This window comes from Pseudomonas sp. RA_105y_Pfl2_P56 (assembly GCF_963970845.1).
GTDB lineage: Bacteria > Pseudomonadota > Gammaproteobacteria > Pseudomonadales > Pseudomonadaceae > Aquipseudomonas > Aquipseudomonas baetica_A.
Window position 1 is genome coordinate 1 of record NZ_CAXAPL010000006.1, and the last position, 185,506, is coordinate 185,506.

157 protein-coding genes and 2 pseudogenes are annotated in these 185,506 nt (G+C 58.6%); 94 read left to right on the forward strand and 65 right to left on the reverse strand.

Annotated elements, in window-relative coordinates; translation table 11 throughout:
* Positions 1 to 362 precede the first annotated feature (362 nt).
* Genes gyrB through dnaA form a run of 4 tightly spaced genes read right to left on the reverse strand, consistent with a single transcriptional unit; the run spans position 363 to position 6,570 of the window.
* On the reverse strand, positions 363 to 2,780 hold the full coding sequence (gene gyrB, locus AACY11_RS06030; protein ID WP_339465113.1) for a DNA topoisomerase (ATP-hydrolyzing) subunit B: 2,418 nt from the start codon (positions 2,778 to 2,780) through the stop codon (positions 363 to 365).
* Between the two features lie 5 nt (positions 2,781 to 2,785).
* Positions 2,786 to 3,889, reverse strand: a complete 1,104-nt coding sequence (gene recF, locus AACY11_RS06035) for a DNA replication/repair protein RecF (protein ID WP_053125303.1) — start codon at positions 3,887 to 3,889, stop codon at positions 2,786 to 2,788.
* Between the two features lie 14 nt (positions 3,890 to 3,903).
* Complete coding sequence (gene dnaN, locus AACY11_RS06040) at positions 3,904 to 5,007, reverse strand: DNA polymerase III subunit beta (protein WP_221733252.1); 1,104 nt, start codon at positions 5,005 to 5,007, stop codon at positions 3,904 to 3,906.
* Positions 5,008 to 5,046: 39 nt separating this feature from the next.
* Positions 5,047 to 6,570, reverse strand: a complete 1,524-nt coding sequence (gene dnaA, locus AACY11_RS06045; RefSeq protein ID WP_339431425.1) for a chromosomal replication initiator protein DnaA — start codon at positions 6,568 to 6,570, stop codon at positions 5,047 to 5,049.
* 565 nt (positions 6,571 to 7,135) lie between these two features.
* Between dnaA and rpmH the strand changes: the two genes are divergently transcribed.
* From rpmH to AACY11_RS06165, 24 genes are all read left to right on the forward strand, one after another.
* On the forward strand, positions 7,136 to 7,270 hold the full coding sequence (rpmH, locus tag AACY11_RS06050) for a 50S ribosomal protein L34 (protein ID WP_003213577.1): 135 nt from the start codon (positions 7,136 to 7,138) through the stop codon (positions 7,268 to 7,270).
* Between the two features lie 16 nt (positions 7,271 to 7,286).
* Complete coding sequence (gene rnpA / locus AACY11_RS06055) at positions 7,287 to 7,688, forward strand: ribonuclease P protein component (RefSeq protein WP_339431538.1); 402 nt, start codon at positions 7,287 to 7,289, stop codon at positions 7,686 to 7,688.
* The gene (gene yidD, locus AACY11_RS06060) at positions 7,681 to 7,926 is read left to right on the forward strand and encodes a membrane protein insertion efficiency factor YidD (protein ID WP_010465488.1); all 246 of its coding nucleotides are present in this window, start codon (positions 7,681 to 7,683) and stop codon (positions 7,924 to 7,926) included. The genes rnpA and yidD overlap by 8 nt, the downstream gene beginning before the upstream one ends.
* Positions 7,927 to 7,928: 2 nt before the next feature.
* Positions 7,929 to 9,611, forward strand: coding sequence for a membrane protein insertase YidC (yidC, locus tag AACY11_RS06065; protein ID WP_339431426.1), 1,683 nt, complete (start codon positions 7,929 to 7,931; stop codon positions 9,609 to 9,611).
* 81 nt (positions 9,612 to 9,692) lie between these two features.
* Complete coding sequence (mnmE, locus tag AACY11_RS06070; RefSeq protein WP_339431427.1) at positions 9,693 to 11,063, forward strand: tRNA uridine-5-carboxymethylaminomethyl(34) synthesis GTPase MnmE; 1,371 nt, start codon at positions 9,693 to 9,695, stop codon at positions 11,061 to 11,063.
* A gap of 553 nt (positions 11,064 to 11,616) precedes the next feature.
* A complete protein-coding gene (gene mnmG, locus AACY11_RS06075) occupies positions 11,617 to 13,515 on the forward strand; it encodes a tRNA uridine-5-carboxymethylaminomethyl(34) synthesis enzyme MnmG (RefSeq protein ID WP_339431428.1) in 1,899 nt (632 codons plus the stop codon).
* Positions 13,512 to 14,156: a 16S rRNA (guanine(527)-N(7))-methyltransferase RsmG gene (gene rsmG, locus AACY11_RS06080; protein WP_339431429.1), complete on the forward strand. Its 645-nt coding sequence runs from the start codon at positions 13,512 to 13,514 to the stop codon at positions 14,154 to 14,156. The genes mnmG and rsmG overlap by 4 nt, the downstream gene beginning before the upstream one ends.
* An 18-nt stretch (positions 14,157 to 14,174) precedes the next feature.
* Positions 14,175 to 14,972, forward strand: a complete 798-nt coding sequence (locus AACY11_RS06085) for a ParA family protein (protein WP_221733258.1) — start codon at positions 14,175 to 14,177, stop codon at positions 14,970 to 14,972.
* 9 nt (positions 14,973 to 14,981) lie between these two features.
* Entirely contained in the window at positions 14,982 to 15,854 is an 873-nt protein-coding gene (locus AACY11_RS06090) for a ParB/RepB/Spo0J family partition protein (RefSeq protein ID WP_221733259.1), read from the forward strand.
* Between the two features lie 148 nt (positions 15,855 to 16,002).
* Complete coding sequence (locus AACY11_RS06095) at positions 16,003 to 16,410, forward strand: F0F1 ATP synthase subunit I (RefSeq protein WP_339431431.1); 408 nt, start codon at positions 16,003 to 16,005, stop codon at positions 16,408 to 16,410.
* A 16-nt stretch (positions 16,411 to 16,426) separates the two neighbouring features.
* A complete protein-coding gene (gene atpB / locus AACY11_RS06100) occupies positions 16,427 to 17,296 on the forward strand; it encodes a F0F1 ATP synthase subunit A (RefSeq protein ID WP_339431432.1) in 870 nt (289 codons plus the stop codon).
* A gap of 133 nt (positions 17,297 to 17,429) precedes the next feature.
* Positions 17,430 to 17,687 (forward strand): F0F1 ATP synthase subunit C, encoded by a 258-nt coding sequence (gene atpE / locus AACY11_RS06105; RefSeq protein WP_003097235.1) that lies wholly within the window; start codon positions 17,430 to 17,432, stop codon positions 17,685 to 17,687.
* Between the two features lie 59 nt (positions 17,688 to 17,746).
* A complete protein-coding gene (locus AACY11_RS06110) occupies positions 17,747 to 18,217 on the forward strand; it encodes a F0F1 ATP synthase subunit B (protein ID WP_221733261.1) in 471 nt (156 codons plus the stop codon).
* A gap of 12 nt (positions 18,218 to 18,229) precedes the next feature.
* Positions 18,230 to 18,766, forward strand: coding sequence for a F0F1 ATP synthase subunit delta (locus AACY11_RS06115; protein WP_007911956.1), 537 nt, complete (start codon positions 18,230 to 18,232; stop codon positions 18,764 to 18,766).
* Positions 18,767 to 18,787: 21 nt separating this feature from the next.
* The gene (atpA, locus tag AACY11_RS06120) at positions 18,788 to 20,332 is read left to right on the forward strand and encodes a F0F1 ATP synthase subunit alpha (RefSeq protein WP_016984064.1); all 1,545 of its coding nucleotides are present in this window, start codon (positions 18,788 to 18,790) and stop codon (positions 20,330 to 20,332) included.
* 50 nt (positions 20,333 to 20,382) lie between these two features.
* Positions 20,383 to 21,243 (forward strand): F0F1 ATP synthase subunit gamma, encoded by an 861-nt coding sequence (gene atpG / locus AACY11_RS06125; protein WP_007911960.1) that lies wholly within the window; start codon positions 20,383 to 20,385, stop codon positions 21,241 to 21,243.
* A gap of 27 nt (positions 21,244 to 21,270) precedes the next feature.
* Positions 21,271 to 22,650, forward strand: coding sequence for a F0F1 ATP synthase subunit beta (atpD, locus tag AACY11_RS06130; RefSeq protein WP_339431433.1), 1,380 nt, complete (start codon positions 21,271 to 21,273; stop codon positions 22,648 to 22,650).
* Positions 22,651 to 22,695: 45 nt separating this feature from the next.
* Positions 22,696 to 23,121 carry a F0F1 ATP synthase subunit epsilon gene (locus tag AACY11_RS06135; RefSeq protein WP_339431434.1) on the forward strand — a complete coding sequence of 142 codons (426 nt, stop codon included), beginning with the start codon at positions 22,696 to 22,698 and terminating at the stop codon, positions 23,119 to 23,121.
* Between the two features lie 117 nt (positions 23,122 to 23,238).
* Complete coding sequence (gene glmU, locus AACY11_RS06140) at positions 23,239 to 24,606, forward strand: bifunctional UDP-N-acetylglucosamine diphosphorylase/glucosamine-1-phosphate N-acetyltransferase GlmU (protein ID WP_339494118.1); 1,368 nt, start codon at positions 23,239 to 23,241, stop codon at positions 24,604 to 24,606.
* 214 nt (positions 24,607 to 24,820) lie between these two features.
* A complete protein-coding gene (locus tag AACY11_RS06145) occupies positions 24,821 to 25,597 on the forward strand; it encodes a DeoR/GlpR family DNA-binding transcription regulator (RefSeq protein ID WP_339431436.1) in 777 nt (258 codons plus the stop codon).
* Positions 25,598 to 25,599: 2 nt separating this feature from the next.
* Positions 25,600 to 27,432, forward strand: coding sequence for a glutamine--fructose-6-phosphate transaminase (isomerizing) (gene glmS / locus AACY11_RS06150; protein ID WP_339494119.1), 1,833 nt, complete (start codon positions 25,600 to 25,602; stop codon positions 27,430 to 27,432).
* Positions 27,433 to 27,507: 75 nt separating this feature from the next.
* Positions 27,508 to 28,434 carry a LysR family transcriptional regulator gene (locus AACY11_RS06155; protein ID WP_339494121.1) on the forward strand — a complete coding sequence of 309 codons (927 nt, stop codon included), beginning with the start codon at positions 27,508 to 27,510 and terminating at the stop codon, positions 28,432 to 28,434.
* Positions 28,435 to 28,538: 104 nt separating this feature from the next.
* Positions 28,539 to 29,165 (forward strand): glutathione S-transferase family protein, encoded by a 627-nt coding sequence (locus AACY11_RS06160; protein ID WP_339494122.1) that lies wholly within the window; start codon positions 28,539 to 28,541, stop codon positions 29,163 to 29,165.
* 45 nt (positions 29,166 to 29,210) lie between these two features.
* Positions 29,211 to 31,241, forward strand: coding sequence for a pyridoxamine 5'-phosphate oxidase family protein (locus tag AACY11_RS06165; RefSeq protein ID WP_339431440.1), 2,031 nt, complete (start codon positions 29,211 to 29,213; stop codon positions 31,239 to 31,241).
* Positions 31,242 to 31,287: 46 nt separating this feature from the next.
* Here the strand turns inward: AACY11_RS06165 and AACY11_RS06170 are convergent, their stop codons facing one another.
* The 8 genes from AACY11_RS06170 to AACY11_RS06205 are packed head-to-tail and all read right to left on the reverse strand — an operon-like array spanning position 31,288 to position 40,276.
* The gene (locus AACY11_RS06170) at positions 31,288 to 32,418 is read right to left on the reverse strand and encodes a glycosyltransferase family 4 protein (RefSeq protein WP_339494123.1); all 1,131 of its coding nucleotides are present in this window, start codon (positions 32,416 to 32,418) and stop codon (positions 31,288 to 31,290) included.
* On the reverse strand, positions 32,419 to 33,549 hold the full coding sequence (locus AACY11_RS06175; protein ID WP_339465121.1) for a glycosyltransferase family 4 protein: 1,131 nt from the start codon (positions 33,547 to 33,549) through the stop codon (positions 32,419 to 32,421).
* A complete protein-coding gene (locus tag AACY11_RS06180) occupies positions 33,533 to 34,900 on the reverse strand; it encodes a glycosyltransferase family 4 protein (RefSeq protein ID WP_339494125.1) in 1,368 nt (455 codons plus the stop codon). Before AACY11_RS06180 ends, AACY11_RS06175 begins: the two co-directional genes overlap by 17 nt.
* Entirely contained in the window at positions 34,897 to 36,150 is a 1,254-nt protein-coding gene (locus AACY11_RS06185; RefSeq protein WP_339431444.1) for an ABC transporter ATP-binding protein, read from the reverse strand. The genes AACY11_RS06180 and AACY11_RS06185 overlap by 4 nt, the downstream gene beginning before the upstream one ends.
* The gene (locus AACY11_RS06190) at positions 36,150 to 36,947 is read right to left on the reverse strand and encodes an ABC transporter permease (RefSeq protein WP_339494127.1); all 798 of its coding nucleotides are present in this window, start codon (positions 36,945 to 36,947) and stop codon (positions 36,150 to 36,152) included. The genes AACY11_RS06185 and AACY11_RS06190 overlap by 1 nt, the downstream gene beginning before the upstream one ends.
* Positions 36,948 to 38,390 (reverse strand): mannose-1-phosphate guanylyltransferase/mannose-6-phosphate isomerase, encoded by a 1,443-nt coding sequence (locus AACY11_RS06195; RefSeq protein WP_339494129.1) that lies wholly within the window; start codon positions 38,388 to 38,390, stop codon positions 36,948 to 36,950.
* Between the two features lie 3 nt (positions 38,391 to 38,393).
* On the reverse strand, positions 38,394 to 39,365 hold the full coding sequence (gene gmd / locus AACY11_RS06200) for a GDP-mannose 4,6-dehydratase (RefSeq protein WP_339431447.1): 972 nt from the start codon (positions 39,363 to 39,365) through the stop codon (positions 38,394 to 38,396).
* The gene (locus AACY11_RS06205; protein WP_339494130.1) at positions 39,362 to 40,276 is read right to left on the reverse strand and encodes a GDP-mannose 4,6-dehydratase; all 915 of its coding nucleotides are present in this window, start codon (positions 40,274 to 40,276) and stop codon (positions 39,362 to 39,364) included. The genes gmd and AACY11_RS06205 overlap by 4 nt, the downstream gene beginning before the upstream one ends.
* 426 nt (positions 40,277 to 40,702) lie before the next feature.
* On the opposite strand from AACY11_RS06205, the gene AACY11_RS06210 reads away from it, so the two are divergent.
* The 6 genes from AACY11_RS06210 (at position 40,703) to AACY11_RS06235 (ending at position 48,895) form a co-directional block, all read left to right on the forward strand.
* Positions 40,703 to 42,268, forward strand: coding sequence for a glycosyltransferase (locus AACY11_RS06210; RefSeq protein ID WP_339494131.1), 1,566 nt, complete (start codon positions 40,703 to 40,705; stop codon positions 42,266 to 42,268).
* Positions 42,262 to 43,563, forward strand: a complete 1,302-nt coding sequence (locus tag AACY11_RS06215) for a glycosyltransferase (protein ID WP_339494132.1) — start codon at positions 42,262 to 42,264, stop codon at positions 43,561 to 43,563. Before AACY11_RS06210 ends, AACY11_RS06215 begins: the two co-directional genes overlap by 7 nt.
* A complete protein-coding gene (locus AACY11_RS06220; RefSeq protein ID WP_339494134.1) occupies positions 43,560 to 44,714 on the forward strand; it encodes an acyltransferase family protein in 1,155 nt (384 codons plus the stop codon). The genes AACY11_RS06215 and AACY11_RS06220 overlap by 4 nt, the downstream gene beginning before the upstream one ends.
* The gene (locus AACY11_RS06225; protein WP_339494135.1) at positions 44,708 to 45,523 is read left to right on the forward strand and encodes a class I SAM-dependent methyltransferase; all 816 of its coding nucleotides are present in this window, start codon (positions 44,708 to 44,710) and stop codon (positions 45,521 to 45,523) included. The genes AACY11_RS06220 and AACY11_RS06225 overlap by 7 nt, the downstream gene beginning before the upstream one ends.
* 62 nt (positions 45,524 to 45,585) lie before the next feature.
* Positions 45,586 to 46,770, forward strand: coding sequence for a DUF3142 domain-containing protein (locus AACY11_RS06230; protein WP_339494137.1), 1,185 nt, complete (start codon positions 45,586 to 45,588; stop codon positions 46,768 to 46,770).
* A complete protein-coding gene (locus AACY11_RS06235) occupies positions 46,757 to 48,895 on the forward strand; it encodes a hypothetical protein (protein WP_339494139.1) in 2,139 nt (712 codons plus the stop codon). The genes AACY11_RS06230 and AACY11_RS06235 overlap by 14 nt, the downstream gene beginning before the upstream one ends.
* Here the strand turns inward: AACY11_RS06235 and AACY11_RS06240 are convergent.
* A complete protein-coding gene (locus AACY11_RS06240) occupies positions 48,892 to 49,521 on the reverse strand; it encodes a LysE family translocator (RefSeq protein ID WP_339494140.1) in 630 nt (209 codons plus the stop codon). The genes AACY11_RS06235 and AACY11_RS06240 overlap by 4 nt on opposite strands.
* A 144-nt stretch (positions 49,522 to 49,665) precedes the next feature.
* On the opposite strand from AACY11_RS06240, the gene AACY11_RS06245 reads away from it, so the two are divergent.
* Complete coding sequence (locus AACY11_RS06245) at positions 49,666 to 50,139, forward strand: Lrp/AsnC family transcriptional regulator (protein ID WP_221731842.1); 474 nt, start codon at positions 49,666 to 49,668, stop codon at positions 50,137 to 50,139.
* Between the two features lie 162 nt (positions 50,140 to 50,301).
* On the opposite strand, the gene lpdA is transcribed toward AACY11_RS06245, so the two are convergent.
* The gene (gene lpdA / locus AACY11_RS06250; protein ID WP_339494141.1) at positions 50,302 to 51,702 is read right to left on the reverse strand and encodes a dihydrolipoyl dehydrogenase; all 1,401 of its coding nucleotides are present in this window, start codon (positions 51,700 to 51,702) and stop codon (positions 50,302 to 50,304) included.
* 211 nt (positions 51,703 to 51,913) lie between these two features.
* Between lpdA and hflK (AACY11_RS06255) the strand changes: the two genes are divergently transcribed.
* From hflK (AACY11_RS06255) to cfaB, 8 genes are all read left to right on the forward strand, one after another.
* The gene (hflK, locus tag AACY11_RS06255) at positions 51,914 to 53,875 is read left to right on the forward strand and encodes a protease modulator HflK (RefSeq protein WP_339494142.1); all 1,962 of its coding nucleotides are present in this window, start codon (positions 51,914 to 51,916) and stop codon (positions 53,873 to 53,875) included.
* Complete coding sequence (gene hflC, locus AACY11_RS06260) at positions 53,872 to 54,912, forward strand: protease modulator HflC (protein ID WP_339465138.1); 1,041 nt, start codon at positions 53,872 to 53,874, stop codon at positions 54,910 to 54,912. The genes hflK (AACY11_RS06255) and hflC overlap by 4 nt, the downstream gene beginning before the upstream one ends.
* A complete protein-coding gene (hflK, locus tag AACY11_RS06265) occupies positions 54,909 to 55,970 on the forward strand; it encodes a protease modulator HflK (protein WP_339465139.1) in 1,062 nt (353 codons plus the stop codon). Before hflC ends, hflK (AACY11_RS06265) begins: the two co-directional genes overlap by 4 nt.
* Positions 55,967 to 57,874, forward strand: a complete 1,908-nt coding sequence (locus AACY11_RS06270; RefSeq protein ID WP_339494143.1) for a heavy metal translocating P-type ATPase — start codon at positions 55,967 to 55,969, stop codon at positions 57,872 to 57,874. The genes hflK (AACY11_RS06265) and AACY11_RS06270 overlap by 4 nt, the downstream gene beginning before the upstream one ends.
* Positions 57,875 to 57,983: 109 nt before the next feature.
* A complete protein-coding gene (bufA2, locus tag AACY11_RS06275) occupies positions 57,984 to 58,235 on the forward strand; it encodes a BufA2 family periplasmic bufferin-type metallophore (RefSeq protein WP_339431461.1) in 252 nt (83 codons plus the stop codon).
* Between the two features lie 65 nt (positions 58,236 to 58,300).
* A complete protein-coding gene (gene bufB, locus AACY11_RS06280; RefSeq protein WP_339431462.1) occupies positions 58,301 to 59,146 on the forward strand; it encodes an MNIO family bufferin maturase in 846 nt (281 codons plus the stop codon).
* Positions 59,137 to 59,925 (forward strand): DNA-binding domain-containing protein, encoded by a 789-nt coding sequence (locus tag AACY11_RS06285; RefSeq protein WP_339494144.1) that lies wholly within the window; start codon positions 59,137 to 59,139, stop codon positions 59,923 to 59,925. The genes bufB and AACY11_RS06285 overlap by 10 nt, the downstream gene beginning before the upstream one ends.
* 84 nt (positions 59,926 to 60,009) lie before the next feature.
* Positions 60,010 to 61,197 carry a C17 cyclopropane fatty acid synthase CfaB gene (cfaB, locus tag AACY11_RS06290; RefSeq protein ID WP_339431464.1) on the forward strand — a complete coding sequence of 396 codons (1,188 nt, stop codon included), beginning with the start codon at positions 60,010 to 60,012 and terminating at the stop codon, positions 61,195 to 61,197.
* A 35-nt stretch (positions 61,198 to 61,232) separates the two neighbouring features.
* On the opposite strand, the gene cls is transcribed toward cfaB, so the two are convergent.
* A complete protein-coding gene (cls, locus tag AACY11_RS06295) occupies positions 61,233 to 62,672 on the reverse strand; it encodes a cardiolipin synthase (protein WP_339431465.1) in 1,440 nt (479 codons plus the stop codon).
* A 131-nt stretch (positions 62,673 to 62,803) separates the two neighbouring features.
* Here cls and AACY11_RS06300 point away from each other — a divergent pair, with 131 nt between their 5' ends.
* Positions 62,804 to 63,322 (forward strand): DUF3617 domain-containing protein, encoded by a 519-nt coding sequence (locus AACY11_RS06300; protein ID WP_339431466.1) that lies wholly within the window; start codon positions 62,804 to 62,806, stop codon positions 63,320 to 63,322.
* Between the two features lie 99 nt (positions 63,323 to 63,421).
* Here AACY11_RS06300 and AACY11_RS06305 read toward each other — a convergent pair whose 3' ends face one another.
* The 5 genes from AACY11_RS06305 to folE2 are packed head-to-tail and all read right to left on the reverse strand — an operon-like array spanning position 63,422 to position 67,293.
* Positions 63,422 to 63,982, reverse strand: a complete 561-nt coding sequence (locus AACY11_RS06305) for a gamma carbonic anhydrase family protein (RefSeq protein ID WP_339431467.1) — start codon at positions 63,980 to 63,982, stop codon at positions 63,422 to 63,424.
* Positions 63,979 to 64,854 carry a metal ABC transporter substrate-binding protein gene (locus AACY11_RS06310; RefSeq protein WP_339431468.1) on the reverse strand — a complete coding sequence of 292 codons (876 nt, stop codon included), beginning with the start codon at positions 64,852 to 64,854 and terminating at the stop codon, positions 63,979 to 63,981. Before AACY11_RS06310 ends, AACY11_RS06305 begins: the two co-directional genes overlap by 4 nt.
* A gap of 11 nt (positions 64,855 to 64,865) precedes the next feature.
* Positions 64,866 to 65,732: a metal ABC transporter permease gene (locus tag AACY11_RS06315; protein ID WP_339431469.1), complete on the reverse strand. Its 867-nt coding sequence runs from the start codon at positions 65,730 to 65,732 to the stop codon at positions 64,866 to 64,868.
* Positions 65,732 to 66,400 carry a metal ABC transporter ATP-binding protein gene (locus tag AACY11_RS06320; RefSeq protein ID WP_339494145.1) on the reverse strand — a complete coding sequence of 223 codons (669 nt, stop codon included), beginning with the start codon at positions 66,398 to 66,400 and terminating at the stop codon, positions 65,732 to 65,734. The genes AACY11_RS06315 and AACY11_RS06320 overlap by 1 nt, the downstream gene beginning before the upstream one ends.
* Positions 66,397 to 67,293 (reverse strand): GTP cyclohydrolase FolE2, encoded by an 897-nt coding sequence (gene folE2 / locus AACY11_RS06325; protein ID WP_339494146.1) that lies wholly within the window; start codon positions 67,291 to 67,293, stop codon positions 66,397 to 66,399. Before folE2 ends, AACY11_RS06320 begins: the two co-directional genes overlap by 4 nt.
* A gap of 84 nt (positions 67,294 to 67,377) precedes the next feature.
* Here folE2 and AACY11_RS06330 point away from each other — a divergent pair, with 84 nt between their 5' ends.
* Entirely contained in the window at positions 67,378 to 68,580 is a 1,203-nt protein-coding gene (locus AACY11_RS06330) for an N-acetylmuramoyl-L-alanine amidase (protein ID WP_339494147.1), read from the forward strand.
* On the opposite strand, the gene AACY11_RS06335 is transcribed toward AACY11_RS06330, so the two are convergent.
* Positions 68,577 to 68,954 (reverse strand): glutamine synthetase, encoded by a 378-nt coding sequence (locus AACY11_RS06335; protein ID WP_339431473.1) that lies wholly within the window; start codon positions 68,952 to 68,954, stop codon positions 68,577 to 68,579. The genes AACY11_RS06330 and AACY11_RS06335 overlap by 4 nt on opposite strands.
* A gap of 223 nt (positions 68,955 to 69,177) precedes the next feature.
* On the opposite strand from AACY11_RS06335, the gene zigA reads away from it, so the two are divergent.
* Together zigA and AACY11_RS06345 are read left to right on the forward strand one after the other, a co-directional pair.
* Complete coding sequence (zigA, locus tag AACY11_RS06340; RefSeq protein WP_339431474.1) at positions 69,178 to 70,383, forward strand: zinc metallochaperone GTPase ZigA; 1,206 nt, start codon at positions 69,178 to 69,180, stop codon at positions 70,381 to 70,383.
* The gene (locus AACY11_RS06345) at positions 70,383 to 71,033 is read left to right on the forward strand and encodes a DUF1826 domain-containing protein (protein ID WP_339494149.1); all 651 of its coding nucleotides are present in this window, start codon (positions 70,383 to 70,385) and stop codon (positions 71,031 to 71,033) included. Before zigA ends, AACY11_RS06345 begins: the two co-directional genes overlap by 1 nt.
* 4 nt (positions 71,034 to 71,037) lie before the next feature.
* On the opposite strand, the gene AACY11_RS06350 is transcribed toward AACY11_RS06345, so the two are convergent.
* Entirely contained in the window at positions 71,038 to 71,394 is a 357-nt protein-coding gene (locus tag AACY11_RS06350; protein ID WP_339494150.1) for an NADH:ubiquinone oxidoreductase, read from the reverse strand.
* 28 nt (positions 71,395 to 71,422) lie between these two features.
* Here AACY11_RS06350 and AACY11_RS06355 point away from each other — a divergent pair, with 28 nt between their 5' ends.
* On the forward strand, positions 71,423 to 72,394 hold the full coding sequence (locus tag AACY11_RS06355) for a CobW family GTP-binding protein (RefSeq protein WP_339494151.1): 972 nt from the start codon (positions 71,423 to 71,425) through the stop codon (positions 72,392 to 72,394).
* Position 72,395: 1 nt separating this feature from the next.
* On the opposite strand, the gene AACY11_RS06360 is transcribed toward AACY11_RS06355, so the two are convergent.
* On the reverse strand, positions 72,396 to 72,809 hold the full coding sequence (locus tag AACY11_RS06360; protein WP_339431478.1) for a DUF3301 domain-containing protein: 414 nt from the start codon (positions 72,807 to 72,809) through the stop codon (positions 72,396 to 72,398).
* A 117-nt stretch (positions 72,810 to 72,926) separates the two neighbouring features.
* Here AACY11_RS06360 and pdxY point away from each other — a divergent pair, with 117 nt between their 5' ends.
* The gene (gene pdxY / locus AACY11_RS06365; RefSeq protein WP_339494153.1) at positions 72,927 to 73,799 is read left to right on the forward strand and encodes a pyridoxal kinase PdxY; all 873 of its coding nucleotides are present in this window, start codon (positions 72,927 to 72,929) and stop codon (positions 73,797 to 73,799) included.
* Positions 73,800 to 73,934: 135 nt separating this feature from the next.
* On the opposite strand, the gene AACY11_RS06370 is transcribed toward pdxY, so the two are convergent.
* On the reverse strand, positions 73,935 to 74,417 hold the full coding sequence (locus AACY11_RS06370) for an acyl-CoA thioesterase (protein ID WP_007989648.1): 483 nt from the start codon (positions 74,415 to 74,417) through the stop codon (positions 73,935 to 73,937).
* Positions 74,418 to 74,697: 280 nt separating this feature from the next.
* Here AACY11_RS06370 and AACY11_RS06375 point away from each other — a divergent pair, with 280 nt between their 5' ends.
* A complete protein-coding gene (locus AACY11_RS06375; protein ID WP_339431480.1) occupies positions 74,698 to 76,461 on the forward strand; it encodes a cation:proton antiporter in 1,764 nt (587 codons plus the stop codon).
* Positions 76,462 to 76,482: 21 nt separating this feature from the next.
* On the opposite strand, the gene AACY11_RS06380 is transcribed toward AACY11_RS06375, so the two are convergent.
* The 4 genes from AACY11_RS06380 to uvrD form a co-directional block, all read right to left on the reverse strand.
* The gene (locus tag AACY11_RS06380; protein WP_339431481.1) at positions 76,483 to 76,890 is read right to left on the reverse strand and encodes an SMI1/KNR4 family protein; all 408 of its coding nucleotides are present in this window, start codon (positions 76,888 to 76,890) and stop codon (positions 76,483 to 76,485) included.
* Positions 76,891 to 77,028: 138 nt separating this feature from the next.
* Entirely contained in the window at positions 77,029 to 77,895 is an 867-nt protein-coding gene (locus AACY11_RS06385; protein ID WP_339431482.1) for a Tim44 domain-containing protein, read from the reverse strand.
* 176 nt (positions 77,896 to 78,071) lie between these two features.
* Positions 78,072 to 78,512 (reverse strand): EamA family transporter, encoded by a 441-nt coding sequence (locus AACY11_RS06390; protein WP_339465150.1) that lies wholly within the window; start codon positions 78,510 to 78,512, stop codon positions 78,072 to 78,074.
* Between the two features lie 135 nt (positions 78,513 to 78,647).
* Positions 78,648 to 80,831 (reverse strand): DNA helicase II, encoded by a 2,184-nt coding sequence (gene uvrD / locus AACY11_RS06395; RefSeq protein ID WP_339431484.1) that lies wholly within the window; start codon positions 80,829 to 80,831, stop codon positions 78,648 to 78,650.
* 257 nt (positions 80,832 to 81,088) lie between these two features.
* On the opposite strand from uvrD, the gene AACY11_RS06400 reads away from it, so the two are divergent.
* Positions 81,089 to 83,959: a putative bifunctional diguanylate cyclase/phosphodiesterase gene (locus AACY11_RS06400; RefSeq protein WP_339494154.1), complete on the forward strand. Its 2,871-nt coding sequence runs from the start codon at positions 81,089 to 81,091 to the stop codon at positions 83,957 to 83,959.
* 46 nt (positions 83,960 to 84,005) lie between these two features.
* On the opposite strand, the gene AACY11_RS06405 is transcribed toward AACY11_RS06400, so the two are convergent.
* From AACY11_RS06405 to AACY11_RS06420, 4 genes are read right to left on the reverse strand one after another with little or no spacing between them, the layout of a single operon-like run.
* On the reverse strand, positions 84,006 to 84,542 hold the full coding sequence (locus AACY11_RS06405) for a hypothetical protein (protein ID WP_339494155.1): 537 nt from the start codon (positions 84,540 to 84,542) through the stop codon (positions 84,006 to 84,008).
* Positions 84,526 to 87,213, reverse strand: a complete 2,688-nt coding sequence (locus AACY11_RS06410; protein ID WP_339494157.1) for an RHS repeat-associated core domain-containing protein — start codon at positions 87,211 to 87,213, stop codon at positions 84,526 to 84,528. The genes AACY11_RS06405 and AACY11_RS06410 overlap by 17 nt, the downstream gene beginning before the upstream one ends.
* 17 nt (positions 87,214 to 87,230) lie before the next feature.
* The gene (locus AACY11_RS06415) at positions 87,231 to 87,809 is read right to left on the reverse strand and encodes an RHS repeat protein (RefSeq protein ID WP_339494159.1); all 579 of its coding nucleotides are present in this window, start codon (positions 87,807 to 87,809) and stop codon (positions 87,231 to 87,233) included.
* A 39-nt stretch (positions 87,810 to 87,848) separates the two neighbouring features.
* Positions 87,849 to 88,715, reverse strand: coding sequence for a DUF6531 domain-containing protein (locus AACY11_RS06420; protein ID WP_339494161.1), 867 nt, complete (start codon positions 88,713 to 88,715; stop codon positions 87,849 to 87,851).
* 328 nt (positions 88,716 to 89,043) lie between these two features.
* Here AACY11_RS06420 and hexR point away from each other — a divergent pair, with 328 nt between their 5' ends.
* Both hexR and AACY11_RS06430 read left to right on the forward strand, forming a co-directional pair.
* Positions 89,044 to 89,910 (forward strand): transcriptional regulator HexR, encoded by an 867-nt coding sequence (gene hexR, locus AACY11_RS06425; RefSeq protein ID WP_007962240.1) that lies wholly within the window; start codon positions 89,044 to 89,046, stop codon positions 89,908 to 89,910.
* 205 nt (positions 89,911 to 90,115) lie between these two features.
* Complete coding sequence (locus AACY11_RS06430) at positions 90,116 to 90,328, forward strand: PA3496 family putative envelope integrity protein (RefSeq protein WP_339465153.1); 213 nt, start codon at positions 90,116 to 90,118, stop codon at positions 90,326 to 90,328.
* Here AACY11_RS06430 and AACY11_RS06435 read toward each other — a convergent pair.
* Complete coding sequence (locus AACY11_RS06435; RefSeq protein ID WP_339465154.1) at positions 90,270 to 91,232, reverse strand: LysR family transcriptional regulator; 963 nt, start codon at positions 91,230 to 91,232, stop codon at positions 90,270 to 90,272. The two genes, AACY11_RS06430 and AACY11_RS06435, sit on opposite strands and share 59 nt — an antisense overlap.
* Before the next feature lie 190 nt (positions 91,233 to 91,422).
* Here AACY11_RS06435 and AACY11_RS06440 point away from each other — a divergent pair, with 190 nt between their 5' ends.
* Both AACY11_RS06440 and oadA read left to right on the forward strand, forming a co-directional pair.
* Positions 91,423 to 92,838 carry an acetyl-CoA carboxylase biotin carboxylase subunit gene (locus AACY11_RS06440; protein WP_339431487.1) on the forward strand — a complete coding sequence of 472 codons (1,416 nt, stop codon included), beginning with the start codon at positions 91,423 to 91,425 and terminating at the stop codon, positions 92,836 to 92,838.
* 11 nt (positions 92,839 to 92,849) lie between these two features.
* The gene (oadA, locus tag AACY11_RS06445; RefSeq protein ID WP_339431488.1) at positions 92,850 to 94,658 is read left to right on the forward strand and encodes a sodium-extruding oxaloacetate decarboxylase subunit alpha; all 1,809 of its coding nucleotides are present in this window, start codon (positions 92,850 to 92,852) and stop codon (positions 94,656 to 94,658) included.
* Between the two features lie 195 nt (positions 94,659 to 94,853).
* Here the strand turns inward: oadA and AACY11_RS06450 are convergent, their stop codons facing one another.
* From AACY11_RS06450 to AACY11_RS06465, 4 genes are all read right to left on the reverse strand, one after another.
* Entirely contained in the window at positions 94,854 to 97,058 is a 2,205-nt protein-coding gene (locus AACY11_RS06450; protein ID WP_339494162.1) for an autotransporter outer membrane beta-barrel domain-containing protein, read from the reverse strand.
* 199 nt (positions 97,059 to 97,257) lie between these two features.
* Positions 97,258 to 100,215, reverse strand: coding sequence for an autotransporter outer membrane beta-barrel domain-containing protein (locus tag AACY11_RS06455; protein WP_339494164.1), 2,958 nt, complete (start codon positions 100,213 to 100,215; stop codon positions 97,258 to 97,260).
* Between the two features lie 85 nt (positions 100,216 to 100,300).
* Positions 100,301 to 101,137 carry an amino acid ABC transporter permease gene (locus tag AACY11_RS06460; RefSeq protein ID WP_339431491.1) on the reverse strand — a complete coding sequence of 279 codons (837 nt, stop codon included), beginning with the start codon at positions 101,135 to 101,137 and terminating at the stop codon, positions 100,301 to 100,303.
* Positions 101,134 to 101,955, reverse strand: a complete 822-nt coding sequence (locus tag AACY11_RS06465) for an ABC transporter substrate-binding protein (RefSeq protein WP_339431492.1) — start codon at positions 101,953 to 101,955, stop codon at positions 101,134 to 101,136. Before AACY11_RS06465 ends, AACY11_RS06460 begins: the two co-directional genes overlap by 4 nt.
* 113 nt (positions 101,956 to 102,068) lie before the next feature.
* Here AACY11_RS06465 and AACY11_RS06470 point away from each other — a divergent pair, with 113 nt between their 5' ends.
* Positions 102,069 to 102,968 carry a homocysteine S-methyltransferase family protein gene (locus AACY11_RS06470; RefSeq protein WP_339494165.1) on the forward strand — a complete coding sequence of 300 codons (900 nt, stop codon included), beginning with the start codon at positions 102,069 to 102,071 and terminating at the stop codon, positions 102,966 to 102,968.
* Between the two features lie 186 nt (positions 102,969 to 103,154).
* Here the strand turns inward: AACY11_RS06470 and AACY11_RS06475 are convergent, their stop codons facing one another.
* From AACY11_RS06475 to AACY11_RS06510, 8 genes are all read right to left on the reverse strand, one after another.
* Positions 103,155 to 104,111 (reverse strand): hypothetical protein, encoded by a 957-nt coding sequence (locus AACY11_RS06475; RefSeq protein WP_339494167.1) that lies wholly within the window; start codon positions 104,109 to 104,111, stop codon positions 103,155 to 103,157.
* 101 nt (positions 104,112 to 104,212) lie between these two features.
* Entirely contained in the window at positions 104,213 to 106,396 is a 2,184-nt protein-coding gene (locus AACY11_RS06480) for a lipase family protein (RefSeq protein ID WP_339494169.1), read from the reverse strand.
* A gap of 12 nt (positions 106,397 to 106,408) precedes the next feature.
* Entirely contained in the window at positions 106,409 to 107,191 is a 783-nt protein-coding gene (locus tag AACY11_RS06485; protein WP_339494171.1) for a hypothetical protein, read from the reverse strand.
* A gap of 12 nt (positions 107,192 to 107,203) precedes the next feature.
* Complete coding sequence (locus AACY11_RS06490; RefSeq protein WP_339494173.1) at positions 107,204 to 107,986, reverse strand: hypothetical protein; 783 nt, start codon at positions 107,984 to 107,986, stop codon at positions 107,204 to 107,206.
* Between the two features lie 12 nt (positions 107,987 to 107,998).
* A complete protein-coding gene (locus AACY11_RS06495; protein WP_339465162.1) occupies positions 107,999 to 108,781 on the reverse strand; it encodes a hypothetical protein in 783 nt (260 codons plus the stop codon).
* A 12-nt stretch (positions 108,782 to 108,793) separates the two neighbouring features.
* Positions 108,794 to 109,573 carry a hypothetical protein gene (locus AACY11_RS06500; RefSeq protein ID WP_339494174.1) on the reverse strand — a complete coding sequence of 260 codons (780 nt, stop codon included), beginning with the start codon at positions 109,571 to 109,573 and terminating at the stop codon, positions 108,794 to 108,796.
* Positions 109,570 to 110,424: a DUF4123 domain-containing protein gene (locus AACY11_RS06505; RefSeq protein ID WP_339431498.1), complete on the reverse strand. Its 855-nt coding sequence runs from the start codon at positions 110,422 to 110,424 to the stop codon at positions 109,570 to 109,572. The genes AACY11_RS06500 and AACY11_RS06505 overlap by 4 nt, the downstream gene beginning before the upstream one ends.
* Positions 110,421 to 112,496 carry a type VI secretion system Vgr family protein gene (locus AACY11_RS06510; protein WP_339494176.1) on the reverse strand — a complete coding sequence of 692 codons (2,076 nt, stop codon included), beginning with the start codon at positions 112,494 to 112,496 and terminating at the stop codon, positions 110,421 to 110,423. The genes AACY11_RS06505 and AACY11_RS06510 overlap by 4 nt, the downstream gene beginning before the upstream one ends.
* Positions 112,497 to 113,094: 598 nt before the next feature.
* On the opposite strand from AACY11_RS06510, the gene AACY11_RS06515 reads away from it, so the two are divergent.
* A complete protein-coding gene (locus AACY11_RS06515) occupies positions 113,095 to 113,460 on the forward strand; it encodes a DUF6124 family protein (RefSeq protein ID WP_339465167.1) in 366 nt (121 codons plus the stop codon).
* 254 nt (positions 113,461 to 113,714) lie between these two features.
* Here the strand turns inward: AACY11_RS06515 and AACY11_RS06520 are convergent, their stop codons facing one another.
* From AACY11_RS06520 to AACY11_RS06530, 3 genes are read right to left on the reverse strand one after another with little or no spacing between them, the layout of a single operon-like run.
* Positions 113,715 to 114,386 (reverse strand): GNAT family N-acetyltransferase, encoded by a 672-nt coding sequence (locus AACY11_RS06520; protein ID WP_339431501.1) that lies wholly within the window; start codon positions 114,384 to 114,386, stop codon positions 113,715 to 113,717.
* Positions 114,387 to 114,398: 12 nt separating this feature from the next.
* Positions 114,399 to 114,845, reverse strand: a complete 447-nt coding sequence (locus AACY11_RS06525) for a GNAT family N-acetyltransferase (protein WP_339431502.1) — start codon at positions 114,843 to 114,845, stop codon at positions 114,399 to 114,401.
* Positions 114,846 to 114,855: 10 nt separating this feature from the next.
* Positions 114,856 to 115,479, reverse strand: coding sequence for an FMN-binding negative transcriptional regulator (locus AACY11_RS06530; RefSeq protein WP_339431503.1), 624 nt, complete (start codon positions 115,477 to 115,479; stop codon positions 114,856 to 114,858).
* A 92-nt stretch (positions 115,480 to 115,571) separates the two neighbouring features.
* On the opposite strand from AACY11_RS06530, the gene pdxR reads away from it, so the two are divergent.
* Positions 115,572 to 117,125, forward strand: coding sequence for a MocR-like pyridoxine biosynthesis transcription factor PdxR (pdxR, locus tag AACY11_RS06535; protein WP_339431504.1), 1,554 nt, complete (start codon positions 115,572 to 115,574; stop codon positions 117,123 to 117,125).
* Here the strand turns inward: pdxR and AACY11_RS06540 are convergent.
* The 6 genes from AACY11_RS06540 to aspA all read right to left on the reverse strand — a co-directional run bounded on the left by AACY11_RS06540 (position 117,082) and on the right by aspA (position 128,877).
* Positions 117,082 to 121,668: a dermonecrotic toxin domain-containing protein gene (locus AACY11_RS06540; RefSeq protein ID WP_339494178.1), complete on the reverse strand. Its 4,587-nt coding sequence runs from the start codon at positions 121,666 to 121,668 to the stop codon at positions 117,082 to 117,084. The genes pdxR and AACY11_RS06540 overlap by 44 nt on opposite strands.
* Positions 121,669 to 121,823: 155 nt before the next feature.
* Positions 121,824 to 122,849, reverse strand: a complete 1,026-nt coding sequence (locus AACY11_RS06545) for a histone deacetylase family protein (protein WP_339494180.1) — start codon at positions 122,847 to 122,849, stop codon at positions 121,824 to 121,826.
* A 328-nt stretch (positions 122,850 to 123,177) separates the two neighbouring features.
* Complete coding sequence (locus AACY11_RS06550) at positions 123,178 to 124,173, reverse strand: AraC family transcriptional regulator (RefSeq protein ID WP_339431507.1); 996 nt, start codon at positions 124,171 to 124,173, stop codon at positions 123,178 to 123,180.
* A gap of 122 nt (positions 124,174 to 124,295) precedes the next feature.
* Entirely contained in the window at positions 124,296 to 125,300 is a 1,005-nt protein-coding gene (locus AACY11_RS06555) for an asparaginase (RefSeq protein ID WP_339465171.1), read from the reverse strand.
* A 169-nt stretch (positions 125,301 to 125,469) separates the two neighbouring features.
* On the reverse strand, positions 125,470 to 126,921 hold the full coding sequence (locus AACY11_RS06560; RefSeq protein WP_339431509.1) for an alanine/glycine:cation symporter family protein: 1,452 nt from the start codon (positions 126,919 to 126,921) through the stop codon (positions 125,470 to 125,472).
* 531 nt (positions 126,922 to 127,452) lie between these two features.
* Positions 127,453 to 128,877 carry an aspartate ammonia-lyase gene (aspA, locus tag AACY11_RS06565; protein ID WP_221731897.1) on the reverse strand — a complete coding sequence of 475 codons (1,425 nt, stop codon included), beginning with the start codon at positions 128,875 to 128,877 and terminating at the stop codon, positions 127,453 to 127,455.
* 180 nt (positions 128,878 to 129,057) lie between these two features.
* On the opposite strand from aspA, the gene AACY11_RS06570 reads away from it, so the two are divergent.
* The 5 genes from AACY11_RS06570 to AACY11_RS06590 all read left to right on the forward strand — a co-directional run bounded on the left by AACY11_RS06570 (position 129,058) and on the right by AACY11_RS06590 (position 132,777).
* The gene (locus AACY11_RS06570) at positions 129,058 to 129,966 is read left to right on the forward strand and encodes a LysR substrate-binding domain-containing protein (RefSeq protein WP_339494182.1); all 909 of its coding nucleotides are present in this window, start codon (positions 129,058 to 129,060) and stop codon (positions 129,964 to 129,966) included.
* Between the two features lie 248 nt (positions 129,967 to 130,214).
* The gene (gene purE, locus AACY11_RS06575; protein WP_007920220.1) at positions 130,215 to 130,706 is read left to right on the forward strand and encodes a 5-(carboxyamino)imidazole ribonucleotide mutase; all 492 of its coding nucleotides are present in this window, start codon (positions 130,215 to 130,217) and stop codon (positions 130,704 to 130,706) included.
* A gap of 10 nt (positions 130,707 to 130,716) precedes the next feature.
* A complete protein-coding gene (locus AACY11_RS06580) occupies positions 130,717 to 131,799 on the forward strand; it encodes a 5-(carboxyamino)imidazole ribonucleotide synthase (protein WP_221731899.1) in 1,083 nt (360 codons plus the stop codon).
* 109 nt (positions 131,800 to 131,908) lie between these two features.
* Entirely contained in the window at positions 131,909 to 132,154 is a 246-nt protein-coding gene (locus AACY11_RS06585) for a GlsB/YeaQ/YmgE family stress response membrane protein (RefSeq protein WP_217829170.1), read from the forward strand.
* Positions 132,155 to 132,240: 86 nt separating this feature from the next.
* Positions 132,241 to 132,777 carry a DUF3299 domain-containing protein gene (locus tag AACY11_RS06590; RefSeq protein WP_221731900.1) on the forward strand — a complete coding sequence of 179 codons (537 nt, stop codon included), beginning with the start codon at positions 132,241 to 132,243 and terminating at the stop codon, positions 132,775 to 132,777.
* Positions 132,778 to 132,888: 111 nt separating this feature from the next.
* Here AACY11_RS06590 and AACY11_RS06595 read toward each other — a convergent pair whose 3' ends face one another.
* Both AACY11_RS06595 and AACY11_RS06600 read right to left on the reverse strand, forming a co-directional pair.
* Positions 132,889 to 133,788 carry a D-hexose-6-phosphate mutarotase gene (locus AACY11_RS06595; protein WP_339431510.1) on the reverse strand — a complete coding sequence of 300 codons (900 nt, stop codon included), beginning with the start codon at positions 133,786 to 133,788 and terminating at the stop codon, positions 132,889 to 132,891.
* A 57-nt stretch (positions 133,789 to 133,845) separates the two neighbouring features.
* Positions 133,846 to 134,250: an acyl-CoA thioesterase gene (locus tag AACY11_RS06600; protein ID WP_003229628.1), complete on the reverse strand. Its 405-nt coding sequence runs from the start codon at positions 134,248 to 134,250 to the stop codon at positions 133,846 to 133,848.
* Between the two features lie 378 nt (positions 134,251 to 134,628).
* Here AACY11_RS06600 and AACY11_RS06605 point away from each other — a divergent pair, with 378 nt between their 5' ends.
* The 8 genes from AACY11_RS06605 to AACY11_RS06640 all read left to right on the forward strand — a co-directional run bounded on the left by AACY11_RS06605 (position 134,629) and on the right by AACY11_RS06640 (position 145,421).
* Complete coding sequence (locus tag AACY11_RS06605) at positions 134,629 to 135,927, forward strand: MFS transporter (RefSeq protein WP_339431511.1); 1,299 nt, start codon at positions 134,629 to 134,631, stop codon at positions 135,925 to 135,927.
* Positions 135,928 to 136,167: 240 nt separating this feature from the next.
* Positions 136,168 to 137,169 (forward strand): phosphate ABC transporter substrate-binding protein PstS, encoded by a 1,002-nt coding sequence (locus AACY11_RS06610; protein WP_221731903.1) that lies wholly within the window; start codon positions 136,168 to 136,170, stop codon positions 137,167 to 137,169.
* Between the two features lie 174 nt (positions 137,170 to 137,343).
* On the forward strand, positions 137,344 to 139,629 hold the full coding sequence (locus AACY11_RS06615; RefSeq protein WP_339465172.1) for an ABC transporter permease subunit: 2,286 nt from the start codon (positions 137,344 to 137,346) through the stop codon (positions 139,627 to 139,629).
* Positions 139,630 to 139,645: 16 nt separating this feature from the next.
* Positions 139,646 to 141,316 carry a phosphate ABC transporter permease PstA gene (pstA, locus tag AACY11_RS06620; protein WP_339431512.1) on the forward strand — a complete coding sequence of 557 codons (1,671 nt, stop codon included), beginning with the start codon at positions 139,646 to 139,648 and terminating at the stop codon, positions 141,314 to 141,316.
* A 161-nt stretch (positions 141,317 to 141,477) separates the two neighbouring features.
* On the forward strand, positions 141,478 to 142,311 hold the full coding sequence (gene pstB / locus AACY11_RS06625) for a phosphate ABC transporter ATP-binding protein PstB (protein ID WP_221731906.1): 834 nt from the start codon (positions 141,478 to 141,480) through the stop codon (positions 142,309 to 142,311).
* Between the two features lie 127 nt (positions 142,312 to 142,438).
* Positions 142,439 to 143,200 (forward strand): phosphate signaling complex protein PhoU, encoded by a 762-nt coding sequence (gene phoU, locus AACY11_RS06630; protein ID WP_221731907.1) that lies wholly within the window; start codon positions 142,439 to 142,441, stop codon positions 143,198 to 143,200.
* A 164-nt stretch (positions 143,201 to 143,364) separates the two neighbouring features.
* On the forward strand, positions 143,365 to 144,321 hold the full coding sequence (locus tag AACY11_RS06635) for a response regulator (protein WP_339494183.1): 957 nt from the start codon (positions 143,365 to 143,367) through the stop codon (positions 144,319 to 144,321).
* 203 nt (positions 144,322 to 144,524) lie between these two features.
* Positions 144,525 to 145,421 carry a M23 family metallopeptidase gene (locus AACY11_RS06640; RefSeq protein ID WP_339431514.1) on the forward strand — a complete coding sequence of 299 codons (897 nt, stop codon included), beginning with the start codon at positions 144,525 to 144,527 and terminating at the stop codon, positions 145,419 to 145,421.
* Between the two features lie 36 nt (positions 145,422 to 145,457).
* On the opposite strand, the gene AACY11_RS06645 is transcribed toward AACY11_RS06640, so the two are convergent.
* The 3 genes from AACY11_RS06645 to phoB form a co-directional block, all read right to left on the reverse strand.
* Positions 145,458 to 146,798, reverse strand: coding sequence for a hemolysin family protein (locus AACY11_RS06645; protein WP_339431515.1), 1,341 nt, complete (start codon positions 146,796 to 146,798; stop codon positions 145,458 to 145,460).
* 111 nt (positions 146,799 to 146,909) lie between these two features.
* Positions 146,910 to 148,196 (reverse strand): phosphate regulon sensor histidine kinase PhoR, encoded by a 1,287-nt coding sequence (gene phoR / locus AACY11_RS06650; RefSeq protein ID WP_260455826.1) that lies wholly within the window; start codon positions 148,194 to 148,196, stop codon positions 146,910 to 146,912.
* Between the two features lie 74 nt (positions 148,197 to 148,270).
* The gene (gene phoB, locus AACY11_RS06655; protein WP_007896474.1) at positions 148,271 to 148,960 is read right to left on the reverse strand and encodes a phosphate regulon transcriptional regulator PhoB; all 690 of its coding nucleotides are present in this window, start codon (positions 148,958 to 148,960) and stop codon (positions 148,271 to 148,273) included.
* 151 nt (positions 148,961 to 149,111) lie between these two features.
* Here phoB and AACY11_RS06660 point away from each other — a divergent pair, with 151 nt between their 5' ends.
* On the forward strand, positions 149,112 to 149,498 hold the full coding sequence (locus tag AACY11_RS06660) for a COG4315 family predicted lipoprotein (protein ID WP_339431516.1): 387 nt from the start codon (positions 149,112 to 149,114) through the stop codon (positions 149,496 to 149,498).
* Between the two features lie 49 nt (positions 149,499 to 149,547).
* Here AACY11_RS06660 and ubiA read toward each other — a convergent pair whose 3' ends face one another.
* Complete coding sequence (ubiA, locus tag AACY11_RS06665) at positions 149,548 to 150,438, reverse strand: 4-hydroxybenzoate octaprenyltransferase (RefSeq protein WP_339431517.1); 891 nt, start codon at positions 150,436 to 150,438, stop codon at positions 149,548 to 149,550.
* A complete protein-coding gene (locus tag AACY11_RS06670; protein WP_339431518.1) occupies positions 150,438 to 150,998 on the reverse strand; it encodes a chorismate--pyruvate lyase family protein in 561 nt (186 codons plus the stop codon). Before AACY11_RS06670 ends, ubiA begins: the two co-directional genes overlap by 1 nt.
* A 201-nt stretch (positions 150,999 to 151,199) precedes the next feature.
* Between AACY11_RS06670 and AACY11_RS06675 the strand changes: the two genes are divergently transcribed.
* The 3 genes from AACY11_RS06675 (at position 151,200) to AACY11_RS06685 (ending at position 153,002) form a co-directional block, all read left to right on the forward strand.
* On the forward strand, positions 151,200 to 151,367 hold the full coding sequence (locus tag AACY11_RS06675; protein ID WP_339431519.1) for a rubredoxin: 168 nt from the start codon (positions 151,200 to 151,202) through the stop codon (positions 151,365 to 151,367).
* A gap of 21 nt (positions 151,368 to 151,388) precedes the next feature.
* Complete coding sequence (locus AACY11_RS06680; protein WP_339494185.1) at positions 151,389 to 152,537, forward strand: NAD(P)/FAD-dependent oxidoreductase; 1,149 nt, start codon at positions 151,389 to 151,391, stop codon at positions 152,535 to 152,537.
* Positions 152,538 to 152,726: 189 nt separating this feature from the next.
* On the forward strand, positions 152,727 to 153,002 hold the full coding sequence (locus AACY11_RS06685) for an HU family DNA-binding protein (RefSeq protein WP_003213368.1): 276 nt from the start codon (positions 152,727 to 152,729) through the stop codon (positions 153,000 to 153,002).
* Positions 153,003 to 153,096: 94 nt separating this feature from the next.
* On the opposite strand, the gene AACY11_RS06690 is transcribed toward AACY11_RS06685, so the two are convergent.
* The 3 genes and pseudogenes from AACY11_RS06690 to tssI form a co-directional block, all read right to left on the reverse strand.
* A complete protein-coding gene (locus AACY11_RS06690) occupies positions 153,097 to 154,176 on the reverse strand; it encodes a hypothetical protein (protein WP_339494186.1) in 1,080 nt (359 codons plus the stop codon).
* Positions 154,177 to 154,189: 13 nt separating this feature from the next.
* A pseudogene (locus AACY11_RS06695) lies at positions 154,190 to 154,555 on the reverse strand (DUF2931 family protein); the annotation flags it as partial.
* Positions 154,546 to 155,304, reverse strand: a pseudogene (tssI, locus tag AACY11_RS06700) (type VI secretion system tip protein TssI/VgrG); the annotation flags it as partial. The pseudogenes tssI and AACY11_RS06695, both read right to left, overlap by 10 nt.
* Positions 155,305 to 156,017: 713 nt before the next feature.
* Here tssI and tssA point away from each other — a divergent pair.
* From tssA to AACY11_RS06815, 23 genes are all read left to right on the forward strand, one after another.
* Positions 156,018 to 157,580, forward strand: a complete 1,563-nt coding sequence (tssA, locus tag AACY11_RS06705; RefSeq protein ID WP_339431522.1) for a type VI secretion system protein TssA — start codon at positions 156,018 to 156,020, stop codon at positions 157,578 to 157,580.
* 32 nt (positions 157,581 to 157,612) lie between these two features.
* Positions 157,613 to 158,116 carry a type VI secretion system contractile sheath small subunit gene (tssB, locus tag AACY11_RS06710; protein ID WP_003229587.1) on the forward strand — a complete coding sequence of 168 codons (504 nt, stop codon included), beginning with the start codon at positions 157,613 to 157,615 and terminating at the stop codon, positions 158,114 to 158,116.
* Positions 158,117 to 158,141: 25 nt separating this feature from the next.
* Positions 158,142 to 159,617: a type VI secretion system contractile sheath large subunit gene (gene tssC / locus AACY11_RS06715; protein ID WP_025112673.1), complete on the forward strand. Its 1,476-nt coding sequence runs from the start codon at positions 158,142 to 158,144 to the stop codon at positions 159,615 to 159,617.
* Positions 159,618 to 159,626: 9 nt separating this feature from the next.
* Positions 159,627 to 160,034: a type VI secretion system baseplate subunit TssE gene (gene tssE / locus AACY11_RS06720; protein ID WP_339431523.1), complete on the forward strand. Its 408-nt coding sequence runs from the start codon at positions 159,627 to 159,629 to the stop codon at positions 160,032 to 160,034.
* Between the two features lie 11 nt (positions 160,035 to 160,045).
* A complete protein-coding gene (locus AACY11_RS06725) occupies positions 160,046 to 160,552 on the forward strand; it encodes a PAAR domain-containing protein (RefSeq protein WP_095137725.1) in 507 nt (168 codons plus the stop codon).
* Positions 160,553 to 160,556: 4 nt separating this feature from the next.
* On the forward strand, positions 160,557 to 161,408 hold the full coding sequence (locus AACY11_RS06730) for a hypothetical protein (RefSeq protein ID WP_339465176.1): 852 nt from the start codon (positions 160,557 to 160,559) through the stop codon (positions 161,406 to 161,408).
* Positions 161,405 to 161,782, forward strand: coding sequence for a hypothetical protein (locus AACY11_RS06735; protein ID WP_336347657.1), 378 nt, complete (start codon positions 161,405 to 161,407; stop codon positions 161,780 to 161,782). The genes AACY11_RS06730 and AACY11_RS06735 overlap by 4 nt, the downstream gene beginning before the upstream one ends.
* A 100-nt stretch (positions 161,783 to 161,882) precedes the next feature.
* Positions 161,883 to 162,260 carry a hypothetical protein gene (locus AACY11_RS06740; protein ID WP_336347569.1) on the forward strand — a complete coding sequence of 126 codons (378 nt, stop codon included), beginning with the start codon at positions 161,883 to 161,885 and terminating at the stop codon, positions 162,258 to 162,260.
* A gap of 144 nt (positions 162,261 to 162,404) precedes the next feature.
* Complete coding sequence (gene tssF / locus AACY11_RS06745; RefSeq protein WP_339494187.1) at positions 162,405 to 164,192, forward strand: type VI secretion system baseplate subunit TssF; 1,788 nt, start codon at positions 162,405 to 162,407, stop codon at positions 164,190 to 164,192.
* The gene (gene tssG / locus AACY11_RS06750; protein ID WP_221734226.1) at positions 164,156 to 165,163 is read left to right on the forward strand and encodes a type VI secretion system baseplate subunit TssG; all 1,008 of its coding nucleotides are present in this window, start codon (positions 164,156 to 164,158) and stop codon (positions 165,161 to 165,163) included. The genes tssF and tssG overlap by 37 nt, the downstream gene beginning before the upstream one ends.
* A gap of 11 nt (positions 165,164 to 165,174) precedes the next feature.
* Positions 165,175 to 167,832: a type VI secretion system ATPase TssH gene (gene tssH / locus AACY11_RS06755; protein WP_339431526.1), complete on the forward strand. Its 2,658-nt coding sequence runs from the start codon at positions 165,175 to 165,177 to the stop codon at positions 167,830 to 167,832.
* A 10-nt stretch (positions 167,833 to 167,842) separates the two neighbouring features.
* Complete coding sequence (locus tag AACY11_RS06760) at positions 167,843 to 169,363, forward strand: sigma-54 interaction domain-containing protein (protein WP_339431527.1); 1,521 nt, start codon at positions 167,843 to 167,845, stop codon at positions 169,361 to 169,363.
* A 93-nt stretch (positions 169,364 to 169,456) separates the two neighbouring features.
* Positions 169,457 to 169,597, forward strand: coding sequence for a hypothetical protein (locus tag AACY11_RS06765; RefSeq protein ID WP_003229566.1), 141 nt, complete (start codon positions 169,457 to 169,459; stop codon positions 169,595 to 169,597).
* A gap of 18 nt (positions 169,598 to 169,615) precedes the next feature.
* Positions 169,616 to 170,812, forward strand: a complete 1,197-nt coding sequence (tagH, locus tag AACY11_RS06770; protein WP_221734223.1) for a type VI secretion system-associated FHA domain protein TagH — start codon at positions 169,616 to 169,618, stop codon at positions 170,810 to 170,812.
* A gap of 5 nt (positions 170,813 to 170,817) precedes the next feature.
* Positions 170,818 to 171,318 (forward strand): type VI secretion system lipoprotein TssJ, encoded by a 501-nt coding sequence (tssJ, locus tag AACY11_RS06775; RefSeq protein WP_221734222.1) that lies wholly within the window; start codon positions 170,818 to 170,820, stop codon positions 171,316 to 171,318.
* Between the two features lie 2 nt (positions 171,319 to 171,320).
* A complete protein-coding gene (gene tssK, locus AACY11_RS06780) occupies positions 171,321 to 172,652 on the forward strand; it encodes a type VI secretion system baseplate subunit TssK (RefSeq protein WP_339494188.1) in 1,332 nt (443 codons plus the stop codon).
* Between the two features lie 5 nt (positions 172,653 to 172,657).
* Positions 172,658 to 173,533: a type IVB secretion system protein IcmH/DotU gene (icmH, locus tag AACY11_RS06785; protein WP_221734220.1), complete on the forward strand. Its 876-nt coding sequence runs from the start codon at positions 172,658 to 172,660 to the stop codon at positions 173,531 to 173,533.
* A gap of 13 nt (positions 173,534 to 173,546) precedes the next feature.
* Positions 173,547 to 177,086 (forward strand): type VI secretion system membrane subunit TssM, encoded by a 3,540-nt coding sequence (gene tssM / locus AACY11_RS06790; protein ID WP_339494189.1) that lies wholly within the window; start codon positions 173,547 to 173,549, stop codon positions 177,084 to 177,086.
* Positions 177,086 to 177,814, forward strand: coding sequence for a PP2C family protein-serine/threonine phosphatase (locus tag AACY11_RS06795; protein WP_221734218.1), 729 nt, complete (start codon positions 177,086 to 177,088; stop codon positions 177,812 to 177,814). Before tssM ends, AACY11_RS06795 begins: the two co-directional genes overlap by 1 nt.
* Positions 177,811 to 178,812 (forward strand): serine/threonine-protein kinase, encoded by a 1,002-nt coding sequence (locus AACY11_RS06800; RefSeq protein ID WP_221734217.1) that lies wholly within the window; start codon positions 177,811 to 177,813, stop codon positions 178,810 to 178,812. The genes AACY11_RS06795 and AACY11_RS06800 overlap by 4 nt, the downstream gene beginning before the upstream one ends.
* A 28-nt stretch (positions 178,813 to 178,840) precedes the next feature.
* Entirely contained in the window at positions 178,841 to 180,895 is a 2,055-nt protein-coding gene (locus tag AACY11_RS06805; protein WP_339494194.1) for a type VI secretion system Vgr family protein, read from the forward strand.
* A gap of 51 nt (positions 180,896 to 180,946) precedes the next feature.
* Positions 180,947 to 183,667: a glycoside hydrolase family 19 protein gene (locus AACY11_RS06810; RefSeq protein WP_339494195.1), complete on the forward strand. Its 2,721-nt coding sequence runs from the start codon at positions 180,947 to 180,949 to the stop codon at positions 183,665 to 183,667.
* On the forward strand, positions 183,667 to 184,554 hold the full coding sequence (locus AACY11_RS06815) for a hypothetical protein (protein WP_339494197.1): 888 nt from the start codon (positions 183,667 to 183,669) through the stop codon (positions 184,552 to 184,554). Before AACY11_RS06810 ends, AACY11_RS06815 begins: the two co-directional genes overlap by 1 nt.
* 459 nt (positions 184,555 to 185,013) lie before the next feature.
* On the opposite strand, the gene AACY11_RS06820 is transcribed toward AACY11_RS06815, so the two are convergent.
* Positions 185,014 to 185,506, reverse strand: a 493-nt coding sequence (locus tag AACY11_RS06820; protein ID WP_339494198.1) for an IS66 family transposase, incomplete at its 5' end; no start/stop codon positions are given.

Genomic DNA, 185,506 nt, shown 5'->3' on the forward strand with positions numbered 1-185,506 from the left:
GGCTCAGCAATCGTTGGTTACATCTTTGATTTCTCGCGGAGTAACTTGTGATGCTGATAATCTTGTTGACTATCAGTCTGACTCCACAAGCACCCACACGAATTGCTTGATTCAGTTGTTAAAGAGCAGTTGGTTAAGATCCTTCGTCTCAACCGAGGCGCGCATTCTACAGCAGCCTCATTTGCTGTCAAGTGATTATTTTCAGAAGCTTTCGAAGAATTCTTCAACAACTTCAACCACTTGCGCCTTCGATCTCTCGTTAGCGGGAGGCGAATTCTACAGCGTTACACGCTGCTGTCAACACCTCTTTTTCTCCGCTTTCGACCGAGAAGATCGACCCGTTAAAAGCGCCAAACACGAAATCAAAAGTCCAGGTTCGAAACCGCCAAAGCATTACTCTCGATGAAGTCACGGCGAGGTTCGACCGCATCACCCATCAGGGTGTTGAAGATCTGGTCTGCGCCAATGGCGTCTTCGATGGTAACTTTGAGCATGCGACGCACGCTTGGGTCCATGGTGGTTTCCCACAGCTGATCCGGGTTCATTTCGCCCAAACCTTTGTATCGCTGAATGGTGTGGCGCTTGGTGCTTTCAGCCATCAGCCAGTCCAAAGCTTCCTTGAACTCGGTAACCGCTTTCTTGCGCTCGCCACGCTGGATATAAGCGCCTTCGTCGAGCAGAGTGCTGAGCTGAGCGCCGAGGGTGACGACGGTTTTGTAGTCATTGCTGCCGAAGAAATCGCGGTTGAATGTGACGTAGTTCGACAGGCCGTGGGAAATCAGTTCGACTTCTGGCAGCCAAACGCCGCGTTCACGATCTTCACGCAGGCTGGCCTTGTAGACCAGGCCGGACTTCTCATTGGTGCGCAGGCGGACTTCGTACTGGGCCAGCCACTCTTGCATCGCGGCGTGGTCGCCGAGCGTTTCCAGGCTCACGGCCGGCAGGTAGATGAAGTGCTCGGTCAGTTCCTGTGGGTACAGGCGCGACAGACGCTTGAGGGTCTTCATTACCATGCGGAAGTCATTGACCAGACGCTCCAGCGCTCCGCCAGAAATGCCCGGGGCATCTTCGTTCAGGTGCAGGCTCGCGTCTTCCAGGGCCGACTGCGTCATGTACTCTTCCATGGCGTCGTCGTCTTTGATGTATTGCTCTTGCTTACCCTTCTTGACTTTGTACAGCGGCGGTTGGGCGATGTAGATATAGCCGCGTTCAATCAGTTCTGGCAACTGACGGAAGAAGAAGGTCAGCAGCAGGGTACGAATGTGTGAACCGTCGACGTCAGCATCGGTCATGATGATGATGTTGTGATAGCGCAACTTGTCGATGTTGTACTCTTCGCGACCAATACCGCAGCCCAGCGCGGTGATTAAGGTGCCCACTTCCTGGGAAGAGATCATCTTGTCGAAACGTGCTTTCTCGACGTTGAGGATCTTGCCCTTCAACGGCAGGATGGCTTGAGTCTTGCGGTTACGTCCCTGCTTGGCAGAGCCGCCCGCAGAGTCACCTTCCACAAGGTACAGTTCGGACAGCGCCGGGTCTTTTTCCTGGCAGTCCGCGAGTTTGCCTGGCAAACCGGCGATGTCCAGCGCGCCTTTGCGGCGGGTCATCTCACGGGCCTTGCGCGCGGCTTCACGAGCACGGGCGGCGTCGATCATCTTGCCGACGACAAGCTTGGCTTCGTTCGGGTTTTCTAGCAGGAAGTCGGAGAAGTACTTGCCCATTTCCTGTTCGACCGCGGTCTTCACTTCCGAAGAAACCAGCTTGTCTTTGGTCTGGGAGCTGAACTTGGGATCCGGCACCTTCACCGAGATGATCGCGGTCAGGCCTTCACGGGCATCGTCACCGGTGGTGGCGACTTTGTGCTTCTTCGCCAGGCCTTCCTGCTCGATGTAGTTGTTCAGGTTACGCGTCAGTGCGGAACGGAAACCCACCAGGTGAGTACCACCGTCGCGTTGCGGAATGTTGTTTGTGAAGCACAACAGGTTCTCGTTGAAGCTGTCGTTCCACTGCAGGGCGATTTCCACGCCAATGCCGTCTTCACGCTGAATGTTGAAGTGGAACACCTGGTTGACCGCAGTCTTGTTGGTGTTCAGGTATTCAACGAACGCACGCAGTCCGCCTTCGTACTTGAACAGTTCTTCCTTGCCGCTGCGCTCGTCCTTGAGGACGATGCCGACACCGGAGTTGAGGAAAGACAGTTCGCGAATCCGCTTGGCCAGGATGTCCCAGCTGAAGTGAATGTTTTTGAAGGTTTCACTGGAAGCCTTGAAGTGGATCTGGGTGCCGGTGGTCTCGCTGTCGCCTACGATGGCCATCGGTGCCTGAGGTACGCCGTGGACGTAGGTCTGTTCCCAGATCTTGCCGCTGCGACGCACAGTCAGCACCAGCTCCTCGGACAGCGCGTTCACTACCGAAACACCTACACCGTGCAGACCGCCGGATACTTTGTAGGAGTTGTCGTCGAACTTACCGCCAGCATGGAGGACGGTCATGATGACCTCTGCGGCGGAAACGCCCTCCTCTTTGTGCACGTCGACCGGGATGCCACGACCGTTATCTTTAACGGTGATGGACTCATCCGGGTGGATGATGATGCTGATGTCATCGCAGTGGCCGGCGAGGGCTTCGTCGATCGAGTTGTCGACCACTTCGAACACCATATGGTGCAGACCGCTACCATCGTCGGTGTCACCAATGTACATACCGGGACGTTTGCGTACGGCATCCAGGCCTTTCAGCACTTTAATGCTCGTTGAGTCGTACGTATTTTCTTCGCTCAATGCCTTCACTCCCGATGGTCGTGGGTCTGGGTGATACGGCCCTGTTCCACGTGGAACAGGGCGACTGGCGTTTCCGTCTGCCAGCCTTCCCTCAATAATTCATGATCTACACAGGTGATAAAAACCTGGCAGCGTAAGTCTTCCAGCAAACGGCACAACGCGCGACGGTGGTTCTCGTCCAATTCGGACGGCAAGTCATCCACCAGATAAATACATTGGCCGCGGCGGGCCTGGCTAACCAAGTGCCCCTGGGCAATCCGCAATGCACAGACCACCAACTTCTGCTGACCCCGGGACAAAATGTCCGCGGCGTTGTGTGCGCCCAATCTAAGACGCAAATCAGCCCGTTGTGGTCCAGCCTGGGTATGACCCATTTGCTGATCCCGTTGCAGGGATCCGGCAAGTACGGCACTCAGCTCCCGGTCTTTGTCCCAGCCTCGGTAATAGCTGAGCGTCAAACCCTCGAGTTCAACCAGTTCACTCAAGGTTTGTTCAAAGACTGGTTTCAAGGCTTTGATGTAAGCGCGGCGGTATTCATCTATTTCAGCGCTGGCCTGGCACAGCTCCCTGTCCCAAACCGCTTGCGAAACGGCGTCAAGTGTACCATGCCGCAGCCAAGAGTTTCTCTGGCGCAGGGCCTTCTGCAAGCGCTGCCAGGTGGCCATGAAGCGCGGCTCGACGTGGAACACGCCCCAATCGAGAAACTGCCGGCGAATCTTGGGCGCGCCTTCGAGCAGGCGAAAGCTGTCCGGGTTAATCAACTGGAGCGGCAGTATTTCTGCAAGTTGCGCGGCACTACGGGCGTTCTGGCCGTCGATGCGGATCTGAAACTCGCCCTGACGGTCGCGGGATATCCCCAGAGCACTGTGCCCACCTTCGGCCAGTTCCACCTGACCGAACACGGTGCAAGCGAGTTGTTCGTACTGGATGACCGGCAGCAGCCTCGTGCTACGAAACGAACGGGCAAGCCCCAGCAGATGAATGGCTTCCAGAACACTGGTTTTGCCGCTGCCGTTGGCGCCGTAAAGGATATTGATGCGGGGGGACGGGGAGAAGGTCACCGGGTGTAGATTGCGCACCGCGGTGACCGAAACACGACTTAAGGACATCCAGAGTCAGCTGATTACAGGCGCATCGGCATGACAACGTAAGCCGAATCGTCGTTGTCAGACTCTTGCACCAGCGCACTGCTGTTGGAGTCGGACAGGATCAGACGAACCTGCTCGGTAGTCATTACGCCCAACACGTCGAGCAGATAGCTCACGTTGAAGCCAATTTCCAGGGAGCCGCCGTTGTACTCAACGCCCACTTCTTCTTCCGCTTCTTCCTGCTCCGGGTTGTTGGCCTGGATCTTCAACTGACCACTGGCCAGTTGCAGACGGATACCACGGTACTTCTCGTTGGACAGAATCGCAGTACGGCTGAACGCTTCACGCAGCGCCTGACGATCGCCCAACACTAGCTTGTCGCCGCCCTTGGGCAGAACACGCTCGTAGTCCGGGAACTTACCGTCGACCAGTTTCGAGGTGAAGGTGAATTCACCGGTAGTGGCTCTGATGTGGTGCTGACCAAGAACGATGCTGACGTTGCCGTCCGGCTCGGTGAGCAGACGCGCCAGTTCGAGAATACCTTTGCGCGGCACGATCACCTGGTGGCGATCCGGCTGACCGATATCGGCCTGCATCGAGCACATTGCCAGACGGTGACCGTCGGTAGCCACCGCGCGGATCACGCCGGCCGAGACTTCAAGCAACATACCGTTGAGGTAGTAGCGTACATCCTGCTGGGCCATGGCGAAGCTGGTGCGTTCGATCAGACGACGCAGTTTGCTTTGCTCAAGGCTGCAGGTCAGCGAACCCGGCCCCTCTTCAACCGTCGGGAAATCGTTGGCTGGCAGGGTCGACAGGGTGAAGCGGCTGCGACCGGCCTTCACCACCAGCTTCTGCTCGTCGAGCTTGATGTCGATCAACGCGTCGTTAGGCAGGCTTTTGCAAATGTCCATCAGCTTGCGCGCAGGCACGGTGATGGAGCCTGTCTCGGCCGGTTCTTCAAGTTGCACGCGACCAACCAGCTCGACCTCCAGATCGGTACCGGTCAGCGACAGTTGCTGGCCTTCGACAACCAGCAGCACGTTGGAGAGTACCGGCAAGGTCTGTCGGCGCTCGACGACGCCTGCGACCAGTTGCAGGGGTTTCAACAGGGCTTCGCGTTGAATGGTGAAATGCATGGTCTAGTCCCTTGCCTTAATAAGCTGCGCTGGTGTTCATCAAGTGGTCAGTGTACGCAGCAGGTTCTTGTAGTCCTCGCGGATGTCCGCGTCGGATTCCTTAAGTTCGTTGATCTTGCGGCAGGCGTGCAAAACTGTCGTGTGGTCGCGACCGCCAAACACATCGCCGATTTCCGGCAAGCTGTGGTTGGTCAGTTCCTTGGACAATGCCATGGCCACCTGACGCGGACGAGCCACCGAGCGCGAACGGCGCTTGGACAGCAGGTCGGAGATCTTGATCTTGTAGTATTCGGCGACAGTGCGCTGAATGTTATCCACAGAGACCAGTTTGTCCTGCAACGCCAACAGGTCTTTCAGGGATTCGCGAATCAGCTCGATGGTGATGTCGCGGCCCATGAAGTGCGAGTGGGCGATTACGCGTTTCAGCGCACCTTCCAGCTCGCGGACGTTGGAGCGAATTCGCTGGGCGATGAAGAACGCTGCGTCGTGAGGCAACTCGACTTTGGCCTGGTCGGCCTTTTTCATCAAGATCGCTACACGGGTTTCCAGTTCCGGCGGCTCGACGGCAACCGTCAGCCCCCACCCGAATCGGGATTTGAGGCGTTCTTCAAGGCCTTCGATTTCTTTCGGGTAGCGGTCACTGGTGAGAATGACCTGTTGGCCACCTTCAAGCAGGGCGTTGAAAGTGTGGAAAAACTCTTCCTGCGAGCGCTCTTTGCGGGCGAAAAACTGAATATCGTCGATCAGCAAAGCGTCCACCGAACGGTAGAAACGCTTGAATTCGTTGATCGCGTTCAGTTGCAGTGCCTTGACCATGTCGGCCACGAAACGCTCTGAATGCAGGTACACGACCTTGGCATTCGGATTCTTCTTTAATAGATGGTTACCCACCGCGTGCATCAAGTGGGTTTTACCCAGACCCACTCCACCATAAAGGAACAGCGGGTTGTAGCCATGCTTGGGGTTGTCTGCCACTTGCCAGGCTGCCGCTCGGGCGAGTTGGTTGGACTTGCCTTCGACGAAGTTCTCGAAGGTGAACGTGCGGTTCAGATAACTGGTGTGCTTGAGCGCACCCTCGACCTGCACGGTGCGCTGTTCGGCGCGAACCGGGGCTTGCTGCGACGCGGCACCGGCCATCGGATCGAAGCTGTCGCGGGACGGCTCTTCACTGACTTCGGCGGTTTTCTGCGTAGAACGCTTGGCCGCCGCTGGCGTCGGGGCGGGCGCTGGCGTGCTGGCAGGCGCGGCATTTGCCTGGGCCTGGGAAGCTTGCGCGGCGGCCAACGGAGCATTGGGTGCTGCACGAGGTGCCGAACTGCGTTTGCTGCCTATTAATAAGGACAACGCTGGCGCCATGCCGTTGCCGTGCTCATCGAGCAGTTCAAGGACGCGCCCCAGGTACTTTTCGTTGACCCAGTCCAGGACAAAACGGTTCGGTGCGTAAACGCGCAACTCGTCGCCTTCGGCTTCGACCTGTAGTGGACGGATCCAGGTGTTGAATTGTTGGGCCGGCAGCTCCTCGCGCAAAAGCTCCACGCACTGCTGCCAAAGTTCCACTGACACGGATATCCCCTAAGTTGAAAGCCGGTGAGGCAAAAACAAGCGGCCATTGTAGCGGCGAGCCGTTTACTTATCCACATGCAGGTTGCCCGGTGAACATGATTTATCAATGCGTTAACTGGAAAAAAGGCGACCAACGGTGTGTGAATAAGCTCTGTGGATAACCGCCTCTAAGGTCACTGGACAAGTGGGGGTTGAACTCGGTGGATAACCAGGCTGTGGATAACTACCCATTCCACACACAGCTTATCCGACAGCGCAACACAGGCTGAACACCGTTTTCCACTGTAGTTGTCATTGGCTGTACACGAAGCAAAACAAGGGCTGAAAGCAGTTATCCACAGTCAGGGCCGGGTCTAGCTTTTATAAGCTTTACAGAAAAGCTTTAAATAATTCCCTTCTTTATTTTTATGTATGGCGAACAGGGTGTCGGCCAAAGACGCCTCGTGATCTATTTATAAGGAAACGTTGGTTGGAAATTGACCTGAAGGCTTGCTTTCTCTAGAATCCCCGGTCTCTTAAAACGGGGGCCATTCCGGCCCGTTGTGGACGAACCAGGTAACACGACATGAAACGTACTTTCCAACCAAGCACTATCAAACGCGCTCGTACCCACGGTTTCCGTGCTCGCATGGCTACCAAAAACGGTCGTGCCGTCCTGTCGCGTCGTCGCGCCAAAGGTCGTGCGCGTCTGGCAGTTTGATAATCCGGCACTGGAGGTGAGTCAGGACTTCAGTCGGGAAAAGCGTCTGCTTACCGCCCGGCATTTCAAGGCAGTCTTTGACTCCCCTACCGGCAAGGTTCCGGGGAAAAATCTCCTGCTCCTTGCACGCAACAACGATCTTGATCACCCCCGTCTAGGGCTGGTTATCGGGAAAAAGAGCGTAAAGCTCTCCGTTGAGCGCAATCGCCTCAAACGTTTGATGCGCGAATCGTTCCGTCTTCACCAGGATTCACTGGTTGGTTGGGATATCGTTATCGTCGCGCGCAAAGGTTTAGGTGATGTAGAAAACCCCGAATTGATTCAGCATTTCGGCAAACTCTGGAAGCGTTTGGCACGTAACAAGCCAGTTCCAGCAGTCAAAACCGAAACTGTAGGGGTAGACAGTTCAGATGCGTAAACTGGCCCTCGTTCCGATCCAGTTTTATCGCTATGCCATTAGTCCTCTGATGGCCAGTCACTGTCGCTTCTACCCCAGTTGTTCCTGCTACGCGTATGAAGCCATTGAAAATCATGGCCTTCTGCGCGGTGGCTGGCTGACCTTTCGTCGTTTAGGTCGCTGTCATCCGTGGAATCCCGGTGGTTATGACCCGGTTCCACCTATCCCTACCTCCCGTTCTTCTTCGATGGCCGAGTAATCATGGATATCAAACGCACGATCCTGATCGTCGCCCTGGCAATCGTGGCCTACGTTATGGTTCTTAAATGGAACCAGGACTATGGCCAAGCTGCCCTGCCGACTCAGAATGTTGCTTCCAGTACGACTACATCCGGTTTGCCGGACACCGCCACTGGCAATAATGCTGAAGCCAGTGACGATATTCCGCGTGCCGCAAGCGATACCAGCGCACCTGCCGAAACACCGGTAGCCGCCAGCAAGGATCTGATCCAGATCAAAACCGACGTGCTCGATCTTGCGATCGATCCACAAGGTGGTGACGTTGCTCAACTGACCTTGCCTCTGTATCCACGTCGTCAGGATCGTCCGGACGTTCCTTTCCAGCTGTTCGATAACGGCGGCGAGCGTGTTTATCTGGCGCAAAGCGGTCTGATCGGCACCAACGGTCCGGACGCCAATCCGGCAGGTCGCCCGGTCTACTCCTCGGAGAAGAAGACTTATCAACTGGCTGACGGTCAGGACCAACTGGTCGTAGACCTGAAGTTCAGCAAGGACGGCGTCAATTACATCAAGCGTTTCACCTTGAAACGTGGCCTGTATGACGTAGCCGTTTCCTACATTGTGGATAACCAGAGCGCTCAGCCCTGGAACGGCGCGATGTTCGCCCAGTTGAAGCGCGATAACAGCGCCGATCCTTCGTCCACTACTGCCACCGGTACCGCGACTTACCTGGGCGCCGCCCTGTGGACAAGTTCGGAGCCGTACAAGAAAGTGTCCATGAAGGACATGGACAAGGGCCAACTCAAAGAAACTGTCACCGGTGGTTGGGTAGCCTGGCTGCAACACTACTTCGTGACTGCATGGATTCCGGCCAAGGGCGAAAACAACATCGTCCAGACCCGTAAAGACAGCAAAGGCAACTACATCATCGGTTACACCGGTCCTACACTGACCGCTGCCCCGGGTGCCAAAGTTGAAACCAGTGCTGTTCTGTACGCAGGTCCGAAAAGCCAGGCAGTGCTTAAACAGTTGTCCCCAGGCCTGGAACTGACCGTCGACTATGGCATCCTCTGGTTCATTGCCCAGCCAATCTTCTGGCTGCTGCAACATATCCACGCGATTGTGGGTAACTGGGGCTGGTCGATCATCTTCCTGACCATGCTGATCAAAGGGCTTTTCTTCCCTCTGTCGGCTGCCAGCTACAAATCGATGGCGCGCATGCGTGCCGTTGCGCCGAAACTGGCTGCACTGAAAGAACAACATGGCGATGACCGGCAGAAAATGTCGCAAGCCATGATGGAGCTGTACAAGAAAGAGAAGATCAATCCACTGGGCGGCTGCTTGCCGATCCTTGTGCAGATGCCGGTTTTCCTTTCGCTGTACTGGGTTCTGCTGGAAAGCGTGGAAATGCGCCAAGCGCCATTCATGCTGTGGATCACTGACCTGTCGATCAAGGATCCGTTTTTCATTCTGCCGATCATCATGGGTGCAACCATGTTCATCCAGCAGCAGTTGAACCCGACTCCTCCGGATCCGATGCAGGCGAAGGTCATGAAAATGATGCCAATCATCTTCACCTTCTTCTTCCTGTGGTTCCCGGCTGGTCTGGTGCTGTACTGGGTTGTGAACAACTGCCTGTCGATTACCCAGCAGTGGTACATCACGCGTAAGATCGAAGCGGCGACGAAAAAAGCCGAGGCGTAACTTGCTCTGTGGATAACACCACTCAAAACGCCCCCTAGTGGGGCGTTTTGCTATCTGTCACTTTTGTCTGGATTCCGGTTTATGAGCACACCTCGTGAAACCATTGCAGCCGTTGCCACCGCTCAAGGTCGTGGCGGTGTGGGCATCGTCCGTATTTCCGGGCCGTTGGCCAGTGTTGCAGCCAAAGCCATCAGCGGCCGAGAACTGAAACCGCGTTACGCCCATTACGGACCGTTTTACAGCGACGATCAGCAGGTGTTGGACGAAGGCCTGGCGTTGTACTTCCCTGGGCCTAACTCGTTCACCGGTGAAGACGTACTGGAATTGCAGGGCCATGGCGGCCCGATCGTACTCGATATGCTGCTCAAACGATGTCTCGAACTGGGTTGCCGTTTGGCTCGCCCGGGGGAATTCAGTGAGCGAGCGTTCCTCAATGACAAACTCGACCTGGCCCAGGCCGAGGCCATCGCGGACCTGATCGAAGCCAGTTCTGCACAGGCAGCGCGTAACGCGCTGCGTTCCTTGCAGGGTGCGTTTTCCCAACGTGTGCATAACCTCACCGAACAGTTGATCGGTCTACGCATCTACGTCGAAGCTGCCATCGACTTCCCGGAAGAAGAAATCGACTTCCTCGCCGATGGCCATGTGCTGAGCATGCTCGACAAGGTGCGTGACGAATTATCCACAGTGCTGCGCGAAGCCGGCCAGGGTGCCTTGCTGCGTGACGGCATGACGGTGGTGATCGCTGGACGGCCGAATGCCGGCAAGTCGAGCCTGCTGAATGCATTGGCCGGGCGCGAAGCCGCGATCGTGACCGAGATTGCCGGTACCACCCGAGACATCTTGCGCGAACACATCCACATCGATGGCATGCCGCTGCACGTTGTGGATACCGCCGGTCTGCGTGATACCGACGACCAGGTGGAGAAAATCGGAGTCGAGCGCGCTTTGAAAGCTATTGGTGAAGCCGATCGTGTGCTGCTGGTAGTCGATGCGACAGCTCCAGAAGCGCTGGATCCATTCGCCTTGTGGCCCGAATTCCTCGAAATCCGTCCCGATCCCGCCAAAGTTACCCTGATCCGTAACAAGGCAGACCTGACCGGTGAAGCGATTGTTCTGGAAGTCAGCGATGACGGCCATGTGACTATCAGCCTGAGCGCCAAATCGGCGGGCGAAGGCCTGGAATTGCTGCGCGAACATCTCAAGGCCTGCATGGGTTACGAACAAACCTCGGAAAGCAGTTTCAGTGCCCGCCGGCGACACCTGGAAGCGTTACGCCATGCCAGTGCGGCCCTTGAACACGGTCGTGCGCAATTAACCTTGGCTGGCGCTGGCGAGCTGTTGGCTGAAGATTTACGTCAGGCCCAGCACTCGCTGGGTGAAATCACTGGAGCATTCAGCTCCGATGATCTGCTCGGACGGATATTTTCCAGCTTCTGCATCGGAAAATAGTCCTCCTGCTGTTCACAGACAGGCCCAATCGCGGCCTGTCTGACTCCCTCTTTTTATAAATCCTTCCTTGAGTGCCGGGCAGATGTGTTCTTCCTGAGCGGACTCCCTGTACCCGACTCGCACTCATTCAACAGATTTCTGTGGATTAAGCCCTGTGAATAACTGCCTCTGAGGTCAGTTGATAACAGGGCCAAAAAACTGGATATAACCCACCCTGTGGATAACAACCCCTTTCATCCACAGGCTTACACCGGTTATCCAAGGACCTCATTGGTACATGGGCACAGGGTTTTGAATCTCTGTACACATTGAATATAAAGGGCTGTAGAGATTTATCCACAGAAAGGCGGGTCAGTAAGAATAAACATAAAAACAAAGGTTTTATAAATTTCTTTCTTTTTTATTCTTTTAACCTCGAGTTCTCCACAGCTGGTTAAATTTTGTGCAAAGGGTTCTTTAGGAAGGGCGAAGTCCCTATACTTGCCGACCAGGTCCAAAAACCTGATCTCAAATTTTTCCTGAATGACCTACTTAAGCAGGCACGAGGTGCGTGGTGGATTTCCCTTCCCGTTTTGAAGTGATCGTCATCGGCGGCGGTCATGCCGGTACCGAGGCAGCACTGGCCTCAGCACGTATGGGGGCAAAAACCCTGTTGCTGACGCATAACGTGGAAACCCTCGGCGCCATGAGTTGCAACCCGGCTATCGGTGGCATTGGCAAAAGCCATCTGGTCAAGGAAATCGACGCCCTCGGCGGTGCGATGGCCATGGCTACCGATAAAGGCGGCATCCAGTTTCGCGTTTTGAACAGCCGTAAAGGCCCGGCCGTACGTGCAACCCGTGCACAAGCGGACCGCATTCTTTACAAAGCCGCTGTCCGCGAAATTCTGGAAAACCAGCCGAACCTGTGGATATTTCAACAGGCTGCCGACGACCTGATCGTTGAGCAGGAACAAGTGCGCGGTGTTGTTACGCAAATGGGTCTGCGTTTCTTCGCAGACTCCGTGGTGTTGACCACCGGAACATTCCTCGGCGGACTTATCCACATCGGTTTGCAGAATTTTTCCGGCGGCCGTGCCGGTGATCCACCGTCCATCGCGCTGGCTCACCGTCTGCGTGAACTGCCACTGCGTGTCGGTCGTTTGAAAACCGGTACGCCACCGCGTATCGACGGCAAGTCTGTGGATTTCTCGGTGATGACCGAGCAGCCAGGGGATACGCCGATCCCTGTGATGTCGTTCATGGGCAACAAAGAACAGCATCCACGCCAAGTGAGCTGCTGGATTACTCACACTAACGCCCGCACCCACGAAATCATTGCCGCGAACCTCGACCGTTCGCCGATGTATTCCGCTGCCGGTGAAATCGAAGGCATCGGCCCGCGTTATTGCCCGTCGATCGAAGACAAGATCCACCGCTTTGCCGACAAGGAAAGCCATCAGGTGTTTATCGAACCGGAAGGTTTGACCACCCATGAACTGTATCCGAACGGGATATCCACAAGCTTGCCGTTCGACGTGCAATTGCAGATCGTGCAATCGATCCGCGGCATGGAAAACGCGCACATCGTGCGTCCGGGTTATGCGATCGAGTACGACTACTTCGACCCGCGGGATCTGAAGTACAGCCTGGAAACCAAAGTCATCGGCGGTCTGTTCTTCGCCGGGCAAATCAACGGCACGACCGGTTACGAAGAAGCCGGTGCGCAAGGTTTGCTTGCCGGTGCCAACGCCGCTTTGCGTGCCAAAGGCAAAGAACCCTGGTGCCCGCGCCGTGATGAAGCGTACATCGGCGTGTTGGTCGACGACCTGATCACCCTCGGCACACAAGAGCCGTACCGCATGTTCACTTCCCGGGCCGAGTACCGCCTGATCCTGCGCGAGGACAATGCCGACCTGCGTCTGACCGAAAAAGGTCGCGAGCTGGGTCTGGTCGATGACGCGCGTTGGGCGGCCTTCTGCAAGAAACGCGAAAGCATCGAACTCGAAGAGCAGCGCCTGAAAAGCACCTGGGTTCGCCCGGGTACACCGCAAGGCGATGCGATTGCGGAAAAATTCGGCACACCGCTGACCCACGAATACAACTTGCTCAACCTCTTGAGTCGTCCGGAAATCGACTACGCTGGTCTGGTCGAAGTGACCGGCAACGGTGCCGAAGACCCCCAGGTTGCCGAACAGGTTGAAATCAAGACCAAATACGCCGGTTACATCGATCGTCAACAGGACGAAATCGCCCGTCTGCGCGCCAGTGAAGACACGAAGCTGCCTGTGGATATCGATTACACCAACATTTCCGGTCTCTCCAAGGAGATCCAGAGCAAGCTCGGCGCGACTCGTCCAGAGACGCTTGGGCAGGCTTCACGTATCCCTGGCGTGACCCCGGCAGCGATTTCGCTGTTGATGATTCATTTGAAAAAACGCGGCGCGGGCCGTCAGTTGGAGCAAAGCGCTTGAGTTCTAAGGTCACTTCGCAACACGCTGAAGAGTTATCCACAGGAGCCCGCGAGCTCGGTGTCAATCTCAGTGAAACCCAGCATGAATTGCTGCTGGGTTATCTGGCCCTGTTGATCAAGTGGAACCAGGCCTACAACCTCACGGCTGTTCGCGATCCTGACGAAATGGTTTCTCGCCACCTGCTCGATAGTCTGAGTGTGATGTCGTTCATCGAAAACGGCCGCTGGCTCGATGTTGGCAGTGGTGGCGGCATGCCGGGCATCCCGTTGGCGATCCTGTATCCAGACTCGCAAGTGACCTGTCTGGACAGCAACGGCAAGAAAACCCGCTTCCTGACCCAGGTCAAACTCGAATTGAAACTGGATAACCTCCAAGTTATCCACAGTCGCGTCGAAGCTCTGCAGCCAGCACAACCCTTCAACGGGATTATTTCCCGGGCGTTCAGCAGCATGGAGAACTTCACCAACTGGACTCGCCATCTGGGCGACGCGGATACACGCTGGCTGGCAATGAAGGGCGTTCATCCGGCCGATGAGCTGGTAGCATTGCCGGCAGACTTCAAACTCGATAGCGAACACGCCTTGGCCGTACCCGGTTGCCAAGGCCAACGCCATCTGCTGATACTGCGCCGCACGGCATGATTGGGAACACAAGCAAGAATGGCTAAGGTATTCGCGATAGCGAACCAGAAGGGTGGTGTGGGCAAGACCACCACCTGCATCAACCTCGCAGCATCCCTGGTCGCAACCAAGCGCCGGGTGCTGTTGATCGATCTCGATCCACAGGGCAACGCCACCATGGGTAGCGGTGTGGATAAACATGGCCTGGAAAACTCGGTCTATGACCTGCTGATCGGCGAATGCGATCTGACTCAGGCCATGCACTACTCCGAGCATGGCGGTTATCAACTGCTGCCGGCCAACCGCGACCTGACCGCGGCTGAAGTGGTTCTGCTGGAAATGCAGATGAAGGAAAGCCGCCTGCGCAGCGCGCTGGCGCCGATCCGTGAAAACTACGATTACATTCTGATCGACTGCCCGCCGTCCCTGTCGATGCTCACACTGAACGCATTGGTGGCTGCTGATGGCGTGATTATCCCCATGCAGTGCGAGTACTTTGCGCTGGAAGGTTTGAGCGACCTTGTGGATAACATCAAGCGCATCGCTGAACTGCTCAATCCCAACCTGAAAGTCGAAGGCCTGCTGCGGACCATGTACGACCCGCGCCTGAGCCTGATGAACGACGTTTCGGCGCAGCTCAAAGAGCACTTCGGCGATCAACTCTACGACACGGTGATCCCGCGTAACATTCGTCTGGCTGAAGCGCCAAGTTACGGCATGCCGGCGCTGGCCTACGACAAGCAATCGCGCGGCGCATTGGCTTATCTGGCATTGGCGGGCGAAATGGTTCGCCGTCAGCGCAAAAATTCACGTATCGCCGCTGCTCAGGCAACTTAAGGAATCCCCATGGCCGTCAAGAAACGAGGTCTCGGACGTGGACTGGATGCACTGCTGAGTGGTCCGACTGTCGGTGCGCTGGAAGAACAAGCGGCGCAAGCGGATACCCGTGAACTGCAGCACCTGCCACTGGACCTGCTGCAGCGTGGCAAGTATCAGCCACGCCGGGATATGGACCCGCAGGCGCTCGAAGAGTTGGCACAGTCGATCAAGGCACAGGGCGTGATGCAGCCGATCGTGGTTCGTCCGATTGGTGGCGGCCGCTTTGAAATCATCGCCGGTGAACGCCGCTGGCGCGCCAGTCAGCAGGCCGGGCAGGAAACCATCCCGGCGATGGTTCGCGACGTTCCGGATGAAACCGCGATCGCCATAGCGCTGATCGAGAACATTCAGCGTGAAGATCTCAATCCGATCGAGGAAGCGGTCGCGTTGCAACGGTTGCAGCAGGAATTCCAGCTGACTCAGCAGCAAGTCGCCGAGGCTGTGGGTAAGTCTCGCGTCACTGTGGCTAACCTGTTGCGACTTATTGCACTGCCGGAAGTCATCAAGACCATGTTGTCCCACGGTGACCTGGAAATGGGTCATGCCCGTGCTTTGCTCGGTCTGCCGGACAATCAGCAGGTGGAGGGGGCGCGACATGTTGTCGCACGCGGCCTCACCGTGCGCCAAACCGAGGCGCTGGTTCGCCAATGGTTGAGTGGTAAACCGGAGCCTGTGGAAGCCAGCAAACCCGACCCGGATATCGCCCGCCTCGAACAGCGTCTGGCCGAGCGCCTAGGCTCTGCGGTGCAGATTCGCCACGGCAAGAAGGGGAAAGGGCAGTTGGTGATTGGTTACAACTCCCTCGATGAGCTTCAAGGTGTGCTCGCACACATCCGCTGAAACATTTCCTCATGTAGCGAGCAGTCGGAAATCACTACCTGACAGTTGAATAGGGGCAGAACCGCCCCTATACTCTGCGCGCATTTTGTCGGCACAAATTATGCCAAGTTATTGAATTTCGGCAGCCGACCATTGGAGAGCAATCGTGATGGAAACCCGCAAGCCAAACCGCCTGCCGTTCCATCGCCTGGCGGTTTTTCCGGTGTTGATGGCTCAATTTGTCATTTTGCTCGTTGGCGCTTTGGCGCTCTGGCAATGGCACGGAGTCGTTGCCGGATACTCGGGACTTTGCGGAGGCCTGATAGCCTTGCTGCCCAATGTTTATTTCGCTCACAAGGCATTTCGGTTTTCCGGCGCCCGAGCAGCCCAGTCCATCGTCCGGTCTTTTTATGCCGGCGAGGCAGGCAAACTTATTTTGACGGCAGTGCTCTTTGCACTGGTGTTTGCAGGTGTGAAGCCACTGGCGCCGGTAGCAGTATTCGGCGTGTTCGTGCTGACTCAGTCGGTCAGCTGGTTCGCTCCCCTGCTGATGAGAACAAGACTTTCGAGACCTTAGGGCGTTTGAGGCAACCATGGCAGAGACAACCGCTTCGGGCTATATCCAGCACCACTTGCAGAACCTGACCTTCGGTCAGCTACCCAACGGCGGCTGGGGCTTTGCTCACACCGCAGCAGAAGCCAAAGAAATGGGCTTTTGGGCTTTCCACGTCGATACCCTCGGCTGGTCGGTCGCGCTGGGTCTGATCTTCGTTCTTCTTTTCCGCATGGCGGCAAAGAAGGCGACTTCGGGTCAGCCAGGTGCTTTGCAGAACTTCGTTGAAGTATTGGTCGAATTCGTCGATGGCAGCGTGAAAGACAGCTTCCATGGCCGTAGCCCGGTGATTGCACCGCTGGCACTGACCATCTTCGTCTGGGTGTTCCTGATGAACGCCGTCGACCTGGTACCGGTCGACTGGATTCCTCAGTTGGCCATCCTGATCACCGGCGACCACCACATCCCGTTCCGTGCCGTGTCGACGACCGACCCGAACGCGACGCTGGGCATGGCGTTCTCGGTGTTCGCACTGATCATTTTCTACAGCATCAAGATCAAGGGCTTCGGCGGCTTCATCGGCGAACTCACCTTGCACCCGTTCGGTAGCAAGAACATCTTCGTTCAGGCGCTGCTGATTCCGGTGAACTTCCTGCTGGAGTTCGTGACCCTTATCGCCAAACCGATCTCTCTGGCTCTGCGTCTGTTCGGCAACATGTATGCCGGTGAGCTGGTGTTCATTCTGATCGCTGTGATGTTCGGCAGCGGCCTGCTCTGGCTGAGCGGCCTGGGCGTTGTTCTGCAGTGGGCGTGGGCGGTGTTCCACATCCTGATCATCACCCTGCAGGCGTTCATCTTCATGATGCTGACCATCGTCTACCTGTCGATGGCGCACGAAGAAAACCATTAAGGCCAGTCTCGACTAGTCTGATGTCCTTCCCGGTAATACGGGAAGGGGCTCTTCACAGGGCACCTGAAACGATTTGTTTTACCGCTTTAATCTAAAAAACCTAAACCATACGACGTAAAAGTCGGGAGGAAAGATGGAAACTGTAGTTGGTCTAACCGCTATCGCTGTTGCACTGTTGATCGGCCTGGGCGCACTGGGTACCGCAATTGGTTTCGGCCTGCTGGGCGGCAAGTTCCTGGAAGGCGCAGCGCGTCAGCCAGAAATGGTTCCAATGCTGCAAGTTAAAATGTTCATCGTTGCCGGTCTGCTCGACGCCGTAACCATGATCGGTGTTGGTATCGCTCTGTTCTTCACCTTTGCGAACCCGTTCGTTGGTCAGATCGCTGGCTAATTACCCGGATTCTTCCGAGTAATTTGATGTGATGGACAACGTAACTGCGAGGTGTTGGCGTGAACATTAATGCGACCCTGATTGGCCAGTCCGTTGCGTTCCTGATTTTTGTACTGTTCTGCATGAAGTTTGTATGGCCTCCGGTCATTACGGCACTGCACGAACGTCAAAAGAAGATCGCTGATGGCCTGGACGCTGCCAGCCGAGCAGCTCGCGACCTGGAGTTGGCCCAAGAAAAAGCGGGTCAGCAACTGCGCGAAGCGAAAGCTCAGGCAGCTGAAATCATCGAGCAAGCCAAGAAACGCGGTAACCAGATTGTCGAAGAGGCCGTTGAAAAGGCCCGTGTCGACGCTGACCGTGTGAAGGTTCAGGCTCAAGCCGAGATCGAACAGGAACTGAACAGTGTCAAAGACAAACTGCGCGCCCAAGTGGGCATGCTGGCTGTCGGCGGCGCCGAGAAGATCCTGGGTGCCACAATCGATCAAAACGCGCACGCAGAGCTGGTTAACCAACTGGCTGCTGAAATCTAAGCGAGGGCGATCATGGCAGAACTGACCACGTTGGCCCGACCTTACGCTAAGGCGGCCTTCGAGCACGCTCAGGCCCACCAGCAACTGGCCAATTGGTCAGCCATGCTCGGCCTGGCTGCAGCGGTGTCACAAGACGACACCATGCAGCGCGTGCTCAAGGCCCCGCGACTGACGAGCGCAGAAAAGGCCGCCACGTTTATTGACGTGTGCGGCGACAAGTTTGATGCCAAGGCACAGAACTTCATCAATGTCGTTGCCGAAAACGACCGTCTCCCGCTTCTGCCGGAGATCGCCGCTCTTTTCGACCTGTACAAGGCTGAACAAGAGAAATCGGTAGACGTTGAAGTGACCAGTGCTTTTGCATTGAACCAAGAACAGCAAGACAAACTCGCCAAGGTTCTCAGTGCACGACTCAACCGGGAAGTGCGCCTGCAAGTTGCGGAGGATGCCGCCCTAATAGGTGGTGTCGTTATCCGCGCCGGCGACCTGGTTATCGATGGCTCGATTCGCGGCAAAATCGCGAAACTTGCCGAAGCATTGAAATCTTGAGTTTGAAGGGGCAGCAGAGCAATGCAGCAACTCAATCCTTCCGAAATAAGTGAAATTATCAAGGGCCGCATCGACAAGCTCGATGTGACCTCCCAAGCCCGTAACGAAGGCACTGTCGTCAGCGTATCTGACGGCATCGTGCGGATTCACGGTCTGGCCGACGTCATGTACGGCGAGATGATCGAGTTTCCGGGCGGCGTCTACGGTATGGCCCTCAACCTGGAGCAAGACTCCGTAGGTGCCGTTGTTTTGGGTGCTTACCAGTCTCTGGCTGAAGGCATGAGCGCCAAGTGCACAGGCCGCATCCTCGAAGTTCCGGTTGGTAAGGAACTGCTGGGTCGCGTAGTCGACGCACTGGGTAACCCTGTTGACGGCAAAGGTCCACTGGGCAACACCGAGACCGACGCGGTCGAGAAAGTTGCTCCGGGCGTGATCTGGCGTAAGTCGGTAGACCAGCCTGTACAGACTGGCTACAAGGCTGTCGATGCCATGATCCCTGTCGGCCGTGGCCAGCGTGAGCTGATCATCGGTGACCGTCAGATCGGTAAAACCGCTCTGGCGATCGACGCGATCATCAACCAGAAAGACAGCGGCATTTTCTGCGTCTACGTTGCTATCGGTCAGAAACAATCGACCATCGCCAACGTGGTTCGCAAGCTGGAAGAAAACGGCGCCCTGGCCAACACGATCATCGTGGCTGCCAGTGCTTCGGAATCTCCTGCGCTGCAATTCCTGGCACCGTACTCCGGTTGCACCATGGGTGAATTCTTCCGCGACCGCGGTGAAGACGCGCTGATCGTTTATGACGATCTGTCCAAGCAGGCAGTGGCTTACCGCCAGATTTCCCTGCTGCTGCGCCGTCCACCAGGCCGTGAAGCTTACCCAGGCGACGTGTTCTATCTCCACTCCCGCCTGCTGGAGCGCGCATCCCGCGTTTCGGAAGAATACGTAGAGAAGTTCACCAACGGCGCAGTGACCGGCAAAACCGGTTCCCTGACCGCACTGCCGATCATCGAAACCCAGGCTGGCGACGTTTCCGCGTTCGTTCCGACCAACGTGATTTCCATCACCGACGGTCAGATCTTCCTGGAATCGGCCATGTTCAACTCGGGCATCCGCCCTGCAGTGAACGCCGGTGTTTCGGTATCCCGTGTGGGTGGTGCTGCTCAGACCAAGATCATCAAGAAGCTGTCCGGTGGTATCCGTACCGCTCTGGCTCAGTACCGTGAACTGGCGGCATTCGCCCAGTTCGCTTCTGACCTGGACGAAGCGACCCGTAAGCAACTTGAGCATGGTCAGCGCGTTACCGAGCTGATGAAGCAGAAGCAATACGCACCAATGTCGATCGCTGACATGGCGCTGTCGCTGTATGCCGCTGAGCGTGGGTTCCTGACTGACATTGAAATCGCCAAGATCGGCAGCTTCGAACAAGCGCTGATTGCTTTCTTCAACCGCGATCACGCCGATTTGATGGCCAAGATCAACGTTAAAGGTGACTTCAATGACGAAATCGACGCTGGCATGAAAGCCGGTATCGAGAAGTTCAAGGCCACCCAAACCTGGTAAGCCGCAGCGGGAGCCGCGAGGCTCCCGCTTGCTAACCTGATAGGTGTTACATGGCAGGCGCAAAAGAGATTCGCAGTAAGATTGCGAGCATCAAAAGCACGCAAAAGATTACCAGCGCCATGGAAAAAGTGGCGGTCAGCAAAATGCGCAAGGCACAAATGCGCATGGCTGCTAGCCGTCCTTATGCGGAGCGTATCCGCCAGGTAATTGGGCATCTGGCCAACGCCAACCCGGAATACCGCCACCCGTTCATGATCGACCGCGAAATCAAGCGTGTCGGTTATGTCGTCGTGAGCAGTGACCGTGGTTTGTGCGGTGGCTTGAACACCAACCTGTTCAAGGCCCTGGTCAAGGACATGGCGGTAAACCGCGAAAACGGCGTCGAGATTGATCTGTGTGTTGTTGGTAGCAAGGGTGCGGCCTTTTTCCGCAACTTCGGCGGTAACGTCGTTGCAGCTATCAGCCACCTGGGTGAAGAGCCGTCGATCAATGATCTGATCGGCAGCGTCAAGGTGATGCTGGATGCCTACCTGGACGGCCGTATTGACCGCCTGTCCGTGGTGTCCAACAAGTTCATCAACACCATGACGCAACAGCCTACCGTGGAGCAGTTGATTCCACTGGTGGCCACCCCGGATCAGGATCTCAAGCACCACTGGGACTATCTCTACGAACCGGATGCCAAAGAGCTGCTTGATGGCTTGATGGTCCGCTACGTTGAGTCGCAGGTCTACCAGGCGGTGGTCGAGAACAACGCGGCTGAACAAGCTGCGCGGATGATCGCGATGAAGAACGCTACCGACAACGCCGGTGATTTGATCAGCGATTTGCAGCTGATCTACAACAAGGCGCGTCAGGCTGCGATCACCCAAGAGATCTCGGAAATCGTCGGCGGCGCTGCCGCGGTTTAACGGTTCAAATATTCAGAGGATCCAGCTATGAGTAGCGGACGTATCGTTCAAATCATCGGCGCCGTTATCGACGTGGAATTTCCACGCGACAGCGTACCGAGCATCTACAACGCGCTGACAGTTCAAAGCGCGGCCGGAACCACTCTGGAAGTTCAGCAGCAGCTGGGCGACGGCGTGGTTCGTACCATTGCGATGGGTTCCACCGAGGGCTTGAAGCGCGGTCTGGAAGTTACCGACTCTGGCGCAGCCATCTCCGTACCGGTCGGTAAAGCGACCCTGGGCCGGATCATGGACGTGCTCGGTAACCCGATCGACGAAGCTGGCCCGATCGACACCGAAGAACGTTGGGGCATTCACCGTCCAGCGCCTTCGTTCGCTGAACAGGCAGGCGGCAACGACCTGCTGGAAACCGGCATCAAGGTTATCGACCTGGTTTGCCCGTTTGCCAAAGGCGGTAAAGTCGGTCTGTTCGGTGGTGCCGGTGTAGGCAAAACCGTAAACATGATGGAACTGATCCGTAACATCGCCATCGAGCACAGCGGTTATTCCGTGTTCGCCGGTGTGGGTGAGCGTACTCGTGAGGGTAACGACTTCTACCACGAGATGAAGGACTCCAACGTTCTGGACAAAGTGGCACTGGTTTACGGTCAGATGAACGAGCCGCCGGGTAACCGTCTGCGCGTAGCACTGACTGGCCTGACCATGGCCGAGAAGTTCCGTGACGAAGGTAACGACGTTCTGCTGTTCGTCGACAACATCTATCGTTACACCCTGGCCGGTACTGAAGTATCCGCACTGCTGGGCCGTATGCCTTCGGCAGTAGGTTACCAGCCGACCCTGGCTGAAGAGATGGGCGTTCTGCAAGAACGTATCACGTCGACCAAGGAAGGTTCGATCACTTCGATCCAAGCGGTATACGTACCTGCGGATGACTTGACCGACCCGTCGCCTGCGACCACCTTCGCCCACTTGGACGCCACCGTCGTTCTGTCCCGTGACATCGCATCCCTGGGTATCTACCCGGCGGTAGATCCACTGGATTCGACTTCGCGCCAGCTGGACCCGAACGTAATCGGTCAGGATCACTACGACACCGCTCGCGGCGTTCAGTACGTTCTGCAACGTTACAAAGAGCTGAAAGACATCATCGCGATCCTGGGTATGGACGAGCTTTCGGAAGCCGACAAACAGTTGGTTAACCGTGCTCGTAAGATCCAGCGCTTCTTGTCGCAGCCGTTCTTCGTGGCTGAAGTCTTCACCGGTGCTTCGGGTAAATACGTTTCCCTGAAAGACACCATTGCTGGCTTCAAAGGCATCCTCAACGGTGACTACGACCACCTGCCAGAACAAGCGTTCTACATGGTTGGCGGCATCGAAGAAGCGATCGAGAAAGCCAAGAAACTGTAATCCCGGCGCCCGGCAACGGGCGCTAATTTAGGTTGAGGCAATCAGATGGCTATGACAGTCCATTGCGATATCGTCAGCGCGGAAGGGGAAATCTTTTCCGGCCTGGTCGAGATGGTGATTGCGCACGGTGCACTGGGTGATCTTGGTATCGCTCTGGGTCACGCGCCGCTGATCACTAATCTCAAGCCGGGTCCAATCCGCCTGATCAAGCAAGGCGGGGAAGCCGAGGTGTTTTACATCTCCGGTGGTTTCCTCGAGGTTCAGCCGAACATGGTCAAGGTGCTTGCCGACACTGTGCAACGTGCTGCCGACCTGGATGAAGCCTCCGCTCAGCAAGCCGTCCAGGCTGCCGAGAAGGCGTTGCATGAACGTGGCGCGGAGTTCGACTACGGCGCCGCTGCTACACGTCTGGCCGAGGCTGCAGCTCAGCTGCGCACCGTCCAGCAGATCCGCAAGAAGTTTGGCGGTTAATCCGTCAGTCACTTGTTGTGCGATTGATAAAAAAGGGTAGCCTCGGCTACCCTTTTTTCTTTTCCGATTTTTACAACCCGGTCGCAGTTGCTGACCACCCAGGATTGGTAGCCAGTCATGTCTCTCGAAATTGTTATCCTCGCGGCCGGTCAAGGCACTCGTATGCGTTCGGCGTTGCCGAAGGTCTTGCACCCGATTGCCGGCAACTCCATGTTGGGCCATGTTATCCACAGTGCCCGGCAACTTGATCCACAACGTATCCATGTAGTCATTGGCCACGGTGCCGATGTGGTACGTGAACGTCTGGCCGCTGATGATCTGAATTTCGTGCTGCAGGACAAGCAACTGGGCACCGGCCATGCGACCGCCCAGGCAGTGCCTTTCGTTACTGCCGACACCGTGCTGATTCTTTACGGTGATGTGCCGCTGATTGAAGTCGAGACCTTGCAACGCCTGCTCAAGCACGTCGTTCCAGGCCAGATGGGTTTGCTGACCGTCGAGCTGGACGATCCGACGGGCTATGGCCGCATCGTGCGCGACGCCGATGGCAAAGTCGCCGCCATCGTCGAGCACAAAGATGCCAGTCAAGCCCAACGTGCAATCACCGAAGGCAACACCGGCATTCTCGCCGTGCCAGCCAATCGTCTGGCCGACTGGATGAGCCGCCTGTCGAACAACAACGCGCAGGGCGAGTATTACCTGACGGACGTGATCGAAATGGCGGTCAACGACGGTCTGGTGGTGGCCACGGAACAGCCGCACGATCCGATGGAAGTGCAGGGCGCCAACGACCGCAAGCAACTGTCCGAACTGGAGCGTCATTACCAGTTGCGCGCCGGTCGCCGCCTGATGGCGCAGGGCGTTACCCTACGTGACCCGGCACGTTTTGATGTGCGCGGCGAGGTGACCGTCGGTCGCGACGTACTGATCGATATCAACGTGATTCTCGAAGGCAACGTCGTTATTGAAGATGACGTGATGATTGGCCCGAATTGCGTGATCAAGGACAGTACGCTGCGCAAAGGCGTGATCGTCAAAGCCAACAGCCACATCGAAGGCGCGGTTCTCGGTGAAGGCAGCGATGCCGGCCCGTTTGCTCGCCTGCGTCCAGGCACTGTGCTGGAGGCCCGTGCCCATGTGGGTAACTTCGTTGAACTGAAAAACGCCCGTATGGGTGAGGGCGCCAAGGCTGGACATCTGACCTACCTGGGCGACGCCGAAATCGGTGCTCGCACCAACATAGGTGCCGGCACGATTACCTGTAACTACGATGGCGCCAACAAGTGGAAAACCGTGTTGGGCGAAGATGTGTTCATTGGTTCGAACAACTCATTGGTCGCACCTGTGGATATCTCCAGCGGTGCAACCACAGCGGCCGGTTCGACCATTACTCAAAATGTGGATAACGCGCAGTTGGCTGTTGGCCGTGCGCGGCAAAAGAACATCGATGGCTGGAAACGGCCGGAGAAGATCAAGAAGAGCTGAGTTATCCACAATGTTGTTCCATATGGGAGCGGGCTTGCTCGCGAACGCGGTGCATCAGGCACACAATCAGTGACTGATACGCCGCGTTCGCGAGCAAGCCCGCTCCCATTTTGGTTTGTGGCGCTCTCAAAAAAGTCGGCCCGCCGCTTGACGACCTTTCGGCAATAGGTTTTGATTGGTTCCGTTATCTTTCGAAACGAAACATTAAATCACCATGTCGAAACGCAACACACCCCAACGCCGCCACAACATACTGGCCTTGCTCAACGAGCAGGGCGAAGTGAGTGTGGATGAACTGGCCAAGCGCTTCGAAACTTCCGAAGTTACGATTCGCAAGGATCTCGCCGCGCTGGAAAGTCACGGTCTGTTGCTGCGTCGCTACGGCGGGGCGATCACCATGCCCCAGGAACTGGTCGCGGAAACTGCTCAGAGCGTTTCCAGATACAAGCAGGCGATTGCGCGTGCAGCGGTAAAACGAATCCGTGAACACGCACGCATCATCATCGACAGTGGCAGCACCACCGCCGCTATGATTCCCGAACTCGGCCAACAGCCGGGTCTGGTGGTGATGACCAACTCGCTGCACGTCGCCAGTGCTTTGAGTGAACTCGAACACGAGCCCGTGCTGCTGATGACCGGCGGCACCTGGGATCCGCATTCGGAATCCTTTCAGGGCCAGGTGGCCGAGCAGGTACTACGCTCTTACGACTTCGATCAGTTGTTCATTGGTGCCGACGGCATCGACCTGGTGCGCGGCACCACCACGTTCAATGAGCTGCTGGGTTTGAGCCGGGTGATGGCTGAAGTCGCGCGCGAAGTGATCGTGATGGTCGAGGCCGACAAGATCGGCCGAAAGATTCCCAACCTGGAGCTGCCATGGAGCAGTGTCCATACCCTCATTACCGATGATCGCCTGCCCCATGAGGCCCGCGATCAGATTCAGGCCCGCGGCATCACTTTGATTTGCGCGGCTGTCAGTCAGGAGAAATAAGCATGTGTGGAATTGTCGGCGCAGTGGCTGAACGTAATATCACCGCCATCCTGCTCGAAGGCCTCAAGCGCCTCGAATACCGTGGCTATGACAGCGCAGGTGTAGCGGTCTACACCAACGACGAAACCCTGGAGCGCATGCGTCGCCCGGGCAAAGTCAGCGAACTCGAAACCGCGTTGGCTGAGCATCCACTGATCGGCCGTCTCGGAATTGCCCACACCCGTTGGGCAACCCACGGCGCACCGTGTGAACGCAACGCCCACCCGCATTTCTCCGGTGACATCGCGGTGGTGCACAACGGCATCATCGAAAACCACGAAGCTCTGCGTGAACAACTCAAAGCGCTGGGTTACGTGTTTACTTCGGACACCGACACTGAAGTCATTGCCCACCTGCTCAGCGAAAAGCTCAAGGAGCAACCTGACCTGACCGTCGCCCTCAAAGCCACTGTTAAAGAACTGCACGGTGCTTACGGTCTGGCAGTGATCAATGCCAAGCAACCGGATTGTCTGGTCGCCGCCCGCAGTGGCAGTCCACTGGTGATCGGCCTGGGGCTGGGCGAGAACTTCCTCGCTTCCGATCAACTGGCGTTGCGCCAGGTCACAGACCGCTTCATGTACCTGGAAGAGGGCGATATCGCCGAAATTCGTCGTGATAACGTGCAGATCTGGGATGTTCAGGGCAACGCCGTCGAGCGCCAGACCGTGCAGTACAGCGACGGTGCCGAAGCAGCGGACAAGGGTGAGTTCCGTCACTACATGCTCAAGGAAATCCACGAGCAGCCGACCGTTGTTCAGCGCACCCTCGAAGGTCGTCTGAGCAATGATCAAGTGCTGGTACAGGCATTCGGCCCGCAAGCGGCCGAACTGTTCGCCAAAGTACGCAATGTGCAGATCGTGGCCTGCGGCACCAGTTATCACGCTGGTATGGTTGCGCGTTACTGGCTCGAAGAACTGGCTGGTATCCCTTGCCAGGTCGAAGTCGCCAGCGAGTTCCGCTACCGCAAAGTGGTGGTGCAGCCAGATACTTTGTTTGTCACGATCTCGCAGTCCGGCGAAACCGCCGACACCCTGGCCGCGCTGCGCAACGCCAAAGAGCTGGGCTTTCTCGCCAGCCTGGCGATCTGCAACGTCGGCATCAGTTCGCTGGTACGCGAATCCGACCTGACCCTGCTGACCCAGGCCGGGCGCGAAATCGGTGTCGCCTCGACCAAAGCCTTCACCACGCAATTGGTCGGTCTGTTGCTGCTGACCCTTTCGCTGGGCCAAGTGCGCGGCACGCTGGCCAAAGGCATTGAAGCCACGCTGGTGGAAGAACTGCGTCGCCTGCCAACCCGCCTGGGCGAAGCCCTGGCGATGGACAGCACGGTCGAGAAAGTCGCCGAACTGTTCGCCGAGAAGAACCATACCTTGTTCCTCGGTCGCGGTGCGCAATTCCCGGTCGCGATGGAAGGCGCCTTGAAACTCAAGGAGATCTCCTACATCCACGCCGAAGCCTATCCAGCCGGAGAGCTGAAGCACGGCCCGCTCGCGCTTGTGGATAACGACATGCCGGTGGTCACCGTAGCGCCGAACAACGAACTGCTGGAGAAGCTTAAGTCCAACCTGCAGGAAGTGCGTGCGCGTGGTGGCGAACTGGTCGTGTTCGCCGACGAAAAAGCCGGGATGACCAACGGCGAAGGCACCCACGTCGTGCAGATGCCGCACATCCACGACATCCTGTCGCCAATCCTCTACACCATTCCGCTACAACTGCTGTCGTACTACGTTGCTGTGCTCAAGGGCACGGACGTGGATCAGCCGCGTAACCTGGCGAAGTCGGTAACGGTGGAATAAGTTATCCACAGCTGAGTTCGACCCAAAAAAATCGCAGCTTCGGCTGCGATTTTTGTATCTGATTCGAGGGTATCCATGGATCGCTTCCAGGAAATGCAAGTCTTTGCCGCCGTCGCCAAGGAGCAAGGCTTTGCCGCCGCCGCACGGCATCTGGGCCTGTCCGCCGCCAGCGTCACCCGTGCTGTGGCCGCACTGGAGCAGCGCATCGGTACGCAATTGCTGATTCGAACCACGCGCAGCGTGCATTTGAGCGAGGCGGGGCAACGTTATCTGGAGGACTGTCGCAGAATTCTCGCCGAGGTGCAGGAAGCCGAGGATTCGGCTGCCGGCAGTCACGCCCAGCCCCGTGGGCAATTGACGGTGACGGCGCCGGTGTTGTTTGGCGAGTTGTTTGTCACGCCGGTGATGGCCGGTTATCTGGCGCAGTATCCGGAGGTTTCGATCAATGCCCTGTTGCTCGATCGGGTGGTGAGCATGGTTGAGGAGGGTATCGATGTCGCGGTGCGCATCGGTGACCTGGCGGACAGCAATCAGCATGCGATTCGCGTGGGCGAGGTTCGGCGGGTGGTTTGCGGTTCGCCGCAATACCTGGCCGATCACGGCCGCCCCACGCATCCTCAGGCGTTGGCCGGTTTGCCCGTGGTGGCGACTTCGGCCACCGGCCAGATACGCACCTGGCCGTTTCTCGAACAGGGCGAACCATTGATCGTGCGCCCGGAGCCGCGTCTGGTAGTCACCGCCAATCAGGCTGCGATCACGGCCGCGTGTCTGGGACTGGGGCTGACCCGGGTGCTTTCCTATCAAGTGGCGAACAAGGTCGCGGCCGGCGAACTGGAAATCGTCCTCGCTGACTTCGAACTGCCGCCGCTGCCGATTCATGTGGTGTATCAGGGCGGGCGCAAGGCGCCGGCGCGGGTGCGCAGTTTTGTTGATTTCACGGTAAATGCTCTGCGTGAGCATCCGGGGCTGAAAAATGCCGCTTTATTGCATGAGAAGAAATAATCGATTGCAAATGCTGGTGATTCTGTTGCTTCAAGGATAGGTAGAAGATGGCCTCCATCAGCGCTGCCACCCTTGGGCGGTGCGATCATCCAGCGGAGTCGACCATGCAACCGATCAAACTCTACAACTTCCCTCGTTCCGGCCACGCCCACCGGGTTGAGCTGATGCTATCGCTGTTGCAACTGCCGACCGAACTGATCTTCGTCGATCTGGCCAAAGGCGAGCACAAACAGCCGGCGTATCTGGCGATCAACAGTTTCGGTCAGGTACCGGCCATTGATGACAATGGCGTGGTGTTGGCTGATTCCAACGCGATTCTGGTGTATCTGGCGCAGAAATATGGCAATGGCCGCTGGCTGCCAAGCGATCCGCTGGGCGCCGCACGGGTGCAGCGCTGGTTGTCGGCAGCCGCCGGGCCAATCGCCTTTGGCCCGGCGGCAGCACGGTTGATCACGGTGTTCGGGGCGAAACTCAATGCTGAAGAAGTGATTACCCGTGCGCACAACCTGCTCAAGGTGATGGAAGTCGAACTGGGCAACACACCGTATCTGGCGGGCAGCGAGCCGACCATCGCCGACGTGTCGGCCTACAGCTACATCGCCCACGCGCCGGAAGGCAACGTGTCGCTGGATGACTATGGCAACGTGCGCGCCTGGCTGGCTCGGGTCGAAGCACTGCCCGGTTTTGTCGGCATGCCGCGCACCGTCGCCGGTCTGCAAACCGCAGTCTGATGCTCATCATCCACACTGCGCCGCAGGGGCAGAGGAGAGGTCGTGATGGAACGTTCACCTTGGCACGCGGGCGAGCGGCAACTGCAAGAGCATGTGGGGGTGGCCGAGCGCATGGAAGCATTCGGGCGTAAGGTCATTCGTACCTGGATGCCGGACCAGCACCGTGAGTTCTATCAGCAATTGCCGTTCATGTTGTACGGCGCAGTGGATGCCGAGGGGCGTCCTTGGGCCAGCGTGCTGGAAGGTGCGCCGGGGTTCGCCCATTCGCCCGATCCGCAGCGCCTGCAATTTGCCAGCCTGCCCGCCGATGATGATCCGGCGCCGATTCGTCATGGAGAGCCGGTCGGTTTGCTCGGCATCGAGTTGCACACCCGTCGGCGCAACCGGCTCAATGGTCATGTCACTAATCTTGAGGCGAGCGGTTTCGACGTGACGGTGGATCAGGCCTTCGGCAACTGCCCGCAGTACATTCAGTTGCGCCAGTTTCAGCGGGTGCCGCTGACTGATCCCGCGTCGCGGCCGGCGCGGCATCTGGATGCGCTGGACGACGCGGGTGCCGCGTTGATCGCCAGCGCCGACACGTTCTTTATCGCCAGTTACGTCGATGTCGATGGCCAGCGATCAGTGGACGTTTCCCACCGTGGCGGTCAGGCCGGTTTCGTACGCGTAGAAGGCAATCGTCTGACCATCCCGGATTTTGCCGGCAACCTGCACTTCAACACCCTCGGCAATCTGCTGCTCAACCCCAAGGCTGGCTTGCTGTTCATCGACTTTTCCACAGGCGATTTGCTGCACCTGAGCGGCCGTACGGAAATCGTCCTCGATGGGCCACAGATCGAGGCTTTCCAGGGGGCCGAACGGCTGTGGACATTTGATGTGGAAAAACTGGTGCGGCGCCCGGCAGCGCTGGCCTTGCGCTGGCGCTTCGATGGCATGTCGCCCACCAGTCTGCTGACCGGCAACTGGGCCGAGGCCGATGCCCGTTTGCAGGCACAGGCGTTGGGTAACCGTTGGCGGCCGCTGCGGGTGGCGAAGATCGAGGCAGAAAGTCGCAACATCCGCTCCATTTACCTGGAGCCGGACGATGGCGCCGGTTTGCCGGTGTTTCTCGCGGGTCAGCATCTACCGCTGCGTTTTACACTCGATGGCGAGGTGCACATCCGCACTTACAGCCTGTCGAGTGCGCCATCGGATGGTTTTTACCGGATCAGTGTGAAGCGCGAAGGCCGCGTGTCGAGCCATTTGCATGAGCAGATCCAGGTGGGTGACGTGTTGGAGGCGCGAGCGCCGCAAGGGCATTTCACCGTGGCGCCGCTGGAACGCCGGCCGCTGGTGCTGTTGGCGGCCGGGGTCGGCATTACGCCGCTGCTGTCGATGCTGCGCGAAGTGGTTTATCAAGGTTTGCGCACGCGCAGGATTCGTCCGACGTGGTTGCTGCAGAGTTCGCGCAGCCTGGCCGATCAACCGTTTCGCAAGGAACTGGACCGTTTGTTGGACAGTGCGGGCGATGCGGTGCGGGTTCTGCGTTTGCTCAGTCAGCCGGAAGAAGATGCACACGAAGGTGAAGATTTTGACCTGCACGGGCGCATCGATGACGCGGTGCTGAGGAATCTGCTGGCGGTCGAGGATTACGATCAGATCGACTTTGTTCTGTGTGGCCCCGGCGCTTTCACCCAAGGTCTGTACGACAGCTTGCGCGAACTGGACGTGCGCGATGCACAGATCCACGCCGAGACTTTCGGCCCTTCGACCCTGAAGCGGCGTGCCGATGCGGACGCCATCACGATTGAGCAGCCCCCGGCCGCCACCACCTCCGTGCCCGTGGTGTTCGAACGCTCGGCCAAGGAGGCCCGTTGGCAACCGGACGGTGGCAGTTTGCTGGAGCTGGCGGAAAGTCGCGGATTGCGTCCGGAATTCAGTTGCCGTGGTGGTTCGTGCGGTACCTGCAAGACCCGGTTGGTCAGCGGTGCGGTGAATTATCCACAGCCCCCCGCCGATATCCCGGAAGAGGGACAGGTGCTGATTTGCTGTGCGGTGCCGGCGCAGAGCGAGCAACCGCTGGTGCTGGATCTTTAAACCCGATCCTCCATTCGCCACCGAGGAGACATGTTTCAAGCGAAAGTCAGGCGTAGGACAGCGATTTTTCTTCCAGCAGTTCCTGATAAAGCGCTGTCCACTTGCGGCCCATTTCATCGGCTGTGAATAACTGCCGGTAACGGGCCTGCGCCTTCACTCCCATCTCTGCAGCGCGCAGCGGGTTTTCCCACAGGGTGCGCATCGCCTCGCGAAATGCCTGTGGATGACTTGGCGGCACCACCAGTCCCGTCTCGTTGTGGATATTGATGTAGCTGGTGCCGGTGCCGATCTCGCTGGAGATCATCGGTTTTCCGTACATCGCGCCTTCCAGCAGCGAGATGCCGAACGCTTCGGAGCGCAGGTGCGACGGGAAGACAATCGCGTAGCTCAATTGCAGCAGTGCGACCTTGTCCTCATCCCCAAGGCGTCCGAGGAAATGAATGTTACGCAGCCCCAGCGCTGCTGCCTGGGCGTGCAGTGCCTGCTCCAGCGGCCCGGCGCCGACGATGACCACCGGATAGTCCACATCTTTCATGGCGTCGAGCAGGATGTGCAGGCCTTTGTAATAGCGCATCACCCCGACGAACAGGAAAAACTTATCCCCAAGCTTTTGCCGCCAGTGGTTCATCCGCTCACTGTCCGCCTGTGGATAACCTGCTTTGTTCAAGCCGTAGGGAATCACCCGGGTCTTGTCCTGAAACTGCTGCAGGACATCGCTGGTGTGCAGGTAATTGGGCGAGGCCGCGACAATACGGTCGGCACTGGCGAGGAAGCGGTTCATCAGTGGCCGGTAGAGTTTGAGCAGGTGTTTTTGACGAATGATGTCCGAGTGGTAGGTGACCACGCTGGGTTTCTTGATGGCGCTGGCGAAATGCACCAGGTCCATGAACGGCCACGGGAAGTGGTAATTGACCACGTCCGCCTCGGCGGCCATTTCGCGAAACTGCTTGAACACGCTCCAGGAAAACCCGGTTGAGGCGAACTGGATGTCGAGTTTGGCGCGGTGCACTTCGTGCTGACCCAGTTGCACCACCGGCGGATTCGGGTCGGCGCTGAGCGTCAGCACCTGGCCGTCGACACCGTGTTGGGCACCACTTTCGCACAGCTGGAAGATCACTTGCTCGATGCCGCCGACCGAATCAGGCAGGTACGTCTTGAAAAAATGAAGAACTCGCATTCAACCTCCCATGGCCTGGCGGTAGGCACCGGCCGTAGCCTGTGCACAACGTTCCCAGGAAAAAAGCCGTGACTGCTGTAATCCGGCTTCTCGGCATGCCTGCCAATGTGCTTGATCGTCGATCAGTCGGCTCATCACGTCACGCAAGCCGTCTGCATCGTCAGCTTCAATATAGTTGCCGGCAGCGCCCGCCACTTCCGGCATCGCCGAAGCGCGGGTGACCACCACCGGCGTGCCGCTGGCCATCGCTTCCAGCACAGGAAGGCCGAAGCCTTCGTACCGCGACGGAAAAATCAGCGCCCGGGCGCCGGCCAACAATTGCGCGACTTGTTCATCGGGCAGATAACCGAGCAGGCACACATGCCCGCTGGCCAGTGCCTGACGCAGTTCGTCGCTGAACTGTTCACGCTGCCAGCCGGCCATGCCGACGATCAGCAGCGGAAAACGTTCACGCACGGCGTTCGGCAGCAGGGCATGGGCGCGCAGAGCCAGGCTCAGGTTTTTGCGCGGCTCCAGAGTGCCGACACACAGGAAGTATTCACGCACCTCGACCGCATGGGCCTTGAGCACGGCGTCGAGGGTGTGCGCCTCACGCGGATGGAAACGCTCGCAGACACCCAGCGGCGCCACGATAAAACGCTCGGCCGGCAGCCCGAAATGTTCCTGGGCTTCGTCGGCAATGGCCTGCGAGTCGGTCAGAATCAGCCGCGCTTGCTGTACGCCAGCCGCCAGTCGCCGTTCGATTTCCTTGAGTCGCGCGGGCGGCTGAGTGTCGGGAAAATTCAGGTGCGTCAGGTCGTGTAGCGTGATCACGGTCGGACCGTCGAAGGCCAGGGGCCACAGGCTCGGCTCGTGATACAGGTCGATGCCTTGGGTGCGGCCCTGATCGAAGCGTTTTTGTTCCAGCCAGCGGCGCGCCTGATAAGCCCCGGGAATCTGCCGCAGCAGTGGCGTCAACCGCGAATAGCCGGGCATGGCCGCTTCCGGCAGCGCTGAACTCCAGCCCCAGCCGTGAAACAACGTCACTTCAACATCGGGTTCGTTGCGCAAGGCGTTGACCAGTTCGGCGACGTAATGGCCGATACCGGTGCGCGGCGCCTGGAGAATCCGTGCGTTAAGGGCAATGCGCATGTCGCCTCGCTTGCGCCGCTGGCGCCTGCTGCACATTGCGCACGCTGCGTTCGGCCAGTTGCGCGCTGGCTTCGCGCCAACCGATCCATTGCCAATCGGCCACGTCGCGGGCGGCGGGGAACTGTCCGCTGCGCTGGAAGGTGTTGATCAGGTCGGCGAGGCTTTGCGGTTCCTGCAGATCGAAGTACGCCATGAACTCGCCGCCTATTTCGCGGAACACCGCAATGTCACTGCCCATCGCAGGCAAGCCGCGCTGCATGGCTTCCACCAGTGGCAGGCCGAAGCCTTCAACGAACGAGGGGAACACCAATGCACTGGCGTGGGCGTAAGCGTGTTCCAGGCTGGTGTCGTTCAGGTCGTTGAACATGAACAGTCGCCGGTTCAACTCGGGATGATTGCGCACCCGGGCGAGCAGGGCGTCGCACTTCCAGCCAATGCGCCCGGCAATGCACAGCCGCGCGGTCGAGCCGGTGGCCCAGGCGCGGTCGAAGGCGTCGAGCAGGTATTCGTGGTTTTTGCGCGGTTCGATGGTGCTGACCATCAAAAACACCGGCTCAGGATTGGCGAACAGCCGTTGCAGGGACGCGGCCACGGTGGCCTTGGCGCTGTGCAGATCCAGTTCGGAACCGAGGTGGAAGTAATCGAACCAGTGTTTGTCGGTGCGTTCTGCACCGATCCGGCGCTGTAGTTCTTCGCGCACTTGATCGCGCACGGTGGCGGAAATTGCCATGTAGCCGTCGGCGGTTCGGGTGATCCAGTCGAACCACTCACTGAAAACCCGCACCAGCCGCGTGTCGTAGAACTGCGGATGGGTCAGGGGGATCAGGTCGTAGATCACCGCAATGATCCCGACGCCCTCGCATTTGAGCCGTTCTACAGCCATGAAAAAATCCGAATGCCAGGACGAATCCAGTAGCACCAGTTGGTCGCCGGTCTGATGCTGCAAGGGTGAACAGCGTTTTGGCAGTTGGGTCCGATTGATCGCCCCGATAAAACGTAACGGCAGGCCAAATACACCGAAGGCCGTCAAGCGATACGAGACATACAGTGAGCGTCGCGCCAGTTTTGCTGTGCACTGGGCGTCGAGTCGTTGATGCCATTGCCCGAACCGATGGGCCATGCGTTCCAGGCGTTCGCCGAAACTGGCCAAGGCGTTGAACAGCGGGGTGTCCAGAGGTGCCAGGTGCTGTACGCGATAGAGTTGGCCGCGCAGCACAATGACTGGCACGCATTCGACGCCCTCGGCACTCGAAGGCAATTGCTTGATGACGTTGCGCACCACCCGCTGGATGCCCGAGTTGACCTTCGGGTGTTTGAACACATGGGTGCATTCCACCAGCAAGCGGGTCATGGCGCGCGCTCGGCAAGTCTGGCTTCGGTATGACGGGTAATCGTGGTTTGGGCGTTGAGCCACGAACAGCCGACGAAATCTTCCTGACGATTGTTGATGACGTGAAATACCAGGCCGTAGTCCCGCCATTCGAAGTTGCGATCCAGATGAGAGTCCAGACGCGACAGGCTCAGCGACACCGAATAGTTGCCCTTGCCCAGGCCCATGATGAACGCAAAGCGGTAGGTGAAGCGTTCGCCGGCACGCAGATCGGTCAGTGCCTTGTCCTGGCGATGGGTGTTGATGCCGTACATCATCTGGCCCAGACGATCCTTGAGGATGAAGCCCAGCACCAACCGCTCAATGTCCTTGCGCACCTCAACCTGGACTTCCAGCACCACCGGTTGACCGACTTCGGCGGCGTCGATGCTGTGATCCTGTTCATTCAGTAAACGCACGCCAAGAATGGCGGCCTCACCGGTACCCGACACGGTCTGCACTTCGCCGCCGGCGAGCATTTCCTGACGCACGACCTGGCCTTCGCGTTCGGCCATCAACGCGTTGTAATAATCGAGCACCACTTCCGGTTTGTCGTACATGGCCATGCGGCCATCCTTGAGCAGGATCGCCGAGTCGCAGATCGATTGAATGGCTGAGCGATCGTGAGACACGATCAACAGGGTGGTGCCGGCCTTGCGAAAGCTGCGAATGCGCTCGAAGCTCTTGTGCTGGAAGTAGGCGTCACCCACTGACAGCGCTTCGTCGACGATCAGGATGTCCGGTCGGCGGGCGGTGGCGACGCTGAACGCCAGGCGCATCTGCATGCCGCTGGAGTAGGTACGCACCGGGTGGTCGATGGCCTCGCCAATCTCGGCGAAGTACTCGATTTCAGGCATCAGCGCTTCGATTTCTTCAAGCTGCATGCCCAGCAACTGCCCCGCCATGATCGCGTTCTGGCGACCGGTAAAGTCGGCGTGAAAGCCCATGCCCAGTTCCAGCAATGCCGCCACCCGGCCTTCGATTTCGATCTTGCCCCCGGTGGGTTGCGTGGTGCCGGTGATCATCTTCAACAAGGTACTTTTGCCGGCACCGTTGGCGCCGACAATGCCCACCGCTTCGCCGGGTGCGATCTCGAATTCGACATCTCGCAGCACCCAGTGCTGATGATGGCGCAGAGGCGAGAACGGAATCAGCCACTCGGCCAGGCGCGCCCAGCGGTTGGGGTATTGCTTGTAGGCCTTGCTCAGGCCGGTCACACGGATATGCCCCATCAGAGTTCATCCACCATTTCGCCGACGCGCTGGCGGAACAGCCGCAGGCCGATGACACATAGCAACGCGCCCGCGACGAAGATCGGCAGCAGCGAACTCCAGACCGGCCACTGCCCGTAAAGGAACAGATTCTGATAGCTGGCAATCAGGTTGGTCAGCGGGTTGAGCTGCAACAGACGCTGAACCCATTCCGGAAGGATGCTGATCGGGTACACGATCGGTGTGAGCCAGAACCAGAATTGCAGGCAGATCGCGAAGAGCTGGCCGACATCACGAAAGAACACGTTGAGTACGCCAAGCACCATTCCCAGGCCGGCACAGAACATCATTTGCAGGAGGATCAGCGGCAACAGCGCCAGCAAGGCCATGCCCGGCCAGCGCCCGGAGACCAGCAGAAAGCCCAGAAACAGACCGATGATGATCGCGAAGTTGATCCCGGCATTGATCAGCACGATCACTGGCAGGCAGATCCGCGGGAAGCTGATTTTCTTCAGCAGGTTGGCGTTGTCCAGAAACATGGTCTGGCTGCGCAGGGTGATTTCCGAAAACAGTCCCCACGCCAGCAGCCCGGCGCAGAGGTAGACGCTGTAGGCCATGCTGTCGTCCACACCCGGCAGTCGCGCGCGCATGATGTGGGAAAAGATCACGGTGTAGACGACGATCATCGACAACGGGTTGAAGATCGGCCACAACGCACCGAACAGCGAATTGCGATAGCGCGCTTGAAACTCTCGCTTGACGCTACCGAGGATGAATCCGCGGTAGCTGTGCAGCAAGCGGTACAGGGAAAACAGCATTCAAACCGTCCTGCCGTAGTGGTCTTCGAAGCGAACGATGTCGTCCTCTCCCAGGTATTCGCCGCTTTGCACTTCGATGATCACCAGGTCGATCACCCCGGGATTTTCCAGGCGATGGCGGTGGCCGGCGGCAATGAACGTCGATTCGTTCTTGGCCACCAGCGTCGTGCCGGAGCCATTATTGGTGACCTTGGCCATGCCTTCGACCACCACCCAGTGCTCGTTGCGGTGATGGTGCATTTGCAGGGACAGCTTGCCGCCGGGTTTGACCACGATGCGTTTGATCTTGAAGCGCGGGCCTTCCTCAAGGACGGTGTAGGTGCCCCACGGACGGCTGACCGTACGGTGCAGGCGATAGGCTTCGTGGGATTTGTCCTTGAGCTGCTTGGCGACGCGCCGCACATCCTGTGCACGGTCGGCGTGGGCGATCAGCACGGCATCGGCGGTGTCGACCACAATAAGGTTATCCACCCCCACGGCGGCGACCAGTCGGCCCTCGCTCTGGACGAAGTTGTTGTGGCTGTCGATGAAGATTGCTTCGCCGCTGGCGCGGTTGTTGTCGGCATCGGCCGGGACCAGCGCCGCGACGGCGCCCCACGAACCGATGTCGCTCCAGTCGAAACCGGCAGGCACGACCACGACTTTTTCCGAGCGCTCCATCAACGCGTAGTCGATGGAGATGTCGGTGATTTCAGCGAACAGCGCAGGCGACAGTTCCTGTTGCAGGCAGCCGACGGTCTCCACCGGGACGCTGGCGGCCATGCAGGCGCGGGTCTGCTCCAGCAGTTGCGGCGCGTGCAGTTGCAGCTCGGCGATCACCGCAGCGGTGGTGAAGCAGAACATGCCGGAGTTCCACAGGAAGTTGCCGCTCTCCAGGTAATGCGTAGCGGTTTGCAGGTCGGGTTTTTCCACGAAGCGCTGCACTTTGGCCGCGCCTTTGGCGTCCAGTGGCGCACCGGTTTCGATATAGCCGAAGCCGGTTTCCGGTGCGGTCGGCAGCACGCCGAAGGTCACCAGGTAATCGTCCTTCGCCAGATTCACCGCGTGCTCGACGGCCGTCTTGAGCGCGTCCTGATTGACGATCAAATGGTCGGCCGGCATTACCACCATGATCGCCTCGTCGCCATGCAACGCTTGCAGCGACAGGGCGGCGGCTGCGATGGCCGGGGCCGTGTTGCGCCCGGTCGGCTCCAGCAGAAAGTGCCCGCGATGGCGCGACACGTGGGCGGCGCCATAGTGGTCTTTGCTCTGGAAGTAGTACTCGCGGTTGGTCACCGTGACGATGTCACCCCAGCCGTCCAGCAACGCCGCTGCACGCTGATAGGTCTTGCCCAGCAGCGACTGGCCGTCGGGCAGGGTCATGAACGGCTTGGGATGGCCCTCGCGGGACACCGGCCACAAACGGGTACCGGCACCGCCGGACAGAATCACGGGGATCAGCATGGCCTACTCCTTGGCGACGCGTTTCATGTCCGCATCCATCATCATGCGGATCAGGGTGTCCAGATCGGTTTTCGGCTTCCAGCCCAGCACGCGCTGAGCCTTGGCCGGGTTGCCGAGCAGCACTTCGACTTCGGCCGGGCGGAAAAACGCCGGGTCGATCTTCACGTAATCGCGGTAGTTGAGGCCGACGTGATCGAAGGCGATGCGGCACATTTCACGCACCGTGGTGGTGACACCGGTGGCGACCACGAAATCGTCAGGCTTGTCCTGTTGCAGCATCAGCCACATGGCCTCGACGTAGTCGCCGGCAAACCCCCAGTCGCGTTTGGCGTCGATGTTGCCCAGCGCCAGCGCCTGCTGTTTGCCCTGCTTGATGCGGGCGGCAGCGTCAGTGACCTTGCGGGTAACAAACTCGATGCCGCGCAGCGGTGATTCGTGGTTGAAGAGGATGCCGCTGCTGGCGTGCAGATTGAAACTTTCGCGGTAGTTGACGGTGATCCAGTGGCCATACAGTTTGGCCACGCCGTAAGGACTGCGCGGGTAGAACGGCGTGTTCTCGTCCTGCTGTTCAGCCTGGATCAGCCCGAACATTTCGCTGGTCGATGCCTGATAGAAGCGGGTGTGCGGGCTGAACTGGCGGATCGCTTCGAGCAGATGCGTGACGCCGAGGCCATCGACAATGCCGGTGGTCACCGGTTGATCCCAGGAGGCCGCGACAAAACTCTGTGCGGCGAGGTTGTAGATTTCGTCTGGCGCCGATTTGATAACCGCACGCTGCACCGAGCAGGCATCGGCCATGTCACCGTCCAGATAGACGATGTCGGCTTCGACGCCCATCTCGCGCAAGCGCCAGCGCGAATCGCTGCTGCGGCGCGCCACGAAGCCGTAAACCTTGTAGCCCTTGTCGAGCAGCAACTTGGCCAGATACGCGCCGTCCTGTCCGGTGATCCCTGTGATCAATGCACTTTTTGTCATTCTTGTCGTACTCGCGTCTCCCAGTCGGACAGGATCGCCCGCAGGGATTGTTGTGTTGTGATGACTGGCGACCATCCGGTGGTTTTGGCCAGTTTTGCGTGGCTGCCGCAAACGCGGCGCTGATCGGCGCGACGCATGCGCGCCGGGTCCTGAACCAGTTGCATCTGGACTTCGGCCAGATCGCCCAACTGTTCGATGAGGCTGCGAATGCTTTGCTCGCGCCCTGAGCAGATGTTGTAAACCTGCCCCGGCTGGCCTTTTTCCAGCAGGGCGAAATAGGCCGATACGACGTCGCCGACATCAAGGAAATCACGCGTCACGTCGATATCGCCGACTTCCAGTTGCGGGGCTTGCAGGCCTTGTTTGATGCGATTGATCTGGCGTGCAGCGCTGGCGATGACGAAGCTGTCTTTCTGCCCGGTGCCGATGTGGTTGAACGGGCGCGCCACCAGCACCGGCCAGTGTTCGCTCAAGCCCCATTGCAGGCTGAGGAACTCCGCCGAGAGTTTGCTCACGGCGTAAGGGTTGCGCGGGCAGGGGGGGGGTTGCTCGGTAATCGGCAGATCGCTTTCGCCCACCTGGCCGTAGACGTCGCCGGAACTGACATACAGAAAAGTGCCTGCGAAGCCACGAGCCTTGAGCGCCTGCAGCAGGTTGAGGGTGCCGAAAACATTGATTTCGAGGGTGCGGGCCGGATCGCGAAACGCTTCGGGGACGAAGGTCTGGCCGGCCAGATGAATCACCGCATCGGGCATTTGCGGCCACAGGTCGACAAGGCTGTTCGCATTCGTGAGGTCGTAGGGCGATGCGGCAGGCAGCAGCTCCCACGATGAATCGGGCAAAGCCAGACGTGACTGAATATGTTGTCCCACGAATCCACTGAGACCCGTGATGAACAGACGCTTTTTCAAACAGCGGCCCCTTGGTCTTGAACTTGCGCCACTTTCCTACAGGCTTTGTTGGAAGGTCTGTCAGACCGGAGGAAAAACCGGCAAGACGACAGGCGAAGTCTGTTGTTGTAGTTGTTTGGCACCAATCTGTGCCAATTGAGCAGCAATTTCAACTGGCCAAACCGTGACCGGTCAGTTCTCGTTAGCGTAGCTGGATTTATTCTCGCCGGGCGGTTCCCGGACCCGCGATGGATGTGTTTAGAATGCCCCTCGTCGCCATCTCCCAAGGTTCGCCAGAGGGGTGTGCAACTGAGTGAAACCGACCACTAAAACAAGAACGAAGACGTGCTGGATGACGAAGGACAAGTCTCGGTGATGCCGACTTGATCCAACGCCTGGTCGTCATAGCATGAAGCGGCCAGGACGGCAGTTTCATCGTGGGATGCCATGAATTTCATTCTCTACTCGGACGTCAACGACAGCTCCATCAGCCAGAGCCTCGGGCGTCCTGAATACAGCTACTACTTCGTGCTCAAGGCTTATCGCCCGGTGCTGGAAAGCCTTGGGCGCGTGCATGTGGTGTCGTCCACTGCCGACGTCGATGCGCTTTATCGGCAACGGCTCGCCGCCGGCGAAGACAGCGTTTTCCTGTCATTCACCCCGCCACAGAAAACCCCGGTCGACCTGCAATGCCCGACGATTTGCGTGGTCGCGTGGGAGTTCGATTCGATCCCCGATGAGTCGTGGGACAACGATCCGCGACAGGACTGGACGCAGATGCTCGCTCGTCAGGGGCGGGTCATCACCCTGTCGAGCCATACTGCCCGGGCCATTCGCCGGGCCATGGGCGAAAACTTTCCGGTGTTGGTGTTGCCGACACCGCTGTGGGAGCAGTACGCGCAGGTTCGTCAGCAGCATGTCCCTGTGCCAGTCAATCCGGGTGCAACGCTGGCGATCAAGGGCTGCATTTTCGATACGCGCACACTCGAACTGTCTGCCGATGCGTTGATCCCCAAACCACTGACGCCTGAGGAGCAAGCCGCGCTTGAAGCCGCCCGCCCGCCACCGCTGACCTTCAAGCGGCGCTTGGTCATCGCCCGGCATTACCTGCGCCTGTGGGCGCTAGACCAGGGGCGCGAGCAAGCAGAGCCGGTGCCTCGGGTGAAGTTTCTGCACAACTGGTATTGGGAAGGCATTCGCGACCTGGTCTCGGACAACCTTCACGGCTGGCTCGAACAGCGCTTTGCGGTGGTCTGCGGCCCGCAAGCGGTGCCCGTGGATGAACCGCTGCCGGTGGATTTGCCGGACACCACATCAGTGGTCCAGACCCATGTCGACGGTGTGGTCTACGTCAGCGTGTTCAACCCCAAGGATGGTCGCAAGAACTGGCATCATCTGGTCACCGCGTTCTGCTGGGCCTTTCGCCAAACGAGCGACGCGACACTGGTGTTGAAGATCACCCAGAACGATCTGGCGTCCTACTACAACGAGTTGATGACGTTGCTCGCCCAGCTCACGCCGTTCGCCTGCCGGGTGGTGGTGATGCACGGCTATCTGGACGATGCGCAGTACGCCGGGCTCTACAAGGCTGCCAGTTTTTACGTCAACGCCTCACGCTGCGAAGGCTTGTGCCTGCCATTGATGGAGTTCATGTCCAGCGGCAAACCGGTGATCGCACCGGATCATACGGCCATGGAAGACTACATCGATGACGCGGTAGCGTTTGTGGTCAAGTCCAGCGAAGAGCTGACCATCTGGCCACAGGACACGCGCATCATTTACCGCACTCTGCGTTACCGCCCTGATTGGGGATCGCTGAAAAACGCTTACGAACAGAGCTACCGGATGGCCAAGACACAGCCGCAGGATTATCAGCGCATGTCTGCTGCTGCAGTGCAACGCATGCACGATTACTGTGCCTTCGCCCCGGTGCAAAAACGCATGGCGGATTTTTTCGGGCCGGTAGCGCCAGTCGCCGATGCTGCGACAGTGACGGATAACGCCTCATGCTGATCATCATTCATTCGGAAACCAACCAGCACACCATCGCGCAAAATCTCGGGCGTTCGGAGTACAGCTATTACTTCGTGCTCAAGGAATACCGTCCGGTGCTTGAACGGCTTGGACGGGTGGTGGAGGTTGCCGATCCGCCGCGTGAAGTCGACGCGCTCTATCGCGAGTGCCTGGGCCGTGGCGAACCTTGCGTGTTCCTGTCGTTTTCCCCGCCCCACCGCACGCCGGTGCAACTGGCCTGTCCGACCCTGCCGGTGTTTGCCTGGGAGTTCAGCACCATCCCCAACGAATCGTTTGCCGATGAACCGCGCAACGACTGGCGTACCGTGCTGCACGCCTGCGGGGCGGCGATCACTCACTCCAGTTATACGGTCAACGCAGTGCGCGAGGCGATGGGCGCGGCTTACCCTATCGTCGCGGTGCCGGCGCCAGTCTGGGATCGTTTCGCGGCGCGGGGTGCGCCGTTGCAGCGGCATCCCGAGGGGCAATCGTTTCGCTTGAAGATCAAAGGTCTGGTGGTCGACAGCCGCGTACTTGATCTGAATGCGTTCGGCCCCAAACCTTTGCGCCGCGGCAAAGGCATCGATTTTGCCGCGCCGGTTACCGAGCAGGAGCTGGTGCTCGACGGTGTGGTGTATACCTCGGTGTTCAATCCGGGCGATGGCCGCAAGAACTGGGAAGACATGCTCAGCGCATTCTGCGTGAGTTTTCGCGACGTCGACGACGCCACGCTGGTGCTCAAACTCACCCACCACGATGCCAAAGAAGCACTCAGCGACATCCTCCATCACCTGTACAAAAATCAGTCTTATCGCTGCCGCATCGTGCTGATCTACGGTTACCTTGCCGATCCCGACTACGAGCGACTGGTGCAGGCGACCCGCTATGTCGTGAATACCTCCTACGGCGAAGGCCAGTGCCTGCCGCTGATGGAGTTCATGTCGTGTGGCAAACCGGCGGTGGCCCCGCGTACCACGGCGATGATCGATTACCTGAGTGCCGATAATGCGTTCCTGATCGAATCCACCGACGAACTCACGGCCTGGCCTCACGATCCGCGCAAGGCGTTCCGCACGCTGCGTTACGTGACTAACTGGGCGTCACTGTGCCAAGCCTATAAAGCCAGTTATGACGTGGCGAAAAACGATCCGGCACGCTATGCACAGATGTCGGCGCAAGCCGTCAGCAGCCTGCAAGGGTTTTGCAGTCAGGCGGTGGCCGAGCAGCGTTTGCAGGTCTTTCTCGCGCAGTTGTTCGAGCGCTGTGCTGGCGTCGCGCAAGCTCCCGAATCATGAACAGCAAACGGATCATGGACATTGAGGTCCTGCGCGCCATCGCCGTGCTCGGGGTGCTGTTTCATCACTTACAGGGCAGCCTGTTCACTGATCCGGTGCCGTTGCTGGAAAAAATCCATGGCTGGGCGCAACCGTGGTGGGGCGTCGATCTCTTTTTTGCCATCTCCGGATTCGTCATAGCCCGTAGCCTGATTCCGGCGCTGCGGGTCTGCACGACCCGTCAGGAATACTGGGTACAGACACGGAATTTCTGGCTGCGCCGTGCCTTTCGCTTATTGCCTTCAGCCTGGCTGTGGCTGGCACTGATGCTGCTGGCGTGCGTTCTTCTCAATCGCTCGGGGGCGTTCGGTACGCTGTACGCCAACCTGCAAGCGACGCTGGCTGGGGTGCTGCAATACGCCAACCTGCGCTTTGCCGACAGCTTCTTTCATTACGAATACGGCAGCAGTTTCGTCTACTGGAGCCTGTCGCTGGAGGAGCAGTTCTACTTGCTGTTCCCGCTGCTGATTGTGCTCTGTCGTAAACATCTGGTGTGGGCATTGCTGGCGCTGGTCGCCGTGCAGCTTTTCACGCTGCGCACCACGCTGCTGATGGTGGTGCGTACCGACGCCCTGGCCTTGGGCGTCTTGTTGGCGATGTGGAGCGCACAGCCGAGTTATCAGCGCTGGGAACCGACGTTTCTGCGCAGGCCCTGGGCGGGAATTTGCGCGCTGCTGGTAATCAGTTTGTTGCTGAGCTTCATGGCCACCGACCGCTTCACGTTTGCCAATTACCGCATCGGTTCGATCGCTGTGCTCGGCGCGCTGCTGGTGTGGATCGCCTCGTACAACCGTGATTACCTGATGCCTGTCGGGGGCGTGCAGCGCTCTCTGGCATGGGTCGGCAGCCGTTCCTACGGGATCTATCTGATCCATATTCCGGCCTATCAACTGGTGCGTGAGCTGATCTTCCGTTTGCAGAGCGCTGGCCTGCCGAGTCCCGCGGGACACCCGGTCATCACGCTGTTGCTGGCGTTCGGCCTGATCGCGCTGCTCAGTGAACTCAATTACCGTTTCATTGAAATGCCCATGCGCAACCGTGGCGCCGCGTTCGTCAAACGCCTCGGTACCTCGCGAACCGCCGTCTCATCCACTGGAGCCACCTCATGCTGAGCCTTTTCAAGAAACTGACGGCGTCGACGCCTGCACCGCCCCCTGTTGCGGCCGCCGAGAAGACCGACCCGTACATGCTCGGCCTGCACGATGCAATGCTCAGCGGCTGGTTCAATCAGGAAACCGGCGAGCTGTTCAAGGGCTTTGCGGTGACGGCCGATGACACGCTGTTGGACGTCGGTTGTGGTGACGGCGGCAACGTGCATTTCTGTGGCATGCGCGGGGCGAAGATCATCATCGCCGACATTGACGGCGCCAAGGTCGAGGCCACCCGTCAGCGCCTGAGCGACACCCCGGCACGCGACATCGAATGCCACGTCACCGACTGCAACCCGCTACCGATTGCCGACGCTACGGCAACCCGCGTGGTGTCGACTGAAGTCATCGAGCACGTCGACGACCCTGCGCAGTTTCTTGCGGAGCTGGTGCGCGTCGGCAAGCCGGGCGCGCTGTACCTGTTGAGCGTGCCGCACCCAAGCTCCGAAGACCTGCAAAAAGGCATCGCCGCCGCAGAGTATTTCCAGAAGCCCAATCACATCCGCATCATCAGCGAAGCGCAATTCAAGGCGATGGTCAGCGAGGCGGGGCTGGAAGTCATCAGCCACAGCCAGTACGGCTTTTACTGGTCGATGTGGATGTTGTTGTTCTGGGAGGCCAAAGTCGACTTCGGTAACCCGGATCATCCGTTGCTCAACCACTGGGCCGACACCTGGCAAGCGGTGCTGGACTCGCCACGAGGGGCACAAATCAAGCAGGCACTGGATGCGGTGGTGGCCAAAAGTCAGGTGATCATTGCCCGCAAGCCTTGAACCTTTTGACGCAGGGTTTTGTGTAACCTTGCAGCCTTGAGTTGTCAGGGATTGAGCAAGGTATGCGGTTTATTGTGGTTATGGTTGCACTGATCTTGCTGTCCGCTTGCGAACAGCAGGACACGCCGCCGCTCGATCAACAACTCTACGTCTGGCAACGCCAGTGGACGCCGGCCCATGAGGCGGCGTTGCGCGAGAGCCGAGGTGATTTTTCCACCCTGCGGGTGTTGGCGCTGCAAGCGTTCCCGAACGCCGGATGGAGCCGGGCACGTATTGATCCTGCGTTGCTGAAGAGCGATGGGCGCGCGTTGATCGCGGTGATTCGTCTCGACGGCCAACTCAAGGGGCTGGATCAACAGCAGGTTACGGCGCAGATCCTTCAACTGGTCAATGATTGGCAGGCGTTGGGCCTGACCCTCAGTGGCGTGGAGATCGACCACGATGCCGGGAATGCGCGGCTGCCAGCCTACGCGCAATTTCTCAGTCATCTGCGTTCGGCACTGCCGGCGTCTTTACCCCTGAGCATGACCGCGCTGCCGGCGTGGCTCGACAGTGCACAACTGCCGACATTGCTGGCCTCGGTCGACAGCAGCGTATTGCAAGTGCATGCCGTCAGTGACCCGCGCCGCGGTCTGTTCGACGCTGAGCAGGCGCAGCGTTGGGCCCAAGCCTGGGGCAACGTCTCTGAAAAGCCGTTCTATCTGGCGCTGCCGGCCTATGGGGTGGCGCTGTTGCCGGATGCCGGTGGCGCGCCAGTGGTGGAAAGCGAAGTGCCGCTTGAGCGCGGCGGTCAGCGCCGCGAATTGCTTGCCGATCCCGTGCCATTGAGCCGACTCGCCAAGCAATTGCGTGAGGCCCCACCTGCGCATCTGGCTGGGCTGATCTGGTTTCGCTTGCCGCTGGCCAACGACCGCCGCGCCTGGAGCTTGACCACGCTGCGCGCCGTTGCCCGGGGTGGTGCGCTGCACAGCCAACTCAGCTTGAGCCTCAGCGAACAGAATGGCCTTTACGACATCAGCCTCGCCAATGTCGGCAACCTCGACAGCGCCTGGCCCGCCCGCATCACCCTTAAAGCCCGGGACTGCGAAGGCGCCGATGCGCTCGCCGGATACTCGTTGCAACAAAGTCGTGATCTGCTTACCTTCACCCGCTTGCGCGCCGGCCGCTTGCCTGCGGACGGGCAGCGCGCCATCGGTTGGGCGCGTTGCGCAATTATTGATCAAGGAGGTTCGCATGTTGACCCGTAACTGGCCCCGCCATCTGCTCTGCCTGAGCCTCAGCCTGCCGCTGGGTTCGGCGCTGGCCTGCGGCCCGGACTTCCCCATGCGCCTGCTCGACAATCGTGGGCAGACGCTGGCGGAACTGCCTGAAGGCAACTTCAACTTTGAGGTCAGCCGCCTCGGCAAAACCATCGCCGGGCTGAAAAACGTCACCGCCGCCACACACAATCCCAATGATCTGTACGGTGAAGCGAGCGAGCCAAATGAGGCACGCGATAAAGCCGAACAGGCCGGCTTGAGCGCCGAACAGCAAACGCTGGTCAAGCAACTGCGTGGTCTGACCGATGCGCGTCAGGTTGAGGTGCAGGGCGCCAGCCTGCCGGCGGAAGTGCGTTTGTACGTGGCGGGCGCGGTGGCATTTGCCACGGGCGATCATCAACGGGCGGTCGACTATTTTGGCAAGTTGCTGGCGCTGCCGGCCGATCAACGTCCCTTGCGCAGCACGTGGGCCGCGTACTCCTTGGGGCGCACCTGGTTTGCCATGAGCCGCGAGGTGGACGACGCAGATCAGGCGCTTGAGCAATCGCGCCAAGCGTTCCGTCAAACCCGGCAGATGAGCATCGACGGCTTCAGTGACCCGCTGGAACTGGGGGTTGCCAGCCTTGGTGAAGAGGCGCGGGTGTTGCGCACCGCTGGCGATTGGAGTGGCGCCATCGAACTGTACGAAGCGCAAAACCTGCACGGTTCCGCCGTGGGTTACACCTCGCTGAAACAGGTGATGAATGAACTGGCCGAGTTGCCCGAAGCCGAGTTGGCGAAGCTGCTGCAACGCAAAGCGGTGCAACAACTGGTTACGGCGTCGTTGATCAGTCGCGTCGGCTGGTCATTTGATGAGCAACCACCGAACGAGAAAAAACTCATCAAACTGCTGCAGAACAGCACGCGTGGCAGCCTGGAAAACGCCGACCGGCTGGCGGCGCTGAATTATCAACAGGGTGATTACGCCAGCGCCAAGGCCTTCCTCGAGAACGCGGGCGATGGCGGACTGGCCTGGTGGTTACGGGCAAAACTGGCGGTACGTGATGGCGATAAAAACGCTGCCGCCGCGGCCTACGCCAAAGCGGCGCAGGCCTTTCCGCAGAGCGAAGACTGGGGTTATCGACGCACGCCGGACTGGGCGTATGAAAGTGTGCAGCCCAAATGCCGGGTCGAGGGCGAGAGTGCGATTCTGGCGTTGCAACGGGGCGAATACCTGCAAGCCTTTGTGCAGTTGTATCGCAGCAATGACCTCTATTGGTTTGATGCCGCGACGGTCGCTGAGCGTGTGCTGACGGTCGATGAACTCAAACAGTATGTCGATGACAACGTACCGGCCCCGCCGGCGCTGACCCAGCAGGAACGTGACAACTATGTGCCGCTGCCGGTTGCTGCACGCCTGCGCGATCTGCTCGGTCGACGTTTGCTGCGCGAAGGCCATTACGCGCAGGCGGTCGGGTATTTCGACAGTGCCGATCTGCAGAACAAGGCCCGGCTCTACGGCGAGCAACGAATGAAGGCTGATGCCGCGTGGTGGCCGACCCAGCGCGCCAGTGCGCTGTACAACGCGGCGTGGACGGCCCGCGAGTGGGGCATGGATATCCTCGGTTACGAGATGGCCCCGGACTACGCCACGTTCGGTGGCAACTACAGCCTGGAGACGGCCGAACTTACAGTCGGTCCTCTGGTAAGTGACGCCGAATTGCAACGTCAGAAAGCCAGTGAAGCGCAACCGGATCAGCGTTATCACTACCGTTTCGTCGCCACCGAACTGGCCCGCAAAGCCGCCGATAATCTGCCGCACACCAGTCAGGCGTTTGCTGCCGTGCTGTGCAACGCCGCCGGTTGGAACAGCAGCCCGGACGATCTGAGCGCGCTGTATCAGCGTTATGTGAAGGAAGGGCCGTACGTGCCGTGGGCTGTGGATTTCGGCAATCAATGCCCATACCCGGACTTCGAGAACGCCGATAAGCGTTACGTCACCCAGGTGACTGATGCCGTGCGCGACACCTTGCGGCCGTACAAGTGGCCGGTGCAGATCGGTGCGATTGTGTTGGGTGTCGGCGCCGCGTTATTGCTGATCACCCGGCGCCAGCGCAAGGGGCGCAAAGGCTAAGCCTGCTGGATAAACGCCAGGCGCACAGCGAAGCCGATCAACAAACCGCCGAACAGCCATTGCTGCACGCGTTGAGCCGTTGGACTGTGTTGCAGCCAGCGGCCCAGTGCGGCGCCGGTCAGGGCGTAGGCGCTGTCGAACAGCAAGCCTGCGCCGACCAGCATCGCGCCGAGCAGGGCGAATTGGCTCAGTACCGGTGCGCCGTCGGCGACGATGAATTGCGGCAACAACACTGAGCAGAACAGCAACGCCTTGGGGTTGAGCAGATTGGTCAGCAGGCCGCGTCGTATCGCTTCACGCCATTGCCCGCGAGTCTCGGTAATGTCGCTGGGATTCAGGTTCGGCACCAGCGTGCTGCGCAGGCATTGAATGCCGATCCACAACAGATACGCCGCCCCGGCCAGCCGTACCACTTCGAACGTCCATGGCGCAGCCTTGAACAGCGCCGCCAGCCCCAACGCCGCCAACGCCACATGACAGCTTCGGGCAATCGCCAGGCCTATCGCGGTGGCCAGTGCCGCGCCACGTCCCTGACGGGCGCCGGTCTGCAGCAACAGGATCATGTCCGGGCCAGGCAACAAATAGACCACCGCCAATGCCAGGAAAAACAGCCAGAGACTTGCCACGCTACACCCCTTTGATTGGCGATTCGGTGACGCCAGTCTAGGGCCAAAGGGTGGGGCAGGTGCTTGCGTAGTCAGCTTCAAATGCGCTTGGAATTGGCATAACCTGCTGGCTTTCAGCGCCATGACTATCGGAATCTGCCAAACATGAAACTTGACGCCTTTGATCGCAAGATTCTCGCCGCTCTGCAAAGGGACGGACGCCTGAGCAATGTCGAACTGGCGGATGAAATCGGCCTCTCGGCATCGCCGTGCTTGCGTCGGGTGCGGATGCTGGAAGAGGCGGGAGTGATTCGCGGCTATCAGGCCAATCTCGATCGCGATGAGGTGGGGTTGGGGCTGACGGTGTTTGTCGGGGTCAAGGTCGAGCGACACAACGAGGAACAGGCCGAGGCGTTTTACCAGGCGGTCACGGCATTGCCCGAGGTGATTTCGGCGTTTCTGGTGTCAGGCGAGTCGGATTTTCTGCTGCAGGTCGTGGTGCCGGATCTGCGGGCGTATGACCGCTTTCTCACGGGGTGTCTGTTGAAGTTGCCGGGGGTGAGCGACATTCGCAGCAACTTCGCGATTCACACCGTGAAGACGCCGGGGGCGCTGCCGTTGGGGCATCTTGCGCTCTAGACCGAGTGGCTCGTTTGGCGAGCAAACTGTAGGGGTTCAGTTTTTTAAACCACAGATTGCTTAATCGTGCAGTTCTACATGATTGAGGGCCCGCCCCCACAGAGGATTGCATTCCCAGGGTGGGAGCGGGCTTGCTCGCGAAGGCGATGGTCCTGCCAGCGCTTACATCTGCGTCGCCATCCCCTGCACATTCATCGCCGCCTGACGCAGCGCCTCGGACCGGGTCGGGTGCGGGTGGCAGGTCAGGGCAATGTCCTCGGCCGATGCGCTGAACTCCATCGCCACACAAAACTCGCCAATCATTTCACTCACGCTCGGGCCGACCAGATGCACGCCAAGCACTTCATCCGTGCGCTCGTCGGCGAGGACTTTGGCAAAACCGTCGGTCTCGTGATTGATCTTCGCCCGGCTGTTGGCGGTGAACGGGAACTTGCCGACCTTGTAGGCGCGGCCTTCAGCCTTGAGCTGTTCTTCGGTCTTGCCGACGCTGGCCAGTTCCGGTTTGGTGTAGATCACGTTAGGGATCAGATCGTAATTGACCTCACCGGCCTTGCCGTGAATCTGCTCGACGCAGGCCATCGCCTCGTCTTCGGCCTTGTGCGCGAGCATCGGGCCAGAGGTCACGTCGCCGATCACCCACACGCCGGGCGCCTCGGTGCGGTGCTGCTTGTTGGCCAGCATGCCGCGCTTGTCGGTGCTCAAACCGACGTTCTCCAGGCCCAGACCTTGGGTGTAGGGCCGGCGACCAATCGCCACCAGGACGTAATCGGCTTCCAGTAACTCAGCGGTGCCACCGGCCGCAGGCTCGACACTGAGTTGAACACCGTGGGCCGATGAAGTGGCGCTGGTGACTTTCGAACTCAATCTGAACGCGATGCCTTGTTTGCTCAGCGAACGCTGCAGGGTTTTGCCAGCCTCAGCATCGACACCGGGGCAGATGCGGTCGAGGAATTCGACCACGGTGACTTGGGCGCCGAGACGCCGCCACACCGAACCGAGCTCAAGACCGATCACGCCGGCGCCAATTACCACCAGATGCTTGGGCACTTCGCTCAGGGACAACGCACCGGTGGAATCGAGGATGCGTTTGTTATCGATGTCGACACCTGGCAGGGGAGTGGGCTCGGAGCCGGTAGCGATGATGATGTCCTTGGCGGTCAGCTCGATCGTGCTGCCCTGATCGCCTGTCACCGTGACTTTGCCCGGGCCGTCGATGTGGCCCCAGCCTTTGATCCAGTCGACCTTGTTCTTGCGAAACAGAAACTCGATGCCTTTGGTCAGGCCGGTCACGCTTTCGTCTTTCTGCTTCATCATCTGTGCGAGGTTCAGCGTCGGTTTGACCTCGATCCCGAGATTGGCGAACTCCGCGCCCATCGCCGCGTCGTACAGCTCGGAGGCATGCAGCAAGGCTTTGGATGGCATGCAGCCGACGTTCAGGCAGGTGCCGCCGAGGGTCGCCCGGCCTTCAACGCAGGCAGCCTTGAGGCCCAATTGCCCAGCGCGGATGGCCGCGTTATAACCGCCGGGACCGCCGCCCAGAATCACCACGTCATAGTTGCTCATGCGCTTGCTCCTCATTGATGGATGCGGATGGCTAAAGGTAGTTCTCGAATAAAATTACGGACGTAATATGTGCGTTTCCGGGTATTTCGGTCAAGGCTTCAGGCAAGCGACAGGTTGAGCGTTTTTGAATAAACGTGATTGTGTACGAATATTTCACGCTTTTCGTTATATCGTAACGATATGAAGAGTGAACCAGTGATTTCGGGGTGATATGCAAGTCGATCTGGAGATTGATGGCACGCAAGTGACCGGATTGCCACGCTTTCAGCAGGCGGCCATACAAGGTCGACGATTGCGCAGGGTGGCGATCGGTCTCGGTGCCGTGGCCGGGGTGGGTTGGCTTCTGGCGTTTTTTGTCGCGCTGTTTGCGCCGCAATCGGTGTGGCTGCCGCTGTTGGTGAGTCAAAGCGCGGCGTTGCTGGTGCTGGTTGCCGGGCTGCAATCGGCCTGGTGGGTGACGCAATGGCGCGAGCGGGTGATCAATCCGGTGGCGCCAACGGCGCTTGCTGATGAAGTGCCGCCTGGGCCCAATGGCTGGTACGAACGATTGTTGGATCGCCTGAGTCAGCGCGGTTTGCACCTGCTAGGCCAGATCGGCGCAGCGACTTTGTGGCTGGGCGGCTGGGCGCTCTTGGTGATGCTCAGCATCGAGCAGGTGTGGAACCTCGCACTTGCACCGGCGGCGGTTGGATTGTCTGCCACGGTCGGTGCGGCATTGGCGTTGCTGCTGGCGTTCGGTTTGCTGGTGATGGAGCGGCAACTGGCGCAGGAAAATCCTGCCCAATGGCCTGAAGCAGGATCGCTGGCACAACTGACCCGCGTGGCGATCATCAGTCTGGTACTCGGCGCGCTGTGTTTGTTGTTCGCCAGTGAGCAGGCGGTGTGGCCAATTCGTTTGGCAGTTTTGGTGGGTATCTTGCCGGCAATGGTAGCGATCGAGTTGCTATTGCGCGCCGTATTGTCGGTGTTCAGTCCCCGTCGTGAACAGCTTGAGCCGACACTGCTTGCCCGCAGTTTTGTCGCCGACATGCTGCGCTGGCCGCCACAGCCGTTGCTCGCGTTGCAGCATGAATTGCACAACCGTTTCGGTATCGATCTGCGTCAGATCTGGGCGTTCAGTTACATGCGCCGGGCGTTTTTGCCAGTGTTGGCGTTGGTGGTGGCGGTGGGCTGGTTATTGACCGGCCTCCACGAAATTCCACTGCAAGGCCGGGGCATCTACGAGCGTTTCGGTAAACCGGTGCAAGTCTTCGGCCCCGGTTTGCACGCGGGTTTGCCGTGGCCGTTGGGGCGCGTGTTGAGCGTTGAAAACGGTGTGGTACATGAATTGGCAACCAGTGTCGGTGAGAACCCGGCACCGGCTCAACTCGACCCTGCTGAAGGGCCGGCGCCGATGACGGCCAACCGTTTGTGGGACGCCAGCCATGTCAACGACAAGTCCCAGGTCATTGCCAGCCGCCGTGGCGAGCAGCAGAGCTTTCAGATCGTCAACATGGACGTGCGTTTCATCTATCGCATTGGTCTGAGCGATCAGGCAGCGCTCGCCGCCACCTACAACAGCGCCGATGTGCCGACGTTGATTCGCAGCACCGCCAGCCGGATTCTGGTGCACGACTTCGCCTCGCGAACCCTCGACGGTTTGCTCGGAGAGGACAGGGCAGGGCTGGCCGAAGAGATCGGTCGTGCCGTGCAAGGTGACCTGCAGAAACTCGACAGCGGTGTGGAGATTCTCGCCACGGTGGTCGAGGCCATTCATCCGCCGGCCGGTGCCGCCAATGCCTATCACAGCGTGCAGGCCGCGCAGATCGGCGCCCAGGCGCTGATCTCCCGTGAGCGTGGCGCTGCCGCAGAGGCGAGCAATCAGGCGCAGTTGCAGGCCAGCCTTGCTCGCGACCATGCCAGCGCCAATGCGCGTGAAATCAACGCGACGGCGCAGGCGGCGGATCTGAAATTCAGCGCTGAGCAAAAAGCCTTTGCCAGTGCTGGCCAGGCCTTTGTGCTGGAGCAATACCTCAGCCAACTGAGCCTTGGGTTGAGCAAAGCCAAACTGCTTATTCTTGACCATCGTCTGGGTGGCAGCAGCAACGCGCCGACCATCGACTTGCGAACGTTCACGCTGCCGGCTGACCCGACGCCCGCGCGCACCACCGCTCAACCAGGAGTTGCCCATTGAGCCAGTCGCACACTCACGATCATCATGACCACAGCGGCCACGATCACGGCCACGGCGGGCATCACCATCACCATGGACATCACCACCACGGTGATCCGGCTGAAGCAGGGCCCTTTCCATGGCGGCGCATGGGTTGGGCGGTGTTGTTGGTCGCGTTCGCCGTTGCGGCTGCGAGCCTGGTGCAAGTTCGCTCCGGTGAAGCCACGGTGATCACGCGCTTCGGAAACCCATCGCGGGTGTTGCTTGATCCAGGATTGAGCTGGCGCTGGCCGGCGCCGTTCGAAGCGGCGATTCCGGTGGATCTGCGCCTTCGTACCACCTCCAGCGGCTTGCAGGATGTCGGTACCCGCGACGGTTTGCGCATCATTGTTCAGGCTTACGTCGCTTGGCAGGTGCAGGGTGATCCGGACAATGTGCAACGCTTCATGCGTGCGGTGCAGAACCAGCCGGACGAAGCCGCCCGGCAGATCCGCACGTTTGTCGGCTCGGCACTCGAGACCACGGCCAGCAGTTTTGATCTGGCGAGCCTGGTGAACACCGACGCGAGTCAGGTACGCATTGCTGATTTTGAAGCGCAATTGCGTCAGCAGATCGATCAGCAATTGCTCGCCACTTACGGTGTGCGCGTGGTGCAGGTGGGCATCGAACGGCTGACGTTGCCGTCGGTGACGCTCACCGCCACCGTTGATCGGATGCGCGCTGAGCGTGAAACCATCGCCACTGAGCGCACGGCCATCGGCAAGCGTGAAGCGGCGCAGATCCGCTCTGCCGCCGAGCGCGATGCCCGGATTGTTCAGGCAGACGCAACGGTGAAAGCGGCGGACATCGAAGCACAATCGCGCGTCGAAGCTGCGCAAATCTACGGCCGCGCCTATGCCGGTTCTCCGCAGCTTTACAACTTGCTGCGTTCACTCGACACCCTCGGCACCATCGTTACGCCAGGCACCAAACTGATCCTGCGCACCGATGCCGCGCCATTCCGCGTGCTCGTCGATGGCCCTCCCAATCTCGACAGTAAATCCGGATCGCAGCCATGAGTGAAGAAGTTCCACGTGGAACACATTCGCTGAACAGCCCATGGATTCAGGCAGGACGTTTGGCCTTTCTTGCCCTGTATGCGGTGACGGTGTTGGCCGCATTGGCTTGGGCATTTTCCAATGTGCGGCAAATCGACCCGCAGAATCGCGCCGTGGTTTTGCATTTTGGCGCGCTGGATCGCGTTCAGAATGCTGGCCTGTTATTGGCTTGGCCGCAGCCGTTCGAGCAGGTGGTTTTGCTACCGGCGGCGGATCGGGTGATCGAGCGTCGAGTGGAGAATCTTCTGCGCTCGGAGGAGGCGCTGAAGGCTGACCGGGTCGCCTCTTTCGCCACGCCTTTGAGCGATGCGCTGGCCGGATCTGGTTATTTATTGACCGGTGATGCGGGCGTGGTGCAGCTGGATGTGCGGGTGTTTTACAAGGTGACCGATCCGTATGACTTCGTGATTCAGGGGGATCATGTGCTGCCGGCGCTGGATCGTCTGGTCACACGCAGTGCCGTGGCGCTAACCGCCGCGCGCGATCTGGACACCATTCTGGTCGCCCGCCCGGAACTGATCGGCGCCGACAGTCAGGCCGCTGAACGCCGTGAACGGTTGCGCGGTGATCTGGTGCAAGGCATCAACAAACGCTTGGCCGAGTTGAAGGCGAGCGGTCAGGGTATCGGGATTGAAGTGGCGCGGGTCGATGTGCAATCGAGTCTGCCAGGCCCCGCGGTCAGTGCCTTCAATGCGGTTTTGACCGCCAGCCAACAAGCCGATAAAGCCGTGGCCAATGCGCGTACAGACGCCGAAAAACTCACCCAAACCGCCAATGAACAAGCCGATCGCACCTTGCAGGTTGCCCATGCCCAGGCCGGCGAACGCTTGGCCAAAGCATCCGCCGACACCGCCACAGTGCTGAGTCTGGCCAAGGCGCAGCAACAAGGCACCGACCCGCAAATGCTCTTGCGGATTTACCGTGAGCGCATGCCGAAGATTCTCGGTCAGGCCGGATCGGTGACCACGGTCGATCCGAAAGACGATTCCCGCCTGATCATTCAGGGAGCCAGTAAATGAGTGCGACCACTGCTGCACCGAGCCTGTTGTCCTCGGCCGAACAACGCCGCGCCGCGAGGCAATTGACCTTGGCGATGCTCGCGCTGGGTTTGCTTGGCTTGGGCCTGATCTGGCGTTGGCAGGTGCCGGAACAAACCGGCGTCAGTCAGTTGCTGCTCGGTTTTGCTTCTGTGTTGGTGGCCGTGCCGGTCATGCGCTCGGCGTGGTACAGCCTGCGTTATCCGAGCCTGCACGGCATTACCGATCAACTGATTGCCCTAGCGATGATGGGGGCCTGGGCGACGGGCGATCTGCTGACGGCGGCGCTGCTGCCGATCATCATGATTTTTGGTCATGTGCTGGAGGAGCGCAGTGTCATCGGTTCGCAGGAAGCAATTCACGCCCTCGGTCAATTGACCCGCAGCCATGCGCGCAAGATTCAGGCTGACGGTTCGATCATCGAAGTGGACAACGGCACGCTCAAATCCGGCGACACGGTTGAGGTGCGGGCCGGTGATCGCATCCCGGCGGACGGCCGGGTGCTTTTCGGTCAAGCCAGCCTGGACACCGCGTCGATTACCGGTGAGTCCGTACCGGTTGAGGCGGGTGTCGGTATGACCGTGTTCGGTGGCGCGATCAATCTCGACGGTTTGCTGCGCGTCGAAGTGACCCGTACGGGCGATGAGTCGACCCTGGGTAAAGTCATCGCACTGATGCAAAACGCCGAGCGCTCGAAGCCGCCGATCACCCGGTTGCTCGAACGTTATGCCGGCAGCTACATGGTGCTGGTGTTGCTGCTGGCGGCGGTGACCTGGTTTATCACCCACGATGCGCAGGCGATGCTCGCGGTGCTGGTGGCGGCGTGTCCGTGCGCCTTGGTGTTGTCGGCACCGGCCACGGCGATTGTCGGTGTTGCGGTGGCGGCGCGCCACGGGATACTGATCCGCAGTTCGGCGTTCCTCGAAGAGCTGGCCGACCTCACATCCCTGGTGGTCGACAAGACCGGGACCCTGACTTACGGCACTTTACGCTTGCAGTCGATCGACAGTGCTCGCGCGGATTCATCCTCTGTCATGGCGCTGGCTGCCAGTCTTGGCGCGGCGAGCAGTCACCCGGTCAGTCGTGCGCTTGCCGGGCTGGTTACCCAGGAAGAATACTTGTCGCTTAGCGATATTCACGAGCGGCAGGGGCTTGGTGTTGTCGCCACGACCAGGCAGGGCAAGGCGGCACTCGGGCGGCCGGAGTTGTTCGCGCAATTGGCTATCGCCACAACGCCGGTTCCTGAACATGACGGGCCGATTGCCGGCCTGGCGCTGAACGGTGAGTTTCTCGCGTGGTTGTTGTTGGCCGACATGGTTAAACCGGAAGCGCGTTTTGCACTTGGCGAATTACGAGAGCTGGGCCTGGGCCGGCAGTTGTTGCTGACCGGTGATCGGCAAAGCGTCGCCCAGACCTTGGCCAGGGATGTCGGTCTGCAGGAGGTTCAAGCCCAAGCCTTGCCCGAGGACAAGCTCAATCGCGTGCTCAAGGAAATCGACAACGGCTTCCGGCCCATGGTGGTGGGTGACGGCATCAACGACTCGCTCGCGCTCAAGGCTGGCGTGGTTGGCGTCGCGATGGGGGCGGGTGGTGCGGATATCGCGTTGGCCTCGGCGGACATCGTGCTGATCGGCAGTGATCTGCGTCGGCTCGGCACCTGCGTGCGACTAAGCCGTCAGTGCCGCAGGACATTGCAGGTCAACGTGATCATCGGTCTGGGCTGGACGCTGGCCATCGTCGTGTTTGCCGCATTCGGCTGGCTGGGTGCCGCCGGGGCGATGATTGCCGCGTTGCTGCATAACCTCAGTACGCTATTGGTGCTGGGCAACGCCGGGCGTTTGCTGCGTTTTCAGGAACCGTTGCTCAAGCTCAGAGAAGATATTTAAGTTTTTTTTAGGCCTCTGTAACGCCGTCGGGGTAGCGCTCTCTAGTGCTATGTCGGGACTGAACAAACCGTCCAGCCGACATCCCTGACGATTACCGAGGATAAGAAAAATGACTATCAAGACCGCTGCTGCTGGTGCCGCTCTCGCTTTGGCCGCTGCCACTCTGTTTGCCGGTGTCGCCACCAATGCGATGGCCGCTGATGCCAACGTTCACTGCTACGGCGTGACTGCCTGCAAAGGCCAGAACGACTGCAAAACCAAAGACCATGCTTGCAAAAGCCAAGGCTCCTGCAAAGGCCAGGGTTTCAAAGCCATGACTCAAGCGGCTTGCGAAGAAGCAGGTGGCAAGGTCGGCGAATAACTGACCGGCAAGTGCCGCCGCAGTGGCTCACGCCACTGCGGCCACTTTTTAACAGGAGTCTGCACATGTCCGCCTCTGACCCCTTCCTCGGCTATGGCCTGGGATTGCGTAGCGCTTACTACCAGCAGATCCTCGAACAGTCGCCGAACGTGGACTGGTTTGAAGTGGTCTCCGAAAATTTCATGGTGCAAGGCGGTAAAGCCCTGTATTACCTGGACGCCATTGCCGAGCGTTATCCGCTGGTGATGCATGGCGTTTCACTCTCCATCGGCGGGCCACATGCCCTCGATGTGGACTATCTGAAACAACTCAAGCAACTGGCCGAACGGGTCAACCCCGCGTGGATCTCCGATCACTTGTGCTGGAGTCGCGGCAACGCTCATCAGTTGCACGATTTGCTGCCTCTGCCTTACACCGAAGAAAGTCTTGAATACATTGCCGAACGCGTGCGCCACGTTCAGGACGTTTTGCAGCGGCCATTGGTGCTGGAGAACGTCTCCAGTTATGTCCGAGCTGCCTCAGATGATTTCACGGAATGGGAATTTCTTGCTGCCCTGAGTCGGCAGAGCGGTTGTGAGTTACTGCTGGACGTCAACAATGTCTACGTCAGTTCTCGCAATCATGGTTTTGATCCGTGGACGTTCATTCACAGCCTGCCGACCGACAAGGTGCGTCAACTGCATCTGGCGGGACACAGCGACTACGGCGATTACGTCATCGATACCCATGACCAACCGGTGAGCGACCCCGTCTGGGCGTTGTATCAACGTACGTTGGAGCACTTCGGGCCGGTGGCTACTTTGCTGGAACGTGACGATCACTTTCCGCCTTTTGAAGAGTTGCTCGATGAACTGCAAAAGGCGCGGGCGCTGGGTGAAAGGGTTCTGGCCGGGAGACAGCAATGCGCCTGAAAGAATGGCAATTGGCATTCGAGTCGTATTTGCTGGATGAGGCGGCCACAGCCCAACCGCTGCTGGGCGCCAGCCTGATCGGCGGGCCTACGCTGGATGTCGGCACCGGTCTGGCGATCTATCACAACGCTTATCAGGCCCGTCTACTGGAAGTGTTGCGCAACGATTTTCCGGTGATCTGGTACTGGATGGGCGACGAGGCGTTCGACTCGCTCGCCACCGCGTACCTGCGTCAATACCCGTCGGCGCATTACAGCCTGCGTTGGTTGGGTAAAGGTTTCGAGGGGTTTATTCGCGAGCATCTGGTGCCTGAACACAGTGCGCCTTTGGCTGAAATGGCGAGGCTCGAGTGGGCATTCACTTTGGCTTTCGATGCGCCAGCGGGTGAGCCGTTAAATCTGGAAACCATGACGATGCTGTCCGCGCAAGAATGGCCAACGCTGCGGGTCAAACTCGCGCCGTGCGTTCAGTGGCTGGAATGCCGGTTCAACAGCGTCGCCCTGTGGCGTTCCGTTAAGGAACAAACCGATTTCCCGCCCAGCCAGCCACTCCAAACCCCTCAGATCTACCTGATCTGGCGTAACGATCTGATCTGTCATTACCGCAGTCTGGAATCTGCCGAGGCCAAGGCTCTGAATGGTTTGGTAAACGAAGGCTGGAGTTTCGCCGAACTGTGCGCCGAGTTAGCAGTCATCTATGAAGAGGGCGCTCCACTTCAGGCCGTGACCTGGTTGAAACAGTGGGTGCAGGAAGGCCTGTTAGAGCGTCTGCCACAATAGATAAGGCTAATTAAATCGATAGCCTGCTATTTTTCAAGGATGGTCTACCCTCAGATTTGACTTCTGAAACAGGGGGAATTTTCCATGCTCGCGCAACTTCCACCGGCCTTACAGAATCTGCAGCTTGCGCTTCGTCTGCGACTTTGGGATGGCCATGAGTTCAATCTCGGGCCATCGCCCAGTGTCACCATCGTGGTCAAGGATCCCCAGATGGTTTCGCAATTGACCCATCCAAGCCTCGATGCGCTGGGGGCGGCGTTTGTCGAGGGCAAGCTCGAACTGGAAGGTTCGATTGCCGAGGTCATCCGTGTTTGTGACGAGTGGAGCAGTGCTTTGTCCGATGAGGATGACGACACCAATCCGGTACGCTCGCTGCACGACAAGGAAACCGACGCCAAAGCCATCTCCTATCATTACGACCTGTCCAACGCGTTCTACCAGCTCTGGCTAGACAGCGACATGGCGTACTCCTGCGCTTACTTTGAGACCGGCAGCGAAACGCTTGAACAGGCGCAACAAGCCAAATTCCGGCATCTATGTCGCAAGCTGCGTTTGCAGCCAGGCGACTATTTGCTGGATGTCGGGTGTGGATGGGGCGGCCTGGCGCGTTACGCCGCCCGGGAGTTCGGCGCCAAGGTGTTGGGCATCACCCTCAGCAACGCGCAACTGGAACTGGCCCGCGAGCGGGTGAAAGCCGAAGGCCTGGAAGACCTGATCGAACTGCAACTGCTCGACTACCGCGATCTGCCCCAGGACGGGCGTTTCGACAAAGTGGTCAGCGTCGGTATGTTTGAGCACGTCGGCCACGCCAATCTCGCCGAATACTGCAAAATCTTGTTTGGCGCGGTGAAGGAGGGCGGTCTGGTGATGAACCATGGCATCACCGCCAAGCACACCGATGGTCGTCCGGTGGGGCGTGGTGCCGGGGAGTTCATCGAGAAATATGTATTCCCCAACGGCGAGCTACCGCACCTGGCAATGATCTCGGGTGAGATCAGCGAAGCCGGGCTGGAGATTGTCGACGTCGAAAGCCTGCGCCTGCATTACGCCCGTACGCTCGATCACTGGAGCGAGCGGCTGGAGGACAACCTCGACGCCGCCGCGAAGCTGGTGCCTGATCAGGCGCTGCGCATCTGGCGCCTGTACCTGGCCGGCTGTGCTTACGCATTTGCGCATGGCTGGATCAATCTGCACCAGATTCTCGCGGTGAAAGCGCACGCCGATGGCAGCCATGAACTGCCCTGGACCCGTGACGACATCTACCACCCTTGATAGCCACCGCTCCCTCAACCTGTAGGAGGGAGCGTTTAGAGAATCGGTGAAATAAGCCGGGCGATCCGCATGCCGAGTTGTTGCAGACGGTGGATCTTCCGGCTTTCTTCTTTGGCGATCTCAAAGGCTTGCTCGAAATCCTCGTTGAGCATGTGTTCCACGTTGGCGGCAAAATCGCTGTCGACGGTCAGCAGCATCACTTCGAAATTCAGCCGGAACGAGCGGTTGTCCAGATTGGCACTGCCGATGGCGCTGATCTCACTGTCGATCAACACGACTTTCTGATGCAGGAACCCCGGTTGGTAGCGGAATACGCGCACGCCTGCCCGAACCGCTTCAAACGCATAGAGGCTGGAGGCGGCATAGACGATACGGTGATCGGGACGCGAAGGCAGCAGCAAGCGCACATCCACACCGCGTAAAACCGCCAGCCTTAACGCCGCGAATACGGCTTCGTCAGGAATGAAGTAAGGGCTGGTGATCCACACCCGTTCTGTCGCGGCATGAATGGCTTCGACGAAAAACAGGGAACAGGTTTCATAAGCGTCCGCCGGCCCACTGGCGAGCAGTTGGCAGAGCACGCCATCGTCGGGGTACTCATCCGGCAAGATGAGCGGCGGTAACGTTCGCGCGGCCCAGAACCAGTCTTCAGCAAAGGATTCCTGCATGCACGCCACCACCGGGCCTCGCACCTGCACATGGGTGTCGCGCCATGGCGCCAACGGTGGTTTCTCCCCCATGTATTCATCGCCGACGTTATGCCCGCCGACAAACCCGATCACACCATCGACCACGACGATTTTGCGATGGTTACGGAAATTGACCTGAAAGCGGTTGAGCCAGCCGCTGCGTGTGGCGAAGGCTTTGACTTCGACGCCGCCATCACGCAATGCCTGCACATAGCTATGGGGCAGGGCGTGGCTGCCGATGCCGTCGAAGAGCAAATGGATGGTCACGCCTTCGGCGGCTTTCTTGAGCAGCAAATCGCGCAGGCGTTGGCCAAGTCGGTCGTCATGAATGATGAAGAACTGGATCAGTACCGCCTCGCGGGCTTGATCGATGGCATGGAAAATTGCATCGAAGGTGTCTGTGCCATTCACCAACAACTGTACTTGGTTGTTTGCCAGGCACGGCATGCGGCCCAGTTTGGGCATGGCGCGTAGCGAGGCGTAGGCATTCGAGGCGCGGGCAGTCAGGGCTTCTTCTACCCATGGACGCCAGTTCAGCTCGGAGATGGCCTGGCGCATCTGTTCGTTGGCCTGGCGTCGCGCCTTGATGTACCCATCGAATGTGCTGCGTCCGAACACCAGGTAAGGAATAAGCGTCAGGTAGGGAATGAAGATCAGCGACAATGCCCAGGCGATCGAGCCCTGAGCCGTGCGCACGGTCAACACCGCATGAATCGCGGCGATCAATCCGAGGGTGTGTATCAGGGCGATCATATAACCGAAAATGTGCGGTCCAAAATAATCCATGGGGCAGCCTTGCTCCGCAAGATTCAATGCTTAACAGACCATGTTCTATCGCGAATGTCGCTATTTAATTGGTGCATGAACCGAAGCAATCGGCTGACGTCTAACGGCCACTACTGATCAGGAGTTTATCGATGAACGTTCGTCTGCTGGGTTTGGCGCTGGGCCTGGGTTTGGCAATGCCGGTGATGGCTCAGGCGCAGATGCTGCAGCCGGGGCTGTGGGAAATGACCTCGAGCAATGTGAAAGTCGATGATCAACCGATGGATGTGCAATCGATCCTTGGCCAACTCCAGGGACAGATGACTCCCCAACAGCGGGCAGCGCTGGAAAAGAACGGGATCAATATTGGCGGTAAAGGCATCCGCGCCTGCCTGACGCCGCAGCAAGTGGCGACCGATGATATTCCGTTGGCTGATCCGCAATCGGGCTGCAAACAGCAGATCACCGAGCGTAGCGGCAACCAATGGAAATTCCGCTTCAGTTGCCCGAGAGCGCAGGGCACTGGCGTGGCCACGTTCCTCAGTGATCGTGAATTCACCACGGTCGCCAACGGTACGTTCAACGCCATCGGTATCAATCAGAAGGGCAGTCTGGAAACCCGCGCGGTATGGCTGGGCCAGGATTGCGGCGCCGTAAAACCAAGAGCTTAAATGCTTCGCGAGCAAGCCCGCTGCCACCGGTCTAGTGTTGACCTTGTGGCAGCGGGCTTGTTCGTAAACGCGTCTTTAAAGCCTTATCAAAATGAGGGGTCAGAACTCGTTCTGCAGGGCTTTGTAGCCGCGCACCAGATCGACGTTGGTACGCGCCACGTCTTCGGAAAACTCTGAGGCGCTGACACTCACCGGCGTGAATAACGACAGGTCGGTGTTCGGGCCGATGCGGGTGGTGGAGGGCACATAGAACGCGTCTGGCAAATCGCGGCCATCGACCACGGAGTTATGGCGTACCACGCAGCCACTGCCAACCACGCAGTTGAACAACACGCTGTTGAAGCCGATGAATACCCGGTCGCCGACCACGCACGGGCCGTGCACGATCGAGCGGTGGGCGATGGAGCTGAACTCGCCGATGGTCACCGCGGCACCGGATTTTGAGTGGATCACTACACCGTCCTGAATGTTCGAATTGGCGCCGATGGTGATCGGCTCCATCCCGCCCGATGCATCCACCTCGTCCGCACGGATGACCGCGTACGGGCCGACGAAGACGTTTTCGCCGATCACCACTTTGCCGCAGATGATCGCGGTTTTGTCGACATAGGCCGATTCGGCAATGTGCGGTAAATCACCTGAAGGATTTTTGCGGATCATGGTCGGCTCAGCGCGTCGTAAAGGGTGTTGAGGTTGTATTCGAACAAGCCGGTGAAGGTGCTGGCCGGGCCACTCGCGGCGAGGGCGTCCGAGTAAAGCGTGCCGCCGATGTGCGCGCCGCTTTCGTCGGCGATCTGTTTGAGCAGGCGAGCGTCCTTGATGTTCTCCATGAACACCGCTTTGACGTGGGCCTGGCGGATCTGGGTGATCAGTGCCGCGACTTCTGCGGCGGACGGTTCGCGCTCGGTCGACAGCCCCTGGGGAGCCATGAAGTCGATACCGTAGGCCTGACCGAGGTAACCGAAGGCATCATGGCTGGTGACGATCTTGCGATTGCCCGGCGGTAGCGAACCCAGTTTGGCCTTGGCTTCGGCGAGGAGGGCGTAGATGTGCGTCAGGTAGGTTTTGCTGTTGCGTTCGTAATCGGCTTTGTTCGCCGGGTCAGCCGCGATCAGTGCCTTGGTGATGTTGGCGATGTACAGCTCAGTGTTGGCCAGATTATGCCAGGCGTGCGGGTCGGGAACGGTCTCGCCGTCCTCATCCAGCGAACGTGGAATCACGCCGTGACTGGCACTGACGACCGGGGCTTTGGTCTCAGTGCTGGTCACCAGACGATCCAGCCATGGTTCAAAACCGAGCCCGTTCTTGATGATCAGTTTGGCCGTGAGCAGGGCTTTGGCATCGTCCGGTGTCGGCTCATAGGTGTGTGCGTCAGCGTCCGGGCCGACCATGTTGGTGATCTGGATATGCTCGCCGCCGACCTGATGCACCATGTCGGCGAGGATGCTGAAGCTGGTGACCACTGGCAATTTTTCTGCCGCCGACAACGACATCGATAGCATCAGGCTGAACAGCACGAGTAGAGCGCGCATCGGGAAACACCTCATTGGGATGTGAGCAAAGGCGGGCGGCGCAACAAGCCGTGCACCGGTCCGAACACCACGGACAGCAGATAACCTGCCCCGGCGACCAGCACGATGGCGGGGCCGCTGGGCAGTGAGTAATAGAACGACAGCAACAAACCGAGCCATACCGACAGGCAACCCAGGGTTGCTGCAACGGCGATCAGGATGGGGAGGCGTCGACTCCAGAATCGTGAAGCCGCAGCGGGAAGCATCATCAGCCCGACCACCATCAGCGCACCGATCGCCTGGAAGCCGATCACCAGATTCAGTACAACCAGCGTCAGAAACACACCATGGGCGAGCGGGCCGAGGCGGCTGACGGTTCGCAAAAATAGAGGGTCGAGGGTATCGAGCAGCAGCGGTTTGTAGATGAGCGTCATGGCCATCAGGCTCAGCGCCGAGACCCACAACATGCCATTGAGCGTTGGTCCATCGACGGCCAGGGCCGAGCCGAACAGCAGGTGCAAAAGGTCGAGGCGTTTGCCGGCCACGCCAAGAATGAGTACGCCGGCGGCCAAGGAGATTGGATAGATCGCCGCCAGGCTGGCGTCTTCGCGCAGGCCCGTGAGTCGGGTGATCCATGCGGCGAGACCGGCCATGGTCAAACCGGCACCGAGGCCGCCGAGTGTCAGCGCGGGCAGACTCAGGCCGGCGAACCAGAAGCCCAATGCGGCGCCGGGAAGGATGCCGTGGGCGACGGCGTCACCAATCAGGCTCATGCGCCGCAAGATCAGAAACACACCCAGGGGGGCGGTGCTGCAGGCCAATACCAGCCCGCCTAGCAAGGCGCGACGCATGAAGACGAACTCGCTGAACGGCTGCCAGAAGTGGGCGACGGTGAGCATCAGGCCACCTGCGTATGAGGTGTTTGCCGGATCAGTTCGGCGCTCGGACCGTAGATGCAGCCAGTGTTTTTGATCAGCAAGGTTTGGGGGATGTGTTGGCGCACGGCGCTCAGGTCATGACACACCACGACGAGTGTGCGTCCCTCTGCATGCCATGCGTGGATGTGTTGCCAGAGTAACTGCTGACCGAGTTCATCGAGTGCGGCGTGGGGTTCGTCCAGCAGTAGCACAGGTGTGTCCGTCAGGCTAAGTCGAGCGAGCAGGGCGCGTTGTAATTCGCCGCCCGATAGTGCCATGAGTGGACGGCGCTCGAGTCCACCAAGGTGCCAGTTCTCCAGTGCGGTTTTGAGGCGCTGGGCGCGCAATGTTGTCGACAGTCTGCGTCCCCAGAATCCGGCGGCCACGAGCTCTTCCAGGCTAATCGGGAATTGCCGGTCCAAATGCTGTTGTTGTGGGAGGAAGGACAGCCCGCTCTGCCGTGGAACGCTCAGGGCGACTTGGCCTGCCAAGGGTTTTTGCAGGCCCGCCATCACTTTCAACAAACTGCTTTTGCCGCAGCCGTTGGCGCCAATGATCGCGGTAAGACTGCCTGTTCCGAATTCCAGACTCAGAGGCGAAGTCAGCGGCTGGCCGGGTGCGCCCCAGCTCAAGGATTGGCAGCGGATCATGCGTTCTCCCGGTGCCAACGACTTTCGGCGACGGCGTCATGAGCGTGCAGACTTTCTGCGTGAATCACTCGCAGGTGAAAGGCGTTGACGCCCGGTGAGCGGCGTAAGGCCAGATTCAGTCGGCGCGCGGCGTCTTCGCAGAACATCAGATTCTGTCCGTTGGCCAAGGCGAACGCTTGTTCGTCAGCACGTTTCACAGCAGTTTGGACGGCGGTGCCGAGGGCTGCTTCAGCATCGTTGATAATCGTGCTCATCGGCAGCTCATCGATAAATTCATCGAGTTGCAGGTGCAATTGCGCAGTGCTGCGTTGGCTGTGTGGCGTGGCGACGATGCCTTTGTTCGTACCGAGCCAAGACAAAACGTCGGCGTGTTGCAGCGGTTTGTTAGCGAAGTCATCAATGAATTGTTGCTGGATCAGTTGCCTCGCCAGTGCTGCAGAGCAAGGGCACGTCGAGGAATATTGCACGTCAATTTTGAGTTCCACGTGGAACATTTCGTTTTTCAGGCTGGCTGAAAGGGTCACTGGGTAGGATCGCCACCCGGCCAGCGGGCTCACCAAAGCGGGGCGTTTCAATAGCAGATCGGTGTGGATATTCAGGTAGGCATTTTTGGATAAGCCGTCATGGCTATCGAGAAAATGCCGGAGTATTTGGCGCAAAAAACCGGGGGAGAGGTTTGTGTGTTCGAGGGCCGCTAACGACACATAGAGTCGCGACATATGAATGCCGCGTGCTTCACCGTCATCGAGACTCACACCGGCATCCGCCTTGGCGCTCAGACGTTGGCCTTCCAGCAACACGGGTAACTCAATGCCGCACATGCCCACCCATTCGAGGGGTAAAGCTTGGCGAGCCGTCTGCGCGGCGATATCCGGGAGTGTCATCGAATTCATGTTCGGGGCCATCGTGTTGATTGAATTAGATGTTACATTATAACAATTCAAATCACGATGCCTTTTTCATGAACAGGCTTTCATATGCACAGACGTCACTTGCTCAATTTGATTCTGGCCAGTGCGGCCTTCGCCCTCCCTTTCAGCGTGTCAGCTACGCAAATCCGCAACGCTCGACTCTGGCGTTCAGATGAAAAGCTGCGTTTGGTCTTCGATTTAAGCGGCCCGGTACGCTACAAAACCTTCACGCTCAGTGCTCCGGAGCGGCTCATTATTGATTTCAGTGGAGCCAGTGTCAGCGCAGATTTCAGTCAGTTAGCGTTAAAAAACACCGTAATTCGATCTATCAGATCCGGCGTTTTTGGCCGTGGCGATACGCGGATTGTTCTCGATTTGAGCCGTCCTGTACTGCTGAACAGCTTCCTTCTGGCGCCACAGGAGGGTCAGGGGCATCGGCTTGTGTTGGATTTGGTCAGCGCCAAGCAGTCCCTTGCAGTGCCAATGGTTCCACGTGAAACATCCTTGGATAAGGTTCATCCAAAGCGCGACATCATCGTGGTTGTCGACCCTGGGCATGGTGGAAAGGACCCTGGTGCAGTCGGCGCCAAGGGAGAGCGGGAAAAGGATGTGGTGTTATCCATCGCGAAGTTGCTCGCCAAACGTCTGAAAAAAGAGAAAGGTTTTGACGTGAAGCTGGTGCGCAACGACGACTTCTTCGTGCCTTTGCGCAAGCGTGTCGAGATCGCTCGTCAGCACAAGGCCGACATGTTCATTTCGGTACACGCCGATGCGGCGCCGCGTCTGACGGCCTCTGGCGCGTCGGTGTATTGCCTGTCTGAAGGTGGCGCGACATCAGCGACTGCCCGCTTCATGGCGCAACGCGAAAACGGTGTCGATCTGCTCGGCGCCACCAGCCTGCTTAATCTAAAAGACAAGGACCCGATGCTCGCCGGGGTGATTCTCGACATGTCGATGAACGCGACGATCGCAGCTAGTTTGCAGCTTGGGAAAACGGTTCTCGGCAGTCTTGCAGGCATTACTACGCTGCACCAAAAGCGCGTCGAGCAAGCAGGCTTCGCGGTTTTGAAATCGCCAGATGTGCCCTCGATCCTGGTGAAAACCGGCTTTATTTCCAACGTGCGTGACAGTCAGCGGCTGGTCACGACGCGGCATCAACAGGCCGTCGCTGATGGTTTATTTGACGGGCTGCAGCGCTACTTTGAAAAAAATCCGCCCATCGACAGCTACCTCGCGTGGCAGCAGACCCGGCAAAAAACGCAGGCCTAGCAGCCGGTGATTCGGCTACAAGTGAACTTCGCGCTGCTACCGCCCGAACTGGAGAAGCGGTTGATAGTCGTCCAACCAACCCGACGGGTATAGCCCACCCAGGCTTCCCCGTCGGAGGCGACGCCGGTGAAGAACGTCAGTTGACCGAACCGACTGTTGGTTTGCGCCCAGTAACGCTGGCTGCTTTTTTCAAAGCCGCGCAGATAGAGCGTGTTGCCTACCGTATTGACGCTATAGGCGTTGCCATCGGCATCGACGCAGGCCAGCAGATTAGCGCTGCGTGTGCACTTGGCGAGCTCCGGAATTTGCGCGCAAACGCTGCCAGTCGTTAACAGCGTGAGGCTCAATAGCGAGCATTTCAGCGCATTTTTCATAGCGTTTCCCGGGCGTGAGAGGGGTTGCAGCTTCCTGCTCTTCGTCGTTTTGGGCAAGAGGCGGGCTGGTCTATTCATGTTGTTATAATATAACATTAATTTGAACTGAGCCTGAGCCGGCCGATTTCAAGCGTTCACCTTCCACGAACCTGTCGTGTGGGGGCTAGAAAACGTTATGCGCAACCAATGCGTTGATCGGCTGCTATCTAATGAGGATTATCCAATGTCAGCCGAATTGCCCGTCACCGTACTTTCCGGATTTCTTGGCGCCGGTAAAAGTACACTTTTGAATTACGTACTACGTAATCGAAACGGTTTGCGCGTCGCCGTCATCGTCAATGATATGAGCGAAATCAACATTGATGGCAGCGAAGTCCAGCGCGATGTCAGCCTGAACCGCGCCGAAGAAAAACTCGTGGAAATGAGTAACGGCTGTATCTGCTGTACGTTACGTGAGGACTTGCTTGAGGAAGTCAGCAAGCTCGCCCGTGATGGCCGCTTCGATTACTTGTTGATCGAGTCAACGGGGATCTCCGAGCCACTGCCGGTGGCGGAGACCTTCACCTTCCGCGATGAGCAGGGACAGAGCCTCGCTGACATCGCCCGTCTCGACACCATGGTCACAGTCGTCGACGGCATGAATTTTCTCCTCGACTACCAGGCCGCCGAAAGCCTTGCCTCCCGTGGTGAAACCCTCGGTGAGGAGGACGAGCGCTCCATCACTGATCTGCTCATTGAGCAAGTCGAGTTCGCCGACGTGTTGCTGATCAGCAAGATCGATCTGATCAGCCAGAGCGAGCGCGAACAACTGATCGCCATCCTCAAACGCCTCAATGCTCAGGCCGAAATAATCCCGATGGTCATGGGCGAAGTGCCGTTGGACAAAATTCTCAACACGGGTCGTTTCGATTTTGAAAAAGCTGCGCAAGCCCCCGGTTGGTTGCAGGAGCTGCGCGGTGAGCACGTCCCGGAAACGGATGAATATGGCATCGCCTCTACCGCCTATCGCGCGCGCCGCCCCTTCCACCCGCAGCGTTTTTACAACTTCATTGATCGTCCGTGGCTCAACGGCAAATTGCTGCGTTCCAAAGGCTTCTTCTGGCTGGCGAGCAAGCCTGCTGACGCGGGCAGTTGGTCCCAGGCCGGTGGTTTGATGCGCCATGGTTTTGCCGGACGCTGGTGGCGTTTCGTGCCGAAAAACCAATGGCCGCAGGATCAGGACAGTACCGCCGCGATCATGGAAAACTGGACCGCCAGCGTCGGAGACTGCCGTCAGGAGTTGGTGTTTATCGGTCAGAACATCGATTTCGTGCAGCTTTCTGCAGAACTCGACGAGTGTTTGCTGACCGATGATGAAATGGCGATCGGCGTCGAAGGTTGGCGATCGATGCCGGATCCGTTCGGTCCCTGGCATGAAGAGGCCGCCTGATGCTTGCGCTCAACATGTTGCAAAACTGCACCCGCTATCAGCATCAGGGGCCCACGCCCAAAGTGCTGGCACGCATTCTTGAGGACGAAACAAACCTGGCGGTCTGGCAGCGGCAACTACCGCTGCACATCGCTGATTTCGCTGATTTGCTATTGTCACTCAACGAACCCTTGGCGGAGTCGCTGTGCCTGGATATCGCTGATGAAGAGGCCGAGCCGGATCTCACCGGGTTGGCGGGCGGATTTCGCGATCTGCAGGGTTACGAGGGCTTTATCGCAGACCTGAAGTGGCTGGTCAGCGCCTTCGCGTGTCTGCTCGGCACCCGGCGTATCGGCTTGCGTCTGCGGGTGCTGGATAAGGCCATGTGTCCGCGTTTTCACGTTGATCATGTGCCGGTACGGCTGATCACCACGTATGCGGGTGTCGGCAGTCAATGGCTCAAAGAAGGCACGATGGATCGTCAGCAACTGGGCCAGGCGAATTCGCAGCCGCAAGACTCGGCACAGATCCAGCAACTGGCCAGCGGTGAAGTCGCGTTATTCAAGGGCGAAAAGTGGCACGGCAATGAAGGTTTTGGCTTGATTCATCGCTCGCCCCAGCCGGCGGCCGGCGAGCGTCGGCTGATTCTGACCCTCGACTGGCTCGGCTAACGCTTCAAGGCTTGAGCCATTTGCCTTGGCTCTGCCCCTCGCAATAGGGCTGTAGATAAGCGGCATCCGTGGCCACGCCGTAATAGTGAGTATCCTGGCGATAGGGCATATTGGCGACTTGCGCGTTGCTGCACACGCCGAAGGCTCCGGACGGGCACTGGTCGAGGTACTGCACCTCGACTTTTTGCCCGGCCAGCGAGGGTTGGCAGAAGCCGTCGTTGAACAGTTTTTCCGGGATGTTGCGGTTCTGCTGGCAGACTTTGACGTCGAGCCGCTCGCTCTGGCTGTGCACCACGCAGGCCTGGGCCAACACTTCGCTCGACACCAGCATCAGCAACAACGACCATCCCCTCCAACGCATCTTCGCTCTCCTCAGAAAATTCCCGGCCATGTTGCAGAACATTCCTACCCATGTCATCGCCGGCCCTTTGGGCGCCGGCAAGACCAGCCTGATTCGCCAGCTCATGGCGCAACGACCGGTCGGTGAACGCTGGGCCGTGCTCATCAACGAGTTCGGCCAGATCGGCCTCGACGCCGCGCTGTTGACTCGCGACGGCGATGGTATCGCACTGGGTGAAGTGGTCGGAGGCTGTTTGTGTTGCGTGAATGGTGCGCCGTTTCAGGTCGGCCTTGGACGTTTGCTGCGCAAGGCCAAACCGGATCGGCTGTTTATCGAGCCTTCCGGGCTGGGCCATCCCGCGCAGTTACTTGAACAGCTGAGCGAAGCGCCATGGCAGGGCGTACTGGCGATACAACCGTGTGTGCTGGTGCTGGATGCCCAGTCGCTCAACGCGGGGAAAGCGCTGCCGACAGCGCAACAGCAAGCGTTGGCCCGTGCCGGTTTACTGTTGCTGAACAAGGCTGAAGGCCTGGATGGGAGCGCCCGCCAGAAAATAGCCAGTCAGTTGCCGCCCGTCAGGCTGATCTGGACGCAACAGGCGCAACTGCCCTTGAGCGAACTGCCAGGCCTGGCCGCGCAAGCGGTGGCGAGTGTGGATAACTGGGTCGCGCCCAAAGGGTTGGCGCAGATGCCGGCGGTCTGGAGCGATCCGACGCTACCGATTTGCCTGAGTCAGGCGCAGGAGGGCGGTTGGAGCATGGGATGGCGCTGGCATCCGAGCCAGACGTTCGATCAGCAGCGAATGGCTGTTTGGCTTCAAAGTCTTGTCTGGGCCAGGGCCAAACTGGTTATCCACAGCGCCGACGGTTGGGTTTCGGCGAATGCTCTGGATAACGCCGAGCTGACTTGGCAAACCAGTGAATGGCGAAAGGATTCGCGAATCGAGCTGATATTCGCCGACTCGCAGAATATCGATCAACTGCAGGCAGGATTAGCGCAGTGCCGGATTCAGACGCGCTGATTCACGGCTTCCATTTGGTGTGTTCCTGCCGCCACTGACTCAGTTCGATCACTTCGGCGCGAGGCTTGTGGACTTCGACCACGGGCGGCGTATCGTCGAACGGCGCCGGGTAGGGTGCCAGTTCGATCTGCGCGCTGTGGGCGCCAAACTGGGTGATGGTGCCGTTGTGGCGGGTTTCGCCGGTCACCGTGAATTCGAAGGTGTACACCCGTGCCAGACGTCGCCGACCGTTGGCGTCCTTGATCAAGCCGATCTTCTTGAGCGCAACGTTGCCGTCGAGCAACTCGACGCGCACGTTCAGGCAATGCTGCTTGACCCGCTCCAGCGCTCGCTCGCGCAAGCCGTGGTTGTGCCAAAGCCACGCGCCGGCAGCGGCAAACAGCATCAACACAAAGATGTTTTCGAGGGTCAGCATCAACATCAAACTCCAAAAGATGGCGTCAGCTTAACTGCGTCGCCGGTCTGTCGTACAGACTGCGTTTCGTCGCATACTGCGCGGCTTGAATTTCAATCGTTTTACGGAAAAACCCGAATGAAACGTACGCCTCATCTGCTCGCCATTCAGTCCCATGTGGTGTTTGGCCACGCCGGTAACAGTGCAGCGGTTTTCCCGATGCAGCGGGTCGGGGTGAATGTCTGGCCACTCAACACCGTGCAGTTCTCCAACCACACCCAATACGGTCAGTGGGCTGGTGAAGTGCTGTCGCCTCAGCAGATTCCCGAACTGGTCGAAGGCATCGCTGCGATTGGCGAACTGGGCAACTGCGATGCGGTGCTCTCGGGGTATCTGGGCAGCGCCGCACAGGGGCGGGCGATTCTCAGCGGCGTTGCGCGCATCAAATCGGTCAACCCGAAGGCGCTTTATCTGTGTGATCCGGTGATGGGGCACACGCAGAAGGGGTGCAGCGTGCCGACGGAGGTCAGCGACTTCTTGTTGGAAGAGGCGGCCGCGGTGGCGGACATTATGTGTCCGAACCAACTGGAACTGGACAGCTTCTCCGGGCGCAAGCCGCAGTCCTTGTTCGATTGCCTGGCGATGGCGCGGGCATTGTTGGCGCGCGGGCCGAAAGCGGTGCTGGTCAAACATCTGGATTACCCGGGTAAACCGGCGGATGGCTTCGAGATGTTGTTGGTGACTGCCGAGGGCAGTTGGCATCTGCGCCGTCCATTGCTGGCGTTCCCGCGCCAGCCGGTGGGCGTGGGCGATCTGACGTCCGGTCTGTTCCTGGCGCGGGTGCTGCTGGGCGACAGCCTGGTGGCCGCGTTCGAATTCACGGCGGCGGCGGTGCATGAAGTGTTGCTGGAGACTCAGGCGTGCGCCAGTTACGAACTGCAACTGGTGCGGGCGCAGGACCGAATTGCGCATCCGCGAGTGAAGTTCGAGGCTACGGCGATCAGTCTGTAAGACCGCATCGCGCCCATTCGCGAGCAAGCCCGCCCCCACATTCGACCGCGTTCTCATGGGAGCGCTGCGATTAAATGCAGGAGCGGGCTTGCTCGCGAAGGCTATCTGTAAAGCGACATCGTCCCAAAGGATCGATCAGGCGTCGCCCTTGATGTCCTGGTAACGCTTCTCCAGCTCCTGACGAATCTGCCGGCGCTGCTGGGCCTGCATGTAACGACGCTTGTCTTCACTGTTCTGGGGTTGCAGTGGCGGCACGGGCGCCGGCTTGCGCTGATCATCCACCGCGACCATGGTGAAGAAGCAACTGTTGGTGTGGCGCACCGAGCGTTCGCGGATGTTCTCGGTCACCACTTTGATGCCGACTTCCATCGACGTGTTGCCGGTGTAGTTGACCGAGGCGAGGAACGTCACCAGTTCGCCGACATGGATCGGCTCGCGGAAAATCACCTGATCCACCGACAGGGTCACCACATAGCGGCCGGCATAGCGGCTCGCGCAGGCGTAGGCCACTTCGTCGAGGTATTTGAGCAGGGTGCCGCCGTGGACATTGCCTGAGAAGTTGGCCATGTCGGGGGTCATCAGTACCGTCATCGACAGCTGGGCGTTTCCGGGTTCCATAACGTTCTCACGGATCAAGGCTGGATTGCTGGAAGCACCTCTGCGGGTGCCTGGTCACTTTTCAAAAGTGCCGTTATCGGGACGCCGGGCGACAGGTCGCCGTCACGCCGGGATCGTTCTGTTTCCATATATTGCACTGCCTTCCAGCCCGAAGTCGCGGTGCTACCCTGCAAAAAACCGCGTAAAAAGGCCGTTCCCACAACAAACGCGGATTTTTCCGAGCACGCTCAGGCCTCTCTGGCGTCTGACTGCGCGCTTGGCCAATCAAGGAGCCCACGCCATGCATGCCATCAGCTTTATTCAGGATCTTGCGGTGATCATGTTGGTCGCAGGCGTGGTAACTGTCCTGTTTCACCGGTTCAAGCAACCGGTGGTCCTCGGTTACATCGTTGCCGGTTTCATCATCGGCCCACACACCCCGCCGTTCGGCTTCATCCACGACGAAGAAACGATCAAGACCCTCGCCGAACTGGGGGTGATTTTCCTGATGTTCTGCCTGGGCCTTGAGTTCAGCCTGCGCAAGCTGTTCAAGGTCGGCGCCACGGCGTTTATCGCGGCGTTCCTCGAAATCGTCCTGATGATCTGGATCGGCTATGAGATTGGTCGCTGGTTTGACTGGAGCACCATGGACTCGCTGTTTCTCGGTGCGATCCTGGCGATCTCCTCGACCACCATCATCGTCAAGGCGCTCAATGATCTGAAAATGAAGAACGAGCGCTTCGCGCAGTTGATCTTCGGTGTGTTGATCGTCGAAGACATCCTCGGCATCGGCATTATTGCCCTGCTGTCGAGCATCGCCGTCAGCGGCACGGTGAGCTCCGGCGAAGTGTTCTCCACGGTCGGCAAGCTGTCGCTGTTCATGATTGTTGCGCTGGTGATCGGCATTCTGTTGGTGCCACGCTTGCTGGCTTACGTCGCCAAATTCGAAAGCAACGAGATGCTGCTGATCACCGTGCTGGGCCTGTGTTTCGGCTTTTGCCTGCTGGTCGTGAAGCTCGAATACAGCATGGTGCTGGGCGCATTCCTGATCGGCGCAATCATGGCCGAGTCACGGCAACTGCTGAAAATCGAACGGCTGATCGAGCCGATTCGTGATCTGTTCAGCGCGATCTTCTTTGTGGCCATCGGCCTGATGCTCGACCCGATGATCCTGCTGCAATATGCGTGGCCGATTGCGGTCATCACCGTCGCCGTGGTGCTGGGCAAGATGCTGTCCTGCGGCCTCGGCGCCTTTATCGCCGGCAATGACGGACGCACCTCACTGCGGGTAGGGATGGGGCTGTCACAGATTGGCGAATTTTCCTTCATTATCGCGGCACTGGGCATGACCTTGCAGGTGACCAGTCACTTCCTTTATCCGGTTGCCGTGGCAGTGTCGGTGATCACTACACTGCTGACGCCTTATCTGATTCGCGCCGCTGATCCGCTGTCGATCAAGCTGTCTGCCGCCATGCCGCAACGTCTCTCGCGAGTGTTCGGGATGTATGGCGAATGGCTGCGCAGCATTCAGCCGCAAGGCGAGGGCGCGATGCTGGCAGCGATGATTCGGCGAATTCTGTTACAGGTCGGGGTCAATCTGGCGCTGGTGATTGCGATCTTCTTTAGCGGGGCGTTCTTTGCCGGACGTCTGTCGGTCTGGATGCAGGAGTGGATCAGCGATCCGAGCTGGCAGAAAGCATTGATCTGGGGTGGAGCGCTGCTGGTGTCGCTGCCGTTCTTGATTGCGGCGTACCGCAAGCTCAAGGCGCTGTCGATGTTGCTGGCGGAGATGGGCGTGAAGCCGCAGATGGCTGGGCGTCACACGCAGCGAGTGCGCCGGGTGATCTGCGAAGTGATCCCGATTCTCTCGCTGCTGGTGATTTTTCTGCTGCTGGCAGCCTTGTCGGCCAGTATTTTGCCGACCAACAAGTTGCTGGTGCTGATCGCCGTGGTCGCGGCCGCCGTGGCGGCGCTGCTCTGGCGCTGGTTCATCCGCGTGCACACGCGGATGCAGGTGGCCTTGCTGGAAACCCTCGACAATCACAAGGAGTCGTCGGGGCACTGACCACTCGGGGCGCTTGGCCGATCAGCTTTCCAGCCAGACGTCCCGCGCCCAGTGCCACACCGATTCCCAGGTTTCTTCGGCAACCAGCTCTTCTTCGGCCTGCCACAGCACCACTGTGCCGTCTTCCTCGACACAGTAGTAGTCGTCGCCGTCCTGACAGATCGGGATCAGGCTGCGATCAACACCGACATCCCAGGCGTTGGCGGCAACCTCCGGCAAGTAAGTGTGGGATTGTGGGTCGGTCACGGTCACGGGTTCCAGGCTGCCGTAAACCACATCGCTGACGGTCAGCAAAAACTCTTTGAAGACAAACGGAATATCGATGAACAGTTGTTCTTCGATTTCGACCAGCAGATCTTCGTCAGGCAACTCCAATGGAACCGGTACGGGTTCGTTGGCTTCGCGCAGTTGTTCGATGATTTCTTCCACGTCCGGGATCCTCTTGCTTGAATGGCGCGGTTTATATGGGCCGGTTTATACAGTAGCTCGCTATAGATGCAACCGTGAAATAGAAAAACCCCGGACGAGTCCAGGGTTTTCATAAGCGCATGCTTGACGCAGAGGGTATCAGCCGTTCTGGCGGATACCGGCGACCAGCCAAGGCTGGTTGTCGCCCTGCGGACGTTCCATGTTCCAGCTTTCGCTGAACACTTCGCCCTGGTCGAAACGCGAAGTCTTCGACACACCGCTGAAAGTCAGGGTGGCGATAGTCTTGTCGGCACGGTCATCGACGCCGTCCAGTTGCACCTGGAGGTTGTCGATGTAGGTCGACTGGAACGCGTCGCCCAGATCCGCACGCTCACGCTTGAGGAACTCGAGCATTTGCGGGGTCACGAACTCGGCGATCTTGTCCATTTCGTTGGCATCCCAGTGCTGCTGCAGCGACTGGAAGTGGCTGCGCGCAGCTTCAAGGAAGTTCTGTTCGTTGAACCAGGCCGGCGCGTTGATTACCGGACGGGCGGCAGCCGGTGCAGCCGAACCACCGAAGATCGAACCCATGGCCGCAGGCTTTTGCTCGAACGTTTCACGCTGCATCGGCGCGCCGGCCGGAGCGAATTGCTCTTGCTGCTTGCGGCGACGAGCGGCGATGAAACGGAAGATCACGAACGCGATCAAGCCCATGATCAGGATGTCGAAGATCTGCATGCCCTGGAAGCCGCCGCCCATGAACATGGATGCGAGCAGGCCACCGGCGGCAATGCCGGCCAGAGGGCCGAGCCAGCGCGAAGCACCGCCGGCCTTGGCAGCGGCGCCAGCGGCACCGGCAGTCGCCGCAGCGCCGCCCATGCCTGAGGAAGAGGGAGCCATCTGGCTGGTCTGGTGCGTCGGCGCAGCGCCGGCGCTTTTGCCACCACCAAAGCGCTTGGCGTTGGCGTCGAGGCTCATCGTCAGGCCGATGCACAACGCCATGGCGATGCTAAGAAAACGTTTCATAAAGGGAATACCCGTTTGTGGAGACACGCGCGCCATGTTGCACAGCTGAAGTGTTACTGGCTAGCGAGAGAGTGTTTCGGGCTTTTGCCTGACAGGTTACGTTCAGCTTGGTCCAGGCAATAAGGCTATGTACTTTTGTCTGTAGGAAATCGGGATGGGTTCAGTGAGAAATTTGCTCAGCGACGAAACGCCAGCATCACCACACCGGCCGTAATCAGACCGACTCCACCCCATTGACGCAGGTCGAGTTTCTCGCCCAGCAGGATCACGCCGAGCACTGCCACCAGCACCACGCTGAGCTTGTCGACTGGAGCCACCAGCGAGGCCGGGCCGACCTTTAGCGCCCGGAAATAGCACAGCCAAGATGCGCCGGTGCCCAGGCCGGATAACAGCAGGAACAGATAGCTCTTGGCGGATATTGATCCCAATGACTGATATTGGCCCGTGGCGTACAAAATCAAGGCCAGGCTGACCAGTACCACGATGGTGCGCAGGAGGGTGGCGAAGTCGGAATTGACGTTTTCGATGCCGACTTTAGCGAAGATCGCCGTCAACGCGGCGAAAGTGGCCGAGAGCAGTGCCCAGAATGTCCAGGAGGAAAAGAAGCCTGAGCCCATGTGGCTATCCCGATGATTAGCGCCAGCCCCTGTGGGGCGCGAGCTTGCTCGCGATCAGGGCGTGTCAGCCAACGCAGTGTTGAATGAAAGACCGCTTTCGCGAGCAAGCCCGCTCCCTCAGGGACGCCGTAAGGCTTATATGGCTTCGAGCTTCGCGTAGCCCAACATCAGCCACTTGCTGCCTTCGCCGAAATTCACCTGCACCCTGGCCTGAGCGCCGGCGCCTTCGAAATTCAGGATCACCCCGTCGCCAAAGATCGAGTGACGCACGGTCTGGCCGAGGCTGAAGCCGGTTTCCGGAATTTCGCTGCCGCTGAACAGGTTGCTGCCACTCATCGACTGGTTGCCGCCAAATGGTCGGCTGACGCTGTTCGACAAGCGCACTTCCTGAATCAGACCCTTCGGCACTTCTCGTACGAAACGCGACACCTTGTTGTAGGTTTCGCTGCCGTACAGGCGTCGGGTTTCAGCATAGGTCATCACCAGATTCTGCATCGCCCGGGTGATACCGACATAGGCCAGACGCCGTTCTTCCTCAAGGCGTCCCGGTTCTTCCAGGCTCATCTTGTGCGGGAACAGGCCTTCTTCCATACCCACCAGGAACACGTAAGGGAATTCCAGGCCTTTGGCGCTGTGCAGGGTCATCAACTGAATGCTGTCTTCATGCTCATCGGCCTGAGTGTCGCCGGCCTCTAGCGAAGCGTGGCCGAGGAATGCCGCCAGTGGTGACAGTTCTTCGTCTTCTTCGGTGGTCTCGAAGTTGCGTGCAGCGCTGACCAGTTCTTCAAGGTTTTCCACCCGGGCCTGGCCTTTCTCGCCTTTTTCCGCTTCGTGATACGCGATGAGGCCGGATTGCTCGATGACGGTCTGCGTCATCAGATGCAGCGGCATCTCCATGCATTTGGCGGCGAGGTTCTCGATCAGCTCGATAAACGCCCCCAACGCGCCAGCCGCCCGACCGGTCAGGCCTTTATTGGCGACCAGTTGGCGCATGGCTTCCCACATCGACACATCGCTGTGGCGCGCATGCTCGCGGATTGCTTCGACGGTTTTCTCGCCGATGCCGCGGGCCGGGACGTTGATCACCCGCTCCAGTGCCGCATCGTTGCCGCGACCTTCCAGCAAGCGCAGATAGGCCATGGCGTTTTTGATTTCCGCCCGCTCGAAGAAGCGCTGGCCGCCGTAAATGCGATACGGAATGCGTTCGCGCAGCAAGGCTTCTTCCAGAACGCGCGATTGGGCATTGGAGCGGTACAGAATCGCGATATCGCTGCGTGCCAGGCCGGTTTTCAGCGCACTTTCGATGGTTTCGACAACGTAGCGTGCTTCGTCGTGTTCATTGAACGCGGCGTACAGATTGATCGCTTCGCCATCGCCGCCGTCGGTCCACAGCTCTTTACCCAGGCGTCCGGTGTTGTTGGCGATCAGGGCGTTGGCGGCCTTTAGGATGCCGGCGGTGGAGCGGTAGTTCTGCTCCAGGCGAATGGTCACCGAATCCGGGAAGTCGGAGGAGTACTGATGAATGTTTTCGATTTTCGCGCCGCGCCAGCCGTAGATCGACTGGTCGTCATCGCCAACCACCATCAGGCTGTCGCCGCCCTTGCCCAGCAGACGCAACCAGGCGTACTGCACGGCGTTGGTGTCCTGGAATTCGTCCACCAGAATGTGCCGGAAACGCTTCTGATAATGCGCCAACAGGCCCGGATGATCGCGCCACAGGTCGAGTGCGCGCAGCAGCAGCTCAGAGAAGTCGATGACGCCGGCACGCAGGCAAGCCGCCTCGTAGGCCTCATAGATGCTGCGCATGGTTGCCAGGTACAGATCGCCGCTGGCCTGAATGTGTTTGGGACGCAGACCTTCGTCTTTCTGCCCATTGATGAACCACTGGGCCTGACGGGCCGGCCAGCGTTGTTCGTCCAGACCCAGCTCGCGAATCACTCGCTTGACCAGCCGCTGCTGATCGTCGCTGTCGAGAATCTGGAAAGTCTGGCTCAAGCCCGCTTCCTGCCAGTGTGCCCGCAGCAAGCGGTGCGCCAGGCCGTGGAAGGTGCCGACCCACATGCCCGCCGGGTTGATACCCAGCAACTGCTCGATGCGATGACGCATCTCGGCAGCGGCCTTGTTGGTGAAGGTCACCGACAAAATGGAGTGGGGCGAGGCGTTTTCGACCTGGATCAACCAGGCGATACGGTGCACCAGCACTCGGGTTTTACCGGAGCCAGCACCGGCCAGGACCAACTGACGGCCAACGGGGGCCGCTACGGCCTGGCGTTGGGCATCGTTGAGGGAGTTCAGCAGAAGGGAGAGATCATCGCGCATCGGGGCATTCTAGGGCGCGCCGCAGGCCCGGGCAAACCGAGCTTTGCATTAGCCGATGAAAGTCCTGCCAGTGACGACCGGTCGGTCACTGCCTACAGGCGTCAGCCCGCCTCGCTTTGCGGGTTTTTTCAGTGGCGAGGGGGCGAAAAGTTTCCGTGAAATTATGATCTGGAGCAGTTTGGCAACAGGATCGGCTTGTGTATGCTCCGTCCACGTTTCGGGCGCACGCCCTCCTTATAAGAACAAGAACGTTGCCCATGACCCTCAGCTCCGAACTGTCGGGCCCCTCTGTGGAACCCCGGGTTATTCGCCGGCATTACGCCACCGAAATGGCGGTCGAGCGCACACGCCTGCTGTATCAGGGCTCTTTATTGCCCACGCTGTTCATGTTGATCAATGGTCTGGTCTGCGCCGGTTTGCTCTGGAGCCCGCAGCGTTACTTCGTGGTCAGCGTCTGGCTGGTGTGGTTGCTGTTGCTGGTCGCATTACGGGTGATTCAGGTGGCCGCGTTCGATTCGGCGATTCCCCATCGTCAAGCCCAGCCGATCTGGTTCCGGATGTTCCTGATCGGCTCGACCATGACCGGCCTGACCCTGGCCGGGGCTGGCATCGCTCTGGTGCCGGCCGACAATTTCATGCAGCAAGCCTGGGTGTTCGGCCTGATCGGCGCCGCGACCCTCTCGGCCAGTGTTGCCTATGCCGTGAGCCTGCCGGCGTTCTTGTCCTTTACCTTGCCGTGCCTGCTGCCGGCGATCGGTTTTCTGTTCTGGGGCGGCGATGAGCAGGCGCGCGGCTGGGGTTGGCTGGGGCTGATCCTGCTGGGTTCGCTGAGCGTGGTGGCGTGGCAGGTCAATCGTCTGATCGATCGCGGTTTGCTGCGACGCTTCCAGAATCAGCACCTGATCGAACACCTGCAACAGACGCAGTCGCGCAGCGAGCAACTCAATCAGGAGCTGGCCAGGGAAATCGAGCACCGTCGCTGTGCCGAGGGCCAATTGCGCGAAGCGCAGGTCGAACTGGAAGACCGCGTCGCCCAGCGCAGTCGTGAACTGGACGCCGCTAACCAGGCGTTGAGCAAAAGCGAGGCGCGCCTGGCACTGGCGTTGAAAGCCAGTGAGTTGGGGCTGTGGGACTGGAATCTGCAAACCGACGAAGTCCATCACACGCAGATTCAGGAGCTGTTCGGCCTCGCCCCGGAATACGTCACAGCGATCCTGCGCGACCTCAAGCCGCGGCTGCACCCGCAAGACCTGCCGGTACTCAAACACGCGCTGATCGAGCATTTGAAGGGCCGCACCGAGGACTACCAGATCGAATACCGCGTGCGTCACGGCGACGGCCACTGGGTGTGGATCGAGGACCGTGGTCGCGCCGTTGAGCGCAGCGAGAGCGGGCGGGTGATCCGCATGCTCGGCACGCGCCGCGACATCAGCGCCAGTAAACACCTTGAAGAACAGCAGCGACTGGCGGCGACCGTGTTTGAAGCGGCCAGCGAAGGCATCGTGATTCTCGATCCGAACTACGCGCTGATCGCGATCAATCAGGCCTTCAGTCGGGTCACGGGGTACGACATCGACGACATGCTGGGGCGTAACGTCGTCGAGTTGCCGTGCAGCCGCGATGCCCGCCGCCATTACGTTGCGATCCGCCATGCGCTGGAACAGCACGGCAGTTGGCAGGGCGAACTGGTGGAGACCCGCAAGAACGGTGAGCTGTATCCGCAGTGGCTACAACTTAACGCGGTGCGCGATAGTCGGGGAAATGTCAGCCATATCGTGGGCTTTTTCGCCGATCTGTCAGCACGGCGCGAATCCGAAGAGCGCATGCGTTATCTGGCCCATTACGACGAACTCACAGGCCTGGCCAACCGCTCGCTGTTCCGCGAACGCCTGCACGAAGCGCATCAACGGGTGCGGCAGGGCGGGCGACGCAGTCTGGCGCTGCTGCACATCAATCTGGATCGCTTCAAACTGCTCAATGACAGTCTGGGTCACGAAATCGCTGACCAGTTGCTGCAAAAAATGGCGCGACGGTTGGTTAATGCCTTACCGGAAGCCGACACCATTGCCCGGTTGTCCGGCGACGAATTTGCGGTGCTCTTCGATGCCTACGGCAACCTGTCGAGTCTGGCCCGAGTGGCCACGCGATTGGCGGCCAAACTGCGCCTGCCGCTGACGGTCGAAGGCCATGAGTTGGTGGTCAGTGCATCGATGGGCATCAGCATGTTGCCGGACAATGCGCGGGAGATTTCCGCGCTGCTCAGTCAGTCGAACATGGCCATGCAACATGCCAAACATTTGGGCGGCAACAACTTCCAGTTTTATACCGACAGCTTGCAGGCCAGCACCCTTGAGCGCTTGCAACTGGAAAACCAGTTGCGCAAAGCCATCGAAGAGCAGCAGTTGAAGGTGTTCTACCAGCCCAAGCTGTGCCTGGAGACCGGGCGCCTGAATGCGGCGGAAGCGCTGGTGCGCTGGGATCATCCAATCATGGGCCGAGTGCCGCCGGGGGACTTCATCGGTCTGGCCGAAGAAACCGGACTGATCGGGCCGATCGGCGAATTCGTGCTGCGCCAGGCCTGCTGGCAGGCGTGCGAATGGCAGCGTCAGGGGCTGGCGCCGATCCGTGTTTCGGTGAACCTGTCGGTGCACCAGTTGCGCCAAGGCAAACTGGTCAGTCTGGTGCGCCAGGTGCTGGAAGAAACCGGGCTGGCGCCGCACTACCTCGAACTGGAACTGACCGAGAGCCAGTTGCTCGACAGCGTCGAACACATCATCGCGACCTTCCAGCAACTGCGCGATCTGGGGGTGAAACTGGCGATTGATGATTTCGGCACAGGCTATTCGTCGCTCAGTTACCTCAAGCGCATCCCGGTGGATTACGTGAAGATCGATCAGGCGTTTATCCGGGGTTTGGGGGAGGGCAGTGAAGACGCGGCGATCACCCGGGCGATCATCGCCATGGCCCATGGGTTGTCGCTGAAAGTGGTGGCCGAGGGGGTCGAGCGGCAGGAGCAACTGGAATTTTTGCGTGCCGAGCATTGTGATGAAGTGCAAGGCTATCTGATCAGTCGACCGGTCGATTCGAACAGTTTGGGCAACCTATTACGAGGGCAAGAGGGCAAATAACTTGTTGAGTCAGCAGATGACCTGCTGACCCAATAGAATCGACTCTTTAGGCAAATCGCCAAATCCACCAAGAAATATATGACTCAAGCTGATTATTTGACCAGGTTATATATTTCAGTCCCTCATGGTTTGATGAGTGTTTGATACTTGTGCTTGTAGATTTATTCTCCGGGTACAGTTCAAACGCGGAATCTGACTTTTTGGGGGTGTACACTATCGAAGAAAGTCGGCCGTTAATGAAGCGGAATTGGGCTGGTCCACTGCCGGAAGCCCCGTGTATTTTAAAGTTTTGTACTTCATATATTTTATAATCAAATTTTGCCTTAAATGGACCTCTTCTGCTCTCGGAGCTTTCTAAAACAATGGGGGTGTAGCCTTGATGCTCAAGATCTTTGATCAACGGTTGAGTTAGGCTGCAACTGTGGATGTTGTTCACAAGCGTCGGCGATTCTTTTTCACAAATTTGATCAATATCTGCGGGGTAGTAGTACTGCACTGCTATGGCTACCACAAAACATGAGAGAAAAAATACCGCCAATTTAATTGCTGATTTTGAGTGTCTAGGCTCAATAATACGCGCCATGTGAGGTTGCCTCCATAATAAGGACTTTTTTCTTAATAAGATTCATGCAGTTGTCGGGGCAGTCACTAGGAGCTTCGCTGTCTTTGGCTGCACATAATCCGGCTTGGTTATTCCAATCATCCATTGCCCTTTCATATTTGTTTTGACCGAAATTCGATACTTCATGTGCCCAGCCGGCGAATCGGCTTACTGATTCCCCCCAATTTGATGACGCAATCATGCACGATGCAACACAGTGTCTGTAAGCGTCCTGCGGACCATTGTATGGTCCCGGTAGGCCGCTCTTTTCTGCTATGGTCTCTGCTTTGGACGACCATTCAAACACAGATTCCAATCCAAGAGGATCAACAAGTTTCAACGGATTGCCGTTCACATATGCGTAGGTGTTAACGCCACCTTCAAGACCTATTGGGTCACTTTCTAAATAGCGTCCGGATTCGGGGTCATAGTCTCTGAAATAGTTGTAATGTAATCCTGTTTCAGTATCGTAATACTGCCCGGGGAAGCGTAAATTAAAGACAAAAGTTCCGTTGGATTCTCCGTTGCCGAACGAGTCAGGCCTCCACGTCCAAACTGTTTTCATTGCATCATTCGTTATTCTACGTGGCGTATTGAGATGATCGCTATGGATAAAGAAAATGGAACGTTTTATCTCGCTCTCAGAGGCGTCATAATCAATGGTGATTCCGCCCAGCGGAATGTCATCTAACCAGAAGTAATACTGGCTAGAAACTTTTTTTCCCTGTTTATTTAGGTGCGTTTCACCGATTAATTGTCGGTCGTGTCCGTAGAGGAATGTAGTTGACTGTGCTGAGGCCTCTTTACTGATTCGTTGGCCTATGGCGTTGTAACGAAAATGTATCAATGGCATTTCTGCGATCTTTGCGCTAGTCATGCGATTATTAGCGTCGTAAGTGAACTGGCGAAGCACGCGGTCACTTATTATATTGTCAGTTGGATCGATACTTATTAATTGATCATTAATTTTTTCAAGTCGGTTGTTGATCTGTCCATATTGGTAATCTATTTGAGTGCTATTTCCTTCTTCAGAAACTTTGAGTGTATGAGTGCTCCTGACTCGGTTGCCCACGGCGTCGTAAAAATAACTTTGCAGGGAATTAGTATCGTCCTTCTCTACCAGACGATCCATTGAATCATACGAGTAGTTTCTCTCCTCCATCTCATTACTTTGTATTTTGGTGATATTGCCATTCCTATCGTAACTGTAGGTATTACTCCAGTCGGTGACTACCTGTGCCGATAACAGATAATCTCGATCATAGGTACGCTGAAGAGTGATGCCATTGCCCCACGTCAGGCTTTTGAGTGGCCCGAATGGTAGATAGTCGAGGTCGCGTGCGAGGTCAAATGGCGCTTCGTTGCCATGCTGAATCTGCACTCGAGTGACCTGTCCTGCCGTGTTGCGAAGATAACTAATGTTGAAACCAGCCGGGTAGGCAATGCGGTTGAGTCGATTGGCCGTGTCGTATCCGTATCCAACGCTTTCAGACTGAGCCGTGTTAGGCATGGAGGGTGTGTGCAGTTGCTTGATCAAGTTGCCGTGCGCGTCGTAGAAGTAAGTCTGCACCCCATTCATATCCTCAATCGCGGTCAGGCGGCCAACCCCTTTGTTGCCTTCAGCGATAGAGTCGTAGTGAAAACGAACATCAAGCTTTGGGTTCGCTGGATAGCCACGACTAAGCAATCGATTCAGAGCGTCGTAAGCGTAGGACGTGACAATCCCTCGCGCATCCGTTTTTTCTGTGATATTGCCAGCGGCGTCATATTTGTATTTGCTGGTGCCGCTATCGGGACTGTCTAGCTGGGTCAGATTACCCAAGCCATCGAAGTGATATCGGGTGCTGACGCCGCGTGCGTCGCGAATGTGGGAGAGGTTGTCCTGAGCATCATACTCAAAATGAGTCGTTCCGCTTAGTGGATCGGTGCTCTTTATCAATCGATTGAGCGAGTCGAAAGCGTGACCATATTCAGTGCCCCGAGGAGTGACGAGCGCACTAGTATTGTCATTGAGGTCGTATTTCAGATGACTTGTTTGCTCATTAGCACCTACTGAGTAAAGTAAGCGCCCTAGTTCGTCATATACCTTTCTATGCTGATTCGTTATATTCCGTGTTTCGTCTTTCAAACGTATTGCTGTTTGATTGCCCATCGGGTCGAGTTCAAATTCAACTTGCTCCATCAGATCGTTTTCAATTCTTATCAACCGTCTGGCGTCGTCCCAAATATAAGCAATCCACCCGCCATCACCTTGGGTTAGTCTGGTTATGTCCCCGGTAGCGTTGTAATCGATTTGCAGGGTGCTTTTTTCGATGCTTACAGACGACAACCTACCTTGAGGCGTATAGGTTAATAAGGTTAAGACGCCATTGGGATCAACGATTGTTTGCGGGTTCCCTAGATAATCGAAATTTGACATCTCGAACATATGCCCAACTGCGTTAATCATACGCGTCAGGTTGCTGTGTGAGTCATATTCGTAGCGAGTGATATCTTGTACATCAGTTCTTGGTCCGTCCGCGGACTCCAGCAAGCCACGGGCATTGTAGGTAAACAACCATTCACGCTCTGGCGTTTGTAAAAGCGGGACGGTAAGGAAGGTGCCACCGGCGGCTAGTACTAAAAGTCCTAGTCTTATGATCAGTGTTTTCATGTTCAGATCCTTCTGAATCAATGTATTTTAATTGTCTGGCTGAGCCTTCGTCCTTCAGCATCGTAAGTGTATTGGATTGATCGTGTTGGTTGTTTGATTTTCAAGGGCAGTGGCTGTGTATCGTGCCACTCTGTAGTAGTTCTTGATTCAGGTGTATTACTTGCCTCGGTACGGGATGTTTCCAAGCCGCGATCATTATGGGTGTAAAGTGTAGTAACTCCTTTGCTGTCAGTTTGCGATGTCAGTAAGCCGCGTTCGTCGTAGCTAAATGTCGAATTGCTTTTTGGACAATCAGTCGTCGGCTCACCGATAATTGAAGTGATGTGCTTTATGCCTTGAAAATAGCCAAAGTTATACGTAGTGCCTTTGCCCAAAGCATTGGATACAGTAACTGACTCGTCAGAATGGTATTGGATGTCTACTCTCTCAGCACCCTGCGAGTGCTCGCTAGAAATGGCGCGACCAATACTGTCATATGTCCAAGTGGCGTAGCGGATTCCCCGTTCATCGATAATTCCAGTTAAAAGTCTGCTGTCATGATCATCCTCGTATAAGTATTTTTTGATTTGAGAACTTTGCTGGAAAACACTATTCATCGAGATTAGTTGTTTGTATTCGTTGTAGGTGTAAATTATTTATGTGTTTGTTGCTTTAAGCTTTAACGGCTGATTCTTGCGGTCCTCTGTAAGCTCCAAAAAATTTCCAGCGCCATCGGAAATTTTTATGAGATTGTTTATATAAGAAATGAAATAATTTACGTCGCGGCTTTGGAAGTCAAGCAATCTTCCAGTAGAGTCAAACTTGGTTTTGCTATTATCTTTTGAGACCAGGATCCAGGAATTTGTTTTGTTTGAGATCGTCCCTGTTGAAGGGTGTCTAGCAACATAGTCGGTTTCTTTTTTATCAAAAAAAGATCTTTCTCCGTTAGGGTGCACTAATGTGATGGTTTTGTCGTTGATGAGTATTCTGGTGGAAAATGAATGAGTCCAAAGTCCGCTCGCGCTGTTATAGTGTTTTATAAATTTCAGTTTGTTCTTCGCGTTAGTTGTTGAAGGGGGGAAGTCTTGCTCGGATTGAATTTTATATCCCGTCAAGAAATTAATTGGGTTCCCCACTGTTTGAGGGATGCAAATGTTATTGTCACTTGCTTGTATTTCGCACTGCCCATTGAGAGCGTTGAATGATTTGTTTTGTGCGCATGCTTTTCCATACCTGTGAATAGAAAGTGGAATGTTATCTTCCTCTGGATCGTTGCCGTAAAGAAGATTGCATGTCCATTGATTTTCACTGGGTGTCGGTGTGGCAGCGTTATACTCATATTCTCCGTATTCGGTATCTGTATGCAGTGCCCGGCACGCAAGTTCTGGGGAGGAATGCTTTTTCTGCACCCAATCGTAAGCTTCAGGTTGAATATTCCAATAGTATTCTTCCGCTAGAGTCTTGGGGGATGTGATTGATATGATGAGCAGCGACGCATACGATGCTAATAACTTTGAAAGCATGGAAAATCCTTAATGAGTATTCATTATGTTGAACTCTTTGATTTTCGTGCTTCAATTTACTTTAAATGCGGTACATATGTATCCAGTGTGTAAGCCTATGTGTATTCGGAAGGACCTCTGGGCTTGCAAATCTATCGGGACGTCGGGCAGGTAATGTTGGAGCCGTTGTTACTGGGCTCGACCAATAGCTACGGTGCACGCGGTTAGAACAGAGGCTTGGGAGACAATCCTGTTACGCATTGAGCAGGCAAAAAGCCGATTCATGTAGTATAACTACAAGCTTGCTACATCTTCGTCGTCTGCCTTCCCACAACAAGAGTCCAGCCCCTTGAATCTGCTGCAACACATCGCCCAATCACGTCACCTGTTACGCAAGTCGGAGCTCAAGGTCGCCGACCACGTGCTGCTTGACCCTGCGGCGGTGATGCACAGTTCCATGGCCGACCTGGCCCACAGCGTCGGCATCAGCGAGCCAACCATCGTGCGTTTTTGCCGTGCTATCGGTTGCTCCGGATTTCAGGATCTGAAACTCAAACTGGCGCAGAGCCTGGCCGCCGGTGCCAGTTTCGGCCAGTTCGCGATCCATGAGGACGACTCGGTCGCCGATTACAGCCTGAAGATTTTCGACACGACGTTGCACACCCTGATGGAGGTTCGCGAGAAGCTCGATCCGGTGGAACTGCAGCGCGCAGTGACGCTGATGTCCCAGGCCCAGCGCGTCGAGTTCTATGGCTTTGGCGCATCGGGCGCCGTGGCGGCGGACGCGCAGCACAAGTTCTTCCGCTTGCTGCTGACGGCGGCGGCGTATTCCGACCCGCACATGCAAGCGATGTCGGCGGTGACGTTGAAGCCGACCGACGTGGCGATCTGCATTTCCCAGTCCGGGCGTTCGAAGGATTTGCTGATTACTGCCAACCTGGTGCGCGAGAGCGGCGCGTCACTGATCACGTTGTGCCCGAGCCAGACGCCGTTGGCTGAATTGTCCACGGTCAATCTGGCGATCGATGTGCATGAAGACACCGAAATCTATACGCCGCTGACTTCGCGCATTGCGCATCTGGTGGTCATCGACGTCTTGGCGATGGGCGTGGCCATGGCGCGGGGGCCGAGTCTGGTCAACCACCTCAAGAGCGTGAAGCGCAGCCTGCGCAGCTTGCGGCTCTCACCAAAAGCTGTGAAAGCCTTAGACGACTAAAGCAAGGTCGCGCCCACATTTGATCCCCAGGACACAAGAGGTGTGTCCGCGGCAGATCCACTGTGGGAGCGGGCTTGCTCGCGAAGGCATTCCCTAAAACACCCTCGCCCTGCGAAACTTTCATCGCACTGTCATCCCCGCGAAGCCAAACCGTCATCCCCCGCGCCTATCGTGAAACTCCCGTACTCGCCTTGGGAGACTCGAAATGGCTCAGCCCTACGAAGAACGCAACAGCGCAGCGAAAACCCGTCGTCAGCAGGAAGATCAGCGCCGCATGGAATTTCGCCGTGCCATCGAAGATCGCTTCGAACTCCGCCAGCTTCAGGCCCAGATCGGAGATTTTCCCGAGGAAGGCAAACTCAATTACTGGCACGCGGCACCGGTAGCTTCCCGTCGAAGCGTTCAACCAGCGCGCTGATCTGTGCCCGTTCGCTGCGGATAAACGCCAGGAAGGCGTGTGCCACCGGTGACAGCCGTTTGGCTTTGGCTTGCACCAGGCACCAACTGCGAAACAGTGGCAACTCTTCGACCGGCAGCTCGACCAGGCCACCGGTCGCCAGCTCCAGGTTCAGGGCGTGGCGCGTCAACAGCGCCACGCCCAGGCCCGCCACCACGCATTCGCGCTGAGCTTCGGCCGAGGCCACTTCCTGAGTCTGGGTGAAGTGCACGCGTTTCTCTTTGAAGTATTCCTCGCAGGCCAGTCGTGTACCTGAGCCCGGTTCGCGGATCAGCAAGGTGTAAGGCTCCAGATCCTGCAAGCGCAACGTCCCCAAGTGCGCCAGCGGATGATCCGGGCGGGCCACGGCAACAATCGGGTTGTTGAGGAATGGCAGGAACTCCAGGCCCATGTCCTGAGGCACCATCGACATGATCACCAGGTCGTCACGGTTATCCGAGAGGCGCCGAATGACCTGGCCACGGTTGACCACGGTCAGTTGCAGGTTCACCTCCGGGTGCTGACGCTTGAAGGCGGCGAACAGGTGCGGTACGAAATACTTGGCGCTGGATTCCACGGCCAGTTTCAGTTGGCCTTGCAGTGAACCCTGCATGTCCGACAGCTGCATATCGAGGTTTTCCAGGCGCCCGAAAATGTCCCGGCTGGCGCGCTGCAGAGCTTCGGCGGCTTCGGTCATGTAGAGTTTTTTGCCGACGTAATCGAATAATGGCTGCCCGATCAGCTCCTCGAGCTGACGAATCTGAAGGCTGACGGCCGGTTGCGTGAGAGACATTTCATCCGCCGCGCGGCTGTAGGAGCGCAAATCACACACTTCGTTGAAGATCTGCAATTGACGCAATGTCATACGCATCAGGGACTTACGCATTTTTTACAGGCTCTGAAGGCTGGCGAGTGCTTCAACTATAAGTCTTTGCTTATGCCTGACCCAATTTTTATTCATTTTTGTTAATTCCTTTCGAGCGCTAGTGTGGAGTCGCGACTAAATTGAAACATTTGGTCACGCGTCGACCTGGGTCTAGCAGGTCGTGGTGCCACCGGCTCAAGGGAACCTCCAAGTGATAACAAAGATCCTGATCGCCAACCGTGGTGAGATTGCCGTACGAATCGTGCGAGCCTGCGCCGAAATGGGCATTCGCTCGGTTGCGATTTTTTCCGACGCCGACCGCCATGCCTTGCATGTGAAGCGTGCGGACGAGGCCTACAGCATCGGTGCCGAGCCACTGGCCGGTTATCTGAACCCGCGCAAACTGGTGAACCTGGCGGTTGAAACCGGTTGCGATGCACTGCACCCCGGTTACGGTTTCCTTTCGGAAAACGCTGAACTGGCAGACATCTGCGCCGAACGCGGTATTAAATTCATTGGCCCCTCGGCAGAAGTCATCCGCCGCATGGGCGACAAGACCGAAGCGCGCCGCAGCATGATCAAGGCCGGCGTACCGGTCACCCCAGGCACCGAAGGCAACGTATCGGGTATTGAAGAAGCCCTCACTGAAGGCGACCGCATCGGCTACCCGGTAATGCTCAAAGCCACTTCCGGTGGCGGTGGCCGCGGTATCCGGCGCTGCAACAGCCGCGAAGAACTCGAACAGAACTTCCCTCGCGTTATCTCCGAAGCCACCAAGGCCTTCGGTTCGGCGCAAGTGTTCCTGGAAAAATGCATCGTCAATCCCAAGCACATCGAAGCGCAGATCCTCGGCGACAGCTTTGGCAACGTGGTGCACCTGTTCGAGCGTGACTGCTCGATCCAGCGCCGCAACCAGAAGCTGATCGAAATCGCCCCGAGCCCGCAACTGACCCCGGAACAGCGCGCCTACATCGGCGACCTGTCGGTGCGTGCGGCCAAGGCTGTGGGCTATGAGAATGCTGGCACCGTGGAGTTTCTGCTCGCCGAGGGCGAGGTGTACTTCATGGAGATGAACACCCGGGTGCAGGTGGAGCACACCATCACCGAAGAAATCACCGGGATCGACATCGTCCGTGAGCAGATTCGCATCGCTTCCGGCCTGCCGCTGTCGGTGAAGCAGGAAGACATTCAGCACCGTGGTTTTGCGTTGCAGTTTCGCATCAACGCCGAAGACCCGAAAAACAACTTCCTGCCGAGCTTCGGCAAGATCACTCGTTACTACGCCCCGGGTGGCCCGGGCGTGCGTACCGACACGGCGATCTACACCGGCTACACCATTCCGCCTTACTACGACTCCATGTGCCTGAAGCTGGTTGTGTGGGCACTGACCTGGGAGGAGGCGATGGACCGTGGCCTGCGCGCACTCGACGACATGCGTCTGCAAGGCGTGAAGACCACTGCCGCGTACTACCAGGAAATCCTGCGCAACCCGGAATTCCGTAGCGGCCAGTTCAATACCAGCTTCGTTGAAAGCCATCCTGAACTGACCAACTACTCGATCAAGCGCAAACCCGAAGAGCTGGCCCTGGCCATCGCCGCCGCCATCGCCGCCCACGCAGGCCTGTGAGGAATAGAACAATGACCAAAAAGATTTTTGTAACCGACACCATCCTGCGCGACGCCCACCAATCGCTGCTCGCCACCCGCATGCGCACCGAAGACATGCTGCCGATCTGCGACAAGCTCGACAAAGTCGGCTACTGGTCGCTGGAATGCTGGGGCGGCGCGACCTTCGACGCCTGCGTACGCTTTCTGAAAGAAGACCCGTGGGAGCGCCTGCGCCAACTGCGCGCCGCGCTGCCTAACACGCGTCTGCAAATGCTCCTGCGCGGGCAGAACCTGCTCGGCTACCGCCACTACAGCGACGACGTGGTCAAAGCCTTCGTCGCCAAGGCTGCCGTGAACGGTATCGACGTGTTCCGCATCTTCGACGCGATGAACGACGTGCGTAACCTGCGCGTGGCCATCGAAGCGGTGAAAGCGGCGGGCAAACATGCCCAGGGCACCATCGCTTACACCACCAGCCCGGTGCACACCATCGACGCCTTTGTGGCGCAGGCCAAGCAAATGGAAGCCATGGGTTGCGACTCGGTGGCGATCAAGGACATGGCCGGTCTGCTGACCCCGTACGCCACGGGTGAGTTGGTCAGGGCGTTGAAAGCCGAACAGTCGCTGCCCGTGTTCATCCACTCCCACGACACGGCCGGTCTGGCTGCCATGTGCCAGCTCAAGGCAATCGAAAACGGTGCCGACCACATCGACACCGCAATCTCCAGCTTCGCCTCGGGCACCAGCCATCCGGGCACCGAGTCGATGGTCGCCGCTCTTAAAGGCACCGAGTACGACACCGGTCTGAACCTTGAACTGCTGCAAGAGATCGGTCTGTACTTCTATGCCGTGCGCAAGAAGTACCACCAGTTTGAAAGCGAATTCACAGCGGTCGACACTCGCGTTCAAGTCAACCAGGTGCCGGGCGGGATGATCTCCAACCTCGCCAACCAGTTGAAAGAGCAGGGCGCCCTGAACCGCATGGCCGAAGTGCTGGCGGAAATCCCGCGTGTGCGTGAGGACCTCGGCTACCCACCGCTGGTGACCCCGACTTCGCAGATCGTCGGCACTCAGGCGTTCTTCAACGTGCTGGCCGGCGAGCGCTACAAGACCATCACCAACGAAGTGAAGCTGTATTTGCAGGGTGGCTACGGCAAAGCGCCGGGCGTGGTCAACGAGAAACTGCGTCGTCAGGCCATCGGCAGCGAAGAAGTGATCGACGTACGTCCGGCCGATCTGCTCAAGCCGGAAATGACCAAGCTGCGTGCCGATATCGGCGCACTGGCCAAGTCCGAAGAAGACGTGCTGACCTTCGCCATGTTCCCGGAAATCGGTCGCAAGTTCCTCGAAGAGCGAGCCGCCGGCACCCTCACGCCGGAGGTGCTGTTGCCGATTCCTGAAGCCGGCAAAGTCGCGTCGTCGGGCGGCGAAGGTGTGCCGACCGAGTTCGTCATCGACGTTCACGGCGAAACCTACCGCGTCGACATCACCGGTGTTGGCGTCAAGGCTGAAGGCAAGCGTCACTTCTACCTGTCCATCGACGGCATGCCGGAAGAAGTGGTGTTCGAACCGCTCAACGAATTCGTCGGCGGTGGCAGCAGCAAGCGCAAGCAAGCCTCGGCGCCGGGCCACGTCAGCACCACCATGCCGGGCAACATCGTCGACGTGCTGGTCAAGGAGGGCGATACCGTCAAGGCCGGCCAAGCGGTGTTGATTACCGAAGCCATGAAGATGGAAACCGAAGTCCAGGCCGCTGTTGCCGGTAAGGTCACGGCGATTCATGTGGCCAAGGGCGACCGGGTCAATCCGGGTGAAATCCTGATCGAGATCGAAGGCTGAGATAACAGCCTCGGTACAACGCTTTAAACCTCGGGGGGGCATGTGCTCCCTTTTTTTTCGTCCGGGTTTTGACTGAATCACGCAAATCCCGTGTGGGAGCGGGCTTGCTCGCGAATGCGGTGTATCAGTCACAGATCATGCCGACTGACACTCCCTCTTCGCGAGCAATCTCCCACAGGGACAGTGTTCAGACCATCAGAACGCCATTCGCCACTGGCCCATCACACTGTGATTACGGCTTTCAGTTCCGAAATCCCCCGTGATGCCTAGCCCAACGGTGTGGTTGGCCGACAGGCCAAGGTCGAGGCCAGCATCGACGCCCAGACTGTTTCGATCCAGCGCGGCACCGGCCACTTCAAAGCGTTTCCCACCCTTGAGCAGTTGTTGGCGGGCATCGCTGTCGAGTTCGCCGAAGGTATGTTTCCAGCCTGCGGCGAATCGCGGCGTCAGGCTCATGCCGTTGTCCAGTCGGCTGATTTTCGCTGCACGCAGGCCGAAGATGCTGCTGAGGTTGTCGCGGGTTTGCCCGAACACCTTCAGCGCCGCATCGCCGCCTTTTTCGCTGTAGCTGTCACGTTGATAACGCTGATAGCCGAGGCTGGCGAACGGTTCGAGTGTCACGTTGTTATGGCCGAAATTGAAGCCCAGTTCGGCAAAGGCCTGCTGGGTGTTGGCGTCGTAGTTGCCCTTCAGGCGGTCGCTGAAGCCCTTGAACACCACTCGACGTTTGCTGCTGCCGTCATGGCTGGCGTAGGTCGCCCCGAGGCGCAGGGCCAGTGGCCCGTCCTGGCGCACGGCATAGGCGCCGAGGTGCCAGCTGTCGAGGTCGCCATCGTACTGGCGGGCATCCAGTTTCGTCTGGGATTTACCGCCCAGCAGGCCGATATGCCATTGCTCATCGAGTCGCCAATCCGCGCCCATGACCAGACCCTGGGTGGCGTGTTTCAGGGTGCTGTCGTGATCGCGATCGACCTTGCCACCATGGCCGATGGCCTGAACCCAGACGCGTCCGGAGTCTGCACTGCCGGCCGCCTGCCGGGGTGAACTGCCAGAGCCAGACGCAGCGCCCGAGCGGCTATCCAGTTGGCGCATGGCCGAAAGCATGCTCGCGCTCACGGGCGTGACGCTGCTCAATGTGGCTTTGGCGAGGTTGGCGTTGCTGCCGGCGGCCAACTGCTCGATGGCAATCGGTGCGGTGCTTTTGTCGCTAGCCAACAGTGCGACGACCGCAGCGTTTTGGGGGGCCGCTGTTTGAGGGGCTGGCGGTGTGGCGACAGGGGCGGCACGCACCGCCACCGCGTCTTCTGAAATGGGTGCTTCTTCTGACGTGGAAGATGGACTTGTCGCCAGTACGGCCGTTGTTGTCGGCAGTGGTGCTGATATCGGTGGTCGATCCGGGATCGATGGCTCTTCAATACTTTCGGCTACTGCACGACCGTTGTCGGTGGTGGCCACGCTAGGCAGGGATACCTCGTTGCGTGCGTAGGTCAGTCCCACAGATTTTTTGTTGTATTGAGGTGTGGCTGTCATGAACGCCAGATCGTTCAGTATCGTGCCGAACTGACCTTCAACCTTGCTGGCTTCGATGATTTTGTACTGGCTGCTTTGCGGGTATTCCCCTGCAACTGCAACGACTTTCAAGGTGGCGCCTTCAAGTTTGGCAGTGCCGTCTACCTTGATCGTTTGACCACTGCTGCCGGGGGCGACCTCATAAGACAGTTCAGCATTCGGGGATAGGCTCAAACTGCCTTTCACTCGAGGGCTACCATGCAATCCATTGACCATGAGCAGGCCGTTAACGTGCAAGTTTCCTACCGAGCCCTTACCCGCAAAGCTGCCGCCGTTCTCGACATAGACATCCCCTTTTATGCTTCCATTGTTGAAGAGTTTGCCAGCGGTAACCGCCCCACCGCTGATGGTGCCCTGGTTGGTCAGCGCACCGTTGTGTGTTACCAGCACGCCTTGGTTGAAGTCTCCCTTTGTGCTCAGCGTCCAGTCTCCGCGCACGAGAAACAGTGCATTGAAATTGCGGGTGTCTTTCAGCGTGCCCCCCTCGGAGATATCCAGTAGCAGCATGTTGTCGCCCTTGCCACCATCCAACTGCCCCGTGAAGCTTGCGTCGTCTTGAAGAGCGATCAACTCGTTGAGTTCCGTTCCTCGAAAAGTGCTCTGGGGTGTATTGAAGGCAATCGGAACGGTCGCTTTATCGTTGATAAAGTCCTTAATCCTCCCAAGAGATTCTGCATAGACGGTGTCTTCGGGCTGTTCTGGCACCTGCGCGGTGGACGCAGCGTCAGAGGCTTCAGGTAGTTGCTGGGCGTTTGCAATCTTTGCGCAGCCCAGCGCCAACGCAATGGCTAAAGCCAAGTGTTGTGGTTTGAATGTGTGTTGAATGAGCATCAAGCAAGGCCTTTTTTGAAAGAAGGCCAAACTCTAGGGACGCAGCAAAAATTTTGATGTCGGCTACTTCCCGCCGTTTTGCAGGCGCTGTCGCATCATTTTGTCGAAATCTTCCGCTATATCCGGAACCGGTATTTTTACGCGACTGTACCGGCTCCTTTTCCTACGACTAATCAAGACCACACTGGCTATTCAACGATCAAAAACTCATCTGCCACTGCCCGATCAGCCCATGATTACGGCTGTTGCTGCCGATCTCGCCGCTGTAGCCCACCCCCAGCGTATGACGCGCCGAGATCCCGATATCGAGACCGGCCTCCAGCACCAGGCTGTCGCGATCCAGTGAGCTGCCATCAACGCTGAACCCTGTGCCGCCGACCACGAAGGCCTGGCGCGTCGAACTGCTGACGTCGCCATACGTATGCTTCCAGCCGGCGGCCATGCGTGGCGTCAGGCTCATGCCGTTGTCCAGACTGCTCAGGTGCGCCAGGCGCAGGCCGAAGGTGCTGCTGAAGTTGTCCTGGGTCTGGCTGTCGACTTGCAGCGCAGCGGCGCCGCCCTTTTCCCGGTAGCTGTCGCGGTGGTAGCGCTGGTAGCCGAGGCTGGCGAATGGTTCGGCGCTGAGGCGGCCGCTGCCCATGGCGTAACCGAGTTCGGCGAAGGCTTGCTGGCTGTCGGCGTCATAGTCGCCTTTGGGGCGATCACTGAAACCGTTGAAAGCGATGGTGCGTTTGCTTTCGCCTTGATGGCCGCTGTATGCCGCGCCGAGGCGCAGTGAGAGCGGGCCGTTCTGATGCAGGGCATAAACGCCGGCATGCCAGCTCTCGACATTGCCATCGACGCCTGTGGCGTCCAGATCGGTTGTCGAATAACCGCCCAATACGCCCAATCGCCATGCTGAATTCAGCGACCAGTCGGCACCGAGCACGCTGCCCTTTGAGCGTTGCTCCAGACCGCTGCTGCCGTGTTCGCCGTCGAGCTTGCCGTAGCCGCCGATGGCTTGCAGCCAGAGGCGGCCGCGAGCGTTCGGATCGTTCAGGTTGCGCGCCTCGGACGGCACGCCGTTGGCTGCCAGCACAGGGGTTTCGCGTTGATCGAGGCCGACCATCAGTCCTGGGCTGCCGCCGATCTGCTGCATCGCCGAGAGCATGCTGTTGCCCACCTGGCTGCTGGCGCCAAGGGTGGCGCTGGTCAGGTTGGCATTGCTGGCCCCGGCCAGTTGCTCGATTGCCGCGCCGGCAGTGCTTTGGGTGGTGTTGAGCAGGGCGTTGTATAGCGCGTTGTGCTTGCCCATTGAGGCCAGACTGTTGGCGGCGCTACTGCCGTTGCCGGTGGCGGCGAAATCTTTGAAGGCGACGTCGTTACGGGTGTATGTCAGGTCGACTTGAGTTGGCGTGTAGGCCAGCGTGGGTGTGAGAAAGGCGTAATCGCTGCTGACCTTGCCGAAGGTGCCGTTGACCTGCGTGGCTTGCAGCACGGTGTAATGGCTCTGCCACGGATAGGTGCCGCTGCCGGGATTAACGGCCAGGGTCGCGCCGTTGAGATTCGCGGTGCCACCGACCTGTACTGGCGCGCTGCTGCCGTCGGCGTTGACGCCGTAGGCGAGGGTGGCTGCGCTGCCCATGTTCAAGTCACGCACAATCGTCGCGCGGCCCAGGCCCGTGTCTGTGCGCAATGTACCGTTGACGTTGAGGCTGCCCACCGAACCGCCCCCGGCATACACCCCGCCAGCATCCACGGTGAGGTTGCCGGCGATAGCGCCCTGGTTGATCAGCGTCGCGCCGTTGCGCACTGCGCCGCCGTCGCTGAAATCGCCGCTACCGGTCAGCGTCCACGCGCCTTGCTTGACCTCCAGCCACTCGAAATTGCGACTGTCGCTGAAGCTGCCACCCGCCACGTCGTCCATCACTACCCGGTCGTAACCGCTGCCGCCATCGACCACACCGATAAAGCGGCTGCCATTGCGCAAGGTCACGCTGTCGTTGCCACCGCCCAGATCCAGTGCCAGGCCATTGCTGCCGCTGAGGGTGCCGCCGTTGACCACGTTGTCGGCGAACTCACCGACGAACTTCACGCCAAAACCGTCGAGGCCCTGGACGGTGCCGAAGTTTTCCAGCGTGGTTGCCGCCAGCCCCGAGCCGTCGCTACCGTCGTCTACCAGGATCGCGCTGTTAGCGCCGCTGATCAGGGCGCCGCTGGCGTTGAAAATGTAGCCGCCGCCCAGGGCGATGCCTTCACTGCCGTTGGCGAACCCGCCCTTGTCGACACCGCCCGCGCCAACGCCTTGAATGGTGCCGTAGTTTTCGATGTGGGCGATCTTGTCGATGTCCACGCCGTCGCCATCACCGTTGGCTTGCAGCCCGGCGTACGCGCCGGTAATGGTGCCGTGGTTGATCACCGTACCATCGCCGTCGGAGCCGAAGCCCGAGCCGTTGCGCCCGGTGATCTGTCCGTAGTTGACCAGTGTCGCGCCCAGGTCAGTGGTGATGCCGTGGCGGCCGCCGGAAATGACGCCGTCGTTGGTGATCGACACACCCGTGGCGGTATCGATATCGATGCCGTCGAATTTTTGGTCGGCGTTGTGCGAATCGCCCGTCGAGATCTCGCCGTAGTTGGTAATCGTCGCATTGGCGCCGGTCTTCATGCCGTCGCTGGCCTCGCCGCGAATCAGCCCGCCCGCACGGTTGATGATCGTGGTTTTCACCCCGTCGCGGCGCAGCGCATCCAGGTCCAGCCCTTGACCGGTGGTGGAGCGAATGACGCCACTGTTGTCGATCAACAGGCTGCCGCTGACGAAGTTGCTGTCGATGCGCAACGCATCATTGGCACCGAGGATCTGCCCGCCGCTGCGGTTGTAGAGGGCGTAATTGCGTGCCTGGCTCAGGTCGCCGCTGCTGTCGATGGCCCGGCCGCCAGTGGAGATGATGTTGCCGGCGTTATCGATCACCACGCCGACACCGCTGGTGTTGTCCTTCAGGCTGACAGCCTTGCCACTGTTGGTGATGCTGCCCGGCGCCGAAATCGTCAGCGTGTCGCTGCCACCGAGGGTTTGCGAAGCCGTGGTGGCGCTGTCGATCTGCACGGTTTTGCCGTGAGCGGCCGTGGTGGCGATCAACAGGGCGATGGCGAGGGACAATCGCTGAGGCGAGAAGGGCATGGGCGGACGGCCTTTTGTTATAAGCGGGCCGTCCTGTATAGCGATGGGGTTTTACAGAATGATGTCGGTGATAGTGCAGAGCACCTTAGGTACGGCGTTCGTAAGCCTTGCCGTAATGGCGCTCCATGCGTGCCTGGATCAGCTCAAGCCCGATCGACATCACCCAGTAAATGATCGCGGCGGTCGTGAGCATTTCGATGTAGCGATAGCTTGATCGACCATACGACTGCGCCAGAAACATCACCTCCCAAACGCCCATCACCGAGATCAGCGACGAGTCTTTGAGCATGGAAATGAATTGGTTGGTGGTTGGCGGGATGATCGTGCGCATGGCCTGGGGCAGGGTGATGCGCCAGAAAATCACCGACTCCCGCATGCCCAGCGCCAGTGACGCTTCGCGTTGACCATAGGGGACGCCGAGGATGCCGGCGCGGAAAATTTCGCTGAGATAAGCGCCATAGTTCAGCGACAGGGCGATGATCCCGGCAACGATGGCGCCGGGTACGATGCCCAATTGCGGCAAGCCGAGATAGATCAGCAGGATCTGGATCAGCAGCGGCGTGCCACGAAAAAACGAAGCGTAAAAACTGGCGATGCCAAACGCCACGGCACTTTTCGACAAGCGCCCCAACGCGGTGACGAAGCCCAGCAATGACGAGGCGACAATCGAGCACACGCACAGAAACAACGTCAGCGCCGCGCCTTGCAGGAAGCCATTGGGTGCCAGCTTCAGGCCGACCAGGTTGGGCAGCTTGTCGAGGATGATCGAGAACTTCAGGTCGAAGCTCAGGAAGAACCCGGCGCACAGGCAGAACATCGCCGCCCAGGTCAGGTACAACCGCGTACGAAAACCGAAGAGCCGTTGCAGGCGTGATGCAGCCACCGGTTGCGGTGGCTGTGGAGGTGTCGGGAAAGAAGTCATTGACTGATGTCGGCGCCGATCCATTTTTGTGAGAGCTTGCTCAGGGTGCCGTCCTGCTTGAGCTGCGCAAACACCTCGCGCACTTTGGCATCCCACTGGGCGTCACCCTTTTCGATGGCCACCGAATTCGGTTCCGAATACAGCGGCGCACCGGCCAGTTTGAAGCGTTTGTCTTCGTTCAGGCGTGGCTGCGCGGTGACGAGGTTGGTGAGGATCGCGTCCAGACGCACACCGGCCCCCAGGCCCAGGTCCTGGAAGGCAACGTTGTCGGTATCGTACGGTGCGATCTGCACGTCTTCGAACGGGTACTGCAACTGCGTGTCTTCGGCGCCTTCGATGACCAGATTCTTGTTCAGATAACTTTCGTAGCTGGAGGCGCTGGTGAGGCCGACCTTCATGCCGCTCAGGTCCTTGGCGCCGTGGATGCGGTCATCCTTGGCGTTGACCACGATCACCGCAGGGGAGGCGTAGTACTCGACCGGGAAATCGAACACTTCGGCGCGGGCCTTGCTCGGGGTCATCGAGCAGATGCAGATGTCGTAGCGCCCGCTCCAGCGGCCAGCGGCGATGACGTCCCAGGACGGCGTTTCCAGACGCAGCTTAACCCCCAGTTTGTCCGCCACGGCTTTGGCGACATCAACGTCGAAACCGTCGAGCTGGTTGTCTTCGTTGAGAAACGAGAACGGTGGATAACTTTCCATCAGCACGCCAACCAGTTCTTTTTTCTGCTCGACGCGATCCAGTGTGGCGCCGCCGAAGGCTTGGGAGGAGGCGGCCAGAATCGTCAGGCCCAGGGCCAGTAGCGGTTGAAATTTCACAGTCGATCCCTGGTTGAAAAAGAAGTTGTCATTAACGGAATGGTGCGTATTAAATAGTTATAAGAACGACTCTGATAGTGAGTTATTTTCATAAGCTTATGAGTGAAAGGCATATGGGCGCAGCAAGCACGATTATTCTCGATGGCGGCATGGGCCGTGAGTTGCAACGCGCCGGTGCGCCATTCCGGCAACCCGAGTGGTCAGCGCTGGCGTTGTGCGAAGCGCCGCAGGCGGTGGAAGCGGTACACGCCGCTTACATCGCCAGCGGGGCCAATGTGATCACCAGCAACAGTTACGCGGTGGTGCCGTTCCACATCGGCGAAGAACGTTTCGCCGCTGAAGGGCAGGCGCTGGCGGCGTTGGCCGGTGAACTGGCGCGGCGTGCGGTGCAGGCTTCGGGCAAAGCGGTGCGGGTGGCCGGTTCGTTGCCGCCGTTGTTTGGCTCCTATCGTCCGGACCTGTTCGAGGCGTCCCGGGTGACCGAGTTGCTGGGCCCGTTGGTCAAGGGGCTGGCAGCGCACGTTGATCTTTGGCTGGCGGAAACCCAAAGCTCGATCGTCGAGGCGCGCGCCATTCACGCCGGGCTGCCGCAGGACGGCAAGCCGTTCTGGCTGTCGTTTACCTTGAAGGACGAAGACACCGACGAAGTGCCGCGTTTGCGTTCCGGCGAGCCGGTGGCCGAAGCGGCTGCAGCGGCGGCTGAGTTGGGCGTCGAGACGCTGTTGTTCAATTGCAGTCAGCCGGAAGTGATCGGCGCGGCGATTGACGCGGCACGCGCGACCTTCGAACGTCTGGGCGTGAAGATAAACATCGGCGCCTATGCCAACGCCTTCCCGCCGCAGCCTAAGGAAGCGACGGCCAATGACGGACTCGATCCGTTGCGCGAAGACCTCGATCCACCCGGCTATCTGCAATGGGCGATTGATTGGCAGCAGCGCGGCGCCAGTCACTTGGGCGGTTGCTGCGGGATCGGCCCGGAGCACATTGCGGTGCTGGCGCAGAAACTGGCTTGAGAGAAGATCAAAAGATCGCAGCCTGCGGCAGCTCCAGGGTGTAGGGGCCATCCCACATGACGGACGCATAGCGACTCCAGGATTGGCCTCATCTGCTTGATGAGGTCTGTCCCATGACTTCTGCCATCGCCCCCTGACCAACCCGGTGCGCCGATAAAAGTGCGCGGCGTTAAATGCTCCTACGGCCTACTTATCGGGTTTGCGCTTCCACGGGTTCTTCGGGGGAACGGCAAATCGCCGTCCTGAATTGGCGGAATAACGAGAACCTGTAACCGCTTCCAGCTCCCCGCCGTCTCGCACAAAATCACTCACTTCTTTAACCCGACGGCTGCGCAGCCATGTAATCCACTGTGCCAGATCGGTGTGGCCCTGTTCTTCAAACATCCGCATGAAACGTACTTGCCAACGCTTGCACGTCTGCTGGCAAAGGCCTGTACGCCGCTGTAAATCAGTCACGCTCTCGCCGTTGATCAAGCCTTGAACAAAACCCAGCCAATGCTCTGGATAACCCAATCGGGCCAGTAGCGTGCCCTGCAGCAAACTCACAGTGCTGTAACAGCCTGGGCAACGAAAATCAGGGCGGCGCTCATCGAAACGCTTCATGTCAGGTGAACCGCACTTTGGACAGACTGCTTGAGGAGTCGTGAGCAAATGCTCCAGCCCACTCAGAAACGCTTGGGCCTGAGCCGCAATAGGTGCGGGTGGCTCCAGATCGATTCGATCCTGGCGTGCCGCCCACCACTGATACAACGTTGGAAAGTCTTTAGCCATGACAATGCGGCAGTGTTTGTTCCACCGCGAAGTGGTGCTGGGGGCAATATTCATGGCTTCGGCAATACCTCGCATCGACCAACCCGCCAACAGGTATTGACCAAAGGTTGACCAGAGGTGCATTAGCCCGACTTTCGAAAACGGTGTTTTCGAGAGACAGTTAAAGCCTTTGTTGCAGGCCACACAGCGGTAAAAAGGCAGGCGTGTTTTCTGGCTGGTTTCCAGTCTGAAGCGTGGATGACCGCACAGCGGGCACTCGACCGGCGATCTCTTGGGCAGTTCGTGCAAATAGCGAATGAAATCATCCGCATGGCTGTGGAGTTCGGCGGGGAGGCATTGGTGATAATCAGGCAGCGCTTGAGCTTCGGACATTGAACTTGAATCTTTCATGGAAAACCTCGCGGGTTAACCGGGCAGCCTTCGGGCGCGGGTTACCCGCAAGACACGCAAATGGCGAGGGTGCCGGACTGTTTTTAGATGAATGAATCGATATCCAGCGTATGCGGCGCACCCACTGTATGGCCGTAGATCGACGCCAGTAGCCCGTCATCACTTTTGCTGGTGGGCGCCATGGCCAACTGCTCGACGACTTTGTTTTCCGAATGGGCAAGCCAGCGCGACAGGCTTTCAGACAGCGGCTCGGGCTGGTCCGAAAGTGATCCGTAGACCTTTTTTTCGGTGATGCGCTGTTGACGCAAGGTTTTGAGGCGATCAAGCGACATTTGTATTTTGTCGATCTCGCGATTGAGCGCTTCGATGGTTTTTTCATGATGGCGAACGTAAGCGTCCGGGCGTGTCTGGTCGCGCTTTTGCCGCAACTGCAAAGTAATGCTCGCCAGCGCTTTTTGCATCCACTCAAACTCTCTATCCGATACGAGGGATCGGTTTGCTGATTGCGCTTCCTGCCAACGTTTCAGCGTTGCCCAGCACGCCGGAATGTAGCTGCCGACCATCGAGTGGCTGCCGGCATTGAAGAGTTGCGTCAGTAACGAAGGTCGATCCGGGAGGCCGTTTTTTTGCTGAATGGCCACCGAGCAGGCGGCATGCTGGGCAACGGTGTCGCAACCGGGCTCCCACAGGATCATGGACTTTTCATTGCGATCAAACTGCACCGGCATCGCGTGGTACAGCTTGCCGTGATGCTCGTAGGGTTCACCGGTCCAGTTGGTAATACCGGCGACAAACACCGACAGGCCAACGGGCACGTTGACGAAGGTCAGTGCCGCACCTGTTCCGTAAACACTCGTTTTGGTGTTCATCCAGGTGCCGGGCACACTGGGCACCGGGTCGTTATGGGCGACCATGCGGTGATGTTCCAGCGGCTCTGCACCTTTGGTGAAAAGGGCGTCACCGGCGCGGGGGGCGCCGTAGGTGTAGAGCTGGATGTTGTAGCCTTCTGGTCTGCGACGCAGCATTTCCGACAGCAGCAATGCGACTGCGCCTCCGAGGCTGTGCCCGCAGATCAGCAGTTTTTGACCGGTATAAAACCTGTCTAGGTATTCCATGACAAAGCCATAGGCTTTCAGTGCTGCCTCGTAGAATCCGCGGTGTACCTTGCTGTCGGTGTCTTCGAACGGCACTTGGAGCGCATCGGCGTCGCGCAGGCCATCCGCGATAAAGGTGTCATCGGTGCCGCGTATCGAAATCAGGATCAGCTCGTCGTGGTGGGTGATAAAGGCTTGGGTATCAGTGGCTTCCGAGCCGGATTTCCTGTCGTCGTAGAAATGAATCTTGGCCGGGTATTCCTGCTCGTCTTTCCGTTCAGGTTTGTTTGCGTCATAGAGGTCTGAGTCGAACGGCACGATCTCCAGTCGCCTGGAGTAAGGCACATCTTCAAAAAGCGGGTAATACGCTGATGTCTGCGTCGCATCGACTTTCCCAAGCTCTTCGAATTTGGCCAGTGCATCCCCGAACCAGTTACCCACGCTGGGTTGCAGGGGGAAGCTCACGGTTTTTATTTCGCCGGGGTGTTTCTCTGGCTTCTGACCAAACGGGCAATAGCTCAGGGTGGCCATGAGCGCCAGTTGATAGAGATTTAGCGCGCAGAAACCAGGGTCGATTGACAGCATGGGGCGCAAGGCGCGCATCGGGCGTACTTCCAGCACCGTGTGTTTGAGCGGCATGAGGGCAACACCGCGTTCACCATGCTTGCCCATGATTTTCGCCGGCCCCGACCCGGGCGGGTAGTGGCTGTAAACCTGCGGTGGTAAATGCGAAACATGCTTGACCAGATGGCGCACTTCCACCTGAAAGAATTCATCGGCGCAGGCTTGTGCGGGGTTGTCTTTGATGCGGGTCGAGTTGTGGTTCAAGTAACGGGTTTGTTCGGCGCGTACTTGGAGTTCAGTGATTTTCAGGGGGTAATGAGGTCTTGTTTGTAAGTCCTTATATAGCTCTTCTTCCCCTTGGTACTTCTGATCAAAGGTGAGGGCTATCGGCCCTGCGAAGTGCTCAGAAACTTTGCCTGTGCCAGTGCCATCGAGATTGCCATCGTAGGTTTTTCCTTCCGAATCGATTACGACGTAGGCCAAGCCTTCATACGGTTCGCCAGAACCAAACTCGTCGACTAATTGAAAGCTGCTCCACCGACCCTGTGCTGGGCATGTCAATACGCGGCTGCTCAGTGGAGATTCCAGCTCTTTTTCCATTGATGTCATGTCGAAACCTCCTTATTCCGTGCAACCGGGGTAAATGGTGCATTGCCGGCCGTCTGGCATCTGGAAAGTGCTGAAGTCGGTGTAATTGCCGTTGCAATAACCTCGTTGATCCTCAAGCCCTCTGCCCATGCAACGCTTCCAGCCATTCGGAACCTTCACCCACGTATCTCCCCAGCCGGGTTTCTCCTCGTCGGCCAATTTGATGTGCATCTTCACGGTCTTACCCGGCAGTTGGTCCGGGGTATAAGCTGCGGAAGGTTTGCCTGGTCGTAGCTCGCCCTGGGCACCTATCGTTTTGCAGTCGAGGAGTTTTCTGAGGATTCGGGGCTTACCCGACGTGCGAAATAACTGTTGGCATTCACCTGAGAAGGTACTTTCGCCCGTTTTGTTAAAGACGCTTTTGTATTGATCTTCCACTTCATTCCGAATAAACACGCTGGCGATATCCACACCGTAATCACCCCGGGCTTTACCGTAAGTTGCGTAGATTTTCAGCTCGATGCGGCTGATGACCAGCGGGCAACCGCTGACTGTTCTGCGCAGGGCTATTTCATTGCTGGGCTGGTAGATTCCCCGCCATTTCATGTTGTATTCCACTTCAGTATCTCGCCCGCCCGGCACGGTGCAGGTTTCGCCTTTGGCGGGCACATACACAGCAATGGCCTGATACGTGAAATCGGGCGGCATATCGGCGGTAAAGGTGAAAGTGTTGGGCTGACTGCTCGCACAGCCTGAGATGCCAACGAAGCAGCAGCCCAAAGCAGCGCTTTTAAGCAAGGGATAAGACTTAGTCATTGGGTAATGTCCTTATTCAGTGCAACCGGGATAAATGGTGCATTGCCGGCCGTCTGGCAGCTGGAAAGTGCTGAAGTCGGTGTAGTTGCCGTTGCAATAACCTCGTTGATCCTCAAGTCCTCTACCCATGCAACGCTTCCAGCCATTCGGAACCTTCACCCACGTATCTCCCCAGCCGGGTTTCTCCTCGTCGGCCAATTTGATGTGCATCTTCACGGTCTTACCCGGCAGTTGGTCCGGGGTATAAGCTGCGGAAGGCTTGCCTCTTTTCAGCTCCCCCTGAGCATCGGTAGCCTTGCAATCGAGGAGTTTCACGATGCGTCGTTTTGGCCCCACCGTTCGGAAAAGCTGTTGGCATTCACCGTAAAAGGTACTTTCACCCGCTTCGTTGAAAACGTTTCTGTACTGATCTTCCACCTCATTCCGAATGAACACCCTGGCGCTGTCGGCGCCAAAATCTCCCCGATCCTTACCGTAAGTCGCGTAGATTTTCAGTTCGATGCGATTGATCACCAACGGACAGCCGCTACGTGTTCTGCGAATCGTTATTTCAGCATCAGGTTTGTATTCCGTTCGCCACTCGCCGTTGAACACGGGTGCCAAGTTGGCCTTTTTTTCAACGGTGCAGGTTTCGCCCTTGGCAGGCACGTAATAAACCACTGCAACGTATGCAAAGTCGGGCGGCATATCGGCGGTGAAGGTGAAAGTGTTGGGCTGACTGCTCGCACAGCCTGAGATGCCAACGAAGCAGCAGCCCAAAGCAGCGCTTTTAAGCAAGGGATAAGACTTAGTCATTGGGTAATGTCCTTATTCAGTGCAACCGGGATAGATGGTGCATTGCCGGCCGTCGGGCATCTGGAAAGTGCTGAAGTCGGTGTAATTGCCGTTGCAATAACCTCGTTGATCCTCAAGTCCTCTACCCATGCAACGCTTCCAGCCATTCGGAACCTTCACCCACGTATCTCCCCAGCCGGGTTTCTCCTCGTCGGCCAATTTGATGTGCATCTTCACGGTCTTACCCGGCAGTTGGTCCGGGGTATAAGCTGCGGAAGGCTTGCCTCTTTTCAGCTCGCCCTGAGCATCGGTAGTCTTGCAATCGAGGAGTTTCACGATGCGCCGTTTTGGCCCTACCGTTCGGAAGAGCTGTTGGCATTCACCGTAGAAGGTGCTTTCGCCTGCTTCGTTAAAGACGCTTTTGTACTGATCTTTCACCTCATTCCGAATGAACACTCTGGCGCTGTCAGCGCCAAAATCTCCCCGGTCTTTACCGTAAGTCGCATAGATTTCCAGCTCGATGCGGCTTATCACCAGCGGGCATCCGCTGACAGTTCTGCGCAGGGCTATTTCGGAGTTGGGCTGATAGTTTTCACGCCATTTCAGGTTGTAACCAACTCCAGTGCCTCGTCCGCCCGGCACGGTGCAGGTTTCCCCTTTGGCAGGCACATACACTGCGATGGCCTCATAGGTGAAGTCGGGCGGCATATCGGCGGTGAAAGTGAACGTATTCGGCTGACTGCTCACGCAGCCTGAAATGCCAACGAAGCAACAACCCAAAACAGAGCTTTTAAGCAGGGGATACGAGGTAGTCATTGAGTAATGTCCTTATTCCGTGCAACCGGGATAGATGGTGCATTGCCGGCCGTCTGGCATCTGAAAGCTGCTGAAGTCTTTGTAATTGCCAAAGCAATAAGCGTCTTGATCCTCAAAATTTTTGCCCATACAACGCTTCCAGCCGTTCGGCACCTTGACCCAGGTATCTTTGAAGGCAGGCTCTTCCTCGTCGGCCAATTTGATGTGCATCTTCACGGTCTTACCCGGCAGTTGTTCCGGGGTATAGGCCGCAGAAGGCTTGCCTCGTCGCAGCTCGCCCTGAGCATCGGTAGTCTTGCAATCGAGGAGTTTCACGATGCGTCGTTTTGGCCCCACCGTTCGGAAGAGCTGTTGGCATTCGCCATAGAAGGTACTTTCACCCGCTTCGTTGAAAACGTTTCTGTACTGATCTTCCACCTCATTCCGAATGAACACCCTGGCGCTGTCGGCGCCAAAATCTCCCCGATCCTTACCGTAAGTCGCGTAGATTTTCAGTTCGATGCGATTGATCACCAACGGACAGCCGCTACGGGTTCTGCGAATCGTTATTTCAGCATCAGGTTTGTATTCCGTTCGCCACTCGCCGTTGAACACGGGTGCCAAGTTGGCCTTTTTTTCAACGGTGCAGGTTTCGCCCTTGGCAGGCACGTAATAAACCACTGCAACGTATGCAAAGTCGGGCGGCATATCGGCGGTGAAGGTGAAGGTATTCGGCTGACTGTGGCTGCTCGCACAGCCTGCGGTTAACGCGAGGCCAAAACCCAGACTTGCTGTGCGAATCAGGCTTTTCATAGGGCGGCTTCTCCTTGCCAAAATGCTGTTGTTTGCGACACCCGCTCGAAATGCTCACTCGGCGTTTCACCGGCCCGAACCTGCCAGTGCGGCGCCAACGTGTAGCCCTGCGCCTGCAGGCTCTGGGTCAGCAAAAACTCCAGTTGCTCCGGTGCCAGCCAACCCCACGTTTGCGCCTGCGCCAGTCTGTTGCGCAGCCACGTATCAGGATCATGGTGTTCGGCAAGTTTGGCGTAAGCCTGGACATGCTCCGCCAGCAGATAGCGATGAGCATTGCTGCGGCGAATTTCATCCGTCTGTTGGTTGGGCGCTGGCACTTGATGCCACAGCGGCTGATCTGGCACTGGGTAGCTGCCGGGGGCGGGATTGTTCGTGCCTTGCCAGTGTGTGCCTTGCCAGTAACACACGCTGATCGCTGGCCCGAGGTAGGCCGGCCAGGCGTCCTCAGGCAGGTGCGCGAGGGCGCGGCTCAATACCCGATTATCGTGAAAGCGGTACAGCGCCTGATGTGGGCGGGCACCGATGATCAGGCGTTCGTGCCAATGTTTGACCAGCCTGCTCAAATCGCCTTTTTGAAGGCTGGCAAACCAGCCCCAGTTGCGTTGCGGATTCTTCAGCAGTTCACTGATGCGGCTGTCGTCAGGCTGATCGAAAGTGAAGATGAATGGCCCGGCATCCGCCAGATCAGCCACCAACGTTTCACCGTAAACACTCAGGTATTGGTCGAATTGGCTGGTTTTTAAAAGGGATTGGCGCAGGTCGCGCTCGTTCTGTGAGTCCAGAACGACGCACAAGGCAAAACCTGAACGTTGCTGTTCTCTCATCCATTGGCGGGGTAGCGAGTCAGTCATGCGGCGGCTCCCCGGGGCAGGCAAATACCCGCACGACAGGCCTCGCAGATGGGGCAGAAGTCCGATCCCATAGCACTGCTGACGGCCATCAACTCGTTCTGACTGGGCGCAATCATGGGCGGCCGTTCTGCTGGCATCGCCAAGGCGTCATTGGCCCCCGGCATTGACAATGCGGCAGCGGAACCCGCCACCGGGGCACCCCCGATCTGGATTTCGCTGCTGCTGAAAATGCCCGCATGGCCGATCACAATGTGCTGCCCACCGGCCTTGAGGCTGATGCTCGCGCCAGCATCCAGCGTCAGGTGCGCCCCAGCCTTGATGTGCACTTGCTGGCCAGCCTCCACCACCAGCGTTTGGTCGACTCGGGTCTGGCTGTTGCTCGCGACATGCAGATAGTCATTGGCCTTGAGTTGCACTTTGCGGTCGGCGGTGATGGTTCGGTGTTCTTCGGCTTCCAGCACGGTGATGCTGTTGCCCTTGATGGTTTCCCGGCGTTCGTTGCCGACTTCAAGTCGACTGTCGTTTTCGACCTTGTGCTCCATGTCGCGTTGGGCACGCAGGTAGATCAACTCCTGCCCGGCGCGATCTTCCAGGTGCAATTCGTTGAATCCGCCGCTATCGGGTGAACTGCGTGAGCGAAATACACTTCGGGTTTTGTGCGCGGGCAGTTCGTAGGGCACCGGGTTGGCGCTGTTGGCCAGACAGCCACTGATCACCGGTTGATCAGGATCGCCTTCCAGGAAGCTGACCAGCACCTCCATGCCCACTCTCGGAATAGTGACGCTGCCATGGGCGTTGCCGGCCCAATTGGACGACACCCGCAACCAGCAACTGCTTTTGTCGTCGTTACGACCTTCTCTGTCCCAAAAAAACTGAGCCTTGACCCTGCCGAAGGGGTCGCAGTGGATTTCCTCGCCTTTGGGACCGGTGACCATGGCGGTCTGGCTACCCAGTATTCGCGGCTTTTGGTAATGGTGTGGCGGTCGGTAGAAAACGTCCCAAGGCGTCGCGACAAATTGATTTCGATAACCTTGAACAAAGTCATGTTCTTGCGCGGAGCCTGCGCTGGTGATGCTCTCTTCCAGCACTTGCGGCTGCTTACATTCGTGGCGCACTTCTGTCAGCAACCAAAGCGCATTCCACTGCGTGCGTGAATGCTCGGACATCTCCATAAAATGCCCGGATACCAAGGTCTGCTGATCGCTTTTGCCTTCAGCCTGCCGATAGTCGGCACGATGGCGCTCCAGTGCCCGTTTGGTTAAAAACTTGCCGCGCTCACGCAGGGTGAAGCGGCCGGGGTAGTCGTAATCTTCCAGGTCAGGCTGCGTGAGATCGGTGCCAGGTTCGTAGTTGGACTCCAGAAGAATTCGGGATTTTTCGAAGTCGTAGTCACGGCGAGTGGTGCGACTGGTGCGCGCTTCGACTCGCAGGTCGAATCGTTTGATCACGGGTCCCTCGGCAACCATGCCGCTGTTTTGTTTGTAGGGTGTTGGCCGGTCAAGCCTGGGGAATACGGTTTGGTCGTCCCCAAATACCATCAGGTGTTTTTCGCGACTGTGCCGAAAGTGGTAATGAATGCCTTCTTCTTGGCAGAGCCTTTGGACGAAGTGCAGATCTGATTCGTCGTACTGCACGCAGTACTCGCGATCCGGATAAATGGCACCCAACTGAAACAGATGAAGATCGCGGTGGATGCCGTGTTCTTCCAGCACCTGCGCAATGATTTGCGGGACGGTCAGCTGTTGAAAAATACGTTGGTTGATGCGGTGGCCCAAATAAGCCACCCGAGGAACAAGCGTGAGGTTGTAACGCGTCAGACGTTTGCCAGCGTCGCCTTGCGCAACGCGATGGATTTGCCCATGGATGCCATTGCGACCGTCGCTGAATGCCAGAAACGCTTGTTTGTGCAGCAGGCTTTCAAGATCGAGATTCGGCCTCTCGCTGACCAGCACCAGGTCAAAGGCATAGGGTGTGCTGATCGCTTCCTGACCAGTGAACTCCAGGACTTGAAGGTCGTGCTCCAGACCATCAATGGTCAGATTGAAACGTGCGAGAGGGCTGGGGCTAGGCATCCTTTGTTCCTTCGACGGTCGCTGAGGGAATTTGTATCTGAATGCGTGAAGGCAGATACAAGTGCCGAAAGCTAACAAACGTGCCGAAGAAAAAATGTAGGAGGGGTCCTATGGGGTTGAAGGAAAGGACCTTGATTGTTCGTGTGGTTCGGTTGCCTCTTCACTGACGCTATTGCGAGGCTCGGATTCTTGGCATGTATGCGGCTCAAATACGTCAGACAAATCGCCAATTATTTTTGTGTAGTAAACATCTGGCGTTGTTCTCGTTTAAGACCTATTGGCTTTACGCCTCGCGACCTACAAATCCTTGCGTCGTTGCCTACGGCTACGCCAGAATCCGCCGGCTTGTGCGCCCAGGGCTGGCTGCGTAACTTGGATCGGGTCACTGATTCCCAGTGATCGGGTTTAGCAGCCCGGCTAGTTATTCGGTCGTACGAGTCTCATCCGGTCAGGCATTTGCCTGCGCTCGATGGTGGCTGTGCGCATGGCACCTTCGGGTGCGCCGGGTTCGGGTGACTACCGGTCTGCTAACTTGCGCACAGCTGCCTCCCTATCGTTTAGCAGCGGGATGGTCGCAGCCTCAAAAGAGGTAGTCACCATGTTCAAAGTTACGCCTAACCCGCCGGTCACAGATCCGGCATCCCCCTACGAATCGCCCGATTCAAAGAAATTCCATGAGGCCGCCGAGCGCGCCCTCGACCACTATCTCTGCCCACCGGCCGCCGCCATCATGGCCACGCCCTACACACCCAGCACGCTGTACATGGCGCACCCCGAGGCCGACTCCGAATCCCTGCTGGCCGACGCCAGTGAAACGCTCGGTTCCGCCACCGTCATGCTCAACAACCACGCGGCAATGGTTGAAGGCTCGAACCGCAAAACCCTGCAAGGCATCGCGCAGGTGGTGATGCTGGCAGAGCTGGCGGTTAATCGGGTGCTGGACAGGTTAGTGCCCACGGAGTGATTAACGTGCTGGCGGCGCATGCGCATGTGCCGCCAGCGCATTGGTTGGGAAATACGCTATTGAGGCGTGATTGACCAGCGATTGAAAAAGTGGGGTCTGAAATAAGCCTGACCGTTGCCGAACGCACTGTGCTTGTTGAAAACATACAATCGCCCGTTTGGGATGAAGATGGGCGTGGTGCGAATTCGGCGAGATGTCCGTTAAACATCAAAAGATCGCTGCCTGCCAGGCTGCGATCTTTTGCTTTCAGACGCTCAGGAGCGGCACTCGACCAGCCCTTTCACCTGCCCGTCAGGCGTCTGGTTTTCATCGCACAACCACCGCTCAAACCCGGCCGCAATCGCTGGCCACTCACCATCGAGAATCGAATACCACGCAGTGTCGCGGTTCTCGCCCTTGACCACCATGTGCTGGCGAAACACGCCTTCGAAGCTGAAACCCAAGCGCTCGGCGGCGTATTTGGAGCGGGCGTTGCCGTTGTTGCACTTCCATTCGAGGCGACGGTAGCCCAGCTCAAAGGAGTATTTGGCCAACAAGTAAACCGCCTCGGTGCTTTTCGGCGTGCGCTGCATCGGTGCACCGAAGGTGACGTGGCCGATTTCGATGCGGCCCTGGGCCGGGACAATCGACATCAGGCTGAGGATGCCTTGCACCTGACCTGTGGCGCGGTCGATGACGCTGAAGAAATACGGATCGCTGCTGGCCGCGTGGTTGCTCAGCCAGGCATTGAACACGCTGCGCTCAGGGAATGGGCCGTAAGGCAGATAGTTCCACAGTTTCGGGTCGGCGCCGGGGCCTTCAAGGGCGTTGAACAGCTCGTCGGCGTGACGGGCCGGGTCGAGTCTTTCCAGGCGAATGAAGCGGCCTTCGATCAGTGTGGTCGTGGGGGCGGGGACACCTTTCCAGTCGGCCAGTGAAGCAGTCATGTGTGTCTCTCCTTAAAGGGCTTTGCGAAACTGGATGAAGCCTGGGCGTTCGGCGATGCGCTCGTAGAGCTGGATCGCGGTGGCGTTGGTTTCGTGGGTCAGCCAATGCACTTTGGCGCAACCGTCAGCCTTGGCCGTGGCGTAGACGTGTTCGATCAGCAGGCGACCGACGCCGGTGCCGCGGGTTTCAGGCGCCACCAGCAAGTCTTGCAGGTAGCAGGCGTTTTCGATGCTCCAGTTCGAGCGATGGTAGATGTAGTGCACCATGCCCACGGCTTTGCCATCGGCCCAGGCGAGGGCGGCGTGGGTTGGCTCGCTGGGGTCGAGCAGGCGCTGCCAAGTGCTATGGGTTACGGCCTCGAGCAGCTCGGTGTTGTAGAAACGCAGGTAGGTCTGCCACAGCGGCAGCCAGGCGGCGTGATCATTGGCGGTGACTGGGCGGATCTCGATCTGACTCATGGTGAATTCCTTAACGCATCAAGTGGGCGAGGGTTTGATCATTGATGTCGGGGCTGGCGGCCAGGCCTTCGCGCACGCCGGCAATGTCGGCGGGGCTGCGGTTCTGGCTGAGCTTGCGCTTGCCTTCCAGTCGGTCGATGGGAATGGCAAAACCGACGATGGCCTTGAGCATGCCGTCGATGTAATCGGCGGGGGCGTCGTCAACCTTCCACGGTTGCGCGCGGCCCGCTTCATGGCGGTCGGTGAGGGTGCTGACGATGTCGAGCAGCCGTCCGCCGTCGCTGAAGGTTTCGGCGTGGCCGTAGGCGTGCACCGCGATGTAGTTCCAGGTTGGCACGACTTTGCCGTGCTCGGCCTTGCTCGGGTAAAAGCCCGGGCTGACGTAGGCGTCCGGGCCGGCAAAGATCAGCATCGCTTGAGCCCCGTCGCGCAAGTCTTTCCACTGTGCATTGGCCTTGGCCAGATGCCCGTAGAGCGTGCCGTTCTCGCCTTGCTCGCAATGCAGCAACACCGGCACATGGCTGGCTTGCAGACCGTTTTCGCCGTGGGTCACCAGAATGGCGAGGCGGGTGGCGAGGATCAGTTCGTGGAGTTGCGACAACTCGTCGATGGCAAAGGCGCGGGGCGTGTACATGGGGAAATTTTCCTTGGCGAATGCCTGCATCCTAGGCAGGCTATTGGTCTGTTGTAAGAGCCATTGACGACCCATTTCATAGGTCCATTGCCATGCCTGAATCGCCCACGTTGTCCATGCCCTTCAATCCGGCGGGTATCGAGCTCGACCGTCGCTTGGGCTTGACCCGCCAGCTCTATCAGGCGCTGCGTTTGCGTGTGCTGGACGGGCGCCTGTGCGGCGGCACACGCCTGCCGGCCAGCCGTGATCTGGCGGCGGCGCTGGGCATTTCCCGTAACAGTGTGGTGCGCGCCTACGATCAGCTATACGCCGAAGGCTTTATCGAGGGGCGAGTCGGTGATGGCACCTACGTCGCGCAATTACCCCAAGCCGCGTTATCGGCGGAAAAACTATCCACAAAAGTATCCACAGGGTTTTCAACAGGCTTGCCCACAGACTTATCCACAAATTGGCTGGATTTACCTGTTGATCCGTCCAGTAAAGTTATCCACAGCGATCCGCTGTGCCGGGTCAGAAACAATCATTTACCCAAACCTCCCAGTGGTCCGCCCCGCGCATTTCGAGTGGGCGTTCCAGCCTTCGATCTGTTCCCCTTTGACGTGTGGGCCAAGCTCAACGCGGCTTTTTGGCGCAAACCCGATCTTCAGCAACTGTGCTACGGCGACCCGGCTGGCGATGCGCGTTTGCGCGGTCTGATTGCCGCTTATTTGCGCAGTTCGCGTGGCATGCAGTGTTCGGCTGAACAAATTGTGATCACCAGCGGCGCACAGCAAGGCATCAGTCTTTGTGCACAGCTACTGGTGGCGCCGGGTGATGGCGTCGGTATCGAAAATCCGGGTTACCGAGCGGCCGGCCATGCGTTCGCGGTGGCGGGTGGCCGTTTACACGGTATCGCCGTGGATGAAGAGGGCATGGATTGCTCGGCGCTGTCGGCAGCCAGTGACTGTCGCGTGGCTTATGTGACGCCGTCGCATCAATACCCGACGGGTGTGGTGATGAGCCTGGCGCGACGGCTTGAGTTGCTGGCCTGGGCCGAACGCACCCAGGGCTGGATCATCGAGGATGACTACGACGGTGAGTACCGCTACACCGGCGCGCCATTGGCACCGTTGGCGGCGCTCGATCGACAGGGGCGAGTGCTGTATGTCGGCACCTTCGGCAAAGTCGCGTTCCCGGCGTTGCGACTGGGCTATCTGGTGCTGCCACCGGGGCTGGTGGACGCGTTCTCGCAACGCCGGGCAGTGGACGTCCGGCATTCCGAGGTGAGTACGCAAATGGTGATGGCCGAGTTCATGGCCGCCGGGCATTTCCAGCGCCATATCCGGCGTATGCGTCGGGCAGCCCTCAACCGTCGCAATGCATTGCTGGACGGCTGGCCGACGGCAATCGCCGGTGTGGGCAAGCTGCCGGCGGTGTCTGCCGGGCTGCACCTGACGGTGGCCGTGAACAGCATCGAGCGCGAGCAGCAATTGGTTGAACAAGCCGCCCGCGTGGATGTGGAAATCAACGGCTTGAGCCATTACTGGCTGCCCGATTCCCTGACTTCAGCCGATCAGCGTGCCGGACTGGTGCTGGGCTTTGCCGCCGTGCCGGAGCCTGGGATCAGAGCCGCACTGATGCGTCTGCGACAGGCGTGGCAGGTTTGAAAAACAGGGTTTGCGCCAATGTACTGCCGATCTGGCTGCGATAGATTTCGATCAGTTGCTGGTTACTTTTGTTGCGCAGGTCAAGCTTGCCGCCCAGGCGCCGTTGCTGGAGGGTTTTCATGTGCCCGGCGGTGAACGAAGCGGACGCGTCGCTGGCATTTTTATAGTGAAAGTGCGCATACCACAGCACTTTTGCGGTTTTGGCGTCGCTCACTTCATATTCGTCGAGGAAGTCCTTGTCCTGCCCCTTGAGGCTGCGCCGGGTGACCGTTTGCGTTATCTGCACCTCTAGCTTGTTTTTGAGCCACTCCACTCGGGCTGCCGTCGGAGGTTGTTGTTTGATGATCCTGATGCGGGCACTGGTGCCTTTTTCGTAGAGTGCGGTTGCCGCATTGCTCAGTGCATGACCGAGAGCGGCCGTCGGATGCTTCGGGTCGACGGTCAGATTGGCGGCCGTCATTGCCTCATCAAGCGCTTCGCCGGCTTTGCGCAAGCGCTCGGCTTCCTCATGGTAGATCTCCTCAATCTCGACCGGGATACGTTGACCTCGTTTGATGCGCGCCTCGGTGCGCCGGTAGAACGCCGCCAGGCCATCGAGTAATGCTTTTGCGTGTTCGACCGCTTTTTTGATGTTCGGTCTGGCCTTGGCAGGTTGGGTTTTGGTGATGCCGTGTTCGACCCATACACCGGGCGATTTTTCGTGAAACGTGGCAATAACGCCGGTCAGTTCTCCGCGCACCTCGACCAGTTCGGTGTCTAGGCCATCCGTGCTTTTTTTCCGTTCCCCAACGAGCGTGCCCTTGAATCTGGTGCTGATGATCTTGCGACTCGACGTCGGTTTCGCTGGGCCTGGCAACGGCTCCAGCAGATGTTTATTGCGCAGCAGGTCAGCCAGACGCACGTCTGTGTGTGCTTTGAATTCGATGACCCGAGTCCGTACATGCCCCAGCCGAGTGGTCTGGAGTTGATCGGGAAACTCCGCGACTAGGTCGGCAAAACGTTGGTCCACCGCGGCAAACTGCTCGGAAACGTTGCTCAGGGCTTCGATTCGATCGCGCAAGTTGCTCAGGCTCTCATCGGCGGTCAGATTCATCGAGCTCTGAATATTCAGCGCAGCATCCTCGATGAGCGTTTCCAGTGCCTGTTGCGCGTCTGCCCGAGTCGCGGTCTCGCCGGGCTTGACGCAGATCTCTTGCCCAAGACTGATCTGCAACAGCTTGAGGTCATTGAGGTCGTAGCTCGGGAGTGCCTTTCGATAAGTTGAAACGGTCTCTACGGCTTCTTTGCCGAGCAGCTCGAGTTCTGCGAACCGGGCATGGGCAGCCTCGATCTTTTCGATGATGCCTTGGGTTTGATCGGTGATGTTTTCACAGGACTGGATAAACTTTTGCGGTTCGACATGGGTGTGGTCAGCGATCATCGAGATGGTCGCGTTCACATTGGTCTGAAAATCGGTGTTGTGCTGGCTGAGCCATTCCTGCCCCAGAAACAACAGCATCTGCAGGCGTTCGATCATGACTGTCCGATAGTTGGGCACTGTCTGTTTGCGGTTCAGTGACTTGATTTTCTCGACGTTTGCCGCGTACGCCTTGTCGAGCGAGTCGAGGGTGTCCAGGTACTTTTTGCCAACGGCTTCGTCCACGGTCGACGATGTATCGTGCATTGCGTTATGGGCCGCGTCGAGTTGACTCTGCTTGTCTGCCATCGTGTTGTCGAAAGCTTCGATTTCGGCAATCAGTGCCTGTACTTTTCTGAGGTTCTTGCCTCTTTCCTGTTCGCGCCCACTGCGCAGTCCACCGCCACGCAGGCGCAATCTCAGGTCGATGATCCATTGACCGCCGGCGGTGCGGGTCAGCAACGGCCCCGCGAGGGTGGGGTGCCGGCGCGAGTCGATGATCTGTACGTCCTGGTTTTCGTTGATCAGTACTTCGAACCAGCGGTCGCCGACCGATGCGTACCATTTCTTCTGTTTTGCGTAGAGGTGGCGATGCACGCCTTCGTTGGCTTCGGCGCCGAGTTCTTTGGGTTTGTCGATCTTGAAACTGTCGAGCAGCGCTGCAAGTGCGACGGGGGAGCGCTTCAGTGCGGTCACCGTATTGAGCGACATGTCATGAGCGACAGGCAGTTCGGTGCCGGCCATGTCCGGCAAACGCTGCGGTTTGATGGTCTTGGGGGCGGACGTTACGGGTGGCGTCTCTTCTGGCGTCGTCGCAATCGATTCATGCTGCGGCTTGTTCCCGACCGCTGCACGATGGGCCAGTACCATGCCCAAGGCGAGGAGAATGTCGGCGATTGCTGTCCAGGCAGTCTTGTCGGTCTGTTCATTCTCGACATCGCTGATTTCCTGCAAATCGTCCATGATCTGCCAGATCCACGCTGCCGTGCCGGCACTGCGACCGAGGAATGGCAACGCTGCATTGAACACCATCCAACCGCCGCGTTTAAGTGTCGCCCAGCGTGCCTCCGCATCCGATACCGATTGCCGTTCGGCTTGTGTGATGACGGCCTGGACGTTGCTCTCATACAGTGTTCCCCGCACATCGCTCTCAATCGCAGCGGTCCCCAATGCAACAGGCCCTGACATGTCGAACGCGGTGGTCGGGTTCACCAGCAGTTGCGGGATCGTCCACACCGAGGGCAGCCTGGCGGTGAATACGAACTGGCTGTAATTGAAGCGCACATCGTCCGGCAACCAGGCGAGTACCGACTCGCGAAGCTGTCGCGAATGCTCGATGGCGTAGAGCAGGTTGGCGTGGCCTGGATACTGGATCAGCGCCATTTCGAACAGCGGTCGATAGAGTACGCAGGGGCCTTTTTCCACTTCCCTCGGACCGATGACAAACATGTTGTTGACGACATCCGTGCGTGAACTGCTGCGGTGGGCGATGAACGACAAAGGCCGAATGACAATTTCCTCGCCATCGATGTGCCGCTGCTCTGCGGTGTTGCCCAGTGCTGCGGCGACATATCGGTACCCTTTTTCATCCATGCCTGCTTTGCCCTGGATCTTGTGTTGCAGCGCCAGGAGCGGCAGTTCTATGGGTAACTGGCTGGTGTAGAGCGCTTGCAGTTCGGACGCTTGCCGGGTGTCGTCAATCAGCAATTTTTGCAGGTACTGCGGGTAGGTCTTGCCGATGTCGACGGTACTCACCAGTTTTTCAAGGTAGGTCACGGTCAGCCAGTCTGGTAACGCGTGGTCGCCGTTGTAGTGCACGGTTTTATTGCCCAGGGGCTGGCCCGCCAGGTTTTGCAGGGCCAGTTCACTGAGCGAAAGCGTCTGAGTCTGAATATTGCCCGGCAATACGAACGTGCCCCATACCACCAGGCTGGTGATGGTGATCTGGAGGTCATCGATCTCGATCTTGTCCGCTGTCGGATGCTCCTTGAGCATCTGCTGCTTCAGGGCCTGGCGGGTGAATTTTTGCAGGCTGACCACTTCGCTCTGGAACGTTTTTCCCTGGTTGGAATGCTGCACCGTCGTCAGATCCAGCAGGTGTCGGCTGTAACGGGTTTGATCGGCGGGAAGGGCATTGTCCAGCCAGGCGGGCAGTAGCGGCCCCAGACGATCTGTATGCGGTTTGAGACGCGGTGTGGCCCGGGTGGTGGTCGCTGAGCCCTGGCGAGGGAAGAGGTTGTCGAGGGTCGAGTCTTGAAAAAAATTGATCTTGCCCAAGGCTTCGGCCTCCAGGGCGATCAGTGTGCAGGCCTGATGATCGAAGAAATGGCCCTGCGGCTCGACCAGTCGCCACTTCAGGCCAGCACTGGAAACGCTCTGCCAGAACTGCGGCAGGGCTTCGCCGAATGCATCCAGCGAGTCGAAGCACTGAAAACCGTGGACCACCGAGTGGGTAAGAACCACTGTGCGCTTTTCGACAGTTCCGATCAGCACGGCACAATCAAGCAGGGTCAAGTGTTCCGGGTGTTTTGCGTCGTCCCGGTCGAGGTCTATCAGGCAGGCGCGAGTCTTGTAGGTGTCGTTGAGACGTTGTTGTTTGTCCGGGTTTTGGTAGACGGCGTGGGCAATGGCACGCTGGTCGGCATCCCAGCCAAGGCTGGCGTCGACGTTCCACAGATTACGCAAGGCATCGGACATTTTTTGCCAGCGCGGCTGTCCCGGATACGTGAATTCATCCCAGTAGTCGACGTGTTGTTCCTTGAAGGCGATGAACAGCAAAGGCGCCAGTTCGTTGAGCAGCAAACCGATGGCGTCGATCTTGACCGGCAACTGGACAGCCGTCTGGATATCGGGCTGCAAGGTCAGAAAGTGTTCACCATCGAGGTAGGTCTCCGCCGTGCCGGACAGGCCCAAGCGTACCAACGCATCAGTCAGCGATTCGATCTGAGGGCGGCCGGGAATGACTTTGTCGTTCTGAATGATCCAGGTCGGTTTCACGACCATCGCCAGTTGCGGGTCGATATTGAGGTCCGGGTACAGCGTCTTGAGTGCCGGACGCAATGTCTTTGTGGCGACTTCTCGCACTGAGGGGCCGGTCACCAGTTGGGTGACTACATCAACGGCACTGGCTGAAGAATGTTCGGACATGGGCAACACCTGCTCTGATTGGGGGGCACGCTTAAGGGCGTCGAATCAGGGCAAGGTAGAGGCCGCGTTTCAGCGGTGTGCGGTACATACATCTCGCAGACAAAAAAAGACCCGCCAAAGCGGGTCTTGCCGTGCCAATCCGTTTCAGGCGCTTTTTATCGTTCAAACCCTTCAAGCACGTTCACCGCGTTGATGCCGATTTCCTCCACTGCGTAACCGCCCTCCATGACAAACAGCGTTGGTTTGCCGAGGGCGGCAATACGCTTGCCCATTGCTAGGTAGTCGGGGCTATCGAGTTTGAATTGCGAGATCGGATCGTCCTTGAATGTGTCGACACCGAGCGACACCACGATGATGTCGGCGCCGTAGCGGTCGATCTCGTTGCAGGCCTGTTCCAGCGCAGCGCTCCACATGTCCCAGCCTGAACCGGCGGGCAGCGGATAGTTGAAGTTGAAACCCTCACCGGGGCCTTCGCCGCGTTCATCATCGTAGCCGAGGAAAAACGGAAACTCCGCTTCCGGGTGGCCGTGGATCGAGGTGAACAGTACGTCGCTGCGCTCGTAGAAAATCGACTGGGTGCCGTTGCCGTGGTGATAGTCGACGTCGAGGATCGCGACTTTTTCGTGGCCCTGATCGAGGAACGCCTGCGCGGCGATGGCGGCGTTGTTGAGGTAGCAATAACCGCCCATCAAGTCGCTGGCGGCGTGGTGTCCCGGTGGGCGGCACAGGGCAAAGGCACCGCGCGCCCCCCCCTGAATCGCCGCTTGCGCGGTCAGTGCCACTTGCGCTGCGCTATAGGCGGCCTGCCAGGTGCCGGCGGTGATCGGCGCGCCGCCGTCGAAGCTGTAATAGCCGAGTTGGCCGTGCAGGCTGGTCGGTTTGATTGCGCGCAATGTGCGGGCAGGCCAGGTGTAGGGCAGCAGATCGCCGTCGGTGTTGAACTCGGTCCAGCGCGCCCACGCACCCTTGAAAAACTCGAGGTAATCGCGGCTGTGGATGCGTGCGATGGGTTCAAGGCCGAAATCCTGGGGGGCTTGGACCGGGCCCAGGTGTTGGTTCTGCACGCGTTGCAGCACGTGGTCGGCGCGCGAGGGCATCTCGAAGCAAGGCTTGAGCTGGCCATCGATCAGTTCGCAGCGGCCATGGTGCAGGTGGTGATCGTCCGAGTAGATCGTCAGCATTTGTTGTTCTCCGCAGGGCTGGTTCGGTGGCCTCAAGTGTTGCGGCGTACAACGATTCGGAGAACGGCAGGAAAGGCCAAAAGGGGATTGATATGGCCAAAAATCATGACCGCAATTGGCCCCTCAAGCCTGCATCAGAAAAATGCGATCCCACAGAGATTTGTGTTCAAGCGGTTGGGACGAGGTTGTCCAGCACACGGTTGCTCGCCGGTTCACTGAGCATGGCGAAAAACCTGTGGGAGCGGGCTTGCTCGCGAAGGCATCGTGTCAGTTTATGCATCAGGTGACTGACACGGCCTCTTCGCGAGCAAGCCTGCACACTGGAATCTCAGTGCGGCCTGAACTGACTCGGCGCCACGCCGCTCCAGCGGACGAACGCATGGCGGAAACTCGCGGTCTCGCTGAAACCCAGGTGTTCAGCGATGCGGTAGATCGGCAGTTGATCTTCACAGAGCATTTGTTTGGCTCGTTCGAAACGCAATTCGTCGAGCAGTTCCTGATAGCTGCTGCCCATGTCTTTGAGGTGCCGACGCAAGGTGCGCGGTGAGCACTTCATTTGCTGCGCCAGCCCCTCAAGCCCAGGCGCGGCGTTCAACTGGGCGCTGAGCAATTGGCGAATTCTTCCCAGCCATGCCTGACGCCCTGTGAACTCGAGATTCTGTTTGCGGCAGCGTTCGGCCATGGCCTGATGAGTAATGCTGTCGGCCAGGGGTAACGGTTGATCGAGCCAGTGCTTTTCGAACGCAAAGGCGTTGTCCTTGGCGGCGAAGTGCAACGGGCTGGCGAAATGCTCGGCGTAGCTGTCACGGTAATCCGGCGCCGCGTGTTCAAAGCGTGTGGCGAGCAGCGGTAGCGGATGACCGAGCAAGTCGTCACAGATGACTTTCAGTGACACCAGACAGAATTCGGCATTGAACGCGGCCATCGCCGGACTCTCGCGATAATCGGCCGCAACGAACCAGACGCGCTCGCCGTCGTCCTCAAGGTTCAGCTCGAAAAGTGTTCCCAGCAACGCCGGATAACGGATCGCCAAATGCAAAGCGTCACCGAAGGTGGCACAGGTCAGGAGTGCGTAACCAAGCATGCCGTAGCAGGAAACGTGCATGCGCCGGCCCAGTTCCAGGCCGATGTCGTGCTTGAGTGCGACCGCGTTGGCGCAGACCTGCATCTCCTGATTGGTGGTGATGCGCGTATCGGCTCGGCTCAGATCCGCCGCACTGATGCCACTGCCGGCCAGCAGCGCCTGGCTCGACAAGCCTTCGGCGTTGAAGGTGTTGAGTATCAGGGAGACGGCGTTGAGGGTGGTGAGGTGGGAGTGGAGCATCAGTGTCTTCCAGCCAGGGGATGCTGGAAAAGAGAGCAAGTTGTGTGCCGCGACGCTTGTGGTGTCAGTCCGATCCAGCCCTCACCCTCTGGGAGAGGGTGAGGGGCGGTCCAACGCCATGCTCAGACCAGCTCACCACACAGGTCGAGTTCGACCAGTCGGCGGACTTCAGCGGTTTCCAGGCCTGCACCGAGCAATCCGTTCAACTTGCCGAACGCGGCCTCACGGGTCATGCCGCCACCGGACAACACACCAACGCCCCGCAAGCGACTGCCCGCCTCGTAAACGTCCAGTTCGACGCCGCCTTCATGGCACTGCGTGACCGCCACCACGACCACGCCGTTGTCCCGCGCGCGGGCGAGGCTGGCGAGGAACGCCGGATTGTCGCTCGGCCCGGTACCGCTGCCGTAGCACTCCAGCACCAAGCCCTGAATGCCGCTGTCGAGCAGGCCATCGAGGATTTGCGCACCGATGCCGGGGAACAGTGGCAACACGGCAACATTCGCCAGTTGTTTTGGCTGGTTGTAATTCAACGCCGCTGGAATCGAGGTGGCTTTCACGCCGCCGCCCTGACGCTCCAGACGCTTGAATGGATGACGGCCGAAGCTGCGCACTTTTGCGCAACGGGTCGGTGCCAGCCGTTCGCCGTGGAAGTACAAGTGCACACCCGGCGCCAGGCCTTGGCCGAGGACAACCAGTGCGCCGCTGAGGTTTTCCCAGGCATCGCTGTCAGTAACGCCGGCCGGCAGCATCGAGCCGGTGAAGCACACGCGAGCGTGCAGGCCGAGCAACTGGAAGCTCATCGCCGCCGCGCTGTAAGCCAGAGTGTCGGTGCCGTGCAGGATCAGCACGCTGTCGCAGCCTTGCCCATCAACGGCGTCGACCACCGCTTCACGCAGTTGCTGCCAATAGGCCGGGGTCATGTTGGCGCTGTCGATCAGCGGCGACATCTCGCGAAAGCGCCACTGCGGCACGACCAGTTCAGGCTGGCTGTGCAGGTACTCGCGCATCCGCGCTTCGAAACCGGACGCCGGGGCCAGGCCATTGGCGCTGGCCTGCATGCCGATGGTGCCACCGGTGTACAACACCATGACGTGCTGGGCGGCAGGATAAGTCGAAGGGTTCATAGGATTCTCCGAAACGATGAGTTCCTTGTGGGAGCGGGCTTGCTCGCGAATGCGGTGTGTCAGATACAAGAATTTTGACTGACACATCGCATTCGCGAGCAAGCCAGCTTCCACAGGCATTGCATCACAATAACTGACGGGCGCAGAGGATGCGCCCGTCATTCACCTATCAGCGTTGCGCTGCAGGGACGCCTTGCGGCTCGGCTTGCGTCTTGCCGGTAGCGGCAGACGGGTTGGCCGGCCAGGCTTTGCGGTCCAGGTCCAGATCCGGGAACTTGCTCGAATCGAATACCGGGGTCTTGATGCCGGCCGAACGCTGGTCATCGTAGTCCCGCAGGATGCGCATGCCGACCTTGAACAGCAGGAACAGCGCGATCAGGTTCACGAACGCCAGCAGGGTCATGGTGATGTCGGCGAAGGCGAACACGGTGCTGAGGTTCTCGATGGCACCCCAGAAGATCAACACCAGTACCAGCGCGCGGTAGCCGATCAGCGCCTTGCGGTTTTCACCGATCAGGAAGCGCAGATTGCTTTCGCCCAGGTAGTAGTTGTAGAGAATCGAGGTGAACACGAACAGCGCCAGGGCCACCGAGATGAACATCCGGCCCCAGTCACCGACCACGGCGGCCAGCGAGTTCTGGGTCAGGGCAATGCCGTCGCCTTCGAAGCCCGGGGTGTAGAAACCCGAGAGCAGGATCAGCAGCGCGGTGCAGGTGCAGATCACGAAGGTATCGAGGAACACGCTGAACGCTTGCACCACACCTTGTGCCACCGGGTGCTCGACCGACGCCACAGCCGCCACGTTCGGTGCACTGCCCAGACCGGCTTCGTTGGCGAACACACCACGCTTCACGCCCATCACGATCGCGGTGCCGATCAGGCCGCCGAAGGCCTGGTCGAGACCGAAGGCGCTCTTGACGATGGTCATCAGCATGGCGGGTACTTGGTCGATTTGCAGCACGATCACGTAGATGGTCACGCCGATGTAGATCAGGGTTTTCACCGGCACCAGCAGGTCAGCGACCTTGGCGATGCGTTTGATCCCACCGATGAACACCAGGCCCAGCAACACCGCCAGGCCGATGCCTGTGTAGGTGGTGTCGAAGCCGAAGGCATTGTTCAGCGAGTGGGTCACGGCGTGGGCTTGCAGGCCGTTGAAGGCGAAACCGAAGGTCACCAGCAACAGGAACGCCATGACCATACCCAGCCAGCGCTTCTGCAGACCGTGCTGGATGTAGTAGGACGGGCCGCCACGGTAGGTGCCATCGGAGTCGGTACGTTTGTAGAGCTGGCCGAGCGAGCATTCAAAGAAGCTGCTGGACATGCCGACCAGGGCGGTGACCCACATCCAGAACACCGCACCCGGCCCACCCAGGGTCACGGCGATGCCGACGCCCGCGATGTTGCCTGCACCGACGCGGCCGGCGAGGCTGAGCATCAGGGCCTGGAACGAGCTGAGTTGCCCGGCGCTGCTTTTCAGGCTGTCGCGGAACACCGCGAACATGTGGAAGAAGTGACGAAATTGAACGAAACGCGAGCGAATCGTGAAGTAGCTACCGAGCCCGACAATGAGCACGATCAGTACTTTCCCTGAGAGGAAGTCGTTGATGACTTCGAGCATGGATTTATCCTCGCTGTTTTTTGTGTAAGCAAATACTGGATGGTAGAAACATCGTGTTACACCGGCGTGCATACGGCACGACGGGTGAGGCGATGATTTCGTCCCGGATCCATTTCGCGGGTTTGTTATTAGTTCGGGTTTCGCATGGGTTATGGCCTCGTTACCGACGACCGCTCACGCGAAGAGGGGCGGCACTATACCTATCAGTGCGGCGCCCGTCTGCACGGTTGTGGTGCAAGCGACGAAACGAAGCTTTGAAACACCCGACGTTACCGGCGCCGGGCTTGTGCAGGGACTGCTGTCTGTGGGGGCGGGCTTGCTCGCGAATGCGGTGTGTCAGGTTCATTTTGGTCGACTGACACGACGCCTGCGCGAGCAAGCCCGCTCCCCCATGAAGCAACCCCCAGACATACGGGTCTCAGGGTCAGAGCGTTAAAAAAAAGGGCCTGGGGACTGATCCCCAGGCCCTCAAAAGGTGAGAGGTGTCTAGTCCCTCGACCTGGTGAGCGGTGCTACAAACAACCTGTTGGTTCAGCCCTTCAGCGGAACCAGACGTGGAGCAATCATGTTTTCCGGGCGCAGGATGTCGGCGAGCATGGCTTCGTCGAGCAGACCTTCCTCGCGCACCAGTTCCAGCACGCCGCGGCCGCTTTCAAGGGCGATACGGGCAATGCGGGTGGCGTTTTTGTAGCCGATGTACGGGTTCAGTGCGGTGACCAGACCGATCGAGTGTTCGACCAGTTCGCGGCAGCGCGCTTCGTTGGCGGTGATGCCGACGATGCAGTGCTCGCGGAGCATGTCCATGGCGCGCTGCAGCAGGCGGATCGAGTCGAGGATCTTGAAAGCGATCAGCGGCTCCATCACGTTCAGTTGCAGTTGGCCGCCTTCGGCTGCCATGGTCAGCGCCAAGTCGTTACCGATGACCTGGAAAGCAACCTGGTTAACGGCTTCCGGAATCACCGGGTTGACCTTGCCGGGCATGATCGAACTGCCTGGCTGACGCGCCGGCAGGTTGATTTCATTGATGCCGGTACGCGGGCCGCTGGACAGCAGGCGCAGGTCGTTGCAGATCTTCGACAGCTTGACCGCGGTACGCTTGAGCATGCCGGAGAACAGCACGAAGGCGCCCATGTCGGAGGTGGCTTCGATCAGGTCGGCGGCGGGCACCAGCGGTTGACCGCTGATCAGCGCCAGACGCTGGACAGCCAGGGCCTGATAGCGTGGGTCGGCGTTGATGCCGGTACCAATGGCGGTACCGCCCAGGTTCACTTCAGTCAGCAGTTCCGGGGCCAGCGTCTTCAGACGGGCCAGGTCTTCGCCCATGGTGGTGGCGAAGGCACGGAATTCCTGGCCGAGGGTCATCGGCACGGCGTCTTGCAGTTGGGTGCGGCCCATTTTCAGGACGTGGTTGAATTCTTCACCCTTGGCTGCGAATGCCTTGATCAGGCTGTCGAGGCTGGCCAGCAGCGAGTCGTGGCCCAGCAGCAGACCCAGACGGATCGCGGTCGGGTAGGCGTCGTTGGTCGACTGCGCCATGTTCACGTCATCGTTGGGGTGCAGGTACTGGTACTCGCCTTTCTGGTGACCCATTGCTTCGAGCGCAATGTTGGCGATCACTTCGTTGGCGTTCATGTTGGTGGAAGTGCCGGCGCCACCTTGAATCATGTCGACCACGAACTCTTCGTGGAAATCACCGCGGATCAATCGGGCACAGGCTTCGCTGATGGCAGCGTGCTTGGCTTCGCTCAGATGACCCAGTTCACGGTTGGCGTCAGCGGCGGCCTGTTTGACCATCGCCAGACCGACAACCAGTTTCGGGTAATGCGAAATCGGAACGCCCGAGAGGCGGAAGTTGTTCACCGCTCGCAGGGTCTGGATGCCGTAATACGCTTGAGCCGGTACTTCGAGGGCGCCAAGCAGGTCGTTTTCTGTGCGGAAAGATGCAGCGGAGGACATGATAGAAATCATCTCAATATGGACCCGGTCTGTGCCGGAACGCTGCGAATGCTAGGCTTGTGGGAAATTTTGGGCCAATGCTGTTCAGCACTGGCCTATGCACATTCGGCATAATGCCGGTGTGACGCCGCGTGCGCGGCAGACGTGTGACCTGTTTTGGTGCGTGTCCGGGAGGACGTGATGAATCTGGAAAGCAAATGGCTTGAGGACTTCAGTGCTCTGGCCGCCACCCGCAGCTTCTCGCAGGCCGCCGAGCGGCGCTTCGTGACCCAGCCGGCCTTCAGTCGACGGATCCGCAGCCTCGAGGCGGCGCTGGGGCTGACGTTGGTCAATCGCTCGCGCACGCCGGTCGAGCTGACAGCGGCGGGGCAGTTGTTTCTGGTGACCGCGCGTACCGTGGTTGAACAACTCGGCGAAGTGCTGCGCCATTTGCATCACCTGGAAGGCGGGCAGGGCGAGGTGATGCAGGTTGCTGCCGCTCACTCGCTGGCGTTGGGCTTCTTTCCGCGCTGGATCGCGCAGTTACGCAACGAAGGGCTGAACATTGCCACGCGGTTGGTGGCGACCAACGTCGGCGACGCTGTGCATGCGTTGCGTGAAGGGGGCTGCGATTTGATGCTGGCGTTCTACGACCCGGACGCGGCGATGCAGATGGACCCGGAAATCTTCCCGTCGCTGCATCTGGGCCAGACGGAGATGCTCCCGGTGTGCGCGGCGGATGCCAATGGCAAGCCGTTGTTCGATCTGGAAGGCGATGCCAGCGTACCGTTGCTCGCTTATAGCGCCGGGGCGTTTCTCGGGCGTTCGGTAAACGGCTTGTTGCGCCAGCGCCAACTACGTTTCACCACTATTTACGAAACGGCCATGGCCGACAGCCTGAAAAGCATGGCCCTGGAAGGTCTGGGAATCGCCTGGGTGCCGCAACTGAGCGTGCGGGCCGAACTGGCCCGGGGCGAGCTCGTCGTTTGCGGCGGTGCGCAGTGGCATGTACCGCTGGAGATTCGCCTGTATCGCTGCGCACTGGTGCGCAAGGCCAATGTGCGGTTGCTCTGGCGCAAGCTCGAAGGCGGCGCTGCACAAGCGTCCTGACTCACCGCCGATCCAATGGTGGGAGGGGGATTTGTGGTGTTGCGGCGCTGACCTTCAAGTCAATAAAAACGGGCCTTTGCGTCATTTGACAGATGGTCGCCCAGGGGGCTGTTTATTGGCTTCTTTGCGGTATACTGCGCGGCCTTCGGCCGGTACGTCCGGTCATTTTTCCTACAACAAGCCACGCATTCTGCGTGGCTTGTTGTTTTTGACGCGCCTGCGGGCGCCCAGAGAGAAGAGGCGCGACGATGAGTGCACTGGTTGGCGTGATCATGGGCTCCAAGTCCGATTGGTCCACCCTTAGCCACACCGCCGATATGCTGGAAAAGCTCGGCATCCCGTACGAGGTCAAAGTGGTCTCTGCCCACCGCACCCCGGATTTGCTGTTCCAGTACGCCGAAGAGGCTGAAAGCCGCGGCATCGAGGTGATTATCGCCGGTGCCGGTGGCGCAGCTCACTTGCCAGGCATGTGTGCGGCCAAGACCCACCTGCCGGTACTGGGCGTTCCGGTGCAGTCGGCCATGCTCTCGGGCGTCGATTCGCTGCTGTCGATCGTGCAGATGCCCGCCGGTATTCCGGTCGCCACTCTGGCCATCGGCAAAGCAGGCGCGATCAACGCGGCCCTGCTCTCGGCGAGCATCCTTGGCGCCAAGCATCCACAGTTCCACGCGGTACTGAAAACCTTCCGTGCCGAGCAGACAGACAGCGTCCTGGACAATCCAGACCCACGTATTGCCTGAGGTTGTTGAGATGAAGATCGGTGTAATCGGTGGCGGCCAGTTGGGTCGCATGTTGGCCCTGGCGGGGACTCCGCTGGGCATGAACTTCGCTTTTCTCGACCCTGCGCCGGACGCTTGCGCCGCGGCGTTGGGTGAACACCTGCGGGCCGATTACGGCGATCAGGATCATCTGCGCCAGTTGGCCGATGAAGTCGATCTGGTGACCTTCGAGTTCGAAAGCGTCCCGGCTGAAACCGTAGCGTTCCTCTCGCAATTCGTGCCGGTCTACCCGAGCGCTGAAGCCCTGCGCATTGCTCGCGACCGCTGGTTCGAGAAGAGCATGTTCAAGGATCTGGGGATTCCAACCCCAGCCTTCGCCGACATCCAATCGCAAGCCGATCTGGACGCCGCCGTCGCGTCCATCGGTCTGCCGGCCGTGCTGAAAACCCGCACGCTGGGTTACGACGGCAAGGGCCAGAAAGTCCTGCGCAAGCCTGAAGATGTGGTCGGCACTTTCGCCGAACTCGGTAGCGTCGCCTGTTTGCTGGAAGGCTTCGTGCCGTTCACCGGTGAAGTCTCGCTGATCGCCGTGCGCGCTCGCGATGGCGAAACCAGGTTCTACCCGTTGGTGCACAACACCCACGACAGCGGCATCCTCAAGCTGTCCGTTGCCAGCACCGATCACCCGTTGCAAGCGCTGGCCGAAGACTATTCCAGCCGCGTGCTCAAGCAACTGGATTACGTCGGCGTGATGGCGTTCGAGTTCTTTGAAGTCGACGGTGGCCTGAAGGCCAACGAAATCGCCCCGCGCGTGCACAACTCCGGGCACTGGACCACCGAAGGCGCCGAGTGCAGCCAGTTCGAAAACCACCTGCGCGCCGTTGCCGGCCTGCCGCTGGGGTCGACCGCTAAAGTCGGCGAGAGCGCGATGCTCAACTTCATCGGTGTCGTACCGCCGGTGGAGAAAGTCATCGCCATCGAAGATTGCCACCTGCATCACTACGGCAAAGCGTTCAAGGCTGGGCGCAAGGTCGGTCACGCCAACCTGCGATGCGCCGACATGGCCACGCTCCAGGCACAGATCGTCAAGGTCCAAGCGCTGATCGCCGAGTAAAACAGTTTCATGTGGCAGCGGCGGAACCATTCAGGGGCCGCCGTTCTCTCATGGCAGGATGCGCAAGTCTGACTAGGCTTCGCATATTGACCATCAAGAGGGAAGTGCCATGGGAATTATCGGAACCATCTTTATCGGCTTGATCGTCGGCCTGCTGGCGCGGTTCCTGAAACCGGGCGATGACAGCATGGGCTGGATCATGACCATCCTGCTCGGTATCGGCGGTTCGCTGGCAGCCACCTACGGCGGCCAGGCTTTGGGCATCTATCAGGCAGGTCAGGGCGCAGGGTTCTTCGGCGCGCTGGTCGGCGCGATCGTGTTGCTGGTGATCTACGGCCTGATCAAAAAGAACTGATCCAGGCGACAAAGCCCTCTCTGCCAAACCGGCAGGGAGGGCTAGAATGCTCGGCGATTCATTCCTTTCTTTTTCCGAGCACCTTCATGCGCCGTCTTCTGTTGACTCTCCTTTTCCTGGGCAGTGGTTTGGCCCACGCCGGCGAACTGCCGGAAACCGACTGGCTGGAACTGATGCCCAAGTCGGATCAAAAGGCCCTTGAGGCCATGCCCGAAATCGACCATAACTCCCCCGAAGCCACTGGCACCTTCACCGAGAAGGGCGGCATGAAACAGGCCAAGGGTCTGCCGGCGGTGATGTATTCGACCAAGACTGTGGCGGCGATGAATGGCAAACACATCCGCATTGGCGGATACCCGGTGCCGCTTGAGTCCGACGCCAAGGGTCGCAGTACGCTGTTCTTCCTTGTGCCATATCCGGGCGCCTGCATCCATGTGCCGCCACCGCCGCCGAATCAACTGTTGCTGGTGCGCTACCCCAAAGGTCTGAAGCTCGATGACATCTATACGCCGCTGTGGGTGACCGGCACGCTGAAGATCGAGAAGGTCAGCAATGATCTGGCTGACGCCGCGTATGCGCTGGAAGCGGACAAGGTGCGGGTGGTGCAGGAGTCCGATCTCTAAGAGTTGGCGCAGAACCCAAGGTAGGGGCGGGCTTGCTCGCGAATGTGGTCTCTCAGTCACATTGATGTTGCCTGATACGACGCTTTCGCGAGCAAGCCTTTGCGCCAGGGTCTAGAGCGGTTTGCTGCCGACGCTGACGCCCATGGTGTGGCTCGCACCCGACGCTAAAGTCACCACGTCATCCATCACATTCGCGGTCTCGATGCACAGCATGCGCTGCCAGCCATCGTTATCCATATCGCTGAGCGCTGCCGCGCGGTCGATCCACGGGTTCCAGATTACCGCGGTGCGCGAACCCGTCGCGGTCAGCACGATACGCCGCTCCCACGTCGGGTCGATGATGCTTAGCTGTGGCGGGGCGTCGAGGTAGATGCGGTCGGTTTCGCCGGCAAAGTGCAGATCACCTTGCTGGGTGACGGTCTTCCAGTCATCCAGCGTCTCGATGTAATTCAGGCCATCGACACCGTCGACGTGCACATTGCGCACATCGCTGACGGCGAAGTACGTGTGCAGGGCCTGGCTGAGGCTGACGGTCTCGGCACCCCGGTTGTGGCTGGTCAGGCTGAAGTGCAATTGATCATCCAGGCGCAGGGTCAGGGTCAGATCCACTTCATGGGGCCAGCCCGGCAATCCGCCTTCGGGGCAGGGCAGCTTGAACTCGACCTTGAGGCCGTTGGCCTCGGCTTCGATACCGCCCAGCGCCCAATCCATCGCCCTTACCAAACCATGCGCCGGCGCCGGTTCGTCACTGATGCGCATGGCTTTTACGCTCTGCGGATTGCGTTCGAACTTGCCGAACCACGGCCAGCACACCGGCACACCTGCGCGGATGCTCTTGCCCGTCTTGAAGTCAGCCTTGTCGTTGAGCCAGATGATCGGCGGCTGGCCGTCGATCTGATAACTGAGGATGTGTGCGCCTTGCTGGGCCACCAGCACTTCGGCCTGACCGTGGCGAATGCGCCAGCAGTTCAGTTCATCCAGTTTCACGGCTTCAACGTTGGGCGGGTTCATGGGACAGCTCTCGATCAGAAACAGGGACAACTATCGACCGTAAAACGGCCGTGAGGTTTAGCGTGCGCGTGGAGGTACCGAACGGGTGCGACCGCTGCCGTCGATAGCGACGAAGACGAACACCGCTTCGGTGACTTTACGCCATTCGCTGGACAGCGGATCGTCGCTCCACACTTCGACCATCATCTGGATCGAGCTGCGGCCGATTTCCAGGGTCTGTGTATAAAAGGACAATTGCGCGCCAACGGCCACTGGCACCAGGAACGCCATGCGATCAATGGCGACGGTCGCGACGCGGCCTCCGGCCACACGGCTGGCCATTGCGGTGCCGGCCAGGTCCATTTGCGCGACCAGCCAGCCGCCGAAAATATCGCCAAAGCCATTGGTTTCACGCGGTAGCGCGGTGATTTGCAGGGCCAGATCGCCCTGCGGGATCGGATCTTCTTGTTCGAGCTCTATCATGCCGAGGGGCCTCTGACCCGTGACTCTTTGTGGGTATTGCGGGTGGTAGCCGTCTTCAGGAAAAACGATTCAGCACCGAACATATTGCGTTCGTCACGTTTTCCATCAGGCAACTAAAAGGGAAACTCTGCGAAATCGGCTGCTCCCAGGCAAAGGGCGGACCAACGACGTTTTCGCACAGCAACCCCCTACAAACCGGAGCAAGGTTGCGAGTATATCGGTCGGTAGACTCCGCGACGACCATCCGGTTCTGATTTTGACCGCCAAATACGCACCTCTATGTGCTTTTTCGAACAATTTGCTATGGTGCCGAACCTGCTCAAGCCACAGCCAGCGTTGTTGTGGCGGTAGATCCGCCTAATAAGAGAAGCCCTTGCCATGACCACAGCGCCTTCGAGCCTCGCGCAGTCCGAGCAACCCGCACGACCGTTGACCCGCAATGATTACAAGACTCTGTCGCTGTCTGCCCTGGGGGGCGCGCTGGAGTTCTACGATTTCATCATCTTCGTTTTCTTTGCCACCGTGGTCGGCAAACTGTTCTTCCCCGCCGACATGCCAGAGTGGCTGCGCCTGATGCAGACCTTCGGCATCTTCGCCGCCGGCTACCTGGCGCGGCCGTTGGGCGGCATCGTCATGGCGCATTTCGGCGATCTGTTGGGTCGCAAGAAGATGTTCACCCTGAGCATATTCATGATGGCTGTGCCGACCCTGATCATGGGCCTCCTGCCAACCTACGCGCAAATCGGATTGTGGGCGCCGATCCTGTTGCTGCTGATGCGCGTGATTCAAGGCGCGGCGATTGGCGGTGAGGTGCCTGGGGCGTGGGTCTTCGTTTCCGAACACGTGCCGCAAAAGCACATCGGCTATGCCTGCGGCACCCTGACCAGCGGCTTGACCGCCGGCATCCTGCTCGGTTCGCTGGTCGCCACCGCGATCAACAGCCTTTATACGCCCGTGGAAGTCGCGGATTACGCCTGGCGGATTCCGTTCCTGCTCGGTGGCGTGTTCGGCCTGTTCTCGGTTTACCTGCGCCGCTGGCTGCACGAGACCCCGGTGTTCGCCGAGCTGCAACTGCGCAAGGCGCTGGCCGAAGAAGTGCCGTTGCGTGCGGTGCTGCGTGATCATCGCGGGGCGATTGCAATCTCGATGCTGCTGACCTGGCTGTTGTCCGCCGGGGTCGTCGTGGTGATCCTGATGACCCCGACCGTACTGCAAACGGTCTATCACTTCTCGCCGACCACAGCGTTGCAATCGAACAGCCTGGCCATCGTGTTCCTGAGCATCGGTTGCATCATTTCCGGCGCCCTGGCGGATCGTTTTGGCGCCGGCCGTGTGTTTGTCTTCGGTTGCCTGGGCTTGTTGGTCAGCTCCTGGACCTTCTATCACAGCCTCGCGGATCACCCTGACTGGTTGTTCCCGCTGTACGCGTTGACCGGATTGCTGGTCGGCACCATCGGTGCGGTGCCCTATGTGATGGTCAAAGCGTTCCCGCCGGCGGTGCGCTTCAGTGGCCTGTCGTTCTCGTACAACGTGGCGTACGCGATCTTCGGTGGTCTGACGCCGATGGTGGTCAGCCTGCTGCTGAAAGAAAGCGCGATGGGCCCGGCTTATTATGTGGTGGTGCTCTGCGCGGTGGGGATTGTGGTGGGCGCGTGGCTCTGGAAGAAGGGCCGCTGATCCCGACACCTCATCGATTGTTCTGACGCCTTCGCGAGCAAGTCGCACCGCCGCTCCCACATTTGGAATGCATTTCAACGTGTGGGGGCGGGCTTGCTCGCCAAGGGGGCGCCGCGAATCACTCACTAAAAAACCAATGCTGGCCTTTCATCCAATTGTCATATTTCAGCCATAGAGTGTTCACACGGCCTGCTGATACTTGGCCCCGACTTAACACCCCCTATCTGCTAGGAGTAAGGCATGAAACTGAAGCGTTTGATGGCGGCAATGACTTTTGTCGCTGCTGGCGTAGCGACTGCCCACGCGGTAGCCGCTGGCGTTGACCCGGCAATTCCGGCGTACAGCAAAGTCACCGGTGTCTCGGGCAACCTGTCCAGCGTTGGCTCCGATACCCTGGCTAACCTCATGACCCTCTGGGCTGAGAACTACAAAAAAGAATACCCGAACGTCAACATCCAGATTCAGGCTGCCGGTTCCGCTACAGCGCCACCTGCGCTGACTGAAGGGACTTCGAACCTGGGCCCTATGAGCCGCAAGATGAAGGACACCGAACTGGCTGCCTTCGAGCAGAAGTACGGCTACAAGCCAACCGCTATCCCGGTTGCTGTGGATGCCCTGGCGGTCTTCGTTCACAAGGACAACCCGATCCAGCACCTGACCATGGAACAGGTTGACGCGATCTTCTCGTCTACCCGTCTGTGCGGCGCCAAAGCCGACGTCAAAACCTGGGGCGACCTGGGCGTGACCGGCGACCTGGCCAACAAGCCAGTGCAACTGTTCGGTCGTAACTCGGTATCCGGCACCTACGGCTACTTCAAAGAAGAAGCCCTGTGCAAAGGCGACTACAAGCCAAACGTCAACGAACAACCAGGCTCGGCTTCGGTCGTGCAGTCGATCAGCTCCTCGCTGAACGGCATCGGTTACTCGGGCATCGGCTACAAAACCGCTAGCGTGAAAACCGTAGCCCTGGCCAAGAAAGGCAGCACTGACTTCATCGAAGACAGTGAAGAAAACGCCCTGAACGGCAAGTATCCGCTGTCGCGTTTCCTCTACGTTTACGTCAACAAAGCCCCGAACAAGCCTTTGGCCCCGCTGGAAGCTGAGTTCGTGAAACTGGTGCTGTCCAAACAAGGCCAGGAAGTGGTTGTGAAAGACGGTTACATCCCGCTGCCGGCCAAGGTTGCTGCAAAAGCACTGGCTGACCTGGGTCTGCAAGAAGGCGGCGCTGTCGCCAAGAAGTAACAAATTGAGCCCGGGGTGAACCCCACCGGGCTCAAGTGAAAGGCCGGATCTGCCCGCAGACCGGCCTTTTACACACCTCAAATTTTCGATCCGCCTCCAGTACCCGCTGGGGGTGGATTTGGTGCGTCACTGCATTGTCATCTTTCTGTCATACAGGATCGCTAGGGTGAGCGCATGAATGATCTGGCCAACTCCACAATGACTACGACTTCCCCTCCCAAGCGCATTGATTTCAATACGCCTGAGCTGCAACGCAAGCGCCGTATTCGCGCGCTCAAGGATCGCCTCACTCGCTGGTACGTCCTGATTGGCGGCCTGGCAGTGCTGGCGGCCATCACGCTGATTTTCTTCTTCCTCGCCTATGTGGTTGCCCCGCTGTTCAAGGGTGCCGACCTGACCGCGAAAGATGCAATCACCCCAGCCTGGATGCAGGACGCTGGCAAGCCACTGATGATTTCGCTCGAAGAGCAGAATAAGGTGGCCATGCGCGTTTCCGACAAAGGTCAGGCGCTGTTCTTCGATATCGACAGTGGCGCTGAGTTGAAGCGTGTCGATCTGCCGGTGCCGGCAGGTGCAACGGTGACGTCCATCGCCAAAGACCAGCCAGGTCATCCGCTGGTCGCCGTGGGCCTGTCCAACGGCCAGGTGCTGGTGTTCCGCCACACCTATAAAGTCAGCTACCCCGATGGCAAGAAAACCATCACCCCAGCCATCGAATATCCCTATGGCGACACGCCGATCGCGCTGAACGAAAGCGGCGGTGCGCTGGAGCACGTCAGCCTCAATGCCTCCGATTCGACCTTGATGCTGGTCGGCTCCACCGGTTCGCAACTCAATGTGCTGTCGCTGACCAGCGAAGAAAACATGATGACCGGCGAAGTCACCAACGAGCAGAAGCGTATCGATCTGCCGCAGATGACTGAGCCGGTGAAAAACATTTTCGTCGACCCGCGCCAGCAGTGGCTGTACGTGGTCAACGGGCGTGCCCAGGCCGACGTGTTCAGCCTGCGCGACAAGAGTCTCAATGGTCGTTACAAACTGCTGGAAAACGGCGATGCGCAAGTGACTGCGACGGCCCAGTTGGTGGGCGGTATTTCGCTGATCGTCGGTGATTCCAATGGCGGTCTGGCCCAGTGGTTCATGGCCCGCGACACCGACGGTGAACTGCGCCTTAAGCAGATTCGCACCTTCCAGATGGGCACTGCACCGATCGTTGAAATCACCGCTGAAGAGCGTCGCAAGGGCTTTCTCGCCCTGGATGCCAGCGGCAAGCTCGGCGTGTTCCACAGCACCGCACACCGCACTCTGCTGGTCGATCAGGTGGTCGACGGCCAGGGCCTGTTCGGTCTGTCGCCTCGCGCCAACCGTGTGATGGTCGAAGCGGGCGGCAAGCTGCAACCGCTGCTGCTCGACAACCCGCACCCGGAGGTGTCCTGGAGCGCGTTGTGGAGCAAGGTCTGGTACGAAAACTACGACGAGCCTAAATACGTCTGGCAATCGACCGCCGCCAACACTGATTTCGAACCCAAGATGAGCCTGGCGCCACTGACCTTCGGTACGCTCAAGGCGGCGTTCTACGCCATGCTGCTGGCGGCACCGCTGGCCGTTGCTGCTGCGATCTACACCGCGTACTTCATGGCCCCGAGCTTGCGCCGCAAGGTCAAACCGGTGATCGAGCTGATGGAAGCGATGCCGACGGTGATCCTCGGTTTCTTCGCCGGTCTGTTTCTCGCCCCGTATGTGGAAGGGCATCTACCGGGCATCTTCAGCCTGCTGATGCTGCTACCGATCGGCATTCTGGTGGCCGGGTTCACCTTCAGCCGTCTGCCTGAAGCCATCCGCCTGAAAGTGCCGGACGGCTGGGAAAGTGCGCTGCTGATTCCGGTGATCCTGTTTGTGGGCTGGCTGTCGCTGTACATGAGCCCGTTCATGGAGAACTGGTTCTTTGGCGGTGACATGCGCATGTGGATCTCCCACGACCTGGGCATCACCTACGACCAGCGCAACGCACTGGTGGTCGGTCTGGCCATGGGGTTCGCGGTGATCCCGAACATTTACTCGATTGCTGAAGACGCCGTGTTCAGCGTGCCGCGCGGCTTGACCCTTGGCTCGCTGGCGCTGGGTGCCACACCGTGGCAGACCATGACCCGTGTAGTGATCCTCACCGCAAGCCCGGGCATTTTCTCGGCATTGATGATCGGCATGGGTCGTGCGGTCGGGGAAACCATGATCGTGCTGATGGCCACCGGTAACACCCCGGTCATGGAACTGAACCTGTTCGAAGGTCTGCGTACGCTGGCGGCCAACGTGGCAGTGGAAATGCCGGAGTCGGAAGTCGGCGGCAGCCACTACCGCGTGCTGTTCCTCTCGGCGCTGGTGCTGCTGTTGTTCACCTTCATCATGAACACCCTGGCAGAACTGATTCGTCAGCGTCTGCGCAAGAAATACTCGTCGCTTTAAGCAAAGGTAGAAGTCTGTGAAACAGAACTCCCTGAATGGATGGTTCAAGAGCGGCGCCCCTGGCGTCTGGATCAGCGGTGGCGCGGTGTCCATCGCGGTCATCATGACCATTGGCCTGCTGGCGGTGATTGCCGTGCGCGGTCTGGGTCACTTCTGGCCGGCGGATCTGATCCGTGCCAACTACGACGTGCCGGGCCAGGCCAATCACCTGGTCATCGGCGAAGTGGTGCAGAAAGAAGAAGTGCCGCGAGCCCGCCTCAAGAGCGCTGGTTTGCCGGTGCCTGACCAGGGCCCGGAGTTCATGACCCGTGAGCTGATCAAGGTCGGTAACCGTGATCTGAACGGCAACGACTTCACCTGGATCGTCGGCGAGTGGCTGACCAACCAGACGTCGCCGCCGGAGCTGATGGCGATCGAGCGTCGTGAGTGGGGCAATTTCTACGGCTACCTGGTCAACGTCAAACAGGACGGTAAGGTGATCGCTGAGGGCGAGGCTGCATGGCCTGAGCTGCAGGCGCGGATCGACCGCGTGAGCGGGCTTGCCAAGCAACTGAAGTCGCTGGAAAAGACTGACATCGGCGCGATCAACGCAGGGTTGGAGCGCATCCGTCTGCACGGCCGCAAACTGGAACTGGAAGGCAAACTCGACGCCACCGCACAAGCGGACATGGAATCCGAGCGCGCCGAACTTAACGCTCGTTATCAGGACGTTGAAGCACGCCTGTCCGATCTGCATGCCCAGTTCAACCGTGATGCCTTGACCGCTCGCGATGCCAACGGCAAAGAGATTGAAATCGGTCTGGGCAAAGTGGTTCATGCCTACCAGCCGAACGCGATGGGTACGTTCACCAAAATCCGCTTCTACTTCGCCAAGGTCTGGGAATTCCTGTCGGAAGACCCGCGTGAAGCGAACACCGAAGGCGGGATTTTCCCGGCGATTTTCGGCACCGTGATGATGACCCTGATCATGGCGATGATCGTGACCCCGTTCGGCGTGTTGGCGGCGGTGTACCTGCGTGAATACGCCAAGCAGAACGCCCTGACGCGGATCATCCGTATCGCGGTGAACAACCTCGCCGGCGTACCGGCGATCGTTTACGGCGTGTTTGGTCTGGGCTTCTTTGTTTATGTACTGGGTGGCTCGGTTGACCGCTTGTTCTTCCCCGAAGCGCTGCCGGCACCGACCTTCGGTACGCCGGGCCTGCTCTGGGCTTCGTTGACCCTGGCGCTGCTGGCAGTGCCGGTGGTGATCGTGGCGACCGAAGAAGGGCTGGCGCGGATTCCACGCACGGTGCGCGAAGGCTCGCTGGCGCTTGGCGCGACCAAGGCTGAAACCTTGTGGAAGATCGTCCTGCCAATGGCCAGCCCGGCCATGATGACCGGCATGATCCTCGCCGTGGCTCGCGCCGCTGGTGAAGTGGCGCCGCTGATGCTGGTGGGTGTGGTGAAACTGGCGCCGTCGCTGCCGGTGGACGGCAACTACCCGTACCTGCACCTGGATCAGAAGATCATGCACTTGGGCTTCCACATTTATGACGTCGGCTTCCAGAGCCCGAACGTCGAAGCGGCCCGCCCGCTGGTGTACGCCACGGCGCTGTTGCTGGTGTTGGTGATCGCCACGTTGAACCTGTCGGCGGTGTGGATTCGTAACCACCTGCGCGAAAAGTACAAAGCGTTGGACAGTTGATATTCCTGTGGGAGCGGGCTTGCTCGCGAAAGCGGTGGGTCAGGCGACATTGATGTTGAATGTGCCGACCTCTTCGCGAGCAAGCACGCTGCCACCCAAGATTGAGTACAGCCGCACCCAGCGGCTAACCGAACCGAATTTGTTAGCACAGGGAGCCTCCCATGCAGCACGAAACACATACCCACGGCATCAACATGTCTGCCCTGGGCCGCGACAAGCAGAGCCTGAGCCTCGAGCAGGAAACCGTTGCCATCGAAGTGCCGGGCCTGAGCCTGTACTACGGCGACAAACAAGCATTGTTCGACGTCAGCATGAACATCCCGAAACAGCGCGTGACGGCCTTCATCGGCCCGTCCGGCTGTGGCAAGTCGACGTTGCTGCGTACCTTCAATCGCATGAACGACCTGGTTGACGGTTGCCGCGTAGAAGGCGCGATCAACCTGTACGGCAACAACATCTATCGCAAGGGCGAAGACGTTGCCGAACTGCGTCGTCGCGTCGGCATGGTGTTCCAGAAGCCGAACCCGTTCCCGAAAACCATCTATGAAAACGTGGTTTACGGCCTGCGCATTCAAGGGATCAACAAGAAGCGCATCCTCGACGAAGCCGTTGAGTGGGCGTTGAAAGGCGCGGCGCTGTGGGACGAAGTCAAAGACCGTCTGCACGAATCGGCACTGGGCCTGTCCGGTGGTCAGCAGCAGCGTCTGGTGATTGCCCGCACCATCGCGGTTGAGCCCGAAGTACTGCTGCTCGACGAACCGTGCTCGGCTCTGGATCCGATCTCGACCCTCAAAGTCGAAGAGCTGATCTACGAATTGAAATCCAAATTCACCATCGTCATCGTGACCCACAACATGCAGCAGGCGGCGCGGGTGTCCGACTACACGGCCTTCATGTACATGGGCAAACTGGTGGAATTCGGCGACACCGATACGCTGTTCACCAACCCGGCGAAGAAGCAGACCGAAGACTACATTACCGGTCGTTATGGTTGATTGAGGCAGCTGCGAGCCGCGAGCCGCGAGCTTCAAGCGGCAAGCGAGAGCGGTTCGAGTACGACACAAATCAGCTTGCAGCTTGTAGCTTGCAGCTCTTGGTAAAAGCTTTTGCGGAGCGAACACAATGATTTCTAAGGAAGGCCTCACTCATCACATTTCCGCGCAGTTCAACGCTGAACTGGAGGAAGTGCGCAGCCACCTCCTGGCCATGGGCGGACTGGTCGAGAAACAGGTCAACGACGCCGTCACGGCGCTGATCGAAGCCGACTCCGGCCTGGCCCAGCAGGTGCGTGAAATCGACGATCAGATCAACCAGATGGAGCGCAACATCGACGAAGAATGCCTGCGCATTCTGGCCCGTCGTCAGCCAGCGGCCTCCGACCTGCGTCTGATCATCAGCATCTCCAAGTCGGTGATCGACCTGGAGCGCATCGGCGACGAGGCCACCAAGATTGCCCGCCGCGCCATCCAGCTGTGCGAAGAGGGCGAGGCGCCGCGCGGTTACGTCGAGGTACGCCACATCGGTGACCAGGTGCGCAACATGGTGCGTGATGCCCTGGATGCGTTTGCTCGTTTCGACGCCGATCTGGCGTTGTCGGTGGCGCAGTACGACAAAGTCATCGACCGCGAATACAAAACGGCACTGCGCGAACTGGCAACCTACATGATGGAAGACCCACGCTCTATCTCGCGGGTCTTGAGCATCATCTGGGTGCTGCGTTCGCTGGAGCGTATCGGTGACCACGCGCGCAACATCTCGGAACTGGTGATCTATCTGGTGCGCGGCACCGACGTTCGCCACATGGGCCTCAAGCGCATGAAGGAAGAAGTTCAGGGCACAAGCGGCGAAACCGCTAATGTTCCGGGCGTTGCTGACGATAAGTAAGATTGCCTGAGAAAAGCGCCCGGCCCTTTGGCCGGGCGTTTTTATTTAGGGGTTCGGATAAAAAAGCAGCACCCGCGAACGAAAAGTCCCGGCGTGACTGAAGAGTTTTGGCAATGTGCCATCAGCCAGCGTTATGCTTGCCGGGATTTTTATAGGGGTGTTGGATGAGCAAAATCAGTGTGTTGGTCGTGGACGATGCGTCGTTCATTCGTGACCTGGTGAAAAAGTGCCTGCGTAATTACTTCCCCGGGATCCGCACCGAGGATGCCGTCAACGGTAAAAAGGCTCAGGCCGTGCTGGCCAAGGAAGCCTTCGACCTGGTTCTGTGCGACTGGGAAATGCCGGAAATGTCCGGTCTAGAACTGCTGACCTGGTGCCGTCAACAGGACAATCTCAAGACCATGCCGTTTGTCATGGTGACCAGCCGTGGCGACAAAGAGAACGTGGTGCAGGCGATTCAGGCTGGCGTTTCCGGCTATGTCAGCAAGCCGTTCACCAACGAGCAACTGCTGACCAAGGTCAAGCAGGCGCTGAACAAGGTCGGCAAGCTCGATACCCTGATGAACAGCGCACCGACCAAGATGAACTCGGCGTTCGGCAACGACTCCCTGAGCGCACTGACCGGCGGCAAACCTGCCGTGGTCGGTGGTGCTCCGACGGCCGCTGCGGTCAACCCGTTTGCCAAACCCGCCGCTGCTGCACCCGCGCCAGCCGCCGCGCCATCCCGTGGTTTGCTCAACAGCCCGCCGGTCAAAGCGCCCGCCGCCTCAGCAGCGCCGGCTGGCGGTCGGGGTCAGGGCCAGTTGCGCCTGCCGAGCGGCAACCAGCAATGCGTGATCAAGGCCCTGAGCATCAAGGAAGCGCTGTTGGTGGTGAAGCGCACCGACACCCTGCCGCAGATCCTCGACAGCGCCGTGCTCGACCTGGAACAGGGCGACAACGCCGAAATCGCCCGCCTCAATGGCTACCTGCATGCCATCGTTGCCTTTGAGCAGAAAGCCGACAGCGACTGGCTGCAACTGACCTTTCGCTTCGTCGACCAGGACGCGCAGAAACTCGACTACATCTCCCGCCTGATCGCCCGCGGCACGGCGCAGAAGCACTTCGTACCCGGCGCCTGATCTTCATCGCCTGACCGTCCGACTTCGCGAGCAAGCCCGCACATTGGAATGTATTTCAAATGTGGAGCGAGCTTGCTCGCGGAGGGGGCATCACGCACGACAGCGATTTTCCAGACTGCCCAATTTGAAACATCTGTCGACTAGCCTGGTCTGCTTGACCTGCTAGGCTCATTTCCAGGCCTTACTCGACAGAACCTTTGCCCATGCTCGCGCGCCTGCTGTTTTTCTGTGGTCTCTTCATGGCCTCCACCTCGGCTGTGGCCATGACTATTTACAAATCCACCGATGCCAACGGCGTGGTCTCCTACAGCGACCGGCCGAGCAAAGGCTCGCAGGTGTTCGTGTTTCAGGATCGCATGGTCGAACGCCTTGAGCGGCAGGTGTACCTCGACATCAAGAAGCACAAGGGTGTCGACGTGGTATTCGTGCGCAATGATTTGTATGCGCCGGTCGAGGTTGCACTGGCGTTTACCGGGATGAGCAATGTGCGTGGCGCGCCCGCTCAAACGATCCGCCGGGTGCTGCCGGCACGCAGCAATACGCGCTTGGCGTTGCTGACGGCGGTTTCCGGCGCCAGGCCTCTGGTGTATACGCCGCAGTTCCATTACGCCCTTGGCGACCCTGCCGGGACGGCGCAGGGCTATCGCTATCCGCTGCCGTGGCGTGGCGGGCCGTTTCGCTTGAGTCAGGGCGCCAATGGCCAATACAGCCACTATGGGCCGAAGAACAAGTACGCGATGGACATCGCCATGCCGGTGGGTACACCGATCATCGCCGCGCGGGCTGGCGTGGTGGTGAAAACCGAGAACTCCCAGAGTGGACGTGGCACTGATCCTTCCGGCAATTTCGTGCGTGTGCTGCACGATGACGGCACGATGGGCGTGTACCTGCATCTCAAGCAAGGCTCGGTGAGGGTACGCGAAGGGCAACGAGTGACGGTGGGCAGTCCGTTGGCGCTGTCGGGCAACACCGGTAACAGCAGCGGCCCGCACCTGCACTTTGTGGTGCAACGCAATAGCGGGGCGGGGCTGGTGTCGATTCCGTATCAGTTCAACCAGCCGCTGGGGGCATTGCCCAACTTTGCGTTGGGCAAGCAGTGATGAGGTGTCTGATCTGACACTTTCGGGATCAGTCCATCAATCCAGCATCAACACCTTGGCCAGCACAATCTTCGGCCCTTTCATCTTCTTGATGATGATCCGCAGACCTTCGACTTCCAGCGCCTCTTCCTCTTCCGGCACGCGTTTGAGCGTTTCGTAGACCAGGCCGGCGAGGGTTTCGGCTTCGATGTGGTCCAGATCGATGCCCAGCAGGCGCTCGACCTTGAACAACGGCGTATCGCCGCGCACCAGCAACTTGCCCGGCTGATACGCGAGAATCCCGCGCTCGGCCTTGCGGTGTTCGTCCTGAATGTCGCCGACCAGCACTTCCAGCACGTCTTCCATGGTCAGGTAACCGATGATGTTGCCGTCAGCCTCCTCGACCACAGCGAAGTGCGAGCCGCCCTTGCGGAACTGCTCCAGCAGTTGCGACAGCGGCATGTGCCGCGACACGCGTTCCAGCGGACGGGTCAGTTCAGCCAGGTTGAACGACTCGGGAATGTGATCCAGCGCCGCCAGTTCCAGCAGCAGATCCTTGATGTGCAGCAGGCCGACGAACTCCTGGCGCTCACTGTCGTACACCGGATAACGGCTGAACTTGTGGCGACGGAACATCGCCAGGATTTCCTTCAGCGGCGCGTTGAATTCCAGCGTGACCAGGTCTTCCCGGGAGTTGGCCCAGTCGACCACTTCCAGTTCGCCCATTTCCACCGCAGACGCCAATACGCGCATGCCTTGGTCGCTCGGATCCTGCCCACGGCTGGAGTGCAGGATCAGTTTCAGTTCTTCGCGGCTGTAGTGGTGTTCGTGGTGCGGGCCGGGTTCGCCTTGTCCGGCGATCCGCAGAATTGCGTTGGCGCTGGCATTGAGCAGGTAGATCGCCGGGTACATCGCCCAGTAGAACAGGTACAGCGGCACCGCAGTCCACAGTGACAGCAGTTCGGGTTTGCGGATTGCCCACGACTTGGGTGCCAGTTCGCCAACGACGATGTGCAGGTACGAAATAACGAAGAACGCAGCGAAGAACGACACGCCCTTGATCACTTCCGGCGACTGCACGCCAACGCTTTCCAGCAAGGGCTCGAGAATGTGCGCAAACGCCGGCTCACCCACCCAGCCCAGGCCGAGGGAGGCGAGGGTGATACCTAGCTGGCACGCCGAGAGATACGCATCGAGCTGACTGTGTACGGTGCGCAGGATGTGCCCGCGCCAGCCGTTCTTGTCAGCGATGGCCTCGACCCGGGTCGAGCGCAGTTTGACCATGGCGAATTCCGCTGCAACGAAAAAGCCGTTGAGCAACACCAGGATCAAAGCAAAAAGAATCATGCCGAAATCGGCAAATATTGTAGCGAGGGACAAGCCAGGGGAAGGGTCCATGATGGAGTTTTGCGGGTTCCGTGTAATTCGTAAGAGAGAATAAGTCGCGCCTGAAAGGCAGGCGCAAGTCAGCCAATGTAGCGGCTGACCTGGCGATTGCCTAGTCCGGCATTACTCAGCGGCGCTAATTGCCCGTACTTGAGCCACTTGAGCCGGGGCGAAATGGCAGGTGAACGTGCTGCCATGACCGGGCACGCTGCTGATTTCCATGCGCGCGCGGTGGCGCAGCAACACATGTTTGACGATCGCCAGCCCCAGTCCGGTGCCGCCCGTGTTGGAATTGCGGCTGGAGTCGACGCGGTAGAAGCGTTCGGTCAGGCGCGGCAGGTGTTTGCTGTCGATCCCCATGCCCGAGTCCTGCACGCTCAGGTGTGCGCCTTGCTCATCACTCCACCAGCGAATGCGAATGTTGCCCTCGGCCGGCGTGTATTTCACCGCGTTGAACACCAGATTGGAGAACGCGCTGCGCAGTTCTGCCTCGCTGCCCTTGAGCATGAGGCTGGTGTCGGCTTCCAGCGTGATGTGCTGGTTTTTTGATCCGGACAGTTGCTGCGCGTCGCTCTTGATCGATTGCAGCAGCGTGTCGACGGGCACCGGATGGTTGTCGGACGGATAATCGGTGGCTTCCAGTTTGGCCAGCAACAGCAGGTCGTTGAGCAACGTCTGCATGCGCCCGCCCTGTTGCTGCATCTGCTGCAGGGCACGGCTCCAGCGCGGGTTCACTTCCTCGACGTTGTCGAGCAGGGTTTCCAGATAGCCGCAGATCACCGTCAGCGGCGTGCGCAACTCGTGGGAAACGTTGGCGACGAAATCTTTGCGCATCTGCTCCAACTGATGGATGCGCGTGACGTCGCGCACCAGCATCAAGTGTTCGTTGTTGCCGTAGCGGGTCAGGTATAGCTGAATGCGCACGCGATCATTGGTCGGCGAGGGGATTTCCAGCGGCTCGGCATAGCTTTCCTGCTCGAAGTATTCCTTGAAGCGCGGATGGCGGACCAGGTTGGTCACCGGTTGGCCGCTGTCTTGCGGGGTCTTGAGGCCGAGCAGGGTTTCGGCGGCGCGGTTCCACCATTCCAGGTTGCCATCGCTGTCGAGCATGATCACCGCGTCTTTCAGCGCGGCGGTGGATTCCTGCACCCGGTCGATCACCGCTTGCAGGCGCCCGCGCACCCGTTGGTCGCGGCGTTGCAGGTGATAGATGCTGTCGAACACCTCGCCCCACAGGCCGTAGCCGTCGGGCGGTGCTTCATCGGGTTGGTGCAGGCGTAGCCATTCGTGCAGACGCAGCAATTGCTTGAGCGTCCAGGCCAGATAAATACCCAGGCCCGCGGCAAGGCTCCAGCCGTAATAGCCGGTGATCAGGCCGATCACCAGACAAGCGGTGACCAGCAGCAGCATGTGGCGAATCAGGGTGCCATGCCAGTTTTGATTCACGGGAAGTACGGTCCTTGTCAGCGAGTCTGGCGGTCGGGTCAGGCCTTGGTGGAAAACCGGTAGCCAGTGCCGCGCACGGTTTGTACCAGATTTTCGTAGGCGTCGCCGAGGGCCTTGCGCAGACGACGTATGTGCACGTCGACGGTGCGCTCTTCAACATAGACGTTGCCGCCCCAGACCTGATCCAACAATTGGCCACGGGTGTAGGCGCGTTCCTGGTGGGTCATGAAGAATTGCAGCAGGCGATATTCGGTCGGGCCCATCTCGGCCGGCTTGCCATCGATGGTCACGCGGTGGCTGATCGGGTCGAGCAGCAGCCCACCGACTTCGATCGGTGCTTCGCCGTCCGTCGGACCGGCGCGACGCAGCACAGCCTTGAGGCGCGCCACCAGCTCGCGTGGGGAAAACGGTTTGGTGATGTAGTCGTCAGCGCCGACTTCCAGACCCTGGATCTTGTTGTCTTCTTCGCCCTTGGCGGTGAGCATGATGATCGGGATGTCCCCGGTCAGTTCGTCACGCTTGAGGCGGCGGGCCAGTTCGATGCCGGAGGTGCCAGGCAGCATCCAGTCGAGCAGGATCAGGTCCGGCTTGCGGTCGACGATGATGGCGTGCGCCTGCTGCGAGTTCTCCGCCTCGAGGCAGTCATAGCCGGCCATTTCCAACGCAACGGCGATCATTTCGCGAATGGGCGCTTCGTCGTCAACGATCAGAATGCTCCTGCCAACCATGCCTTAATCCTCTTGTCATTTAACTGTCTTGCGCCGCATTAGATAACGGAATTATTGCAGTCGTGTGACAGTATTTTAGTCCGCCAGCGGTTGTGCGGATCCTGAACTACGCTCTAAGTCCGAATCCTGACAACCACAAAAGAAGGTTTCCATGACTCAAATGAATTTTTCCTTTAAAGCCCTGCTGATGGCTGCTGCTCTGACTCTGCCTGGATTAGCGATGGCGGCAGAGCCGGCCATGATGAAGGACGGCATGATGGTCGATCACAAAGGCATGACCGTTTACACGTTCGACAAGGACGCCGACGGCAAGTCGATGTGCAACGCCGATTGCGCCAAGAACTGGCCACCGATGATGGCGCCAGCGGACGCCAAGGCTGAGGGCAAATGGAGTGTCATCAAGCGCGATGACGGCATGATGCAATACGCCTACGACGGCAAACCGCTGTACACGTTCATGAAGGACGAAAAACCTGGAGAAATGAAAGGCGACATGATGAATAACATGTGGCATGTCGTCCACATGTCACAGAAATAACGGGCTTGAGTGCTTGAACATCGGCCCCGGTCTGCGGGGCCGTATTGTCTCAACGCAACGCGTAATCCAGCACGATCCCGACAAAAATCGCCAGCCCGGCCCAGTGGTTGTGTAAAAACGCCTGGAAGCAGCGCAACCGGTCCTTGCTGCGGGTGTACCAGAATTGCCACGCATAACAGCCGGCAGCCGCCAGCAGACCGAGATGGAACCAGCCCCCCAGCTCGAATCTCGACCCGGCCAGCAACAGGCAGCCCAGCGACAGCGCCTGCAACGTCAGGATGATCACCCGGTCCGCCTCGCCAAACAGGATCGCCGTGGATTTCACCCCGATCTTCAGGTCGTCATCCCGATCGGTCATCGCGTAATAGGTGTCGTAACCCACCGTCCACAGCAGGTTGGCGATCCACAGCAACCACGCCGCAGCGGGCACTTCGCCGGTTTCGGCGGTGAACGCCATCGGCATGCCCCAGGAAAACGCCGCACCCAGCACCACCTGCGGGTAATAGGTGTAGCGCTTCATGAACGGATACGTGAACGCCAGCGCCAAACCACCCAGCGACAGCCAGATCGTCGGCGCATTGGTGCACAGTACGAGCAGGAAACTCACGCCCATCAGCAGCGCGAAGAACACCAGCGCCTCTTTCGAGCTGATCTTGCCGCTGGCCAACGGTCGTTGCGCCGTGCGTTTGACATGGCCGTCGACCTTGCGGTCGGCCCAGTCGTTGATCACGCAGCCACCGGCGCGGGTCAGCACCACGCCGAGGACAAAAATCACCACGTTGGCCAGCGATGGCGAGCCCTTGCCGGCAATCCACAGCGCCCACAGCGTTGGCCACAGCAGCAAGTAAATGCCGATCGGCTTATCCATGCGGGTCAACTGAATGAAATCCCAGGCGCGCGGATTCAAACGGTTCAGGGACTTGAGCAGGCTCTGATACATCAGCAGGTCTCCGGATGGGCGCGGGCAGCGTTCCACAGGCTCGGCAGGAAAATTTCCGCTACCAGCACGCTCAGTGCGCCACGGTCGAAACGCGAGCGACGGCCCCACAGGTCGGGCGAGCGGGACGCTTGTGGCAGCCAATGTTCCGGGTACTCACAGACTTCGATGGCGCGGCGCTGGAAGGCATGATCGCAAAACAGCAACTCGCCCAGCGAGCGGCTGCCCAGTTCGTCCATGTGCAAACCATCGCCCTGCAACGCGCGGCGCGAAGCCACGCTGCGGGCAAACACCCAGGCTTCGCCATGGCCGCGCAGATACACCTCACGCACCCAGCCTTCACTGCCTTCGGCCAGATCCAGCGCGGTGCATTCGTCGGTTCGCAAAGTGTCCCAGCCTTCAAACAGCGGCGTTACGCTGAAGCCGTCGTTCGACAGACGGGTCAGGCGGCGAGTCAGCGAACCTTCGTCGAACAACCAGTTCAGGGTCAACGAGTCGGGGAGGGGCGTCAGTTGGCTCTGAGTCAGCCAGAGCGGGGCCGGAGAGGAATTTGAATGTTGCACAATGAGTCATTATTGGCCGCAAATGAGGCGGCGAGCTTACCATGGCAGGCCGCGAGATTGATGGAACCGGGTCGCCGTTGCGCCGAACAGGCTTGCATCTGCCCGGCACCCTCAGTACAAAACGCCCTGAGCCGGATGGCAGCGCAGCACCCATCGACCGTCCGCGCCGGCAAAACGCCTGAATCCTGAGGAAGTACCTGAATGAAAAAGTGGCAATGTGTGGTTTGCGGCCTGGTCTATAACGAAGCCGACGGCTGGCCGGATGACGGCATCGCGCCGGGCACCCTTTGGCAGGACGTACCGGAAGACTGGCTGTGCCCTGACTGCGGCGTCGGCAAGATGGACTTCGAAATGATCGAAATCAACTAAGCACAACCCAAGGAGTAAGGCATGAGCGCACCAGTCGTCATCGTTGGCACCGGGCTTGCGGGCTACAACCTGGCCCGTGAGTTTCGCAAGCTCGACAGCGAAACCCCGTTGCTGCTGATTACCGCCGATGACGGTCGTTCCTACTCCAAACCGATGCTCTCCACCGGTTTTGGCAAGAACAAGGACGCCGACGGCCTGAGTATGGCCGAGCCGGGCGCCATGGCCGAGCAGTTGAAGGCCGAAGTGCGCACCCATACGCGCATCAGCGGTATCGACGCCGGCCACAAGCGCTTGTGGATCGGCGAAGAGGCCGTGGCCTACCGCGACCTGATCCTCGCCTGGGGGGCAGAGACCGTGCGCGTGCCGATTGAATGCGATGGTGCGGATCGGGTCTTCCCGATCAACGATCTCGAAGACTACGCACGCTTCCGTGCCGCAGCGGCCGGTAAGCGTCGGGTATTACTACTCGGGGCCGGCCTGATCGGCTGCGAGTTCGCCAATGACCTGATCCTCGGCGGCTACGAAGTGCAACTGGTCGCCCCGTGCGAACAGGTCATGCCGACGCTGCTGCACCCGGCCGCTGCGGCAGCCGTGCAGGCGGGGCTGGAAAGCCTCGGTGCACGCTTCCACCTGGGGCCGGTGCTGACCCGTCTGCAAAAAGTGGCTGACGGTCTGGAGGCGCACCTGTCCGACGGTCAGGTCATTGCGTGCGATGTGGTGGTCTCGGCCATCGGTCTGCGTCCACGCATTGATCTGGCCGCGGCTGCCGGTGTACAGGTCAATCGCGGCGTCGTGGTCAACCGCCATTTGCAAACGTCTCACGCCAATATCTACGCCTTGGGCGACTGCGCCGAGGTCGACGGGCTGAATCTGCTGTACGTCATGCCCCTGATGAGTTGTGCGCGAGCGCTGGCACAAACCCTGGCTGGAAACCCGACGGCAGTGAGCTATGGTCCCATGCCGATCACCGTGAAAACCCCGGTGTGCCCACTGGTGGTTTCGCCCCCGCCACGGGGCAGCGAAGGCGTGTGGGCGGTCGAAGGGCAGGGCGCCGACATCAAGGCCCTGTGTCACAGCGCTGACGGCCAGTTGCTCGGTTATGCCCTGACCGGCGCGGCGGTGATGGAAAAACTCGCACTGAACAAACAACTTCCGCCCTTGCTGGCGTAAATACCGGTCGTTCTGTCGGAATCACCCCGCTTTTGCCCCTACAAAGGTCGCGTGGAGGCTGGCGCCGCCGGTATCCGCGTGCCATCCTCACTCCGTCTGCCGCAGAGTAGAGCCTGCGGCGCCTTGGGCGCTGTTCCAACGAGAACAGCACGGACATAACAACAAAAAACCGTCAAAGGGGCTTCACTAATGCGTAAACCAGAACTCGCCGCTGCAATCGCTGAAAAAGCAGATCTGACCAAAGAACAGGCCAACCGCGTGCTCAACGCCGTTCTCGAAGAAATCACTGGCGCTCTGCACCGCAAGGACAGCGTCACGCTGGTGGGCTTCGGCACCTTCCTGCAACGCCACCGCGGCGCCCGCACCGGTAAAAACCCGCAAACCGGCGAGCCGGTGAAAATCAAGGCCAGCAACACCGTTGCCTTCAAGCCAGGCAAATCGTTGAAAGACAGCGTTAATCCATAATTGCGGCGAAGTCCCTGAACACGGGGAGAACCGCAATAAAAAATGGGCACACCGATTGCGGTCGGGTGCCCATTTTTTGTGGCTGTAAATCGGCTTATTGACGCCGGAAGCAGGCCTTGCCGTTGCCAAAATTGACGGCCAAGCAGTTGGGTTCGATGGCTAATTGCAGATCTTTGAACAACACAGAAAGATCGCCGTTGGCAGGGTCAGGATAGGCTTGCCAGTCCAGCGTCGCCCATCGAGTTTCCGGCATGACGGTGAACCACTCGATTTCATCAGGAGAATTTTGTGTATGCAAACCGATTTTCGCCAATGCTTTATTTGGGGAGAACGGCAGTGTCAGCGTGTTTCGCTGCGAGTCTGTCCAAACCTCCTTCAATGTCGAACCGTCTTCGAATTGCCAATGAACGTCCACTGGATGGATCGCGGGTGGTGAGACCGGATCGAAGTGATAAAACGTCAACCAATAGTTATGGTCAACTCGTTCTCGCTCATCTGGAGCCAGATATTGGCGGGTGGTCGCCAGATCAAATCCGATTGGTTGTTCGAACGTTAAGGGCTGGTTTTTTCGTTTCTTCCAGCCAATATTGAAGGCTCGGCTATCCCTCGCGACATCGAACCATTGATAAGTTCCACGATTATGATCTGTGCCAAAGCCAATTTTTTTCAGAGTTCTCTGGTGATCGTAAGGAAACCAGAGGTCTGTTTGTTGATTCGAGTTCAAGAGCAATTGACCCGGTGGACCTGAATCGAACTCGAGACTGACCATCACGGGTTTCAGGGGCGGCGGCGCAGGTTGGTGATCGTACCGTAGCTCTAAAACGTAGCTCTCTTTAGCCAACTCATTTTTTTCTTTGTCGGCATATTCCTTTAGTTCGATCAGCGTTCTCTCGTGTGAAAGATTGTAGGAAAGCTTCTTTGCTGGTTGGGCAGCAGGCTCTTGCTCCAGCATGAGAGTGTTTTCCTCGACATACCAGTTTCCCTTGGCGACACCGCCAGCCGATCCGTAGGCGATACCAGCAGAAAAGGTGCCGTCCTTACGCAACAGCAACTCGGCGCCCATTTCCATTGCGCCCGTCAGGTAGTAATGGCCGTCCAGTGGCGAGGTGTCTGCAAACGCCTGGGTAACGGGAAGCCACATCAGCGCTGCGAACAACAGCGGTTTCAATTCCATGAGGTAATGCTCCTTACCAGCTCCCGAAGGGAATGCCGAATTTTTCGATGTAGGCTTTAGATTCAGGTGATAGAGACAGTGCGTACCGCCCCTCGTTTTTTCCTTGATACGGGCCTTCCTTCATTACACTCCCTTTGAACCGAGTAATCTCGACAGACTTGAGGCAAGCGCCCCTTAGCCAGACCTTTGCAATACCGCCGGGAGCCAAGCCAATACCCATGTCATCGCGGTAGTCCGTGATCCATTTGCCATCAGCCCTGCAGAAAGCTTTTTCCGGCTTACGCATGATTTCCCGAGCCGATTCGCAAATGGTGATGTAAGCCTCATAGGTTTGGGGTTCAGCCAGGGATTGCCATCGTATATAGATCAGTATCGGTAGTCCTTGAGATCGGGACTGAATTCGGTGGTGAAGCGGCTCTCCAGTAGCAGACTTGGGCGTTGAAGATCGTAGTCACGACGGGTCACCGTGCTGGTGCGCGTGTTGAAGCCCATGGTCAGCTGATTGACCACGGATTGTTCCGCGACCATGCCGCTGTCGGCCTGAAAGTGCGCTGTACCCAGACTGGGGGCGAACACTGGGCTGTCAGTGAGCACCAGTAAATGCCCGTCGACCGAATGCTGGTGATGCCAGGCAATTCCATCTTCGGCGCACAAACGCTGGAGGAACGTGAAGTCGCTTTCGCCGTACTGCGTGCAGTACTCACGCGACGGATTCGGGTTGATGTGAAAGGTGAATGCATCGCTTTGAAAGCCGTGCCTTTCGAGCACCTGCGCGATGATCTGCGGCACCGTACGCTGCTGAAAAATTCGCTGATCCTGGCTGAACTGCAGATAGTGCAACGCTGGCACCAGCGTCAGCTCATAGCGGGTCAGGCGTTTACCGGACTCTGCGACCATTACATCTTCGATGCGCCCGTGAATACCTTCGCCGTTGAGGCCGAATTGTAGAAACGCGGGTTGGCTGAGCAGGCTCTCCAGATCGAAGTCCGGATACTCGCTGACCAGTTCGATTCGGACGGAGTAAAGCTGGCTGATGGCCTCGGTGCCGTTAAAGGCAAGCACCTTGAAATCGTGACGAACGGCTGGGATTTGCAGGGTAAAAGGCGCGCAGTTGCCCGTACTGAACATACGCTTGTCCTTAAGCAATGGGAGTCTTGGCGCGGTGTCCGATCATCCTTCATCGCCACGCGAAGAGAATTTGCCAAGGCACGCTAGCAACGCGGGAAATAAATTGATGTAAGAAGTATCTCTGACATTTGTCAGAGCATTCCGGGTGTGAAAGTGCGGGGTAAATTGAAGGAGAAGACTTAGGAGGGAGCTTCGATAATTATTGAGTTGGCACTGATGTACAGTATTGCCGCCCCTGTGAAACTTTCAGAAAGTGAAATGCCATCAAATTGATGGCACTTTTATTGATGGATGTTGTCGGCGGTAAATTGTTTATAGAGGTCGATTGGATTTCGGAAGAATCCTACTTTTATTTTTTAAAAATTTTGTCATGCTTTACGCCGCTTATTGGGACGCTCGTTCGAAATGAAACGGCCTGACTTCACCGGATGCTCTGGATCAATGGTTTGGAGGGTGTTGGGCAAACGCGGAGAATTTAAAGCGGTATCAGGGAATCCCCTGTCCCATATAGGGCGATCTCTTACAAGCACCAATGAACACTTCGTCTTGTTGTTTAATCAGATGCTTGCTAGTGGCCATCATCGTGAGTACGATGCGCCCACTTGAAAGAGCACACACTCAATAGGATGAGTCATGTCACTGCTCTTCGATACTGTCCAGCGCTCCTGAAACTCCAATAGGCGCACGACTGTAATCCCAATTAAAGGCCATGGATGTCCTACTCAAGCAAACTTTCCGCCCATTACCTCGAACTCGCTAAAGTCTCTGTTTCCAAAGAGAATTTCGCGGGCGAAGACGTTCGTTTTTCGAGCGAATTCGAGGCACTGGAAAGCGAGCTGGCCAAAGCCTCGTCGATGCACGAAAGCGGGCAGATCGACTGGCTGAAAATTCGCGAAAACAGCGAAAACCTTCTGCGAACCCAATCCAAGGATTTGCGTGTCGGCGCCTGGCTCACCTGGTCGCTGTATCAGCGCGAATCCTTCCCGGGGCTGCTGGCCGGCCTCGGTCTGCTGCACCACCTGTCGGAAAACAACTGGGCCGACGTCCACCCGCTCAAACCCCGCACCCGTGCCGCCGCCATTGGCTGGCTGGTGCCGCGTCTTGAGCAGGTCATCACCGAAAACATCGCGATCAAAGAGCAATTGCCGATGTTCCGGCAGCTCTCCGAGCATCTGGCTGGCCTCGACGCTGCCTGCACCGAACATCTGGGTGATGATGCGCCGCTGCTGCTGCCGCTCTCCCGCCGCCTGAAAACCATGATCCAGCGTGCCGCGGACAACCAGCCAGCCCCCGGTGTGGTGGGCGCTGCGGTGGCACAGGTCAAACAGGCTGCGAGCCAGTTGCTCACGCCCGGCGCACCGATTGACAACGAAAGAGACGCTCACAAAGCCTTGCGCGCCCAGCAGGACAGCGCGCGGCCACTGTGCGCCTGGTGGCTCAAACAGAAGGCCACTGACCTGCGCGCCTTGCGCCTGAATCGCACGCTGCTGTGGATGACCATCGACGCGGTACCGGAGCGCAACGCCGAACAGATCACCGTGTTGCGTGGTCTGCCACTGGAAAAACTCAAGCTCTACCAGGACCGTTTCGATCAGGGCAAATACGCCGACTTGCTGGTGGAACTGGAGGCGAGCCTGGCGAAGGCACCGTTCTGGTTCGATGGCCAGCGAATGGTCTGGGAATGTCTCCAGAACCTCAACGCCGAGTTGGCAATGCGCGAAGTGGAAATCCACTTCGCGCTTTTGGTTCAGCGTCTGCCTGGCATTGTCGAGTTGCGTTTCCATGACGGTGCGCCGTTTGCCGATCCGTCCACCCGGGCGTGGATCGCCGCCAATGTCATGCCGCATCTGCAAAGCGCCAGTGCGCCGCGCAAGGTCGAGAGCGAGAACGTCGAAACCCAGCCAGCCTGGGAAAAAGCCCTCGAAGAGGTGCTGCCACTGCTGCGCAAGGAAGGCTTGAAGCCTGCCGTGCAGATCCTCAAGCAAGGACTGCAATCGGCCCACGGCGGACGCGAGCGCTTCTTCTGGCAGTTCGCGCTCGCCCGACTGTGCTTCATGGCCAAGAAATACGAACTGGCCAAGAACCAGCTCGAAACCCTCGATCAGACATTACAGGACTCAGGCCTGCACGCCTGGGAGCCCGATCTTGCATTGGAAGTGCTGCACCTGCTGCACAGTTGCTGCGAGTTGTTACCGCAGAACCATGCAGTGCGTGAACGCAAGGAAGAGATTTATCGCAGGCTGTGCCACCTCGATCTCGAAGTGGTACTCGAATAGGCCCCAGGGCCACAACCGCAAGGAGAAAAGCCATGGCCAAAGAAGGCTCGGTAGCCCCCAAGGAACGCATCAACGTCACCTTCAAACCCGCCACCGGCGGTGCTCAGGAAGAGATTGAACTGCCGCTGAAACTGCTGGCAATCGGTGACTACACCCACCGCAAGGACGATCGCAAAATCGAAGATCGCAAGCCGATCAGCATCGACAAGATGACCTTCGACGAAGTGTTGGCCAAGCAAGAACTGGGTCTGACGCTGAGCGTGCCGAACCGTCTTCAGGAAGATGGCGAGGCCGACGAGCTGGCTGTGCAACTGCGCGTCAATTCGATGAAGGACTTCAACCCGGCCAGCCTGGTCGAGCAAGTGCCTGAGCTGAAAAAACTGATGGAACTGCGCGATGCGCTGGTGGCCCTCAAGGGCCCGCTGGGTAACGCACCTGCGTTCCGTAAAGCCATCGAAGGCGTGCTCGCCGACGACGAATCCCGCGGTCGCGTACTCGGTGAGCTGGGCTTGAACGCCGCAGCCCCGGACGCCTGAGACTCAAGCCAAGGAAGCCAACACAATGAGCACTAGCGCAGCACAAGAGAAGAGCGCCGAGAACGGCGAATACAGCATTCTCGACAGCATCATCGCCGAAACCCGTCTGACGCCGGACGACGAAGCCTACGACATCGCCAAACGCGGCGTGTCGGCGTTCATCGAAGAACTGCTCAAGCCGCAGAACAACGGTGAGCCAGTCAAGAAGGCCATGGTTGACCGCATGATCGCCGAGATCGATGCCAAGCTCAGCCGTCAGATGGACGAAATCCTGCACCACCCGGACTTCCAGGCTCTGGAATCGTCGTGGCGTGGTCTGCAACTGCTGGTCGACCGCACCAACTTCCGCGAAAACATCAAGATCGAAATCCTCAACGTCTCCAAAGAAGACCTGCTGGACGATTTCGAAGATTCGCCGGAAGTCATGCAGTCGGGTCTGTACAAGCACATCTACACCGCAGAATACGGCCAGTTCGGTGGTCAGCCTGTGGGCGCGATCATCGCCAACTACTACATGTCGCCAAGCTCGCCAGACGTGAAGCTGATGCAGTACGTGGCCAGCGTTTCGTGCATGTCCCACGCGCCGTTCATCGCTGCGGCCGGCCCGAAATTCTTCGGCCTGGAAAGCTTCACCGGCCTGCCGGATCTGAAAGATCTGAAAGACCACTTCGAAGGCCCGCAATTCGCCAAATGGCAGAGCTTCCGTACTTCGGAAGACTCCCGCTACGTTGGCCTGACCGTGCCGCGTTTCCTGCTGCGTAACCCGTACGACCCGGAAGAAAACCCGGTCAAATCGTTCGTGTACAAGGAAACCGTTGCCAACAGCCACGAGCACTACCTGTGGGGCAACACGGCCTACGCGTTTGGCACCAAGCTGACCGACAGCTTCGCCAAATTCCGCTGGTGCCCGAACATCATCGGCCCACAGAGCGGTGGTGCTGTTGAAGACCTGCCTCTGCACCATTTCGAAAGCATGGGCGAAATCGAAACCAAGATTCCTACCGAAGTTCTGGTTTCCGACCGTCGTGAATACGAACTGGCCGAGGAAGGCTTCATCTCCCTGACCATGCGCAAGGGCTCCGACAACGCGGCGTTCTTCTCCGCAAGCTCGGTGCAGAAGCCGAAGTTCTTCGGCATCAGCGCAGAAGGCAAGGCTGCAGAGCTGAACTACAAGCTCGGCACCCAACTGCCGTACATGATGATCGTCAACCGCCTGGCTCACTACCTGAAAGTGCTGCAGCGCGAGCAACTCGGTTCGTGGAAAGAACGTACCGACCTCGAGCTGGAACTGAACAAGTGGATCCGTCAGTACGTGGCCGACCAGGAAAACCCGAGCGCCGAAGTGCGTGGCCGTCGTCCGCTGCGCGCTGCGCAAGTGATCGTCAGCGACGTTGAAGGCGAGCCGGGCTGGTACCGCGTGAGCTTGAACGTGCGTCCGCACTTCAAGTACATGGGTGCCGATTTCACCCTGTCGCTGGTTGGCAAGCTGGACAAAGAGTAAGAGCGACTCATGGACGGATACGGCAGCCTTTTCGAACGCCTCAACGGCGATGCGCAACTACGCAAGGGCAACAGCCTTGAGGCTTGTGCCATGGCGTCAGTGGCTGCCCATCTGGCCAAAATGCTCAGCACCCGGGCCGGCAGCGTGCAAACGCTGTCCGACTACGGGTTGCCCGATCTCAATGACATGCGCCTGAGCCTGCACGATTCCCTGAGTCAGGCCCGCCTGGCCATCGAAAGCTTCATCGAAGCCTACGAGCCACGCCTGAGCAACGTGCGTGTCATTTCCCTGCCGCGTGACCACGATCAACTGCGCCTGGCCTTCAGCATCGAAGGCCTGCTGGAAGTTGAAGGGTTCAAGCGACAGGTCAGTTTTTCCGCGCGCCTGGATGGCAGCGGTCAAGTGAAGGTCACCTAAGGAGATCCCCGATGTCTGGCAAACCCGCAGCACGCGTATCCGACCCCACCGCTTGCCCGCTCCCCGGCCACGGCACCAACCCGATCGCCGCCGGTTCCGGCGACGTGTTCTTCGACGGCCTCGCGGCCGCCCGCCAAGGCGATGCGTCGGCGTGTGGTGGTGCGATGGTTGGCGATCTGGCGACCACGGTTCTGATCAATGGCAAACCGGCGGCCACGGTAGGTTCGGTTGGTTCTCATGGCAATAAGGTCACCGCCGGTTCTGGCACGGTGATTATCGGCAATTCGCATTCGCCGGCGCCGTTTGTGCCGCCGGAGCCGTTAGTCATTCCTGGAGTCTTCAACCGTGTTTTTTCATTCCATACAGCGGACGGACAACCAGTAGCAAACCTCAATTACAGAATGGTTTCTGACAGTGGCTTAGAGAAAGCAGGATGTTCATCGGCGGCTGGAGGCACAGGGTGTTTCTCCACTGGAAAACAAGCCGAGATGGTTACCATCTACGTGTCGTCGGAGTAATCGCGTGGAAACCTCTATTGTCATCGACGGCGTTGCACACATTTTCGAGACTTCCGATGGAAAAACGGAACTGAAAATCAAAGCCGAAACTACGCCGAGTGAAGATAAAAAACCGAAACAGCTTCCATTGCCTCACGTCTGGTTAATAACCAGAGGAAATGGGGTGCCTCTTTTTGCTCTAAAACCGAATGCACCAGATGTTCAGTTCAGGATCATGAAAGCTGAGAAACTGTATGCGGAAGCAATTCAGTGGTTTGAGCCGTTGGCTGATAATTATCGGAAGAAAATTTGGGTGAACCCCGAGTCTAAAACTGCCGGTACAGATGCCTACAATGCCTATAAGCAGTTTAGTTGGTCGCAAATTATTAAATTTGCAATTATTGACCGGATGTCAATTAGCTTTGCCCCGACAATGCCCGGTGATTGGAAAAATAGTTCTGAGGGTGGTGCCGAATTTTTAATGGTCATGATTGATGGTGAGCCCTATTGGGCTGACGGGGTTGGGCAAATACCGTTCGCGACCGATACATATCGTTTATATCTGGAAGAAACCAAGTCTTTGGAAGCTGCCATTAAGAAAACCGTTGAAACCGGTATGAAATATGGTGATGGTATTCCTATATTCCCAAAGGAGGACAAGACCAATGAGTACGATAATTATATGGTGCTACGTGGGGCTTTATGGGCTTCGGAAAATTTTGAACTACGCACTGAAACGGTAAGAGTATTTGCTGGGCGAATGGGCTATCGCGAGAAAGTGGTGACCAGTACTGTTTATCTTGGCACATACGATCAGAAGTTAAGAAGCTCCATCACGCAAGGCTCTGTAGATAAGTATGGAGAGTGGAAAAGATGATGGTGAGGCTAGCGGCGGGTTTATTGGTACATTTTTTTGCCTGCGTCATTTATGTCGTGGTTAATTACTATGGTGTTTCGCTGTACAAGGTTTTATTTGGTGGGCTTACCTCGCGTGGTGCTTCCATCGGGATTGCCATGTATATGGTGTTTTATCTGTTTATTTTTGTAAATTTAGTTGTTGCTGTAATTCCAAAGCGAATGGTGAAAGTTAGCATTGTTTTTCTAATGGTTGCATTGATATTGGTTTATCTGTTGCCGCTTTATCCTGTTCGCGCGGCCGCTTACAGCGTTTTAACGGGTGGGCTAACTATTTTGGCGATATGGCTGGCTGGCAAGTTTGAAAAGTTTTTGTTGGCTCGGGTCATGACATGAAGTTTTTTGCTTTCTGGAAAAAGGGGGCGGTCCCTAATATTGCTTGGGTCATTACTGATGGTTCTTTCTGCCCATGAAGTTTTTGTGCGGGAACGGCTCAATGAAATCAAGAGCGTGGCAATGCCTTGCCGCTTTCCTCTGCTCGGTCGGTTTGCTGACGATTCTGGTCGGCTTCGCGTTGCTGTTGCGAATGGAAAGCTCGACCGAACCAAAGCTCTTCGCTCATCCCCATGCGTTGTGGATTGGCGCCGAGGATGGCGGGGTTTTTGTCGAGGTCACCAAGCACGAAGCGCCCGACTATTACGTGGAGATTCGTCACGAAAATGGTCAGATGTGGACAGAAGGCTGGGTTCGATATGGCACCCGGGATAGCCATCCACTCAGCGCTGCAGCAATTGGTGGCTACGGCGGCGAAGAGCTCTATGTGTATACGGGCGTCGAGATCACTCCGCAAAAACAAGGAGCCGCACAGCGATGAATATCTACGTGCGCGTCGCGCAAACGATCCTTCATTCGGCCATCAACACCCGGAAGCGCATCGCCAGGAGACGCTGTATGTCCGCAACGACAATCGTGCTCCAAAGGATGTTTTTCATGCGATCCACTACCAGGCAGGTAACCCGTGTCCTTTAACCACTACTACCAAAGCGAACTCACCGCACTGCGCCAACTCGGTCGCCGTTTCGCCGAGCGTAGTCCGGCGCTGGCTCCGTATCTGGGGCAGGCTGGGCGGGATCCGGACGTGGAGCGGTTGCTCGAAGGCTTTGCGTTTCTGACTGGGCGTCTGCGGCAGAAGCTCGATGACGAGCTGCCGGAGCTCAGCCATTCGCTGATGCAATTGCTGTGGCCGAACTACATGCGCCCGCTGCCGGCGTTCAGCATTTTGCAGTTTGATCCGCTTCAACGTTCGGGCCCGGCGCTGGTGGTCGAGCGCGATACGCCGATTGAAAGCAAACCGATCGAAGACGTGCGTTGCCGCTTCCGCACTTGCTACCCGACCGAAGTGTTGCCGCTGGATCTGGCTGCGCTGAACTACTCGGTGAAGGGCGACGGTTCGCTGCTTAGCCTGCGTCTGGAGATGAGCGCCGATGGCCATCTCGGCGAGTTGGAACTGAGCAAACTGCGTCTGCACTTTGCCGGCGAGCGCTACATCAGCCAGATGCTCTACCTGAGTCTGCTGCGCAACCTGGAAGGCATTGAGCTGATCCCGCTCGACGGTGCCGGCAAGCCAATCGATGGCGTGGCGGGCAAGCCGATGGCGTTCAAGATTCCCGGTGACCGGGTCAAACCGGTGGGCTTTGCCGAAGAAGAGGCGTTGATTCCGTATCCGCTGAACACCTTCCGTGGCTATCGCTACCTGCAGGAATACTTCGCCTTCCAGGACAAGTTCCTGTTCGTCGACGTCAACGGTCTGGACATTCTCAAAGCGTTGCCGGAAGACACCCTCAAGCAAATGCGCGGGCTGGAGTTGCGTTTCGATATCCGCAAGAGCGGGATCATGCGCATGCGTCCGACGCTGGATAACGTGAAGCTGTTCTGCACGCCGATTGCCAACCTGTTCGCGCACGACGCCCTGCCGATTCGCCTCGACGGCAAGCAGGATGAATACCTGCTGCTGCCGGCGGAATACGATCTGGAAAACTGCGGCGTGTTCTCGGTGGAAACCGTCACTGGATGGAAGCCCGGCGGCCTCGGTTATCAGGAGTACGTGCCGTTCGAATCCTTCGAGCACGACCCGAGTTTCGACGTGCCCAACAGCCGCCCGCATTACAGCATCCGCCAGCGCTCGTCCTTGCTGCACGACGGCCTCGACACCTACCTGAGCTTCGGCATCCGCCACACCGAGGCCCACGAAACGCTGTCGATCGAGCTGATGTGCACCAACCAGAACCTGCCGAAGAAGCTCAAGCTCGGCGACATCTGCATGGCTTGCGAGGAGACGCCGGAGTTCTTGAGTTTCCGCAACATCACCCCGGCCACCTCGAGTTTCGCGCCGCCGCTGAACCGTGACTTCCTGTGGAAGCTGATCAGCAACATGTCGCTTAACTATCTGTCGCTGGCCGACGTCAATGCGTTGAAGGTGATTCTGGAAACCTACGACCTGCCGCGCTACTACGACCAGCACGCAGAGAAGGTCAGCAAGCGCCTGCTCGGTGGTCTCAAGCACATCAAGCACCACCACGTCGATCGGCTGCACCGCGGCCTGCCGGTGCGCGGTTTGCGCACCGAACTGACCATCGACCCGGAAGGGTATATCGGTGAAGGCGACCTGTTCGTTTTCGCCTCCGTTCTTAACGAGTTTTTCGCGCTTTACGCCAGTCTCAATTCATTCCATGAGCTGCGGGTAAAAAGCACACAGGGAGAGGTGTACCAATGGACACCACGTATGGGTCTGCAACCCCTGCTTTAAGCGGGTTGACCCGGGTAATACGCGAATACTCGCTGTTTCAGGCCGTGCTGCTGGTGATCGACCGGCTGCGCGATGCACACCCGCACCTGAGCGAAGACGATTTGTACGATCAGGTGGAATTCCAGGCCAACCCGAGCCTCGGATTCCCGCGCAGCGATGTCGATCGCGTGGAGTTTTTCGAAGAGCACGGGCAGATGCGTGCGCGCGTACGTTTCAACCTGATCGGCCTGGTTGGCTCCGGTTCGCCGCTGCCGGCGTTCTACGGCGAGCAGGCCCTGGGCGACAGCGAAGACGGCAACCCGACGCGCAACTTCCTCGATCTGTTCCACCATCGCCTGCAACGGCTGATGCTGCCGATCTGGCGCAAGTACCGCTACCGCGCGAGTTTCCAGAGCGGCGCGATCGACCCGTTCTCGTCGCAGTTGTTTGCGTTGATCGGTCTGGGCGGCGAAGAAATCCGCAAAGCCAAGGAACTCAACTGGAAACGCTTGCTGCCGTACCTCGGCCTGCTCAGCTTGCGGGCGCACTCGGCGGCACTGATCGAAGCCGTGCTGCGTTACTACTTCAAGCACGAAGACCTGGTCATCGAGCAGTGCATCGAACGCCGCGTGGAAATTCTCGAAGAGCAGCGCAACCGTCTGGGGCGCGCCAACAGCATGCTCGGCGAAGACCTGGTGCTCGGCGAACACGTGCGCGACCGCAGCGGCAAATTCCGCATTCACATCACCCAACTCGATTGGCAGCGATTCCATGAATTCCTGCCGATCGGTTTCGGTTACCAGCCGCTCTGCGCGCTGGTGCGGTTCACCCTGCGTGACCCGCTCGATTACGACATTCGCCTGGTTTTGCGCCAGGAAGAAATCCGCGAACTGCGCATCGGTGAGCAGAACGCCTGTCGCCTCGGTTGGACCAGTTGGCTGGGCCGCGAGAAAGCGGACGGCGTGGTGACCCTGGGCAGCAAAATTCATTAAGGACGTGAGCCATGATCAACGTAGACCTGCAACAACTCATCCAGGCGCTGGACGCCGAAACCCGTCGTGACCTGGAGCGTTCGGCCGAGCGTTGCGTCGCCCGTGGCGGCAGCAAGATCCTCGTCGAAGACTTGATGCTCGGCCTGCTGGAACGTCCGAACGGGTTGCTTGCCCGCGCGTTGCAAGACGCGGATGTCGATGCCGGTGAGCTCAGCGCCGCGCTGCAATCGCGTGTTGAACACAGCGCTTCGCGCAACCCGGTGTTTGCTCCGGAACTGGTGCAATGGCTGCAAGACGCCTTGCTTGTGGCCAACCTCGAACTGGGCCAGACCCAGGTCGAAGACGCCGCGCTGATCCTCGCGCTGCTGCGCAACCCGATGCGTTATGCCGGCAGCCGTTATCAGCCGCTGCTCGCCAAATTGAACATCGATCGCCTGAAAGAATTTGCCCTGTCGCAACAGGAGCAACCGGCGGCCAACGGCAAACCGGCCGCTCAGGGCGAATCGCTGTTGCAGCGCTTCACCCACAACCTGACCCAACAGGCCCGCGACGGCAAACTCGACCCGGTGCTGTGCCGTGACGGCGCGATCCGTCAGATGGTCGACATCCTCGCCCGTCGCCGCAAGAACAACCCGATCGTGGTGGGTGAGGCCGGTGTCGGTAAAACCGCCATCGTCGAAGGCCTGGCCTCGCGCATCGCTGCCGGTGAAGTGCCGCAAGTGCTCAAAGGCGTTGAGCTACTGTCGCTGGACATGGGCCTGTTGCAGGCCGGCGCCAGCGTCAAAGGTGAATTCGAGCGTCGCCTCAAAGGCGTGATCGACGAAGTCAAAGCCTCGCCCAAGCCGATCATTCTGTTCATCGATGAAGCTCACACGCTGATCGGCGCGGGCGGCAATGCCGGCGGTTCCGACGCGGCCAACCTGTTGAAACCGGCGCTGGCGCGTGGCGAGTTGCGCACCATCGCCGCGACCACTTGGGCCGAGTACAAGAAATACTTCGAGAAAGACCCGGCGCTGGCCCGTCGTTTCCAGCCGGTGCAACTGCACGAACCGACCGTCAGCGAAGCGGTGACCATCCTTCGGGGTCTGGCTCAGGTCTACGAGAAGAGCCACGGCATTTACCTGCGTGATGACGCGGTGGTGTCTGCTGCTGAGTTGTCCGCGCGTTATCTGGCCGGTCGGCAACTGCCGGACAAAGCCGTCGATGTTCTCGACACCGCTTGCGCCCGCGTGCGCATCAGCCTCGCCGCCGCCCCTGAAAGCCTTGAGCGCCTGCGTGGCGAACTGGCTGAAGGTGGCCGTCAGCGCCAGGCCCTGCGTCGCGACGCCGAGGCCGGTCTGCTGATCGACCACGAAGCGCTGGAGGCACTGGAAGCGCGGCTGGACGAAGCCGAAAACGAAATGGTTGCACTGGAAGCCCTGTGGACTGAACAGAAGCAACTGGCCGAACGCTTGCTGGAACTGCGTCAGCAACTGGCCAAGGCCCGTGAAGCCGCAGCCGTCGAGCCGACCGTCAACATCGAAGAAGACGCCGAAGGCACCGTGATTGAAACCCTCGCCGCTGAAGTCGAGGAAGGTCAAAGCGTCGAAGCGCTGGAAGCCCAGCTCAACGAAACCCACAGCGCATTGACCGCCGCTCAGGTCAAAGAGCGTCTGGTCAGCTTCGAAGTCTGCCCGCGTCTGGTGGCTGAAGTGATCAGCGCCTGGACCGGCGTACCTTTGGCGCAACTGGCCCGTGAGCACAACGCCAAAGTCGCCAGTTTCGCCACCGACCTGCGCACGCGCATCCGGGGTCAGGAACAAGCCGTCCACGCACTGGATCGCTCGATGCGTGCCACCGCGGCTGGCCTGAACAAACCTGATGCACCGGTCGGCGTGTTCCTGCTGGTCGGCCCGAGCGGCGTCGGCAAAACCGAAACCGCGCTGGCACTCGCCGACCTGTTGTACGGCGGTGATCGTTTTATCACCACCATCAACATGTCCGAGTTCCAGGAGAAACACACCGTTTCGCGCCTGATCGGTGCGCCACCGGGCTACGTCGGTTACGGCGAAGGCGGCATGCTCACCGAGGCCGTGCGCCAGAAGCCGTACTCGGTGGTGCTGCTCGATGAAGTCGAAAAGGCTGACCCGGACGTGCTCAACCTGTTCTACCAAATCTTCGACAAAGGCGTGGCCAATGACGGCGAAGGACGCGAGATCGACTTCCGTAACACGCTGATCCTGATGACGTCGAACCTGGGCAGCGACCGTATCAGCGACCTCTGCGAAGACGGCGCGCGGCCAACCGCCGAACAGCTCGAAGAAACCATTCGCCCGGTACTCAGCAAGCACTTCAAACCGGCGCTGCTGGCACGGATGAAAGTGGTGCCGTACTACCCGGTCGGCGGCCCTGTGCTGCGCGAGCTGATCGAGATCAAACTCGGTCGTCTCGGCGAGCGACTCAACCGTCGTCAACTGGATTTCAGCTGGTGCCAGAATCTCGTCGATCATTTGTCCGAGCGCTGCACTCAAAGCGACAGCGGCGCGCGTCTGATCGACCACTTGCTTGATCAGCACGTCCTGCCGTTGGTGGCGGATCGTCTGCTCGATGCGATGGCCACCGGTGAAAGCCTCAAGCGTGTGCATGCCACGCTCGACGGCGACGCCAGCGTGACGTGCGAGTTTGCCTGAGGTGGGCGTGATGTTCACTCAAGTGCCGCAGCCGCTGGTCTATGCCGAAGCGTTGCTGGCGCAGTTCGCCAGCCTTTCGCGGGCGGCGGACGGTGCTGCGCTATTGAGTGACTTTGTGCGTGGGCTGGCCGGGCTGAGTGGTTGCGAACTGACGCAACTGTATCTGCTCGACGCCACCCACACCTGCCTGGGCATGAACGCCGAATACCTCGACGGCGCGCTGCAACCGCGTCAAGCGGCGAGCCTGCCGGCGGACTACAACGGTGAGCAACTGCTGCAATTTGCGCTGTGCCAGAACCGCGTGGTGTGCCTCGACGATTTGAGCGCCAGCCTGCACGAAACCAGTTTTCTGCCGGCCGTGGCAGCGCCGTGGCAGTCGCTGCTGTGCGTGCCGCTGGTCAACCAGCACAAGGCTGTCGAAGGCTTGCTGTTGTGTGCCAGCCGCCATCGCACCGACCTGCAAGGTTTTGCCGACTCACTCGGCCAACTCGGCTCGTTCGTACTCGGCCAATTGCACTTGCTGCAACGCCTGCGTCAACCTCAGGACGTCTCGGCACCGGTGTTGCGCAGTGTGCCGAGCATCAGTGGTTATGGGCTGATCGGCAAAAGCGCGGCGATGCGCCAGACCTACTCGTTGATCAGCAAAGTCCTGCACAGCCCTTACACGGTGCTGCTGCGCGGCGAAACCGGCACCGGCAAGGAAGTGGTTGCGCGAGCGATTCACGATTGCGGTCCGCGCCGTTCGCAAGCGTTCATTGTGCAGAACTGCGCGGCATTCCCGGAGAGCCTGCTGGAAAGCGAGCTGTTCGGCTATCGCAAAGGTGCATTCACCGGTGCCGATCGCGACCGCGCCGGGCTGTTCGACGCGGCCAATGGCGGCACGCTGTTGCTCGACGAAATCGGCGACATGCCGCTGTCGTTGCAGGCGAAAATCCTGCGCGTGTTGCAAGAAGGCGAGATTCGTCCGCTAGGCTCCAACGATACGCACAAGATCGACGTGCGCATCATTGCCGCGACTCACCGTGATCTGGCGGTGCTGGTCAGCGAAGGCAAATTCCGCGAAGACTTGTACTACCGCCTCGCGCAATTTCCGATTGTGCTGCCGGCCCTGCGTCAGCGCGAAGGCGACATTCTTGATCTGGCCCGCCATTTTGCCGAGAAGACCTGCTCTTTCTTGCAGCGTGACCCGGTGTGCTGGTCCGAAGAAGCACTTGAACACCTGTGCGGTTACACCTTCCCCGGCAACGTCCGTGAGCTCAAGGCCCTGGTCGAGCGTGCGGTACTGCTGTGCGAGGGCGGCGAGTTGCTGGCCGAGCATTTCTCCCTGCGCATGGAACCCATGTTCGAAGACAACAGCGGCCTGAATCTGCGCGAGCGTATGGAGCAGGTCGAGCGCTCGTTGTTGCTCGATTGCCTGCGCAAGAACGACGGCAACCAGACCCTCGCCGCCCGTGAGTTGGGCCTGCCTCGGCGCACGCTGCTGTACCGCCTCGGGCGCCTGAATATCAATCTTGGAGATTTCGATGGATAGGCCACGATCATCGATTTCGCCGCAAAAAAACTATTTCAGCGCCGCCCGCAAGGGTCGGCGCTTTGTGCTTTGTCTACCCCTGGAGACCCTCTGATGTCTGTTCGTCACTGGCACGCTGTCCTGCTGACCCTCGTCGTTCTATGCGGCCTTGGCGGCTGTAGCGGCAATTACAAATTCAACGACAACGACTATCGCCCGTTGGGTGATCCGCAAGCGGTCAATCGCGGCAAGTGACCGCAAGGAGCATCAAACATGGAATTGGTTTTCGAAATGCTGAACACCAAGCAGTTCGTGCCCACCGAGTTGTGCCAGAAGACCTTCAAACAGGCTGGCGGCGTCATCGGGCGAGGCGAGGACTGCGACTGGATCATCCCTGACCGCAAGCGTCATCTGTCCAATCATCATGTGATTGTCAGTTACCGTGAGGGCACGTTTTTCCTGACCGACACCAGCAGCAATGGCGTCCAGGATGGCGCAAGCGGCGCACGCCTGCACAAGGGCGAACCGGTCCGCATCGAACACGGCAGCACCTACGTGCTGGGCGACTTCGAGATCCGTGCGCGACTGGTGCGTGACCCGGCGACCTTCGACGGCGAAGTCGGCCGTCCACGCGCCGCTGGCAGCATCATCCCGGACGACGCGTTCCTCGACCTCGACCCGCTCAACGCCCTCGAACAGCAAGAGCGCGTCTATTCGGAAATCGACGAACTGCTGGCGCCCAACACCAAACCTGAAGACTCCCGTCAGCGTGCCGACTACGCTCGCATCGACATGGAAAGCCTGATGGTGCCGGAGCTGATCGCCGCGCCCGCCGAACCTGAGCCTGCTCCGGCACCCAAAGCCGTCGAGCGCCAAAGCGAAGGTTTCTGGGAGCATTTCGGCGCCGCGCTGGGTGTGGATCTCAAAGGCGTCAGCCACGACGAACGCGAAGCCCTGGCGCTGAACGCCGCGCGTCTGCTGCGTCAAAGCGTCGGTGGTTTGCAGCAGAGCCTGCGCACCCGTTCGGAGTTGAAAAACGAGCTTCGTCTGGCCCAGACCACCGTGCAAGGCACCAACAAGAACCCGCTGAAATTCGCCGTCGACCCGAGCGAAGCGCTGCAGATTCTGTTGCAGCCAAGCAAACCCGGGCATTTGCCGGCCGAACAGGCGATTTCCCGTGCGTTCCGCGATTTGCAGGCGCATCAGGTGGCTTTGCTGACCGCCAGCCGTGCCGCCGTGCGCGGCACGCTGGAACACTTCTCGCCCGAGCAACTGACCCTGCGTTTCGAGCGCGACAACAAGCCGTTGATCGCCACGTCGGGCGGGCGCTGGAGAGCGTTCGGCCGTTACCACCAGGCCCTGCGTCAGGACGATGACTGGAGCGAGCGTCTGCTGGCCCGCGACTTCGCCCAGGCCTACGAAGAACAGATCCGCCTGATCTCCACCCTCCACACCGACCACCAAGGATGATGCGCATGTCTCGCCGCTCGACCGCTTTTTTCAAGACGCTGACTGCGCTCACCGTGCTGGTGCTGCTCGCCGGTTGCTCGTCGCTGTCGCCGTACTCGAAAGTGACCAAGATCAACCTGAAACTGACCGGCAGCGATCAGTTGAACCCTGACCTCAACGGCCGCCCGTCGCCGATCGTGGTGCGCCTGTTCGAACTCAAGCACCCGGTGACCTTCGAGAACGCTGACTTCTTCAGCCTCTACGAGCGAGCCAAGGAATCCCTCAACCCGGATCTGGTGGCCAGCGAAGAACTCGAACTGCGCCCGGGTGAAACCGTGGAAATGAAACTCAGCGTGGAGGAGGGCAGCCGCTACGTTGGCGTTCTCGCCGCCTACCGTGACCTGCCGGAAACCCAGTGGCGCTACACGGTGCAGATCACCCCGCTGGAAATCACCGAGGCGGACCTGACCCTCGACCAGGCCGGTATTCGCAACACCCATCAAGTGCTCGCCAAGGCGGATGACTGAACATGAATACCCATAAAGTCATTTGGCAGGAAGGCATGTTGCTGCGTCCGCAGCACTTCCAGCACAACGATCGCTATTACGATCACCAGATGAAAACCCGTACCCAGTTGCTGGGCGGTTACACCTGGGGTTTCCTCAATCTGGAGATCGACTTGCAGTTCCTCAACATGGGCAAACTGGTGATCAGTGAAGCCTCGGGGATTCTGCCGGACGGCAGCCTGTTCGAACTCGGTGGCAACACCGAACCGCTGGCGCTGGACGTACCGCCGAACACGGGCAACACGCCAATCTACCTGGCGCTGCCACTGGTCACCGGCAACCACATCGAGTCGCGCCGTCCGGAGCAATCCGATGTGCTGGCGCGTTACACCGCGTACGACGCCGAAGTCGCTGACTCCAACGCCGGCGACGACTCGGCCAGCCAGGTCAGCTGTGGTCGCCCCGATTTCAAACTGTTGCTCGGCGAGCAGCAGAGCGATCAGGCCTACGTGAAGCTGAAGATCTGCGACGTACTCGATACCACGCCCGACGGCGTGATCAGCCTCGATCCGGACTTCGTGCCGACCTACATTCAGGCTCACGCTTCCAGCTACTTGCTGTCGTGCCTGAAAGAAGTCATCAGCATGCTCAGCCACCGTGGCGACACCATTGCCGAGCGGATTCGCTCCAACGGCAAGGTCGGCGGTGCCGAAGTCGGTGACTTCATGATGCTGCAACTGATCAACCGCACCGAACTGCTGCTGCGCCACTACCTCGGCCTGGAGCAAGTGCACCCGGAAGAGTTGTACCGCACGTTGCTGACCATGCTCGGCGATCTGGCGACCTTCTCCGGCGAGAGCAAACGCCCGCGTCTGGACAGCCGCTACTCCCACGCCGACCAGGGCGGCAGCTTTCGCAAACTGATGGACGCGATCCGTCAGGTGCTGTCGATGGTGCTTGAGCAGCACGCCATCGAACTGATCCTGCAAGCGCGGCAGTACGGGATCATCGTGTCGCCGTTGCACGACCACAAACTGCTGGGCTCGGCGTCGTTCGTGCTGGCGGCCAGTGCCAACTGCGACTCCGAAGAACTGCGCCACCGCTTGCCGGCGCACCTCAAGGTGGGCCCGGTGGAGCGTATCCGCCAACTGGTCAACCTGCACCTGCCGGGGATCAAGGTCAAACCTTTGCCCGTCGCTCCACGGCAGATCGCGTTCCACTCGAACAAAACCTATTTCATCCTCGAACTCAGTTCCGAAGATCTGGCACAACTCGAGCGCTCCGGCGGCTTCGCGTTCCATGTGTCCGGCGAATTCGCCGAGCTTGAACTGAAATTCTGGGCCATCAGGAACTGACCGACATGAACACGGAAACGGAATACAGCCAGGACGACAAAACAGTCTTGCTCGACCGTCAGGGCCACGGACCGGCGTCGAGTCCACTGACCGACTTCGCCGCGCCGCCGCGTTTCGAGCAACTGGAAGAACGCATGATCTACGCCGCACGCGTGCGCCCGGCGGAAGCGTTCAACATCAGCCTCAATTCGCTGGTCGCCGCGTCGTCCGAGTTGCTCTCGGAAGTGGTGCGCCTCAAGCACAGCGAAACCCGCGAAGACCTTTATGCGCTCAACGCGCGCCTGACCGCCGGGCTCAAGCTGTTTGAAGTGAGCGCCCTGCACAACGGCGCCGAAAGCAGCCAGGTGATGGCGGCGCGTTACGTGCTCTGCACCGTGGTCGACGAAGCCGTCGTGACCACGCCGTGGGGCAACGAAAGCGAATGGTCGCAGATGAGCCTGCTCAGCAGCTTCCACAACGAAACCTTCGGGGGCGAGAAGTTCTTCCAACTGCTCGATCGGCTCTCGAAGAACCCGGTCAAACACCTGCCAATGCTGGAGCTGATGTACTTGTGCCTGTCCCTCGGTTTCGAGGGCAAGTACCGCGTACAGGCACGCGGCATGCTCGAGCTTGAAGGCATCCGCGACGCCTTGTACCGGCAGATCCGTCAGTTGCGTGGCGACGTGCCGCGTGAGTTGTCGCCGCATTGGGAAGGCTTGAACGATCAGCGCCGCAACCTGGTGCGCATCGTGCCGGCATGGATGGTGGTGTTGTTCACTTTCGTCTGTCTGGTGGTGATGTATTCGGGCTTCGCCTGGGTCTTGGGTGAGCAGCGCGACACCGTGCTGCAACCTTACCAGCCGCTTGATCCAGCCGCGGTTCAACCGCAGTCGCAGCCGTAAACAGGGACGTGTGATGAAAAAGTTTTTCAAGAAAGTCGGCGCCTTCCTGCGCCAGACCTGGGTCTGGACCCTGCTGCTGGTGCTGTTCGTGGCACTGCTGGTGTGGTTCGTTGGCCCGTTGTTGGCGGTTGATGACTACAAGTTCTGGGAGAGCCCGACCTCTCGCCTGTTGACCATCGCCGTGCTGTTCCTGATCTGGGGCCTGACCATGGTCTTCGTCAGCTGGCGCGCCGGTGTACGCAAGAAAGAAGTCGAAGCCACCGAAGACGGCCAGGATCGCATCCGCCGCGAAGAGCTGATCGACGACGAACAGAAAGAGTTGAAGGCGCGTTTCAAAGACGCGCTGAAAACCCTGAAAACCTCGAGCCTGTATCGTGGCCGCAGCGAGCGCTGGCGCAACGAACTGCCGTGGTATCTGTTGATCGGCCCGCAGTCCAGCGGCAAGACCAGCCTGCTGGACTTCTCCGGTCTGGAATTCCCGATCAACAAGATCGACCGCAAGCTGACCCGCGACACCCAAGGCACCCGTCATTGCGACTGGTACTTCGCCGACCACGGCGTGCTGATCGACACCGCCGGGCGTTACATGACCCAGGGCGAAGCAGACGTCGACGGCAGTGCCTGGACCACCTTGCTGGAACTGCTGCGCAAACGTCGTCGCGGTCGTCCGTTGAACGGCGTGCTGGTGACCATCCCGGTGGAAACCCTCACCGGTGGTAGCGAGCAAGACATCGACACCCTGGCGCGCCAGGTGCGTGGTCGCCTGCAAGAGATCTATCAGAAGCTGCACGTCGACGTGCCGGTGTATCTGGTACTGAGCAAGGCCGACAAGCTGCTGGGTTTTGACGAGTTCTTCGATCAACTGACCCGCGAAGAAAGCGATCAAGTGCTCGGTACCAGTTTCCGCAAGGATCAACAGGGCACCGACGTGGCGGTGTTGCGCAACGAGTTCGAAGAACTGCTGCGTCGCCTCAACAGCCAAGTGATCATGCGCATGCACTCCGAGCGCGACACTCAGCGCCGTGGCCGCATCCTCGACTTCCCGCATCAACTGGGGCAAATCGGCGAGCGTCTGTGCCTGTTCGTCGACATGGCGTTCACCGGCAACCGTTACCAGCGTGCCACGCAACTGCGCGGTTTCTACCTGACCAGCGCACCGCACCTGACCCAAGAGATGGATGCGACCACTGCCGCTATCGGTGCCAACCTGGGCATCAATGCCGGTGTATTGCCGACCTTGCGCAGCGGTCGCTCGCGATTCATCCACCATTTGTTCAGCCAGGTGATTTTCCCCGAGGCCGATCTGGCCGGTCTGGACAAGCGCGAACGCAGCCGCATCAACTGGGGCCAACGTGCGCTGTACGTCGGCGCACTGGCGGCATTGGCGTTGTTCGGCATGCTCTGGGCGGGCGGTTTCTCGGCCAACTACGAGCGTCTGGAAAACCTGCGCAATCTGGCGCAGAACTGGAATCAGCAGCGTTCGGTGCTGTCCCCGCGTGATGACGCGATGGGCGCGCTGAAAACCCTCGACACCAGCTACGCGGCAACGCAGGCGTTCCCGAAAAAGGGCGACGTGTCGTATCACGAGCGTGGCGGCCTGTATCAGGGCGAAGACGTTAATCCGGTGGTCAAGGAGGCTTACGAGCGCGAGCTTGAAACGCAACTGCTGCCCCGCGTCGCAACCCTGCTCGAAGGCCAGATCCGCGCCAACATGAAGGACCGCGAACGCCTGATCAACAGCCTGCGTGCGTACCTGATGTTGAACATGAAGGATCGTCGCGACGCGGCGTGGCTCAAGGACTGGGTGGCCACCGACTGGTCGCAGCGCTACACCGGCAACACCGCGGTGCAGAACGGCCTGAACCACCACCTCGAACGCCTGCTGAAACAGCCTTTCATCTACCCGCTGAACGATCAGTTGGTGGCTCAGGCGCGTCAGGTCTTGCGCAGCGAATCGTTGGCCACCGTGGTCTACCGCATGCTCCGCGAGCAGGCGCGCAACCTGCCGGAATACCGTTTCAGCCAACACCTCGGCCCGCAGGGCTCGCTGTTCATCGGCACCGACTACGTGATCCCGGGGTTCTACACCCAACAGGGTTATCAGCAGTACTTCTCGGTGCAGGGCTCGGCACTGGTCACCGACATCCTGCGTGACAACTGGGTGCTGGGCGAAGGCGCGGGCATCAGCGACATGGACTTGCGTCGCCTGATGGTCGAACTGGAGCAACTGTACTTCCGCGACTACGCCAACTACTGGAGCGAAGCCGTTGGTCAGGTGGCATTGCCGCCAATCAACGACGCCGGTGAAGGCGCCGAGCAACTGGCGGGCCTGACCTCGGCCAACTCGCCGGTGCTGGCATTGCTGACCGAAGTGCGTGAAAACACCCGCTTCCCGGCGGCCGCTGATCCGGTGGACGAGGCGGGCGATGCTGCCGATACCTTGGCTGGGCAGAAAGGCAAACTGGGCAAAGTCGGCAAACTGGCGTCGGCGGTAGCCGACAAGGCTTCGGCCCTGAACGTCGCGAAAAACCTGCCGGACACTGCCAAGAAGTCGCTGCAACGTCGCTTTGAACCGCTGCATCGCTTGCTCGATGACAACAACGGCCCGGCCGCTGATCTGACCCCGGCACTGAGCGCGCTCAACGACCTGCAACTGCAACTGGCCAGCCTGGCCCGTTCCAGCACGCCGGAACAAGCCGCGTTCGAACTGGCGAAAACCCGCATGGGCGGCCAGCGTGATGCGCTGACCAACCTGCGCAATGCCTCCGGTCGTCTGCCGCGTCCGCTCAGCGTGTGGTTCAACGTGCTGGCCGAAGACTCCTGGCGCCTGGTGCTCAGCGATGCCTACCAATACCTGAACGGCCGTTATCAGAACGAGTTGTACAGCGTGTATGGCAAAACCATCAGCAAGCGCTATCCGTTCAGCGCCAGCAGCACCAGCGACGTGGCGATCAGCGACTTCCGCGATTTCTTCAAGGCGCAAGGCGTTGTTGACCGCTTCTTCGACAACTACATGCGTCCGTTTGTCAGCGGTGATCCGGGCAACTACCGGATGCGCAGCGTCGACGGCCACAGCCTGCCGGTGTCCAAGGTCTACCTCGATCAGATGGCCGCTGCGCAGACGATTCGCAAGAGCTTCTTCTCGATCAACCCGGCCGAACCGCAAGTGCAGTTCAAACTGGAGCCGTACACCCTCGACCCTGCCGTCAGCCGTTCCGAATTCAAGTTCGGCGACCAGACCATGGAATACCGTCACGGCCCGATCCTGCCCATGTCGTTCAAATGGCCAACCGATGCTGAAGACGGTCGCACCAGCCTGGTGATGGACAAGATGGCGGGGCGCCCGATCGGTATCGAGAAGAACTCCGGCCCATGGTCGCTGTTCCGTCTGTTCGACCTGATGCAGACCGAGTACCTGAGCGGTCGTGACGTGTTGGTGCTCAAAGCCAATGTGGGTGGCCTGCGTGCCAACTACCTGCTGTCCAGCCAACGCACGCCGAACCCGTTCGACATGGGCGTACTGCGCACCTTCCGTATGCCGGTGCAGCTCTGATGCTCGTGGCCAGTCCCTGGCGCAGCGCGGCGCGTACCGACCCGGGCAAGGTGCGGGCGCGCAACGAAGATGCCTTCCTCGACAATCCGCAGCAGGGGCTGTGGGTGGTCGCGGACGGCATGGGCGGTCATCAGGGTGGCGACATCGCCAGCCAGTTGATCGTCGCCAGCCTGGCTGATTTGCCGCAACACGATGACTTCGACGAGCGCCTCAAAGCCATTCGCCAGTGCCTGCACTGGTTGAATCGGCGTTTGGGACAAGAGTTGACCGTCACCGCCGGACGTCACGACAGCATCATGGGCAGCACCGTCGTGGCGCTGCTGATGGAAGGCAATCGCGCGGCCTGCATTTGGGCTGGCGACAGCCGTTGTTATCTGTGGCGCGGGCAGCGTTTGTATCAACTGTCCAAAGACCATTCGCTGCAACAGCAACTGATTGACGAACAGCAAATGAGCGTCGAACAGGCGGCGGCGCACCCGGCGGCTCAGGCATTGACCCGAGCCGTCGGCGCCGCCGAAACACTGACCCTGGATGTACTGGAACTTGAGGTGTATCCGGGCGATGCATTTTTGCTGTGCAGCGATGGTTTGTACCAAGGCATGAGCAGCGATGCCCTCGGCAACGCCCTCAGCCTCAGCGCGCCACATGTGGCGCTGGAACGTTTGTTCGACGGCGCCCTGCGGGGCTCCGCTCGCGACAACCTGACAGCCGTGGTGATCCGCCAATGACCAACATCGAATCACCCATCGATGACGTGCTGATGAGCGAAGAACAGGCCAACAACCTGACCTACTTCGCCTTCGCCAAGGAACACAAAGCAGAACCTTTGCCAGCGCCAACCAAGGCCAGCATCGGTGCACTGCCAGACATCCTCGCCGGTCGCTACCACCTCGAGCGTCTGCTCGGGGCGGGCGGCATGGGCGCTGTTTACCGGGCCAGGGATCTGCTGCACGAACAGTTCGGCGATCCCGACCCTTACATCGCGCTGAAAATCCTCAGCGAAGAATTTGCCGAATCGCCGGACGCCAGTGCCTTGCTCTACGGCGAGTTCGCCCTGACCCGACGCCTGCGCCACGACAACGTTGTGCGCGCACACACCTTTGAAGTCGACACCGATTGCCAGCGGGCCTTCATCACCATGGAATACATGCGTGGCCTGACCCTGGACAAATTGCTCTGCGAGCGGCCCCTCGGCCTGCCGTGGAAAGAACTGCGCGACATCGTCCTGCCGCTGCTCGACACGCTGGCCTACGCCCACCGTCGCGGTGTGCTGCACGGTGACATGAAACCGAGCAACGTCATGCTCAGCGAAGACGGCTTGCGCCTCTTCGACTTCGGTTTGGGCCAGGCAGAAGAGGGCACCTTGCCCGGCCTGCCGCACCTGAGCCGCGAACGCTTCAACGCCTGGACCCCGGGCTACGCCGCCCCCGAACTGCTTGAGGGCCAACCCTTGTCGGCCAGCGCAGACGTGTACGGCGTGGCCTGTGTGATTTATGAACTGGCGAGCGGCAAACACCCGTTCCGCCGCTTGCCCTCTACCCAGGCCCGCGACGAGCATCTGGAGCGCCAGCTGCAAGCCCCGCAGAACCTGCCAAAACACAGTTGGCCAGCGCTGCAACAGGCGCTGAGCTTCGACCCGGCAGCACGCACCATCACTGCCGACCAATTGCGTGACGCCTTGGGCGCCACTTCGTCCTGGCTACAACGTCTGCGGTTTCGGGCGTAACGGATGACATTCGAACAGGGAGCACACGATGTTCAATTCAGCTAACGAAACCCACTTCAGCCTCAAGGTCGAAGACTACGTGGGCGACCTGCAAGTGCTGTCGTTTGTCGGCACCGAAGGCATCAGCCAGCCGTATCGTTTCGACCTCGAACTGGTCAGCGAAAACCCCGATCTGGACCTGGAAAAACTTCTGCACAAGCAGGCGTTTCTGGCGTTCGATCCGCAGGGCTCAGGCATCCACGGCCAGATCTACCGCGTCGCCCAGGGCGATGCCGGCAAGCGCCTGACCCGCTACAAAGTGTCGATGGTGCCGCAACTGCAATACCTGCATCACCGCACCAACCAGCGCATCTACCAGCAAATGTCGGCGCCGAAAATCATCGCGCTGATCCTCGAAGAACACGGCATCAAGGGCAACGCCTACAGCTTCCAGCTGAGCCAGCCGTGCCCGGATCGCGACTATTGCGTGCAGTACGACGAAACCGACCTGCATTTCGTCCAGCGTCTGTGCGAAGAGGAAGGCATTCACTACCACTTCCAGCACAGCGAAAAAGCCCACCTGCTGGTGTTCGGCGACGACCAGACCGTGTTCCCGAAACTCGGGCAGCCGACCGCTTACGTGCAGGGCAGCGGCATGGTCGCCGACGAACCGGTGATCAAAGGCTTCAAGCTGCGCCTGGAAACCCGCACCCGCCGCGTCACCCGCCGCGATTACGACTTCGAAAAACCGCGCCTGCAAATGGAAGCGGCCTACAAACCTGAAGGCGCTCTCGATAGCAAAGACGCCGAACCGGATCTCGAAGACTACGACTACCCCGGCCGCTTCATCGACCGCGCGCGCGGCAAGTTCCTCAGCCAACGCGCCCTCGAACGCCACCGCGCCGACTACCGCCAGGCTGAAGGTCGCGGCGACCAGACCACACTGGTCAGCGGCCACTTCATGGAAATGTCCGACCACCCGCGCACCGAGTGGAATGACCTGTGGCTGCTCACCGAAATCGTCCACGAAGGCAAACAGCCGCAAGTCCTCGAAGAAGGCGTGACCAGCGACACCACCGACAACAAAGACGACTTCCACCAGGGCTACCGCAACACCTTCCTCGCCACCCCGTGGGACGTGTTCTATCGCCCGCCGCTGGAGCACCCGAAACCCCGCGTCCTCGGCAGCCAGACCGCCCACGTCACCGGCCCCAAAGGCGAAGAAATCCACTGCGACCAATACGGCCGCATCAAAGTGCAGTTCCACTGGGACCGCGAAGGCCAGGCCGACGACAAAACCAGCTGCTGGTTGCGCGTTTCCAGCTCTTGGGCCGGCGACCGCTACGGCGCCATCAGCATCCCGCGCATCGGCATGGAAGTCCTCGTCACCTTCCTCGAAGGCGACCCCGACCAACCGCTGGTGACCGGCTGCCTGTACCACAAGGAAAACCCGGTGCCGTACGCACTGCCGGCGAACAAGACCCGTAGCGTGTTCAAAACGCTTAGCTCGCCGGGTGGCGGCGGCTACAACGAATTGCGCATTGAAGACAAGAAAGGCGCCGAGCAGATCTACATTCATGCCCAGCGCGATTGGGATGAAAACGTTGAGCATGACCAGAAGATTCGGGTCGGTAATGAACGCCATGACACCGTCGAGAAGAACACCTACACCGAGCTCAAGGCTGAAGAACACCGCACGACGATTGCCGACCGCAAGATTGAAGCGAAGCTGGATGATCACCTGACGATTGGGCAGAACCAGCATGTGAAGCTTGGGACAGCGCAGCTCACCAGCGTGGGGAAAGAGATTCACCTCAAGGCTGGGGACAAGATTGTTATTGAGGCCGGGACAGAGCTGACCATTCTTGGCGGTGGGAGCTTTATCAAGCTGGATGGCGGTGGTGTGACGGTGGTTGGGCCGGTGATCAAGATCAATGCGGGTGGTTCGGCTGGTTCCGGCACGGGGATCGGGATTAAACCGCCGGTTCTGCCGGGGGCGGCGGATAAGGATAAGGCGGGGAGTTTGATGGATCAGGCGTTGGCGAATTCGCCTGAGGAAAAGATCAAACGCAAGCCAAAGCGCATGCTCAATTTTTCTGGGTAATACATCGACGGCAATCCATGCCACCAGGGATCAGAATTCAGGTAATTGGTAATGACAGAGACAACGAACAAAATTCAAAAATGGTCGTATCCCCTGAAAGTGGGTACCGGCGAAGCGACCGGTCCGCAGCAATTCTACAAGGCGTTAGCCAAAGCCAAAGATGGTTACTACCCGTTGGGGGTCAACGGTCTTTGGCATGGTGGTGTTCATTTCGATGAGGCTTCTGGATTGGTCAACGATCTGACAGAGGTCAGGTGCATCGCTGATGGAGAGGTCGTCGCCTACCGTATTGACGAGAAATATCCGACATCTGATTTTGGCTCGACGCACTCGGTTTATTCGACGGGGTTTGTGTTGGTGAAGCATCGACTTGAGCTCCCTGCACCTTCTACGCCGGCTCCTGCTACCGGTGCGGCTGCTGCGCCTGGGCCGAGCCTGACGTTCTTCAGTCTCTATATGCACCTGCTTGATTGGGAAACCTATAAAGCGAATCCTTCGCTTAAGCCACCGGGTTTCTGGGGGAAAGGCCTTTATCAAGTAAAGGAAAATCTTCGAACCAAATCATTGGGGCTAAGGGTTCGTGAAGGCAATTCGTCCCAAACACCTATATTGGCCGTACTACCCCGTGGCACTACGGTTCTCACCAAACCCGCACCGTCCAACCAAAGCTGGCTTGCGGTAGTAAGCGTGACGCCTGAGTTTCCCAGCTTGGCTGTCAACACTGGATGGGTATTTAAGGGGGAAATGAAACATCTGGGGGGGGAGAGCTACTTGGTAGGGGAGGAAGCACAAGACGCTCCTCCAGACCAGAAGAGCGGCGCCAACGTTCGCGATACGACCCGCGGTGGGCAACCTATCGCGTTTTTACCGGCGGGTACACAGATCAGAATTAGCGACGAACAAGCCGCAAGACAGTACCGTAAGCTAGTGGAGATCATAAGCGGTCAGCCTATTCCAGCTCTCAACGCAGGTGATGACGGTAAATTGCCTGGATTTGTCTGGCTTGAAGATTTGGAGGCCAAGAACGAGCCCCATGCTCCTATTGGGCAGGTAATTCCACTTGCTGAGACCTTCAAAGTTAAGGCCGGTGAGGTGTTGGGGCATGTTGGGAAATATCAGACCCATGCAGATTCCGCGCCGAAGAATTTGTTACACCTCGAAGTTTTCAGCTGTGAGGACGTGGAAGCTTTTACTAGCAAAAGTAAAGAGAAGGCTATCGGCCTGCCCGCTGCTGAAAAGACGTTAGTCAAGATACCAGTTGATACGCTGTTGGTTACTCATGCACCACATATGAATGCCACGAATCCTCCTAAAACAGCAGATCCAGGAAACAAAGTTGGCTATGACTTCTATATTCCTGTTGGACTGCTTGAAGCATTACCCGCGGAGAAGAAAATCAAAGAGTCTGTAGTGATGGGTACATCGACTTCCACTACCTATTGGTGGCGCTTAGATGGGTTGTTAGGTGGCAAAGATGGTAATGGAATTGATGGATGGTTTGCAGAACCCGATACAGTGCTCTCGCGGCACTCTCCGTTTGAGTGGGATGGGTTCACCTTTATTAACGAAACTACAAGCAATGTCGATCACTTAGCAGCTTTTCTGCATGCTCAAGAGAGTCTCGATGAACAAGAGCGAGAGTCGTATCTGCCGAATGTAGAGACCGCCCTAGCTGGCTCTGTTAATGAGACGTTGTACAAAATTCTCGACAGGAATGGAGATAAAAAAATCGCGCCGTCTGAAATTGCTGAGGCGTTGGGCAAACCATGGTTCTCTCAACCTATATCGCAGATGGTGACGCGGTATGAGAATGAATGGGACTACAAAAAAGAAACTTGGGATGCTCTGGATGAAATCATTGGTCACAGCGATTCTGATCCTCATAAAGCGTGGGTAGAGGAAAAGGCTCGAATCGAACGATTGAGCTGGTGGGACAAGCTGAAGGGTAAGCATGGTATCGATAGTGCAAATGTCTGGCACATTCATCCTTTAGGTTTTATTGGCAATTTTGCAGGGAAGGCAGAAAGGGAGTTAATAACTCGAACAATGCTGAAAGCGGCTAGGCCGAACATTGCCGATGATTATTGTGAATCGATACTGCCATTTTTGAATAAATACGCAAGGCTATACAAAATTGATACGCCATTGAGGATCGCTCATCTATTGTCTCAGGTAGGACATGAAAGCGGGTTTAAGATTAGACAGGAGGATCTTGACTATAACCCCCGCCGCATGAGGGAGATGTTTGGTTGTCGGAATAATCAGAATGGTTATAATGCGGCGCAGGACGAGTGTATTGTTTTGCCAAGACTGCGTCCAAAGTTGTGGAGTGAGCCAGCTACATATGCGCATAATCCGGTTAATTTGGGTAGCTATGTTTATGGCGGCAGAAATGGTAATGGAAACGAGGCGAGCCAAGAAGGGTATAAGTATCGGGGTAGAGGCATCATCCAATTAACCGGTAAATCTAACTATCGTGAATATACACGAATTCATAATCTAAGGGATCCTGCGGATCCCAAGGACTTTGTGGTAGATCCCGATCTGATTGTAAATGAATTAAAATATGGGATAGAGTCGGCGTTTGTTTGGTGGGATATGAATAATATGAATGGTCTGATTGCAACCTCATATGCTTCGCGGACTGAGGCGAATATCTCGCTACATGTTGCCGATATATCTACTAAAGTGAATGGCGGAACAATTGGTTTGGCAAATAGGGTGATCTTGTTTAATAATCTGCGCGGAATGGTTGAAGCGGAGTTAAATTGATGAGAAATATTGTTCTGTTTTTGATTTTTGGCTATTCCGCTTGGTTAAGGGCGGAAGGTCAAATTATTGTTTTGGATCCGCCTTTCAATGAAGCTGTAAAAGTAGAATTTTCATCATCTGAAAGCGACCGAGGGCAAACGCTAAGAGGTAGTTTGATAGCCAAAGGTGGGAAGCGCTATGCAATTCCCGACACTTGTGAGCCTGAGGGAGGGGAAGCTGAGTTAACTGACGCATTTACCGTTAAAGGGAGAGAAGTATATTTTCTTTTTACGTGCGTTTGGGCTGTTCAACACTCGGGTCTCGGGCTAAGTGGTAAGCAGTATGAAACCTTTGTTTACTCCGGAAGTGACTTGGCTTCGATCGGGAATATGAAATCACTATCCCAAAGTCTTTCTGCATATGAAGGTAGTTTGGAGGAGGGGGGTAATAGCTATTCTTGGTATACGCAGCGTAAACTTGCCGCGGAAAAGATAGCTGAAGTAGAAGCGGGTAGAAAAATAGACTCTATAGCGTTGGCGCATAATGTCGTTTTGGTTCGTTTGAAAGATATGGATTACGATGCGATTAAATCTTATCTTAATCCTGGGCGGTTACTGCAGTTGCAAGTAGATTATCCTCTAAGTGCTTCTACTGTAGTTGCATATAACGATTTTGGTTATGCTTTGGCGCAAGCAGGGGAATACGATAGTTCATATAAGCTTCTGGCGGAAATCGAAAAGAATTTTCCTAGTAGAGTGGTGTTGAAGCTCAATATCGCAGATGTGCTCTGGGAGACTGATAGGGCGCGGTCAGCGGCTTACTATAAAGAGTATGTCGACTTGATGCAGAAGTCAGGAAAAGCAAAAAACATACCTAAGAAGGCGCTTGAGCGAAGGCAAGAGAAGTAAACTATATTTTTAAGAAATAATATTGGCTCCCACGTTTTAATAATGATTTGAAAACGTGGGCTGTGCCTGAGGGATCCCCGATTTTTCTTACAGAAAATCAAGAAGTTGCAATATTGAAGAGACCTGCATGAGTCGGCAACTTGGTTTGCACCACACAAATACAAGTTTTGGGTGTCCGGTCTTCGCCCGCTAATAGCCCAAAGTGGAGCGATTCGATAGCATTCTGCGACATTGCAGGGAGAAGTTTTAACAACGGCTTCTCCGATGTCTCATTGGATAAGGCGACGTTTTCCGACACCGAATTGCAGCTGACCTTCAAGCTGATGTCGTTGGTTGGAGTGAATGAAATTACCGAGTTATGCAAATTCAGCGTTGATGGTGAACGTCTCGCTGAACCTGAATGTACGGAGCAGTGTATGCGATCCATAAACCCCACCTACCCAGTGGTGGGGCAACGGTCTACCGTTGCATCTGCGGCGAGCAGTTCCACGGCAGTAACGCTTCGTACTCTTCGACCGACGAGGCATGCGGCAACCGCTCCAGTACGTGGCGCAGCCACGTATAGGGCTCTTGGCCGTTGACCTTGGCGGTCTCGACCAGACTGTAGATCTTTGCGCTGGCAGTGGCGCCGTTGACGGTATCGCTGAACAACCAGGCCTTGCGTCCGATGACAAACGGCTTGATCGCTCTTTCGGCCGCGTTGTTGTCGATGGACAAATAACCCGCTTCGACATAACGCTCCAGTCGGCTCCAGTTATTCGCCAGATAATGCACCGCCTTGCCTAATGCACTTTGCGGCGTCACCTGGGATTGGGTTTTATCCAACCAGACTTTCAGCTGCCCCAAGATCGGCAGGCTCTTTTCCTGGCGAGCGATAAACCGCTGTTCATCGTCGGCTTCCTTAAGTTCACGCTCGATCCCGTACAGCTTGTTGATCATCGTCAGTGCAATA

Bases quoted from the DNA above. Each gene is read 5' to 3' on its own strand.
- AACY11_RS06210 (WP_339494131.1), top strand. From the start codon at position 40,703: ATGAATTTCATTCTCTACTCGGACGTCAACGACAGCTCCATCAGCCAG.
- rpmH (WP_003213577.1), top strand. From the start codon at position 7,136: ATGAAACGTACTTTCCAACCAAGCACTATCAAACGCGCTCGTACCCAC.
- atpA (WP_016984064.1), top strand. From the start codon at position 18,788: ATGCAGCAACTCAATCCTTCCGAAATAAGTGAAATTATCAAGGGCCGC.
- AACY11_RS06285 (WP_339494144.1), top strand. From the start codon at position 59,137: ATGCGCCTGAAAGAATGGCAATTGGCATTCGAGTCGTATTTGCTGGAT.
- tssK (WP_339494188.1), top strand. From the start codon at position 171,321: ATGAATACCCATAAAGTCATTTGGCAGGAAGGCATGTTGCTGCGTCCG.
- AACY11_RS06735 (WP_336347657.1), top strand. From the start codon at position 161,405: ATGATGGTGAGGCTAGCGGCGGGTTTATTGGTACATTTTTTTGCCTGC.
- AACY11_RS06410 (WP_339494157.1), bottom strand. From the start codon at position 87,213: ATGAAAACACTGATCATAAGACTAGGACTTTTAGTACTAGCCGCCGGT.
- AACY11_RS06810 (WP_339494195.1), top strand. From the start codon at position 180,947: ATGACAGAGACAACGAACAAAATTCAAAAATGGTCGTATCCCCTGAAA.
- lpdA (WP_339494141.1), bottom strand. From the start codon at position 51,702: ATGAGCAACTATGACGTGGTGATTCTGGGCGGCGGTCCCGGCGGTTAT.
- pstB (WP_221731906.1), top strand. From the start codon at position 141,478: ATGCAGCACGAAACACATACCCACGGCATCAACATGTCTGCCCTGGGC.
- AACY11_RS06740 (WP_336347569.1), top strand. From the start codon at position 161,883: ATGAAATCAAGAGCGTGGCAATGCCTTGCCGCTTTCCTCTGCTCGGTC.
- AACY11_RS06765 (WP_003229566.1), top strand. From the start codon at position 169,457: ATGTCTGTTCGTCACTGGCACGCTGTCCTGCTGACCCTCGTCGTTCTA.
- AACY11_RS06160 (WP_339494122.1), top strand. From the start codon at position 28,539: ATGCAACCGATCAAACTCTACAACTTCCCTCGTTCCGGCCACGCCCAC.
- AACY11_RS06300 (WP_339431466.1), top strand. From the start codon at position 62,804: ATGAACGTTCGTCTGCTGGGTTTGGCGCTGGGCCTGGGTTTGGCAATG.
- atpG (WP_007911960.1), top strand. From the start codon at position 20,383: ATGGCAGGCGCAAAAGAGATTCGCAGTAAGATTGCGAGCATCAAAAGC.
- tssH (WP_339431526.1), top strand. From the start codon at position 165,175: ATGATCAACGTAGACCTGCAACAACTCATCCAGGCGCTGGACGCCGAA.
- AACY11_RS06560 (WP_339431509.1), bottom strand. From the start codon at position 126,921: ATGCTCGAAGTCATCAACGACTTCCTCTCAGGGAAAGTACTGATCGTG.
- AACY11_RS06540 (WP_339494178.1), bottom strand. From the start codon at position 121,668: ATGTCCGAACATTCTTCAGCCAGTGCCGTTGATGTAGTCACCCAACTG.
- AACY11_RS06090 (WP_221733259.1), top strand. From the start codon at position 14,982: ATGGCCGTCAAGAAACGAGGTCTCGGACGTGGACTGGATGCACTGCTG.
- AACY11_RS06795 (WP_221734218.1), top strand. From the start codon at position 177,086: ATGCTCGTGGCCAGTCCCTGGCGCAGCGCGGCGCGTACCGACCCGGGC.
- pdxY (WP_339494153.1), top strand. From the start codon at position 72,927: ATGAAACGTACGCCTCATCTGCTCGCCATTCAGTCCCATGTGGTGTTT.
- AACY11_RS06600 (WP_003229628.1), bottom strand. From the start codon at position 134,250: ATGATAGAGCTCGAACAAGAAGATCCGATCCCGCAGGGCGATCTGGCC.
- AACY11_RS06170 (WP_339494123.1), bottom strand. From the start codon at position 32,418: ATGCGAGTTCTTCATTTTTTCAAGACGTACCTGCCTGATTCGGTCGGC.
- phoU (WP_221731907.1), top strand. From the start codon at position 142,439: ATGATTTCTAAGGAAGGCCTCACTCATCACATTTCCGCGCAGTTCAAC.
- AACY11_RS06760 (WP_339431527.1), top strand. From the start codon at position 167,843: ATGTTCACTCAAGTGCCGCAGCCGCTGGTCTATGCCGAAGCGTTGCTG.
- AACY11_RS06585 (WP_217829170.1), top strand. From the start codon at position 131,909: ATGGGAATTATCGGAACCATCTTTATCGGCTTGATCGTCGGCCTGCTG.
- ubiA (WP_339431517.1), bottom strand. From the start codon at position 150,438: ATGTATCAGAGCCTGCTCAAGTCCCTGAACCGTTTGAATCCGCGCGCC.
- AACY11_RS06115 (WP_007911956.1), top strand. From the start codon at position 18,230: ATGGCAGAACTGACCACGTTGGCCCGACCTTACGCTAAGGCGGCCTTC.
- AACY11_RS06580 (WP_221731899.1), top strand. From the start codon at position 130,717: ATGAAGATCGGTGTAATCGGTGGCGGCCAGTTGGGTCGCATGTTGGCC.
- AACY11_RS06570 (WP_339494182.1), top strand. From the start codon at position 129,058: ATGAATCTGGAAAGCAAATGGCTTGAGGACTTCAGTGCTCTGGCCGCC.
- zigA (WP_339431474.1), top strand. From the start codon at position 69,178: ATGTCAGCCGAATTGCCCGTCACCGTACTTTCCGGATTTCTTGGCGCC.
- AACY11_RS06155 (WP_339494121.1), top strand. From the start codon at position 27,508: ATGGATCGCTTCCAGGAAATGCAAGTCTTTGCCGCCGTCGCCAAGGAG.
- mnmE (WP_339431427.1), top strand. From the start codon at position 9,693: ATGAGCACACCTCGTGAAACCATTGCAGCCGTTGCCACCGCTCAAGGT.
- AACY11_RS06430 (WP_339465153.1), top strand. From the start codon at position 90,116: ATGGCTCAGCCCTACGAAGAACGCAACAGCGCAGCGAAAACCCGTCGT.
- AACY11_RS06680 (WP_339494185.1), top strand. From the start codon at position 151,389: ATGAGCGCACCAGTCGTCATCGTTGGCACCGGGCTTGCGGGCTACAAC.
- tssJ (WP_221734222.1), top strand. From the start codon at position 170,818: ATGTCTCGCCGCTCGACCGCTTTTTTCAAGACGCTGACTGCGCTCACC.
- AACY11_RS06315 (WP_339431469.1), bottom strand. From the start codon at position 65,732: ATGCTCACCGTCGCCCACTTCTGGCAGCCGTTCAGCGAGTTCGTCTTC.
- AACY11_RS06310 (WP_339431468.1), bottom strand. From the start codon at position 64,854: ATGCGCGCTCTACTCGTGCTGTTCAGCCTGATGCTATCGATGTCGTTG.
- AACY11_RS06195 (WP_339494129.1), bottom strand. From the start codon at position 38,390: ATGCTGATCCCCGTGATTCTGTCCGGCGGTGCCGGTACCCGTTTGTGG.
- AACY11_RS06475 (WP_339494167.1), bottom strand. From the start codon at position 104,111: ATGTCCGAAGCTCAAGCGCTGCCTGATTATCACCAATGCCTCCCCGCC.
- AACY11_RS06375 (WP_339431480.1), top strand. From the start codon at position 74,698: ATGCATGCCATCAGCTTTATTCAGGATCTTGCGGTGATCATGTTGGTC.
- AACY11_RS06605 (WP_339431511.1), top strand. From the start codon at position 134,629: ATGACCACAGCGCCTTCGAGCCTCGCGCAGTCCGAGCAACCCGCACGA.
- hflK (WP_339465139.1), top strand. From the start codon at position 54,909: ATGAGTGAAGAAGTTCCACGTGGAACACATTCGCTGAACAGCCCATGG.
- AACY11_RS06725 (WP_095137725.1), top strand. From the start codon at position 160,046: ATGTCTGGCAAACCCGCAGCACGCGTATCCGACCCCACCGCTTGCCCG.
- AACY11_RS06390 (WP_339465150.1), bottom strand. From the start codon at position 78,512: ATGGGCTCAGGCTTCTTTTCCTCCTGGACATTCTGGGCACTGCTCTCG.
- phoB (WP_007896474.1), bottom strand. From the start codon at position 148,960: ATGGTTGGCAGGAGCATTCTGATCGTTGACGACGAAGCGCCCATTCGC.
- AACY11_RS06245 (WP_221731842.1), top strand. From the start codon at position 49,666: ATGAAACTTGACGCCTTTGATCGCAAGATTCTCGCCGCTCTGCAAAGG.
- AACY11_RS06490 (WP_339494173.1), bottom strand. From the start codon at position 107,986: ATGACTAAGTCTTATCCCTTGCTTAAAAGCGCTGCTTTGGGCTGCTGC.
- AACY11_RS06350 (WP_339494150.1), bottom strand. From the start codon at position 71,394: ATGCGTTGGAGGGGATGGTCGTTGTTGCTGATGCTGGTGTCGAGCGAA.
- AACY11_RS06800 (WP_221734217.1), top strand. From the start codon at position 177,811: ATGACCAACATCGAATCACCCATCGATGACGTGCTGATGAGCGAAGAA.
- AACY11_RS06220 (WP_339494134.1), top strand. From the start codon at position 43,560: ATGAACAGCAAACGGATCATGGACATTGAGGTCCTGCGCGCCATCGCC.
- tssA (WP_339431522.1), top strand. From the start codon at position 156,018: ATGTCCTACTCAAGCAAACTTTCCGCCCATTACCTCGAACTCGCTAAA.
- AACY11_RS06270 (WP_339494143.1), top strand. From the start codon at position 55,967: ATGAGTGCGACCACTGCTGCACCGAGCCTGTTGTCCTCGGCCGAACAA.
- yidD (WP_010465488.1), top strand. From the start codon at position 7,681: ATGCGTAAACTGGCCCTCGTTCCGATCCAGTTTTATCGCTATGCCATT.
- purE (WP_007920220.1), top strand. From the start codon at position 130,215: ATGAGTGCACTGGTTGGCGTGATCATGGGCTCCAAGTCCGATTGGTCC.
- atpE (WP_003097235.1), top strand. From the start codon at position 17,430: ATGGAAACTGTAGTTGGTCTAACCGCTATCGCTGTTGCACTGTTGATC.
- AACY11_RS06185 (WP_339431444.1), bottom strand. From the start codon at position 36,150: ATGGGGCATATCCGTGTGACCGGCCTGAGCAAGGCCTACAAGCAATAC.
- AACY11_RS06190 (WP_339494127.1), bottom strand. From the start codon at position 36,947: ATGCTGTTTTCCCTGTACCGCTTGCTGCACAGCTACCGCGGATTCATC.
- AACY11_RS06235 (WP_339494139.1), top strand. From the start codon at position 46,757: ATGTTGACCCGTAACTGGCCCCGCCATCTGCTCTGCCTGAGCCTCAGC.
- AACY11_RS06690 (WP_339494186.1), bottom strand. From the start codon at position 154,176: ATGGAATTGAAACCGCTGTTGTTCGCAGCGCTGATGTGGCTTCCCGTT.
- gmd (WP_339431447.1), bottom strand. From the start codon at position 39,365: ATGACAAAAAGTGCATTGATCACAGGGATCACCGGACAGGACGGCGCG.
- AACY11_RS06595 (WP_339431510.1), bottom strand. From the start codon at position 133,788: ATGAACCCGCCCAACGTTGAAGCCGTGAAACTGGATGAACTGAACTGC.
- AACY11_RS06405 (WP_339494155.1), bottom strand. From the start codon at position 84,542: ATGGCGCGTATTATTGAGCCTAGACACTCAAAATCAGCAATTAAATTG.
- AACY11_RS06320 (WP_339494145.1), bottom strand. From the start codon at position 66,400: ATGATCCGCTGCCAATCCTTGAGCTGGGGCGCACCCGGCCAGCCGCTG.
- AACY11_RS06355 (WP_339494151.1), top strand. From the start codon at position 71,423: ATGTTGCAGAACATTCCTACCCATGTCATCGCCGGCCCTTTGGGCGCC.
- AACY11_RS06805 (WP_339494194.1), top strand. From the start codon at position 178,841: ATGTTCAATTCAGCTAACGAAACCCACTTCAGCCTCAAGGTCGAAGAC.
- tssM (WP_339494189.1), top strand. From the start codon at position 173,547: ATGAAAAAGTTTTTCAAGAAAGTCGGCGCCTTCCTGCGCCAGACCTGG.
- AACY11_RS06215 (WP_339494132.1), top strand. From the start codon at position 42,262: ATGCTGATCATCATTCATTCGGAAACCAACCAGCACACCATCGCGCAA.
- tssC (WP_025112673.1), top strand. From the start codon at position 158,142: ATGAGCACTAGCGCAGCACAAGAGAAGAGCGCCGAGAACGGCGAATAC.
- tssG (WP_221734226.1), top strand. From the start codon at position 164,156: ATGGACACCACGTATGGGTCTGCAACCCCTGCTTTAAGCGGGTTGACC.
- glmU (WP_339494118.1), top strand. From the start codon at position 23,239: ATGTCTCTCGAAATTGTTATCCTCGCGGCCGGTCAAGGCACTCGTATG.
- oadA (WP_339431488.1), top strand. From the start codon at position 92,850: ATGACCAAAAAGATTTTTGTAACCGACACCATCCTGCGCGACGCCCAC.
- AACY11_RS06345 (WP_339494149.1), top strand. From the start codon at position 70,383: ATGCTTGCGCTCAACATGTTGCAAAACTGCACCCGCTATCAGCATCAG.
- icmH (WP_221734220.1), top strand. From the start codon at position 172,658: ATGAACACGGAAACGGAATACAGCCAGGACGACAAAACAGTCTTGCTC.
- AACY11_RS06165 (WP_339431440.1), top strand. From the start codon at position 29,211: ATGGAACGTTCACCTTGGCACGCGGGCGAGCGGCAACTGCAAGAGCAT.
- AACY11_RS06230 (WP_339494137.1), top strand. From the start codon at position 45,586: ATGCGGTTTATTGTGGTTATGGTTGCACTGATCTTGCTGTCCGCTTGC.
- AACY11_RS06415 (WP_339494159.1), bottom strand. From the start codon at position 87,809: ATGAATAGTGTTTTCCAGCAAAGTTCTCAAATCAAAAAATACTTATAC.
- recF (WP_053125303.1), bottom strand. From the start codon at position 3,889: ATGTCCTTAAGTCGTGTTTCGGTCACCGCGGTGCGCAATCTACACCCG.
- AACY11_RS06510 (WP_339494176.1), bottom strand. From the start codon at position 112,496: ATGCCTAGCCCCAGCCCTCTCGCACGTTTCAATCTGACCATTGATGGT.
- AACY11_RS06225 (WP_339494135.1), top strand. From the start codon at position 44,708: ATGCTGAGCCTTTTCAAGAAACTGACGGCGTCGACGCCTGCACCGCCC.
- AACY11_RS06645 (WP_339431515.1), bottom strand. From the start codon at position 146,798: ATGGACCCTTCCCCTGGCTTGTCCCTCGCTACAATATTTGCCGATTTC.
- AACY11_RS06180 (WP_339494125.1), bottom strand. From the start codon at position 34,900: ATGACCCGCTTGCTGGTGGAATGCACCCATGTGTTCAAACACCCGAAG.
- dnaN (WP_221733252.1), bottom strand. From the start codon at position 5,007: ATGCATTTCACCATTCAACGCGAAGCCCTGTTGAAACCCCTGCAACTG.
- AACY11_RS06505 (WP_339431498.1), bottom strand. From the start codon at position 110,424: ATGACTGACTCGCTACCCCGCCAATGGATGAGAGAACAGCAACGTTCA.
- AACY11_RS06815 (WP_339494197.1), top strand. From the start codon at position 183,667: ATGAGAAATATTGTTCTGTTTTTGATTTTTGGCTATTCCGCTTGGTTA.
- cls (WP_339431465.1), bottom strand. From the start codon at position 62,672: ATGGATTATTTTGGACCGCACATTTTCGGTTATATGATCGCCCTGATA.
- AACY11_RS06615 (WP_339465172.1), top strand. From the start codon at position 137,344: ATGAATGATCTGGCCAACTCCACAATGACTACGACTTCCCCTCCCAAG.
- AACY11_RS06085 (WP_221733258.1), top strand. From the start codon at position 14,175: ATGGCTAAGGTATTCGCGATAGCGAACCAGAAGGGTGGTGTGGGCAAG.
- AACY11_RS06455 (WP_339494164.1), bottom strand. From the start codon at position 100,215: ATGCCCTTCTCGCCTCAGCGATTGTCCCTCGCCATCGCCCTGTTGATC.
- AACY11_RS06330 (WP_339494147.1), top strand. From the start codon at position 67,378: ATGCACAGACGTCACTTGCTCAATTTGATTCTGGCCAGTGCGGCCTTC.
- AACY11_RS06550 (WP_339431507.1), bottom strand. From the start codon at position 124,173: ATGCTCCACTCCCACCTCACCACCCTCAACGCCGTCTCCCTGATACTC.
- AACY11_RS06660 (WP_339431516.1), top strand. From the start codon at position 149,112: ATGACTCAAATGAATTTTTCCTTTAAAGCCCTGCTGATGGCTGCTGCT.
- AACY11_RS06590 (WP_221731900.1), top strand. From the start codon at position 132,241: ATGCGCCGTCTTCTGTTGACTCTCCTTTTCCTGGGCAGTGGTTTGGCC.
- AACY11_RS06400 (WP_339494154.1), top strand. From the start codon at position 81,089: ATGACCCTCAGCTCCGAACTGTCGGGCCCCTCTGTGGAACCCCGGGTT.
- AACY11_RS06095 (WP_339431431.1), top strand. From the start codon at position 16,003: ATGGAAACCCGCAAGCCAAACCGCCTGCCGTTCCATCGCCTGGCGGTT.
- folE2 (WP_339494146.1), bottom strand. From the start codon at position 67,293: ATGAATTCGATGACACTCCCGGATATCGCCGCGCAGACGGCTCGCCAA.
- AACY11_RS06450 (WP_339494162.1), bottom strand. From the start codon at position 97,058: ATGCTCATTCAACACACATTCAAACCACAACACTTGGCTTTAGCCATT.
- AACY11_RS06385 (WP_339431482.1), bottom strand. From the start codon at position 77,895: ATGAAACGTTTTCTTAGCATCGCCATGGCGTTGTGCATCGGCCTGACG.
- AACY11_RS06500 (WP_339494174.1), bottom strand. From the start codon at position 109,573: ATGAAAAGCCTGATTCGCACAGCAAGTCTGGGTTTTGGCCTCGCGTTA.
- cfaB (WP_339431464.1), top strand. From the start codon at position 60,010: ATGCTCGCGCAACTTCCACCGGCCTTACAGAATCTGCAGCTTGCGCTT.
- AACY11_RS06530 (WP_339431503.1), bottom strand. From the start codon at position 115,479: ATGTACACGCCCCGCGCCTTTGCCATCGACGAGTTGTCGCAACTCCAC.
- tssB (WP_003229587.1), top strand. From the start codon at position 157,613: ATGGCCAAAGAAGGCTCGGTAGCCCCCAAGGAACGCATCAACGTCACC.
- hflK (WP_339494142.1), top strand. From the start codon at position 51,914: ATGCAAGTCGATCTGGAGATTGATGGCACGCAAGTGACCGGATTGCCA.
- atpB (WP_339431432.1), top strand. From the start codon at position 16,427: ATGGCAGAGACAACCGCTTCGGGCTATATCCAGCACCACTTGCAGAAC.
- AACY11_RS06675 (WP_339431519.1), top strand. From the start codon at position 151,200: ATGAAAAAGTGGCAATGTGTGGTTTGCGGCCTGGTCTATAACGAAGCC.
- AACY11_RS06685 (WP_003213368.1), top strand. From the start codon at position 152,727: ATGCGTAAACCAGAACTCGCCGCTGCAATCGCTGAAAAAGCAGATCTG.
- AACY11_RS06305 (WP_339431467.1), bottom strand. From the start codon at position 63,982: ATGATCCGCAAAAATCCTTCAGGTGATTTACCGCACATTGCCGAATCG.
- AACY11_RS06420 (WP_339494161.1), bottom strand. From the start codon at position 88,715: ATGCTTTCAAAGTTATTAGCATCGTATGCGTCGCTGCTCATCATATCA.
- bufB (WP_339431462.1), top strand. From the start codon at position 58,301: ATGTCCGCCTCTGACCCCTTCCTCGGCTATGGCCTGGGATTGCGTAGC.
- AACY11_RS06495 (WP_339465162.1), bottom strand. From the start codon at position 108,781: ATGACTACCTCGTATCCCCTGCTTAAAAGCTCTGTTTTGGGTTGTTGC.
- AACY11_RS06515 (WP_339465167.1), top strand. From the start codon at position 113,095: ATGTTCAAAGTTACGCCTAACCCGCCGGTCACAGATCCGGCATCCCCC.
- AACY11_RS06545 (WP_339494180.1), bottom strand. From the start codon at position 122,849: ATGCTGACGATCTACTCGGACGATCACCACCTGCACCATGGCCGCTGC.
- phoR (WP_260455826.1), bottom strand. From the start codon at position 148,196: ATGCTGCTGCTGGTCACCGCTTGTCTGGTGATCGGCCTGATCACCGGC.
- AACY11_RS06370 (WP_007989648.1), bottom strand. From the start codon at position 74,417: ATGGAACCCGGAAACGCCCAGCTGTCGATGACGGTACTGATGACCCCC.
- AACY11_RS06335 (WP_339431473.1), bottom strand. From the start codon at position 68,954: ATGAAAAATGCGCTGAAATGCTCGCTATTGAGCCTCACGCTGTTAACG.
- AACY11_RS06175 (WP_339465121.1), bottom strand. From the start codon at position 33,549: ATGCGCATTGCCCTTAACGCACGGATTCTCCAGGCGCCGCGCACCGGT.
- aspA (WP_221731897.1), bottom strand. From the start codon at position 128,877: ATGTCCTCCGCTGCATCTTTCCGCACAGAAAACGACCTGCTTGGCGCC.
- AACY11_RS06555 (WP_339465171.1), bottom strand. From the start codon at position 125,300: ATGAACCCTTCGACTTATCCTGCCGCCCAGCACGTCATGGTGTTGTAC.
- AACY11_RS06525 (WP_339431502.1), bottom strand. From the start codon at position 114,845: ATGAGTCAGATCGAGATCCGCCCAGTCACCGCCAATGATCACGCCGCC.
- AACY11_RS06485 (WP_339494171.1), bottom strand. From the start codon at position 107,191: ATGACTAAGTCTTATCCCTTGCTTAAAAGCGCTGCTTTGGGCTGCTGC.
- pdxR (WP_339431504.1), top strand. From the start codon at position 115,572: ATGCCTGAATCGCCCACGTTGTCCATGCCCTTCAATCCGGCGGGTATC.
- AACY11_RS06520 (WP_339431501.1), bottom strand. From the start codon at position 114,386: ATGACTGCTTCACTGGCCGACTGGAAAGGTGTCCCCGCCCCCACGACC.
- tssE (WP_339431523.1), top strand. From the start codon at position 159,627: ATGGACGGATACGGCAGCCTTTTCGAACGCCTCAACGGCGATGCGCAA.
- bufA2 (WP_339431461.1), top strand. From the start codon at position 57,984: ATGACTATCAAGACCGCTGCTGCTGGTGCCGCTCTCGCTTTGGCCGCT.
- AACY11_RS06640 (WP_339431514.1), top strand. From the start codon at position 144,525: ATGCTCGCGCGCCTGCTGTTTTTCTGTGGTCTCTTCATGGCCTCCACC.
- AACY11_RS06460 (WP_339431491.1), bottom strand. From the start codon at position 101,137: ATGACTTCTTTCCCGACACCTCCACAGCCACCGCAACCGGTGGCTGCA.
- tagH (WP_221734223.1), top strand. From the start codon at position 169,616: ATGGAATTGGTTTTCGAAATGCTGAACACCAAGCAGTTCGTGCCCACC.
- AACY11_RS06435 (WP_339465154.1), bottom strand. From the start codon at position 91,232: ATGCGTAAGTCCCTGATGCGTATGACATTGCGTCAATTGCAGATCTTC.
- yidC (WP_339431426.1), top strand. From the start codon at position 7,929: ATGGATATCAAACGCACGATCCTGATCGTCGCCCTGGCAATCGTGGCC.
- glmS (WP_339494119.1), top strand. From the start codon at position 25,600: ATGTGTGGAATTGTCGGCGCAGTGGCTGAACGTAATATCACCGCCATC.
- atpD (WP_339431433.1), top strand. From the start codon at position 21,271: ATGAGTAGCGGACGTATCGTTCAAATCATCGGCGCCGTTATCGACGTG.
- uvrD (WP_339431484.1), bottom strand. From the start codon at position 80,831: ATGCGCGATGATCTCTCCCTTCTGCTGAACTCCCTCAACGATGCCCAA.
- AACY11_RS06145 (WP_339431436.1), top strand. From the start codon at position 24,821: ATGTCGAAACGCAACACACCCCAACGCCGCCACAACATACTGGCCTTG.
- AACY11_RS06635 (WP_339494183.1), top strand. From the start codon at position 143,365: ATGAGCAAAATCAGTGTGTTGGTCGTGGACGATGCGTCGTTCATTCGT.
- AACY11_RS06135 (WP_339431434.1), top strand. From the start codon at position 22,696: ATGGCTATGACAGTCCATTGCGATATCGTCAGCGCGGAAGGGGAAATC.
- AACY11_RS06470 (WP_339494165.1), top strand. From the start codon at position 102,069: ATGGGCGCAGCAAGCACGATTATTCTCGATGGCGGCATGGGCCGTGAG.
- AACY11_RS06480 (WP_339494169.1), bottom strand. From the start codon at position 106,396: ATGACATCAATGGAAAAAGAGCTGGAATCTCCACTGAGCAGCCGCGTA.
- AACY11_RS06360 (WP_339431478.1), bottom strand. From the start codon at position 72,809: ATGCTGACCCTCGAAAACATCTTTGTGTTGATGCTGTTTGCCGCTGCC.
- AACY11_RS06610 (WP_221731903.1), top strand. From the start codon at position 136,168: ATGAAACTGAAGCGTTTGATGGCGGCAATGACTTTTGTCGCTGCTGGC.